Here is a 170215-nt window from a genome sequence, read left to right as displayed (position 1 = left end):
CGGAGCAGTCATCACCCGCAACACGCGACGAATCCGAATCCACCTCAGCGAGGCCCATCCACTCAAAGAGCTCTTTGGCCAAGCAGTCAACAGGCTCGTGCCAACCTAAATCAAAACGGAGCTGCCCCGGCTCGACGAAACGATGGGGGTGAGGGAAACTGTGTTCCCATTCATCAAAAAAGACCGATTTTGCTCAAAACAGCCCCCGGAAACTAATCGTAATATTAAATCCGAATAAATCCTGACCGATCAATCGCTCTCATGCAATATCCGGGCTAGAAGGGTACCTCTTCAGATTCTGGTTCTGTGGTCTCGATTTTGGCTTTCTCAAAGGCACCAACGCGAGCGATCAAATCAGACAGGCTGTTAAGGGGGGAGCGATCGGGTAGGTTTCAGGTTGAGCGCGGACCAAATGAGGAGCGATTAGCTGCGCGGCGGTCAGAGAAGCGCTGACTTTGCGAAATTGTCGGCTGGGGAGGGAGTGGCCAAGCACCATAATAAACCATGAAAGATTCTAGAAAATGGCAATTTTAAATTATACCTGGCAATTTGGGGTTAAGTCTATAGTTTTTCTATGAGTGGATAACTCTCCGTAAACGCGCCGTGATAGCATAGTATGACAAACGTACTGGCCTAGGCACCAAGCTCCACATTGATTTCCCGATCTGATTTAGTTTTCTAAGGAATGCTCGCAGCGGAGGCAGTGTGTATTCGTACAAATGAGCACGCGCTAACGCCCCGGGTGCTGTAGAGCGGAGAATAGCGAGCTTGCCCATCTCATGCTCATATGCTTTTTGGTCACGCCAGCCGGAACAAAAATGGACAATAGACGGAGTATAGGTTATGCCGTAGCACGTTAACCGAGCGTTGCCTGTGATCGAATCCAACTGCATTTTGCCATCAAGTCCGAAGGTTTCCCTCATGACTTGCTTGGGCAATTTTCGCTGTGTGTAGCCGACCAATGTCATCGCAATCGATAGAACAATCTCGTCATTTGGGCCGCTTCGAAATTTGCCAATTCCGTATTCTGGGTAAATCTGGAGGATGTCCCGGGCACAGATGAATGTTCGCTCGCTAAGAGTATCCTTCTCAATGTAGTATACTCCACCGTTAAAACCAGGTAGTTCTTTCAGGCCTGTTTTTTCTTCAAGTAAGGCGAAATCGATTCCTTTTTTCGGATTCTCTAAGTTATGGAAATAAAGTTCATCTGGTATGATGTTTTCACCTCCAGCCATTCCTTCGAAAACATAATCCAAATTGCCAAAAATTAAGCAGTCGCAATCGATGAACAGCGTCGATTCGAATGGAGTATACTGGTCCAGATATAGTTTTTGAATGACATCTTTCCCATACTCGGGATTGAGCGGAATCACGATATCAAACAACTCTGCTAGAGGACCGTTTGGCTGATCAGTAACCACCGCACGCGGCAACTCTGGACAGAACTTTTGCAGTCCAGAACCGAGTGCCACGCCCATACGGATATATTCTTCTTTGCCAAAAGCCAGAGTGATTACGCCTCGCTTCAGATCGATGCTACTACTTTTGTGGAGCATTGTTGGTGATGCAAAAATATTGAATTGTCCGAGGTTGGATTTAGCGACAGCAATCCTTAAACGAATCCATCCAATTATTAGTTAGTGTTAGAGAAGTTTCGGCTATTCACCAGCTTGCGATACTTGGAGAGCGCGTAGAGCGGCCAGCTCCATTCGTAGCTGTCGTACTTCAGGTAGTAAATGCGGGGGAAGCCGGTCCCGGTGAAGAGGCGGGTGCGCCAGGAACCGTCGTCCTTCTGGTTTTTGAGCAAATACTCAACGCCGCGCTGAATCGACGGGCGATTCGGGTTGCCAAAAGTCAAGAGGCCGAGGAGCGCCCAAGCGGTTTGCGATGGCGTGGATTCGCCTTCGCCCTTGGTCGTCTCGTCGTGGTAGGTCCAGATGGATTCGCCCCAGCCGCCATCTTCGTTTTGACAGTTTTCCAGCCAGTTGCGGGCGCGCTGGATATAGCCTTGGGACATATCTTCGCCGATGGCGTGCAGGCCGCGCAGGGCGTGACCGGTGCCGTAAATGTAGTTCACTCCCCAGCGGCCAAACCACGAGCCGTCTTCGAGTTGCGTATCGACGAGGAACTTGCGGGCGCGCTGGACCACGTCGTCATCCTGATCGTAGCCCATGAGCGCGAGGGTTTCGAGTGCGCGGCCAGTGATATCTGAGCAGGGTGGGTCGAGGATCGCATTGTGGTCGGCGAAGGGAACTTCCTCCAGCCAGGCGTCAGTGATGTCCTTGTCGAAGGCCGCAAAGCCGCCTTCCTTACACTGCATGGCGCGGCACCAGCGGATGGCGCGGTCCAGCGTGATTTGCTGGGATTTAACGTTGGTCGCGAGCAGCGGCTTGAGGCCGAGCACGACCTGGAAGGTGTCGTCGACATCCGGGTAAAAATCGTTGTTGAACTCAAATGCCCAGCCGGTGGCTTCGGGAAAATCGCAGTTTTCCTTCCAGTCGCCGCGGAAGGATATCTCGCGTTGGATGAGCCAGTCTGCTGCCGCCTGAAGGCGTGGGTCGGCGGGATCGTGGTCGCTCTCGGCGATGGCCATCGTGGCGATGGCGGTGTCCCAGACGGGGGAGAAGCACGGCGCGATGCGCCACTCATCCGGGCCGTCAGTGGTGTTGCCCTGTGTCTTGCCGTAGGTGGCCCAAGAGTCGCCGTCGGTGGTGAGGTCAACGAAGTGCTTGAGGTTCTTTTCGAAGATCCAATGGTCCTTGGAGTAGCCCAGGCATTCCAGCGCCAGCAGGACGTTCATCATGGCTGGGAAGATCGCGCCCATGCCGTCGGAGCCGTGGGTGACGCGATCGTTGATCCAGCCTTCCGCCGCCTTGAGCGAGCGGTTGCGGAACAGGCCGCCGGGCAGGTGGTTGACGAAGCGGAAAGTCTTGTCGCAGCCCAGGAAGAAGTTCTTCCAGGAGAAAATCTTTTTGCTCCACGGCAGGCCCCATTCGCCTTCCATCGTGCCGCCTGGGTAGAGCTCGTTGAGGTCCGGGCAGCTCTCGATGATGCGTGTGGGTTTGTAGTGGTTGATCACTGCCAAAGGAACGAGCATATTGCGGGTCCAACTGCTGACGCGATAAATGTTGATCGGGAACCACTTCGGAAGAATCATCACCTCGACAGGGATCAGCGGGCAATCCTTCCACGGGAAGCAGCCGATGAGTGCGAGGGTGAGCTTATACCAGGTGCAAAGGGCAGGAATGCCGCCGAGCTCCAGCGCTTGGTCGCGTGCCTTGGTCATGATCTCCGAGTTCGGGCTTTCGCCGAGCATCTTGAGGGCGTAGTAGCCCTTGACAGTTGCGCCGATCTCGCTCGGACCGTCCTGAAATTGCGACCAGCCGCCGTCTTCGTTTTGGCGCTTTTTGATGTGAGCGAGAATCTTTTCCTTGGGCAGTTGGTCCTGTAGGCCGGCCCAGTAGAAATACAGGACGTAGTCGCAGGCGACGGTTATGTCGATGGGGAGCTCGCAATTCCAGTAGCCACCTTTTTCCTGAATGGAAAAGAGGAACTCCTTGATGCGCTCAATGGACTCATCGACGCCCTCAATCGTGGGGCCGGTGGAAGAAGAAACGGAATCCGCCATAAGTAGTTGGGATAGTGAAATTTAAGCTAAGACCAAGGAAAAAGCGTTCTGCCTACTACTGGTCGAATTCTTTCGTGCGCTCTTGTCGGCGCTCTTCCATTTCTTGTTGCTGTTTCTGGATTTCCTCATCGATCATCTGTTGGTATTCTTCGACATACTCGAAGAGAGGACTTTCCTGAAAGCTAGGGGACTGAATCGTGGTAAAGAAGGCAGCCAAGCCGACGATGTAGAGGACGACCGGTTTGTATGCGTTCTTGAGATCCACGACGATGTATACCAGCGCGGCAAAGGGTATAAACAAGTAGGCGAGGCCCCAGCCCCAATGTTTCATGAACGCCCGGACGATCAGCGCGATGCCCGCCACGAACATCCACAGGCAACTGACGCCAATCACGATGGCGTGCCAATACTTGAGCATGATTGCACAGGCAATGCCCCCAAGAATCAAGGTGACAGCAAAAAAGGCGGATTCAAACGAGGCCAGGCCAAAGCTTTCGAAGAAACCGACTTTCGACTGGGCGACGATGCGTGGTTCCTGGTGTTTGGCGGGCATGCCTTCAGGGGTGGCGGCGAGCATGTCGGTGATCTGCACTCCTGCGTTGGGGTCGGAATCAGCCTCATTGACCGATTGGAATTCCCGTCCAGCACCGAGTTTGAGGCTGGCTGGCGCATTGTCTTCTGGGCTGGGAGGTGGAGTTGGCGCTTGTGAATCGAGTAATTCGGGGACGTGTTGGATGGGTTTCCAGGCGTCCATGCCATTTTTCCATACGTGGGTTTCGGCAGAAATGTTTCCGCTCTGCACAAAGACCATAATTTCATCAGTGGTGAAAGGGCCAACTTGTTGACCATTTTCGGCGTAATACCAGATTTTCTCTTTGGAGTCAGACATGCCTGTAGTGTTTTGCTGGATAAAAACAGGTCGTAATGATCTTGGCGAGCCGTAAGCGGCTATAAAATCGTTTGCGCTACGGTGGAATAGACGCCAGAACGTCGCGATGATCGGCGTTGTCTTTCCTAGTCATTTTGAAGCCTCAGAGTTTGTAGTTCGCCTGAAAAACAAGGCACCTGCTAAGCTGGAGAGGCATCTGCCCACTTGGCGCGGTAATATTAACGACCGGGAAATTGCGGTGGGCGTGGTCGGAATGGGGCCGCCGCACTGCGCGTTGCGGACGGAGAAATTTCTCGATTTTTACCCAGTTAAAACACTGATGTTGGCTGGTTTTGCTGGCGCGCTGGACCCAACACTGAAGCGGGGCGAGGTGATTATCAATCGCGGCGAAGGTAAAATCGCCACTGCCGACGACGTGATTGCAACCGCTTCTGATAAGGCACGTTTGCTCGCCGAAAGTGGCGCGCCACTGGTGGACATGGAAAGCGCCCACGTCGAAGCGGTTGCCCAAAAACACCAGACGCCACTCATCGTGGTACGCGCGGTGAGCGACACCGCAAGCGAAGACGTGCCGGTGGACATTTTAAGCCGTAGTTATGACCAGGAGCAGGGCGTCACCACGCCGGTCAAGCTTGGGCTCTATTTGGCGTGGCATTGGGGGGATCTCGGGCGCCTGATGCGGTTCCTGAAGCCGCTGTCTGGCGTCCGGCGCGGGTTGACGAGTGTGCTCGTGTCAGAGATCACCAAGTTGCCGAACGAAGAGAACTGATGAGGGTTTTTAACTCGTAGAATTGCGGTGAAGTGTGTTGGCTGATGGCATGCCGCCTACTGAGAAGACTGACTACAACCAGATCGCCGCTGACTACGTTGAGAGCAAGAAGAAGCCTTGGCGCAAATACGTGGAGGATTATTCCTTTCTACGTCTGATTGGAGATGTGTCGGGCAAGCGCGTGATCGACCTTGCGTGTGGGGCGGGGCACTTCACTCGCAAGGTGAAAGAGCGAGGTGCCGCCGAGGTGTTCGGCGTTGATTTGTCCGAGGCGATGATCCACATTGCGCAGCAGGAGGAGGCTTCCGCTCCGCTGGATATTCGCTATGCAGTAGAGGATGTTTGCACTACGGGTGAGGCCGAGCAGTTTGAATTAGCGGTGTCGGCTTGGCTGCTGGTCTATGCGCAGACGCTGGTGGAGCTGGACCAATTTTGCGCCGGCGTCGCGCGTCGTGTAGCGCCGGGTGGGCGCTTTGTGACTTTTACGACGGACCCGGACGTCTACTTCCACGAGAAGCAGGACTACCGGAAATACGACATCCACCTCGAGTTGGAAGACGAGGCACGCGAAGGAGCACTGATCCGCTTCCATCTGCTCAATGGCGGAGAAGAATGCGTGGTGGATAATTACTACCTGCCCAAAGAAGCCTACCGCGACGCGTTGCTCAAGGCGGGCTTCGATGAGGTCATTTTTCACGGCTTGGAAGTCTCGCCAGAAGCCGAGGAACCGGCGTTTTGGGATGACTTCGTCCAATATCCGCTGGCTTTCATGATTGAGGCTTTCAAAGCTTGATAGCGTAGAAAATTACTCTGGAGCTTGTCAAAGCGCGTAAGCTGTTTCTTATCTCATTTATGCACAAGCAGAAGGCAGTAGTCATTGGTAGTGGTTTTGGCGGACTGGCGGCGGCGATCCGCACGCAGGCAAAGGGCTATGACGTGACGCTGCTCGAAATGCGGGACAAGCCCGGCGGCCGTGCCTATGTTTACAAGGACCAGGGCTTCACTTATGACGCCGGCCCGACGATCATCACCGTGCCTTTCGTGCTCGACGAGCTAGCCACAGTCGCGGGCAAGAAGATTGCCGACTACGTGGACATCGTGCCCTGCGACCCATTTTATCGCATCTATTTCAACGACGGAAAAGTCTTTGACTATCGTGGCGAGCAGGCATCGCTTGAGTCTGAAATCGCTAAATTCAATCCTGACGACGTCGAGGGCTACCGTCAGTTTCTAGCCTACAGCGAACAGATTTTTGATCGCGCCTTTACGGACTTGGCCGACCATTCATTCCATTCATTTTGGGAGATGATCAAGGTCGCGCCCGATCTCGTGCGCCTGCGCGCGGAGCAATCGGTTTACAAGCGTGTCAGCCACTATATCAAGGACCCGCAACTGCGGCAGGTGTTCAGTTTTGAGCCACTCTTGATTGGCGGTAATCCGCTGCGTTCGTCTGCGATTTACGCGATGATTCACTACCTCGAAAAGCATTGGGGCGTGCACTTCGCGATGGGGGGGACCAACGCGCTTGTGCGTGGCTTGGTGAAGCTGTTTGAGGACATCGGAGGCAAACTGATTCTTGGCGCTAGGGCGGAAGAAATCGTCGTGGAGAACGGCCGCGTTAAAGGAGTTCGCGTGGCGCTGGGCTCGCAGGAAGAAGATCTGGCCGACTCGACTCGTAAGCCGGGCTATCGCTTCAACAAGACTGGTGAGGAATATTTCGAAGCCGACGTGGTGATCAGCAATGGCGACGTGGCCAACACCTACCGTAAGCTCGTAAAACCCGAGCATCGCCGCAAGTGGACGAATCCGCGTATCGAGCGCATGCGCTACGCGATGAGCTTGTTTGTCATCTACTTCGGTACGGATCGGACCTACGAGCACCTGCCTCATCACAGCATCGTGCTCGGGCCTCGGTATGAGGGACTACTGGGAGACATTTTTGACAAGCGAGTGGTCGCGGAAGACTTCTCGCTCTACCTACACGCGCCAACGCGGACGGACCCGAGCTTGGCGCCTCCCGGGTGCGAATGCTTCTACGTGTTGAGCCCAGTGCCCAATTTGAAGGGCGGCCAGAATTGGGCCGAGATCAAGGAGGAATACGCGGACCGCATCTTTGCCTCGCTAGAGAAGGACCATCTCGTGCCGGATTTACGTAAACACCTGAAGTCGAAGCTCATCTTTACGCCGCAGGATTTCCACGACCGCTTGGATGCCTTCCAGGGTAGTGCATTCCAGACAGAACCGCTCTTGACGCAGAGCGCTTGGTTCCGCCCACACAACAAGAGCGAGGACGTGGACGGGCTGTATTTTGTGGGTGCCGGGACGCATCCCGGAGCAGGCTTGCCGGGCGTAATCAGCTCAGCCAAGGTGCTCGATAAATTTATCGCATCGATACGCTAAAGACGACTCCATCGTCTTTGTCCTTGGATTTCTTACGCTTCTTACCCATGTCGCTGCTGCGAATCATGATCTTACCTTCGTAAACCCAACGAAAGATACTATTGCCATCTCCGGCATTGAATTTCACACGCTTAAAATCTATTTCGCTAGTTGAACTACCGGTTTTGATGGCCACTGAGCACTCGCTCGATTCGTAGCTTGCCGGATCTGGCAGCTCCTCAATCGCGCTTTTTACTTGTTCAAAACTAGGAAGAAATCGCCGGTTACCCATAGTCGTTACAAAGATTTTTCAGTATTGTATTTAGAGTCAAGAACGTCCTCGCAGTAGCAAAACTTTGATGAAAGTTTAGCATTTTTCATGCTTTGAGTTCGATAAGCGACACTTTTTTTGTATTCATTCCCCTCAAAAACTAGGGGTATGACTGTAAACGAATAGGTAGAAATCGCTCAGCCGCTGCTGATTGCTTTGATGCAGGTGCTCCTCATTGAGCAGCGCCGTAAGCGCTATGGTTGCTTCATCCATGAGCGACGGGAGTTTCTGATGGTTGAGGTTACCTTGATTAAAGGCGGCATTGGGGATTTTTGCGCGCATTTCTAGCCAGAGCTTGGTGACGTCTTCGCGAAAAGTGGTTACCTCATTCAGGTATTCAATCCCTATGCGGGACGGGGTGCGACGGGTGTCCGCCAAGACGGATAAGACTTTGCCGGTGGTGGTTTCGGCTCGGTTTAAGTCCACTCGCGTGGGGCGGTCTTTAAAGTGGACGTTTCCCTGGTCGTCAATGATCACGGATTCCTTGGGAAAGATACGGCGAAAGAAGTCCTCCAACTGTTGTTGGTAATCCCGCATTATTTTGGCGTATCGATTGGTGTCGCGGACTTTCCAGCGAATGACGTCGGGCTCCTGCTCGATGAGGTAGTTGATGTTTTGAGGAAGTGGATAGAAGCGTGGCTTGAGTAACTCACGGTTGAGCTCAATAATGGTTTCCTCAAAGCTGACGATATCGGCGTAAACACCAAGCTTGAGCAAGAAGGGCCGGTTAAATCGCTTGGCGTCCAGGTAGCCGAAGTAAATTTTGGGCTGATCTTCTTTCAGTAGCTCCAGGTCAAACTTATCCCATGCTGCGAGGATCGGCGTGCTGCGTCCGTAAAGTAGAATTACTGCGCCTTCGGGACGGGCCTCAAGCACGCCAGCAGCGACGATTTCTGCTCCATTTTCCCCGCGCAGTCGTATTCCGCTGGGGGCTAAACTGGATTCGGTTTGTGCCAGGGAGATCGTGACCAGGGAGAGTAAAGTCAGGATGCAGGCAAAGGTAGGCATGCGGGGTTGCATGCGCATGACTTTAGGCCAGCCTGATGTGGATTGAAATTAAAAAAATGTGCAACTCCCGCTCTTTTACCAAAGGCTTAATCGGTCTCGTCGGTGCGTGGCGTCACGCTGTAGAATTTCGCGCTTTGGCCTGAAGTGCTGGGGGTAACGATGCTTGTTCCTTGGGGGGAATCAACTTCGCTCCAAGTGGTCGGGGAGTCACCGAGCGTACTGCTTTCGACGACCTTCAAGTTGTCGCCGCCATTGAGGGTAATGACCGTCTCGCCATCGACTTCCACCAAGCGGACATCGACTTTCTCTTCGAAGGTGTCGGGAATGTTGGACGACACCTTAGTGAGCACGTGAATGTTCATCTCCTGGCTATCGAGAGAAATATTGTAGGCGAAATTCTTTGATGCATTGATGAATACTGGAGCCGAGCCTTCGCTGTCGGTAAAGGTAAGTGTATTGTCCGACTCTACAGTGAAGGCTCCCGCAATTAAGCCAGTAGCATTGCCGGAGGCATCAATTTCCATGCTGCCCTGTTCAGTTTCGAATTCAGAGGTATAATAAATGTCGACGAATTGTTCGCCGGTGGTCGCAAAGTCATTAATGTCGCCGGTGCGACTGACCCCCGAATCGCTATTGTAGTAGGACTCTTTCAGCTCGACTGGAATGAGTAACGAAGCGACCCGCCATGTGCCTTCCAGATCAGCCAGGTTGAGAGTCGAGGGCTTGCGGGCGAGGATAACCAGCTCGATGCTTTCACTATCTTCGTCTGTGTCTGTGTAGACCATTACATCCTTGTTCTGGTTGATGGAGAATGTCATTGGCGAAGCGTCTTCATCGTCGGGCGTCACAATCGCCATGAGGCTGGATGGCGTGATGGAGCCGGAGAATAATCCACTGAATGAGCCGCTGCTGATGGTTAATCCGCCCCAAAAGCTTTCAAATTCACTGGAGCGATGTAGGTCGACCAGTTGCTCGCCATTTTGGGCGAAGTCATCATTGGTGGCGCTGCGATTGCTGTCTGAATCGCTGTTATAGTAACTCTCATACAAAACAGCTGGAATCGTTGCAGTGCCAATTGTCCAAGCGCCGTCCAGATCTGCCTCACTCAGCGAATCTGGTTTACGGATCAGGATATTGAGTTCATGGCCGCCATCAAAGCCATCTGACGTGATGAGCACATCTTGGGCGTTATTGACGAATACAGGGACAGATTCACTCAAGGTTTCATCGCTGTCCTTGGCGAGCACACGACCGCGGCTAAAGTCGAGAATTTGTCCAGAAAAGTCGCTACCAGTGTAAACGCCCTCGGTTGATATCGTCATCAAGGTTTGGCCAGCGTCAAACTGATTAATGAAGTAGGTGTCTACAATTATTTCGCCAGTTTGCGCGTAGTCCTGGGAATTAGACGACGTGCGCGTTTCTTGGGTGTCAGTGTTGTAGTAGGTTTCGACGAGGTAGGATGGCGTTTCCACGCTATGATCAACCCAGTTGCCGGCTAGATCGGCAACGTCATCTGCGAAGACACAAGTTATAGGAAGGAAGCAGGTTAGGTAAGTGACAGTCCTATTGTATAACATCATGTTGATACTCTGACACTTAGGTGACATAATGTCAATCCGGCTGTCAGAGTATTAGGAGTCTCAATTCCAGACCGACCTAACTTAAGCACGGTCTGGAATTGAAGCTTTGAGCCTAGTCATGGTGGAAGGCTGTAATCGTGTAGTTAAACTGGTACTGGCCAGGATGGACGCAATAGGGTTCTGAGGTCTGCGGACCGCAACTACCGCTGCCCAAGCCTCGCTGTTTGTGGTCGATGTGGATGATCGTTTCAGCGCGTCGCTTGTCTTCCAGCTCATTGGGATGAAAGCTGGTGAAGAGGTCCTCATCGGTTAAGTGGCGCACCGAGAACTCGAAAGTCGGGGCTCCGGAGAACTTCAGGCCGATCTGGCCGTTGTTCAGCGTGAACCAACGCACGGCGGATTTGCTGCCGTTTTCCTGTGGCATGGAATACTTCACATACTGTTCGTCAACGGTCCCACTGTAGAGGCCTACGGGGGTTCCGGCGTCGCGGTCGATATGGTTTTCCCACGGACCCTTACCATACCAGGTGAGGTTTTCGAAGCCAGCAGGGGTTTCCAGAACGACCCCCACACGGGGTAGAGTGGGGAGCCCGTCGGCATAGTTGCAGATGTTTTCGACCACAATTTGGCCGGTCGGCAGCACTTCGATTTTTTGTTCGTGGATGATTTCCAGGGCCTCATCTGCACCCACCCAAACCGTTCGCTGAGTGACCTTTGCACCGTTGATGGACAAGCTGCGGTCCTTGATTTCCAGCGCATTGAGTCCGGCATTGAGCCACATGCCCATCGGTTTTTCATCCTGGCCGGTCCATTGTCGGATGCCGTCGTTGTCGATGGTGGCGCGCCAAGCGCAGAGGTCGGCAAAGCCGTTGAGTAACTTCTGCCCGGCGAAATTTACCGATGTGATACTCTGAGAGTCTGTATCGGCAATGAGCTCCAGCTCACCGCAGGCGATTTTTGTCAAAGAACCTTCGTTGGTGGTGCTCACGTCATAGGTTGGCTGGTGTTTGACGGGAGTGATTTCCGAAGCCGGCATGGCAAATTGCTCCCAGGCGACTTCGTGGCCAGCGTTAGCCCATTGTGTGGCTTCGCGCAGACAAAAGCTGACCTTGAGGAAGCTCTCCTCATCAGCGCGACGGCTAATGGCAGGCAAGGGAAGCGTGACTACGTCAGACGCTTCCGGCATGGTGTTGAGCGCGGGGATTTCACCTTCGGCCACAACTTTCCCCGCGGTTTCAATGGCCCACTTGCCAATGTATTGGCTGAGCGTGGTGAAGTAGTTTTTGTTGGCTATGCGGATCTTGCCTTGGGTGAGATCGAGCTGGTTAATGCCGATCGGCTGCGCAAGCTTTTTAAACTCATAGACAGCGGGGCGAATTGTGCGGTCGGGCGCAATCATGCCATCGACGCAGAAATTTGAGTCGTGAGTGGTTTCGCCGAAGTCTCCGCCGTAGCCCCAGAATTCGCGGCCCTGATCATCGGTAGTCAGGATGCCATGATCGACCCACTCCCAGATGAAGCCGCCTTGGAGGCCGTGGTAGTTATCAAACAGCTCCCAGTAGTCCTTGAGGCCGCCGCAGCTGTTGCCCATTGCATGGGAGTATTCGCAGAAGATGTAGGGACGGTGGTCGGTGGTGGTTTCTGCCCACTTCTTGAGCTCCTCTGCGCTTGGATACATCGGGCCGATGAGCTCATTGTGGTAAGGCTGCGTTTCGGCGTAGTCCTTGGGGCCTTGGCACCAGTAAAGATGTAGCTCGCCCTCGTGATGGAAAATACGGCTGGTGTCGAGCGCTTGCATGGCGGCTCCCATGGCGTCATGGTTCTCGCCGTTGCCCGACTCATTCCCCAGTGACCAACTGAAAATACACGCATGGTTACGGTCTCGCAGGATCATGCGCACGCCGCGCTCCACGAATTGACTGCGCCAGCGCGGATCGCGGCACATCGTTGGGTAGTTGGCATGGGTTTCGAGGTTCGCCTCATCCATGATGTAGAGGCCGTATTCGTCGCACAAGTCATACCACAGCTCATCGTTCGGATAGTGGGCGGTGCGGACGGCGTTGAAGTTATGCTGCTTGAGAATCAGGATATCCTCGATCATATCTTCGCGCGTCAATGTGCGTCCGGTGCGCATATTAAATTCGTGGCGATTGACGCCGCGAATCATCACCGCCTTACCATTGATCAGCAGCTCGCGGCCTTCGACGACTACCTTTTTAAAGCCAATCTTGGTCGACTTGGCTTCGAGCAAATCACCCTCATCGTTGTAGAGCGAAACGGTGAGAGTGTAGAGCTGCGGTTGCTCAGCGGACCACGCGGCGCAATCGGGAATGAGTGCGTAAATATTCGCAGCGTAGTTGCTCATGCGGAAGCGATAGTCGATCTCTTCGCTGTCTTCATAAATGAGCTCGCCGGCTGGATCGCGGAGTTCGGCCTCGACGGTGAAGTTTGATTGTGGACCTTCTGGAAGGTAGGCGCGGAGAGCGAACCCGAGCTTTATCTGAAGGTCCAGCTCACCTTCCTGGGTTAAGCTGTCGTAGTCCGTTTCGGCAAAGATATCCTGTAACCACGCAGGTCCGGTCGAGTAGAGAAATACACGACGGTAAATTCCAGCATGCCAAAACTGGTCCTGATCTTCGATGTAGTTTGCATCACACCACTTGAGGACCTTGACGGCGAGGGTGTTGACGCCTGTTTTGACAACGGATGTTACGTCGAATTCTGAGGGCAGACGGTTATCCTTAGACATTCCGACAAAGATGTCGTTTACATAGACTTCAAAGTAGCTTTCTACGCCACCAAAGTGCAGCACCGTCCGGCGTTCGGTCCAGCCTTCGTCGAGCTCAAAAGTGCGTCGATAAACACCGGTGGGATTCTCCTCTGGAACGATCGGCGGAGTGTTCTCGTAGGGCATCTGCACATTGGTGTAGATGGGCTGATCCCAAAGGCCTTGAAGTGTCCAGAGCGATGGAACAGTTTGCTGGCCCCAGGCGGAGTCATCATAGTCACTCGTAAGCATGTCCTCACTGACTTCGTCGGGCTTCGAGAGGAGTGAGAATTGCCATTCACCGTTGAGGCATCGCACACGGGGAGAGCATTCTGCGGCCAGCGCTTCCTCTACACTTGGGTAGGGCAGGAGGCCGGAGTGCATGTCCAGGCGATTGATGTGGGTTAGCTCGGGGATTTCCCAGAGGTTCTTAGAGTTACGGATCGGGAATTGCATGTCGTTCTAGATTGGCGGGGGGCGAAGCAGGAACTTCATGCAGTGTGTTTGCGCGGGCAAGATAAAAGGCGAGTTAACCCTTAGCGTTACGCGGATCTTTAACCTGGCAGATGAAAAAAAGCGAAAACAACATGCCTATGGATGCGATTAGTGCCTGCAATTGCATTGAGTCAAATTTCGTCCACAAGAAGGAACCCGCCAGTGCAAACAGAATCATGGATGGGCCGTTGAGCAGGCCCGCCAAAGCGCCATAAGTGGGGCGTTTATGATCGGGCGCGATTTCCATCATTAGGGTCATATTGCCGATGATGTTTACGAAATTGGTGGCGCTGATAATGAAGAAATAAGCCATGAATGCCGCATAGCTTTGCGCAAAGGCTGCAAACAAAAATGCTCCGAGGAAAAGTACGCGCGCCCAGACCAAAAGCGCTTTGCCTCCCAGACGGTCGCCCATGTAGCCCGCGCCGATATTACCCACAAATTGCCCTAGAGTGGCGGCGACGAGCGCATCCCCCGCAAAGCCTTCGCTGGCACCCAGCACACGAATGGCGTAGATGGTCATGAAGGGGATCAGGAAACTTGCAGCCGGACCAGTGACCCGCATCAATGCAAAATAGCGGAAATCGCGGTCCACGCGCAGGATGTCAATCAGCTCGATGAAATAAGCCTTCAAGCTGCGCTGACGCGTCGTTTTCACAGGTTCCACGATGTTTTCTTGGATAGACAAAAAGGCGATGTAAGACGCAGCCAAAAAGCCAAATGCAATGAGGTGCAGGATACCGAATCCGATGGCCCCATCATGCTCGTCGAGCACCCTCTTGATCACCAAACCGGCACCAAGCCCAATGCAGGCGGCGATCAAGTTACGCGTTGCAGTGAGTGATGAGCGCCGGTTCGCCGGGACAGTTCGCGCCACGAGCTGCACCCAGGCGCCCTGACCGATCCCACCAAAGACTCCGGACAGAACGGGCGCTAGTGCAAGCGCAGCCAAGGCATAGCCCGGATGATCATCCCCCCAAACGATAATGACGATTCCCGCCACGAGGAAAACAGCGCGTTGCGGAACGCCCGTAAACAGCGTGATGCGCTTCATGCTGCGACTACGCTCGATAAATGAGGCCGTCATGATTGGGGCCATGACCAGCCCAGCAAACATCGCTGTGGGCAAGAGTGCAATCAGCCAATTGGGAGCTCCGAGCTGTTGCGCCATCACGGTGAGCACCGTATCGGCGGCAAGAAAGGCCATGCCGCCCATGAACAGGCCACCTTCAAGTGCGTGGGCAAAGTAGTTTTTACGGTCGCGGTTCACTGTGCGGCATCACCGGTAGACCCGGCTGGGCGGCGTGGCATACTGTGCTTGAGAGTGGGCATCAAACAACGACATTGAGCGCCACTCGCCCTTAATTCAACTGCAATATCGCAAAACTCTATCGCGATATGCTGGGCCCGTTTGTAACGCCTAGTGTTGTCTTTTCTTGCCAGATGCTTTGGACGGTTTCCACGGTACGCTGCACGAGATTTTCATCCTGTCGCTCTTTCAAAAAGCCGATTGATAACGGGACACTGCCCTCCAAATGAGGTAGCACGGCGACTTGATCCGAGTAAGGTGATGCGGTGAGGACGTTCTTTGAAACGATACTCAAGCCCAGGCCGCGTGCGACGAAGCTCATGGTGGACCAGTCGTCGTTGACTGTGCGAATGCGCTCTTCGATTTTGAGCCCCCGCGTTTGCTGCCAGTCATGTGCGAAACGGTAATACGAACAGCCTTCGCTCGCGAATATCCAGGGATACTCCTGGAGCTGGCCAACGGTCGCCTTTTGAAGCTCCTCGCCCCAGGCAATGGGCGACACCAGCACGAGCTCACGTCTTTCGAGTTCGACCGCCACCAGATCTGCGCTGCCGCGAGGACCTTCAAAGAACCCGACGTCATACAGGTCCGATCGTAGCCCGTTGAGGATTATTTGACTGGCCCCAAAACCACAGTCGAAGCGCAGGGTGGGGAACTGTTGGCTAAGGCGGTCAATGATGTCTTCGACAAAGAGCGTTTCGGGCGGATTGTTGATGCCTATGCGGAGCATTCCGCTGACGTCTTCGCTGAGGTTTTGCGCCTTACGTCGCAGTTGGGCGGTTTGCTTGAGGATTTGCTCGGCGTCTTCCCAGAGCACCGAGCCAGCCTTGGTCAGCGCCATACCGCGCGCACTACGCGTAAATAGCCGTACTCCCAACTCGTCCTCCAACGTCTTGAGGTGGGCGCTAATGGATGGTGCGCTGAGAAAAAGCCGGTTAGCGGCGCGCGTCACGTTTTCCTCTTCGGCCACCACGCAGAATGTGCGCAGCAAATGTAAATCCAGACTCATAGTGTGATGATTCTTCCATTGATAAACACTTTGCGCCCGCGGGGCAACTGCCGGTTGTTAAACGTAGTGCTGGTCGGAAAACAGGCGCGGATCCAGGAAATGATGCGATGTCTCATGCACGTATGATAGCTCAAAGTGCGCTACTTGGCCATGAGTGATGCTTGAAGCGGCGTTCAGGAAAACTGAATACCCGTGCGATAGCGTCTATTCCGGCATTTTGATTTCGCCGCCGTGCTGCATTTTAAAGGAGAAACCAGCCTCTTGAAAGTCCCATAAATCGAGCTTGCCGTCTTCGAATTCCATGTAGAGGTAGCCAGAATTATCGTTCCATTGCGGGGACCAAGCGCCGCTATTGGGAGTGATGAAGTATTCCGTCGCGCTGTCGGTAAACGGCGTCTCTGCGGGGACGGGGCGGGCAGTGTATTCCCAGATGGTGATGTTCTCAATCTTTCTGTGCGCCTGCGGAGAGCCGAGCGCAATGTAGACGGCTTGCATGGAGTCTCCTTGGCTGATGCCGCCTGCGAGCGCTCGCTCTTGTTCGGCGGGACTCAACCGGCCATATGCCTCAGAATACTGCCGCGCGCGGTGCTCCTGCGTGGAGCCGCAACCCGCCAGCATGGTGACCACTCCGACGATGATGAAACTACGAATTGCGCGGATCAGCTGAAATAAATTCCTAAGGATATCTCGTCTGAGTGGCCCTGCGTTCATCTGCCTCATTTGTCGTATAAAAGACTTTCAGTCCTTGTCCGGAGTTTCTTCGTCGGCGCTGAAACCGTGCATGTGCTCGGATTCGCCGGGTGTGGTCATTACTTTCCACATACACCAACTGAAAAGGGCGCAGACGCCCCCGACGGAAACGGACATAAATAGCCAACCTCCTGCGGTCATACTCTCTCCTCCCAATTTTGTTGAACTTTCTGGTATCGCTTCACGCCGGAGACCAGAATTGCGAAAAATGCAAATAATATTCCGACGAGGCCAATGCTGAGCCAGGCAGCCATATTGGGGCTACTGCCATCTCCACCGATAAGGTCGGTCACGTGATAATCCAGATGCGCCTCACCACCCGAAAAACTAATGCCCAAAACATTCATCAAAATATAGAAAATGAAAATAACGATCAGGAACAATGGGCTCACGTACTTCATGATAAACTTATAGAAGCCTGGAATGCGAATGGCCGCGCCTTCATGCGCCTCATTCATACCGCGATCTACGCCAAATGCCCAGCCAAAGATGATGATCTGAATCGTCGCCAAAATAAAGATGAGGAAAGTCCCGACCCAGAAGTCAAGTGTGTCAAGCGCTTTGATGCCTGCGCTGAAGTAAACCACGAAGCCGCAGCCCAGTGCAGTGATGATCCCCAGAATCGCGCACGAGCGTTTGCGGTCGGCCTTCATGACTTCTTCAATGAACGATATGCCTGGCTGGAGCATCGAAATGGAGCTTGTCATTGCCGCCAGGAAAAGCAGGAAGAACCAGAGAGCGCCAAAAGCGTTGCCAAACGGCATCTCAGAGAACACCAGTGGCAGCACCTTGAAGCCTAAGTCAAACGTGCCCAGGCCTGCGCCCGCTAAGCCAGCTACGCCAATAAACGCCACAGCCGCCGGAATGGTGATCAAACCGCCGAGGGCCACTTCGCAAAACTCGTTTGCGCTGGTGGCTGCCAGCCCACTAAGCACGACATCATCGTCTTTCCGCATGTAGCTGGAATAGGTGATGATCACCCCGAATCCGACCGAGAGTGAGAAGAAAATTTGTCCTGCCGCCGCCAGCCAGAGCTTCGGGCTCTGGAGCTGCTTGATAACGCCCACCTTATCGACTTCGTATTTCACACCATCAACGGTCTGGCCATCGAGTGCGCCGTATTTCTGCTTAAATCCTTTATCGACGATCTCGCGGCGCGTGGAATTACCGGTGGCTACATCAGTTTCGACCACGAACGTTTTTACGGGATTCCAGAGGAAGCCCAAGCCATTATTCACGTTTTCCTCCGGCGCGGTGACGTCGGTGGAGAGCGTCATCACGCGGATAAGCACGATGAAGGCGATCACAACCAGTGTCGGAACTGCAATTTTGCAGAAGAACTCGATGCCACCGGAAATTCCGCGAAAGATGAGTACAAAATTCAGGATGAATACAAAGAACAAATAGATCCCTACGTGAGAGATGCCTAAGCCTTTGAAGGCCTGACCATTTTCTTCAATGCCTATAAATGAAGCCCACCATGCATTGGACTCCTGAATCGTAGAAAAGTCCATATGGCCGAGTGCAAAGTTTACCGCATAGCCTAGGCACCATGCCTCGATGTAGACGTAATACATGTAGATAACCACCGGGATGATGACTCCAATGATGCCTACGTATTTCGCCGCTGGGCTTCGCCACAGGACATTGAAAATGCCCGGGCTCGAATTAAAGCCGCGCTGCCCACCATGTCGCCCCATTGTCCACTCTGCCCAGCAAATCGGCAGGCCGATCAGTAGGAAGGAAATGAAGTAGGCGATCATGAATGCACCGCCTCCGTTTTGCGCGACTTGCCCCGGGAAACGGAGGAAGTTGCCAAGGCCCACTGCGCTACCGGCCACTGCCAGAATCACGCCTAGTCGGGAGTTCCATTGTTCTTTAGTAGATGATGCCACCTTGGGGCGGCATTTGAAGCATAGGTCGCGCCAAGAGCCAGAAAAAAATGGGACTGCGTTTTAAACGGCCACGTGTAAATGCGGATTCGTTGTCATTCCTGATGCAGATGCACTACATTTTTGCTACGGAACCTCTTTGAGGACAGGAGAAAGCCTAGCAGCCTGTCGGATTTGATGGCCTAGTTGAGCTGAAGTTGATTTGCTGTTATGATGGATTTCGTGACGCTAGATCTGGAAACGCCTCTTTTGTTACCGGTTGATATGCGTGAGTGGATTGCTGAGGACGACCCGGAGCATTTCATCTAGGATACGGTTGATCGTAAGCGTCTGGCGCTCGGCCCTCTTGACGCGTAGTATTGTCTGGCAGGTATGAGGATATTTAGCAATGACGATGGTGACGGCGGGCAATCGGGTGGTGGATTTCCTCAAGGGCAAGGCGTCACAAGACCTGCCCGCGACGAGCTATTTCCCCGGCATTCATGAGGCGCGCATCGACGAGCTGTTGCCGGAATGGATTGTCAGCCGCATGCGCCGCGGGCTCACGCTGTTTGGCAAACAGATGCGCGGCTACAACACCGAGAATTGCGACCTGATCGGCTTCGAGACGCGCACCAGCTCGCCCGTGCGTATTCCGCGCGATCCGCAGACGTTGCAACACCCGGACGTGCAGGGGCTCTATCCGTGCGCCGAGGGGGCAGGGTATGCGGGCGGCATTGTCAGCGCCGCGTTGGATGGCATACGCTGCGCGGATGCATTGGCGGCAGGTTAGCCCTTGCCGAGGACGAGGATCACAATCCCCAGCAGGATCGTCAGCAGCGCCGGGAGTTTGCGCCAGCCGTTAGTCTCTTTAAAAAGCCATAAGCCGCCGGCGAAGGAGACGAGGGCGCTGCCGCGACGCAGGCATGACATGACGCCGATCAGCACGCCGTCCATTTCCAGTGCGCGGAAGTAGGCGAAGTCGGCAATGAGCAGTGCGACGCCGACGAAGGGAATCGACCAGCGCCAGTGGAAATCACCTCGCGGCCACCAGCGGCGTTTCCAGCCCCAGAAGAACGGGAAGAAGAAAACGACCAGGTAAATCGCAAACCACGACTGCACCGTCGGCGTGCGGTAGCCGAGCACGTTGAGCAGGTATTTGTCGTAGAGCGAGCTCGTGGCGCCAAGCAGCGTTGCAGCAATGATGAAGAGCACCCAGCGGTCACGGTGGAAGCGGATGCCTTCCTTTTTACCCGCGACGGACAGCAGGTAAAAGCCGCCGAGCGTCACTGCAATGCCCGTCCACTGCAGGCCGTTGAAACGCTCGCCGAGGAGGAAGAAGGCGCCGAGCAAGGTCCACACCGGGCTTGTGGCCCGAATGGGTGCGACGAGTGAGATCGGCAAATGCTTGAGCGCAAAGTAGGCGAAGATCCACGAAGTGCCGACGAGGGTAGACTTCGCAAAAAGTCGCAGGTGGCCCATGGCGTCGAGCGACTCGACGCGCAGGAAGTCAGTTGGGATGACGTTGGGCTGGGTGTGGCTGAGGATGACCCACGGCAGCCAGATACTGGCCGCTACGACCTGCGCCCAGAAGAGCACCGGCAAAACCGCGTTGTCGCGGACCGCATGCTTTTTGGCCAGATCATAGAAGCCAAGTATGACTGCCGAAAACAGCCCGAGTGTTACCCAATCCATTCGGAGGAAGCCTGCGCAGTTCCGCGCTCACCGCAATGCCGACTTTGCGAATTTCGCAGTCAGGTAAGGCTAGGCGGACTCGGCCAGTTGGTGCTCGGCCGTCAGGTCCAAGATGCGTTGATTGGATGAGCCGCGGAACAGCAGTGACGGGTCGCGCTTGGCTTGGACGAAGGGGCCGTCGACCAGCACATCTACGTATTCGAGAACTGCTTTTTGCGCGGGGCTGAGGTTTTCCAAACGGTAGCCGGTCCACAGCCAAATGTCTTTGCCGGGGCACTCGGTTTTCACGCGACGCACGAGCTTGAGCACTTCCTCGCAGTTGCCCGGAAAAAGCGGGTCGCCGCCGCTGAGCGAGAGCCCGCGGCGGATGATGCGTGTATCCTGCAAGTCGTCAATGATGCGGTCGGCCTCCGCGTCGGTAAACGGATGCCCGGAGTCCGCCGGCCAAGTCGAGGCATTGTAGCAGCCGGGGCACTTGTGCTCGCAGCCGGAGACGAACAGCGTGCAGCGGTTGCCGGGGCCATTGATTACGTCCAGGTCGATGTAGCGATGGTAATTCATGGTCGCTGGCTCCGACTAGAGGTGCTTAATGCGGCGCTTCACTTCCTCCTGCTTGCCCGCGTTGAAGGGGCGGGAGTCAGGGTTGCCGAGGTAGCCGCAGACGCGCCGCGTAACGGAGACGCGAGCCGGGTCGTTGTTGCCGCAGCTCGGGCAGGTGAAGCCGCTGGAGGTGCATTCAAACTCGCCGGTGAAGTTGCATTCGTAGCACTCGTCGATGGGGGTGTTGGTGCCGTAGTAAGGCGCCTTGTCGTAGCTGTAATCCCAGATCGCCTCGAGGGCTTCGAGGTTGTGCTGCATGTTCGGATACTCGCCGTAGCAGATGAAGCCGCCGTTGGCAATTGGCGGGTAAACGCACTCGAAGTCTAGCTTGTCGTAGGGGTTCACCTTCTTCTCCACATCGAGGTGGAAGCTGTTGGTGTAGTAGCCCTTGTCCGTGACGCCGAGGATCTGCCCGAACTTCTTCAGGTCGAGGCGGCAGAAGCGGTCGCAGAGGTTTTCGCTCGGCGTGCTGTAGAGGCTGAAGCCGTAGCCGGTCTCTTCTTTCCACTGGGTGACGGCTTGCTTCAACACCTTGATGATGCCGATTGCTTTGTCTCGCAAAGTATCGCTGTCGAAGAGGTGCTTTTCGTCGCCGTAGAGCGCATTGATCGTCTCATGCAGGCCGATGTAGCCGAGGCTGATCGAGGCGCGGCCGTTCTTGAAAAGCTCGGCAATGGTGTCGTCCGGCTTCAGGCGAACGCCGCACGCGCCCTCCATGTAAAGGATCGGAGCAACGCGGGCGCGGACTTCCTGCAAGCGCGCGATGCGGGTATCGAGCGCCTTGCGGGCGAGCATGAGACGCTGGTCGAGGATGTCGAAGAAGCGCGCTTCGTTGCCCTTGGCCTCCAGCGCAATGCGGGGGAGGTTCAGGCTGACGACGCCCAAGTTGTTGCGGCCTTCGTGGACCTCTCCGTTGTCGTCGCAATACTGACCGAGGAAGCTGCGGCAGCCCATCGGGTATTTAAACGAGCCGGTCACGGCCACGGTTTGGTCGTAGTTCAGGATGTCCGGATACATGCGCTTGGAGGCGCATTCGAGGGCGATCTGCTTGATGTCGTAATTCGGGTCGCCGGCCTTGCGGTTGAGGCCTTCCTTGATCGCAAAGACGAGCTTCGGGAAGACGGGAGTCTTGTTCTGGCGACCCAGACCGCGGATGCGGTTTTTCAAAATAGACATCTGGATCAGGCGCGATTCCCAGCTTTCGCCTAGGCCAAAGCCAAGCGTGACAAACGGTGTTTGGCCGTTGGACGTGTGCAGCGTGTTGACCTCGTATTCGAGCGATTGGAAGGCGTCGTAGCATTCCTTTTCGGTCAATTTGCGGGCGTAGGCTTCGGCGTCGGGCACGCCCCATTCCTTGCCGGTGGCGAGGTGCTTTTCGTAGCTGGCCGTGACGTAGGGCGCGAGGGCTTCGTCGATGCGGTTGATCGTGGTGCCGCCGTAGATGTGGCTGGCGACCTGGGCAATGATCTGCGCGGTGACGGCGGTCGCGGTCGCGATGGACTTGGGCGGCTCGATCTCGGCGTTACCCATTTTAAACCCGCGCGTAAGCATGCCTTCGAGGTCGACGAGCATGCAGTTGAACATCGGGAAGAAGGGCGCGTAATCGAGGTCGTGGTAATGGAGGTCGCCCGACTCGTGCGCGACGACGACATCCTTCGGCAGCAGGTATTGCTTCGCGTAATGTTTGGCGATGATGCCAGCCAGCAAATCACGCTGCGTAGGGATGACGCGGGCGTCCTTGTTGGCGTTTTCATTGAGCAGCTCGGCGTTGCTTTGCTCGACCAATCCCTGGATTTCGCGGTTGAGTTTGCTCGAACGCTCGCGGGCCTTGTCGCGGTCGTGGCGGTACTCAATATACGCACGGGCAATGGCCTTGTTTTGGCCGGCCATGAGCTCGTTTTCAATCAGGTCTTGAACTTCGGTGACGCAGGTCTCTTCCTGGCCCAAAAATTTAGCGGTAACGAGGGCCGTGACTTGACCTGCGTAGGCAAAGTCGTCAATACCGGCAGCACGACCAGCTTTGTAGATTGCCTGAGAGATACGTTCGAGTGAAAAAGGGGTGTAACTGCCGTCGCGCTTGCGCACAACAGGGTAGGGAAGTGAATTAGGGGTATCGAAGAGAGTGGATTGTATGGCACTAGATATCGTAGTCATATTTCGAAATACATACTACATTTAGTGTTTTGTGTAGATTATTCTAAAAATCGCACTCAGGAATAAGCCTTCGTTTTTTGCGAATAGAGCATAGCTAATCCGTTTGGCAGAGGTGCCAATGACGGTGTCGGGCGGCAAGTGTTTGCCGCCTAGGAAGATGCCAAAAACGCGCTGCTTTAAGGCCTTATTTGGCGTGCTTGTAGTCCTCTTCGCGCGGCGCGTTAGGTGCGTCGTGCTGGGGCAGCCATTGGGACAAATCGGCGATGACCGAGGCGAATTGCGGGTCGTTCGCGAGGTTGGTCCATTCGTTGGCGTCGTTGCGGTGATCATAGAGCTCCTCGCCGCCATCCTGATAGCGAATGTAGCGCCAGTCTTCCGATCGAACCGCGTGGTTGCCCATGAAATTTGTCGTCAACGCCGGGTAGGGCCAATCTAGGTTCGGCGACTCTAACAACGGGACCAAGCTGCGGCCTTCAACGGGCGGCACGTTCTGCAGATTGCACAACTCGGCGAGCGTCGGATAGAGGTCCTGCAAGCTCACGGTGCGGGTACTGACCGTGCCGGACTTCGTGACGCCGGGCACGCGGAAGACGAGCAGCACGCGGGTGCTTTCTTCCCACAGTGTGTATTTGCTGAAGCGAAGTTTTTCGCCGAGGTGGAAACCGTGGTCGCTCCACAGAACGACAATGGTGTTGTCCGCGTAAGGGCTGTTTTGCAGCGCATCTAAAACGCGGCCGACTTGTTCATCGGTAAACGAGATACATGCGCGGTAGGCTTTCAGGATGCGGTCCATGCCGCCATCGAGCGCCTTGACTTTATTGTAACCAGGGCCGGAAAACTTCTGGGCGGTGGCAACACCAGCGTCCGGCAAGTCATCCCAGTCGTTTGGGTTGATCTCCGGGTGGATGATTTCGTCGTCCGGATACAGATCAAAAAAGCGAGGCGGGCAGAAGAAGGGCAGGTGCGGGCGGATGAATCCCACTGCGAGAAAGAAGGGCGTTTGCTGCGGCTGAGATAAAAACTCCACCGCCGCTGTCGCGCAATTGTAGTCGCCAAAGGCGTTGTCCGGCGCGTCCACGGGGCCCCAATCATACTGGCCTTTTACGGGGTATCCCGGATCGACTGGTTCCTTAGGCCAGATGCCGTGGCCGAAGCTTTTATAGCTGTCCCACGAGGCTTTGTCGCCGTTGTAGCGGTTGTGGTAGATCTTACCGAGGCCGGTGGAGCGGTAGCCGTTTTGCCGAAAGAGCTGTGGTAGCGTAACGACGTCGGGCATGTTTTTGCGCCACGGTTGGTCGTTCAGGTAAATGCCGGTCGTGGACGCGCTGAAGCCGGTCAAGATCGCGGCGCGCGATGGATTACACGCGGGGGAGGCGCAGTAGGCGCGGGTGAAGAGTTCGCCACTGGCGGCGAGTTTATCCATGTTGGGCGTGAGCGCGGCCTCGTCGTCTTCCAACGGGCCGACCCAGTCGTTCATGTCGTCAACGGCCATGAAGAGCACGTTGGGCGCGGTGGGGGACGCCGCACTCACGAGGCTGGCGCTGGCCAGCAGGAGGGATAATACAACAAAGGTTTTCATCGCGGGTCAGTTTGGGCTTCTTTGGGAATTGACCTCATACCGACTGGCATCGGGTAGGTCCGCACAAAGTTTTCACCGCCAAATTCATCACTTTGCCAAAGAGTATTGGAAGTATCGACGACTAGATCGTGATGGCCAGCAAAGATCATGGGGAGGGATTCCTTTGTCAGGGCTTGCTCGTATTCGAGGGCAATTGGGAAGCACTCAGGGTCATGGATGCGATTGTGCTGCTCCAACGGATCCTCTTCCAGATTAAAGAGCGTGAACTCGCCGGTGTCATACTTGGAGTATTTCCATGGGCCCTTCAGATACATGCTGGCGTTGGACAACCAGCCAAGCACTGAGTCGCGCTCTGGAACGTCGGGGCGACCTTCGCCCATGTATGGCAACATTGGAAGAGGGATGCTTTCGGTTACGCTTGGTAACTCCGCTCCGGCGTAGGCGAGCATGGTACAGGTAACATCCGTTAGCGTAACCAGCTGATCGCAGACTTGATGCTGGCGCATGGTTGGATCGCGCACAATCATGGGGATGTGGCAACTGCCCTCGTAGTAAGTTCCCTTGCCGGCCATGTCGTGGTCGCCCACGTAGTCGCCGTGGTCACTGGTGAAAATGATGACGGTGTTGTCGAGCTGACCGGTTGCTTCCAGTGCGGCAAGGATGTCGCCAACCTCGCGGTCGATCTGTTGGATGAGGCCTGCGTAGTGTTGGCGGACCTTGCGCTTGTGGTCGTCGTTCCAATCGCGGTGATCAACGCCGTTCCACGGGAAAAGGTTGCCCTCGTGGTTGGCCTTTTTGACGAGCGGACAATCTTCAGCGACGCTGGGCGCCGGGTCGGGAATCTTGGCCGGATCGATGTCGGAAATGAATTCTTCGTTCGGATCATATGGGCAATGAGGGCCCGTAAACCCGACCATCATCGCGAACGGTTTGTCTTCGTTGCGTTGGTATATGTAGTCAACGGCTTCGGAGCCGACAAAGTGATCCCAGGAGTCTCCCCAAGGATTGCGGCTGATGATGGCGCCTTTATTTTCCAGGTAGCCTTCGTGATCCATGCCGGTGAATTTGCGCGAACCTTTCCCGCAAAGATACTTGAAGTAGTCGTCCTGAATGTAGGGCCAGCGCTTGTCTTCGGTGACGGAGCGATACTGGTAGCCCATAGTTTCATTCCACGGGTAGAAATGCATTTTGCCGACGCCAGCGGTTTGGTAGCCGAGCTCGTTTAAACGCTCGGGCCAAGTGCGGATGCCTTGCTCTGCGTAATCCGGGCGAATCCATTGTCCGTTGGTCAGCACACCGGTGGTGAGCCCGTGCATGCTGGTGATTAACGCAGCGCGCGCGGGCACGCACAAGGGGTGCTGTGAGTAGGCGCGGGTGTAGCAAGTGCTCTCGTTGGCGAGTCGGTCGATGTTGGGTGTTTTGAGGAAGTCGGCTCCGGCGTAGCCTAAAAAATCCCAGCGGAGCTGGTCCGCCATCATGAAGACAATGTTTGGTTTCTGGTGGGTGTTCATCGGAAATTGGCGTTGAATGGATACAGCATGCCCCGCCGCTAACGTCATCGCGTTAACGAAAATTAAACGGCGCTAAAAATCAGGAGAAACGGGCTTGGCGTCACCGGAAGTTAAGTCACGGTGACGCCAATTTATTCAAACCCGGACCCCCCGTCCGGATTAAGAAGAGCGGCGGCGCAGGAAGACGCAGAAGATCAGGGCGACCACGGCTGCATAGGCAGCTGATTCAGCGGGCTCTGGCACGGCGGCGAACGTCTCAAGGTTGTCGATCATGAACTCGGCGCCGGTGGGCGTAGAGAACGACGTGAAGCCAAAGCGTCCCAAAGGCAGGTCGGTGTCGAAGCCTACCGATGTGCCCAGGAGATCTCCATCGATATATACATCGAAGCTTTTAGACGCCAGGGTTACCGTGCCGCTGCCATCGAGGGCGCTATAGCTGTAGGACGAATCGCCGCCGTTAGCCACGATCGACATCGAGTGACTACCATTCGGGTTGGTCAGATCAATACCGCCGCCAGCCCAGCTTACACGGCCATTGTAATGCAGGTTTACGGTGACAGCCCGGTTGGTGCTGCTGCCAGTTGCAGTGTTGTTCGGGTTATTGATGCTTACGTTACCGAAGCCTGCTGAGTTGCCAGCGTCAACATCCACGAAGCTGAAATCAAAATCAACACGGGCAACATCGTAAGTATCGTCCGTAGCGCTAAAGTTAATGCCATTGCGGGCGACGCCGCCATCGTTATCGAAGTAGTAGAGCGCATTGCCCGTGCCAGCTACGTTGGCGGGGAGCACCGCGCCACTGCTGTTGGTGCCGCCTGTTTCGTCGGTTACCAACTGATTGGAGGTTATTTTCGTTGCGCCATTCGAGTTCTGCCAAGTGATGCCTTGGGTATTGGTGGTTGCTTGATCGCCGAACGTGTATTCGTCGAAGTTATCGGATACTAGCGGTGCCCATTGGGCTTGGCAAATAGTCGCCAGAGAGAGTGAGGAGAGTGAGAGGTATAGGGCTTTGTTCTTCATATCGAATCTTATTGGATGATGGGTTGAGGGGTTGGGTTTGAAAACAGTATCAACTGATACTACCTTCAGGATGCCTTGATTCGATTAAGTGTCCATGCGCTTGGTGATGCATACATATGGATTTTGATTGATAGCCTTGCCTGAGTTGGTAAGAATGGTGAAGAAGCAGGAGGCAGCCTGAAATCTACCCGTTCCCCAAATTATATCAATGCAGCCCCACGTTACCCAAAAAGACATTGCCGAAGCAACTGGCCTAAACCAATCAACGATCAGCCTCGCCTTGCGTGGTGATCCACGTGTAAACGAGGAAACGCGAGAGAAGATCCTTAAGATTTCGCGCGACCTCGGTTACCGCAAAGATCCCATGCTCACGGCGTTAGCTTCCTATCGCGAGAACATGCGGGAAACGAATTACCGCGGCACCTTGGCGTGGCTCTGCGATCCGGAGGTTTATGATTTGGATTACTATCAAGACTCGGTGTGGCACCTCTATCGTGAAGGCGCAGAAGAGCAGGCGTCGCAGCATGGCTACAACCTTGAAGTCTTTGAGGTCGATACCGACACAATTACGCAGCAGAGGCTCTCGAACATTATTTACCATCGCGGCATTGAAGGCGTCATCCTGCCGCCGCTGCTGCACGCTGGGCCTGCGCTAAAGCTGGACTGGGAGCGCTTTGCCGTGGTGACGTTTGGTTGGTCGGTGACCGAGCCGCGCTTTCACTCGGTGAGTCCCAATCATTACCAGAACAGTATCGAGATCGTGAAGAATTTGCATGCGTTGGGCTACCGTCGCATTGCGGCGATATTGATGGTCAGCGAAAACGAAGCGACGAAGCTGAATTTTCGGCTCTCAGGGCATGGCGTGGAGATGAAAACCGTGAGCTCTGGCCTGCAAGAAAGCATCCCGACGCTCTACCTGGAGTCGCAGAATAAGAAATCTCTGCGCGCCTTGCATAGCTGGTATCGCAAGCATCAGCCCGATGCGGTGGTGATCATGAAGGAAGGCGCGGAATTCTTACTCAATGGATTGAAAGAGATTGGTGTCGAGGCTCCCTGTGATGTTGGGGTGGCGTCCTTTTTTTATCAACGACAGATGAAGGATTTGGCGGGTATCAATGAGAACTCGCGATCCATTGGCAAAGCGGCGGTGGATATCTTGGTTGGCACGATTCGAAGGCGTGAATTCGGAGTGCCGGAAATCCGGCGTATGCTTCAAATCGAAGGCGTTTGGCAGCCGGCAAAGTCTGTGAGGGAGCAGGGCATCGCTTAGCATTTCGAATTCAGTATGCATATTCCATAAGTATGGAATCGCAGCTTGGTTGAGCTTTCTTCCGTGAGCGTATTAGCTCAGTTCCAGATTCGTGTTACTTCCCCGGCCGCGCCGAATACAAACATACCCATGTTGCCCAGATTTTCCTCATTCCTTGCCCTGATCACATGCCTTGCGGCTCCCGCGCTGTTGGCGAAAAACGTGATCTTCGTTTTAGTTGACGACCTGAGTCCGCGTTTGGGTTGCTACGACGGTCAAGTGGTTTCGCCGAACTTGGATGAGCTCGCCGACGAGAGCTGCCTGTTTCAACACGCCTATGCGCAGGCGACCATCTGCACGCCATCACGGGCCAGCATCATGACGGGCATGCGTCCGGATGTTGTCGGTTCGCGCGATAACAATTACCGCAAGTCGCGCTTCCGTAATTTTCATCCCGACGTGCAGACCTTGCCGCAATATCTGCAGAGCTTTGGCTATACATCAATTGGACTCGGGAAAACTTACGGTCCGAGCGACCCGCCATCCTGGTCGCGTGATGATCTCGCAGAGGCCAAGATGGTGGAGCAATATGCCTTGCCGGAAAATCGAGCTGACTTTGAAGCTAATTCGAAGGACAAGACTAAGCGGGGCTGGATCAACCGTGGGGCGATTACCGAGGCTGCCGATGTGCCGGATAATGCCTACCCCGATGGACGTGTGACTGAGCGCGCGATTGAGATCATGCGCGAGCTCAAGGACCAGCCGTTCTTTCTATACATTGGCTTTCAGCGTCCGCATCGTCCGTTTACCGCGCCGAAAAAATACTTTGATCTGTATGCAAGCGACACGCTTGCTTTCCCCGAGCCGGCGGGCTATCCGAAAGGCGCTCCGGAGCTGGCCTTAAAAAGCCATCGAACCGAGGCGCTCAAGCCGGGCGATAAACGCTATGAGCGCGATTACAACCAGATGGTTGGCCACTACGCTGCGGCATCCTATACTGATGCGTTGGTCGGACAACTGATGGACGCACTGGAAGAACTGGAGCTCAAAGACGAGACGCTCGTAATCTTCTCGGCCGACCACGGTTTCCACATCGGTGAAAACGGTCAGTGGGATAAATCGACGCTTTTTGAAACGGGCTGCGCGGTGCCGTTGATTATCCATGTGCCGGGTGATGTGAAACAGCCGCTCGTGATCAACCAACCGGTCGAACTGCTCGACATTTATCCGACGGTGCTCGACTTCCTCGGCTTGGAATATCCGCCACAGCTGGCGGGCAAAAGTTTGCTTCCGTTGATGGAGGGCAAGCAGCCGGAGTCTGCCGGCGAAGCCTACACCGAAGTGTTGCGTAGCGCTGGTGGAAAGAATGCCGCGATGAACTGGGATGGCAGCATTGAAGGCCGTAGCTTGCGTTCAGGCAACTATCGCATGACACGCTGGTGGGATGCACATACCGGCGAAGTGCTTGGCCTGGAGCTTTATGATTTTTCCCTGCCTGAGCCCGAAAAACGCAACCTCGCGAATGATCCCGCATATGCTGAAGTTCAGCAAAGTCTGCTGGCGAAAATCAATGACCAGTGGCCACTGAATACGCCGTCGAAGCTTTAGAATATTTACAACGTTTCCCCATGAAAGTTATTTCCCGTATCCTCGCCTTCGCTCTGATTGCGCTGCTTTGCCAGAGCTGTGATGACGAAAGCGCTCCTAAGATTACCGCGCAGAAAGAAGCTGTTCCGGCGCCATCGGTTGCTGAAGAGCAAGTCGGTGTTGCGATGACCATCGAGCAGATTGATTCACCGGAGGTCTTACCTTCTTTGGGGGATGAGACGCCGAAGAAAGCGAGTCGCTCAACCAAGGTATTGCCCCCGCCACCCGCGCCCACCAAGCAAGAGATTGACCGCATTGCCACGATGGTTACGCCGTATGCAGTCGGCATTGGCGCGCCGGCAAGTGATCGCGCTGTGTGGGACGCATTCGCCGCTCAGCCTGATGCGCGGGCGCTGATTGCCCAAGCGAACATTGCGCTCAAAACCAAGACGCCTGAGCTGACGCAGGAGCTGTGGGAGCTCTTTGAAATGACGGGGGATCGTAAGAAATACCAGGACGCTTCGTCGGCTCGCTACAATCGCTTGGTGGACATGGCGTTGGGGGAAGCTTTGCAATACAAAGGTCGCTACTTGCCCGAGATTGAGAAAACAATCCGTGAGATTCTGGCGCAAGGCGCTTGGAGCGTTCCAGCGCATGGTAAAGAGCTGACTGTCTTTCGTGGCGAAGTGCGAAAAGTTGATCTTGCAGCGACGCAAGTAGCTGGGGCATTGGCGACCGTTGACTTCTGGCTAGCTGATGTATTGCCAGCCGATTTGCGCGCAGAGATTAAAGACAATGTGCGCGAGCGCGTGCTTACGCCTTACTTGACTTCCATTCGCGAAGGCAAGCCGATCTGGTGGATGAGCCGGCCGAATAACTGGACGGCCGTTTGCTGCGGTGCAGTGACGAGTGCTGCATTGACGCTGGAGCAGGACCCGCAGGTACGCGCCGAGTTCATTGCGGACGCCGAAGTCCTCATGGGGCGCTACATTGACAGTTTTGCCAGCGATGGCATCAGTGAGGAAGGAGTCGGCTACTGGGGCTACGGATTTTCTCACTTCTTATACGCCAGTGAAATGATCCGCCGGACGACTCAAGGCGGGATAGATCTCCTGGCTGATGACAAGGTGATGCAGGTTAGTCAGTCGCCACGTACTTTGGAATTGGTAGAAGGCGTGTATGGCGCCTTTGGCGACCAGTCCGTGAATGCCAAGCCGGAGCGGCGATTGGTTGATTTCGCGGCAATGCGTTATGGCATGCCTGGCATTGAAACGGAGCAATTTGGTCGCATCGATGCAGGGGCGCGTCACCCATTGGGCCCGTTGCCATATTCGCTGATCATGCGCAGCTTTGGTCAGGATGCACCTCGAGTGAATGGCGTTGGATTAAACTCCGATGCAGGCCATGATTTCGCGATGCGCAGCTGGTTCCCCGCTAGCGAATTATTTATTTGCCGCCCGGGCAGTGTCTCTGAGCCCGCTATGAGTGTTGCCATCCGTAGCGGTAACAATGGTGAGTCGCACAACCACAATGACATCGGCAGTTATGTGGTCGCCTACAAAGGCAAGCCGGTGTTGGTCGACCCCGGCATGGAGCGTTATACGGCGGCGTCTTTCAGTCCGCGCCGCTATGAGGCTAGCTTGAATAATTCTTTTGGCCACGCGGTGCCACTCGTTGCCAATCGCATGCAAAAGAACGGCGCGGAAGCAATGGGTGAAATCGTTCAAACTCAGAGCGCCGACCAAGCGGACGTGGTGGAGTTGGACATGACTGAGGCCTACCGCGCCCCTGATCTGGAGAAGCTTACGCGCACGTTGATTTATGAACGCGCAGCCCAGGGGAAGGAGGGCGCTATTTCTATTGCTGATTCGGTTTCATTTGCGAACCCGCAGGCATTCTCGACCGCGATTGTGACGCGTGGGAGCTATGAGCTTTTGGACTCAGGCGTTATCCGCGTGAGCGACAAAGGCGTGAGCTTATACGTGTCCATCGAGACCAAAGGAAAAGCATACACCCTTGCGGAAAGTCCAGTTACCGGCTTTTCCAACCCTGAGAAATCTTTGGCCCGCCGCCTGGGCATCTACCTCACTGATCCTGTTGATGAAGCTACCATCACGATCAACATCACCCCCGAAGAACCTCAAGCTTAGTTGCCGATATGTTTACCCCTCGCTCTTTAAGCACTCCTTCCCTAAAGAACCGATCCCCACGGCCGATGCGCGCTTTCACGCTGGTTGAGTTGCTGGCCGTGCTTGCTATCGTCAGCATACTGGCGGCGATTGTTTATTCGGTTGGCAACCGCGCCTACATGAGCGCACAGAAATCTGTGGCTATGTCGGGCCTGCGGGATGTTGGCATGGCGATGACGATGTATTCACAAGAGCATGATGGCTACTTGCCGGGGCCGCTCTATGGCGGCCAAGCCGCACGCTACGCTCAGGATGATCGTCTGCTGGGGTATCATTTATGGTCTTATCTGGAGCTGCCTGAGCCCTCGAAAAACCGTGAGCCATTTACTCCATTAACCTGCGAGCTCTTCGAAGATTTAACCGTCGATGGAGCGCCTGCATACTTCATGCAGCAGACGGTGAAAATGCCTGTTGGCAATCGCAACCCTTGGGGCTATCGCCGCAATGACCAAACCAAAGATGAGGGCTCCAAGCCACAATTAATCAACGTCATCCAGATGGAGAACAATGAAAGCACTTGGGCAATGTGTGCTGCAGATGCTGGCTCCAACCGATCTCCGCAGGCGGGTTGGGCTTCCAAGCTTTTGCCTGAGCCGCTCTTTGGCAACGAACGGCTCTACCTATACTTTGATTGGCACGTTGAGTTTGTGTCAGCGGATTAATGCTTCCTCAAAATCCTGATTCCAACGGGCGCGCATGGCGTGTTCGGCGGGCATCGCTGTCTCTTAAAACATGATTCTCGAATACTGTACGCTCGGCGTTTATCTCATCATTCTGATGGTGGTCGGTTCACTCTTCTCGAAGATGAACAAGAACCTCAGCGACTTCGCCCGCGGCGGGGCGCAAGGCACTTGGTGGATGGTCGGTACGAGCATGTTCATGGGCGGAATCAGCGCCTTCACATTTACGGGAAACGCCTCTGCGGCCTATTCATCCGGGCCGACTTTCCTGGTGATCTATTTGGCAAATTGCGTGGGGTTAGCGTTGTGCATTTTTCTCGGCCCGTGGTTTCGACAAACACGCGCCACGACATGGGCGGACGTTTTGCGCGAGCGTTTCCATGTAAGTGTTGAGCAGTTTAGCGTTTATTTCTCACTGATCATTCAGCCCATCAGTTCGGCGACGCAGCTTTATGCGTTGTCGATTTTTATCTCGGCGATTCTGGGTGTGCCGACGCCGTGGGTGATTGTGGTGCTGGGCTTTATTGTCGTCTTTTATTCTACGACGGGTGGACGCTGGGCTGTGATGGCAACTGACTTCGTTCAAGGGCTGGTTCTCTTTTCGCTGACGGTATTGATGTTCTTTCTCGCCCTCCACAAAATCGGGGGCATCGATGCATTCTTTTCGTATTTTCAGGATCCACGGTTTGCCGAGGACTTCAAATTCGTCAAAGACCCAGGCCAGTTCCCCGATGATAAGTTTACCTGGAAATGGATTTTCGTGGTCTTCATCTTGCAGCTTCAGGGCTACATAAACTTGGGGACGGCCGGGCGCTTTTTGTCGGTGAAGGATAGCCGCAATGCCCGCTGGGCGGCAGCCTGGGCTTGCGTGTTGATGGCGATTGGAACGGTGGTCTGGTTTGTGCCGCCGATGGTGGCGCGCTTCCTTTTCGAGCCGGAAGTCATGGCGATGGGCATGAAGGAGCCGGCCACGGCCAGCTATGCGGTTATCTCGGCGGAGCTGCTCCCCAATGGATTGCTGGGGCTCATGCTCGCGGCGATGCTTGCGGCTACGATGAGCAGTATGGACACCGGACTCAACGGCACCACAGGTGTCATCGTGAATAACATCATTCCGCGCATTCGCGGGCGTCAGAAAAAGGCCGAGCTTAGCGACAGTGTCAACCTGCTGCTCTGCCGTGTGTTTACGGTCATGCTGGGCATTTACATCATCATGGTCAGCCTATTGCTTGCCTTCCAAAAGGAGCTGGCGCTGTTTGATGCATACCTAATGATTGCCGCCGTAGTCGGACTGCCATTGAGCATGCCGATTTTCCTCGGCTTGTGGATCAAGCGACTGCATTGGAAGTCCTATTTCGTCATAGTCGGCGCATCGTTGTTACCTTCGATTTACTTTGTGGTGCGCAGCGCAATGTGGGATGAAAACTGGCCAATCCAGGACCGTCTCGTGTGGATTTACGGCTTTAGTCTGATCGGAGTGATCCTTTCGCTGCCGTTGTGGAGAGGCGCCAGCGAAATTTACAAGGAGCAGGTGGCGAAGTTCTACGAGAAGATGCATAAGCCGGTGGACTTTGCCGCTGAGATTGGTGAGTCGCGCGACAATGCCCAATACAAAATTCTGGGTTGGACGGCGCTCAGCATAGGGTGCATGATCCTGTTTTACCTGTTTGTCCCCAACACGCTTTCAGCGCGCTTGCAAATACTGGGCTTGGCCTTGGTGATCATTAGCATTGGCGCTGGGTTGATTCGTGTTGGACGGCGTTTCCGGTAGATTTCATCTCAAATCGCTGACCTGAATGTCTCGCAAAATCTTCTCAAACTTTAATGTATTCACGTTGCTCCTCGGCCTGTTGGCCGTTGTTCAAGTGCACGCTGCGGATGACTCCGTCCCGCTGCCGGACAAGGAGCATTTCCATCTGTATCTTCTCGCCGGTCAGTCGAATATGGCTGGCCGTGGTTTTGTGGATGAAGCCGACAATACGCCACATCCGCGCGTAGTCATGCTGGACAAGGAAGGGCATTGGGTTCCGGCAGTGGACCCGGTTCATTATGATAAAAAAGCTGCTGGTGTCGGGCCCGGTCGCACCTTTGCCGAGGTGCTGGCTGCGGAGGATGACACAGTCGTCATCGGGCTGATCCCGACTGCCTGCGGCGGCTCTTCGATTACGAAATGGGTTCCGGGAGGCTACCACGACCAAACCAAGAGCCACCCCTATGACGACGCCTTGGTGCGGACACACCAAGCGATGGAGCAGGGGACCTTGAAGGGCGTGCTTTGGCATCAGGGAGAGTCGGATTGCAAAGAGCCACTCTCCAGCCAGTATCAGGAAAACCTTACGCAGCTGATCGAGCGTTTTCGGGCTGAGTTCAATGACCCCAATTTGCCGATCGTGATTGGACAGCTTGGCCAATTTCCTGCTCGCCAATGGAACGCACAACGGCGCGAGGTTGATCAAGCGCAGCGCGCTGTTGCTGAGAGCACGCCCAACGTGGTGTTCGTGCCCAGCGATGGCCTGACGAGCAACCCGGACATGGTCCACATTAATGCCGAATCTCAGCGGGAGTTCGGGCATCGCTACGCGAAGGCTTACCTCGATCTGGTTCACCGCGACTCTGAATAGCCGACACCAGCGTTTTTTGCGATTTACGCTTTGAAGCCAAATTGCGCCTAACACTCATATGTGAATTTTTTTATTCCAATATAAATGTGTGCGAAAAGCGCTATTCCAGCGGTTGAGAAGTCGGTGAAGCTGCTCCACGTGCTCGCAGCGGGTGACGAAGGTCACATGACCTGCGCGCAACATCCGGCGAGCCAGTTGTCCATCTCTCAGATGATGCGCTACCGCGTTGTCCGGAGCTTGGTGGCGCACGACTGGCTACACCCGACGGTGGCAGGCGACTTCACATTTTCAGAGGGTGCCTTTCCGTCGCTAGACTTACTTTGCATTGCAGAGTAAAGTCCGTCAGATCAATTCGCTACGCCGCGGTGTGACTGCTGGTAGTCGCGAGGAGACTGCTGCATTTGTCGGCGGAAGGCGCGCGAAAACGCGGCCGGGCTTTCGTAGCCGCATTCGAGCGCTATCTCGGTTACATTGAGTGGCGAGTCGCCGAGTAGCTGACACGCGCGTGACAGGCGAAGCTGCGAAAGAAATTCTCCTGGGCTGATTTGTAGGTGCTTGCGAAAACGCCGAGTCAATGTAGCCAGCGACATGCCCGTATGGTTGGCCATTTGCTCGACATCGACACCCTCGGACAGCTTGGCGCGACAGTATTCAATGATGTGGCTGAACGCGCGGTATTCTGGCGGCAGCAGCTCGGTGGATTCGGTCAGTGGCTGGGAGATGCCAGTCGTGCCGACGATCTCGCCACTGTTATTAAAGACAGGCAGTTTGGTCGTAGAGCGCCATTCGACACCTCCCCAGCGATTGGTGAGCAATTCAACTTTGCGCCAGATCGGATGACCGGTCCGCATGACCTGCTTATCGTCGGCAATGAACACGCGCGCCATCTCCGGAAAATACAGGTCGGCGTCGGTTTTACCGATTATCTCATTGTTCTGTAGCTTGACGCGATCGGCAAATGCGCGATTCAATCGCTGGATACGCAGCTCACGATCCTTAAACCAGAAAAGCACGTCCGGGACTGCGTTGAAAAGGGACATCACGGTATCCAGGGCGTCAACTCCCAGTTTTTTGGGCATCGATGGCGTCTTTGGTGGCATGACTGAAAATGCAAAGTTTTTGCCCTCATATGCAATTCTAATTTTGCCGCAATCTGCTATACTGTGATCAGTAATTGTTACCAAACCCTTAAATCCCAACCCACCCGCACATGTCTCAATATTTCGATTGCGACCGAATTGCCTACGAAGGCCCGAAGTCCAAGAATCCACTCGCGTTCAAGCACTACAATGCCGAAGAGCTCGTCGACGGTAAACCGATGAAAGAGCACCTCCGCTTCGCCGCGCCGTACTGGCATGTGATGCGCAATGTGCTCGGTGATCCCTTTGGCGGCGGCACCGCACAAATGCCGTGGGACGACGGTTCGGACTCCGTCGACAACGCCCTGAAGCGAGTCGATGTGTTCTTCGAATTCCTCAACAAGATCGGCATTGAATTTTATTGCTGGCACGACCGCGATATCGCGCCGGAGCTTGGCAACCTGGCGGCCTCAAACCAGGCGCTCGACGCCGTAGTCGCCAAGCTCAAGGAGAAGCAAGCGGAGACTGGCGTGAAACTGCTTTGGGGCACCGCATGTCTGTTCAGCCACGCGCGTTATTCCCAGGGTGGGGCGACTTCGCCGGACTTGAATGTCTTCACTTATGCCGCCGCGCAGGTCAAAAAAGCGCTCGAATGCACCAAGGAACTCGACGGCCTCGGCTACACTTTCTGGGGTGGCCGCGAAGGCTACGCGAGCTTGCTCAATACGAACATGAAGCGCGAGCTCGACCACCTGGCCGCGCTCCTGCACATGGCAGTCGACCACGCAAAAAAAATTGGCTTCGACGGCCCATTCTACATCGAGCCCAAGCCGCGTGAGCCCTCCACCCACCAATACGACAGCGATGCCGCCGCGTGCCTGAACTTCCTCCGCGAGTACGGGCTGATGGAGAAGTTCCGACTCAATCTGGAAACCAACCACGCCACGCTCGCCGGCCATACGATGGAGCACGAAATGACCGTCGCGATCAACGCTGGTATGCTCGGCAGCATCGACGCCAACCGCGGCGACACGCTCATTGGCTGGGACACCGACCAGTTCCCGACCGATATTTACGGCACGACGCAGGTCATGCTCAAGGTGCTGGAAATGGGCGGCTTCACGACCGGGGGCCTCAACTTTGACGCTAAGCGTCGTCGCGAATCCCACGAGCCGATGGATCTCATGCATGCGCATATTGGCGGCATGGACGCCTTTGCCCGCGGCCTGAAAATTGCCTCCGCGATCCGTAACGATGGCCGCCTGGCGAACTTCGTTAAGGAGCGCTACAGTACCTTCGACAGCGAGCTCGGCGCGAAGATCGAGACGGGTCAATGTAGCTTCGAAGAGCTGGAGCAGGTTGCGCTCGCCAACGGCGAACCCGCGCTGGCCAGTGGTCGCCAGGAGATGCTCGAAAACCTCGTTAACGAATTTATCTAGAGTCGGGGGATTCTAGGAAATAAGATGGCTGCCGACGGAGGAAACTCTGTCGGCAGCTTTTTTAAACCGTCGACGAGTAGCGCTTCCCGGGAGATGGCTTGAAGTAGGCGTCGAAGATCATGGCTAAGTTGCGGATGAACAACCGGCCAATCGCGGTGACCTCGAAGCCGTAGCGCGTCCAGATGATGAGGCCGTCTTCGGCGGGGCCTTTCAGCTGCTCCAGGGAGTCGGCAAAGTGTTCGCGGAAGTCGATCTTCCATTCATCCGAGAGCTCGTCGAAATTGAGCGAGAGGTTGCACATGAGGCGCATGATTACGGCGCTACGCAGCTTGTCTTCTTTGGTTAATACGTAGCCGCGGTCGATGGGCAAACGGTCGGCATTGAGCGACGCGCGGTAGGTTTCGAGGTCCTTCACGTTTTGACGATACGCGCCAGCGGCTTGCGAGATCGACGAGATGCCGAAGCCGCAAATTTCTACGCCGGCGCGTGTGCTGTAGCCCTGAAAATTGCGCTGTAGCGTTTTGCATTTTTGCGCGATGACTAGCTCGTCGTCGGGCAGGGCAAAGTGATCCAGGCCGATGTATTCATAGCCGGCGCCAGTTAGCTTTGTAATGCAAAGTTGGAGCAGGCCGATCTTCTCGCGTGGAGTGGGCAGGGGGTGGCGCTCCAGAAGTTTTTGCGCGGGCTTCATCCACGGCACGTGGGCGTAGTTGAAGATGGCCAAGCGATCGGGCTTCAGGTCGAGCACGGCGTCGAGTGTGCGGTTGAAACTGTCGCGGTTTTGCAGCGGCAGGCCGTAAATGAGGTCGATGTTGGCCGAGGTAAAACCATGCGCGCGGAGCAGCTTCATCGCGGCGATGTTTTGCTCATGCGGTTGCTCGCGGTGGATGGCTTTTTGCACCTGGGGGTCGCAGTCCTGCACGCCAAAGGAGGCGCGGGTGGCACCCATGCGGGCAAAGGCGGCGATGTGCTCCTCGTAAAGGCGGCGGGGGTCGAGCTCCACGGAGACCTCCGCACCGTAGGCAAATTTAAAGTGGCGATGGATGAGCTCGCCGAGACGGTCGAGTTGCGCGCCAGTGAAGAAATTGGGCGTGCCGCCGCCGAAGTGCATTTGCACGACTTCGCGGTCCGGCTTGAGGTGTGTGGCAAAGAGCGCCAGCTCCTTTTCGATCAGGTCCAAGTAGTCGTCAGCGCGATCGCGCTTGAGAGTGGTGATCGTGTGGCAGCCGCAAAACCAGCACAGCGTCTCGCAAAAGGGCAGGTGGAAATACAGCGAGAGAGGCGCGGTGGACTCCTCAGTCGAGGCGAGCACGGGCGCGAGGTCACTCACCTCGGCAAAGTGATTTGCTGGCGGGTAGCTGGTGTAGCGCGGCCCGGGGCGCTGGTATTTCTCGATCAAGGCTAGGTCTGCATCGCTGAATTCCATTTCGTAAACACCCAAATATAAGGGGTATGCGGATGGATTGCACGTCCAAACCCGTAGTAATCATTCCGATAATGGCCGATCCGGCCGCTGTCACTGTGGGCGAAGAATACTCTCAGCTGAAACGATGACACGTTTTTGTGAAATCGGGCAGGGCGGCGTTCTTTGCATTTGCCATCTGGGTGGCGGTTTGGATGCTACAACCTAATATGCCTGCTAAGATCAAGAGTTTACCTTCTGCTGTCGTTTTCGATTTCGACGGGACTCTCGCCGATACCTTCAACGACGCGGTGAAGCTCTACAATCGTCTGGCTCCTGTCTATGGTTACAAGCCTGTGACCGAGAAGGAATTGCCGCATGCACGCAACCTAACGCTTAAGCAGTTCATCCGCGAATATGACATACCGCGCATGAAAATTCCGTCGATGGTGCGCGAGGGGCGGCGGATTTTTGGCAAACGCATGGGCGAGATTCAGCCGATTGCCGGTATGCCGGAGGTCTTGCGCGAGCTGCGCCCACAGGTAGAGGTGCTCGGCATCCTGACTTCGAATGCTAAAGCCAACGTGCGCGCATTTCTTGAAAAGGAAGACTTGGCGTTCTTCGATTTTATCAGCACCACGACCAAGCTCGGTGGCAAAGCCAAAAACCTGAAAGCCATCATGAAGACTTTCACGCTTAAGCCGGAGGAAATCATCTTCATCGGCGATGAATGCCGAGACCTCAAAGCGGCAGCCAAGGCAGAGGTCCTTGCAGTCGGAGTCAGCTGGGGCTTCAATGTACGAAACGTATTAGTCAAACAATCGCCAGCAACGGTAGTCGACAGACCAAACGAGCTGCTGTCTTGGTTGCGCGAAAAATAAGGGGAGAGATCACAATTTGCACTCCATTTAGAAATTAGACATAATATATATTGTGCGCATTTAGCTGTATATTTGGAAAAAGGAGGATTGCGGGCTTGTTTGCGCGGTATGATTTAATTGTAATGCCTATGTTATGAAGAAATGGCAGATTCTACTATTTTGTTTTTCTTTTCTGCTAGCGCAATGCTCGTTGCTGGCGACCTCTCCGAAGGCGCCGATTTCCGAGTTGCCGACTGCTGAGCAGATTCAACCACGAACGCTGGGCGCCAAATGGAAATCTGATGCTTTCTTTGTGCAAGGCCTTCTGACTGCACGCATGGGCGTGACGACCGAGGAAGTTATTGCGACCAAGGTCATCGACGGCGTTACATGCTACCAGATTGAGATCACCAACGACTATCGCACGGCAGAGCAACGCGCAGCCAATGAGCCCATGGAATCCGGCAGCGTTACGTATTTCTGGGAATACCATAATCGCAATGGCAGCTACGACTTCAGCGATTACGATACAATAGACAAATCCATCAGTCCAAAATCTCTGGATGAGTTCAACCTGACACTCCCGTATCCGGTCAAGTCGGGCTTTCGCTACCAATCGAGCTCAGGCAAAGACTGGAAGATCCTAAGCACCGGAGCCAAGGTCAAAACATCGATCGGCGTCTACGAATGCGTTGTATATCAACTGACCGAAATGGACGCCGAAAACCCCGAAGATTCGAGCCGTTTTCGCTTTTATATGACTCCTGGCGTTGGGCTCGTAGCCTTCGAATGGGATGAATACATCAATGGACGCTTCAGCACTTGGCTACGTGAGGTATTAGTAGGATTTGACCTAAATGAGGCCGAAACCACATCGAAAACCTCAGAAAAACCGGAGTAAACGCCCTTCCCGTCCGTCGTAAAGAACGATTCAATAGGCTTACTTCGCAGGCCCCCAGCGGTGTGAAAATGGGTAGAAAATAAAGGATGCGCGGCCAATCACGTCATCTTCCGGCACCATGTTGACCGGAACACCAGCTGCCTTTTCCGCCGGCGTCAGCACGGAGCTTTCCTCGCCGTAGCCCCAGAAACGGCCGTCCGAGCTGTGTGGCGAATTGTCGCCCATGGCAAAGAAGTAATCTTCGGGAATGGTGAGCGTATTGCCTTCGCCAAGCCAACGAATTGCCCGGTAGCCTGGATAGCCTTCTTCGCGCTTGGAGTTGAGATCAAAAGCGTCGGCACCCTCAACTGGCGCACCATTGCTGTAAAGCGTGTTACCCTTGATTTCCAGTGTATCTCCGGGCGCGCCCACGAGCCGTTTAATGTAGTAAAGCTCTTCGGGATGCAGGATTCCAGTTTGTGGATCACGACGGCGTGCCCCAGGGATGTTCTCCGTGCGGAATACAATTGGCGAACCGACTTTGGGTTCAACGAAATTGTAGCTAAAGCGGTCCACGAAGAGCATATCGCCGCTGTTGATATTGAAGTCCAGAATCGCGTTACCCTCGCCAATCTGAATGCCCGTGTGGATCAAATAAGCGCCGCGTTGTCCGGCATATTGCGACACCTTGCCCTTGGCCTGGTAGTCCATGAAGACCTTGGTTAGGCCGTAGTCCAACCACGACTCCTCGGGGAACCAGCTTTGCAGGATAACGTCTTCCAGCTCAAACTCTCCCGGTGTATCGAAGCTAACGATCTCGCCACCTACAACTATGCGGTATACGCGCTGACTGGTCTGAATCTTGTTCAACAGCGGAATTTTTCCTCCAGCAAATGGACGCTGCTCTGGCAAATAAAACGGCATTACACGGAGCCCATCCAGCCCAGCATCAGTTTGCTGAACATAAACTGGAAGCACCAACTCACCGCTGACCGGCGCAGTGATGTAATGGTTAAAATTACCAAAGGCCGAGCCTAGCAAGCCCTGTGTGGCGCCGAGAAAAAATCGCTTCGGGAACGACGGGCGTGGCTCATCCGGTGGGTAAACCGTGGCATTGAGCCCCGCATAAGTCGGCCACATTGAATTGGTTGGAATCTTAAACGGCTGGAAGAAATACGTCCGGACGCCGATTGCGAGAATGACCGCGATGATCACCATTTCGACGTTTTCGTTGCCAAAGGTCACCGGATAAATCGCGCCACCATGCCGCTTCAGGACCTTGTCCAGCGTGTCGCGCTCCCGGGTGAGCTCTTTCTCAGGAGCTTTTTCGACCAGCTTTTCCTCGAGCATGCCGCGGGCTTGGGCAATCTGCGCCAGGGCCTCTTCACTCAGCTCGTCGCGGCGATAGTTGACCACCTTGTGCGCATAGCTGAGCAGCATGCGGCATTCTTTGCGCAGTTTCTTTTGTTTGTTGCCGAATAGCCCCATGCGGATTGTTGCTGGTGTCTAGTTGGAGGTTTTGAGAATCTTGATGAATGCGTCCTGCGGAATCGACACCTTGCCGATTTGCTTCATGCGCTCCTTACCCTTTTTCTGCTTTTCGAGCAGCTTACGCTTACGGGTAATGTCGCCGCCGTAGCACTTCGCGGTCACGTCCTTGCGGAAGGCGCTCAGCGTTTCACGCGCGATCACCTTCGAGCCAATGGTCGCCTGGATTGGGACCTTGAACATTTGCGAAGGCAAGATCTCTTTGAGTCGCTCGCAAAGCGCCCTACCCCGCGTTTCCGCCTTTTCGCGGTGAACGATCGAGGAAAACGCGTCCACGATTTCGCCGTGCACCATGATATCCATCTTCACGAGGTCGCTGCGCTGATAGTCGCCGATTTCGTAGTCCATCGAGCCGTAGCCCTTAGTGACAGATTTTAGGCGGTCATTGAAGTCGATCAGGATCTCGTTAAGCGGCAGGATGCAAACGAGCATAACACGCGTTCCATCAATGGTTTCCGTATGCTCGCAGAAACCGCGTTTTTCCGAAACCAAGGCCAGAATATCGCCAATGTTATCGCTTGGCGTGTGGATGGTCGCCTTGATGGTTGGCTCTTCGATGTAATCGATTTCCGCGGGCTCCGGCATGAAGACCGGGTTGTGAACTTCCATTTCTTCGCCGTCGGTCAGGCCGACCTTGTAAACAACGCTCGGGTACGTCGAAATGATGTCCAGGTCGTATTCGCGGCGTAGACGCTCCTGCACGATTTCCATGTGCAGTAGGCCGAGGAAACCGCAGCGGAAACCGAAGCCCAGGGCCACCGAGCTTTCCGACTGGAAGTCGAGCGCGGCGTCGTTGAGCTGAAGCTTGGCCATGCTGGACTTGAGCTTGCCGTAGTCATTGGTGTCGAGCGGATAGATGCCGCTGAAGACCATCGGGCGCACTTCCTTGTAGCCCGGTAGCATGTCCTTGGAGGGATTAGCAGCGTGCGTAATGGTGTCGCCGATCTTAATTTCCGTCAGCTCCTTAATCGCGGTGACGATGTAGCCAGTACGGCCGGCAGAGAGTTCCTTTTCTGGCAGCATACGCGGCGAGAAACGGCCAACTTCCTTCACCAGTGTCTTTTCGCCGGTGCCCATCATGATGACCTCATCGCCCGCCTTAATCGTGCCCGAGAACACCCGCACGAAGCAAATCACGCCCTTGTAGGTATCGTAAACGCTGTCAAAAATCAGGCAGCGCGCTTGCGGATAATCCACCCAGCGCGGAGCGGGCAAGCGCGTTGCCACGGCTTCAAGAATGTCTTCAATGCCGATGCCGGACTTGCCACTGGCGTGGATGGCGTCTTCGCGCGGAATCGCCAGCACGTCCTCAATCTGCTGCTCGATGATTTCCGGCTGCGCGCCAGGCAGGTCGACCTTATTGATTACCGGGATGATCTCCAGCCCCTGATCGAGCGCCAGGTGGGCGTTGGCGACGGTTTGCGCCTCAATGCCCTGCGCGGCGTCCACGAGCAGCAGCGCGCCCTCACAGGCGGCGAGACTGCGCGAGACTTCGTAGGAGAAGTCCACGTGCCCGGGGGTGTCGATCAGGTTGAAGAGATAATCCTTCCCGTTGTGCTGATAAAGCATCGAAACGGGATGGCTCTTAATGGTGATGCCGCGCTCGCGCTCGAGGTCCATCGAGTCAAGCAACTGCGCCTTCATGTCACGTCGCTCAACGGTGCGGGTATGCTCCAGCAACCGGTCAGACAAAGTAGTTTTGCCGTGGTCGACGTGCGCAATGATACAGAAATTGCGGATGTGGTCCGTAGAACTCATATAGGCCTTATTGCGGCAAATCGGCGAACTCGCTCAGCGACTTAACCGTCGCGTCGCGATCAATGCGTTTGGCCAACCCGGCCAAGGTGCCGCCGGGGCCGCATTCGTAAAACTCAGTCATGCCGAGAGACATCAGGCCACGGAAGCAATCTTCCCAGCGCACGGCAGAAACCACCTGCTGGACGAGCGCATCCTTGATCGCCTGAGGTTCGCTGATCTGCTGGCCAGTCGTGTTGGTGAAGACCGGCATGATCGGCGCGGCAAAATCCTTACCCGCGAGGAACTCGGCGAACGCGTCAGCGGCGGGCTGCATGAGGCGGCTGTGATACGCGCCGGCCACGTTGAGCGGAATCGCGCGCTTAAAGCCAGCGTCTTGCGCAGCGGCAGTGGCGTTGGCCACCTTGTCCTTGTCGCCGGAAAGCACGGTTTGGCCCGGGCAATTCAAATTCGCCACGTCGACATCGTGCGCAGTGGCCAGGTCGTAGGCTGCCCGGAGGTCGCCACCGAGAAGGCTGGTCATGCCGCCATTGGTTGCTTCGCAGGCTTCCTGCATCAGCGCGCCACGCTTGGCTACGACCTCGAGCCCGGTTGCGAAATCAAACACGCCTGCGAGGTGCAGCGCGGTCAATTCACCGAGGCTGAGGCCTGCGGCACCGCCGATTTCCGGGACTTTGCCCAGCTCACGAAGAGCGGCGACTACGGCGATGCCGTGCACGTAAAGCGCCGGTTGGCACACGCGGGTTTCGGTCAACTTTTCGGTGGGGCCGTCAAAGCAAAGGGACTTCAAATCCCAGCCCAACACTTCGTTGGCCTGGTCGAATACTTGCTTGGCTGCGCCGCTGTTTTCGCACAGGGACTTGCCCATGCCGACCGCTTGCGCGCCTTGACCCGAAAAAATGAATGCTACTGCCATAAGGGGAAGAGCATTTCACGGAAATCCCGGCGCATGAAAAGATTAAAAACCAATTTGCCCTCGGAAATACGTCTTATGAATGCCAAATTGGCGCCAAATTTGTGTTCGCGGGCCAATTTCTAATAGATTGCGTGCGCGTGGGCCAAAATTAGCTGGCTACCTTTACCCAACCAGGCCGCCGGTGCTCAGGAAGATGCCCTTCAAGTTCATTTCCAGCGCCTTCGGGTTTGGCGAAGCTTCGAGACCGTCCGCCTTCGAGACGAGGCCCGCCTTGATGAGGCGGTAAAGGTCCTTGTTGAATGACTTCGAGCCAGACTCGTCGTTGCCGTCGATGACGCCGTTGATCTTCTGGAATTCGCCGTCCTCAATGACCGTGCGCCCCAAGCTGTCGATCACGAACACCTCCACACAAGGCACGCGCCCGCCCTCGATGCCAGGAATCAGCTTTTGCGTAACGGTGCCACGCAGCGTGCTTGCAATCTGGCGGCGCATGGAGTGCTGCTGCTCGACCGGGAAGAATTCAAACAAACGCTGAATCGCCTGCTGCGCGCTACCGGCGTGCAAGGTGCCGAAGACCAAGTGACCGGTTTCCGCAGCGTGAAGTGCGGTTTCAAAGGTCGACTTATCACGCATTTCCCCGATCAGAATCACGTCCGGATCCTGACGAAGCACCGCCTTGAGGCCGTGGTGAAAGGTCGGCGCGTCGATCCCGATTTCGCGCTGATTGAACACTGATTTCTTGTCGGTGTAGTTGAATTCAATCGGGTCTTCGAGGGTGACAATGTGCTTGTCGTAATTCTCGTTGATAAAGTCTAGCATCGCCGCGAGCGTGGAGCTCTTACCGGAACCGGTCGCGCCGCAAACGAGCACAATGCCATCGCGGTGGGTGCAGAACTTCTTAAACTGGTCCGGGTCGTGGTTCAGGTCCTCAAAGGTCGGCGGGGTGTCCTTAACGTGACGGAAAACAATGCTCGGCACGCCGCGCTGGTAGAAGCCATTGACACGAAAACGTCCAAGGCCGAGTTCTTCGAGGTCGTAACAGTAGTCGACCTGGTTGTCATTCTTCCAGCTTTCGTAAAATTGCTCAGGCACGCTTTGCTCGATAAACTCGAGGATCTGCTCGTGGCCCAGTGGGTCCATATCGACCGGCTCCAGGTGTCCGTGAAGGCGCAGAAACGCCGGCTTTTCCGTCTTGATGTGAATATCACTCGCGCCGTTCTCGACAGCAAGTTGTAGAAGACTGTTAAATAATTCGATGGACTCGGACATGGCGCAGGTTTGAGTGTTTGCAAAATACCGTTGTCATGGGCGGCGCCTTCGCAATAAGTAGCCGCTTTAGATAACTGAAATTTAGCTTAAAAGAACCTCGAATGAACACAACCCAATTCTATGGCGTTCACACTGCGCTCGTTACGCCGATGCATAACGATGGCTCTGTCGCATACGACGAGCTCTCCGCGCTGGTGGAAAAGCAGGTCGCCGAAGGAATCAATGGCCTCGTCGCCGTCGGCACGACTGGCGAGTCCCCCACTCTCGATCACGACGAGCACAGCCAGGTCATTCAAACCGTGGCCGACGCGGCAGCGGGCAAAGTCCCCGTCCTCGCTGGCACGGGCTCCAATTCCACGACCGAGGCCGTCTCGCTGACCAAGCGCGCCGCCGCCAACGACGGGGTTACCGGTATGCTCGTCGTCGCGCCGTATTACAATAAGCCGAGCGCCGAGGGCCTCTTCCGCCACTTCAGCGCGATTGCGGAATCGACCGAAAAGCCGATCATCCTTTACTCGATTCCCGGCCGCTGCGGCATCGACATCCCGGTCGACGTCTGTGCTCGCCTGTTCGAGAAGTATCCGCACGTTTGCGGCATCAAGGAAGCTGGCGGCGCATCCAGCCGCGTAGCCGCTCTGGCGCAAAAGCTTGGCGACGACTACCTGATCCTCTCCGGCGACGACGGCCTCACCCTGCCCTTCATGTCCTTTGGCGCGAAGGGCGTCATTAGCGTGGCCTCGAATTTCGTGGTCAAGGAGCTCGTCGAAATGGTCCAGCTCTGCCTGAAGAACGATTTCGCCGCCGCTGACAAGATCAACCGCCGCTTCCAGCCGCTCTTTGGCGACCTCTTCATCCAGCCCAATCCCGTCCCCTGCAAGGTGGCGATGCAAAAGCTGGGCATCATCTCGTCGTCGGCCGTCCGCCTGCCGCTCTGCGAAATGACCGCCGAAACCGAGGCCCAACTCCTGGCGACGCTCAAGGAAGTCGGCTATTAAAAGTTAATTATCAAAGGTCGATTATCGATTTTCAGTTTTTCGATTTGGGCAAGCCCGATCCAATTGATAATCGACCACTGACCACTGAAAATTGAAAATTATTCAGCATCATGGCGCTTAAAGTATTACTAGTCGGAGCCAATGGCCGCATGGGCCAGGCTATCTCCAAGGCTGCTCCCGAGAGCGACGCCGTCATCCTCGCGGCCTGCGATCAAGGCGACAACCCCACTGGCTGCATTGCCGACTGCGATGTCGTCATCGACTTCTCGTTCCACGAAGTGACGCCCGTCGTGGCCAAGCTCGCCGCCGAGCACGGCAAGCCGATGGTCATTGGTGCAACCGGCCACACCGCCGAAGAACGCGAAACCATTCTTGAGGCCGCAAAGTCGATCCCTATGGTTTGGGCTGGTAATTTCTCCATCGGCGTCAACGTGTTGTTTCACTTGGTTGGCAAGGCCGCGAAGTTACTCTCCGCCGAATACGAAGCCGAGATCATCGAGATGCACCACCACAGCAAGATCGATGCGCCCAGCGGCACCGCGGAGCGCCTGATCGAGCAAGTCATCGATGCCCGTGGCCTGACCCGCGACAACCTCCAGCATGGCCGTGAAGGCAATATCGGCGCGCGTCCGCAAAACGAAGTCGGCGTGCACGCCGTCCGTGGCGGCAGCATTGTGGGCGACCACGAGGTCCTCTTTGCTGGCCCGCATGAGCGCATTTCGCTGAGCCACCACGCCGAAGACCGCGGCATCTTCGCCCGCGGCGCCATCCGCGCCGGCCACTGGGTCCTCGGCAAGGAACCCGGCGTCTACAATATGGAAGACGTCCTCGGCCTCCGCTCCTAACCCCCCAGCGTCCCGCTGGACCGTCGGATGCGTTGCATCCGGATTTGCGCATTGCGCAAATGGCCAATCAAGCTGACCAAAGGTAGGGCGCAGTCTCCAGACAAGCCGCCACGATGCCTCTTAGAGGGCGTCTAAAAAGTCTGATCGAGTCGGCGAGATGTATTCGGGAGGCAAAATTTCGGCTTCTGAATCGAGGCGAAACCAGTTTCGTCGAGATGAAGAAATGATATTTTGACCCCGAAGATGCTCTCCGGGGAAGACCACTTGAGTTTTAGACGACCTCTTAGATTGAACAATCAATCTGAGGTAGCGTAGGCGCGTCCACGCGCCGCACCCCATTGGAGTTGGCTGCACCCCATTGGGGTGGCCGCCACCCTTCAAATGTTCTGCTTGATCATCCAAAGCATAAACATTCCGAAGAGCCCGAACGACAGCAGCGACCAGAATTTCATCTTGTTGCTTTGACCGTCGCAAAGCACAAGGTAGCCACATTCAAACAACGCCCAAGCCATGAACGCGGCGGGTATCGCCAGCCATGACTGGCCTTTGAATACCTCGTGCCGGTGCAATAAATACGTCCCCATGATAATAATCACCGCCACCGCGGCATGCAGCACGATGATAAATGGCGAGGCTTTCTCGGGCTCTTTGTAGAGGGATCTAGGCATGGCTACAGATCATTACGTCAAAAGCTCCAAGGAGAAACCAGAGCGCCAGGCACAGAATGTAAATCAGCCATGAACCCATGCAAATCACTATCAGCGCAGTGAAAACTGCCTGCTTCAGGTTACATCGCTGGTTCCACGTTTCGAGTTTGGCAAGTTGCTGGGCCATGTGATACAAACAAAGTAAAGCCACGTACGCCTGATCGCAAGAAAATCCGCGAGCGTTGATCTTCATTTGCTAACAACTTTTGCTTTGTGTCTTCTGCGCCTTTTTGCGGCAATGTCGCCAATGATTGCCTACCTCCAAGGGAAAGTTGCGGACGCTACGCCGCTGAGCGCTATTATCGACGTAAACGGCGTCGGCTACGCGGTGATGGTCCCCGTGACCACCGCTGAAAAGCTGCCCGCTGTCGGCCAGGAAGTCCGCATCTGGACGGTGGCTGTCTACCGGGAAGACTCGGCCTCGCTCTATGGCTTTGCCAGCACCGAGGAGCGTGATTTCTTCCGCCTGCTGATGGAAAAGGTTTCTGGCATCGGCCCGAAGACGGCGATTAGTATTTTAAGCAAACTTAGCGTGCCGATGCTCACCCAAACAATTGCCAACGGTGACGTCGCCCTGCTCTCCAAGTGCCCCGGCATTGGCAAAAAGACCGCTGAGCGGCTGATTGTAGAGCTCAAGGACAAGGTCGGTGCGATCGGGGTACCGTCCCAAACGGTAGTAGCCACCGGCACAACCTCGCAGGCACCAACGGCCTCCACCACCATCACCGACGCCGTCTCCGCGCTCATGGCCCTCGGCTACAAGGCCGAAACCGCCGACAAATCCGTTAGCAAAGCCGCGAGCAAGCTCGGCGACTCAGCCTCCACCGAAGAGCTCATCCGCGCCGCCCTCAACTAAGGCAGCGTCCCGCTGCACCGTCGGATGCCTTGCATCCGGATTTGCGCATTGCGCAAATGGCGAAGCGAACTGGCCAAAGGTAGGGCGCAGTCTCCAGACAAGCCGCCGTATTGCCACGCTGGCGTAGAAGCGGCTTCCAGCCGCTTTACCGATTCCATGAAACTAAAGCGGCAAGATGCCGCTTCTACGTTGGAGTCCGCATTTGCACAATGGGCAAATCTATCGGTCCAGCGGGACGCTGGTAACTCCTTGATTACCAACGCGAGTTAATAGTCAGAGCTACCTACTATTAATATTCGTGCGTTCACTATTTTTGCTGGCAAAAGCAGCATGGCCTGTTAGTATATGCACGTTCACTTACAATCGAACGTAAACCATCCACCGCCATGTTATCATTTCTCCAGACATTTGCCCGCCGGCCCGACGATTAGCATCGCGCCGGCTAGTTTAGTCGTTGCCGCTGAGGCATTCAGACAGCCCCTTCGCCGCCCCCGTTACGACGGAGCCCATTCGCCCACCGCTTGGTGTAGACATTCGGTGACGCGACGCTCCCAGGGAGCAACGTGCCGTTGCATCCATGGATTTCGCTACGCGAAATGCTGTGGGCAAGACTGGCACGTTGCCAAATAGCAGGCTGCGAAGGATGCGTCTTATGCCAGTGTGTCGTCCAGGGCAGCGACGTGAAGACGCCGAGCAATGCGCCGCACGGCGTCAGGCCTGCGAAGCGAGAGTTTCGCAGTTCACCCTACCCGTGCGGAAATTTCCGCCAGCGGGCGGGAACCTTGTTCTCTGACAGTCAGGATTTTTACGCGGGGATCCCCCCCCCTAGGAGTGCGGAGTGTGGATTTCGGAATGCAGAATGTGGTTGCGTTGAATTTGCGAGGCAGAATTGATTGCCTGCCAAAATCAAGCAATGCGCATCGAGGGTTTGAGTAGATTATCTCAATTCCGCACTTTGCATTCCGCAATCCGCACTCAAATCAGACCGGCGTCTTCCAGGGCGTGAGGGTGAGGCCGGATGCCAAGCCAAGGCCGCGCAGTCGCGTTTGCACCGCCCACTGGAAGACCTCTTCGTATTTGGCGGCGGATTGCTCCCAACCGAGGTCCTGGGTCATGGCGTTGTGGCGCAGCTTGTGAATCTCGTCGCGGTGGTCCCACCAAGTGGCATTGGCCCAGCCGATCGTATAATAGAGCGCGTGGGCGCTAGATTCGTGGAAACGGAAGCCGGTGCCTTCGCCGCGGCCAGGCACGTATTGCTTCACGCTGTCGACTAGCCCGCCGGTTTCGCGGACGATGGGCAGCGTGCCATAGGCCATGGAATACATTTGGTTCAGGCCGCAGGGCTCAAAACGGCTTGGCATGACAAAGAAGTCGCTACCAGCCTCGATGAGGTGTGAGCGCTCGTTGTTGTAGCCGATGTAGACGCCGACTCGGCCCGGATAACGTGCGGCAAGCTCGTTGAACCAACCTTCGACGCCGGGATCACCTGAGCCGAGTAACACGACTTGCAGCTTCATGTCGTTCATGAGGCCGGGAATGATCTCGGCAAAGAGATCGAGCCCCTTCTGGTCGAAGAGACGCGCAACGGCACCGAAAATCGGGATTTCCGGGTCTTGCTCCAAGCCAAAGGATTCCTGCAGCGCCTGTTTGCACTTGTCCTTGCCCGCCATGTTGTCGGCGGAAAAATTAGCCGGAATAAAGGGGTCCGTCGCGGGATTCCACGCATCGGTATCGATGCCATTGAGGATGCCAATCAAATCGCCCGAGCGATAGCGGAGCACGCCGTCGAGCCCGCAGCCGTAGTCCGGCCCTTGTATTTCACGCGAGTAATGCGGGCTCACGGTGGTGAGCTTGGTCGAGTGGTACAACGCGGCTTTCATCATGTTGACCGCGCCCTGATGCTCAAGGTTGTCCGGAGTGTAGAGCGATTGTGGTAAGCCGGCAAAGTCCAGTAGCTCGCGCCCTGCCCGGCCCTGGTGTTGCAAATTGTGGATTGTGAAGACGCTGGCCGCGTGGTGCAGCGGTGTCTGGGCCTCCGTGGTATTGAGGAAAACCGGCAGCAAGCCGACTCCCCAGTCATGGCAATGGATCACATCCGGCCACCATTGGAAGGCGTGGCAGAAGTCAATTGCTGCCCGGCAGAGGAAGGTAAAGCGCTCAGGATTACTTGCGCCGCCGTCGTAGATGCCGCCGCCAAAGTATTCGTTGAACTCAATGAAATAGACCTCGGCCTTGGAGCCGGGATAAGTCGTTTTCCAGAGTTGAGTGTATTCACTGCGACCCCAACCGAGGTGGACTCCGAAGGCCTCGGGTAGCTTTTCCCAGCCTTCTTTTTCGGCGTCGAGAATGCCGTATTTCGGGCAGAGCGTTTTCACATCGTGCCCGCAGCGGCTCATTTCCTTGGTGATGGCGCCAGCAACATCGGCCAATCCCCCAACTTTCGCATAAGGCGCCAATTCCGGCGCGACTTGCAGGATTTTCAGTCGGCGATTCTCCATCTTTATCTTATCAATGTGTAGCAGCTTCCGGGTCAGGGAGCGGATTGTCGTCCCCATGTTCTTCATCTTCGTCTTCAAAAGTAATGGTGAAGATGGGGAGCAGAGCGAGCAGGAAAACAACCGTCAAGCCCAAGACCGAGAAGCCCGCAATGTCGTGCACGCTCATGCCGATCATCGGCACCTCTTCGTCGATCGCGCCCGCGCCATAATGGTAGGCCCAGCCTGTCAGGAACAAGCTGCGGAAAATGTTCATGATAAACGCGAGGACGCAGGCCGCCACAAAGAGCAGCACCTTCTTCCAGAACTTATCGAGGAAGACCGACGCCAGGAACGTGCCGGCAAAGATGCAGCCAGTCAGCGAACGGATGCCCGAGCAGGCGTCAGCCACGCCCACCTTGCCTTTCGGCATCAGCAGCACATTGCCTTCGCGGACCAGGGAGAAGCCGAGGAAGTCGAACACGTGGTAAACAATGATCGTCACCCATTCGAGGAGGTAGAGCTTCACCGTGGAGTCTAAATACATGACCATCGGCGCAGAGATCAGCCAGACCCAAGCCGGAAAAAGGAACCACAGAGTAAACGTCAGGCGGTGCTTCAGGTCGTAATCGCGGCCCTTGGCGTCGTTTTGGCCGATTAAGTAGGCGAACCCAATCACGATACCGCCAAAGCCCATCGCAATGGCTAAGCTACCTTGGTTGGATGGCCCCTGCCCCGCGCGAATCAGCGCGCCCATTAGGAAAACCAGCAAGGAGGCCAGCAGGCCCAGCGCGAAACAGACGTTAAAGAACCAAGCCAGCGGGTTGTCCGTCTTGCCTTTGGCTTCATCATTGTCGCCGCGCAAGTAAGCGCTGATCTTGGGCCAGCGGTCATAGACCACGTAGGCCGCAAACATCGGCACCAAGTAACCAAAGCTGTAGTCTGGGATCGTTGACCAATAAAAGTATTGATCGAAAACCACCACGCCAGCCATTGCCACTACGAGGAAAATGCTGAAGCGCGTAATGGCATCAAAGCTTTGCAGGTCGGCCCAGAGGCCCGCCGGCTTGTCGGAGGTATTATTTTGAGGTTTCGCCATGAAAACAGAGATGGTGAGGAAAAGACTCCCCCAAGCTAAGGGCAATAGCAAACCGCCTAGCATTTTTTACGACCGCAGGACGAAGAATTGGTTCTCCAGAAATCACATTGAAAAATAGGATTTACAAAAGGTCGTCCGCACCGCTTTATCAATGCGGCTTATGAGTTCCGAATCGAACAACCCGCTTACGCCTGAACAGGAAGAGAACCTGCGTGACTCCCTAAAACGCTGCACGCCCGAAACAATCGAGGCGGCAATTGCTTTTCGCAACGAAGGGGATGTCAGCCAGGCTCCAGTAGTCATCATTGGCATCATTCAACGCTTCTGCGAACCGGAAGTGCGCCCCAAGCTCAAGGAAGCTGGCGCCGACGACTTGCAGATCATGGATGATCTTGGCTTAGACTCGCTTACGATGGTCGACGTCGTGATGCTGGTAGAGGAATCCCTCGATATCACCATCGATAATTCCGAACTCGCTGATCTCCAGACCATTGGCGACGTTAAGAAGTTTGTGAGCGCCAAGCTCTCCGCCTAAGCGCATCTAATGGCGATTAACATCGACGGAGGCGCGATTGCAGACGCCCTGCCCCACGCCGATCCATTCCTGTTTGTACAGGAAGCGGTGATCGACGGTAAACTCATCACTGGCAGCTACCACATTACTGGCGAGGAAGATTTCCTCCGCGGACACTTTAAGGGCAACCCGGTTTTTCCGGCTTCCATCATGCTGGAGGCGCTGGGGCAATTGGCAGTCGTTTACCTGCTGACAGCCGAGGGAGACGACTCCCTGACCGCCAAAGTAGACCCGGGCCGCATCCTCTTTACCGCCTGCGATGGCGTGCGCTGCTCCCGCGTTTGCAAGCCCGGCGATAAGCTGGAAATGCAAGTCAAGGCCCGCCGCATCCGCCACCCCGGGGCGACCTTTGAGGGCAAGATCCTCGTCAACGGCGAAAAAGCCGTCTTCGCCGAGGAGATCTCGCTCAAGTTTGATTACGCTGCGGAAACGGACGCTTAACGCATTGGAATAATCTTCCGACGGACGCCTCACACCTGAAAAGAGCCATTGTCAGGACGTAATTCAGCGTCCATATTTTTCGATCATGCCAAGAGTAGCCATCACTGGACTAGGATTTATCACCAGCATTGGGAATGACCGCGCCACCGTCACCGAGAGTCTTCGGGGCCTCAAGCACGGCATCGCCCTCACTGACGAATTTCTGGAGAAAGATCCGGTCAGCGTCCTCGGAACCATCAAGGGCTTCGACTGCTCCTCGATGGACGTCGAAGACTGGACCATTCCGGAGCCCTATAAGATTCGCCGCGAGCACTTGCGCAGCATGTCGCCGCACGTCCTGTATGCACACTGCGCTTTGCTTCAGGCCATCGAAGACGCCGGGCTTTCCGAAGAGGAAGTTTCCAACCGCGAAACGGGTATGTTTACCGCCTCCGCCGGCTCGGCCCGCGGTATGCACTACAACATAGCCCGCATGAACCAAGTGGGCGTTGGCCGCGTGTCGCCGATGGCCGTGGTTTCGTCTGTAGTGGGCGCTTTGTCGTTCAATATGGTGGCCAGTTTCAAGATTTTAGGGTCCTCCTGCGGCTTCGCCTCGGCCTGCGCCTCCTCTGGCCATGCTGCAGGTTTCGCCTATGACGAGATTGCCCTGGGCCGCCAAAAGCGGATGTTTGTCGTGGGCGCTGAAGACGGCAACCGCGAAGCCATTCTCCCATTTGCCGGTATGCGCGCGCTTTCGCTAACCAAGGATCCAGATATCGCTTCCCGCCCATTCGACAAAGCCCGCAACGGCTTCGTCGGCACCGGTGGCGGAGTGGTCATGGTGCTTGAAGAGCTGGAAACGGCCAAGGCTCGCGGAGCCAAGATTTACGCCGAAATGATCGGCTGGGGCCAAGCCTCAGACGGCTACAATGTCGCCATTTCCCACCCGGAAGGCTTCGGCTTGGCGGAGTCGATGAAGATCGCGATGAACAGCGCACAGATTAATCCGGAAGACGTCGACTACGTTAACGCGCACGCGACCTCTACTTCGATTGGCGACCTCTCCGAGGTCAAGGCGCTCAACAAGGCATTCCCCGATAGCCGTCCGCTAGTCAGCAGCACCAAGGCGCTCACCGGCCATGCGCTGTCTCAAGCCAGCGCAATGGAAGCGGCGTTCACCGCCCTTTCGATGCACGAAGATTTCACGATCGGCTCGGCGCATGTCACCGAGATTGATCCGAAGATCGAAGGCGTGGAAATCCTCACCGAAAACCGCGAAGGCGCTCCCAATATCGCGCTCAAGAATAGCAGTGGTTTCGGCGGAGCCAATGTCACGCTCGCGCTCAAGAGGCACAGTTAAACGCCATTCTCGCCTAGAAAATTAGGTTTAGCGGCGGCTGGCTTCAGTCCGTTCTTGCTCTTCGCGCGCCATGTCGAGGCTTTCGACGTGAACCTTAGGCTGTCCGTTGAAGTTATTGCGGATCAGCTGAGGATCGGCCAAGGCGTCGAGTGAGAATTGAAGCCCGTGGCAATTGATGCAGGCCGCGCGGATCATTTTATCGTTCGGCCGCAGGCTGTTATTCTGATTATGGTCCACGCGGACCAGCGTTTCACCAAACTTCGACACCTCAACGCGCGGCAAGTGACAAGTGGCGCAGGAAACGGCTTCATCAGGTGTGCGCAGGCCATCCTCGGCTTGCGTGAACAGCTGGAAGTGTGGTGAATTCTTGTAGGCGGTTGAGTGCTGGTCGTCGTGGCATTGCAGACAGGCGTCCACCGCTGCGAAGGTGGTGTTGAACTCATGGCTGCTGTGGCAAGACATGCATGAGAGTTCGAAATGCGCAGACTCAGGCTTCATCGGCAGACGCGCCATGCCGGGCGTCATCGGGCTCATTCCGTGCGCCAATCGCATGCCGTGCTTGCCCTCCAGAAAGCCCTTTACCTCGTAATCGTGGCACTTCTGGCAGGACTCATAATTGGGCTTGTCGACCCACACCATTACCCCGGTCTCAGCGTCGGGCATGTCATGGCAAGCGCGGCAATTCACCCCGGCGGCGGCATGCGAAGTTGCCGACCAGTCATGTAGAATATCCTGGCTAACTTTTAACTCATGAGGATATTCCGCGCGGGCTTGCTCCAGGGCTTCACCGCGTTCCCCAAAGTGCGTCAGGTAGTAGTCACGCACACGCAGATAGGCATCGGGCTTGAAGTCGGGCTCGTCTAGGTGCTCGACCAGAAAACGCTCATAAAGGCCAGTGTTATCATGAAAATTATGGCAGCCGGAAGTGGCGCATGAGTCAAAATCCAAACCAACGTGGGTCGGCCGTTCCTCAGCGATATTCTGGTGGCAGTGGTAGCAGTAGTCAGCTGGCAACGTGAGGCCCATTGGTGTCGTGAGCTCTGGCTGATGTTCACGGTGACAGGTAATGCAGTAGCGGGCGTCCAGGTGCGCTAAACGCTCGGCGTTGCGCGGGTCTTTGAATTTAATGACCGGATGCGAGTCATCCACGCGCTCCAGTTCCTCGGCATGACATTCGTTACAAGACTCCTGTTTTACGCCCATATTGGGCGTGTGGCAGGCTGCGCAATCGAGTTCAATTTGATAATGCCCATGCGTGGTTATGCCCGGCATCAGGACCTGCTCAGCGCCCCCTTGCAACGCAAAGCCCAGATAGCCCGCCAGCGCGGTGACTCCGAGCATCCAATACCAATTACCTTTGAGGAAGTTGAGCATCAATAGATGTAAACCTTAGCGATGTGAAACCCGAGCAGGATCGGGTATGGTGCAAAAAACAAAAGGTGTGATTTGAGAGCCCATCGTCGCATGCGCATGCCAAGGTAGCCGTCGATGCGCTTCTCGGCAGCCACCGCAATTGCTGCCAGTGCGCCTGCCAGATTCAACCCGAGGAAACAAATCATCAGCCACAAATTCAGGTTCTCTCCCAGGTGCATTCCGGTATGGAAAAAGAGGATGGCGATGGTGGTCACTCCCAGCCAGGAATGCGCAGCACGCCAGAAACCGTAGTTCCCAAAGGACAGAAACTTAATCCGCTTGCGCGCCGAGAGCAGCAGCGCAATGGCCGAGACGCCCGCCAAGCTGTAGCCGGTGATTTGCTTCGTCAGCGAGTCGGTCCAAATCTGTGTCAATTGATAGTAGCTGCCCTGCACGCTCTGTGCTGCGGGGAGCCCTGGTGCACAAAAAATCGTCAATGCCAACACCAAGCCAAGAACCGCCGAAATGATCAGCAGCCACTTGCCGCGTGGCGCGCCAGCCGCAGCCAATGCCTGCGCGTCTTCCCCTACAAACTCCGCGAGCTGTGGCAGACAAGAGCCGCAGACCCGCCCTGCCCCGGTTTCCGCCCCCAAGGCCTTGACCGTTGAGCAGCCACCCGCCACTGCCTTGCGTAGTGAGCCGCAGTTGGTGTTCGTGCAGTGGCAGATCAGCGCGCTATCCGGCCAATTGAGCACCGAGCTTTCCGCTGGATCGTTGAAAATTTCACCGTCGCGAACAAAGGCCTCAGCGACTCGCTGGGAAATAGAGCGCTTTTCGCGAACCGCACGTTCGACCAGCATCGCCTTGTCCCAAGGGCCAACAATCGTCGCGCCGACGATGTGCCCCAAGCGGGTGACGAGGGCGCGGTAACAGTTTTCACTACGATAAACATGCGTCGTACCTTCTCCCATGAAGTCGCCAAACACGCTGACTTCGATACCTAGCAGTTTGAGTCGGCAAGAATGGTCACTGCCGCGGTAAAATTCTTTTTTACCCGCAAGCCTGGCCGCCAAAACATCAGCTTGTTGATAGGCAGGTGCTACGATACCGTAAATAACGCCATGATGCGATACGCACTCGCCAATCGCAAAAATGTTGGGATCCGCCGTCGCCAGCGCATCGTCAATTATAACGCCCCCACCGCGCACGCCGACTGCCAAACCCGCCTGCACCGCGAGCTCATCGCGTGGGCGTATGCCTGCCGCCAGCACCACGAGGTCCACGTCCATAGGCTCACCTTGGTCAAAGCTGACGCGGAGCCTGCCTTCGGTTGGCTGAATCTCCTTAGTTCGAGTGATCAGTCGCACGCTGATGCCACGCTGAGCTACTTCGCGCAGCAAATAGCTCGAGCTGTCGGGCGTGAGCTGACGGCTCATCAAGCAGTTCGCGCTGTGGACAATGCACGTTTCCAAGCCCATGCGGCGCATCGTGTCGGCTGCTTCCAGCCCGAGCAGCCCACCGCCAATCACGAGGCAGCTCTGCCCCTTTTTTGCAACCGCCTTGATGCTTTGAATGTCCTGCAATGTCCGATAAACAAAGACTTTTGGCGACTTCACGCCTTCCGCATTGGGAATGAACGGCCGACTGCCGGTTGCCAGAATACAATCCCCGTAAGCCGTTAAATCGCCTTGATTGTCATGCAGGGTTTTAGCTTGGCGATCGATCGAGATGATGTGTCGCGTTGGACGGCGTTCGATGCCGTTACTCTCATACCATTCCGCCTTGGCCAAGAGTAATTCGTCTGGGTCGTCGAGGTAAAATGCTTTGGTCAGGTTGACGCGGTCATACGCCGGGCGGGGTTCTTCACCGAAAATAATAATGCGGCGCTTCTGATTAACCCCGCGCTCGACTAACTGCTGACACAGCCGCCAGCCCGCCATGCCATTGCCAATAATTACAATGGGGTCTTCCGCTGGCGGTTTTATATCCATTACAGCCCAAAAACCGCAAAACCGGCAAAGACGGTCGCGTTCAGTGAAATGCTAGAGTTGTGGGTGGAATGCATATGGCAACATGGCATCTATGACCCGGAGCGCATAAACGCCCCGGGCCAAATGCTGACTACAATTAACAACCGCCACCATTCATGGCGGTGAAGGGCGCGGCGGGAAAAATGTCGATTCGATTTAAGCAGTTGCCTTACCTAAAACGTCGGCGCGAACGCTCTCAGCGACCGCAGCGACTTCGCCGATGAGCTCATCCGGCACGCCTAGTTCAGTAAGGGTTGCAGCAAGGTTTTCCACCACTGCGTCGAAGTGGGTGTCGTTGAGGCCCATGTCCTGAACCAACTTAGCGTGGGCTGGGCCCATGCTGCGACCAGAATAGTTACTAGGCCCGCCAAATGCGAAGGTAAGGAATTTCTTTTGGTGGTCACGTTGCTTGTCCATGTCCACACCTACGAAGAAGTGCTTGATGCGGTCATCCGCGAGAACCTTCACGTAGAAGATATCCACTGCGGCATCGATGGCGGGCTCGCCGCCAAGTTTATCATAGATAGTGCTCATTGGTAATTTATCAGCTTAGGTTGTTTTGGTTACTGGCTGGCATGGACCACAAAATCCACGCACAGTTTGACTTGTTCATCAGTTAATTCGGTGAAGCCGCCCTTGGCTGGCATGATCAGCATTTGCGGGCCGGAAAATCCGTTAATCGCGTGCTCATAAAGCACCTCTTTGCCTTGTGCGATGCGCGAGGCCCAAGCGGCCTTGTCACCGATTTTAGGCGCGCCGCCGAGTCCGGATGTATGGCATTGCCCGCAGCGCGGAACCCATAGTTCGCGCCCTTCGATTAGCTTAGGATCACTAAGGGTAAGCGCCATCGGATCGAATGGCTTGGGCTTCTCTACTGTTGCCGGTGACTCCACCACTGGTGTCCTCTCCTGGCCGCATCCATTCAAAGAGAACAGAGCGACCAGGATCAAACATCCAGTGAGAAGCAGGCTATGCTTCGCAAAGTTCATTGCGGCAACTAGGAATCCATCGGAATGCGGATCACAACGCCACCCATTACGTCACCGAGCTTGAAGTCAGTCTTAGGACTGTCTTTATGCTCATTGTGGCAAGATACGCAAACGGGCGCTACAGCGACATCGGCATACACTGCGGTGAAGTAATTCTGACCGCCCAGGGTTTCCTGGCCATAGAATGGCTCAGCCCCACCGTTAGCAGCCACAAACTCAAGGCCCTTCTTTTCGACTTCCGTTTGCCCAGCGGCATTCGACTTGTTGATTGGCCAGAGAGATTGCAGCGAATAGCTAAACCAGGCGTCCTTGCTGGCTGTCAACTCTGCGCCCATACGGAACATTTGCGCCGGCAATGGCAGAGCTTGGTCTTCACTCCAGTGTTCACTTGCCTTAATAACCTTATCTTCTTTGACCAGTCGATTCACCACTTTCTGAGTGTAAACCGTGCGGTCGTTTTCGAGCACCATGTGAAGTGCGTCGGTTAGCTTTTCAAAGGAAACACCCGGAGGGGCAACTTCCACGATTTCTGTTTTGGAGCAGCCGGTAGCGAGCCAGCCGGTAATTGCGCTCAAGCCGAGCGCAATGGTGATGATGATCGTTTTCTTCATGATACGTCAGATGATGTTTAGCCGCAAGAAATGGCTAATCCTTAAAATAGCACTCGTGGTGCCATTTTAAGGAAACGATCAACGTTCATCACTATTTTTAATGCGTAAATCCTGCATACAGGGCATGAATCGACTTCATGCTCCTATATCTATGGTGGCTAACGCAGGGGACTTAGTGTGTTTGACTGCTCAATTCATCTTTGGGCCATCCACCCGCAACGGCATCTGCAAGCGTATATTTTTGCAAGTGCTTAAAAAATTGTGCACGCGCGCCATACAAAATACCCTTTAAGCGGCAGCAATTGTTCAACAGGCAGCTACTCTCTTCGCTTGAAAAACACTCGACGAGATTAAAATGCGGTTCAGTACAGCGCACAACCTCGGCTAGATTTATATCTTCTGGAGGCAAGGCCAAAGATACTCCCCCATTTTTGCCACGCGAGTTCTTTAAATATCCAGCCTTCGCCAAACGCCCGCTAATTTTTGCTATGTGATGTCGCGAAACGCCGTAGTACTCCGCAAGCTCATCAATAGAGGATTGCAGGCCCTCTTCGCGTGCTAAATACATTAGCACACGCAGCGAGTAGTCTGTAAACGCGGTCAATTCCATATATATAATCGCAAAGGGATGTTCAATTAGTGGGCTTTTGCGCCTAATTGCAAGTTATGAGCTTTTTAATAGCCAAATATTAAAACGACCGTTGGGCTCTAATCATTAGCTTAATCGAAGTGCCCTCAGTGAAGGAATGGGATACAAGCGCGCGACAAGATTTTGTATACAGATTCAACACCATCTTGAGGCAGCGTCTTTACGTGTCTTGCGTGCAAAAAGCGATAGCTAGCCTTGAGTTCGCTGCCAGACTGGCCTAATTTGCAGTATGCCTAAAAAAGCTGCCACTAAATCTCGTTCTGCGTGGATTGACGCATATCTCGATCACCTGCTCGACGAAGGCGAGCCTCCTGCCAGCATCCGTCGTTTCGCCAAGAACCAGGGTGTTTCCGAAAAGGATTTCTATGCCCACTTTGCCAATTTCGATTCGTTAGAGGGCGAAGTGTGGCAATCTCTGGTCAGCGACACGGTCGCTGCGCTCGAAGCCGATGCCGACTACCAGGAGTATCCAGCGCAACAGAAGCTCGCAGCATTCTACTATACTTTCCTGGAAGGAGCACTGGATTACCGTTCCTTCATGCTCCTCCGCTATCCTGGTATGCAGCTCGCGGTTTGTCCAAGCTGTCTCGCAAAATTTCGAGACGCATTTCTGGGATACGTTAAGCCGCTCTTAGACGAAGCAAAAAGCACGCAGGAAGTCCCTTCTCGCGGCAAGCTCAATCAAGCTTACCCAGGTTTGGTTTATGCGCAATTCCTCTTTATCGTTGATTTCTGGCTCAAGGATGAGAGCGAGCAATTCCAACGAACAGACGCTTTAATCGAGAAATCCGTGACTCTGGGTTTTGATCTGATTGGAGCTCAGGTAGTAGACAGTGCCTTTGATCTGGTCCGCTTCCTCCTTGGCAACTTGAAAGCAAGCTAGGCTACCCGCCCAAATGCCTACTGCCGGTCGTTGATCAGGGAATGGTGAAAGGTTTATTATTGTAGGACGAGTTGCATTCGTTCTGAGCAGCTTGCGAAATCGCCGCGATACGCTTTCGTTGATTCACGCATGAAGGAACAACGCTCCATCCCTAAGCACAAACTGACGCGTGCCGCATCTCTCGTAAAAACCGGCGCAAAAATCGGCGGCAATTACGCAAAGTACTATGGAAAGAAAATTGCCACCGGGCAGGATGACCGCGCGAAGTTGCACGAGGAGAATGCAGAGGAAACCTACTCGGCCTTCAGCAAGCTCAAAGGCGGACCGCTCAAAGTTGCGCAAATGCTGAGCATCGACCAGAATATCCTGCCTGCCGCGTATCAGGAGCAGTTTGCGCAGGCACAATATTCAGCGCCGCCGCTCTCCTACCCGCTCGTGGTCCGTACTTTCAAGCAAGAGTTTGGGCAAGGCCCCAACGAGATATTTGACACGTTTACCAAGTCAGCCGTTAACGCTGCATCCATTGGGCAAGTGCACAAAGCCACTCTCGATAACGAGACTTTTGCGGTGAAGATCCAATACCCCGGCGTTTCGCAGAGCCTGAAATCCGACCTTCGCCTGGTGAAACCTATAGCGATGAAAATGATCGGGCTAACGGCCAAGGAGATTGATTACTATTTCGAGGAGGTCGAAGAGAGGCTGTTGGAAGAGACGGACTACGAACTGGAACTGAAGCGCTCACAGGAGCTCACCGCGAAGTCCGCACATTTGCCCGAAGTTAGATTTCCCCAATACTACCCGGATTTTTCCAGCAAGCGTATACTCACTATGGAGTGGATAGATGGTTTGCCGCTGGATAAATTTATCGAACAAAACCCCAGCCAGGAAACGCGCAACCGCATTGGCCAGGCGATGTGGGATTTCTACCATTTTCAAGTGCATGAACTGCGCGAATTTCACGCCGACCCCCATCCTGGCAACTTCCTGATTTGCCCCGACGAACAACTTTACGTGCTGGATTTTGGCTGTGTGAAAGAACTCGAAGACGATTTCTACAGAGAGTATTTTCAATTGCTCGACATGAATCGCGTCCTCGACAACGCGCATTTCGAACAAATGCTCTATGATCTAGGGCTTGTTCAGGACAGCGATAACGCCGAGGAGCGTGTCCTCTTGCGCGGGCTCTATCGTGAGTCCATCGAGCTGCTCTCGCGTCCCTTTCAGCAGGGCGATTTCGATTTTGGAGACGAACGTTATGTTAAGGAAATTTACGACTTCAGCGAGCGCACCCAGAAAGACCCCGATATCAAGCGTCTCAACACCGCCCGAGGCAGCCGCCACGCAATCTACCTAAATCGCGCATACTACGGGCTCTACAATCTGCTGGCCCAGCTAAAGTCCCAGATCCACGCGGAGATCCCAGGTGAGTTGAAGGCAGTGAGCTAGGAACGCTTTTCCATGCTTGCGACTGAGCATCAAAACGACAGCTTTGCCCAACATATCGAAGGTTTTTAAAGATGTGCTGTCGCTACACGCTTACCCAAGTCCAGGCAAGATTACACAAGGCCCTGAATATGCAGCAGTTGGCAGGGCTAAAGGCGCGTTATAACATTGCGCCGACTCAGCCTATTGCCGCCGTACGGGCCAACGACAACAGTGGCGAGCGCGAATGGGCGATTTTCAGCTGGGGCCTGGTGCCTTTTTGGGCGAAGGATCCTTCGATTGCCACTAAGCTACTCAATGCCCGCTCCGAGACGGCCGCCATCAAGCCAGCCTTTCGTGGTCCAATGCGTCATCATCGTTGCCTCATCCCTGCTGACGGCTTTTTTGAATGGAAGGGTCGTGCTGGGCAAAAACAGCCTTACTATTTTAAGCGACCAGACCATGAGCCATTCTGTTTCGCAGGACTGTTTGACCACTGGGGCTCGCCAGATGGCTCGGAAATCGAGTCCGCGACGATACTCACGACAACCGCTAATGATTTCATGAAGCCCATACATGGCAGGATGCCCGTCATCATTTCACCCCAAGACTACGACCGCTGGCTGGATCCGAAAATTCAACGTGCTGCTCAGCTCGAGGATTTACTTAAACCGGCACCCGAGGATTTCTTTGTCCGCGAACCGGTCACACCGCTCGTGAGTAATGTCCGCAACGATTTGCCGGAGTGCATAATGAGCACCGAGCCTCCCCCCGAGCCGCCAGCCCAAATGGGATTTGGCTTTTAGGTTTCTGGGCTACTCGTGGTGGTATTTGGAGCCGCTATTGATCGATGCGCCGCGGTAGAGTTGCTCCAACAGGAGATAGCGAGCCATCTCGTGGGTAAAAGTCATTGGAGACAGCGAAAACAAATGGTCTGCTCGACGCTTGATTGCATCTGACAACCCATAGGGGCCACCAATGATAAAAACCAGTTCCGCGCCCAGTTGACGTTGGATGTGGCCTGCCAGGTCCGAGGAACTCATGGTCTTTCCTTCCTCCGATAAAACCCAGACCGTAGCCTCGCGCCGGGAATCTAACGCGGTAAGGAATCGTTCTCCCTCCGCGTCGGGATCAGCGTCTTTCAGCTCGATAATCTCCACCTTACCCTGTCGGCGCAAACGCGTGGCAAAATCATCACAAAGTGCACGCAAGTGGGTGTTTTTTAGTTTACCCACCGCCAACAGAGTCAGGCGGAACATTTCACTTAAGGCCGAGCTTCATTTTGCCAGCTTCAGAAATCATTTTGGGGTTCCAGGGCGGATCCCAAACGATATTTACCTCGGCAAATTCCACATCTGGCAAGCTTTCGATTTTCTCTTTGGCGTCCGCAGCAATTACTGGGCCCATACCGCATCCTTGCGCGGTGAGTGTCATCTGAACGGAGACAGTTTGCTTGCCTGCATCGGAGTCTTCGATCTTGAGGTCGTAGATGAGGCCCAAGTCCACGATATTGACGGGGATTTCCGGGTCAAAACAGTTGCGCAGCACTGCCCATACATGATCTTCGCTAAAGGGGCCATCGAGTTCCTCATCGGCGGTTTCTCCGCCAAGCTCGTTAGCAAGCCATTGCTCTGCCTCTTCGCCCAATGCGCTGAAGTTTTCGCGCGCAATTCTGAACATTCCGTTAGGTGCGGTAATGGTGACGGACCCGCCCAAGGCCTGGTTGACATTTACTGGGCTTCCCTTGGCTAGTGTCACGGCGTCTCCGGCCGGAATTAGCGTAGCTGGGCAGTCGCGAACCAAGTATAAAGTTTCGTTGATCATTGCCCAAGATTCGCTCGTTGAAGGCTAAATGTCAAACCTCGCGCACCCGCATTTCACGACTCACTTATTTACCAGTTGTTTAAAATAAATTACTGTAGTGATATGTGTCTAAAAGGACTTGTCGCCTTACTGACCAAAGCTATATGATAGTTTTTTCTCTATTGAAATATTCTCATCTCGTTATGCCCAAATCCATACCTGTATGGCACAAGCTGTCGACTGCGGCTGCATGTGCGGTTTTTTCTATTTCTTTGTGCATCTCCCCTGCCATTCAAGCAGCCCCCAAAAAAGAGACGACAAAAGTAATCACCGTTGATGTCCCGGACGAAACCCTGCTCCGTTTCATGAGCCCAGACCTGCTCCGGGAATGGCGACGTGTCGAACGCGGTCTTGCCCAGGCCAAAGCTGATGTTGAGTCGGGAGAATGGCTTGAGGCTAAAGAATATAGCCAGTTTGTGCCTAAATCGCAAACGGACTCTGACCGCAAGCGCGGCAAAGAAAAAGCTGCCGAAGGTCGCAAACAGCAAGAAGCTTTCATCAAAGAGCAAAACAAGCTCCGGCAGCAGGCCTATGAAGCCTATACCGCCTACCAAGCGAAATTTGATACGCAAACCATCGTTATGGACATCGAGGCGATGTCCTTGGACGACGCGATCAATAAGCCGACAGAAGCGTTACTCTACAAGCTGTGGAACGAAAACTACAGCAAGATTTATCTGAGCGGTATTTACGTTTTCCGTGACGGAAAATACACTAAAGCTGAGCAGCTCAGCGAGCAGCTATCCGGCATTATCGGCAATCTTGATGGCAACCGCTACAGCTATGTTGATGACATCAATGAATTCACACTGGGCATTCAAAACGGGCGGCCACAGGTTGATTTCGAATCGCGAGAGGATACGGTGAAGCGTTTTAAACCAGCCCTTCTCATCGCCGAAGTGCTGTTCGACGCAGAGATCAAACACGGCCTTTATGCACTCAACGCCTACGACCTGAAAACTGGCGACCTCATCGAGCAAACGGTTCTGCGTTTTCCCGTCGTCAATAATACGCCTGACACACTTGGCATCGACCACGCAGAATTGCTGACCACAGTTGAACATACGCCTGCTGAATTACCGGAAACCACTACGGAGGGCAGCACCCCTGCGCCAGAAGAAAATGCCGGTACTGCTAAGCCCTCTTCGTCTCGCGAGGCAATCGGTTTAAGCCTTGTATTAGAAGACCAAACGAACTTTTTAGGACGCCTCGGCAAGACAAAGTCCAACTATGCTTTCGATGTAAACTATGTCGGCCAGATTGATGGCTTTGATCAGCGAACGGCCATTCTTTTAAACAATGCGCTGATGCGCAATCAGGGCATTAAGGTCGATGATATTGAATTCCTGACTTTGGCGCTACCCATGACGAATGAAGGCTTGGTCGTTGGTGATATAGCCAACGCAGAGTGGCGTGTTTCTCCGATCTCTCCAGTAGAGGACGGTGAGGGTGTTTACAGCATCCGTGCACAGGCGAAAACCGGCGACCAGACAGCCGTCATTGATATTGGCACCCTAACCATTCAATCTGCCGGCGAAACCATTCCGCCCCAAGCGAAAAAGTAAGCTCAGAATTTTCACCACCAACCCCGCCACGCTGCGGGGTTTTTTATGATTCACTGAATTTCAAGGGAGAATGGTATACGCGCATAGACGTTGCGCGGATCATTCAATGCTCGAAGCGAAGCCAACTCTTTATTCAGCTTCCTGATCGTCGTGTGAAGCAAATCATTGGGAGCCTTTACCACTGGAGGCACCCCTGGTGTATCCGCTATGAGTTCAGCAAATGCTTCAGCTAGGTTCCGAGCCTCAGGCACTTGTGTAATTGCCCAATCGTCGCCAACACCTGCTGAAGCAGCAGCATAGTTAATGGCGTCATTTAGGCCACCGATTTGGTCGACTAGGCCAATACCTAGCGCATCCTGCCCACTCCATACTCGGCCTTGAGCAATCTCAGCAACCTTTTCAAGGGGCAAGCCCCGGCCTTCGGAAACCTTCCGAATAAACTCGTCGTAGAGCTGATCAGTGAACGTCTGAATCAACGCCATTTCCTCTGGAGTCTTAGGGCGGGAAAGTGTGAAAAGATCAGCATAAGTGCTAGTCTTAACGCCGTCAAAAGTGACGCCATGTTCATTCGCGAGTTCCTTAAAATTAGGGACTAAGCCAAAGACTCCAATGGAACCAGTGATGGTAGCTGGTTCGGCAAATATCTGGGAGGAATAGGCAGAAATCCAATATCCACCACTAGCAGCCATAGAGCCCATCGAAATCACAACCGGCTTTACCTTATTGGCTTCACGAACTTCACGCTGAATAAGTTCGGAAGCTACGGCACTTCCACCCGGGCTATTAACCCGCAGCACGATGGCCGCAACATTTTCATCATGGCGCAATTCGCGAATCCAGCGGGAGAGACGGTCGCCACCGACTTGATCTGTATACCCCTCCCCATCAACGATTTCGCCCTCTGCGTAAACCACTGCAATCTGTGGACTGTTCACCCAGAGTGGCGCTCCTTCAGCACGAAAACCATGTCGGCTAATGTAGTCATTCATCGCGACTTGCCGGAACGTCCCGAAATCTTCATCCACGGCATAAGATTCCTTGAGAGCAGTAATCACTTCGTCGAAATAGCCGACTCGATCAACCAAACCAATTTCCTTGGCGCGCTCAGCGATGAAGAAGCCCTGATCATCCGATTCTTGCAGAATCTGCGACTTGCTGACGCCACGAGCGGTTGAAATATCCGTCAGGATTGTCTGCCATAAATCATCTAAGAGCTCAGACAATTGCTCACGATCCGCCTGGCTCATTTTATTGCCAGTAAACATTTCTACGGCCGACTTATATTTGCCAACCTTGGTCGCTTGAACGCCGATTCCATATTTTTTAAGCGCATCCCCGAGATACACCCCTTCGGAAGATAATCCGTTGAGACTGATCAGACCAAAAGGATTCATATAAACCTCGTCTGCAACCGACATAAGGTAGTAGTCTTTCATTGTTGGGTCGACTACATAGGCATAGATTTTCTTACCGCTTTGCTTAAATTCTAACAACGCTTCTCGTACTTCCGTTAAAACGGCGAGTCCCGAACCATAACCAACTGGCAGCAAGTTGCCGTGTAGGAATATTGCTTCGATTTGCTCATCTTCGGCTGCCTGCTCTATGGCATCAATTAACTCCAACAGGTAATAGTTGGGCGTGTAGCTGCCCTCCATTGCCTGATTGATTGCGTTGTTGATAGTTTCAGTTTCCGGCGCGTCACTGATATTGGCCCAGAGGTCCACGACCAGCACGGTGTGATCCGCAATTTCAATGGGCTTCGACGAACCACTCATGAGCAGCATGAATAGGAACACCACGCATCCAACGAGCATAAGTGACACGACAATTGCCTGAGCAGCAAGATTACCAAGGATGATTTTGAAAAAATCTTTCATAAGAAATATGCTAATTTCTATGACATAAAAATCACCTTTGGCAACTAGCTAAGCGCCACTTTCCGCTTTGGTGCGGGCAAACTCTTCGTCCTCGTATTCCTGAATGACATCAACCTGGTGCAACCAGAGGTTGGCGTAGCGACCATCGTTGAGCAGTAGCTCGTCGTGCGTGCCTTGCTCAAGGATGCCGCCACTTTCCAGCACCACGATCTTGTCAGCCTTACGAATGGTCGACAGGCGGTGCGCAATGACCAATACTGTTCGCTCGCTCATCAGGTTTTCAAGGGCATGCTGGATCTGGCGCTCAGTGATGGTGTCCACGCTGGCGGTCGCCTCATCGAGAATGACCATCGGGGGATTCTTCAGTAGCACCCGGGCAATGGTCAAACGCTGCTTCTCTCCCTGAGACAGTCGAATGCCCTTTTCGCCGATATTCGTATCGACTTGATCTGGCATCTTCTGGACAAAATCCCACGCAGAGGAACCCCGCAGCGCACATTCAATTTCCTCATCCGTCGCGTTTTCCTTGGCCAACAACAAGTTCTCACGGACAGTCCCTTCGAATAGAAACGGATCCTGCGCTACGTGCCCAATTTGCTGGTGCAGGTTATCCAGGGAAAAGTCCTTAATATCTACCCCGTTAATCGTCACACTGCCATCGGTTGCGTCGTATGCGCGCATAGCCAGGTTGGCAATGGTGCTTTTGCCGGCTCCAGTATGACCAACCAAAGCGGTGACTTTGCCTAGTTCGATAGTCAGGTTGAAGTCCTTCAGCACGGCCGGGCGCTCCGGATATTGAAAAGTCACGTTGCGGAAATCTATTTCCAGCAAACCGCTGGGGAATTGCTGAGGCTGTTCAGGATTCTCCACTTCGATCGGCGCATCCAAGATTTCAAACACGCGCTCACCGCTGGCCTTGCCAGCAACCAACAAATGATTCAGTTGGTGGAGCTGGCCAATGGGCATGTAGATCATATTCGCCCACATCAGAAACGCGACCATTTGAGGAAAACCGAATTCACTATTTCCGGAAAGGATCAGGTACCCGCCAACGCCGATCACGCTCACCGAACCTAGGTTCGTAATAAAATTCGTGCTCGGATTGTAGGCCGCCCAGCGAAACATCGCCGCCAAAAGGCGTGTGCGTAACGTCTCAGATCGCTCATCAAACCGCTTGGTTTCGCGTGATTGCAGTCCGAAGGTCTGAATAAGCCGGTTGCCTTGAATATCCTCGACCAAGAGTGAATTCAGGTCGCCGGACGCCTCACGCACCGGCTTCCAGTATTTACGGCCCTTCTTCGCATAGAAATAACCCGCGACCAACAACACCGGAACCGGCATAAATACAAACCATGCCAGAAAACTATTCTCCCGAAAAATAAAAATGCTGACCCCCACAAGCATGACCAGTGCACGAGTCCCAATTTCCGTGCCGTCCAGCAGCGCACGTTCGACATTGTTCACGTCCTCAATCACTCGTGAAGATATCTCTCCACTCTTGCGCTGATCATAAAATGAAACTGGCAAGTTGAGTAACTTCGAGTGGATTTGCATGCGCATATCTTTCAACACACGCTGCTCCAGGATGTTGTTGACCGTGATGCGTAGTCCATTGGCAAGTTCACTGCCGAAGTACAAAAGCGCGATAACGCCAACGCCAAACCATAGCTGGTCCAGCGTGCCTTCAGTTTCCACCGACTTCAATATCTGCTGTATCTGCTTGGGAATCCAGATCTGCAGACCAGTCATTGCCACGGCCAATCCGAGGGTCAGCCCAAACAGTGCAGGATAGCGAAAAAGGTATTTTGAAACACGCCAGATGACATTCATTCTCGATAGATTGGATGCGCTCTGAGCAAAGTTCAAGCGAGGATGCGCTTTTCGCCTCGGCGCTCTAAGAGAGCGTCTAAAAATCACGGACGCATGAAATGACTGCACAATAATTTACAATTCCGAGATTGCCATTTTTGGGGGCACGATTTTCGAGTGATATTACCGGCAAAGTTAGGGTTGGCATTGCTATCAGCCTGTCGGCTTTGATCACACTGTCCGAATGAAGTTGATTTGTTGCTCGGATGGATTTTGTGATAGTAGATCGTGACACGCCTCTTTTGTTACCGGTTGATATGCGTGATTGGGTTGCTGAGGACGACCCGGTGCATTTCATCTTGGAGGCGGTTGATCGCGTTGACTTGAGCGCTTTCAAGGTAAAGCGCACGCGAGCTGGCAAGTCGCAGTATCCGCCGCGGATGCTGTTAGCGCTGCTGATTTACAGTTACAGCCACGGATTGTTCGGTTCCCGCCGAATCGAGCGTGCGACCTACCGAGACGTTTGCGTGCGTTACCTCACGGGCGACACGCACCCGAACCACGACACCATTTGCGCTTTTCGTCGTGAAAACCACGCAGCCTTCACGGCGTGTTTTCTTGAGGTGCTGCTGCTGGTGCGCGAGTTGAAGCTGGGCACGGTCGCCATCGATGGCACGCACCTGAGGACCAACCTGAGCAAGGACCGCAACGTTACCTACGAACGGGCCCAGCAGCTCGAAACGCGCCTGAGCGCGGACATCGAGGCGCTTTGCACTCGGGCAGAGCAGGCCGACAACACGGAAGTGGACGAGCGTCTGCCGTCGGAAATAGCTCGTCGCCAGGCCCTGCGCGAACAGATGGATGCGGCCCCGGCAAACAAACCAACCTGACCGATACGGATTCGCGCCTGATGCGCAAAGGCAAAAGCAGCCCGGTGACGCAAAGCGACAACGCCCAGGCCAGCGTTGACGCCGACGGCAGCCAACTGGTCGTCAGCGCCCACATCAGCCAATGCAGCGCCGACAACGGCGAGCTCGAAGCAGGCATCCAAAACATCCCCGCCCAACTGGGGAGCCCTAAGCAAGGTCTTGCCGACAGCGGCTTCGTCCAGATCGAAGCCATCGAACGCATCCAGCAAGGCGGCATCGACCTGTATGTGAGCGTTCAAAACGAAGCGCTCACAACCAGCGCCGCTACGATTTACGACCCGAAAAAGCCCTCGCCAAAGCACCCCAAAAACTCGCTAATCCCACCCTTATTGACATGCGCGAAAAAATCCGCACCGAAGCCGGACGCAAAATCTACGCCCTGCGACAACAAAGCGTCGAACCAGTCTTCGGCATCATCAAACAAGCCATGGGCTTCCGTCAGTTTTCACTTCGTGCCCTCGACAAAGTCAGCGCCGAGTGGACCCTCGTATGCCTGGCCTACAACTGCAAACGCCTCTTCAATCTCACCAAACAACCACAAAACGCCTAAAATCCACCAACAAGCCCCAGCGGCGCTCGAAACCACCGACACAAAACTCCAGTACCTCCGAAAAACGACCGGCTCATATCAGAAATCACCAATAGACCACGCAGCGACCAACTCCTCGACAGACATAACGTCTAAAGAAATACGTAAAAGCCGACAGGCTGCTAGGCGGGCTTTTCTGAAAAGCCTATACGGTTGTTTCGCAAAAGCCTACTGCTGTACTTCGGAAAAGCCTACTGCTGTACCTTCGAGAAGCCTACTCGGTTCTTTCGAAAAACCCTTATGCTGTGTTAGCAAAACAACCGCTGCTGTACTGCGGCAACACAGCAGCGGTTGTTGCAACAGTACAGCAGCGGTTGTCGGTCAAGTACAGCCACTGTTGTTTTTGAAAAGTGGCGGATGGCTCCGATAGGCTTCAGCATGGCGGTTTCCTACAACCAAGATACCTAATAAGACCCACCGTCGCCTCCGCGAAGAGGATCGTCACATAATCTATCGCATGCGTAAAGCCGGAATCAGCCAGCACGAGATCGCCTATTGCATAGGTTTTTCTCAGTCAACGATCAGTAAGGAGCTGCGTCGCAACCGAGGGCTTACTGCTTATCGCCCGAAGCAGGCTCATGAGAAGGCCGTTTATCGCCAGTGGCGCAAGCGTTCCCGCTCATGCGTGATTGAGGGCGATACGGAAGTGGTTGTGCGCGAACGCTTGGCCCTTAAGCACAGCCCGGAGCAGATTAGCGGAGCCTTGCGCCGAGAGGGGCAAGCTGCCCCTTCGCGCACGAGTATCTATTCGTTCATCCAGGCTGACCGAGCGCGTGGAGGACAGCTTTATCGGCAGTTGCGCATCAACGGCAAACGCCGCTATCGCCATAAGAATAAAGCAAGCCGCGGCAAGCTGCCAAACCGTGTGGGCATTGAAAAACGGCCCTCGGTGATTGAGCGACGTGAGCGTTAGCCTCGCCCACATCGAAGCCGAACTCAACCAACGCCCACGCAAACCCCTTCACTTCCTGTTACCACACAAACTAAAACATCGAATCGCCGCTTGACCTATCCAAACCCATATAACGATTATTCTTTAGAAGCTGGAATCTGCGGTGGGTTTACTCTGGGGAGTCTGTGTTTTTTAATCCTATTTGGGGGAGGTGCCTGGATAATAACGAAGACGGAAAACATTTGGATAGGAATATTTTATTTCGCAGCGACAGCCACTGCATTATCTAAGCTTTCAAAGCTCAAAAACGGGTAAGTGTTCGCGAAAAAGTCTACACAAACCTTCTGGCCCTAAAACTGGCACTACACCCACCAGTCTCCTAATTTCACTCCTCCAATCACATTCCTAAGCGATTACCAATCAGCAACTTCTGAGTGGCACGGGGCAAGGGAGTCGAACCCCTAACCTCCTGATCCGTAGTCAGGTGCTCTATCCAATTGAGCTAGCCCCGCTTGAGGTGAGAAAGCCGAGAATAAAGTCACTCGGGCACTATGTTGGCAAGTGCTTTTTTCGTTTTTTTATAAAAAGTTTTCCAAAGTGAAACAGCATCTCGCCCTACCCCGCATGAATGCAGGCAAAACACCAAACCACAGTGTGTGGGAATCAGCCGAGATCGAAGCGATTTCGCACAACATTGGCCATGATTTCCAACGCTTCGGGAAGCGCATCAATGTTCATAGCATAATTGATACGAATGCACTCTTCAGCATGTGGCCAGGGTTCTGACAAACCGTGGAAGAAGAAATGCCCAGGGACCACGAGCACACCGGCTTCCTTGAGATCGCTGTAAAGCGCGTCAGCACCACCAGGAAGCCCCGGAAACCAAAGCCAGAGGAACAGTGCCCCTTCTGATAAGTGAATGCGGCAGGGCAAGCCAGCCATCGCCTCGCGCACGATCGACACTGCACGCTGGCTTCGATTTCGATAGTAGGGGCGGATAACGTCTCGCGACAAGCTGACTACCTCGCCCGACTCAAAGAGTGGGAGCGTCAAAGCTTGACCAACATTACCGTTGGCCAAACCGGCTACGGCATTCATTGAGCTGATAGCTTTACAGATCTCCGGCGGCCCAATGACTATCCCCGTTCTCGTGCCCGGCAACCCCAGCTTGGAAAGGCTATAGGTTAAGATCGTATCCTCTCCCCAGAACGGTTGGATATCAGTGAAAATCATATCCGGAAAAGGCGCACCGTAAGCGTTGTCGATAATCAAGTAGGCATCGCGCTCCTGGCAAAGCGCATGAAGTCGGCGGATCTCACTGTCGGTCAGCACATTGCCCGTAGGATTCGTGGGACGCGATACGCAGACGGCGGCGATGGAGTCGTCCCAGGGCAGATTATTGAAATCGACATGGTATTTGAACATGCCGTCCGGCAGCTCCTCGATCACGGATTGAGCGGCAACAAACATTTCTGGATGCATGCCTTGCTCCGCGTAGCCGACATATTCAGGCATCAGCGGGAACAGTATGCGTCGGAGCCCCGCATCACCCTCTCCGGCCAATAAATTGAACAGGTAAAAATAGGCCGTCTGTCCTCCGTTTGTAACAACAACATTGTCCTCCGTCAGGCCCCAATCATAAGCGTCATTAAACAACTGAACGATGGCGCGAATAAAGCGCTGGTTTCCATTCTGCGGGTCGTAGACGCCAAGCATCCGATCAAAGCGCTCCGGGGCGTCTGTAAGCATTTCCTGCATGAGCCGGCGCCAACAATGGGTCGTTTCGGCAATGGGCGCAGGATTGCCGCCGCCCAACATATGCACATGCCCGGCGCCTTCGGCCAGAGAGCGACCAAGGTCATCCATCAGCCGCTCGATGCCGCTGCCTTGCGCCAGTTTTGCCTGAAGCCTAGTTTGAGGTCGCTTGAACTTTTCCATTACTGCAAAAACTCAACATGGAGCATTTGCCGAAGGCCTAGCAAGTCCGAAGACATGGGGTCGTGTAAGGATTTATTCGGCCACTCACAAGATATCAGAACACTTCCACAACAATGGCCGTCATGTTGTCCCGGGAGATGTCCCATGCCTCTTTGATCAAGCGCTCTGCGGGCAAGAATTTTTGGGCGACTATCGATGGCGTGCGCACAAGGTCCTCGATCTTGCGCGAACTGATTCCATCAGAAATGCCATCGGAACAGAAAACGAAGCAGTCTCCGGGTTCGTAAAGGACTTGGCCAAGATGTGGGTCCACCTTATCCACACGGCCTCCTAGCGCCATGTGGAGAAGAGACTTCTGCGGGTGCATTCGCGCCTCCAACTCGGTTAGTTTCCCGGCGCGCACCAAAGCGCCGACTGGAGTGTGGTCGTAAGTGATCTGCTGATAGCCACCGACCTTCGGTAAATGGTAAATTCGGCTGTCACCCACGTGCCCGAAGTAGGCCTTCTCTGGCGTAAACCAGCACATACTGAGCGTAGCGCCCATGCCACTGGTTTCCTCATAGGCTCGGCCCTGCCAGCGCATTTCAGCGTGAATTTGTTCTATAACTTCGGCTAGAAAGTCCGTACCGCCTCGACGAAACCCGGTTGCCTTCAGTCGAAAAGCAGAAGGAAGCAGCTGAGTAATTTTATCCACCGCAATACGACTGGCAAACTCACCTGCATTGGCACCTCCCATGCCATCGCTGACAGCGAAAATAAAATCACCGGCCTCAAAGCGAGCTTCTCCGATTTTGCCCAAACGAAAAACTTCTCGCCCATCAAGCTTCAAGCCCAGGAAGGCGTCTTCGTTGTTTTTTCGAAAGCGCCCCTTGTCAGTCATTCCCCACCAGCGCAGACCGGTTGGCTCATTGTAGGAAATTACGGTTTCCATTTAATCAACCTGTCGTCTTTGTTGTTCGAGTCGGAATTCCGTGACCTCTTCCACCGTGAGGCCCTCCCCAGTTTCGAGGATGGTCGCGAACTCGAAATCGATCAAACAGAAGCGCCCCAGCTGCGCACTGTAGGTTACGTTGCGGGCAAAGTTATCCTCGTGACGTACGCCATAGGATTCCAGCTCATCGAAAATAACCTTGAGCTTGTTGTCACTGATGCTTTCGACGACTTTACCACAATTGGTAGTCACCATGAATAAAGTGTCCGGATCGCAATCGATTACGCGCGGAACGAAGTCGCAGCCCTTTTCCTCCAGATATTTAAGCACGCGGAGTTCATTTTCAAAACGCTCCTTTGCCATTGGTCCAAGGAAGTTCTTGCGCACCAGACCATCATATCCAATCCGGACTTTGGCCTGCTTGGTATCTTTATTGCCCTGCATTATTTTAACTTAACTGGAAGTATCCCAAAAATTCCAGAATGAAAGCTGCGGAGATAGACTTGATTTCAATCCAACTTCTAGCCATAAGACATGAACGAAATTCATTCACAGGCAATGTGGTGGTTAAAATCGCTCAACTATAAGTAAAATTATGCAGTGTATCGACCAGATCACCTATTTGGCACATGAGGTGCTTTACGACGTGCCTTTTCATCTAGAAACCCGATAGTGAGGAGAGCCAATCCATTAGGAATGGCATCCAAGCATATCTATCTAACCATAAAAACTGATTATGCCTACTAAGTATAAGCTCGAGTACATCTGGCTCGACGGTTACACCCCCGTGCCAAATCTCCGTGGTAAAACCCGCCTTCAAGAGAAGGAGCCTAAGTCTCTGGATGATCTTCCGGAATGGGGCTTTGATGGTTCTTCCACCCAACAAGCTGAAGGTAGCAGCTCCGACTGTGTGCTCAAGCCGGTAGCATTCTATCCTGACGCAGCCCGCGGCGAAGACAGCTTCATCGTAATGTGTGAAGTTATGCTCCCAGACGGCACCCCACACCCTTCGAACTATCGCGCCACCATCGTGGACGACGAAGACACTTGGTTCGGCCTTGAGCAGGAGTATTTCCTTTACGAAGATGGTCGTCCCCTTGGCTGGCCAACTGATGGCTACCCAGCGCCACAAGGTGAATATTATACCGGTGTAGGCTACGAAAACGTTGGCGAAATTGCCCGCGAAATTGTTGAAAAGCACCTCGACCTCTGCCTCGCTGCCGGCATCAACCACGAAGGCATCAACGCCGAAGTGGCCAAGGGCCAGTGGGAATTCCAGGTTTTCGCCAAGGGCTCCAAGAAGTGCGCTGACGACATCTGGGTCGCTCGCTACCTCCTGAACCGCCTCTGCGAAAAGTATTGCGTCACCGTTCAATACCACTGCAAGCCCTTCCAGGGTGACTGGAATGGTTCGGGCATGCACTGCAACTTCTCCACGAAGTATCTGCGTGAAGTCGGTGGCAAGGATTACTTCCTCAAGCTCATGGACGCTTTCGAAAAGAACAAGGACGAGCACATCGCTGCTTACGGTCCAGACAACCACCTCCGCCTCACCGGCCTCCACGAAACTCAGTCCATCGACAAGTTCTCTTGGGGTGTTGCTGACCGTGGCGCTTCCATTCGTGTGCCGCACAGCTTCGTCAAGGAGGACAAGTATCAGGGTTATTTGGAAGACCGCCGCCCGAACTCCGCAGGCGACCCTTATCAGATCTGCTCGCGCGTTCTCAAGACGATCGCCGAAGTTCCCACCGAATAGTTTTAAGAATTACCACTACTACACTCACACGGCGCTCCCACCCAGGAGCGCCGTTTTTTAGTGCTAGTTGGAAATCCTGGCCCAATGGAAACCAAATCCTTACGGTGCAATTATCCCCCCCCCCTTCGAGCAAAACAAGGTGTGGTGTCGCATGATGCCGAAGCGATTGCCCGCGCATCAATATGCTCTTTTAAGCCGACAGCTTAAGCCGCTTAAATACCAGGCAGAATTTTGCCCATCTGTGATGCGGCAGACAGACCAATAATTACGAAATAGAGCACCACCAGGAATCCACCTTCCACCCGTGTGACTTTACGCTCAGTGTAGAAGGCAAACCAGAGCAACAGGGTCAACAGAACCATTGACGGAAACTCGATAACGAAGAGACGGCGCTCCACTTGAAGTGGAAAAAAGGTAGATACTGAGCCACCGATCAGCAGCATATTGAAAATATTCGAGCCCACTATGTTGCCCGCAATAATATCACTCTGCCGGCGCAAGGCGGCCGCCACCGATGCAGCCAGCTCCGGCAAACTCGTGCCGATTGCCACCAAAGTTAAGCCGATCAGCACATCACTCACACCGAGGCGCGTAGCAATCTGAACTGCGCTGCCCACCAAAAATTCTGCGCCAAGGGCAAGGAAAATAGAGCCCAACAAGATGAGTATGACACACTTTCCTACAGACTCAATGGGATCCTTGAGTTCATCCGCCAACTCCTCACCAATTTCACTGGTTTCCATCGGCCCCGAGCGCTTGGCCTGCATGACCATAAAAAACAAATATCCCGCAACCCCGGCAAGCAAGAGTAGTCCTTCCACACGGCCAATCTCACCTGCAGCCAGGAATCCGCCCATACTCATCAGCGTGAACATAACCGTTACAATTAACAGCAGCGGTACCTCAAGTTTCACCAATCGGTTTTGAATCGAGATAGGATAAATCAAAGCAGCCACGCCCAGAATCAAACCAGCGTTCCCCAGATTACTCCCCACTATGTTGCCAACTGCCAATCCGCTATTACCGCCAGCAGCCGCAATAAATGCGGTAATCATCTCCGGCATCGAGGTAGAAATCGATACTATTGTCAGGCCGACTATCACGGGGTTGATTTTTAAAATCAAAGCCAGACTCGCCGCCCCTTTGGCCAGCCAGTCCCCACCCAAGCACAAAAGCGCCAGCCCCACCAGAAGGATGAAGGAAAGCAGTAGCGTATGAAATGTTTCGTAGGGAATCACTGAGTGTGAGACGAGTCTTGAACCGCAAAGCAGGAAATCAATTGAGCGACTGAATGAATTGCAAGCGGAATGCGCCTGTTCGGTAGGTTCCAGAATTTATGGTTCGAAACAACTTAGAAAATTTGATCAGAAGAAACAACCCCCGATTCAGGCAAAAAAATCACCTTAAATACTGATAACCTGTGAGTTAGCTGTAGCACTGCCACCGTTTTCAGAGAGATCAATAAAAGCCTTGGCTAGCAAATCCCAATCCGCTGCAACCGTTCGCCGCAGTGATGAAACACGCACAGTTTGGAGCGCACATTCGGGGGAAATACCCATCGCAGCCAAAACATGTGAGGGTCCAGCCTTACCAGTAGCGCAAGCAGAGCCCGTGGACACCACGAAGCCGCGTTGCTCCAGCAAACGCACCCATCGCGAATTTTCATGGCCTGGAAGACAGAGACTTGAGGTGTTTGCCAGCCGCGGCGCTCCCTGCCCCCAAATTTGCAAGCCTTCGATATTTGCCAGTAATTTGGCTTCAAACGCATCTCTGCCACAGCATGCTTGAATAGCATCCCCTCTGAGTAAATCGTCACTAACTTTTAATGCCACCATCATCGCAGCGACTGCGGGATAATTCTCCGTGCCAGCACGATGATCATGCTCCTGCGCCCCGCCCCGCTGGCCAGCAAAGCCCGAAAAAGCCGGTGCCACGATCAGAAACCCCGCGCCCTTGGGCCCGCCAAATTTATGCCCGCTGACCGTAACAAAATCTGCAGACCCAAGCCCGGCCAACGGCTCTTTACCAACCCACTGTGTGGCATCTACATGAATGGCGACACGGCGACGATGGCAAAGATCGATCGCTTCACGCCAAGGCTGAACAACTCCGGTTTCGTTATTGGCCGCCATCAGTGACACCAAGGCAAATTTTCCTAAGGCCAACGTTTCATCCAGATACTCCAGCGAAATACGTCCCTGCTCATCAACCGGTAATTCGAGCGCATCATCACTCCAGATTTCCTGGGCATTTTCTCGGACGCTGGGATGCTCTATGGCAGACTGCGCAAGCTGCTGCCCCGGGGCGGCAATGCGGCGCATGTAGGCTAACACATCCCGGTTTCCTTCCGTGGCACCCGAATTAAAAACCACGCTCTCAGCAGAAACCCCAAATCTATCCGCAATCTTCGTGCGAGACTGCTCAAGTAGTACGTGGACCCGGGCGGACGCGCGCGACGGGCTGGAAGGGTTTTGCCAATGCTCATCCACTGCCGCCAACCATGCCTCCCGCGCCTCCGGCAAGAGCGGCGTTGTGGCGTTGGCATCGAAATAAAGGCTCACGCTATTGGGGAATTTTCAAGGTTTGCCCAACTCTGAGCGCATTTGGATTGGGCAAAAGGTCACGATTGGCTTCAAAAATATCCTGCCAACGACCAGCCTCGCCATAAACCTTGGCTGATATACGCGTCAAGGTGTCACCCGATACGACGGTGTAACTACGCGTGTTGCTGGGCGTCTCAGCGTGGGCCTGTTGCGGAGGAGTATAGCTGGTAGATGTCGCAGTCGAGGAACTGCGTTCCAAAGGTCGAGAAGATGACTGGTAGGAAACGCGGGAGCTCCCCTGAGATGAACTACCCGGTGAAGACAACCCATTTTGAACGACCTGCCCTTGGCGCACTGCGGCTAGCTCGCGTTTAAGTTGCTTATTTTCTTCACGCACTGCCTCCAGCATTTCCAGAAGGTCAAGACGCTCGATGGCCGAATCATAAGGCTGCCCGGGCAAAGACCGGGCAAAGTCTTTTTTTGCAGTCTCAATCAACTGCTGCGCCTTTTCTGCCTCATCGGAATCCGGACGCAGCTCGATGTAGCGGCGCAGATGATAGATCGAAGAAACGGGATCGCCAATATGCTGCTGATAGAGAATTCCTGCCTCCAAATGGGACTCCGGCGCATCCGGGCGTTTATCAATTACCTTGAGAAACGCATTCAAAGCTTCGCCCTCACGACCCTCCCTCAGCAATCGCTGCCCGCGCTGATAATGCTTTTCCTCGGTCTCATTGACCACGCTGCCACTCTGGGCGTCACAGCCTGCCCAGAAAATACACAACGTTAGAAATGTCAGGATTAACCCGATTCGACTCATAGGCCATTTCTGACAGAAACGCCCAAGCGCATGCAAGCGGAGAATTATCAGACTCACGCCAAGCCTGTCACTACGCCGTCTGGCGTTTGCTTCTCGAGTTGCTCCAGATCTTCTATCGCCGTGGGTTCGCCCACCACATACAGAACATCATGTGCGTGGATAATTTCTTCTGGTGCCGGATTCGTAATGCGCTTCTCGCCGCGCTGAATGCCGAGCACCGTCACGCCGTATTTTTGGCGTAGCTCCGCACTGGCCAAGGTTTCGTCGACCAGCTTGGACTCACGCGACACGTATAGTTTCTCGATGCAAAGCGCTGGCGCAGCCTGGTAGGCAACAGGCGATTGACCCGCCTGGGTAAAGAGCCGACGCGCAGACTGCGTTTGCGACTCACTGCCGAAGACATACCAGTGGTCGCCCGGGAAGATAATCTCATCGGGATCCATGTCGTAGAGCACTTGTCCGGCGCGCGCCAAAGCCACGGCCGTGGCGCCCGTTGTCGCCCGTAGATTTGTCTCCCGTAGCGTTAGGCCACACATTTTGCCGCCTACCGGCACGGTAATTTCTTCAACCTTCACCGGCCACGGGTAGCGTCTCTCAATCTCCTTCAAGGTATTCTCACGACGCACCACCTCTTCACTGACGACGCGCTGATTGAAGCTCTCCATGAACAGGTATTCCAGTTGGCTGTTGATCTTAATGATCCGCTTCCAAAAGAATAGCGCGCTCACGAGAATCAGCAGAAGAAAGGCCCCCAGAGCCGCTCCCGAGGGCAAATACTGCGCCGCCACCGACAAATAAATACCGCCCATGAGCAAGGTCACTGCGAGCACAATTACACCGTTAAATATGTTGCGCACCCGCCCTTGAATGAATGTCCGCGTGGCACCGGTCGACAGCATGGTATCGAGCAGAATCATCACGATTGCATTCAGGTTGCGAATCATCGCGGTGAGGAAAGGCAAGCTAACAACACCAGCCGCCAGCCACACCGCCAGCCCGAGCAGCACCGATGCCTCCTCTTCGCCCATGCTACTGGTCAGTTGGCGATTAGCCACCGAGGCGATCAGAATGAAGGCATTAAGCAGCAGGAAATTCAGCAGGATTTGCAGGACCGGACGCTTGATCAGCTTGAGCACAATCGCGCGCTCTGCCTGCATCCCCAAACGGTCTAGCAAGTTGCGGTAAAACTCCGCCAGTGTCGAAACACCACTGGGCAAACGCCGCGCCAGCCAGCCGTGAATCGGGTCTGACTGCTTGGCCAAAACAATGCTCCCGCCCGTGCTAAGCACTGAGACGCCGACCGCAATCGACATCAGCGAGTCATCCGTGACCTTTAGTTGCTGAGCCAGGGCTGCGATGATAAATGAAAATTCGCCGATCTGCGATTTTACCGTAGCCGCGCGGAAACTGGTGTCTGTTCGCTGCCCGCTGAGGAAAAAACCCAGCCAGACCGAAAGGACCTTCATTGGCTGCATGGCCAGCGTCAGCAGGATGATCACCAGGCCGTTCTCCCAAATCGTCTCCGGGTTGATCAACATGCCGGCCGACACGAAAAACACTGCACAAAAGACATTCCGTAGCGGTTCGGTAGCATGCTCAATTTCTTCCGCGAGTTTGCTTTGGGATAAAATAGAGCCCGCCAAAAATGCCCCCAAGGCTACTGACAGCCCCCAAAGCTCAGCCAGGAAACAAAAGCCCAGCATCAGTGCCACGATGCAAATCGTCACCAACTCCCCGCTGTCGTAGCGCTCCAAAGCATTTAGCAGACGCGGCGCCGCCAGCTTGCCAACAAAATAGAAAAAGACTACAAACAGGCAGATCAGGAAGGTCACCCCGCCAACCGCTGCCCAATTAAGAGCGCCTGTCACTGCCACACCAGAGAGAATCACCAAGAGTGCAATCGCGAGGATATCTTCCAAAATCAATACCCCTACCGCCAACTGCGCATGCGGCTTTTGCCAGCGCCCCAGCTCCTTGAGTATCGCCACAGTAACCATCGACGAGCTAATCGCCAAAATCGAACCCAGGAACAAGCCTTGCACCACGCCCCAGCCCATCAGCGGGGCCGCCTGCGACCCAATAAATAGCATCAGCAAGGTCTGCAAAATGATCGCCAACAACGCCGGTCCCAGCACCTGTCGCAAACGCCTGAGATCAAATTCCAGTCCCAGCGAGAACATCAAGAACACCACCCCCAGCTCACTTAGGGCCTGAATTGTCTCCAGATCGTGAACCGGCGAACGCTCCCATAAATTGGGCCCCACCAAAAAACCACTGAGCAGATAGCCCAAAAAGACCGGTAATTTCAGGCGTTTGAACAGCAGAGTAACCCCGGCCGCGCACATTAGCACAATCGCCAAGTCGTTGATTAACACCGGAGTGTGACTTTCCATGCTCACGCGACAAATACTTGCCAACACCCAGTTACCGCGCAACTGCGAAATCAAAAATCACGCCATCCCTATTCACCAGACACGAAAATGCCGCCCTCCCTACCCCTAGGGAGAGCGGCTTCTCGTATATTCCCCAATAATCCCTAGAATGATCTAGAGAAAATAAATTAAATCAAACGGTATCCTTAAGGCCTAATCCTCAACTAGCAAGAGAGAAACTATGCATGTAACAAATTATTTACACACCAGAACTCAACAAACCTAAAATTCTTAAAATACATTCATTGGACCAGCTTATATAGTGCAAATCGCTCATACATCTATTTAGATCAGAAAATCTGGCGACCTAAATCTACTCTCCCCTAATCTGGACTACTAAAAAAGCCCCACCATTAACGGCAGGGCTTCTCATTAAAATCCGCGAATACGCTCTTATAGATCTGCGGAATCGATCCATTCCAACATCGCAGCCTTTGGCTTGGCGCCGATGAGCATATCCAGCTTTTCGCCATTGCGCAGCGCGACAAAAGTCGGGGCGCCACGGATGCCAAACTTCGCGGCCAAATCCGGCTCTGCCGAGGCGTCCACTTTCACGATTTTTAGGTCGTCCACACGCTCCGAAGCAATTTCCTCCAGCACAGGTTCCATCTGCTTGCAGGGCATGCAGTAGGGTGAGAAAAAATCGACGACGACCAGTTTGGACTCCTGCTCGACTTCGGCTGCGTAGGTATCTTTGGTGACTAAGGTTAGTGCGCTCATTTTCTTAAAGATGCTAAAAAGTTCGGCCACCGGGCGACGACGCTAGACGGCACATTTCAAGCAATGAGCAAACCCTCCTTGGGCGCAAGTCGTTTTGACGGATTTCCAGAATTCTTCTGCTTCTCCGAGAAAAGTTCAACCAAAGCAAAATATCTTTGAATGTTCTGCGGGCAGCGCAGTCAAAGTTCGTAACAACGCGCCATGCCAACATTACGAATAGCCCTAATTTATCTTTTAACTCTATTAAATACCACACTCACCTTTGCAGCTCCCATAGCGCACGAGGCTTACATTTGGCGCCGACAGTGGAGCACTGAGCTCACTCAATCCATTTGTGAACACGCCAACTTACTTTCCGGCTACACGGTTCTAGCCGCCGAGATTACCCCCTCTTCCCGCGGCGACCAAGTCACGCAAATTAAATTCGATGCAGTTGCACTCAAGCAAGCTCAAGTCCCAGTCACGCTGGCGATTCGCGTTGGCAATTACCCCGGTCCATTCACCCCTGACGCATCAACCACACAAACCTTGTTGCACGCCGTCGGCGAAACGCTGAAACACGCGCGCCAACAAGGATTACAGCCTGCCGCCATCGAAATTGATTTCGACTGCGCGACCCGCAAGCTGCGTGGCTATCAAGCTTGGTTGGAGCAATTGCGCCCCGTATTGGATGGCGTCCCGCTCTCCATCACGACCCTGCCAACGTGGATGTCCAGCCCGGACGACTTTGCCGCTCTTGTGCAGGCAGCGGATCACTACGTTTTGCAGGCGCACAGTATTCAACGCCCAACTTTGCCTCATAAAGCTTTTAAACTTTGCGATGCAAAGCAAACGCTGCAATGGGCTCAGCAGGCTAGCGAAATCGGGCACCCCTTTCACCTCGCCTTGCCCACCTATGGCTATCAACTATCATTCGATTCCACTGGCAAACTAGTCCGCGTCGATGCCGAGAATGAGCCACTGCAGACAGACTTCAATTTGACCGTCGAGGAGCTAAGCGCAGACCCTGTCGAAATGGCGCAGCTGATCAACTCGCTTCAGGCAACCAGGCCCGAACATTGCCAAGGCGTCATCTGGTATCGCCTGCCTTCCCCTGACGAACGCCTGAATTGGGATGCCGCCACCTGGCGTGCCGTTATGCAGGGCGACGTCGCTCTTCCCGAATGGCAAATCCAGGCTGTTCCACAGCCCAACGGTCTCGTGGAAATCCAGCTTACACATACCTCCCCCATCGCCAACCAACCGCCCGCAGGCATCTGTGTGCAGTGGAAACAAGCGGATGCCCTTGCTTGGGACGGCCAGCGTAATTTCACCGTCACTCAACCAACCAACAAGGCGCTCACCTGGAGTCGCCCAGTTGATTGCCCAACGCTTGCTCAAGGCGAGCGCTGGACCCTCGGCTGGATTCGCTTCGACACTGAGACGCCACTCCAACTTTCCATCATCCAATGAAAGCATTTCTATTTACCGCCGCCCTTTCCACACTCGCGCCAATCGCCGCACTTGCCTGCGGACCATGGATTCCCACGCCCTACGTCGTCCGTAATGACAGAGTTTTCTTCGACTCGCCGCGCATCGGTTTCATTCAGGAGTTAGAGCATGTCCTGCCAGCTGATCCCGCCTTCGCCGCCGTGCTCGTGGAAGACCAGGCCCCCAATGCGACTGAGGCCCTGCTGACCACCCTTCAATCCAAAGGCGTTCCCGAACAAGAGCGCACGCAAATACTCGGTGCCTATCAACGCTACCGCCTGCTGCTCAACAACGCCAAGGCCGAACGCGACACCCCACCCTACCGCGCATACTATCCGCCAGCGGACGCAGTCGCTGCCAACCCGCTACAGCACCTCCGCAAAGAAGCCCCGCCAGCGGCTTTGCCCGATGAATTCCGCCTCTACCTGAATGGCGCGCGCTATTATTATTTGAATGACAACGTCGCTGCTCGCCGCGAATGGCAGGCCTTGTTGGAGCTGCCCATCAAAGAGCGCGAGCATCAGTCTGTCCGCGCAGCCTTCATGCTGGCCAAGACGGAACCCAGTGCATCGGCCTGGCGCTTGGTACGCGAAACCGCCAATCAAGGCCTCGACGACCCCGACGGCCTTGCGGCCGCCAGCTACGGCCGTGAGGCACAACTTGCGCTGCAAGAGGAAAATTACCCCCGCGCCATCGAGCTCTACCTCGCACAGTCGTCCTCCGGCTACTGGAATGCCGCAGTCAGTCTACAATACACGGCCGGTAGAATTTGGCAGACTTGCAGCGATGAGCAATTTGCCGAATGGGTGAAGCAAGCGCAGGTCCGCGCCGTCTTGACCGCTGACTTACTCACCGGCTACGAAGTCCCCAAAAAACAGGCGCGTCGCACACGACTGCTCAATGCCCTGCCTAGTCCGAAGGAAATCACCGTTTCCGAGGCCGGCCGCTTTGCGCTCTTGGAGTATCAACAGAACAACATCTCGGCCACGCGCCACTGGCTCGCCTACGCCGATGCCAACGACGCGCTGGCGCTCTGGGTCCGCAGTAAGCTTTTCCTCCGCGATGGGCAGATCGATGAAGGCCGCACCCTGCTGGTCGAGCTACTCCGCAACACCGGCAACGAGCAACCGGACTGGGACCGCATCGACACCCGCCATGCCTGGGGCGAGCTGGGCCTTCTCTATTTAAAACAGAAGAACTACGCGCAAGCCGCCGACAGCTTTGCCAACGCGCGGAGCTGGCTGGATCTCGTTTACGTGCTGGAACGCGTCATGACTTTGGAGGAAGTTCAGGAGTGGGCGCTGTTCATGCCCAAGAGCGCCGAGCCGGAAAACGAATACGATGCCGACCCTCGCCAGGTAATTGCCCGCCGTTTGATGCGCGAAGCAAAATTCCAAGCCGCGCTGCCCATTTTTCCAGCCGATACCCGCGCCCAAGCCGAAGCTTATATTGCCGCGATGCAACTCGCGAGCGAAGCTGAGAGCGACGCCCTCACCCGAGCGCAAAATTACTGGGCCGCCGCGCAGATCATGCGCGAATCTGGCATGATCTTGTTCGGCACGGAGCTCGATCCCGACTTTGCCTGGAGCGGCGGACACTACGGCTGGCCCCACGCGATCTCCGAGCGTGATGAGCAACGCAACGAAGTGGGCTACGAGATCAACGCGCCAAGCTTCGAAGAAGAAGAACGAGTCGGGCGTAGTGCCACCAAGCCCGACCAGCGCTTTCACTACCGCTACCGCGCGGCGCAGCTCGCTGAGCTCGCCGCCGGTCTCCTGCCCAACAACGACGAAAACGCCGCGCTCATTTATTGCATCGCCGGCTCATGGATAAAATACCGCGACCCCTACGCCGCCGATCGTTTTTACAAGCAGCTCGTCGTGCGTTGCCCGGAGACCGAGCTGGGCAAGCAGGCCGCCAAGCTCCATTGGTTTCCTAAAGAGATAGAAGTCTCCAGCGCCCCGTTTGAAAGTTAGTTTCAACGCCAGATTATTGATAAAATCGTCGAGCGACCATTCAGGCTGCCAGATCGATGTTCTTAGTTGTGTAGTGGAGTCCTCCCGGGATAGCCAGATGCTAGCAGCCTGTCGGCCTTGACAGTTTTCTTTTAGAAGCTATGCCAGCCGGGCAGTTGGTAGCTGCGTGGTCTATTGGTTATTTTTTAGTGTCGGTGGTTCGGTGTGCGGCTTGGCCTTGTTCGTGGATTTTGCGCACGCAAACGTAACGGTAGGTCGCACGCTAGATCCGATGGGAACCGAACAATCCGTGACTGTAACTGTTAATCAGTAGCCGCAGAATCATCCGCGGAGGATACTGCGACTTGCCCGCTCACATCGCTTTACTTTGAAAGTGATCAAGTCCACACGATCAACCATCACAACAACAAATCAATTTCAGACCAGCAGCGCGATCAAATCCGACAGAATGCTGAGGGCTACAGGAAGAACAGGGGGCATACCTGTCAGACCACACTCCGCGATAACATGGCGAGCACCGGACGTTTGCAATCCTCCTCCAACAACGTGGACGAAACGACTGAAAGTCGTTTCGTCCATTGCTGTTAATGCTGCTATTACGCAACACCACCGAATCTAATTTGCCAAAACTAATTCATTAGGAGGAAACCATCCAAGATAATTGAGGGACCCTTATGAATTCTTACAACGTCGGCGCAGAATAGCTAATGACAGAGCAGACACGCCCAAGAAGGCTGACAGGGTAGATACTTCGGGGATAGCAGCGGCTTCCTCAAATGTAGTCGCTACGACGAGATCGGAAATCCCACCAGCGTTGCCACCTATTTGACGAATGGAAAAGCTCCCTACATCATTTAAGCCAGTGCTTCCTGTTCTGGTATAGGATACATAGGTAATGTTATTACCTTCAATTTCACTTGTCGGATCTAGGTAGATATTGTAGCCAGCAGTTCCAGTTCCGTCCGCTGCGGTATAAGCCATAACGACTCTGTAAGGAGTTCCGTAATCCAACTCTCCCGTACCAAAAGTTTGGCCACCAAGAGCAGCAGTGCGCCCACCTAGAAAGTAGTCACCGGTCGTTGCTCCGCTGCTGGTTGCGTAAAGCCTAGCTGCTGTAACTGACCCTGAGCCTGTAGTGCTAGATCCAAGCGAGGCAAAAAAATCCCCACCTGCGTTAGCATTTGCAGCAGTCATTGTCAGTGTGAAACCAAAATATATTGTCGTGTCACTAAAAGAGCTTCCGAGGGACACGCTAGCATCTTGACCAGTGGCTCCAAAAGACACTTCTCCACTGCTGACATTTAGTATCGGTGTTGTAGCATCGGATTCGACCCAGGTTTGACCCTCAGGTGAAAGTTGCCCGACTAAAGCTCCATCAGCGTTGCTTTCGAAGCCACTGACCAGCGTAGTGCCGTGTGAGGTTGCCGTCAGCGTTGATGCAAGTGCGAAGGCAATGAATGAACGAGTATATACTTTCATTTTTTAGTTATATGGTTGGGGGATTGAGGTGAATTTTTCATAGATGCCATCAAAAACCGGAGTGACAGTCAACTATAAAATTCCTACTGATATATCAGCTTAGCTATCTTAGGCCGTTTCTTCAAAATCAACATAGCTGATATAGATCATCCCCTTTCTCGGTTAAATTGAGAAAAGACATTAAAGGGCCGGCCGCTACGTTTTAAATCGCAGCGCGGCGTTCAGGAGCCATCTCGGCCACGCGAAGAAGGCCTTCGGCAAGGGCATTTCCAAAAGAAAATTGATTGCTTCATCGGTTAGCGTGTCATGGTTGTGATATCTGGTCATCTTTGGCACTTTTACTTATAGTGCCCTCAGCTTCCAGCAGAGATCCGATACCGTTCAAGAACAAGCGTAACACTTCCTCCCCGCGGGGAGGAACCGCGCATTCAGAACACGATAGACGATACATACGTTTTGGAGCACCATCTGGACACAGTTCAGACCTTTATTCCTTGTCAAAACCCCAAACCAAGCCACTCCCTATCTCTGATTTAGGAACGCTTATTGGGGTTCTCTAGAACCAAGTGGCCTTTGCAACCAGTAAAGCTGATAACCATGCCATAAGCTCAAACTGCTACCTAGCCAACCACGCCGATCCTCCTTTAATCTTCTTTTCTACCTCAAAAATTGATCTGTCCGCTGCGGACAGCTTCAGTGATGACGAGGCCCCACATGACTGCGACATTCAGCAGTGCGAAGAACACTGCGCCGCTGCCCATATCCTTCGCGCGTTTAGCGAAGGGGTGTGTTTCCTGTGAGATATAGTCCACTGTCCATTCGAGCGCGGAGTTGATGAGCTCAACGATGAGCACGAGGAAAATAGAGCCTATCATCAGCGCTTTGCCGAGAAGTCCCACGGGCAGGATGATCGCCGTCGGAATTAATATCACCGCAAGCAGCATTTCCTGCCGGAAGGCGGATTCATGCTTCAGGCTGGAGGCAATACCCTCGAAAGAGTAGAACATTGCATTCCAGATGCGTTTAAGTCCTCCGCGTGACTTATCGTCGCGAACTTCAGTAACGTTATGATTTTCCTGCAACATGATAAAACGAAAAGCTAATAGTGATAGGATGTGCGTTATTTTTGCAAATCTATTAGGCGCCGGAATGAATTCGTAACATTAGCGAATGCAATTGAGCTTGTGACGTGATAGAAACCCCACACCTTAAACGCGTTAGCTATGGAACACCTTAGAGACCCTCACACCAAAGTTTACAACGCCGGCGGACATCTGTTCAGTATCAGTGACCTTTTGCACAGCATTACGGACCCCGAATACATGGTCGATGGTCTGCCTCGCATCTCCGACTACCACTTCAAGGTTGGTGAGCCGATTCGCTACCGATTGGACTCTGGCCTGGTGTCCATTCCGGGAGGTGAAGCCCTGACCAAGGAGGCATTCGAAGGGTTAATTTTTCCGCTGTTGGTGCCGGATCGCATTGCGGATGTTCAGGCTGGTGGCCCGGTCGACATCGACTGCGGCTATGAGTTTGTCGGCGACGAAGAAACCTATAATTTCCGCCTCAATGTATTCATGGACCGTCACGGCCCCGCCGCCACCATGCGTATGCTGCCGCCAAAGCCGCCTAGCATTGAGCGTGTCGGCTTCCCCTACGATGACATCTGGGAAGACCTCGTCAACCTGAAGCAGGGCCTCGTCTTGATTTCCGGCATTACCGGCAGCGGTAAGTCGACAACCATTTCTTCGATTCTGAACTACATCAACGAGACGCGCGCCGACCGCATCATTACACTCGAAGACCCGATCGAATACCTCTACGAGAGTAAGCAGGCCATGATTTCCCAACGTGAAGTCGGCGTGCACGTCGAGTCCTTCGCCCGCGGTTTGCGCAGCGCCCTGCGTGAAGACCCGGACCTAATCTTTGTGGGTGAGATACGCGATGTCGAAACAGCCGCGCTCGCCATCAGCGCCGCAGAAACGGGTCACCTCGTATTCTCCACGGTGCACACCCGTGACGCCATTGGCTCGGTGACGCGCTTGATCGATATGTTCCCGACCGGCCGCGAGCGTGAGCTCACCACACAGCTTTCCATGAACCTGCGCACGGTTGTCAGCCAAAAGCTGGTGCCTCTGGCTAGCGGTCAGGGGCGCGTGGTGGCGATGGAGGTGCTGCGCAATGTTTCTGGCGTCGGCAACTTGATCCGCAGCGGCAAGATACACCAGCTTTACTCAACCATGGAAACCAAAGGCTCCGAAGGGATGCTCACCATGGAGCAGGCGTTGCTGGATCTCGTCAACGAAGGCAAGATTACGCCCGAAAACGCCATTGCCTACGCCAACCGCGAGGAAATCGCTGATCGCCTCTAAGCGCGTTGCTTAGTGGCGCTTAGTCGGCGTTTTTCCTGCCAGAACAGCAGCGTGGTCGGGATCACCTGCAAGACTATGATCATAGCCGAAAGCCATAGCAGCGCGTTTACGTTGGCCTGGAAGAAGAGCCAGATTGAGCCGAGCCACCAACCGATGGCAGCCAATTTCAAATATGGCTTTGGATCGAGCATGCCTTGGATGAAAAATCCGACGCCGAGCAAGACCGCGTAAATCGCTGGCAGCAGATACGGATCCATTCCTCCGAGTCCCACCGCCACCACGCCGAACAACGTCATGGCAGCAATGCACGCAGCCCAGATGCCCCGGACTAAGCGGCTAGTCATGGGTGTACAATGGAATTCTTCCAGCGTCACCTTGCCATAAATGAAGCTGCAAACCGCACCAAAAAGAAACGTTGGCAGCCAGATGAACATGCCGCCATTGATCGGAAGATCGTGAGTAATGATGGCCCATTGCAGTAGCGTACACTTGGCGATGATCAGTCCCCAGAAAACCAGCAGCAACATCCGCGAAGCCGTCACCTGAGATGACCGCTCCAAAGCGATTTCAAACTCGACATTGCTTTGCTGACTAGGCGAAACGGAAACCATACGTATAGCATACCCTTATCAGGACTAAAATTCAATCCTGCACATGCGTTGCTTTCCGCGATTGCCTTATTGAAGCAAAGCTTCATCTTTTGGCCTCATGATTACTCACGTTGTTGTATTTTGGCTAGATAAGCCCTACGGCGAAAACCGCGACCAGCTTCTGGCGGCGGCGAAAGAACTCGGCGACATTCCGGGTTGCGAGAATTTCCGCACAGGGGCTCCGGTACCTAGCACTCGCGGTGTTGTTGACGACAGTTTTGCTGTCGCCATCTCGATGGATTTTGCTGACCAAGCCACTGCGGACGCATACCAGTCTCACCCGGACCACCTGAAATTCGTCAACGAGTCAGTAAAGCCATTTGTGAAGCGTTTCGTCGTATACGACTTCGGTATCGCCTAGGAAAGCCCGTTGACCCAGCATCTACACGTGATAGTATTCACTGAATGAGTGAGAATTCGAAGCCCGAGGATACGAATCGCAAGCCTTTAAGCGATCGGCGCACGGTGGCCTCGAAATTTGTGCAGAAGGACGAAAACAAAGCGCCCGCGCCCAATCCACCACGTCCAAGACCGACTGCGCCACCTGCTCCTAAACAGCCCTTCCCCCCTACACGGGGACAGCCCATAGAGGGCTTTTCGATAGGAAATACACGCCCCAAACAAGCGTCATCATCGCAATCCGCCAAGGAGTCGTCAGAGAAACTACTCAAGTCCACGACTGAGTTTCAGCATGCTGAAGATCCGAAGCATGGTCGTAACTTACTCCACGAAGCGGATGGTATCGAACCGACTCAAGAAGGTGCGGAGTCATTGAAAAGCGCATTGGAGGGAGACTCGATCTGGGATCGTTGGAAAACTTTTCTGGGCATCGGCTTATTATTGATAATCTGCATCAGTGGGGCCTTTTACCTCGTTACCCAGAAGTTGAACTCTCAGAATAAGCTACAAGCTGATGCAGAAAAAAGAGAGGGGCAGGATGCATCTTTAGTTTCGAGGCCAACTGCGAGTCGTGCTCAAGCAACGACTAATCCAGCCGTGGCTCAGATTGAAGATAATACTGCGGCGATGGGAGGCTATGAGCGCATTAAGCGTTTATCGTCCTTGGCGATTCGAGGGAGCGTAGAAACCGGAGGAAAAGTCATTCCGTTTCGCTTGTTTGGACGACGGCCTGACTACTATCGCATTGTGTATGAGCTTTCGGAGCAGGAACGGTATATTGTGGGATACGATGGACGCACCGCCTGGCAGGAATGGCGACGCGACGGCATAACTAGCGCAACGGAAACAATGAGTGAGCAGGCAACTAACCTGCTACGTTTACATACCGATTTCGACCTTCCGCCACAGAGATACCTGCTAGTTGGTGAATATTCCAAGGACCGCAAGTCGATGCTTCTTAGCGCCGATTCGCTGACACGCGACATGCTGAAAGACAAGACCTACGATGTCTACAAAATCCATGAAGCTGGACGTCCTAGCATTACATGCTATCAGGACATGAGCAGCAACTTACTCGCCCAAGTCGTTACACGCCTGGAGGGAGATGAGTACCGCGTTGCATATGAAGACTACCGTAATGTAGATGGCGTATATTTCCCGTATTTACGCTCACAATACATGAACGGCATGAAGACAGCCGAAATTCGGATCAGCTCCGTGGAATTCAATCCCGGAATAATGAACAGTATGTTCTCCCCGCCGAAGGCTGACCAGTAATTCTCTAAAGGACGCCCTGCCCTCCTTCGCTTGTACGGATGCGCACAGCGTTTTCCAGCGGTTGAACGAAGATTTTGCCATCACCGATTTTTCCGGTGCGCGCCGCCTCACTAACGGCTTTAATCGCGGTATCGACGCTCTCATCTTTAACGGCAATGTAGAGAATCAGTTTGGGTAGAAAATCAACGCGATATTCGTTACCACGGTAGATTTCGGTGTGGCCATTTTGGCGGCCAAAGCCCTTCACTTCGGCAAGAGTCATGCCCTCGATCCCAGAAAGCTGTAGGGCATTCTTAACATCATCTAATCGAAATGGCTTAATGATCGCAGTGAGCAGTTTCATGACTGTTGTTGGGGGAGTTGAAGCAGTGGAGGTATAGACCTCCACCGCTCCTGATTGTTTAGATATCAGTAAGCATAGTTCAACATGAGTAGGTAGTCAGTTGCCAGCAAAGCATAGGGCTCAATAATTCATAAAGCCATGCTTAGAGAGGCTCGTCAGCATACTGTTGGAAGTCAGCGTAGGCTTCGTTGCCGTGTTCGCCAAGGTCTAGGCCTTCGAGTTCTTCCTCCGCAGTCACGCGCAGGCCGACCATCTTGTCGATTGCGAAGAACATCCCGTAGGAGCAGATGAAGGTGAAGGCGAAAACTGCGGCGACACCAAGTAGTTGTATGCCGAGTTGGCTAACGCCGCCACCGTAGAAGAGACCATTTTGGATACAGGTATCCGCATCCCAGAAAACCTGGTCGATAGCCGAGCTGCCAAAGAAGCCAATGGAGAGCGTGCCCCACGCACCACAGACACCGTGGACCGAAACAGCGCCGACTGGATCGTCAATCTTGAGGGAGCGCTCAACAAAGAGCACCGAGAGCACGACGATCACACCACCAATAGCGCCGATGATGACCGAGGAGAGCGGAGATACGCTAGCACAAGGAGCGGTGATGGAAACCAGACCAGCCAAGCAGCCGTTGATCGCCATGGAGAGGTCTGGCTTACCAAACTTAGCCCATGTCGTAACCGTCGCCCCGCAGGTGCCGGCTGCGGCAGCCAGCAGCGTGGTCATAGCAACATAGGACAAGCCATCCACAGCGGCTAAAGTAGAACCAGCATTGAAGCCGAACCAGCCGAAGAACAGAATGAAACCACCGAGTGTAGCCATAGGGAGATTGTGCCCAGGAATCGGCAGCGGCTTACCATCCTCAGAGAATTTACCCTTGCGAGCGCCGAGAATCATTGCACCAGCCAAGCCAGCCCATGCTCCAACTGAGTGCACCACCGTTGAACCCGCGAAATCTCGCATTCCCATGCCACCGAGCCAGCCGTCACCACTCCAGATCCAGTGGCCAGTGATCGGATAAAGAATCGCGGTAATCATGATGGAATACATGACGTAACCAACGAATTTCGTGCGTTCCGCCATAGCGCCCGACGCGATGGTGGCAGCAGTGGCAGCAAACACCACCTGGAAGACCCAACCGGCAGCCTCGAGCGAAGCAGCTTCCGCATTATCAGGAGATACGATTGCGGCTTCCATGAAGAAATATTCCGGAGACCAACCGATGAATCCGTCACCAGCACCATACATCAGCGAATAACCAATCGCCAGAAAGGCGATCGCACCGAAGCTAAAGTCCAGCAAGTTCTTCATCATGATATTGCAGGCATTTTTGGCGCGTGTAAGGCCTGATTCTACCATAGCGAAACCAGCCTGCATAAAGAAGACCAGAACCGCGGCAAGAATGAGCCACAAGATGTCGCCAGTCGTTTGTGAAAGGTAAGACGGAGCCTCTGCAGCCGCCTCTTCCACAGCTTCAGTCATCGCAGCAGTGTCATCTGGCATGACTTCCTGCGCAAAAGCTGTTAGTGAGAAAAATGGAGCGGCGAAAATGCTGAGTAAACATATCAATCGCTTCCAATTCATTAGATTGAGTATTGGTGTCATGTTTTGTTAGGTTAGTAAGATTCAGTCGTTGGGGAGTAGGTTTTCGTCGGCCACCGACTCAAGCAGGTGCAGCGCAGCAATGTCGTTGTGCAGGAGTGATTGCACCTGGTGAAGCGATAATGCGCGGTATGGACAGCTCGAAATCGCACTACGCAGGACGGTGACCAGTTGTTCGTAATTGCCCTTCCAAACATACTGCGAAAGGTAATCGAGGGCAGCAGGTTCCACTTCTCGGGCGCGCACAAAGGAGTGTAGTGAAGTCAGGTCATACAAAATTTTGCGAATCATCAATGGGATGTCCATTTGACGTTCACGGAGCGGCGATAATTCAAGCTTGGCCTCGCAGTGTTGCTCCAGTTCATCACGGAACTTCTGTACAACTGGCGTGGAGAGGTCGGAATTTACGATACTGCCTGCAACTATGCGTATGTGACGGCCAGTCTTCGCTTTATTTTTGGTAATGAATGCCAACAGGTTATTGCGCTGCTCATCCATCAGCACCTCAATGTGAGGGATGTAAACAATGCGTGGCGGACCATCATTCAGCAACGCAGCAGCATTGAGCGATTCCAATGCATCCAGCGTTACTTCGTGATCCTGAAGAACCGCTGGGTAGACATCAGCAGTACCGGCTGCTTGGTTCAATTCTCGAACGACGAGTTCGAATTCCGAGCCTTCTTCTCCGGTCAGGAGAATGGCCGTCTTAAACTTACGGGCATTCCACAGGTTTCCCAGAAAACGTCGGGATACACTACTCTTGGAAACAATAAAGCTAGGACTGTAGTTCAGCGACTGATAGGAGTGATTCGGCGCACGAGATGCACCTTTAGCGCCTACTGAAGCAAAAGGGACGCGGGTCAGCCCGGGTTCGACTACCGGCTTAGCCTTCATGCCCGCATCATTGCAGAGGCCTTCGATCTTCGACATAAGGCTTCCAGGGACAAAGGGCCGATAAATGATGTCTGAAATGCCCAGTTGCGCGCGTGGTGGGGTGTGCTTCGCGTCTGCTTCGTCACTCAGAAGCACAACATGAGTATTCTTACAATTCTTAGCCATCTGACGCACGAACTCGATGCCGTTAACGCCTGGCAAGTCTCGATCAACAATGGCAACCGGAAAATCCTGCTCCATTGCTTGGCGTAGAGCGTCATCCGGATCCGCACATGAAACGACTCGCCTGCCGAGTTCGCGAAGGATCAGTGATAGTTGGCTACGTGAGCGGCCATCTGGAAGGACTAAGAATAATGAATCGTTCATGTTGGCAATCAAGTGCTTCAGGCCTCGCATTGACCTAAAGGTGGGATTGCGGAAGTAACTTTAGTAGGATGATCCCCGATAGGATCTTGAAGGACGTGGACGTGCGACACGTTTACGTCCAACTGGCTGTTCTTCGGGCGCAGCTGGTGGAACCGGCTCGGCGGCAGGCGTGGCAGGCTCGGCGGGCGCTTTGGGAGCTGGTGCAGGCGTGACTGCGCGAGGCGTAGCTCCTAGGCCCTTAGACGCAGATTTAATATTTTTAATCGCAAGGTTCGTCACCATTTTCAGGGACACGCGATTAACATTCGCTTCGGCGAAGATGAGCAGAAAAATACCGTTGCCACGCCGGAGGAAGATCCAACGTTCACTGTATTTCAGCAAGTAGTCGTCGCAAGGAATGAAGTTTTCATCGACTGTGTCATACAGCGATATGACTCGCCGGGCAAGGTCGTCAAACAAGTCTTCAATGAAGTAAGCGGGCAATTGATTATCAATCAAACCGCCGTCTTTATCGAAAACACAAACGCCTTCTACGCCTGGAACGTCGAGTATGTTTTTTACGAACTTATCACTCATGGCTCTGCCCTCGGGTTGACATGCAAATTAGATTAAGACTCGAGTAGTTGTGGGAGGATCGAGGAAATGTTCGCTTTATTGTCGAACATGACGCCAAGGTCACTGCTTCCGCGCGGCACGCAGACAGACGTCATGCTTTTACCGATGATATGGCCTTCTTCCAGCCCCTCGAGGCCGAAGGACTCGCCAATTAAGTCAGCAACTTGGTGCACAAACACCAGAACATGCCCTAAAGCTTCCGGGTCTTCCCCTTCGGCATGCAGCACTTGTCCAGTCTCATCGCATTCGATAAGTCCCATGACGCCAGGAAATTGCGGCGTCCCGTAAGCATCTTCAGTGATTCCCATAATGTGTCCCTTTCACATCAGATAAAGCACCTCTGGTGCCAGAAAGGGAGAATCGGGAATTTTTTTACAACTACATTCGACCCTAGAGTGAGAGTCGGGCGAAAACCATTTTTCCGCCTGCGGAGGGGAGAACACTGGTCACTTCAACTCTGGCCTCTTGCCCAATCATGTGAGCGGCTTCATTGACCACTACCATAGAGCCGTCGCCAAGGTAGCCCACTGCTTGCCCAGACTCCCGCCCAGTCTTCACTAAAGAAAGCCTTAGTTGCTCGCCTACATCGACATCTGGATTGAGTGCTCTCGCCAATGCGGTGATATTTAGCCAGTCGACGCCTTGAAACTCCGCCAAACGCGCCAAATTATAATCCGTCGTCAACAATTTAGCCTTCAGGGACTCAGCGACAAATATCAACTTGGCGTCCACTTGCTGGCCACGGCCGATTTCACTTTCATGAATCGTAAAATGTATATGGGGGATTTTACGCAGTTCATTCAGCACCTCTAGCCCCTTACGACCTTTTGCTTGACGGGCTGGATCAGCCGAATCTGCGATATTTTGGAGCTCGTCCAAGACAAAACGCGGCACCACGAGCTCGGCAATCAAGAAGCGACTTTGAATGATCCCAATGATGCGACCATCAATCAACGCACTGGTATCCACCACTACGATTGCGGAATCCACCTTTTGCGGCACAAAACGCACGTAGGGAATCACCAGATTAAAATCATCTCGCCCTCGCAAGGCGATCACTGAGCCCAAATACATGCAGATGACAAACAGGCTTAAACGCACCAGGTAGATGACTTGAGCGTCCCCCTTCTCCAATAAGGGTGATGAGGATATTAGGAATGCGACGACTGCTCCCATTCCGAGGCCGAAAGTAATTGCAGTCAACCCACGTAGGGAAAACCCCTTCAGCAGCAAATCAATCAAGATAGTGAGTGTGCCAATCAACCCGCCAACCACCAAATATATAGGCAGCTTCTCGGTATTTTCATAACCGACTGCATACCATAGCAAATAAGCCCCAGCCAAACAGAGGAAGAGGAAGAGGACGCGAACAACTAATAGCGTTTTATTCAATGGAAATTGCGTGGGGTAATCGATTCATGCCTGAATTTTCATCATAATAAATGAACTTCTGCCTCACTGGCAAGCAGTCTTGGTCAAATTACCTAATGATCCATGCTGTCACGAAAGGCGCGACGATGAACACCGCCATGACACCATAGAGTATCCATGTCGCTCGTTCGGCCTTGGCCAATTCTTCAGGTGTAAACTCCTGCTGGGGCTCTTCCTCGTTCGATTTCATAAATTCGGCAAGTATACCACAAATCGAAAACCTGCAAAGCGGTTTCGCATGCGCCGGTTACTGATTTCCACGGGCACATCGATCAGAATGTCAATGGGAGTTTCGACAGAGCCTCCACCAATGTATGCCTCTCCTTCTCCAGGCAGCGCGCCACTCTCCAGCCACTCCGCGACATTGCCCAGCAAATCACAGAACCCTTGCCCGTTCGGTTTGAGCTTACCAATTTCGTGCGTCACGCCATCCGCGTTTTCCAGATTCCAGGATACTTCTCGTAGGTTAACGTAGCGCAGGCTGCCAATTGCGGCGTAGAATTCATCTTCGTTTGGCAGGCGCACATCGTGGCCTAAAATCCAACTTACCCGCTGACAGAAGTCCTTGGCCTCATCCCAGTTACACGAATCAACGGGCAACAAGTCACCAACATGGCGACTGGGGTTCGCCTTCAGCATTACACTCATATAAAGCGCCTGGGAAACTTCAGTGCGAAGCATCCGCCAGTCCTCATTGCCTTCGATCGACAGCAGTTGTCCGTAGATGCGGTCTTGCAAAAAGCCAATATCATCCTCGATGGCCGATAGATACTGCATTTTTAGCAAGGCATCTTCTCCTAAAATCGTACTGCGCGGGAACTGCTCGGTGAACTGCTGCACCTTCGGATACAGCGCGCGGATAATCTCAATTGCACGCCAGGCAGTGCGCTCGCGCAAAGCTTCATCCAAACGTTGCATTTCCTCAAGGATGCCATCACCCAGATTGCGGCTCAGGGCGTTTTCGCGCAGCCCCTGCAACTCATCAGCCACTAGCGCGCCAGCAAAGCGGCTTTGCGGGAATTCACGGTTGAGCTCACGTTGAAGGCGAAAGGCATTCTGGTAGGCCTCTGCGGCGGCGGCGTAATCCTCCTTCGCCTCCGCTTCCTCCGCTGCTGCCCTGTAGTCGCCAATGCGCTCGTACAAATCACTGGATTCCAGGCTCGATAGCTCTTGCTCCAGAGCCGTGACACGCTGAACGTTGGCAAATTGCAGGCCGCGGAAGCGCATATTCAGGTCAGTTTGCAGCTCGATTGCCCGTTGGTAAAATAATTTTGCGCGGTCAAAATCCTCTGCCGCCAGTGCTTGTTTGGCGTCATCCTCAGCCTGAACAGAGTCTTCATAAAGCGGCTTCGCAGTGAGCTGATCCACCTTGCGCTGGAGGCGGGTCACGCGGCGCTTATCGTTGTTGGGCGAGCGGTCGTAAGTCTCGTTCAGCTTGCGCTGGAGGAAAGTTGCTCGACTGATGGCCTTCAATGCCTCGTCAAATTGTCCGCTTTCTTCGAAACCCTCACATTGATCTTCCAGCAACAGACTTTCTTCATAGAGGACCTTGCCACGGTAATTATCGCGTAAGGCGTATAATTCTTCACGTCGCTCCGAGGTGCTGGTGTGATGGCCACCGCGCATGTCCAGATAGTCGCTGAGCGCTTTAATGGCCTCATCGAGGGCGGCGTAATCTTCCTCGGTCGGCGCGCGTTGCTCGGCCCGATTGCGGAAATACTCTTCTTTCTGCTGACTCAGTTCCAGGAGCTTGTTGCCTTCGACTTCATCGAACTCCATGTAGACATTGCCTCGGTCCACCTTGCCCGGCCCGAGTTTGGTCAGGTAAAAAGCGCCGGTCAGACAAACTCCGGTCAAGATGATCACGCCGAAGAGTTTCAGGGGTAAGCGGAATCGATATAAAAAACTGCGGTTTCTGGACATGAAAAATCTATCTATTTGGGTCAGGATGCATCGCTTGGCCAGCAAAATCCCGGCAAATGACGGCAATTCGGGCTCGCCTTCGGCCAACTAGGACAAATGCTCGGTCGGCATGTTTCAACAAGCGACCATTTTAGCCCCCGGCCTGCTTGGAGCATCCTTGCTCATGGCGCTCAAGCAATCTGGCTTGGCCCAACGCACCGTAGCCTGGGCACGCCGCGCCGAGACCCGTCTGGAGTGCACCGACCAGGACTGGTGCGATGCCGTCTTCCCCACTGCCGCTGAGGCAGTCGCCGACTCCGACCTCGTGGTGCTCTGCCCGCCCGTCGAGCACATCGTCCCGCTGCTCAAAGACATTGCCCCTCATTTGGCGCCCGGCGCACTGGTTACCGATGTCGGCAGCACCAAGAGCCTGATCTGCCGGGACGCCCGAGCCATCGGCGGAGACTGGCATTTTGTCGGCTCCCACCCAATGACCGGCTCCGAGAAGTCGGGCCTCAAGCACGCCTGCCCCAAGCTTTTCCCCGGACGTGCCTGCTTCGTGACCCCCCTGACCGACACCCCCGCCGATATGGTCGAAAAAACAGTTCGCCTCTGGCGCGAGCTCGGCATGGAAGTCGCCACCACTTCCCCCGAAAAGCACGACGAGATCGTGGCCCACATCAGTCACCTGCCCCACCTCCTCGCCACCACGCTTTGCAACTACCTGGCCACGCAGGACCAGACTTGGGGCAACTTTGCGGGTGGCGGCCTGCGCGACACCACCCGCGTTGCTTCAGGCGACCCCGCGATGTGGAAGGCCATCGTTACTCACAACAAGGAAGAGATCATTCGCTCGCTCGATGGCTTCGAACGCGAACTCCAACGCCTGCGCAGCGCCCTTTATAATGAACAATTTTTCGAGGTCCTCAATCAGCTCGAACATGCCAAGGAATACCGCGACCGGCTGCGTATAAAATAGCTTTTTCGGCAGAAAACAAGGTGCCCTTGGGGCAAATTTCATCAAAAATCCCGCAAACTGCTCTAGTTTAGCTGCTTGCGGGATTTTTTATGCCTTCAACCGCCCAAAAACCAATACTTTTATGCACTTTTTGGGCGATTCGGGGACCATCTCATGGAATCTAAAGCAAACTTTGCCTCGGCGACTTAACGCGTTCATCCATAAAAAGCCACATTTCGAGCGGCGAAACTACGTCTATAATAGATAGGCAACCGGCACAGGCTTCTACCAACGGCTTGGTTCGGCGACGGCGATGGCGAGCTCGTCGAGGAAATCATCACGTCGCCAATCCGTGGCCCCGAAGCGAGCGAGGTGATCCGTGTGCTGCTGGCAATCGATGAAGCGGAAACCGCGGTCACGCAGGCGCAGGGCCAGATTGGCAAACGCCACCTTGCTGGCGTCCGCCTTGCGGTAAAACATCGACTCGCCGGCAAACATCGCTCCGATTGCGATGCCATAGCAGCCGCCCACCAGCTCACCGTTGACCCAGCATTCCGCGCTGTGGGCGAGCCCCGCCGCGTGCATGGCCTCGTAGCCAGTGACCATTTCGCAGGTGATCCAGGTGCCGTGCTGCCCCGGGCGCGGCGAGGCAGCGCAGGCACGGATCACCTGGGCAAAGGCTTGGTCGTAGGTCACTTCCCAATGCGGTTTGCGCATTTCCTTCGACAGGCTCCGCGGGATCTTCAGTTCGCTCGGCCGCAGCACGAAACGCGGGTCCGGGCTCCACCACAGAATTGGCTGCCCCGGCGAGTACCATGGAAAAATCCCATGCCGATAAGCATCCTGCAAAATCTCCACCGACAGCTCAGCCCCCATCCCCAGCGGTGCCTCCCGCGGCGCATGTCGCGGATTCGGAAAGATCGACCCTGGCGGCGATTCAGACATCAAGCACACCTTGCGCCACGTAGGCTAAATTTGCCAGCCCGGACTTTAACATCTCCTTAGCCTACGCAACCTAGCTGCGGATGTAATCCACCAGCTCAAGCAAGCAGCGGTCGGCGTTGACGAGGAACCCGCGCGTGTGCTTTCCGTTGGAGCTGATTTCCACATCCTGGCGGTAAGCTTTGGCAAACGCGATCAGCTGCTTGAGCTGGACAGAGCGGCTCGTGGATACCTCTTTGTCGTGTGCGATGAGGGCGTAGAAATCCGGGTAAGGCTGGCCGTCCCGATACGCATCCAGCTGGATCGTGGGATTCCCCTGCCTCGCGGTAAAGACAAGCTGTAGCAGACCCGTCCCATACTTGGGCTGGCAGACCAGTAGGCAGCGCCCTTCCCCGTTGAGCTTCACGAACTCCGACTTGCGAGGGCTGAAAAAGGCGTCCAGCGGGCCCTCTGGCGTGGCCTGCGTTCGCGTCGTAGTCGTCGTTCTTGTCGTCGTCGGCGTCGTACGTGTCGTTGTGGTTGTTGTCGGCGCACGGTAAGTTGATTGGGCAGTGCGCGTCGGCAGATGATAATCCAGCGCCCTGTATCGACTTTCAATGCCTTTAAACGCCGCTATGCTGCTCGCCTGCTCCTTAAATTCATCACGCAAAAAGCGATTCTCCGGCACGAGTTGGTAGTTTCGGTAAAAGCGAGCGCGCGCATCCACCACCGTGGCCAGCGATTGCCCTCGGGCGCGAATGGCGCTCCCTAAGTCACTCACCTGCCCTTGCCGCGCCCGATCAACGAGCGCATTGTGCGCGGCCACCCAACGCTTCAGCGCGGCGGTCTGGAAGTATTTCTCGTTGAGTTTGCGATTCCAATCGCCACTCATGGTATCGCTGAGTGCACGCCATTCCTCCAACTCGCGTTTACTCTGCGCCAGCTCTTGTTGGTAGCTGGCGAAGTTTTCCAGCGACGCAACCTCCCACGGAATCTCACCCATGACCGATGCCGCAAAGCGCCGGGCCTCCGCGTAGCGCGTGCCCTGGCTCATGCGATTCGTCGCCCCCACTTTACCATGCGAGACGACGCCGACGACTTCGCCTTTCGCATTCACGACCGGGCCGCCGCTGTTGCCTGGCACTACCTCGCAGGAAATCTCCACCTCCTGCGGACCGACCCCCAAAACGCGCCCGGATTCACTCGTTACCACATTGCCGCCTGAGCTATTGCCATACGCCGTCACCGCCCCATTCATCGTCGCTCGCTGCGCGAGCTTCAACACGGGCAGGTTGGTATTGCTCACGAGGAAGCGGGCCAGATCCCGGTCTTGCGCAATCTCCAGCGGGCCGAGCGTTACCCTGGCCCCACGGACCAATTGCGCGCTGATTTTGCCCCGACTCGGCAGCAAATGAATGTTCGTGTATAAATAGACGTGGTCACCGTCCATCGCGAGAAATCCGGAGCCTGCCCCATCGGCAGTCTGCACGATGCAGGTGGCCTCTTCAGCCTGGGTGGTAACGCGAAATTTCTTCGGGTTGGGCTTCACGAAGAGCAAATACTCGCGCAGCTCCTGTACAGCCTTCGCCTGGCGTCGCTCAGCCAGCGTACCGGTGAAGTTTGATTGCGCAGCGTGAGCGGTCTTTGCAGGCACCAAAGTGGATGGCGCTGCCGGCTTGGGCTTGGTTGCCGGCGTCCGCTTCGCTTGTTGAGCTTGAGCAATTTCAGTCGCCGTCATCACGTTAAAATACTTCGCGGGCAGCTTCACGCGTACAGTTTGCTCACCGATGGCATAATCCAAGGCCAGCACGTCGCCCGATTGCTCTGCCACGCGATAGCCTTTCCTGGCGAGGAAGACCATCCAGGCCTGATTGATCTCCACATGCTGAAGCTCCAGCGGTTGCCAGTGATCGTTCTTTTGGCGAAAAAGCGTGCGCCCATCCGGGCCTTTGCGGCTCAGCTTAAAAATCCGCGGATCGTCGCCCACGGTGGCAAATAGCGAATCATCGGTCAGTTGCGCCGCTTCAAGGACCGTGGCGGGATACAGCTTGAGCGTTAATGGCGTGGTGCCGTAGCCCACATTAAAATCTTTAACTGGACGCGCATACTCGGTCTCGGCCCATCCAAACGATGACCCCAGCAACCACACCACTAACACCACCAGGCAAGCAGACTTCATTCGCATGCCATAGGGTGTCTTACGTGCAATCACTAAGGTCAACGCATTACTTTAACGCGAAGCATTTAATCACACTCAAATTCGATGGGTTTATTAAATAGACCGCCTTCCCTATTGCCCAATGAACTAAATCTGCTTTGCTCAATCTTATGGCTGAACAACCTGACTCGCCGAAGACCGACGTGACCACCCTCGTGGAAGACGCCACCTTCGACTACACTATGGGCGACAACGACGCGGCGCTCGCCAAGCTCAAGCAAGCTGTCGAGCTCGACCGCGACTCCTTCGACGCCTGGCATGCCATGACCGAGGTCTATTTCTCGATGCGCGAATTCCGTGAAGCGCTACAGGCCGCCGAGCAGGCATTCCGCGTGAACGGCAGCGACATTCATATTAATACGTCACTGTCGCGCATCCACATGGAGCTCGGCGACAAGCCCACCGCCGAACACTTCGGCGCACAGGCCCGCATGCTCGGCTGGAAGCAGCAGCTTCAGGAGCCGGACGAGGATTGATTGCCTAATCAACTAGTTCCGCCATGTCCCTTTCGCACAAGAAGCTCGCATCCTGGTATCTCCAGTTGGCGCAAAGCCTGGAAAGCGGCGTTTCTTTGCCTGCGGCTCTCGATACCTGCCTTGGCGCGCCGGCGCATGGGCGACGCCTGATGTCGAGCAACTTGCAGGCGGGCATGGACGTGGACGACATGCTCAAGCAAGCGCCCAGCTGGCTGCCCAAGAAGGACCGGTATTTTTGGTCGGCTGCCGCACAAAGTGGCCGCCTGCCGCAGACCCTGCGCACCCTGGGCGACCAGCACACCCGCATGGGCGCCGCCAAAATGAAGCTCATCCTCGGCGGGCTTTATCCCGTGGGCATGTTGACCTTTGCGGGGCTGATCATCCCGGTCATGCTGGGCATCGATTTCGAAAAGGGCGTCAGCAGTCTGAGCGACGTGATCAACGCCGAGTATTTCATGCGTGTAGCGATCATCGAGGGCTCGCTGTGGGGTAGCCTTGCGATTCTGGCGATCTTGGCCAAGCTGGACAGCCCCATCCTGCCGCTGTTGGCGAAGTTTCTCCCGGGGTTCAGCGGCCATGCCAAGAATCAGGCCTTAGCGGACTTTTCCTACGCGCTGGCGGCGTTCCTGGAGGCTGGCACGCCGATTGGCAAAGCTTGGGCCGCCTCGGGCCTCGTCACCCACCAAAGCAAGTTCAAGCGCGCGGGCGTGGCCATGCGCAAGCTCATTGACGACGGCGCCACGCCGTCTGAGCACCTGCACAAGCACCGGTGTTTCCCGCAGGACTTCCGATCACTCTACACCACGGGCGAAAAAACCGGCCAGCTGGAGAAAAACCTCGTCGTCCTGGGGCAGCAATACCAGCAGGGTGCCAACAACGCCATGACCTTCGCCAGCATTTTCTACCCGGCGATCATGTTTATGGTCATTGCCGGAATTATCGTCTACGCGATCGTGACCTTCTACGCGGGTTACCTGAAGGGCATGACGGGCTTCATGGAACAGTAGCGGAGATACTGCATTCCGCGCTTGTCATGATTGCGGACAACGCATCATGATTCATGGCAATGAAGCCACTGCCTACGATTACGATGATATCTCTGGCCGCAGCCCTGTTTGTGGCCGGATTTTGGGTAGGCCGCTCTGGCGGAGCTCAAACTGAGCCAGCTGAAAAGCTGTCCCCAGAAGCCCTGCCCACCGCGGAGCTGATGCAGCCTGCGCCAACCAATGACGCCGCGACCACTGCTTTAGAAGCGCAAAACCGCCTGCTGCGCGACCAGCTTGCCGAGGAAACACGCCTGCGCCAACAGTTGGAAAAAGAGCTCAAGCAGGCCGACGCCGGCAAGCGCGCATATGAGTGGTTTCGCGAGGCAATGGACGACTGGCAGTTTCAAGGCGTAAATATTAAACCAATCAGCCGCGATGACCTCCAGCTAACCGATACGTTGCTCATCGTTTCGGGCATCGACGCCGAGGCCTACGAACAGCTCGAAAGCGACCGAAAGCAATTACTGCACGACGTGCGGAACTGGGAGCAGGCAAATGCGATTACGACTGAAATGGAAAATGGCGGCGTCAGCATTGAAATTCCGCCCATGTCCAGTGAACTGTCAGACGCATTTCTGGCCAAATCACGTCAATACATGGACGAAGAGCAGGCTGATTTCGTGGCAAAGCTCTATGGGCGTCCCTTTTGGGAGCTGACCCAAACCCGCTATGTTGAGGTGAAATATTCTGAGCAACGAGGCGAAGATTGGATCGATGTATCCATAAGAGGCGAACCCGACAGCGGTTTTCTTTCCAGCATGAGTCGTACACCCGCCGCTACTGGTTACAACCATACCTTCGTGAAACGCTGGGACCACCTAGTAGAGCTTGAAAAGCAATAATCCACTGCCCACATGCGCCATTTTGACGCTCCAAATGAGTGAGACTAATTCTCAAACCGAAAAAGTTTTTGCATTTTAACAGAATGCACCCAAATTTCTGACGCTCCCCATTATGGGACACTCTGCACACATGCTAATGCTTTCCTGAGGTTGACCTGCGGTCCGCCGCATGAATCAATTAGTTGCAGGACTCCGCGGGCACATGCCCTGCTTCATATAGCTGAACTCTAATCTTATAATATATACGCATCGCTTTATGTCTGACGCGCCAAAGACACCGCTAGGCTGGCCTGAACCACAAGGCCTCTGGAACCCGCAGCAGGAACACGATTCCTGCGGCGTTGGCTTTATTGCCCACTTGAAGGGCAAACGCTCGCATGACATCATCTTAAAAACGCTCACGATGAATACCCACATGGATCACCGTGGCGGCGCTGGCGCTGAGCCGGACACAGGTGATGGCGCGGGTATTTTCATCCAGATGCCGGACAAGTTCCTCCGCAAGGCGATGGCGGAAAAAGGCGTGGACCTCCCCCCCGAAGGCCAATACGGCGCGGGCATCGTTTTCATGTCCCCTAACGCCAGTGAGCGCGATTCGGCGATGGAAGTCTTTGAATCGGTCGTTGCCGAAGAAGGCCAAAAGTTCCTCGGCTGGCGCACGGTGCCGGTCAAAAGCGAGATCCTCGGCAAGATTTCCGGCAGCTACGAACCCTGCATGAAGCAGATCTTCATTGGCCGCGATGAGTCCATCACCGACGACCTCGATTGGGAGCGCAAGCTTTACGTGATCCGCCGCCGCGCGGTCAACGCCATCAAGAACAATGAAATGCTGGAAAGCTACGGCAACGTCCACGGCACCAAGTCCAGCACATTCCCCGGCAGCGAATACATTTACGTGACGAGCCTCTCCGGCCGCACCATGGTCTACAAGGGCATGCTCACCCCGTGCCAGCTCTCCGAATACTTCGAAGATTTCCACGATCCGGACTTCGAGTCGGCGCTGGCCCTGATGCACACCCGCTTCTCGACCAACACCTTCCCGAGCTGGCCGCGCGCCCACCCGAACCGTTTCATCGCCCACAACGGTGAAATCAACACGGTCATGGGCAATGTCAACTGGATGAAGGCCCGCCAAAAGCTGTGCAAGTCCAAGGTATTCAAGGACATCGAGAAGGTATTCCCCGTCATTAACGAAGACGGCTCCGACTCCGCTCGCCTCGACAACGTGTTGGAATTCATGCACTTGGGCGGTTACGACCTGACCCACGCCATGATGATGATGATTCCCGAGCCTTGGGAGCGTCATGAATCGATGAACGAAGCCAAAAAGGCATTCTACGAATTCCACGCCTGCCTGATGGAGCCGTGGGACGGCCCGGCCTCGATTACTTTCTCCGATGGCTACCAGATTGGCGCATCGCTCGACCGCAATGGTCTGCGTCCGAGCCGTTACTACGTCACCAAGGACGACCTTGTCATCATGGCGTCTGAAGTGGGCGTTATCCCGGATCTCGATCCGCTGACGGTGGTCAAGAAGGGCCGCTTGCAGCCGGGCCGCATGTTCCTCGTGGACATGAAGGAAGGCCGCATCATCCCGGACAACGAAGTCAAGGAGCGCGTTTACAATGCGAACCCCTATGGCGAGTGGCTCAAGGAAAACCGCATTCAGGTGACCGACTTACCCGAGCCGAAGGAAGCCAAGTGCCCCAAGGCAGACGGCATTCTCCAGCGTCAGCACGCTTTCGGCTACACTTACGAGGACCTGCGCTTCGTGCTTGGGCCGACAGCCGAAAAGGGCGTGCAGCCGATTGGTTCGATGGGCAACGACACCCCGTTGGCCGTGCTCTCGAACAAGTCGAAGCACCTCTACTCTTACTTCAAGCAGATCTTCGCCCAGGTGACCAACCCGGCGCTTGACTGTATCCGCGAAGAGCTCGTCACCGCGACAGACACCTTCATCGGCTCCGAGGGCAACCTCCTCGAACCCGGCCCGAAGTCCTGCCGCATGGTGCGCCTGGCCTCCCCGCTGATCGACAACAACGACCTCGCCAAACTGCGCGAGATCGAAGCAGACGGCTTTAAGTCGACCACGATTGACGCTCTGTTTCCGACCAACAAGGGCGGCGCCGGCCTCGAAAAGGCAATTGCCGCCGTCTGCAAGGAAGCCGATGCCGCGATCAAAAAGGGCATCAATGTGCTGATCATTTCGGACCGCAACGTCAGCAAGGACAAAGCCGCGATCCCGACCCTGCTCATCATGGGCGGCTTGCACCACCACTTGGTCCGTAAGGGCACCCGCACACGCGCTTCCATCATCCTGGAATCCGGCGAAGCGCGCGAAGTTCACCACTTTGCCACCCTCCTCGGCTACGGCGCTGACGCGATCAACCCGTATATGGCCTTCGAATCGCTCCACAAGATGATCGAAGACGACATGCTCGACATGGAGCTCGACAAGGCGATTTACAACTACCTGAAGGGCTCGATCAAGGGTGTCGTTAAGACGATGGCCAAGATGGGCATCTCGACCGTCGCATCCTACCGCGGTGCACAGATCTTCGAGGCCATCGGCCTGACCAGCGACGTCATCAGCAAGTACTTCACTGGCACTGCAACCCGCATTGAAGGCTCGGACATTGAGGCGATCACAGAGGAAACCCTCCGCCGCCACAACAAGGCATTCCCGGATCGCCACATCGACGACTCCGAAATCGCGCTGGACCCGGGCGGCATGTATCAGTGGCGCCGCGAAGGTGAATATCACCTCTTCAACCCGAAGACCATTCACACGCTGCAAAAGGCTGTCCGCACCGGCAATTACGAGACCTTCAAGGAATACTCACGCCTCGTGAACGACCAGAGTGAGAACCTCGCCACGCTGCGCGGCCTCATGAAGTTCAAGGACCGCAAGTCGATCCCGCTGGAAGAAGTTGAGCCGATCGAAGCCATCATGAAGCGCTTCAAGACCGGCGCGATGTCCTATGGCTCCATTTCGCAGGAAGCGCACGAGACGCTCGCCATCGCCATGAACCGTGTGGGCGGCAAGTCCAACACCGGTGAAGGCGGCGAAGACCCGGAACGCTTCAAGCCGATGCCCAATGGCGACAGCAAGCGCTCGGCGATCAAGCAGGTTGCCTCGGGCCGCTTTGGCGTGACCAGCGAATACCTGGTCAACTCCGACGAACTGCAGATCAAGGTTTCCCAAGGTGCAAAGCCGGGTGAAGGCGGCGAGCTGCCAGGCTCCAAGGTTTACCCGTGGGTGGCCAAGGTTCGCCACTCGACTCCGGGTGTCGGCCTCGTCTCCCCGCCTCCGCACCACGATATTTACTCGATTGAGGACCTCGCGGAACTCGTCCACGACCTGAAGAACGCCAACGTCAATGCCCGCGTCAACGTGAAGCTGGTGGCGGAAGTCGGCGTCGGCACGATTGCCTCGGGTGTGGCCAAGGGCCATGCGGACGTCATCCTGATCGCCGGTCACGACGGCGGCACGGGCGCGTCCCCGACCTCTTCGATCTACAATGCCGGCGCTCCGTGGGAACTTGGCTTGGCTGAAACCAACCAAATCCTTCTGCTCAACGACCTGCGCAGCCGCGTGATCGTCGAGACCGACGGCCAGCTCAAGACCGGTCGCGATGTTGCCATTGCAACGCTGCTCGGCGCGGAAGAATACGGTTTTGCCACCGCTCCGCTCGTCACCATGGGCTGCCTCATGATGCGTGTTTGTCAAAAAAACACCTGCCCGGTCGGCGTCGCCACACAAGACCCACGACTGCGCAAGAAGTTCACCGGCAAGCCTGAACACACAGTCAACTTCATGAAGTTCATCGCCATGGAAATGCGCGAGATCATGGCCGAGCTGGGCTTCCGCACCGTCAATGAGATGGTTGGCCACGTTGAGGCTCTGGACACCGCCAAGGCCGTCAACCACTGGAAAGCCAAGGGCGTCGACCTGACCAGCATCTTCCACAAGCCGGATGTCGATGACACCGTCGGCACCTACTGTAGCAAGGATCAGGACCACGGCCTCGACAAGGCCCTGGACAACACCCACCTGCTCACGCTCTGCAAGCCCGCGCTTGACAAGGGTGACAAGGTCAAACTGACCCTGCCAATCATCAACATCAACCGCGTAGTGGGCACCATCACCGGCTCAGAGTTGACCCGTCGCTACGGTTCCGCTGGCCTTCCCGATGACACGATCCACCTGCACTTCCAAGGCAGCGCGGGTCAGTCGCTGGGCGCGTTCTGCCCCAAGGGCATGACCTTTGAGCTCGAAGGCGACGCCAATGACTACATCGGCAAGGGCGTTTCCGGCGCAAAGATCATCGTTTACCCGCCGAAGGGTTCCGAGTTCAAGCCCGAGGAAAACATCATCGTCGGCAACGTCGCATTCTACGGCGCCACCGAAGGCAAGGCTTACATCAACGGCATCGCTGGCGAACGTTTCTGCGTCCGCAACTCCGGTGTCCACACCGTCGTTGAAGGCGTGGGTGACCACGGTTGCGAATACATGACCGGTGGTCAGGTAATCTGCCTCGGCAAGACAGGCCGTAACTTCGCAGCAGGCATGTCCGGCGGCGTGGCTTACGTCTACGACATCGATGGCGACTTCCGCACCAACCTCAATGCGAGCATGGTCAATGTCTACGAGCTGATCGAATGCGGCGACTCAGAAATCGAGTCCGTCCGCGCCGAGATCGCCAAGCACGTGGAATACACCAACTCGCCTCGCGGCCAGGAAATCCTCGATAACTGGAGCGAAGTCAGCTCGAAGTTCATCAAGGTGCTACCGGCCGACTACGAGCGCATGCTCAACGCCTTCAAAAAGGTGGAAGAGCAAGGCCTCTCGGGCGACGAAGCAGCCATGGCGGCATTCGAAGCAAACATGAACGACCTCTCCCGCGTCGGCGGAAACTAATCGGAAAGGCAAAATTATAAATTCAAAATGCTAAAACCCGACTGAATGATCGTTTGTTTTTGCATTTATCCTTTTGAATTTTGAATTGTATTAATTATGGGTAAACCAACCGGATTCCTGGAAGTCGAACGCAAGACCGTGAGCGAGATCGCGCCGACGGAGCGCATTAAGAACTGGAAAGAGTTCAAAGTGCATCCCGAGGAAGCAGACATCAAGTCGCAGGGCTCGCGTTGCATGGACTGCGGCACCCCCTTCTGCCACACCGGACACCTCGTGTCGGGCATGGCCAGCGGCTGCCCCGTAAACAACCTCATTCCCGAGTGGAATGACCTCGTTTACCGTGGCCGTTGGAAGGAGGCGCTGGAGCGTCTGTCGAAGACCAACAACTTCCCCGAGTTTACTGGCCGTGTGTGCCCCGCCCCGTGCGAAGGCTCCTGCGTGCTCGGCGTGATCGAGCCGCCCGTGACCATCAAGAACATCGAGTGCGCCATCATCGACACCGGCTGGGAAAAAGGTTGGATGACCCCGAACCCGCCCGAGACGCGCACCGGCAAGACTGTCGCCGTCGTCGGCTCCGGCCCTGCTGGCCTCGCCGCCGCTGACCAGCTCAATCAGGCTGGACACAACGTGACCGTCTTCGAGCGCGCTGACCGCATTGGCGGCCTGCTGATGTATGGCATTCCGAACATGAAGCTCGACAAGGAGGAAGTCGTTCTCCGCCGCGTTAAGCTGATGACGGAAGAAGGCGTGACCTTCAAGACCAACACCGAAATCGGCAAGGACATCACTGCGACCCAGCTCCAGAAGGACTTCGACGCCGTGCTATTCACCACCGGTGCCACCAAGCCGCGTGACCTGCCGATCCCGGGCCGCGACCTCAACGGCGTTTACTTCGCGATGGAGTTTCTGACCGGCAACACCAAGCACCAGCTAGACCACAACTTCGACGGCTCGCTGCCGGAGATCAATGCTGAGGGCAAGGACGTCGTCGTCATCGGCGGTGGCGACACCGGCACTGACTGCGTCGGCACCTCCATCCGCCACGGCGCCAAGAGCGTGATCCAGCTTGAGATCATGCCGCGTCCTCCGGAAGAGCGTCAGGACGACAACCCCTGGCCGGAATGGCCCAAGATTTACCGCATGGACTACGGCCAGGAAGAAGCCAAGGCGCTTCAGGGCGAAGATCCGCGCGAGTACCTCGTGATGACGGAAAACTTTGTCGACGACGGCAACGGCAACCTCGCCGGCCTGAACATCGTCAACATCGAGTGGGTCAAGGACGAACAAGGCCGCTTTGCGCCGAAGAAGCTTGAAGACACCCGTCGCACCATTCCGGCGCAGCTGGCGACCCTCGCTATGGGCTTCCTCGGGCCGGAGCAAACCGTTGTCGAGCAGCTCGGTCTCGATACCGATCCGCGCTCGAACATCAAGGCCGACCACGAAGTTTACACGACCAACGTCGAGGGCGTCTTTGCCGCCGGTGACTGCCGTCGTGGACAGAGCCTCGTTGTCTGGGCGATCAACGAAGGCCGCGGCGCCGCCCGCGAAGTCGATCGCTACCTGATGGGCGTCACCACCCTGCCCTAAGCTGGCGAATACAGTTTTACCAAGCGGCGTTGTCTTCGGGCAGCGCCGCTTTTGTTTAACACAAAAGGCATTGCGTTGAGGCGGTGGTCCGCTTGAGTAATTGCCAGCTATGAAACCCACTTTACTTGTTTTGGCTGCTGGCATGGGCAGCCGTTATGGCGGCCTCAAACAATTGGACCCGATGGGGCCCAACGGCGAAACGCTACTGGATTATTCGATCCACGACGCCGCCAAGGCAGGCTTTAAAAAGGTCGTGTTTGTCATTCGCCGTGACTTCGCCGATGCGTTTAAAGCCAACGTTGGCAACCGCAACATGGACAAGCTGGAGGTCGAATACGCCTTCCAAGAGCTGACTGATCTGCCCAGTGGTTTTTCGGTCCCCGAAGGCCGCGTGAAGCCCTGGGGCACCGCGCACGCCATTCGCGCCGCGCGTCAGGTGGTCAGCGATCCCTTTGTTGCGATCAATGCCGACGACTACTATGGCAGCGACGCCTACCAGCGCGTGATCGACTACCTCGCAGCCAATCCCGCCATCGACGCCAGCCAATGCGCCATGGTCGGCTACCCGATCGTCAACACGCTCTCGCCGCATGGCTCGGTGAATCGTGGCGTCTGCCGCCTCGATGGCGAGCTTTTGCAGACCGTGGAAGAGCACACCGGCATTGCCGAGCGCGCCGGCGTGATTCGCGGCGCGAACCTCACCGGCGCTGACGTAGTCATTCCGCACGATGCCTTGGTTTCGATGAATTTCTGGGTCTTTGCGCCGAGCTTCTTTGACGTGCTGGAAGCGCACTTTACGGCGTTCCTCAAAGAGCACGGCTCGGAGATGAAGTCTGAATGCTACATACCGACCGTCGTCGACGATCTCATCCAGCGCGGCGAAGCCCAATGCGTAGTCTTGCCAACCAGTGGTGAGTGGTTCGGTGTGACGTATCCCGAAGACAAACCAGCGGTCCAAAAGCGACTGGCCCAACTCTGACAACGCCATGATCCTTCGCCATCTCTCCCTTCTCCTCCTCTGCCTGCTCGCCACTCAAGTCCACGCCGCCAAACCCGCGGACGCCTACGATCTGTTGCTTGAGTCATCCGCCGCGCGCGTGAACGACACCTTTGGCTACGTTGCGCAAAGCACGGTAGCCCTTGCTGACGAATATCTACGTCTGTGTGAACACCCCGATACATCAGGCGACAGCATGTTGGACTTCTGGCAGAGTATCAGTGAGAGCAAGGGCAAAACGACAGCGTTCTGTTTCGATCCCGCCAAAACGAAACTCAAATCCCAGGATCCCGTGCCGTCGTTTTACTATTACGGAAGCAAGCCGTTGGACGACTCAATAGCGTATCAACTCAACAACCTTGGCATCATTTCCTCATCGTTTGGCACTGCTTACAAGAGCTTTAATTTCTCATGGGTCTATATTACGACCAGCGACGAGCTCATGCTGATTTACCCGTATTTGCCAATCGACGAAGCGGTGAACAACTACCCGCCGACCAAGCAAATCTTCTACACCTGCGCAGACTTCAAAAATCGTAAACCTGGCTGGAGTCCGCCGTATCTAGACCTCGTGGGCGCGGGGATGATGATCACCGTTTCGACGCCCGTCTTTGTTCAAGATGAGCCCGTGGCCGTTGTTTCACGCGACATCACGCTGAAGCAGCTCACTAACTCTGTATTGCAAAGTCTCGTAGACTTGCCGGACGCCGTGGCCTACATCGTGGACGACACCGGACTGGTTATCGACATCAGTGAACCAGATTTAGCCGCAGAGCTGCAATCCGTGAACACGAAGCACCAAGCCGCGGTCTTGTATTATTTGCCGAAAGATAGCCCGTTCTGGCCGAAGCAGTCAGCAGCCGTTTCATCGGAACACACTTGGATCAAAGATGCCACGAGCGCGGTCTTGTCCACCAAGCACGGGCAAAAGGTCGTTCGCTTTCAGCAAGACGGACGCACCATTCTGTCCACCAAAATTGACGCTACTAACTGGCGCCTGATTCTCGCACTGCCCATTACAGATTAGTTGCCCTCCCCACGCCTTTCGAATTGCCCTGGCATTAAACCGCACTAATTATTTGCCTCATCTATGGATACGGTTGGGGAGCTGCCAGAGGAACGGATTCGCCTGAAGTCGGGCGCGCATACGCCGTTGCTGTATCTCTTGATTCCGCTGATTGCCGGCTACGCAATCGCCGCGAATGTCCCGCATGTCCAGTTGGCCAATGGCTGGCTGCTCGCGACCATCGTTAGCTGTATCGTGGCGACACTCGTGGTTTTCCGCGCTGACTCCAAGGCGCTGCTCATCGTGTGGGGCCTGCTCTTTGCGGCAACCGTCACGCTCGGCAGTTGGCGGTACTATTCGCTGCGGATTCCCGCCCCGCCCGACCTCAGCGCTCAGGCCAACCGTGAGGCTGAGGTCGATATCGAGATCGACCGCGTCTTTGCCCTGCGTAGTAAGGAAATGCGGGTTGCCGGCATTGGGCGCATCGTGGCAGCTCCGGACTTCGCGCAGCAGTACGTGAATCAGCCAATTTACTTCCTTTGCTGGAAAGATGCCACGGAAGAACCGATCGGCCGCGAGAGCATCATTCGGGTGCGCGGCAAACTTGAGCCCACGCCCAATGATCCCGACGGCTTCGACGGCTACCTGCGTCAGCAAGGTTGCCACCTCAAACTCACGCAAGCCAGCCTGCTCGATGTCGTGCGTAAGCAGCCAAGGCTATACCAGCAGTTTGCAGCCATCAATGAGCAATGGCAGGCGGCGCTACAGATTGGTGCCGAGACCCCGCGCACGCGTCAGTTGGCGGGCATTGCGACGGCCATGTTGTTGGGCGAAAAAACCGCGCTAACAGCCCAGCAAAAGGAGCGCTACATTGCCAGCGGGACCATGCATTTGTTCGCCGTGAGCGGTTTGCATGTCGGTATCGTGGCCGGCTTGATCGGCATTGTGCTGAAACTGGCTCACGTGCCGCGTAAATGGACGCCGTGGATCGGGCTCGCGCTGCTGCTGGGCTATGTGCAGGTGACCGGGGCCGCGCCTTCGGCCATTCGCGCGTGGTGGATGGCGTTCTTCTTCTGGACCGCCTACGCGCTGCTGCGCAAACCACAACCGTTGTCGGCTTTAGCTGGCTCGGCGTTGGTGGTGCTGCTAATCGACCCGCGGCAAATGTGGAGCGCCGGCTTTCAGCTTTCTTACACCGTCGTCGCGGGGCTGATTGTTTACGGAGCGCCCTTTCAGGAATGGCTGCAACTGCGCTTCAAGCCATATCGCCTCATTATGCCCGCTTCGCAAAACCGTTGGCAGAAGTTCGCGACCTGGGGCACGCGCGGCTTGTTTGGCCTGCTCGCCATTTCTTTTGCGGCCACGCTTTATAGCGCGCCACTCGCGATTCGCTACTTTGGTGTTTTGGCCCCGGGCTCGTTCCTGCTCAACGTGCCGTTGGTCTCGCTGGCGCCGCTGGCGATGACATCCAGCCTGGTCTCGGCGCTCGCGGGCTGGGCTGGGCTTGACTGGGTGGCAAGCTTTGCGAACCACGCCAGCTGGGTCTTCGTCGCTGGCATGGATTCCCTGGTCGAAGGTTTTCTCAAAGCGCCCGACAGTTCGATGCAGCTGGGGTGGCGCTGGGCAGGCGGCGGCTACACACTGGCCATGCTGATGGTCGGCGCGGCGCTGCTCTTGGCTGACAAACGCACGCCAGTCTGGGCGCGCTTTGGGGCCCCGCCAGCATTGTTACTCGTCGGGCTTGTATTCGGCACGGAGATGAGGCAAATTGTCGAATTATGAAAAGCGCATACGAACTCGCCATGGAGCGTCTAGAGCAGGAATCCCCGTCGCAAGGCGTAACCGAGGAGCAAAAGCAGGAGCTCGCGGAAATTGACCGCGTTTACGACGCCAAGATCGCCGAGCGCGAGGTGTTCGTGAAGGACTCCATTGCCAAAGCCAAGGACTCCGTGGAACGCAAAAAGCTGGAGCAGCAGCTCGTGCAGGAGCGTCAAAAAATCAACGACGAGCGCGAGTCCAAGAAAAACAAAATCCGCGGGTAACTACTCACGTAGCCACGGGGCCTCCTCCCGCTGTGCTTGCAACCACTGAATGCGTTTCCTGATCCGCAACCTGCCACGCCTGTCCTACCAGACGTCATTTCTGGTGAAAACGGCGGTGCTACTCATTGCCCTCGGTTTCGGAGCCGGGATGCTCAGCTACAGCCTGGACGATGACGCTCAGTTTCGCAGCGCGCTATATTTTGACGGCTTAAACTTCGAGTCGCCGCTGCTGGATCTGGCGAATACCATCGACGACACCACGCATGAACCGGAGGACTTCGCGCATTACCTTCAGTTCCTCACCAACCGGGCGCAACTGTATGTGATCGACGATAACTTCATGCAGGGCATCGAGGAAACGAAGTACCCGCCTGATCAAAAGCAGATCGCCCGACTGCTCGCGCAAAGCCTCAAAGCCAACTCAGCATCGCCGGAGCTGCTAGCCCTCAGCAATCAAACACCCCCTGCGCCCTACAGTAATTTTGCACTCGCTCAGCTGTGGGAGATGCAGGGCTTTGGGCGTGACGCGGGGCGCGCCTACGAGGCCGAAGCCCTGATCACGGGCGACAACGATACGCGCCAACTGGCCATCGACGCCTACCTGAATAAAAGCGCGTTTCGGGAACTCGTTCGACTGCTCGACGACCCCAACTACAGCCATCTGCTGGTCAACGAACGCAGCTACCTCGAATATCAGCGCGCAGTCATTGAGCGCGATTGGCCGCAGATCGTGCTGAGCACGGTGGTGCTCCAGTACGACGACTTGGTCTGGCAGATTGTGTTAATCACCCTGCTCACTGGCGCGGCTTGGTATGTGTTTCTCATTCACGCCGGGAGCCTTTGGCCCCAGCCGAAAAATCTCGCGATTTGCGCCTTCGCCATCCTGCTCGGCATGATGAGCGCCATGTCGACGCTGCTCGCGATCACCGTACAGGAGGACTACCTTGGCTTCACCGAAAAGTATGATCTCATCGGCGGGCTGCTCTATTGCATTGCCGGGATTGGTCTGCGCGAAGAGTTGCTCAAGCTTCTCTTTTTCATGCCGATGCTGCCAATTTTGCTGCGCAAGAAAGACCCACTGCTGGCGCTCGTCGTTGCCGGCTGCGTGGGCCTCGGTTTCGCGGTTGAGGAAAACCTGAGCTACCTGCACCAAAGCGACGGCATGAGCGGCCCGGCGCGTTTTCTCACGGCGAACTTCCTCCATATTTCGGCCACCGCACTGACCGGCTACGCGCTTTACCGCGCGTTTCTTACCAAGTGGCGGGAGCTGGATTACTTCGCGAGCATGTTCGGACTGATAGTCTTTGCCCACGGGCTCTACGACGCCTTTCTCATGCTGCCCAACTTGATGGAATTCAGCATCTTCAGCATGACCATCTATGTGCTGATGTGCTACCAGATGTTTCAAATCATGGAGCAAATACGTCCGCATGGGCATCGCCGTGTCAGCCTGAGTTTCGTTTTCACCGCCTCGCTATCAGCCGTGCTGGCCGTATCGCTTGGCTGGTCCACCGCGCAAATTGGCATGGACGGCCTCCGGGCCCTCGGCGTCAGTGTAGTCGCCGTTGGCGTGATCGTGATCATGTTCTTCCGCGTGATCAACGAGCCGATTCGCTGACCCTACACGAGAGCATCCAACTTGGGTACAACGGTCACGGCGACTTCAATGATGTGGCGGCCGCCACCGGTCATCGCGCCGCGCACGAGACTGACGTCCTGATAATCACGGCCGTAGCCGATCACGATGTGCTGCTCGTCGCAAATGAGATTGTTGGTTGGGTCAATATCGATCCAGCCCAGGTCGGGATCGTAAATCGAAATCCAGGCATGCGAGGCGTCGGCCCCTTCGAGGCGCGGTTGGCCCTCCGGCGGGTCCGTTAAAATGTAACCGCTAGCGTAGCGGACCGGCAGCCCCAGCGAGCGGATGCAGGCAATCGCCAAATGCGCGAAATCCTGACAAACGCCGCGCTTGATCTTCAACACCTGCTGGACCGGCGTCATGACATCGGTTGCAGTCGGGTCGAACTCAAAGTTGCGGTAAATGTAATCTGCCAAGGCAAGCACGCCGCCGAGGTAATGCCCATCGTCGGTCAAGAATTTCTGAGCCAAGGCATGGAGCTCCGGCAAGACTGGAACTTGCGGCGAGGCATGCGTGAACTGCAGCGCTTCAAAGGCTTCGGGCGTTTTGGGCTCGCGGAGTGTTTCGCGGACCTCGGCGCAGGTCGCCGCAATATCCAGCAAGGGCGCACCCGGGGCGTCAACCGTGACTTCACTTTCCGTCAAGACCGCCAGCTCGTGGTGCGACTTCTGCAACGAAAACTGATGCAGCGTGTTGCCGAAAAAATCAATGCGCTCAATCAATGCTTCCGGCGTCGGGTCGACGCTGATGTCGAAGGACTGCAAGGTTTGGCGACCGTTGGAAATCGGCTTCAATCGCGCCACATGATGCGACACCGCGACCGGAGCTTCGTAGCGGTAAATGGTGTGGTGCCGTATCGTGTAGGTGTTCATCAGCGCTTGGTAATCGAGAAGTAGTAGGCACCCAGCTCGTTGGACAGCGTCGCTAAATTTTCCAGCGTGTTCTTGGTCAAAACATCCAAAGCCTGGCGTTCGTTTTTCGGATTCGCAGCGGCGAGCACGTCCGGCTTTTCAAGCACGATGTCACTAAAAACCCGCAGCGCCAGGCGGTCGATGGACTTCATGTCGCTGGCGTTGTAATGAGGCAGCATCTTGGTGTTGTCCAGTACTTCGCTGACCTGAAACGCGAGCGAGCGCGGGTTCGACGGATCCGAAATAATCAGGTGGCAAACGGCGTCCAGCTGCATGCGGCTCAAATAGCGTCGGCGATAGGTGACGGAGCTATCGAAGAATTCCAAGAGCCGAAGCATGAGGAACTCTTCATTGGACGAAGCCTGCTTTAAACAACCGCGGAAGAATTCGCACAGCATCATGCTGCGCTCAATGCGGCGTCCTAGATTGAGGAATGCCCAGTCCAGCCCGCGCACGGTATTTTCCGCAATGATGCCCGAGATCGCCGCCATGTAGTCGAGCAGGCGCTTGAGCAGACCGTAAAGCTCGGCGTTGCGCAGGATGCTGCCCTCGCCTTCGGTCGGAATCTGCGCCGCCGGCATATCGCGCATCATGCGGGTCAGATCGCCAGCCATCATTTCCTTAATGGAATACATCACGCGCTTCAGTTGGCCCAAGACGTTGATCAGGCGGTCGGGATATTGCGCGCCATAAATAATTTGCCGCAGCGCTTCGTCGATGAGGTCGTTGCTGTCGTTGCCGACGGACGCCTTCAAGTGGTCCAGCGACAGGTGTGGCGCAAAGCCGCGAATCATCTTCAACACCATTTTCAGGTCTTGCTCGTTGCGGCTTTCGTGGGTGGCGTTGATGATGACCAGCAGGCCGCGAATCATGTCTTCGGCGCGGTCGAGGTAACGCCCCGCCCAGAAGAGGCTGTCCGCCATGCGACTGCTCAGCGCCACCGTCACGTGGTTCAAGCTCACATGCTGCGACAGGTAATTGAGGTTGATCGCATCGTCCTGTTGCTTGTCCGGGTCGCCGACCACCCACACGTCTTTGCTGACGCCGCCAAGCTGCATTGACACATCGGGCGACACGCCGGAGTTCGCCACGCGGCAAAGCCCGCCCGGCATGAGCAAGGGCTCGTCGTTGCCGTCTGACACCTGGAAGGTGCGCAGCATGAAATGACGTGGCGTCAGGTGGTCCTCGTCGTAGAGCGGCGTGGTCGCCTGAAGCACGGTTTCCTGCGCAGTGTAGCGATCCGGAAAACGGCGAATGGTCGCCACGAGGTTTTCACGCTGCTTCTTGCTGAGCTGCGGCCCAAAATACGGACGCTCCTCCTTACTGAGCGTGGGGAAAGTCGGCTTGATGACCAGACGATCGATGTTTGCGAGCACATATTGCTTCTCCTGCTCCTGGCCACACCACCATGTGGCGACCGACGGCAAAAGCAGCTCCTCGCCCAGCAGCTCGCGGCAAATATTGGGCAAGAACGCGGCCAGCGCCGGAGTTTCCAACACGCCCACGCCGGGCGCATTGACGACCGCCACCTTGTCTTGGCGAATCGCGTTCACGAGGCCCGGCACGCCGAGCAGCGAATCATCGCGAAACTCCAAGGGGTCGCACCACTCGGAGTCCAGACGGCGGAAAATCACATCGACGCGGCGCATGCCGTGGATCGTCTTCAGGAAGACGGCGTCGTCGCGGACGGTGAGGTCCGCCCCCTCCACCAAGGGGTAGCCCAATACCCGCGCGAGGTAGGATTGCTCGAAGTAAGTTTCGTTATAGGGCCCGGGCGTCAACAGGACGATGAACGGGTTTTCCAGCGCACGCGGTGAGGCGTTCTTCAGCGCATCGGAAACCGTTTGCAAATAGCTGGCCACGCGCGCGACACGGTGCTTGCGCATCAAGTCGGGCATTACGCGGTTGGAGATCACGCGGTTTTCGACCGAGTAACCGAGACCGGAGGGCGCGTCGAGCCGGTCGGACAGCACCCACCAATTGCCGTCAGGCGAGCGCGCGAGGTCCGACGAATGCGTAAACAAAAACGGCCGCGACTTCGGCAGCAGGCCATGCACCGGCCGCAGAAACGCAGGGTTTCCGAACACCAAACCCGACGGATAAAGGTTTTGCTTGAGCAAGCGCTGCTCGCCGTAGATGTCCTGCAGCATCAGGTTGAGCAGGCGCATGCGCTGGCTCTCGGCGGCGGAAATGCGCTCGTATTCGTCGTGACCAAGCAGCAGCGGGATAGCGTCCATTTTCCACTGCCGGTTAGGATTTTCCGGGTCGGAATAGACGTTGTACGTCACGCCATTTTCCGCGATAATCCGCTCTAGCTGATCCTCACGCTGACGATAATCCGCCTCTCCATGCTCTGCTAGTTGCCGAAAAAGCGTGTTCCAATGCTCCGCCACGGGACCGCGCGATGAGGTCCATTCGTCAAAAAAGCCATGCTCGGGTCGATAAGCAGCCAACCACTTGGGTTGCGACTGCTGAGCGGACCCGAATGGCTGGTTTTGTTGCTGCATCAACGACGGAGGATTCATTTAAGCGAATAATAATAGGACTGACCAGCTCCCGAGCAATGGCGAAAAACATGCACGCTTTTCATGCAAATGGCTAAAATAAGCCACCTAAGTGCAAATTTTATTCATACTTGGACAGCGACTGCCGTCCGCTAGCTGGCGTAAACGCGCCAGTTGATGTTCGGGAAAATGTTGTCCATCAGCTCCAGCGCCTCTAGCTCCTTCTTGTCCACGGTATCGTTTTCCAGCGCATCAGCCAGGTAGTGCAAACGGCTGCAGTGATCACGCACGCGGCGCTCGGCGTACTGGGCCGAGGTGCCATTGCTGACGATGAATGGCCAGTCCGAGCTTTGGGCCAGCACGAGCTCGCGGGCGCATTGCTTGAGCGCGCGGTCGTCCAGCTTTTTCACCGACTTCTTTTGGGCAAATTTCTTCGCGAGGCCCACCATGCGGTCGCCGATGGACGTGATTTGATCGAACATCCAGTCGTTCGCGCCGTTGAGCCAGTACTCAAAGTGCCCCTTGTGCCCCCAGGACGAAGTCGCTGGGTATGCCGTCTGGTGGACGGGATTGCGGTCCAGGTATTTACCGAGGGAAATGGTCTCCAACGAGTTCTGGTCGTAGGCGGCCTTGCGGAGCACGTAGTCGAGCCAAGTCGGGCCTTCGAACCACCAGTGGCCAAAGAGCTCGGCGTCGAACGGCGCCACGATGACCGGCGAGGTGTTCATCACGGAATCCAAGTAGTCGATGTGCGACACGCGTTGGAAGAGGAATTGCGCGGCGTGTTGGTCGGCCTTTTTACGCGCGCTTTCCGGGTCGTAGCCAGCCTTGTGCGAGCCTGGGCCCGTGATGCGGTGGTATTTGATGCCGGTGTCCGAACGGACGTCGCCCGGGAGGAACTTGCGCAGGTATTCGAAGTCGAGCTCGTGCCCGATGTCGCGGTAGAATTCGCGGTAATTTCCGTCGCCCGGGAAACCAGCTTCCGCTGACCAAACTTGCTTCGTGCAACCGTGGTCGCGACCAAATGCCGCGACGCCCGACGGCGTGTAAAGCGGCGCATGCACGCCATAGACCGGCTGCGGCTTGGCGTATTCGATGCCCTCGGTTTCGGTGCAGAAAAAGCGGATGCCGTGGTTGCGAAGACGGTCGTCGAGCCCTGGATAATAGGCGCATTCCGGCACCCAGCAGCCATTCGGCTTGAAGCCCATGACATCTTCAAAATACGCAAAGCCATTTTCCAGCTGGCCTTCCATCGTCGCCGGATTGGCGGATAAATGGGGCATGAAACCATGCGTGCCAATGCAGCTGATGACCTCCAAGTTGCCATTCTCATGGAGCTTGCGGAAACGCTGGGAAATGCGGCCATCACAGTCCTCAAAATACTTCAGTGTGCGGCTGAAATACTCATGGTACCAGCCAGCCAGGTATCTGAAATGCGGGTCATCCTTGAGGCGCTCCTGCTCGCGTTCGCAGAGCTCAATCAACACGCGCATGCGACGCGCATAGCGAGCGCGGAGCAGATCGTCCTCGAGCATAGCCAGCAGCGACGGTGAAATGGAAATCGTCAGTCCCCACGGCACGCCATCGCGGTCGAGCGCGTCAAAGCGTTCCAGCAGCGGAATATAGGTTTCAGTGATCGCCTCAAAGAGCCACAACTCCTCAAGGAACTGCTCAAATTCCGGGTGCCGCACAAACGGCAAGTGAGCGTGCAAGACGAAGGAAAGATAGCCTTTAGCCATTACTTAGCGCCTCCTTTGCTGGAGGTCAGGATGTTGTTGTATAAAATGCAAAGTTCAACCGCGAGGCTATCCAGCGACTGCGGCTGGCTGGAATGGCTCTGCGCAAATCCGCCGCGGCTCATCGGGTTGTGGAACATCTCCTGAAGCCCCCAAATAACCGAGCCGGGATTGTCGTAGACCACCAAGCCGTTCTGCCCGTGGTTGACACAGCCGATGCGAGCCTGGTGTGTGGTCAGCACGGATTTGCCATTCTCCAAGGCCAGGTGGGCCATGCCCTCATCCTGCCAGGTGCGCGCAGGAATCGCCACAAAGTCACACGCGGCGAGCAGGTCCATAAACTGGTCGCGTCCCACGTGGCCGACGAATTTAATGCGGTCGCCGTGGCCGGAATGATGCGCCCGGTGCTGTAGCTCTTCGCGAAGAGGTCCATTGCCCGCGATGACCACCTGCGCCTCGGAATTACTTCCGCAAACGTGCTCCATGGCATTGAGCAGCAGGTCGGCGCCGGCGGCGTGAGAAATCTCACCCGAGAAGAATGCCAGCGGATGGCAGGGATTCAGGTGGTAGCGCTTCTTGACGTCCCCCGGGTCAAAGGCGCGCGGTGTGATGCCCTGGAAAAGGTCCGGCAGAATGACGATGCGGTCTTCGGCAGCCAAGCCGTCGGCAAGAATTTGGTTTCGCAGATCGGCGTGCGCGGTGATGATCCAGTCGGCCTTTTTGAGCGCGGCAGCCTCCTTTTTAACGGCGGCTTCGTCGATCTGACGGCCACGCAGAGCGGCGCGCTCGCGCTCGCTTTCGTGCAGGGTGACGACTAGCGGCACTTTGAGCTTCTTCGCCAGTTTACTGGCTTCAACGACCGAACCGACATCGTGCGCATGGACCAGGCTGGCTTTTTTCTTCGTTTCCTCAGAGCCCTCGTGGAAATGCACACCCAGCGGATCGGCGGCGCTGTGAAGCTGCCCAAGGTAGCTCTTCAGGCGCTCGGCGGCGTCGGGTTGGGGCTCGTCGGCGAAGTAAGCGATTTCCAGGTCTTCGGACAGTGAACCGCTCCAGCTGTGGTGGACACGCTCGAAGGTGCGCGCATCGAAAATGTTTTCCACCGGCATCACGCGCTCAAAGCGCCCGCCGACATACATCCCGCGACTGGAAGACTGCCCCGAGCGGCCGCCCCGGTCCATGAACACGGTCTGCGAGCGGGCCAGCGCGCGGTAGCGTCCATCGCGCAAAAGGAAGCCGGCTTCAGCGATGAAGAAGCGCTCGATACGGTCCGTTTTCCAGTAGTAGTGGCCCGTCAACCCGTTGACATCGATGTCGAACTGGCTGTGTGCGTTCATCCCGTTGAAATCGATCCACGACACGTCGTAGAGACGCAGCGTTTGGCGGGCTCCATTCCACTTGTCGCCTTCCTCGGCCTGCAAGGCGTCAATTTTCGCCTTATCGAGCGACCAATGCAGGTAGGCGAGCCCAGCTTTGATTGGCACGAAGGCTAAATAGTGACCGGTGGGAGTCGGGTTAAATTGTTGGCCGATTTTCCAGCCAACGGAGCGCATGAGCTCCATAGTTTCGGATCCGTAACTCGCTTCTTTCATGTGTGGGTCGTAGTGGGGACGCCAACATCAGCAAGTCCCGTGACAAGGTTCAAGTTTAAAGGCTTTTTTGATAAATTTCCATGTCGGGCAACAGGCTGGCACGGGGCATGCGACATCTTTTAATACACTTGACTCAGTAAAACCTCGAATCATCCTGATCAACTCAATGTCCAGTTCGCAATCACGAGTTGATCAAGACCCCCATATGGCTTTCGACGCCCTATCCAGTCTTTCCGATGTGATTGACAGCCAGGAGATTAAATTTTCGGCGCCACATCAACCCAATTTGATGATCCTGCCAGTGTCACCAGGGCGTATCCATGCGCACTGGGCCTTGAACCCAGAGCTGCTGGAAGAAGGTCGGCAGGTGCTCGGCGTAGGCGATGAAGAAGTAAATCTTATTTTGCGCACCTATAATTTTGGCTCGGAATCAACGAACTTCGCAGAGGCCAATTCCACGAAGGATTTTCCCGTCGAAGGGCTTAACAATAGCGGTTATTTTGACTTACAATCCACGCCGCAAAATGTAGGAGCCGTCGTTGGCTTGAAGAATGCCCAGGGACACTTTCGCCCGCTCGTGCGCGCGGGCTCGGTCGCCCTCCCCCAGCCTTCGGTGAAGCCTGCACCAGCGCCCAGCCCGGAGCCTCAACCGACGCCGCCCGTCAGCCGTCAGGCTAATCCGGAGGTCGCACTGAACGCTCTCAATGAAAGCGCCATTATTGCGCGTCTGCCGCGGCTGAGTAATTTACCGGAAGAGCTGCTCAAGTCTCCCAATGAGCTGGCGTTCTTTAAGCGTGTCGATGGCGAGTCCTTGCCCGAAGCTGACATCGTGCAGCTTCAGCGCAAAGTGGTGCTGGATGAATCCGAGATCCACGATGCGATTATCAGCGGCAACTGCAAGGAGCTCAAGCTGCCTGCGGACGCTGCTACGGACAAGCCTGCTGCCAGCGACCAGCCCCCGGCCAATGCCGAGCTGCCTGACTCTGCGGGCGCTTCGGAGCTCTTCGCCAGCCAATGGGCCGACAGCTGGGATACGCATTCGCCGATCAATCTGCGCGCCGAATTGACCATCAATGGCAAACTCGGCGTCGGCATGAAGCTGGCCCTTGGCGGCAAGCTGATCACCCCGCTGCCCGGCGGACAATTTAAAGTCGTGCGCAAGTTGAGCGGCTTTGCCGAAGTGCTTCCCCTTTTCATCACTGCGGGCATGAGCCCCGTGAACGGCTCGAACGCGCTCGAACTGGCCAAGGATGCGGCGACCGGCCAGCCGCTGCTCGAAATCCACGCATCTGTATCGATTGAAGGCCGCATCAATGATGAGTCTTACCTGAAGCTGCTTCCGCCCGATGTCCCGGTCGACGACCAGGGCTGTTTCTCGCTCCACCGCGCAATGCCCAATGGCGCGCTACTCCTGCCCGGCTTGAGCCTAATTGCCGAAGCGTGACCGCCGCCAAAACTGTAAGCGTTTTATTACACGCGCATTTGCCCTACGGCATGCGCCCGGAGTTGCCCATTTCATTGGAAGAATGCTGGCTTTATGAAGCCGTAACCAACTGCTACCTGCCGCTGTTGGAGCTCATCAGCAGTCTGCCCAAGACAATCGCGCCCATGCTGGCGGTGTCGCTCTCGCCAACGCTGCTGGAGCTCTGGTCGCACCCGCAGTTTGCCGAACGCTACGCCGCGCACATCGACCGCTACACTGCGATTTTGGAGAGGGAAGAAAATGATGCCTCCCTGCCCTTTCAGCGACGCGAACTTGCGCACCACTACCGTCAGCGAGCACATAGCCTGCACTCCGAATTTTTAAGCAATGGCCAAACACTGCCCGACATCTGGGCCAGCTTGGCGCGCGCAGGCAAAGTTGAGCTGCTGACCACCGCCGCGACCCACGCCTTCTTACCCGCCTACCAGCAAACGCCGCTCAGCCGACGCCTGCAAATCCAAGTCGGCGTGGAAACGTTCGAAGCGCACACGGGGCTCAAGCCAACGGGCTTTTGGCTGCCGGAATGCGCCTACTACCCCGGGCTTGAAAACGACCTAGCCGAAGTCGACGTCGAGTGGTTTGCCGTTGAAAACATGGGCGGGCCAACCATTCGCGAGTGTCCCAACGGCATACGCGCCATCGCGCGTAATGGAACTTTGTCCCGCAAAGTTTGGGATGCGCGAGTCGGCTACCCAGGCAATGCACATTATCGAGAATTCCACCACGACGCCGTGACCGAGCTGTCCGCCGAGCAAGCCGGGCTCTACCGCCTACCCAATGGCGACAGCCTCCCGCTCGGCCTGAAATACTGGCGCGTCACCGGCAGCAACGAGAAGGATTGGTACGACGCCTCGCAAGCGCGCATTCAGGCCGAAGCCGATGCCGCGGATTTCGTGTCCGCGCTCGATTCCGTGGGCGATGAATTTATTTTCCTGCCATTCGATGCCGAGCTGTTTGGCCATTGGTGGCACGAAGGTCCGCATTGGTTGCAGGAAGTGTTAATCAAAGGCCAGACCGCGAACGCTATGGATTTTGCCTCACCTACGGCCGCGCTGGCGGCAGTGGAGGAAGTTCCAGTTGAGCAACCTGCCGCGTCCACCTGGGGCCGCCGCAGCGATTATTCATTTTGGATCAACAACGAGACGGACTGGATTTACCCGCTGCTCCAAGCCGCCGACCGCGAGCTGGGCTATTGGCTGGAAGCCATGCCCGTCACGCCATTGCAGCACCGCGCCATCCAGCAATTAACCCGCGAGCTGTTGCTCGCTCAGGCCTCAGACTGGCCTTTCATGCTACGTGCCGGCGCCACCGCCCAGTATGCAGAAGAACGCCTGCGTCGGCATTTGGGCCGTTTTCAATTTTTGCTAAGGCAATTGCGCCAAGATACGATTGATCTCGAGACGCTAACCGCCCTCGAACAACTCGACCCGATTTTTCCTGATCTGAACCTTGAGCCTGACCTTTACTTTCAGGCGTAAATCTACAACCTCAATTAAGAGCCATCACTCTACGGAACCATTTCTAAAGCTGCTGTGAAACAAAAAGCGAATCCTACCGAATCGACCAGCGCCGCCCCCAAGACGTCTGCTCAACCCAAACCGGCCAAAAAAGCCGCCAAGACAACGAAGAAAGTCGCGGCCAAGAAGTCCGCCCCGCCCCCCGCTGCTCCCAAAGCGAAAAAGCGCGGCAAGGACGTCGTTGATTTCGAGGAAATGGCCCAGACCGCCAAGGCCGCTCAAGCGCAGGAAGAGCTCAGCGCATTGGAAGAAGCCGCGCCGATCAATGCTGACCCAACCGTGGCCGAGGGCACGGACCTGCATAACGTTTTCCTGCACGACGAGATTCCCTCGCTTTACACCGTGCACATCACGCCCGAGCTCTCCCCCGTCGCCAAAGTGGGTGGCCTCGCCGACGTCGTTTTCGGCCTGACTTGGGAGCTGCAAATTCGTGGCCACGCCGTGGAGATCATTTTGCCCAAATACAACAACATGCGCTACGACCACATCTACGGTCTGGAGCGCTGCTTTGACGATCTTTGGGTGCCGTGGGGCGAAGGCGCGATCCACTGCTCTGTCTATTTTGGCTACGTTTACGGCCGCAAGTGCTACTTCATCGAGCCGCATTCCAACGATTGCTTCTTCGACCGCAATAAGTTCTACGGCGACCACGACGACACCTTCCGCTTCGCGTTCTTCTCACGCGCAGCCATGGAGTTCCTGCTCAAGTCCGGCAAGCGCCCGAACATCATCCATTGCCACGACTGGCAGACCGGCCTCGTGCCCGTTTACCAGTGGGAAATCTATCACCGCCTCGGCATGCATGATTGCCGCGTGTGCTACACGATTCACAACTTCAAGCATCAGGGCCTCTGTGGCGTGAACCTGCTCGATGCAGCCGGTCTCTACCGCCACGATTACTACCTGGGCCACGAACGCCTCGGCGACTACAATCACCCGGGCACAGTCAACCTGATGAAGGGCGGCATCGTTTATTCGAACTTCATCACCACGGTTTCCCCAACGCACGCGGGTGAAGCCAGAGACAAGGGCCAGGGCTTTGGCTTGGAGCCCGCGTTACACGTCCACGGCGGCAAGTACGGCGGCGTGCTCAATGGCATCGACTACGAGGTCTGGAATCCCGAGAGCGACACCCACATTCCGAGCCACTACAGCATCGAAAACATCGAGGCGAAGTACGAGAACAAGCGCGCGCTCCGCGAACGCCTGCTCATGGCGGACAACGAAAAACCGATCATCGCATTTGTTGGCCGACTCGATCCGCAAAAGGGCCTTGAGCTCGTCCGCCATGCCCTCTTCTACTGCGTGAACCACGGCGCACAATTCGTTATGCTGGGCAGCAGCCCGGACCCGTCGATCGACAGCTATTTCTGGCGTCTTAAGGGTGAGATCAACGAAAACCCGGACAGCCATATCGAAGTCGGCTTCAACGAAGAGCTCGCACATTTGATTTACGCTGGCGCGGACATGATGGTCGTGCCGAGCCGTTACGAGCCTTGCGGCCTCACCCAGCTGATCGCCATGCGCTACGGCACGGTACCGCTGGTCCGCGCCGTGGGCGGCCTGGCCGACACCGTTTTCGACAAGGACTACGCCGACAAGCCCTTGGACCAGCGCAATGGCTACGTTTTCCACAACGACGACTACGGCGGCATCGAAAGTGCTTTATCGCGCGCCATCAGCTGCTATTACATGTTCCCGGACCACTTCCGCAACCTCATGCTCAACGCCATGAAGACGGACTACTCGTGGAACGTTCCGGGTCAGCACTACTTAAACATCTACAACTACATTCGGGCCAAGTAAACTGGCCCGGCCATTATGAGCACTCCATCGCGCCGCATTCATGCTGCCTACTGGACCGCGCCCGGCAAAGGTGTCGTCCTCATGCAGCGCAATTGGGACATCGCTGCTTTTCCTGAATTTTACCTGGATGCCGACGGCTTGGAAATCGGCAAAGTGCAGCGCATGGACCCGGTGGAGCTAGCCAAGTTTACCGGCTTTTATCAGGACGGCGACGACACCGTATTCTGCCTGGACCCAAAGCGCTTTCCACACGTGGATTTCGCCAACAATCCAGTCCGCGTGGCGGGGCCATTTAACAACTGGGGCCGCGACGAAAAAGAAAAGCTTTGGACCCTTGTTGCCGAGGAGGATGCTCAGGGAGAAACCTATTACGCAGTCAAAGTTCCCGGTGGCGTCATGGGCACGGCAACGCATAAGATCATTTTTAAATTCGTCACGCTGGACTGGCATTGGCTCACACCCCTGCGTTGCGCGCCCAACGTCGAATACGACAAGGCCAAAAACGCCAACTACGTCCTCGATCTCAATCGCAGCGGCAACCACGCCTTTGAATTTGAAGTGGCCAATGGCGAGCGCGGCATGGACCGCGTGTGCCGCATCGGTTGGCATGACAAAGGCACCATCCGCAACTTACAGCTCATCAAGCCAGGTCTTGGGTTTTACGACCTGAAAACCGACGCCTTGCTCGGCTCAACGGTCCGTGGCCGCACGACGGTTTTCCGCCTGTTTGCGCCACGCGCGAAGGGCGTCATTTTGGAGCTCTACGACAGCATGGATTGCGAGTTCGTCAACCATTACGACATGGTGCTGACGGAAGATAAACTCTGCTGGGAAGTCACGCTCAAGGGCAACCTCCACGGCTGGTTTTACTCCTACTACGTCGACGGCGAAAACGACGGCATCACGACCGAGTTCATGCCCGATGAGCCGATTCTTGATCCCTACGCCTGCGCGACCGTCAGCCACGATGGCCCGGGCATCGTGATCAACACCTGTCAAATCCGTAAGCCCAAAACCATTAACGAGCCGCCACCCTGGCAAGACCTCGTCATGCTGGAGGTGCACGTGCGCGACATTGCCGCAAAGGCGCCGATGAAAATGCCTGCCGAAGACCGCCTAGGCTTCAAGGGCGTGACGACCTATTTGGATGACGACATGTGCTACCTGCGCACGCTCGGCGCCAACACTTTGGAATTTCAGCCAATCCAGCAATTCGATTCCACGACCAAGGAAGAGTATCACTGGGGCTACATGACCACAAACTACTTTTCGCCCTCGGCGTGGTATGGCACCGACCCAACCAAGGCGACGCAGAACGACGAATTTCTGGACATGGTGGAAACCTGCCACGACCACGAATTGGCGGTCGTGATCGATGTCGTTTACAACCACGTTGGCGTGCCCAATTTCCTCGGGCGCATCGACAAGGCCTACTATTTTTATCTGGAAGCAGACGGCGAATACATCAACTGGTCCGGCTGCGGCAATACGCTCAATGCCGAAGCCGCTATGGCCAAGCGCCTGATGATCGACAGCCTAACCTACCTCGTCGAAGCTTACGATGTGGACGGCTTCCGCTTCGACCTCGCGGAGCTCATTACCATCGAGACGCTCAAGGAAATCGGCGACGCGCTCAAGAAGGTCAAAGAGTCCGTCATCCTCATCGCCGAGCCGTGGAGCTTCCGTGGCGGCATTCAGTGGGATACCCGGCTCGCCGGCTACGCGTTTTGGAACGACGGCTACCGTAGCACGATTGCCGACTACGTGAAGGGCCTCAGCAACGCCGACGCCCTCGCCTATTACATGAAGGGCTGCCTCGACCACATGGCGGCCTGGCCGGCGCAAAGCGTTAACTACACTGCGTCGCACGATGACCGTTGCTGGATCGATAAGATCACGACCAACAACGACCACAATGGAGATCACCCGAGCGAGCTCGACATCCAGCGCACGCACCTTATGGCGGCGATTGGTCTATGCTCCGTTGGCATCCCGATGTTCTCCGAAGGTCAGGACTTCCTGCGCAGCAAGTTGGGCATCAACAACACCTACCAGCGCGGCGACATCAATGCGCTCGATTACGGACGCCTCCAGCGCTACAGCAAAACGCACAATTTCTTCAAAGAGCTCATTGGCATCCGCCGCTCGGAATGGGGCGAACTGCTCCGCCTCTGGGATAGCCCGTCTAACGGCTACCTGCGCGTCTTCAAATCCGACAACGACAAAAACAGCGCCGCGGCCATGCTCTTCAATGCCGATTGCGCACTGGGCCCCCGACAATTCCTGTTTGCGATCAACCCGCACCGCGAATCGCAGTCGATCAATCTCTACGACATCGACGGCATGTATTGGACCTGCCTCGCAAACAATCAGGAGGCGCATTACGAGGGCATCAACGACCACCGCATGGACGGCCACCACCACCGCCTGAATTTGAACGGCATGGACGTCGGCATCTGGGTGCGCGAGTTCCCGCAGGAAAAAGAAGGCTGGCTCTAAAGCTGGCCTAGCCCAGGTAAGTCAGCACCTTTTCAATGGGTGACGTGTAGATGGCCACGGTGTCCAGCTCGTGCTCGTCGGTCGCGTTGCGGAGGGAATTGATGATGCCCTCGACCTGATGCTTGGGCAGCACCATTTGCAGGCTGCCGAGCTCGCGATTGATGCGCACCCCGGCACCCGTCACCTTGCATTCGCTTTCCATGAAGCGGCCGAAAACCGATGTCACGGCCGGCGCGCCAGCCTCCAATGCCGCCGCGACCAACACGTCGAGATTCTTGCGCTTCGTGGTACACGTGATGCGGACGAGATCAAACAGGTATTTACGCGAACGCGTCCCAATGCCGAGAAAACTAAGCGCCCCTCCCGAGGACTTTGACTCGTCCACCAGGTTACTCGTGGCGCGCCAGTCCGCGCAGCCTTTCAGGTCGTCAATGGCATGAATAATCTGGTGAATGCTCGCCGCATGCCGCGCCGACTCCGTAATGCCGGGCAGCTTGATCAAGCCGCGTGAAACCGCCATCTGGTAAATAATCCCCCGCCCCGGCTCAGTCAGGCGGCCCGCCGTAGCCATAGCTTCAAAGACGGCATCGGCGTCCATTTCGTCGACGATGACGCGAATGATTTCCTTGTCCGGATTTTGCGTAAACCGCAGGATGCCCAAGCGGTCGCGCACGCCGCGGCCTTCGCAGTAGTGAATCGTGGGGCCATGCGCTCCAGCCTTGATCGCCGCGCGTGCGACGTTTTCCGAAATCGACGTCTGCACCGTGGCCGCAATGCCCACGAGGTTGCGCTTAAACTTGAGCATGCTCAGGCCTGCCTCCGTATGCTCACCATTTTGCCAAACCGGGAAGTCCGGCGTCGCCACAAACGAACCACAAGGGTGTGTGAACACCGCGCCCGCGCCCGCGAGCCGCAGTTGGCCCAGTGCGACGATTTGCTCCATGATCACGTCCACCTCGTCGTGCGGCAGCAGGAACTGAATAATCTCCTGCTCGGGGCTGATCACGGGCAGCAAAAACTGATACCAGCGGTCCTTCACCAAGGTGCCGCGGGCCCCCAGCTCGAACAAAAAGCGCGCTGGTTTATCGAGCAAAAACTCGGTCACTTCGTTGCTGGTGCGCCGTGGCAGAATTGCCGTGACGATGCACATTTTCTTCTGTTCGACCCAATCACTCATCGGCCAAACCTCCCTCTACATGCTCGGCGGCTTCGGCTTGTTGGCGGACAATCAAGCCCACGATCAGCACGGTTAAAATTGGCCCAACGGACGCCAGCGCCAGCACGCCAAAGCCATCAATCACACCCGGCACATTTGCCCCAATGCCTAGCCCCATCGCGAGCACCAGCGGCACGGTGATCGGCCCCGTGGTCACGCCCGCGCTGTCCCAACCGAAGTTCACGAATTCCTCGGTCGAAATGTAAGTCAGGAACAACAGCAGCAGGTAAGGCGGAATCAACAACCACGCCAACGGCAAATTGTAAGCAATCTTGCAAACGCCAGTTGCAATGCCGAGGCCCACTCCGATCGCGACAGATTGCATGAGTAAATTTTTGCGAAACGCGCCCGCCGTGATCTTCTGCACGGTCACACCTAAGGCATTGAGAGCAGGCTCGGCCAAGGTCGCGCCATAGCCCAGCATGAAGCCAAACAGCACCGCGATCAGCTTGCCGAAATGCTCAGCGTTGACCAAAGGCCCGAAGCTCGCCTCCAAGCCCCAGGGACTGATGGACGCAAAAGCGGCGGGAATATTGCTGCCCAACTGCTCGCCCAACGGCGTAAGTCCCATCGTGATCCCCAGTCCAAACAAGGCCATGCCACCGAGCGCAAAAACAATGCCGACCAACAACTGATCGAGGTCGCGGATGGGCTCTTTGACGAGTAATTTGAGGATCACAAACAGGAAGATCACCAGCGGCACAATGGCCTGCAACGCGCCGAGCAACGCGGTCTTGAATTCTTCCGGAAAGTTCGCCTGTGGATCCCACTCCTCGATGTCCTGAGCCCAGAGCGACGGGTCTTCATGACGCTCGTAAACGATCTGCGCGCCGGACTGAACCAGGCGCCCATTGACCAATTGCGTGGCCCCGCCTTCGAAACTTACAGAGACGTCTTCGGGCAGGTCACCGGTGAGCAGGAACTGCTGGTATTCTTCTTCCGAAATCGGCTCTTCGGCCATGAGCGGCGCCGCCTCCACTTCGTGTAAAAGCGCCGCCGGAGGTTGCGCTGCCTCGACATTGTATTCGGGCAACAGGCTGCTCTCGGCACCGGCGTAATTCTCCGCGCCAATGTAATCCTTGGCCGCGTAATGGTAGAGCCCCAACAACAGCACGGCGATGATCGGAAACAGCGACGCCAGCGTCACGATGCCGAAGCCGGCGTTGCTGGAATCTTCGTCGCCCACGATACGGCATACACCGATGCCCAACGCTAACACCAGTGGCACGGTGACTGGCCCCGTGGTAACGGCACCGCAGTCCCAAGCCAACCCGATAATCGGCCCCAGCACCTCATTGTTGTGCGCAAAGAAAGTTAAGACACAAAGCAGCCCGATCAGCGGCAGGATGAAATTCTTGAGCGACCAACCGCGGAAAAAACGTAGCACACCGAGCAACACGGCACAGCCTACTCCAATAGCGACGCTCATCACGAGCTGTGTCGCGAAGTCGTTCAGCAAGCTGTAAAGCAGCGGTGCGTCGTCTGGTTTCACCCCTGCCCCAGCAGCACGCAGGACGGCAATCGCCGGCTCGGCAAATGTCGCCAGCCCCCCCAGCACAAAGGCAAAGGCCAGGATCGCCGGCAGCTTGGCGTTGCGCGGCAAGACCGCGCCAATGATTTCGCCCAGCGGCATGAGCCCCAGCCGCAAGCCTTCCATGAAGAACATTAGCCCCAGCGCGACGACAAAAACGCCGACGCCGATCATCGCCGCGTAAACCAACGGGACGCCAAGGATCAGAATCTGAAAGGCCGCCAAATAGACGATGATGAACCAGATGCTTTTTACCTGCTCCAGAAACTTGTCTCGGAAGTATGGCGTCAGTAAACGCAGCGTCCCCCGAAGCCCAAGCTTCGGAGAACTCCAGGCCATCGACTGCCCATCCCCCGACATCACGCCCTAAGATCGATAAATTCGCGCCAACGCCAAGCGTAAAAGCTTTTCTATTAGGCAATTGGCGAAAAATTAATCGACTCTGCCGATGACTAAATCGCCCGGTCAAACGGCAATGCGTTTTTCACGCGGGCATCTTCCAGCTTGGCGATGCCTTCCATGATGCGCGCTGCAGCGGTGTCGTAGCGCTGCGAATCGGTTTTGCCGGGATCATATTCACTGACAGGTATGGGCTTCCCAAAGCTCACGCCGAGCGGCGTGGTCAAGCGCGGCAGCTTCTGGTGACGGTTCCACATGTCATAGCTGCCAAAAATTCGCGCCGGCACCACGGGCACCTGCGCGCGACAGGCGATCATGCCGATGCCTTTCTTGCCCTCGTGCAGCTCGCCGTCGGGCGTGCGCGTGCCTTCGGGAAAAACCAACAGCGTGCCGCCATCCTTCAGCGCCGCAAACACGCGACGAAACGCCTGCAAATCGCGCTCGCCATCACGGTCAATGGGAATGGCGTTGAGATTCGTTATTAGCGTGCCGAAAACGCCCTTCCATAGCGTGTTACGCGCAAAGAAATGTAACTCGCGCGGGCAAGCAACGGCGAACACGGGCGGGTCCAGGAAACTGGCGTGGTTGCACGCAAGCAGGAACGGTCCCTCGACCGGCACATTGCTTGCGCCATAGACCTGCAAACCATTAAACGTGTAAAACCACGCGGCCAGCGAGGCCCGCATGTTGCGGTAAAATGGTTTCATCGGGTAGCTAATCATCCTAGACGCAATTGGAAACGGCGTTCGCAATTTCTTCAACGACTTCTTCCAAAGTCAGGTTCGAATTGTCGATCTTGTAGGCACCGTCCGGGCAGGTCAATGGCGCGGTCTTGCGCGAAGAGTCGATCTTGTCGCGCTTTTCAATGGAGTCGCTTTGGCCTTCGGCGGCGCGGCGCTCGGCGCGGGTCGCGGCATCGGCTTCGAGGAATACGCGCAGCGTGGCGTCGGGGAAAATGACCGAGCCGATGTCGCGGCCTTCCATGATCAAGCCGGTAAAGTTATTTTCGCGGGCGATATCCGCCTGAGCACGTTGGTAGTCGAAGAGGAACTGGCGCACAGCTGGCACCGCAGCATACGGCGACACGGCGTTGTTAACCGCTTCGCTGCGCAGCTCGTCCTTGGTCGGGACTCGACCATCCAAAGCAATGCGCGCGCTGCGGCCATCGAGTTCCGTTGACAGCGGGATGCTCTTCAAACGCTCGGCGACAGCGGCTTCGTCATCCGGGCCCACGCCCTTTTGCAGCAGCGCGAAAGTAACGGCGCGGTAGTGCGAGCCGGTGTCGACATGCATCAGGTTCAGCCGCTCGGCGACCAGACGCGAGGTGGAGGACTTGCCACTGGCGGCGCCGCCATCGACGGCAATAATCACAAAATCAGGTTTCATTTTTCGGGAGGGTTTCGCCGCGTAGGCAAAGAAAAATTCGGGTTAATCGATGCGCGAAAGCGTGGCAACGTTTTCAATGTGGCGGGTCTGCGGGAACAAGTCAAAGGGCTGAATACGCTCAATGCGATAACCGCCCTCGCGGAGGATTTTCAAATCGCGGGCTTGCGTCGATGGATCACAGGAAACATACACGAGGCGCTTCGGGCGAAACTCCAGCAACTGGCGCAGGAAGAGCTCGTCGCAACCGGCGCGTGGCGGGTCGATGATCATCGCGGACTCGTCGCCCGGGAACGTCAGGTCTTCGAAAATCGCCTCGGACTTGCCGATGGTGAACTCCGTGTTCGTAATGCCGTTGGCGGCGGCGTTGGTTCGCGCCAACTCGATGGCCTGGTGGTTAATTTCCACGCCAGCGACTTGCTCGAATTCGCGGGCGGCGCTCAGCGCGAAGACCCCTACCCCGCAATACGCGTCAACGAGGTAGCGCAGCTTGACCTTGCCGATCTCGGCCAGCACGTAGTCGATCATTTCCGGCAAGATGTAGGGGTTGTTCTGGAAGAATTCCCCGGCCTTGAACTGGAAAACGATGTTGCCGACCTTTTCGGAAACGGTCTCGCGCTGGTCGGTGATGACACCTTCCAACGTGTCGCGCAAAAGCAGCGTGGAGCCTTTCTTAAACTTGTCCTTCTTGTCAAAAATCTTTTTGCGCTCGATCGGCATGGCCTCGTTGATGGCCTCCGTGGCAATCGGGCATTGCGGCACATCGATCAACGAATTGCGGCGCCCATAGCGCTGGAAGCCGATCTCAAACGTGCGCGCCTTGCGGCCCGGGTGGTGTGGCGTCAGCTTCGAACGGTAGTGGTATTCCTTGGGCGAGCCGTGAGTCTGCTCCACGGGCACATCGGTAATGCCGCCGAGGCGCTCCATCAGCTCCGCAACTTGGCCACGCTTCCATTCTTTCTGCCCTTCGTAGGCGAAGTGCTGGTACTGACAGCCGCCACAATCACCAAAGAGCGGGCATGGTGGCTCGACGCGCTGGGACGATGGCTCCAGAACTTCAACCAAATCCGCATCCGAGTAATTCTTGTGATTGCGGAAAATGCGCACGCGGACGCGCTCACCGGGTAGCGCAAAAGGCGTCATCACGACCCAGCCATTGTCCCGCGCCAAGCCATGCCCAAGGTTCGTCAGGGTCTCAATGGTCAGCTCCAACTCATGGTGGTAGGCGTATGGCTCGGGAATAAAATTGCGCGGCGCTTCTGTCATCAGGCGGTTTCTAGACATGAAGCGGCGCGAATCAACTGGAAACGGACGCAACGGGAACAACTACGAATGGCGCGAATGAGCGCGAATCCACAAGGATGAATTGGGAAACTACGAATAACGCAGATGAACGTAGATAAACATTTAATAAAAAGTCTCCTTAGATCTGCGCTCATCTGCGCTATTCGTAGTTTAAAATATTCGCGCACATTCGCGCCATTCGTAGTTAAATCCGTTTCGCGTTGATTCGCAGTCGTTCTCAGTTAGACAAGCACCATGTCCCGCTTTCCGCGCATTGAATCCCGCCAAAACCATCGCATCAAGGGGCTCGTCAAGCTGCGCAGCGCCAAGGAACGACGTGCGCAGGACGTATTTCTGGTGGAAGGCGAACTGGAGCTGACCCGCGCCACAAAGGCTGACCTCCACCTGGGCGAACTCTACCTGTGCCCCGAGCTCTGGCGCGACGCCGATGCTGCCAACGTCATTATCACCAGCGCCGAACAGCAGCGGGCCAAGGTGTTTGAGCTCACGCGCGAAGTTTTCGAAAAAATCTCCCTGCGAGAAGGCCCCGACGGCCTCCTCGGCGTGGCGCGCCAGCGTGAAACAGCCCTCTCCCGCCTAACACTGCCCGAAGCGCCGCTCCTAGTAATCGTGGAAAAAATCGAGAAGCCTGGCAACCTCGGCGCGTTGATTCGCTCGGCTGAAGCCGTAGGCGCCGATGCGCTGATTGCCTGCGACCCGGTGACAGACTTCTACAATCCGCAGGTCATCCGTAATTCCCGCGGACTGGTGTTTTCGCTGCCGTGCATTTCCACGACTCAGGCCGAGCTCGATGACTGGCTCAGTGCAAAAGGCATCCAAGTCGCCGCCACGACGCCCGATACCGAGATCGCTCATTGGGACGCCGATCTCTCCGGCCCAGTTGCGATTTTGGCCGGCGCCGAGCACGAGGGGCTCAGTGATTTCTGGCTCCAGCGCGCAGAGCTGAAGTTGAAGATTCCCATGCGTGGCCTCGCCGACAGCCTCAATGTCAACACCGCGACCGCTATCGTGCTTTTTGAGGCCTTACGCCAACGCGCTGCGGGAAGTTACGTTAATGCCGCAGATTAGTTTACCGGTTGCACGGCGGGCGTGAAACCTGCTAGGGTGCTCTTCCATGAAAGACCCGGAGCTGCCTACTAACGAGTTAACCACCAACCGCAAAGCCCTGCTGGTAAACCTGGACCAGGACGTCTACGGCACCTTTGCCGAGATCGGCGCCGGCCAGGAAGTTGCCCGCCATTTCTTTAAAGTCGGGGGCGCCGCGGGCACCATCGCCAAGTCCATGTCGGCCTACGACATGAAATTCAGTGACTCCATTTACGGCAAGGCTGCACGCTATGTTTCCCGCGAGCGCCTGCTCCAGATGCTCAAGCACGAGTATGGCCTGCTCGAAGAGCGCTTAGGCGAACAACGCGGCGCCGAGACCACATTTTTCGTGTTCTCAAACACCGTTGCCACGGCGAGCTTCAGTAATCGCAAGCCAGGCCACGGCTGGCTCGGCATGCGTTTCCAGATCGAGCCCGGCGGCGAACCGCACGACATCCTCGTCCATGTCCGCTTACTCGATAAAACCGCCCAGACTCAACAGGAAGCACTGGGCATCTTTGGCGTGAATTTCATCTGGGCAGCACTGGTCTACCACACTGATCTCGATCGCTTCATTCCGTCGCTCATTGACCACCTCGAAAACGAGCGGATCGAAGTTGACATGCTGGAATACATCGGGCCGAAGTTCCGCCATATCGAAAACCGCATTGTCGGACTTAAGCTAGTGGAAAATGGCCTGACCAACGCCGTGTTGTTCGGCTCGGACGGCGATTACCTGTTACCGATGGAGGCGTTTTATAAGAAGGCGGTGCTCGTCGAGCGCGGTTCCTTCCGCCCGGTCACCCACGTGAATGTGGACATGATTACCTGCGCCGGCGGGCAGTTTGTGCAGGAAGAAGCTATGGAGGATCAGACGGTCATGCCACTGTTTGAGATCACCATGAAAAACCTCCTCGCGGGTGGTCAGGAGATTGATTACGACGACTTCCTCGCACGGGTCGATACCATCAATGCCTTGGGCTATCCGGTGCTGGTTTCAAATTACCAGGAGTATTACCGGCTCTCACAATATTTCCGTAACTACACGGACCGCATGGTCGGCCTGGTGCTCGGCATCAATCACCTTCAGGCGATCTTCAACGAAGAATATTACCAACACCTGGAAGGTGGCATTTTGGAATCCTTCGGTCGCTTGTTTAAGGAAAACGTGAAGCTGTATGTCTACCCGATGAAGGGCACCGGCTATCAGGCTTATCTTGCTGGTCAAGGTGACAAGCTCCGCGAAACCAACACCGGTTTTGCCAGCAGCATGCTGATTACAGCCGACAACTTGCGCGTGAAGAACCACCTTCGTCACCTATACGCTTACCTGCTGGAAAACCACTTCCTCGTACCGGTCGTGGGTGCCAATCCAAACATCCTGAACATCTTCTCGCGCGACATTATTCGACGCATTCAGGAAGGCGCGGACGACTGGGAAGAAGCCGTCCCGGAAGTCGTTGCCGCCAAGATCAAGGAAGACGGCCTGTGGTCGACTCCTAAGCCAGTTAATAGCTAAAGATAACCCGTCGACACTATGCTGCGCAGGCTGCCATAAGTCCGCCGAGCGAAATGCGGATCGCGCAAACAATGGGTGTCGGTTGGCTGCTTGCTGTCACCAAGGCTGCCACCGAATGGGCTCGTTTACATGGCGCTACAACGCTCGCGGAGCGAATACCCCATCACGTCGATTCGGCTACCATGACGGCGATCACTAAGGCGCATGGTGTTGGGGAAAGTCCATCAGTGTGTTGGTTTGGAAAATTGGAAGGGATGAGTTGGAGTGGAAGGAGCGCGAAGCTTTAGCGAGTGCTGCGGTGGAGTGGCGCATTTGAGTAGCACAAGCGTCCCGGCTGTACGCGCTTAGATGGATTAGGTACAGGCGGGACGCCTATGCTACTTCAGAGAGGCAAATTAAGTGATCAATAAAACACTCTGAATACCCCGTCTTGCTCCAAACAAAAAGTGAACACACGAACATCCTATTGACAAGCGGCTCACGCTATTATTTCGCGGAAAAATCAACGGGTTAGAAGCTGTATAACCGCGATTCCGGCGGGGAGGGGTTAGCGGTCCAGCGTGTGCACGAAGTCCAAAATCGTGCCGTAGAGCGGAATGCCATGCACATCCAGCACCAATTGCGCTTTCTCCGTAATGTCCTTGCCGGTGCGGAGCGCGATAGACTGCACGCCTGCGTTCACCCCGCAAAGCCAATCGCTTTCGCGGTCGCCAACCATGTAGCACGCCGCGGGATCGAGGTCGTCGCGCTTGATCATTTCGAGCAAGTACTTGGGCGAGGGCTTGCGGTACTCGCTGGGCTCATCCGGGCGCTCAGGAGCAATGCTGATGCCCGCAAACAGATCGTCACCCAAGTCGAGTTCCTGCAAAAGCCGCTTATTGCAGGCATGCACATCGTCGAGGGTCAACATGCCGCGGTTAACACCGCTTTGATTCGTGACGAGGTAAAGGCGGTAGCCAAGATCGCGGGCGATGCGCATGGCCTCGCGGGCACCTTCGATGACCACGAGCTTATCCGGCTCGCGCAAGTAGTGCGAATCGTAGTTGAGCGTGCCATCGCGGTCGAGGAAGAGCGCCTTATTTTTCATCGCATCGAGTCAGCCAGCAGACTTTCGCGTTGGCAAGCATCGGCTGCGCAGATAACACAACCACTATGCAATTCATTCGCCCGTTGCTCATCGCGCTACTCATCCTCGGCCTCAATGGCTGCAATCAAGAGGACACGTCGGCCAATGCCCCCGCCAGCGGCGCAACTCGTGCCAAGCCCGATGCCTATTTCCCGCTGACCATTGGCGACCAGCAAATTCGCGTCCAGTTGGCCATCCTCCCGAGTGAGCAGGCACAGGGGCTGATGTTTCGCCAGGAGCTTGGCGAAAACGATGGTATGCTCTTCATTTTTCCCGGCTCCGAGCAACGTGGCTTTTGGATGAAAAACGTCGATATTCCGCTGGATGTTGGCTACATCCGCCCGGACGGCGTGCTGCGCGAAGTTTACCCGATGTATCCGCACGTCGAGGAATCCGTCCGCTCCGAAAGCAGCGACATTAAATACGTCCTCGAGATGAATCAGGACTGGTATAAAGACCACAAGGTTTACCCGGGCGCAAAAATCGACTTCGAGCAAGTCGCCGCCGCCATGCGCGCCCGCGGCTACGACCCCGCCAACTACGGCGTCCCAAGCGTCCCGCTGGACCGATAGCCAGCCTCCGGCTGGACCGTTAGATTTGCCCATTGGGCAAATGGCTTATCAAACTGATTGAGGTAGAGTGACGCTTACCAATAGACTAAGCTCATGGCAGGCGAAGCGATCTGTCGCGCTGGAGTGGCATTTGCCCAATGAGCAAATCTATCGGTCCAGCGGGACGCTGGGGACATCCTGTTTTCCTTGCCCAGACGATCAGCTGCGGTGATAATCCTTGGGCAATGAAGCGCATTTTATTCCTCTGCATGGGCAACATCTGCCGCTCGCCTGCCGCGCATTGTGTCTTTCAACACATGGTCGACCAGGAAGGCCTGTCCGAGCACTACGAGATCGATTCGGCGGGCACGCTTGGCTACCACGAAGGCGACCCGCCCGACCACCGCATGCAGCAGTCAATGCGCCGCCGCGGCATTCCCATTATCGGACGCTCGCGCCCCATCACGCGTCAGGATCTCAAGGACTACGACCTGATCCTCGCGATGGATAAAGACAACCTAGCTGGCGCTCGCAGCCTCGCCAAAACCGACGCCGAATCCGCCAAGGTAAAGCTCTTCGCCAACTATTGCAACGAGCACGACGAGCAGGAAGTACCCGACCCCTACTACGGCGGTGCCAACGGATTCGAGCACGTGCTCAACATGGTTGAAGACGGCTGCGCCGGCCTCCTCCAAGCGACCCGCCCCAATGCCTGACCACTGGCAGAGCGCCGTCGAAGCAGCCATTACTGAGGCGACGGGTGCTAACTTTGCATTGCAAAGCACCCAAGCCTGTGGCGGCGGCTGCATCAACGAGGCCTACCGCGTTGAGGACGCCAGCGGGCAGACCTATTTCGTCAAGCTCAACGAAGACACCGCCTCGGTCATGTTTAGCGCCGAAGCGCGCGCACTAAAGGCAATCGCCGCCGTCGGTGCCATCCGCGCGCCCCACGTGATCGCCCAAGGCCACACCAAACAGCGCGCCTTCCTCGTACTGGAAGACCTGGACTTTGGCGGCGCGCCGCTTGACTGGTCAGCGATGGGCGAACAGCTCGCTGCTTTGCATCGCAAAGTGAGTGATCGCTTTGGCTGGCCCGAAAGCAACTTCATCGGCTCCACCCCGCAGCAAAATGCCTGGGCCGACGACTGGCCGACCTTCTTCCGCGAGCAGCGCCTGCGCCCGCAGTTTTCCATCGCCCGCAGACGAGGGGCACCCATCCGCGGCGACACCGCATTCCTCAATATTGTCGATGATCTCTTGGCCGGACACACCCCTGAGCCCTCACTGCTCCACGGCGATTTGTGGGGCGGCAACGCCGGCCACGACTCGGCGGGCAACCCCGTGATATTTGACCCCGCCAGCTACTACGGCGACCGCGAAACCGACTTGGCCTTCACGCACATGTTTGGCGGCTTTCCGCCCAGTTTTTACGCCGCCTATGAAGGCGCCTGGCCCCTGCCCGACGGCTACGAGCGCCGCGCCGAGATCTACAATCTCTACCATGTGGTCAACCACGCCAATCTCTTTGGTGGCGGCTATCATGGCCAAGCCGAAGCCGTCATCCGCCGTTTGCTCGCGGGCAGATAAAAATCGGAGACAACTTGACGAATGATATCTTTCCCAAAATTCACGGCGTGATGGTTGTGCTACCTCGCGAGTTGTGTAATCTAAGCGAATTGAACACAGAGACCTCAAACCCTGACTTTATTTAATTCCATGAAAGATAAGAAAATCGGATTCGTCGGCCTCGGCCGCATGGGTGGCAACATGGCGCGCTGCCTCAATGACAAGGGCTACAACGTAGCTGAGGTCTATGACCTGAATGCAGACGTCGCGCGGGAGCTGGCTGCCGAAGTCGGCGCAAATGCCTCCCCTAGCCTCACAGCCGTGACCGCTGGCGCTGACATCATCCTGACTGTTGTCACCAACGATGCGGCAATGCACGCGATTTTCTTTGGCGAGGACAACCTTTTTACCGATGCCGGGGGCAAGCTGTTTATCAACTGCGCCACGCTGACTCCAGCCGTGCAGGAGAAGCTGGCGACTGCCGCCAAGGAACTTGGCGCGGATTGCCTGGAAGCCTGCATGGCGTCTTCCATCCCCCAAGCCCGCAACGGCGAACTGTTCCTGATGGTTGGCGGCGAAGAATCCGTCTTCAATAGCGTGAAGCCGCTGCTCGACGATTTGAGCAAGAACCTGCACCTCGTGGGACCCGTGGGCAAAGCCTCGGAAGTGAAAGCGCTCGTCAACATGGTCATGAACATCAACACTGCGGCGCTCGCTGAGGGTCTCGGCATTGGCCAGGCTCTCGGGCTCGATCTCGGGATGCTCTGTGATGTGTTTAGCCAGACCGGCGCAAATTCCCGCGTGCTGGAAACCGACTCGGAAGACATGATCAAGCGCGACCACGATTGCTTCTTTTCCGCCGAGCACGCCGCGAAGGACTCCGGCATCGCGCTGGCGCTCGCCGAGGCTCAGGGCATCAAGGCACCGCTGGCTCAGGCAACCCTCGCCCAATTCCAGAAAATGGTCGAAATGGGACTCGGTGAACTGGATAAATCCGGGGTGGCCGAGTTGACTTTCAAGGGACGCGCCCTTGATTAAAGTAATGGAGCGCACGCTGACCAATTCCTCCGGAGAGAAAATTGACTACACCTTCCAGCCCGCTCAGGGCGAAGCCAGGGTCGGCTGGTTGGTGATTCTCGGGCATGGCGTAACGGGCAACAAAGACCGCCCGGTCGTCACCTCAACGGCGAATGCGCTTAACGAAGCCGGTTTCGACACGCTGGCAATATCCTTTGCCGGAAATGGCGCATCAGAGGGAGATTTTCGCGAGGCGACGATTACCAAAGAAGTTGGCGACCTCGCCTCGGTCATTGACGCGGTCGCCGGAGATTATCCACACTTGGCCTACGTTGGCCACAGCATGGGCGGTGCCGTGGGCGTCATCCAAGCCTCGAGGGACAAACGTATCGAAGCGCTCGTTTCGCTCGCAGGCATGGTCGACACCAGGACCTTTGCGCAAACGGAATTTGGCGAGGACATCCCCGACAGCGGTTTCATGTGGGGCGAGGAGACTTGCCCGCTTTCGTCAGCTTTCATTAAAGACCTGTGCGAAACCGTGGTCAGCGTGCTGCCACAAGCGGAGCGCGTCAGTTGCCCGTGGTTATTATTACACGGAACCGCGGACGATGTCGTGCTCCCGCAGGATACCGAGTCCATCGTCCGCATCAAACACAGCGCCGTGAAAGCTGTGCTCGTGGATGGCGCGGACCACAGCTTTAGCAGTATTGCCAACAATCAGCTAGTCACGAAGTCGGTCGCGACTTGGTTGCTGGAAACTGCCGGGTAAGGACGTCAATTTTCCAACCTTGTGGATGCATTAGGCACCCAACTGCCAATTTCGCAGGATACACAAATCCGAGATTTTGGCCTACAATCCTGTTGATTAATCATTGAATCAATTCTCCTGCGTTTTTGGGGATCGTCAATGCAACTAAATCAAGCGTAAGATACGTTTAATCTGGACTAAATCACAGAAGTGATTTTAAGATAACCGTGATCCTCTTTACCCCCTATGTTAACGCAGAAAAGTAGAAACCTACCCCGTTCCGCTCCGGGCTTCGCACTGATCATCGCGCTCAGCCTGATGGCGATGATCGTATTGCTTACCGTTAGCCTATCCACGATGGTGCAAGTAGAGCTAGCCGCCAGTAGTCACCGAAACAGTGAGGATATTGCCCGCCAGAATGCGCTGTTCGGTATGCAGGTAGCGCTAGGGCAATTGCAGCAGTTTACCGGCCCGGATCAAAGCATCACAGCGCCTGCCACGTCCGTATTCCCCAATGAAAACACCAGCCCAACTCTACTGAGCCTACACAAGTCTCACGCCGAAGAACGCACGCCTGACCCATTGGCCACGGAGGGCTTTTTCACTGTCCTAAGCCAGCAAGGACGCGAAGACTTCGACGATGCCGTCAAAACATGGTGGGAGGATAAGAACCCGCATTGGATTGGAGTATGGGACTCTAGGCGAACCAACGGCAAATCCGATGAAACGCAATTGCCCAAATGGATCATCAGCGGCAACGAGCGATTCAACGGCAATTTGGCCACTGAGTATCCAGCAGAATACCTGACGCCCGATATGGACGCTGCGACGCTCAACAACCAGTTTGGCGAGGAAAATTTAGTCTATCTGGTGGACGAAGGCAGCGCCGTATCATTGAGCGAGACCATCGACGGCTATGACGGTCGGGTCCGCGCGCTGAAGCAGGCTGTCATGGATTCCGATGGCCTCTCAACAGGAAACTATGCCTACTGGGTTGGTGATGAAAGTCTCAAGGCCAACTTTGCCGTTCGCGACCCGTATTATGAGGAGACCAATCGCAGCTCTCGAGAATACCGTAATCGCCTGCGCAGTCCTCAGCGAGTCGGCTGGGAAAACATAACGGGCTTTGAGATCGTAGGCAGCTCATCCTCCGCCCCATCCCCCAACGACCCCCGTTTGGAAATGCTCGGCTCAAGCAGCCAAATTTCTCTGCTGGACGAAACCGGCTCACTAGTAGATTCAGTACGCCAGAATTTCCACAGCCTCACCGCCTACTCCAAAAGCCTACTGACCGACCCAGTAAGCGGCGGCCTGAAGAAAGATTTGACCGTCTATTTTGATAAAGGCGCAAGCGCGACCAACGGATTCATCAGTGATAACAACCCAATCCCCGACCCTGATGGAAACGATGTTTGGGACTATGGCAACGATGAGCGCATGGGCTCAAACAACCAAGGCTTTCCGAACTCAGATGTTAACATCCCTACTTGGGGCCAATTGAAAGATTGGTATGACAATCAAGGCACCGACACCTCAGCAATCGACGTTGGCGGCGAGTTTGCCCCATTAGTCACCTACATCCGCATGTTCGTGGGTTTCTCTGCTGAAGATACCTTGACCGGCGGCAAGCGAGTAAACATGCACCTGCTACCAACGATCGTTGTATGGAATCCGTATGATGCCCCCCTCAAGAACACCACCTACGAATTGACGATCAGCTACCCAATGGAGTTTCAGCACTTTATGGCAGCCACCCCGTACAATCAAGTGGGTGATACCTCCACCGGCGGTCAAATCATGTATGTAGACACGGTCACTGGCTTGCCTTGCGCTGAAGGCGCTGCCAACGCCGAGGCACGCTACTTCGTCCACGAGCTGGAGTTCCTGCTCAATGACGCATCCGATGACGATACCGCCCTACGGGAAGGAAATGGCGATGGCTACTACTACGACCAGCCAATGTATAGCTTCACCCCCTGGAATGATAACGCGCAAACGGAATTCGTACTACGGTTCAGCGCCTCATTCGAACCCGGTGAAAACTTGATCTTCAGTGTCATTGACAACACCGAAGTCTCGCTCGCTAACGATGGTAAAATTTACATTGATGTAGAAAATGGCTTCTATGACGAGCAACCGTCTTCTGCCTATTTGCCCATATTCAATGTCAAAAACACCCCCAACTCCGGCGCTGATATGTATTGGATTTCCGGCCTTGATGGCCTGAATCATTACTATGGGGTAGAGCTGCAAAAGAGTGGTGAAACCCTCTACGATGCAGAAGAATTTGGCTACATGCAGACCCCGTATGTGCAATGCAACATCATCAATGGCCGTGACGAAAATTTAATCAACACCCCCAGTGAATACGATAAAAATCAACGTTTGGCCAACAACATCAGCGACTGGCGTAAACTCTATGATTTTGATGACTCTACTGACGGTGAGGGCGGTGAGTTTACCAATTTGATCGGTAGCACAATTGATAACAAATCGGCCCAAACCAACGATATGGATTCGCCGATTTTCGCGCTCGGCCATTCTTATCTGACCCCCTTCGGAACCACTTACGCGTTTTCCTTCGATCACCATAGATACGTCGACCAGATGTTCCGCCACATGGCCACGCATAACCTCAATGCGCGTTACCCAAGTGTCCATCCACTCAACGATGCACCACGTGGAATATTCGGGCAGAATAATAACGACGGCTTCGGCCGCTTCAAATACGGCATGGGAACCCCCATCGAACAGTGGAAGACCCCTCAACATATTGGTCTGCCTTGGGATGACAACCTCAGCCAATACGACGAAAGCCGAGATATTTTCAACGGCTCAAGCCTGATGAGTTTCCGCTTCCCTCTGCCAGAGTCAACAGACGTTGCAGGCGCTTCCTACCTGCCCATGCGTAACATTCGTCGGCCGGATGCTGAACTCGTTTCACTGGGACAATTGCAGCAAGTAAATCTATCCCCCTTCCTCTGGCAGCCAGCATTCCCCATTGGCAACTCCGAGGCCAGCCCTTACGTCGACCGCGAGCTTATGGCCGGCATTGAAAACCACGCCATTTACGCCAAGAAGAGCGAAGGCCTACAGACCTTTCCCAACGACAACGAAAACATGATGGTCGATATGTCCTATCTGTTGAACGACTCACTGTGGGATCATTACTTCCTCTCCACTATTCCACAGACCGGCAGCATCGACATCTCTGGCGATCCGACATGGCCCAACAGCCGCCATCGGATCAACAGTTTAGCCGTCACCGAGAGTGATTTGCGGGATTTCGACACCGCAGCAGCGCATATTTACAACGTTGGTGCGTTCAACGTCAACAGCACCTCAGTCGAAGCCTGGAAGAGCCTACTCACGGCCTTCCGCGATCTCAAACTTGGAGAAAGCTCTTCCCAGACTAATCCCGATCAAACAGTTCCGGTCTCGCGCACGCTGAACCCACTTGATGAGCCCATAAACTTCGTCTTCAGCGAATCAAATACAACCCCTACAGACTTCGGTGCCGTGAGCACACTGCGCGATTATTATCAGCTGCTGGCTGGATACCGCTATCTCGACGACGCCATGATTCAGGAGCTGGCTGAACGTATCGTGGATGAAGTGCGCTTGCGTGGCCCCTTTCTATCGATGTCAGATTTCGTAAACCGTGAGCTGGTCTCCCCTGATCGCACGGGAGGCTCAGACGCGTGGTTACACGCTCGTCAAAACAATGCGAATCCACGCGAGAGTTACCTACTGGGGCACATTTCCAATGCCTACGACCCCATGGTTGGCATCAACGGCATTAACGGCGCCCTACAACGTGCGATCAATCTGAGCGGCATCAACGGTGGGGTAAACTATCCCCAAGACGCAACTTCCGGCGCAGAGTTGAGCACACGCAACATCGACCGCGCCTACGGTCTCTGGCCCACGCCACCAACTGCCCACAAGCACACGGCCAACTTCTACAACATCGACTCTTCCTTGAATTACTATGTGGACATGGAGCACGTAGCAGGCGCTCCTGCTGGTGAATACGGCCAGCTCATGTCTCATCTCCCCGGCTTTGTCACCCAGGCAGATCTGCTCTCCATGATTGGTCCGGCACTAACGGTACGTGGGGATACCTTTGTCATTCGTTCCTATGGCGATAGCATTAATAAACTTACTGGCGAAGTCACCTCCCGTGCATGGCTTGAGGCTGTAGTGCAACGTATGGTCGAACCCATCGTTGATACCGATGGCGACTACGAACCTGACGATGGCGCGACCAACGTCGGCCGTCGTTATCAAATCATCGCCCTACGCTGGCTGAATGAAGACGAAGTTTAACATGAGATTCCTCCCCTATACCCTCCTGTGTTTTCTTTTTAGCCTGCAATTTTCTGCTGCCCAAATCAGATCACTGGAATCGCCAACTATAGACCTGGAAGTGGTTTATGTATTCAATCCAACGAATCCGCCTCCTCAGTTTTTCTTCCGAAATATAGACGGAGATTTCGAGCCATTGCAGGTCTCTACAATGTCCCGTGGCACACCTAATGCAATTCCCCGCCAATCGCCACTCACACTTTATCGTAAGGTGCAACAGGACGGTGAACTTGTCCAGCAGGCAGCCCTTCAAATTAACATCCCGACTGACCAGGACCGAGCGACACTCTTCTTTTACCTCGATCAGAATTCAAAAGTCCAATATCGCTTGCTGGATGACCCAGCGGGTTATCACAGCGGAGGCAGTCTGCGTATCCTCAACTTAACCAACCAGGACATCGCCTGCCTTGTCGGCCAGGACCAAGTCCGCTTGGGTGCTTATAAAGACGAGGTCAAGGACGTGATGAACGGCAAAAAACGCTTCACCTTCGCATTCGCTCTCCTGGAGCCTGAGCCATATAAATCACCCGTGAAGATGTTCCCCATGCGCTCGAATCGACAGCGCATGCTCATTGTATTTTCCTATCAACAACGCAGCGTGAAGAGCGAAGGCGGCAAAATGGAAACAATCCTTGTCCCCGACGCCACGAGAATGATCGACAGCGTTTAGAGATAACATGAAGTTGTCAGGTCCAGCCCTTGCTCAACCCGGCAACTTCATGTTATCTCTAAAAAAAGAGCGCCCTCAAAGGACGCTCTCTATTTGGTTGAAATAAATGTGACTACTCATTCGGCCAATCGTCGGTGCGGAAGGGCGTTACCGGCAAACCGTTGCTACGATCCTGCAAGTTGACGACCGGATTGATTGCCCAGCCATAGCGCACGGCCACGGGCTCGGGCACATCAGCACTCCAGACGTGGACCTTGTCCTTGCCGATGATCTTGGCGTCAGCCCAGACAAACTGCTTATCTTCACCGGCGATGGCAAAGCCCTCGATCTTGTCTTTCGTGTCGAAGCTGTAGAGTCCGCGGTCGGTCACGTAATCGAAGGTCAATTCGACGGCCTTGCCAGCCGGGGCATCTCCCTCTGCCGGAATGTCGATGACTTCCATCGAGGCATATTGTGGGCTGCGGTATTGGATATCGTAGCCGTAGTCATTGGCCAACGCCCAGCGAGCCAAGCGATCGGCAACGGTCTTCTTGTTGCGCGGATGAATGTCGCGGCCTTCGCCTACGTCGATGATCACTGCTTGGCCGGAGTTCTCCAGGGAGTCCATAGTCTTGGTTTGAGCCTCGCGCAGGAAGGCCCAGTTATTGTTGGTGGGCTCCTCAGACTCAGCGTGAAAGTCCGCCAATTGCACAAAATAAAACGGGAAGTCACCCTGGCCCCACTGTTCGCGGAAATTCGTGACCATCAGATTGATCAAGTCTTCGTAAGAAGCATAACGCCCGGAATTGGACTCACCTTGATACCAGATCATGCCACGCACGCCATAGCCAACGATCGGCAACACCATGCCGTTGTAAATATTCGAGGCTCGGTGCTGGTTGTAGCGTGGATCAGTGGGCCAACGTGGGCCGCGGCCTTTCTTGCCATTGGCCTCCCACTCCGCGCGTTCCACCTGATACTGCTCCTTCTGTTCGACGAACTTCTCATCCGTCATCTCTGCAGACTTCTCCTCCCAATGATCCACGTGCGCCTGATACTGCTCGTCCTGATCTAGTAAATCACGCGGAACCCAAGCCTCGGCCGATGAACCACCCCATGCGTTGTTAATCAATCCCACCGGCACATCGAGCGTCTCCTGCAAACGTCGGCCAAAGTAGTAACCGACTGCGGAGAAGTCGCCCACAGTTTCCGGCGTACAAAGTGTCCACTTGCCCGCTTGATCATCCTGCGGGTCTTGAGTGCCCTTGCGCGGCACGTTCAGCAGACGAATTTGCGGATTGTTCGCCATGAGCTTCTCGATGTCGGCATCGTCAGCTTTATTCACGGTCCAACCCATATTCGACTGCCCAGAACATAGCCAGACTTCACCAATCAGCACGTTATTAATCCGTATCTCGTTGTCCTCGCCTTTCACGAAAAGATCAATGGGGCCGCCAGCTGGCATCGGCTCTAGCTCGACACGCCACTGCCCATTTTTGTCGGCCTTCGTGTTGAGTATTTGCCCTCCGAAAGTGACCTGCACTTTCTCGCCAGGATCAGCCTTCCCCCAGATCGGGTCAGTCTGGTCGCGTTGAAGGACCATGTAGTCACTGAAAATATTTGGCAGGGATACCTCGGCATTAAGGAAAGACAAGGCGCCCAGCGCCACGAGCGGGATATAGCGTTTCTTCATCGGGCTTTAGCGAAACGTCAGCCTAGCCAAGCGCAATGATAAAGCGCAGCGAAACGGGCGAAAGAAGACCCTCTTTTAACACCGTCTTTCCAAGTGCCAGAGGATTACCACACGCTAGAAATCACATGAAGTTGCCGGGTCCATCACTTGCTCAACACGGCAACTTCATGTGATCTGCAAGTGCGTGAGTGAAAAGCCAACGCTGCGACCTTTCATTTTGACCGTTCAGGCTACGCATCGGAAATTCAGCTTGGCCAGCTGTTTTTGGTTGAAGCAAATTTACAGGGTGGAAAGAGTCTTCGTGCTCTATACAGTCATGGCGCATGCGCACCAAGCCGACACCAAGACTGCCGCTCGACAACCTCTTCAACCAAACTCCCATCATGAGCTCCTCCAAGCCCGGCATTGGCACCCTCTCCCTCCACGCAGGCCACACGCCTGATTCCGACACCTCTTCGCGCGCGGTTCCAGTTTACCAAACCACGAGCTACGTCTTCCGCGACACCGAGCACGCCGCCAATCTCTTTGGCCTCAAAGAACTGGGCAACATCTACACCCGCCTTATGAACCCAACCACCGATGTGCTCGAAAAGCGCATTGCGGCGCTCGAAGGCGGCACAGCCGGCCTCGCCCACGCCAGCGGCTCGGCAGCCATTACGAACTGCATTCTCAATCTCGCCAGTGCGGGCGACCACATTGTGTCCGTTTCCCAACTCTACGGCGGCACTTACAACCTTTTCCACCACACCCTGCCCAAGCTCGGCATTGAGGTGACTTTCGTCGATGCCGAAGCCCCGGAATCTTTTCGCGCCGCCATTAAGGACAACACCAAGGCCTTCTTTGGCGAATCCATCGGCAACCCGAAGCTGAATATTTTCCCGTTTGAGGAAGTCGGCAAGATCGCCGCGGAAAACGGTATTCCGCTCATCATTGACAACACCGCGCTCTCGCCAGCGCTCTGCCGTCCGCTAGAGCATGGCGCGAACATCGTCGTCCACTCGACCACGAAATTCCTCGGTGGCCACGGCGTGGCGATCGGCGGCATGGTCGTGGATGGTGGTAACTTTGACTGGGGCCAAGGCCGCCACAACGGTTTCACCGAAACCGACCCGAGCTATCACGGCCTTGTTTACTGGGATGTCTTCAAGGCTTTCGAGCCGGCTGGCGGCGCGAACATCGCCTACGCCATGAAGATGCGCCTACAGCTCCTGCGCGACATGGGTGCCTGCGCCTCCCCGCACAATAGCTGGCTGACCCTGCTCGGCGTGGAGACCCTCCACCTGCGCATGAAGCAGCACTCGACCAACGCCATGAAGGTCGCCGAGTTCCTCCGCGACCACGACAAGGTCAGATGGGTCAACTACCCGGGCTTACCCGACCACCCCAGCCACGATTTGGCCAAACAATACCTCGACGGCGGCGCTGGCGCGCTGCTCGGCTTTGGCGTCAAAGGCGGCATGGAGGCTGGCCGCAAGTTTATCGAAGCGCTCGGCCTCTTCAGCCACCTCGCGAACATCGGCGACGCGAAGAGCCTGGCCATCCACCCGGCCAGCACCACGCACAGCCAGCTCACGGCGGAAGAGCAAGTCACCACCGGCGTTACCGAGGACTTCGTGCGTTTGTCGATTGGCATCGAAGATCCGGACGACATCATCGCGGACCTCGACCAAGCGCTCGCCAAGGCCTAGTGCTTTGGCATTGCGGTTTGCACAGCAGCGGTAATCCTACGCACATCGTATGTTGAAACGTGGGGGAATATTGGGCGTCGGCTTACTCAGCGCGGCGCTTTCGCTGCCAGCGCAAACCAAGCTTTCGCCGTTGCAGCGGAACATCGTCATTGAGGAAAGCAAAGTCACCCAGGCGAACCTCAATGACGGCCGCCCTATCTTCATTTCGCAGCCGGAGGTCGATTATTCGGGGCTGCGTGCAAACCCGGTTGATTCCAGTGAGGACCCGCTCGCGAAACAAATTCAAGCGTGGTTCGACGAAGGCTCTGCGGCAGGGAACGTTGGCGATGTGTATGAGAACCGAGACCACAACCACTCAGGTCTCAAACTTAAGCGCTTTGGCCAGTTCGCACGAATCCGCTACAGCCCGCAATTGCGCGATCTGGGCGCTGATTACGGCGCGAAGCTAAATATGGCCAATGATCGCCCGTCAATCATCAACGCATCCCTGGCTGTACAAGAAAAGCCCTACACACGCAGCATGGCGCGCGGCATGTTGCACAACCCCGAACTCGCACCGCAGCTGTATTCCTTTTACCGCCTGAGCGACCTGATTTTCTACCCCGAGCATCACGATTACGACAAGGTCGACTGCTTTGCTGTCAACACCCCCTACCTGACCATCAGCCAAGGCTCCTCCGGCAGTGACAAGCCCTTCATGATCGCCGCCGCCTACACCTTGGCCAGCTTTCATCCTGCCGTCAAAGAGCGCCTCCACCAATACGGCATGCTGGCGCCGACCGTGCAAATGCTGCTACGCTGGAACCTCAAAGGCATCGGCGACGCAGAGCATTACCTGACCGGTGCCGCCCATCCAACGGTGTTTGATCAAAGCCAAATCGATCCGCACGCCATGACAGAAATGGCCCATAGTCTGAAGGCCAACTGCCTGCCCCCGCTGGCGATGATCGAAATGATCGAGGAAAAAGCCAGCGTCAGCGGTGTGGATTATTTTGACAACGGCGCGAGCGAGATTCTGCTCGATACGCCCTGCGCGATTGGCCGCATTGCCCGCAGCCTCGACCAGCAGCGCACGTTTCGCGTATCGGCCAAGGAAAGCATGGACATCCATCAGCGCCCGCTGACTTACCACTGGGTCGTGCTGCGTGGTGATCCGTCTAGAATCACGATCACGCCCAGCGCGGACGGCTCCGAGGCAGAGATCACCGTCGGCTATCAACGCGATGTTATGGTGCCCGACAAGCCGGAAATGGCGAGCCACCGCGTCGATATCGGCGTCTTTGTGGACAACGGCACCTATTTCTCGGCACCGGCATTTATCTCGATCTGGTATCCGCCCAACGAAACGCGCGCCTACAACGCCGACGGCCAGATCGAGTCCGTCATCTACAACGATCCGTTTAAGGCAGGCGCCGGGGCCGACCACAAGCTGGCCTACTTCAAACCGTGGACCGACACCTATAAATACAAAAACGGTCAACTTACCGGCTGGTCTCGCGACATGGACAACGGCGAGGACTACAGCTTCAACGCCTTGGGCCAGCGGGTGGAAACCAGTTGGTTCGAAAGCGATAAGATTCATTCGGTCAGCTACGAAGTTTCCACCGACAACGAAGGTCGCATGCTCGTGGAATTTGAATGAACCATGACGCGGCTCTACCGACAGTTTCAGACTTGGGGCCGCAACGCGCTCGACTTGATCTACCCGCGTGAATGCCTCGTCACCGGCGAACCGGTGGAAAACAACTCCCCCTGCCGCTACCTGTCGATTCCAGCGCTGGAGCGCATCTATTTCATCCACGAGCCGCATTGTGGGACCTGTGGCGCACCATTCTTTGGCGAGCTCATTGCCCTGCGCGACTGCCCTCACTGCCGCGAGCTCAACCCCGCCTACGCCAATGGACGTTCGTTGTTTTTCCTCCGCGACACCGGTCGCGAGTTCATTCATGAGCTCAAATACCGCAATGGACAACGCCTCGTGCCTGACCTGTCCCCCATTTTGCGTCGGGCACCGCGCTACCTGGAATTTCTCGCGGGCAGCATCCTCGTCCCCATCCCGCTGCATCCGGTGAGAGAGCGCGAGCGTGGCTACAACCAGAGCCTGCTCATCGCACTGCAGTTGGGGGAGATTTCCGGCTGCCCGGTGCAAGATATTTTGGAGCGCGTAAAATTTACTGAGACCCAAACCCGCCTCGACCGTAGCCAGCGGCAGGCCAATATGCGCGACGCATTTGCAGTCAAAAAAGGCGTCAATCTCTCTCCAGATCAGCGATTGGTGCTGGTGGACGACGTCTTCACCACGGGTGCCACCCTCAACTCCGCGGCCAAGATTTTGCTTAAAGCCGGGGTCCAACAGATTGATGTGGCAACGCTAGGGCATGGTTGACGAATGCACTTTAACCTGCCTATTATGCCCGTTTATACACTTTCTGAGCAATCTGACTAAGCATGGCTATATTCCGCAGACCGCAGTACTCCACCGTTCGCGTAAAAAAGAAAGACATTCCCGCCGGCCTCTGGACCAAGTGTCCTGAGAGCGGTGAAATCGTCTACAACAAGGAACTCGAGGAAAACTGGATGGTAGTGCCCAAAAGCGGCTACCACTTCCAACTCAAGGCGCGCCGCCGCATGGAGCTGCTCATCGACGACGGCACATTCGTCGAGCACGATGAGAGCCTTGCCAGCGTTGACCCGCTGGAATTCGTCGACAACAAGCCTTACCCGAAGCGCATCGAGGCCGCTATGGCCAAGACTGGAGAAAATGACGCCCTGCTCAGCGGCACGGGTGAGCTCGAAGGCATGCCGGTCTCCGTGGCAGTGATGGACTTTTCTTTCAACGGCGGCAGCATGGGCTCCGTGGTCGGCGAAAAAATCGCTCGCGCCATCGAGCGCGCCACTGCAGGCAATATGCCCGTGATCATCGTGTGCGCCTCCGGCGGTGCCCGCATGCAGGAGGGCATCCTGAGCCTCATGCAGATGGCCAAGACTTCCGCCGCGCTTGCCCGCCACAGCGAAGCCGGCCTGCCCTACGTTGCCGTGCTGACCAACCCAACCATGGCCGGCGTCATGGCGAGCTTTGCCTCATTGGGAGATGTGATCATTGCTGAGCCCAAAGCGCTAATCGGCTTTGCTGGACCGCGCGTGATCAAGGAAACCACCCAACAGGATCTCCCCGCTGGCTTCCAGACATCAGAGTTCCTCCTCGAACATGGCCTGATCGACCAAATCGTCCCGCGTCTGGAGATGAAGACCCGCCTCGCCACCTTGCTCAAGGCTTTCATGGCCGGTAAAAAGGCAGGCTAAGCAGCTACCGACACTTTTATAGCAGCAGGCCCGATCCAATATGGATTGGGCCTGTTTGTTGAAGCCAAGCCTACGCTTCGGCTGTTTCCGGGGCAGCGCCTAGTACGCTACGTCGCACGCCAGACGCAATGTCAAGGCCCTTGGCAATGTTTTCCAGAATGTGTTCTTCGCCCTTGGTGACATGATGGTCGACCTGCGCCAGCTTGCCCAGCATCAGGTAAAGCTGCTGCCGCTCATCAAACGAAGACAACTCAGTGTAGCGCTGGCAAAACTGCGAGATCTGCTGAGGTGAACATTCGCGGCACAGCGCCATCGTAATGAATGTCTCCGCCTGCTCATCAGAAAGACCGCAGGTGTTCTTTAAATAATCAGTGATTAGCACTAACTCTTCCGGCAAGAGAATTTGGTCTGCGTAGATGACCAAGCTGATCAGCGACATCTCCAGCGAGAGTTTCTCCGCTTTGCGGTGGGAAACCTTGAGCGCAGTAAAGCTGTCTCCAAAGCGCACTTTCAGGCGGAAGAGCAGCGGATTGCGCGTGTATTCTTCCAAGTAAACTTCGCGGCCCAAATCACTGATTTTCGCCGGAAACGGCGTTCGGGTGAGCTTAAACTTCACCTTTTTAATCAAGTTGATCTGGTCTTCGACCAAGGCTTCCTTGATCTCCTGGATCGCCATGGTTTTGGTTAAGTTCTGTCCTTTCTTCGGGGCCAGTGAGTCAATCATCAGGCAGACTTCCTTGCGATCAGCTACTGTATTGTAGGTATGGGCAAAGCGACGCGCCAGGCGGCGCCGTTCCATGGGCTCAATCGCATATTCCTGGTAGAGATTGAAAGCTTGCAGGTCCTGATCATTCATCCGCAGGGTGCCGTCCAGGTATTTACGAATCTTCAGGACATCCTCGTGCACAAGTTGGCCATTTGCCCACGCCACAGCCAGCATCAGCTTTGCAATTGCAAGCGGACGTGGATAGACAATGGGTGAAGCGGAAACAGACACTACTATATCCCTAACGGAAGACAGGTGATTATGTCAAGAAAACCTTGGAATACACCCTAATAATGTCAGTATTTTAGTGTATCTAACCTTGGATTTAATGACTAAGAGGGTGTCTAAAAACTCAATTGGCCTTCGCCGGAGAGCGTCTTTGGGGTCAAGATATAATTGCTTCATCTCGACGATGATAGCCCGCTCAATCAATGCCGCCTTGCGCTGCTTCCAATCTCATCCCCACCTGATTCGGCCTAGAGATAACATGAAGTTGCCGGGTCCAGCACTTGCTCACTCCGGCAACTGATGATAGATCAAAAACAATACCTGGCCGTTAAGCTCGGCATCGATGTTCACGCTGACAGCTACGTGGTGGTTCGTCAAGTTGATGGCAGCACGCCTCAGACTTCGCAAAAGTTTCGCACTCGTGAGTCTTTTCTTCGCTTCGTGAGCAAGCAGCAGTCTGAGGCCGAGCAGGTGTATGCCTGTTACGAGGCCGGTCCGTTTGGCTGGAGTCGTTTCAACAACCGCCGCCAAGTCAGCAGCTACACCGGGCTGTGCCCCAGCGAACACTCCTCGGGCAAAAAGCGACGGCAAGGCCACATCACCAAACACGGCAATCCCCGCGTGCGCGCCAAGCTGGTCGAGTGCGCCTGGCGCCTGGTGCGCTATCAGCCCGACTACCCGCCGATCCAAAAGTTCCGCGCCGCCTTGCTGGAAAAGAAAACCTCCCCGGCAGCCAGGAAAAAAGCCATCGTCGCCGTCGCCCGAAGACTGGCCGTGGACCTGTGGCGACTCTTTACCGACCAAACCACCCCCGAGCAAATCGGCCTGCTCATCAAACCGTCAATAGGATAACTTCGCTCAAGATAAACAAAGTAGAAAAGCCAACCAAACAAACCTTTCGGTGAAGGAGCGCGTCTGGAAAAATGTATGGGCCAAGCCCGTTCTAGAGATGAGACCGCCTGCCACCCTCAAACGACATTGAATACGTCATTAAGCGCCGACCAGTCGCGCGCGCATAGCAGTATAAGCCGCTTGAAAACAAGCGAGCAAACGAGGGAGGACTTCAGAACCGAACAACAACAACAAGCATGCTTGACTCAAAAAACTTCATAGCAGCACTTTTCATCTAACTTGGCCGAATCAGGCCGCAGTGATTTTTCGTGTCCAGCAAGGCGGCTTGAGCAGCTGCGGGCTGTAAGCTCTCGTTTTTTCAAGCAGTCTTACTTGTAGATTTACGAGTGCTATCCGGCAAAGCCGCCTCACGCCATTCCCCCTCCAGCAAAACGACTTTGGCGGGCGTAGGCACGCCTCGCTCGTTACGATTTAGTTGAGCGAGCACCAAGTCGACCGCCGCACCAGCGATTAAGTCATAGCGCGTAGTGATTCCGGGGGCGACACTGTCCGGCGTCCAGTTCATGGTCAGGCAATGCTTGAGCGATGGCCACAGCTGCATCACCTTTTCGTGGAACTCCTGGGTGAGATCAGTCGTCGATAACAACGCATCGGGCCGTAGCTTTGCACACTCTCGCGCGCTAGGCCACCCCTGCTGAAAGTCCAGATATCGGCACAACTCAGCGGCTATGCTCGGATCTGGATGCAGCGCGCAAAAGCCCCCTGACAACATCTGGTGCAAACGCCGATCCATCCCGGAGTCCAAGAGATACAGCGGACGCTTAGCACCAAGCTCGCGCAAGGCCAGCATGCTACGCCAAAGACTACGGTAGTAGTCGTGCCCTGCTCGGTGCAGAACCGGCTCCCACTCGGTCATACCGACAATGGCAAAGGCGAACGCAGACCAATCCCAATCGAGCGTCATCGGCTCATCCTGTAGCACCGTGGAAAAGAGTACGCCAGAGATTCCACGAGTCCGCAGGATTTTGTGCAATCGCTGCGGCGTCATGCCTTTATCGCTCAGCCAAAATGGCTCCAATTTAAAACCAAACTGCTGCGCACGGTTCAGCGCACCTTGAAAGATTAAGCTATTGTAGCGAGTCGTTGACTCGTCACGCGTACAAAACCAAATCCATGCCAGCACTTCCTGCGAGCGCGGCTTCTGGCTACGCCGAATTTGCGCCATGAGCGTCGTCAATCGCGGGTCCGGTCGATAGCCCAACTCGTCAGCCAGCGCACGCACACGCTCGATTGTCGCTGCCGAAACTGACGGGTGCCCCCGCAGGGCATACGAAACAGCCCCCACACTAAGGCCCGCCGCCTTGGCCAATTCCCGTATGGTATGCGCTGTTTGCTTTGCCACGACTTAACGAGTTCAGCCTCCAGCACTGAACGTCGCAAGAATATAAACCAAGGCCAAACTTAATGCGCGGCAGAAAAATTTGCTTCACCGCCTCATGCGCCTGCTTGGGGCGACGATATTCATCGAAGGTGCCTTTGTTGTTAAACGTGCGTGGTCGACCAATCGCATAAGCCGCACTGTAGGTGCGCGCATCACTGAAGTGCCACATGATGATGCCGCACATGCGCGGATAGTTCAATACTACGTTGCACGCCTCCGCCAAGAGCCGCGCTATTGCTCGCTGAAGAAAACCTCGTACATATCCCGCCATCCGTAGAGCGCCTCAGCGCCGATTTCGGAGATCATCACCGGCTTGTCGCCAAAGCCACGACCGTCGATGGAATCAATTATCTTTTGAATGGCCGGCGCAACCAAAGTAACCGGATCTTCGATGCCCAGCGCTTGCATCGTAGAGCATTAAATCCACGCGCACTTCGCCTTCCCTGTAATTTGCAGTTGGCGTAATCTGCAACGCACGCACAAAAGACTGATTGACCGGCAAGACATGCAGCGACACCCGCCGAGTAATACCGCCATACTGGTAGAAATCGAAGTATTCCTGATGCATCGAACGCCATCGGCACTGGCAGACGGTCGTTAAAATTCTGCGCAGTCGGCTGAATGGCGTTCAAGGATTCCTTCGTGAACACAAAGTCCCAAAGGCCGGATAGATCAATGACCGGACGAAGCGAATGGGAGGTATTCATGGGGGGATAACGACCCCCTATCAATCAACGCCCAGCAACATTCGTCAACCCAATGCATTAGGAAACATATTAAATTAGTTGCCTGGCATGCATCGTAGATTACATCCAGCGCATCGAAGCACGGCGATCAACGCGGAGGAGGGCCGCCTTTGCCACGGCCTCCTCCAGGACCACCCATGCCGGGACCACCACCGCCGCCACCGCTGGGACCACGACCAGGGCCACCGCCAGAATCACCGCCCTGCCGCGGGCCATAACCCTCGAAATATTCTAAATCCAAAGCCTGCACACTGCCGTCGAAAAACCACGCCAGCCGAGAATCACCATGCACTGGCTCCGCAGGCATGCGATTGGCGATATTGCTCAGCACGAATGGCAGTTGCTGGTCGGCTTCCACGAAGCCCCAGGTATTTGTCAAATTCGAGTAAGGCTGCGGCGACGCGCCGTTTTCCGAGCTCCCCCAAGGCTGCACGATCAGCTCCTCACCGAGCGGCATCTGCATGTTCATCATGAAGGCGATGACGTCCGTTGGCGGCTGCCCGGAACCTTCCATCGCCTGCTCGCAACCAGGCGTTAAAAAGGCGGGCGACAGGGTTTTCCCCTCTCCCTCATAAACGTCTAAATAATCAGCCAGAATCGTCGCCAGTTGGTCGCCCCCCTTCGGTGATGGATCATAGGCCGTCATTTGATACGGGCGCAGCGGCCCGGGCAAAGTGTTGTTGTGCTCTTGCGTATGCATCAGCACTGCCGAGCCGATAGACCGCATTTGCGAAGTGGCCGCCGTGCGATTGGCCATGCGCTTTACGCGATCCATCGACGCAATCAGGATCGCCGCCATAATCCCGATAACGGCGATGACAGTTAGTAGTTCCAATAGCGTAAATGCGCGCTTCTTCATGCCATCAGTGTAGTGTCTTTCGAACTTGAGCATAAATACTGCCAATCCTGTATCTCACATTTTCAAAGCACCAGCGAAAAAGAACAAGCAATCCCCTCAGGACATTAGTTGCCCATTAATACAATATTAATCCTACTAAGCTTGCGAGAAATGTACTCCGCGCCACAATAACCGCTCAACTATGCAAATAGACAACATCCTGGGGGGGACATTAGCGGGGTTGGGATTTTACTTTTTGGGAGTCGGCGGCATCCGCTCCAGCCTGCAACAGATCCCCGGCATTAAGTTTCGTGAACAAATCGGCCGCGCCACCGCGCATCCGATCCGTGCGGCGTTTACCGGCTTCACACTCGGCACGATCACTCAGACGTCGATTGGGGTGGCGGTGATCTTGGCGGGGTTGATTTCGCGCGGGCTAACGACCGTCCGGCAAGCCCTGCCGCTCATTGCCTGGTCCAATCTCGGGCTCGTCACTCTGGTCTTTATCAACTACCTGGAGGTCCACGTGCTGGCGATGTTCCTCGTGGGCATTGGCGGCATCTGCATTAATTTCAAACTCGGCGGACGCTTCAAAGGGCTCTTCCCGCCGCTGTATTCGCTGGGGCTGATTCTTGTGGGACTCTGGTTGCTGAAAACATCCCTCACGGAGCTCGCCCACCACCCGCAATTCGACGACTTCATTCAAGCCTTCCCCGCGATGAACCTCATCGCGTTCCTCTTTGCGGTGTTGCTGCGCATTCCGGTGCAATCGACATCCGCCGTGGCGGTCATCGGCATCATCATGCACAAGGCAGGGATTTTCACCGAAGATCAAGCCCTACTGACCTTCTATGGGACAGCCATTGGGACCGCCGGCGCGGCGTATTTCCTCACTGCTCACTTCCGTGGCGAAATGCGCCAAGTAACGCTCTTTGAGGCGGCGATTAACGGTATTGCCGGGCTGATCCTGCTCGCGCTTTTCTATGGCGAACGCCTCACCGGCGCGCACCTCTTCCACAGTTACCTGGAGATGCTACCCGGCGGCGCGGAGCTCCACCTCGCACTCGCCTTCCTCTTCCAGCAGGTGCTGGTGGTCATCGTCGCCTACGTATTCTTCAAGCCGATCCTGTTCTACATCAACAAGTCCGCGCCGCGCACCGTGGCTGAAGACTTGTCCGCAACGCAATTCATCCACGACCAGGCGGTGTTCGACGTCGAAACCGGGCTCCAGCTTGCGCGTCAGGAGATTCGCGGCCTCGTCAACCGCATGCCACAATACCTCGCCTGTGTCCGCACCGAGGGCAAGGTCGGCCCCACGAGGTCCATCAACGTCTGGCATGATTCGTCACTGGCGATCATTGAGGAGCTGGAGTCGTTCCTCGGAGCCATTGCCAGCCGTCGTGTTAAAAGCACCGAATCCTCTCTGGAGCTGCTCGATGTGCAACGCAGCCTCGACCACCTGATTGCCGTTGAGGAGAGCATGACCCGCTTCGTGCAAAGCCACATCGAGCTCCGCAAGATTCCTGCGCTCCATGAGCTATCCGACACCCTCGCCGAGGCGCTCGACGCCGTGATCGTGACCATGCTCGAAACCGCGCCGACCGATCCGGACGACCTCCAGCTCATCGCCCGGATCACCGCGGCACCCGGTGCCCGCGCCGAAACACTTCGCCAGAAATACTTGCACAATCAGGACTCACTTTCGCATGATGAACGCGCATTGGCCATTCGCACGATCACCCGGCATGAGCGCATTGCCTGGTCGATCAACCAGTGGGCCAACTCGCTACTCGCCGATTTAGAACACCAAGCTACGAACAACGAACACCATGACCGACGAAACTCCGAAATCCGCGTTGCGGAAGATGCTGGAGGACAACAAGTCCTTCAGTGAAGAACTCCCGCCCGGACAGCTCGACAGCATCCAATACGAGCAGAATCCCTACATCACGGTTCTCACCTGCTGTGATTCTCGCGTCCGTATTCGCGCCTTTCTCGCCGACCCGCATCCGACCGACAACGTCTTTGTGATCCGCAACGTCGGCAACCAGCTCGCTGTGACCAGTGGCTCCGTCGACTATGGCGTGCGTCACCTTAAAACGCCGCTGTTGCTCATTCTTGGGCACACCCGCTGTGGCGCCATCAAGGCTGCCAGCACGGACTACCGCAAGCTCTCGCTGCACCTCGTGCAGGAGCTCAACGGCCTGCACATTCCTGTCCGTGGCATGGACCCCGGCACCGACGACGACGTGCAGTGGCTCCAAGCCGTCGAGCGCAATGTGCATTACCAGATGGACCTGGCCGTCCAGCGCTACGCCCCCGAGATTGCCGAAGGCACGCTGGCAGTCATCGGCTGTGTTTATGACTTCGCAAACCTTTATAAAAAAGGCATCGGCAAAACCGTCCTGCTCAACGTCAATGGCGAGTCGAACTCGGACGTCTTCACCAAGTCCGACCTGATGGACGACCTCCCCGCCGACTTGGTCGACAGCGTCCTGCCCGGTAGCCCGGTCCCCCAATAAGGCCAGCCGTTACAGTTTTGATCTTAGAGGGCGTCTAAAAACTCAAGTGGTCTTCGTCGGAGAGCGCCTCCGAGGCCAAAATATCATTTCTTCATCTCGACGAAACTTGTTTCGCCTCGATTCAGAAGCCGAAATTTTGCCTCCCGAATACATCTCGCCGACTCGATCAGACTTTTTAGACGCCCTCTTAGAGATAACATGAAGGGTCCGGGTTGAGCAAGTGCTGGACCCGGCCATTTCATGTTATACTCCAGAATGTTCGCTGATCCAGGCCCCAACCTACTGCAAACCCGTGCGCTCGAGGATGCGCTGGAGGTCTTCGTTGCCGTAGTATTCGATGATCAGTCGGCCCTTTTTCGGGGTGTGTTTGAGCTGCACCTTCGTGTTCAGGCGGCTGGAAATTTGCTTCTCCAAATCGCGGACGACCGTTTCCGACGCGGCATCGTGCGAGGCCGGGTCCTTGCGCAGATTCGATTCCGACTTGATGCGCTTCACCTGCTTTTCGACTTCGCGAACACTCATGCCGGCTTCAATTGCGCGGCGGGCCAGGATTAGGCGCTGGGCCGGATCTTCCACTCCGAGTAGCACCTTGGCGTGGCCGGTGCTCAGCATGCCCTTGGCCAAGTAACCCTGGATCTCCCGGTCGAGCGCGAGCAGGCGCAGCGTGTTCGCAATCGAGGCGCGCGGGCGGCCAATACGGTCCGACACCGCTTCCTGCGTCAGGTCAAAATCCTTCATCAGGCTCGCGTAGCCGAGGGCTTCTTCAATCGGGTTGAGGCCTTCGCGCTGCAAGTTTTCGATGAGCGAAATCACGGCGGAGGACGCGTCACTGGCGTCCATCACGCGGGCGGCAATGGTCTTGAGGCCCAGCTTCTGGTGCGCGCGCCAACGGCGCTCCCCGGCAATGAGCTCAAACTGGTCCTTCTCCTTGGTCGTGCGGACCACGATGGGCTGCAGCAGGCCTTCGGAGCGAATGCTGTTGGCCAGCTCCTCCACGTGCGCGGGGTCCATCTCACGGCGCGGCTGGTAGGGGTTGGGCACGATGGCGGCCACCGCGATCTCGCGGTATGGTCCGGCGGGCGGAGCGGGCGTGGCCTTCGGGGCGGCTTCGGCCTTGGGCGCATCGGTTTTGGCCACAGTTTTCTTCACTGCGGTTTTCTTTGCGCCGCCACCGGCGATGATGCCACCGAGGCCGCGGCCAAGTCTACTTTTCGGAGCTGCCATGAATTACTTCAGCACGATTGCTAACGGGGTTTCAAATTCTTTTACCGACAATCGGCGCTTATTCTTTAACGGGCACGAAAATCGTCTCGCCAGCCTTGAGTCCGGTCGCGTCCGCAATGCGGTTGGCGTTCATGATATCCTTGATCGAGGAGCCGTATTTTTTCGCAATGCCGGAAATCGTTTCGCCGGACTTCACTTCGTGCGTGTAGCCGGTGGTCGGATAATCTTCATCAAAGTTTACCTGCGGTGTGATGTTTGGCGTGGCGTTCATGGCCTGGGCCAGCTTCTTAAAGCCGTCCTGGGTTTGCTTGGCTAGCGCTTGGATTTCCTTGTTCACCTCAGCCAGAATCTCGCGCTTGGCGGCGGCTTCGCGCTCGGGCAACGCGGCGAGCTTGGTTTCGGTTTGCGCGACAAAGTTATTCAGACTGGCGGTAGAGGCGGCCTGCTGCTTGAGCAGCGCCTCGTAGTTTTTTATCATCTGCAGCTGCTGGCGCTGGAGCGACTCCACCTGGACGCTGAGCTGGCCCACCTGCTCTTGCAGCAGCTGGACATCTTGCGCCATACGGGCAAAGGCCGTGCTTTGCGCCGAGGCAAACAGCGGGCAACAGACGGCTAGGCAAAGGAAAAGAAATCGATTCATGACAAAGTCTTAGAAAAGGCTTAAAGGAGTGTTTTTAAATTAAGATTGTTGATGGCGGCATGGATTTTTTCAGTCAGCAAAGCGCCTTCAGCATGAAAGACCCGAAAGAGAACAAAGCTGATGGAAAAAGCCATCCGATGCCTGAACGGCGAAAATGAAAAGTCGCAGCGTTGGCGTATCGCCGCATCCATTTCCCCTCGTCCATCACAACGTTAATTTGAAAACACTCCCTAACTAAAGCAAAATCCGGCGCGCCGGTCAGACTTTACGTGGGAAGGGGGTTTTTGACACTAATTTGGTAAGTTCGCCGCTGTCCAAAAAGGTTCCCGTCTCCAGCGGATAGCCGCGCAAAAAGTCGCCCGCGGGCAGCATCTTGGCGCCAGGGCGCTGGAGGTTATCCAGGCGCACTGCCCCCTCCCCGCACGCGACGACCAGCCCGTCGACCGTGGCCGCAAGGATTTCGCCCGGTGCGCCGTGGCCGGACTCCGCGTGCCCGCCGCTCACCTTGATGCGCGCGCCTTCGTGGTCGAAGTAACACCCCGGCCAGGGGAAGAGCCCGTTGACCCGCGCCGCGAGCTGCTGGGCGTTCGCATTGAAATCCAACGCGCCGTCGGCCTTCTCCAGCTTGCGGCAATACGTCACCTGCTCGGGGTCCTGCTCGGTGAACTCGGCGTCGCCCGCCAGCAGCGCCTCAAGGTTGCGCTCGAGCAGCGCCGGGCAGGCGTCGGCCAGCTTGCCCCGCATGGAGGCGCCGGTGTCCCCGCCTTCGATCGCCACGCGCTCGACATCGCACACGGCACCGGCGTCCATCTTGGGCACAATGCGCATCAGCGACACGCCGGTTTCTTTTTCGCCACAGGCGACGGCGGTTTCGATCGGCGAAGCGCCGCGGTAGGCCGGCAGCAGCGAAGCGTGGAAATTAACAAACCCGCGCGGCGGCACAGCGAGCAGCGACTTCTTTAAAATGTGCCCATAGGCCATGACCAGCGCCAGGGCGATGTCGCGCTCGCGCAGCCAGTCCTCCAGCTCCGGGCCGGGCTTTTCCGGTCGCAGCAGCTCGATGCCGTGCTCCAGCGCCCAGGCGGAAATCTCATTGGGCGACAGCTGCTTGCCCCGCCCTTTTCGCCGGTCGGGCTGGCTGACCACGCCGACGAGTTGCACGCCCGCGGGCGGCGTTTTCAGCAGGTAATTCAGGAGCGGAATGGAGATCGGGTCAGACCCGAAAAAGACGACGTTGGGCATGGGAGGAAAAAGGAAAAAGATTAAAGGAAAAAGTGAGAGTGGCGAAGTTATGCACAGGAGGCAACAGAGGGAACGGAACCAGCGAGGCGTGTTCAAATTTTAACCGCGGAGGACGCAGAGAGCGCAGAGAACACGGAGGCATTCATTCCTATAAACTAATGCCACCAAAAGGCGCAAAAAACGCAAAGATTTAGTCGTGATGTGTTTGAACAGAAGGCAGCAAAGAGAGCAAAGCCAGCCAACGAAAATCTACACGCAGAGCTCGTTAATCTGTAGTAGCCACGATCTGATCTGACAGATCGTGCTGTCTGGTCGATTAAAGTGTCAGGCTATTTTCGTTTGG

Annotated in this window: 138 protein-coding genes, 1 tRNA gene and 2 pseudogenes; 64 read left to right on the top strand and 77 right to left on the bottom strand. The window is 55.5% G+C overall.

Features of this window, described 5'->3' with window-relative positions; translation table 11 throughout:
- Positions 1 to 572: 572 nt before the first annotated feature.
- The 3 genes from RBB62_RS07670 to RBB62_RS07660 form a co-directional block, all read right to left on the bottom strand.
- The gene (locus tag RBB62_RS07670; RefSeq protein WP_309398152.1) at positions 573 to 1556 is read right to left on the bottom strand and encodes a glycosyltransferase family protein; all 984 of its coding nucleotides are present in this window, start codon (positions 1554 to 1556) and stop codon (positions 573 to 575) included.
- 77 nt (positions 1557 to 1633) lie between these two features.
- A complete protein-coding gene (gene shc / locus RBB62_RS07665) occupies positions 1634 to 3628 on the bottom strand; it encodes a squalene--hopene cyclase (protein WP_309398151.1) in 1995 nt (664 codons plus the stop codon).
- Positions 3629 to 3683: 55 nt separating this feature from the next.
- Positions 3684 to 4517: a GYF domain-containing protein gene (locus RBB62_RS07660; RefSeq protein WP_309398150.1), complete on the bottom strand. Its 834-nt coding sequence runs from the start codon at positions 4515 to 4517 to the stop codon at positions 3684 to 3686.
- Between the two features lie 106 nt (positions 4518 to 4623).
- Between RBB62_RS07660 and RBB62_RS07655 the strand changes: the two genes are divergently transcribed.
- Genes RBB62_RS07655 through RBB62_RS07645 form a run of 3 tightly spaced genes read left to right on the top strand, consistent with a single transcriptional unit; the run spans position 4624 to position 7686 of the window.
- A complete protein-coding gene (locus RBB62_RS07655) occupies positions 4624 to 5286 on the top strand; it encodes a phosphorylase family protein (RefSeq protein ID WP_309398149.1) in 663 nt (220 codons plus the stop codon).
- Positions 5287 to 5335: 49 nt separating this feature from the next.
- On the top strand, positions 5336 to 6079 hold the full coding sequence (locus tag RBB62_RS07650; protein ID WP_309398148.1) for a class I SAM-dependent methyltransferase: 744 nt from the start codon (positions 5336 to 5338) through the stop codon (positions 6077 to 6079).
- 59 nt (positions 6080 to 6138) lie between these two features.
- On the top strand, positions 6139 to 7686 hold the full coding sequence (locus tag RBB62_RS07645; RefSeq protein WP_309398147.1) for a phytoene desaturase: 1548 nt from the start codon (positions 6139 to 6141) through the stop codon (positions 7684 to 7686).
- Here RBB62_RS07645 and RBB62_RS07640 read toward each other — a convergent pair.
- From RBB62_RS07640 to RBB62_RS07600, 9 genes are all read right to left on the bottom strand, one after another.
- The gene (locus tag RBB62_RS07640) at positions 7667 to 7813 is read right to left on the bottom strand and encodes a hypothetical protein (protein ID WP_309398146.1); all 147 of its coding nucleotides are present in this window, start codon (positions 7811 to 7813) and stop codon (positions 7667 to 7669) included. The genes RBB62_RS07645 and RBB62_RS07640 overlap by 20 nt on opposite strands.
- 276 nt (positions 7814 to 8089) lie before the next feature.
- Positions 8090 to 9004 (bottom strand): hypothetical protein, encoded by a 915-nt coding sequence (locus RBB62_RS07635; protein WP_309398145.1) that lies wholly within the window; start codon positions 9002 to 9004, stop codon positions 8090 to 8092.
- Positions 9005 to 9090: 86 nt separating this feature from the next.
- Positions 9091 to 10476, bottom strand: a complete 1386-nt coding sequence (locus RBB62_RS07630) for a hypothetical protein (RefSeq protein WP_309398144.1) — start codon at positions 10474 to 10476, stop codon at positions 9091 to 9093.
- A gap of 220 nt (positions 10477 to 10696) precedes the next feature.
- The gene (locus RBB62_RS07625; protein WP_309398143.1) at positions 10697 to 13807 is read right to left on the bottom strand and encodes a glycoside hydrolase family 2 TIM barrel-domain containing protein; all 3111 of its coding nucleotides are present in this window, start codon (positions 13805 to 13807) and stop codon (positions 10697 to 10699) included.
- A 73-nt stretch (positions 13808 to 13880) separates the two neighbouring features.
- Positions 13881 to 15116, bottom strand: coding sequence for an MFS transporter (locus tag RBB62_RS07620; protein WP_309398142.1), 1236 nt, complete (start codon positions 15114 to 15116; stop codon positions 13881 to 13883).
- Positions 15117 to 15234: 118 nt separating this feature from the next.
- Positions 15235 to 16164, bottom strand: coding sequence for a LysR family transcriptional regulator (locus tag RBB62_RS07615; RefSeq protein ID WP_309398141.1), 930 nt, complete (start codon positions 16162 to 16164; stop codon positions 15235 to 15237).
- Between the two features lie 204 nt (positions 16165 to 16368).
- On the bottom strand, positions 16369 to 16875 hold the full coding sequence (locus RBB62_RS07610) for a hypothetical protein (RefSeq protein ID WP_309398140.1): 507 nt from the start codon (positions 16873 to 16875) through the stop codon (positions 16369 to 16371).
- A gap of 27 nt (positions 16876 to 16902) precedes the next feature.
- Entirely contained in the window at positions 16903 to 17031 is a 129-nt protein-coding gene (locus RBB62_RS07605; protein ID WP_309398139.1) for a hypothetical protein, read from the bottom strand.
- A gap of 20 nt (positions 17032 to 17051) precedes the next feature.
- Positions 17052 to 18809: an SLC5/6 family protein gene (locus RBB62_RS07600; RefSeq protein WP_309398138.1), complete on the bottom strand. Its 1758-nt coding sequence runs from the start codon at positions 18807 to 18809 to the stop codon at positions 17052 to 17054.
- A gap of 385 nt (positions 18810 to 19194) precedes the next feature.
- Between RBB62_RS07600 and RBB62_RS07595 the strand changes: the two genes are divergently transcribed.
- Entirely contained in the window at positions 19195 to 19578 is a 384-nt protein-coding gene (locus RBB62_RS07595; RefSeq protein WP_309398137.1) for an FAD-dependent protein, read from the top strand.
- On the opposite strand, the gene RBB62_RS07590 is transcribed toward RBB62_RS07595, so the two are convergent.
- The 6 genes from RBB62_RS07590 to RBB62_RS07565 form a co-directional block, all read right to left on the bottom strand.
- On the bottom strand, positions 19575 to 20480 hold the full coding sequence (locus tag RBB62_RS07590) for an EamA family transporter (RefSeq protein ID WP_309398136.1): 906 nt from the start codon (positions 20478 to 20480) through the stop codon (positions 19575 to 19577). The genes RBB62_RS07595 and RBB62_RS07590 overlap by 4 nt on opposite strands.
- A 69-nt stretch (positions 20481 to 20549) precedes the next feature.
- On the bottom strand, positions 20550 to 21041 hold the full coding sequence (gene nrdG / locus RBB62_RS07585; RefSeq protein ID WP_309398135.1) for an anaerobic ribonucleoside-triphosphate reductase-activating protein: 492 nt from the start codon (positions 21039 to 21041) through the stop codon (positions 20550 to 20552).
- 15 nt (positions 21042 to 21056) lie between these two features.
- On the bottom strand, positions 21057 to 23234 hold the full coding sequence (nrdD, locus tag RBB62_RS07580) for an anaerobic ribonucleoside-triphosphate reductase (protein ID WP_309398134.1): 2178 nt from the start codon (positions 23232 to 23234) through the stop codon (positions 21057 to 21059).
- Between the two features lie 184 nt (positions 23235 to 23418).
- A complete protein-coding gene (locus tag RBB62_RS07575; protein ID WP_309398133.1) occupies positions 23419 to 24813 on the bottom strand; it encodes a sulfatase in 1395 nt (464 codons plus the stop codon).
- Positions 24810 to 26324, bottom strand: coding sequence for a sulfatase family protein (locus tag RBB62_RS07570; protein ID WP_309398132.1), 1515 nt, complete (start codon positions 26322 to 26324; stop codon positions 24810 to 24812). The genes RBB62_RS07575 and RBB62_RS07570 overlap by 4 nt, the downstream gene beginning before the upstream one ends.
- Positions 26325 to 26483: 159 nt before the next feature.
- Positions 26484 to 27344 (bottom strand): hypothetical protein, encoded by an 861-nt coding sequence (locus RBB62_RS07565; protein WP_309398131.1) that lies wholly within the window; start codon positions 27342 to 27344, stop codon positions 26484 to 26486.
- 208 nt (positions 27345 to 27552) lie between these two features.
- Here RBB62_RS07565 and RBB62_RS07560 point away from each other — a divergent pair, with 208 nt between their 5' ends.
- From RBB62_RS07560 to RBB62_RS07530, 7 genes are all read left to right on the top strand, one after another.
- A complete protein-coding gene (locus RBB62_RS07560; protein ID WP_309398130.1) occupies positions 27553 to 28614 on the top strand; it encodes a LacI family DNA-binding transcriptional regulator in 1062 nt (353 codons plus the stop codon).
- Between the two features lie 129 nt (positions 28615 to 28743).
- The gene (locus RBB62_RS07555) at positions 28744 to 30201 is read left to right on the top strand and encodes a sulfatase (RefSeq protein WP_309398129.1); all 1458 of its coding nucleotides are present in this window, start codon (positions 28744 to 28746) and stop codon (positions 30199 to 30201) included.
- 20 nt (positions 30202 to 30221) lie between these two features.
- Positions 30222 to 32330 (top strand): heparinase II/III domain-containing protein, encoded by a 2109-nt coding sequence (locus tag RBB62_RS07550; RefSeq protein ID WP_309398128.1) that lies wholly within the window; start codon positions 30222 to 30224, stop codon positions 32328 to 32330.
- A 65-nt stretch (positions 32331 to 32395) separates the two neighbouring features.
- Positions 32396 to 33031: a type II secretion system protein gene (locus RBB62_RS07545; protein ID WP_309398127.1), complete on the top strand. Its 636-nt coding sequence runs from the start codon at positions 32396 to 32398 to the stop codon at positions 33029 to 33031.
- A gap of 70 nt (positions 33032 to 33101) precedes the next feature.
- Entirely contained in the window at positions 33102 to 34820 is a 1719-nt protein-coding gene (locus RBB62_RS07540; RefSeq protein ID WP_309398126.1) for a sodium:solute symporter family protein, read from the top strand.
- A gap of 25 nt (positions 34821 to 34845) precedes the next feature.
- The gene (locus RBB62_RS07535; RefSeq protein ID WP_309398125.1) at positions 34846 to 35670 is read left to right on the top strand and encodes a sialate O-acetylesterase; all 825 of its coding nucleotides are present in this window, start codon (positions 34846 to 34848) and stop codon (positions 35668 to 35670) included.
- 84 nt (positions 35671 to 35754) lie between these two features.
- Entirely contained in the window at positions 35755 to 36006 is a 252-nt protein-coding gene (locus tag RBB62_RS07530; RefSeq protein WP_309398124.1) for a hypothetical protein, read from the top strand.
- Between the two features lie 11 nt (positions 36007 to 36017).
- On the opposite strand, the gene RBB62_RS07525 is transcribed toward RBB62_RS07530, so the two are convergent.
- On the bottom strand, positions 36018 to 36749 hold the full coding sequence (locus tag RBB62_RS07525) for an AraC family transcriptional regulator (protein ID WP_309398123.1): 732 nt from the start codon (positions 36747 to 36749) through the stop codon (positions 36018 to 36020).
- 131 nt (positions 36750 to 36880) lie between these two features.
- Between RBB62_RS07525 and xylA the strand changes: the two genes are divergently transcribed.
- Complete coding sequence (xylA, locus tag RBB62_RS07520) at positions 36881 to 38188, top strand: xylose isomerase (RefSeq protein WP_309398122.1); 1308 nt, start codon at positions 36881 to 36883, stop codon at positions 38186 to 38188.
- 61 nt (positions 38189 to 38249) lie between these two features.
- Here the strand turns inward: xylA and hemN are convergent, their stop codons facing one another.
- On the bottom strand, positions 38250 to 39614 hold the full coding sequence (hemN, locus tag RBB62_RS07515; protein ID WP_309398121.1) for an oxygen-independent coproporphyrinogen III oxidase: 1365 nt from the start codon (positions 39612 to 39614) through the stop codon (positions 38250 to 38252).
- Positions 39615 to 39820: 206 nt separating this feature from the next.
- Between hemN and RBB62_RS07510 the strand changes: the two genes are divergently transcribed.
- Together RBB62_RS07510 and RBB62_RS07505 are read left to right on the top strand one after the other, a co-directional pair.
- Positions 39821 to 40471 (top strand): HAD hydrolase-like protein, encoded by a 651-nt coding sequence (locus RBB62_RS07510; RefSeq protein WP_309398120.1) that lies wholly within the window; start codon positions 39821 to 39823, stop codon positions 40469 to 40471.
- A gap of 133 nt (positions 40472 to 40604) precedes the next feature.
- The gene (locus tag RBB62_RS07505; RefSeq protein WP_309398119.1) at positions 40605 to 41351 is read left to right on the top strand and encodes a hypothetical protein; all 747 of its coding nucleotides are present in this window, start codon (positions 40605 to 40607) and stop codon (positions 41349 to 41351) included.
- Between the two features lie 39 nt (positions 41352 to 41390).
- On the opposite strand, the gene lepB is transcribed toward RBB62_RS07505, so the two are convergent.
- The 4 genes from lepB to RBB62_RS07485 form a co-directional block, all read right to left on the bottom strand.
- Positions 41391 to 42818: a signal peptidase I gene (gene lepB / locus RBB62_RS07500; RefSeq protein ID WP_309398118.1), complete on the bottom strand. Its 1428-nt coding sequence runs from the start codon at positions 42816 to 42818 to the stop codon at positions 41391 to 41393.
- 18 nt (positions 42819 to 42836) lie between these two features.
- Positions 42837 to 44636 carry a translation elongation factor 4 gene (lepA, locus tag RBB62_RS07495; protein ID WP_309398117.1) on the bottom strand — a complete coding sequence of 600 codons (1800 nt, stop codon included), beginning with the start codon at positions 44634 to 44636 and terminating at the stop codon, positions 42837 to 42839.
- Between the two features lie 7 nt (positions 44637 to 44643).
- Positions 44644 to 45549, bottom strand: coding sequence for an ACP S-malonyltransferase (fabD, locus tag RBB62_RS07490; protein WP_309398116.1), 906 nt, complete (start codon positions 45547 to 45549; stop codon positions 44644 to 44646).
- A gap of 162 nt (positions 45550 to 45711) precedes the next feature.
- A complete protein-coding gene (locus RBB62_RS07485; RefSeq protein ID WP_309398115.1) occupies positions 45712 to 46818 on the bottom strand; it encodes a type IV pilus twitching motility protein PilT in 1107 nt (368 codons plus the stop codon).
- Positions 46819 to 46919: 101 nt separating this feature from the next.
- Here RBB62_RS07485 and dapA point away from each other — a divergent pair, with 101 nt between their 5' ends.
- Together dapA and dapB are read left to right on the top strand one after the other, a co-directional pair.
- Positions 46920 to 47813: a 4-hydroxy-tetrahydrodipicolinate synthase gene (dapA, locus tag RBB62_RS07480; protein WP_309398114.1), complete on the top strand. Its 894-nt coding sequence runs from the start codon at positions 46920 to 46922 to the stop codon at positions 47811 to 47813.
- A gap of 110 nt (positions 47814 to 47923) precedes the next feature.
- Positions 47924 to 48658: a 4-hydroxy-tetrahydrodipicolinate reductase gene (gene dapB / locus RBB62_RS07475; RefSeq protein ID WP_309398113.1), complete on the top strand. Its 735-nt coding sequence runs from the start codon at positions 47924 to 47926 to the stop codon at positions 48656 to 48658.
- Positions 48659 to 49035: 377 nt separating this feature from the next.
- Here dapB and RBB62_RS07470 read toward each other — a convergent pair whose 3' ends face one another.
- Positions 49036 to 49326 carry a hypothetical protein gene (locus RBB62_RS07470; protein ID WP_309398112.1) on the bottom strand — a complete coding sequence of 97 codons (291 nt, stop codon included), beginning with the start codon at positions 49324 to 49326 and terminating at the stop codon, positions 49036 to 49038.
- A 286-nt stretch (positions 49327 to 49612) separates the two neighbouring features.
- On the opposite strand from RBB62_RS07470, the gene ruvA reads away from it, so the two are divergent.
- Positions 49613 to 50221, top strand: a complete 609-nt coding sequence (gene ruvA, locus RBB62_RS07465) for a Holliday junction branch migration protein RuvA (protein WP_309398111.1) — start codon at positions 49613 to 49615, stop codon at positions 50219 to 50221.
- A 980-nt stretch (positions 50222 to 51201) separates the two neighbouring features.
- Here ruvA and RBB62_RS07460 read toward each other — a convergent pair.
- Both RBB62_RS07460 and RBB62_RS07455 read right to left on the bottom strand, forming a co-directional pair.
- On the bottom strand, positions 51202 to 52797 hold the full coding sequence (locus tag RBB62_RS07460; RefSeq protein ID WP_309398110.1) for a glycogen synthase: 1596 nt from the start codon (positions 52795 to 52797) through the stop codon (positions 51202 to 51204).
- A complete protein-coding gene (locus RBB62_RS07455) occupies positions 52730 to 53794 on the bottom strand; it encodes an exosortase/archaeosortase family protein (RefSeq protein WP_309398109.1) in 1065 nt (354 codons plus the stop codon). Before RBB62_RS07455 ends, RBB62_RS07460 begins: the two co-directional genes overlap by 68 nt.
- A gap of 160 nt (positions 53795 to 53954) precedes the next feature.
- On the opposite strand from RBB62_RS07455, the gene RBB62_RS07450 reads away from it, so the two are divergent.
- The 3 genes from RBB62_RS07450 (at position 53955) to RBB62_RS07440 (ending at position 56148) form a co-directional block, all read left to right on the top strand.
- The gene (locus RBB62_RS07450) at positions 53955 to 54329 is read left to right on the top strand and encodes an acyl carrier protein (RefSeq protein ID WP_309398108.1); all 375 of its coding nucleotides are present in this window, start codon (positions 53955 to 53957) and stop codon (positions 54327 to 54329) included.
- Between the two features lie 9 nt (positions 54330 to 54338).
- The gene (locus tag RBB62_RS07445) at positions 54339 to 54809 is read left to right on the top strand and encodes a 3-hydroxyacyl-ACP dehydratase FabZ family protein (RefSeq protein WP_309398107.1); all 471 of its coding nucleotides are present in this window, start codon (positions 54339 to 54341) and stop codon (positions 54807 to 54809) included.
- Between the two features lie 85 nt (positions 54810 to 54894).
- Positions 54895 to 56148: a beta-ketoacyl-[acyl-carrier-protein] synthase family protein gene (locus tag RBB62_RS07440; RefSeq protein WP_309398106.1), complete on the top strand. Its 1254-nt coding sequence runs from the start codon at positions 54895 to 54897 to the stop codon at positions 56146 to 56148.
- Positions 56149 to 56175: 27 nt separating this feature from the next.
- Here the strand turns inward: RBB62_RS07440 and RBB62_RS07435 are convergent, their stop codons facing one another.
- From RBB62_RS07435 to RBB62_RS07410, 6 genes are all read right to left on the bottom strand, one after another.
- Entirely contained in the window at positions 56176 to 57522 is a 1347-nt protein-coding gene (locus RBB62_RS07435; protein WP_309398105.1) for a cytochrome c3 family protein, read from the bottom strand.
- Complete coding sequence (locus tag RBB62_RS07430) at positions 57522 to 59492, bottom strand: FAD-dependent oxidoreductase (RefSeq protein ID WP_309398104.1); 1971 nt, start codon at positions 59490 to 59492, stop codon at positions 57522 to 57524. The genes RBB62_RS07435 and RBB62_RS07430 overlap by 1 nt, the downstream gene beginning before the upstream one ends.
- 195 nt (positions 59493 to 59687) lie before the next feature.
- On the bottom strand, positions 59688 to 60065 hold the full coding sequence (locus tag RBB62_RS07425; protein ID WP_309398103.1) for a group I truncated hemoglobin: 378 nt from the start codon (positions 60063 to 60065) through the stop codon (positions 59688 to 59690).
- A gap of 29 nt (positions 60066 to 60094) precedes the next feature.
- Positions 60095 to 60520, bottom strand: a complete 426-nt coding sequence (locus tag RBB62_RS07420; protein ID WP_309398102.1) for a c-type cytochrome — start codon at positions 60518 to 60520, stop codon at positions 60095 to 60097.
- An 8-nt stretch (positions 60521 to 60528) separates the two neighbouring features.
- The gene (locus RBB62_RS07415; protein ID WP_309398101.1) at positions 60529 to 61131 is read right to left on the bottom strand and encodes a Tll0287-like domain-containing protein; all 603 of its coding nucleotides are present in this window, start codon (positions 61129 to 61131) and stop codon (positions 60529 to 60531) included.
- A gap of 172 nt (positions 61132 to 61303) precedes the next feature.
- Complete coding sequence (locus RBB62_RS07410) at positions 61304 to 61741, bottom strand: Rrf2 family transcriptional regulator (RefSeq protein ID WP_309398100.1); 438 nt, start codon at positions 61739 to 61741, stop codon at positions 61304 to 61306.
- A gap of 268 nt (positions 61742 to 62009) precedes the next feature.
- Between RBB62_RS07410 and RBB62_RS07405 the strand changes: the two genes are divergently transcribed.
- From RBB62_RS07405 to RBB62_RS07395, 3 genes are all read left to right on the top strand, one after another.
- Entirely contained in the window at positions 62010 to 62663 is a 654-nt protein-coding gene (locus RBB62_RS07405; RefSeq protein ID WP_309398099.1) for a TetR/AcrR family transcriptional regulator, read from the top strand.
- A 129-nt stretch (positions 62664 to 62792) separates the two neighbouring features.
- Complete coding sequence (locus RBB62_RS07400) at positions 62793 to 64109, top strand: ABC1 kinase family protein (RefSeq protein ID WP_309398098.1); 1317 nt, start codon at positions 62793 to 62795, stop codon at positions 64107 to 64109.
- 71 nt (positions 64110 to 64180) lie between these two features.
- The gene (locus tag RBB62_RS07395) at positions 64181 to 64891 is read left to right on the top strand and encodes an SOS response-associated peptidase (RefSeq protein ID WP_309398097.1); all 711 of its coding nucleotides are present in this window, start codon (positions 64181 to 64183) and stop codon (positions 64889 to 64891) included.
- A 9-nt stretch (positions 64892 to 64900) separates the two neighbouring features.
- Here RBB62_RS07395 and RBB62_RS07390 read toward each other — a convergent pair whose 3' ends face one another.
- Together RBB62_RS07390 and sufT are read right to left on the bottom strand one after the other, a co-directional pair.
- Positions 64901 to 65344: a 23S rRNA (pseudouridine(1915)-N(3))-methyltransferase RlmH gene (locus tag RBB62_RS07390; protein WP_309398096.1), complete on the bottom strand. Its 444-nt coding sequence runs from the start codon at positions 65342 to 65344 to the stop codon at positions 64901 to 64903.
- Position 65345: 1 nt separating this feature from the next.
- On the bottom strand, positions 65346 to 65909 hold the full coding sequence (gene sufT / locus RBB62_RS07385) for a putative Fe-S cluster assembly protein SufT (protein WP_309398095.1): 564 nt from the start codon (positions 65907 to 65909) through the stop codon (positions 65346 to 65348).
- 182 nt (positions 65910 to 66091) lie between these two features.
- Between sufT and RBB62_RS07380 the strand changes: the two genes are divergently transcribed.
- On the top strand, positions 66092 to 67513 hold the full coding sequence (locus RBB62_RS07380; RefSeq protein WP_309398094.1) for a hypothetical protein: 1422 nt from the start codon (positions 66092 to 66094) through the stop codon (positions 67511 to 67513).
- Between the two features lie 50 nt (positions 67514 to 67563).
- Here the strand turns inward: RBB62_RS07380 and sppA are convergent, their stop codons facing one another.
- Both sppA and RBB62_RS07370 read right to left on the bottom strand, forming a co-directional pair.
- Positions 67564 to 69390: a signal peptide peptidase SppA gene (gene sppA / locus RBB62_RS07375; RefSeq protein ID WP_309398093.1), complete on the bottom strand. Its 1827-nt coding sequence runs from the start codon at positions 69388 to 69390 to the stop codon at positions 67564 to 67566.
- A gap of 48 nt (positions 69391 to 69438) precedes the next feature.
- The gene (locus RBB62_RS07370; RefSeq protein ID WP_309398092.1) at positions 69439 to 71220 is read right to left on the bottom strand and encodes an ABC transporter ATP-binding protein; all 1782 of its coding nucleotides are present in this window, start codon (positions 71218 to 71220) and stop codon (positions 69439 to 69441) included.
- A 296-nt stretch (positions 71221 to 71516) separates the two neighbouring features.
- Between RBB62_RS07370 and RBB62_RS07365 the strand changes: the two genes are divergently transcribed.
- The 3 genes and pseudogenes from RBB62_RS07365 to RBB62_RS07355 all read left to right on the top strand — a co-directional run bounded on the left by RBB62_RS07365 (position 71517) and on the right by RBB62_RS07355 (position 73630).
- Positions 71517 to 72089, top strand: coding sequence for a transposase (locus RBB62_RS07365; protein WP_309398091.1), 573 nt, complete (start codon positions 71517 to 71519; stop codon positions 72087 to 72089).
- Between the two features lie 355 nt (positions 72090 to 72444).
- Positions 72445 to 72678, top strand: a pseudogene (locus RBB62_RS07360) (transposase); the annotation flags it as partial.
- Positions 72679 to 73117: 439 nt separating this feature from the next.
- Entirely contained in the window at positions 73118 to 73630 is a 513-nt protein-coding gene (locus tag RBB62_RS07355) for an IS30 family transposase (protein ID WP_309398153.1), read from the top strand.
- 414 nt (positions 73631 to 74044) lie between these two features.
- On the opposite strand, the gene RBB62_RS07350 is transcribed toward RBB62_RS07355, so the two are convergent.
- The 4 genes from RBB62_RS07350 to RBB62_RS07335 form a co-directional block, all read right to left on the bottom strand.
- Positions 74045 to 74121 (bottom strand) — tRNA-Arg (locus tag RBB62_RS07350).
- Between the two features lie 151 nt (positions 74122 to 74272).
- Positions 74273 to 75547 carry a valine--pyruvate transaminase gene (locus tag RBB62_RS07345; protein ID WP_309398090.1) on the bottom strand — a complete coding sequence of 425 codons (1275 nt, stop codon included), beginning with the start codon at positions 75545 to 75547 and terminating at the stop codon, positions 74273 to 74275.
- Between the two features lie 94 nt (positions 75548 to 75641).
- On the bottom strand, positions 75642 to 76478 hold the full coding sequence (locus RBB62_RS07340; protein ID WP_309398089.1) for a PP2C family protein-serine/threonine phosphatase: 837 nt from the start codon (positions 76476 to 76478) through the stop codon (positions 75642 to 75644).
- Entirely contained in the window at positions 76479 to 76922 is a 444-nt protein-coding gene (locus RBB62_RS07335; RefSeq protein WP_309398088.1) for a BUD32 family EKC/KEOPS complex subunit, read from the bottom strand.
- A gap of 292 nt (positions 76923 to 77214) precedes the next feature.
- Here RBB62_RS07335 and RBB62_RS07330 point away from each other — a divergent pair, with 292 nt between their 5' ends.
- Positions 77215 to 78234 carry a glutamine synthetase beta-grasp domain-containing protein gene (locus RBB62_RS07330; RefSeq protein WP_309398087.1) on the top strand — a complete coding sequence of 340 codons (1020 nt, stop codon included), beginning with the start codon at positions 77215 to 77217 and terminating at the stop codon, positions 78232 to 78234.
- A gap of 212 nt (positions 78235 to 78446) precedes the next feature.
- Here the strand turns inward: RBB62_RS07330 and RBB62_RS07325 are convergent, their stop codons facing one another.
- From RBB62_RS07325 to trxA, 5 genes are all read right to left on the bottom strand, one after another.
- Positions 78447 to 79472, bottom strand: coding sequence for a calcium/sodium antiporter (locus tag RBB62_RS07325; RefSeq protein ID WP_309398086.1), 1026 nt, complete (start codon positions 79470 to 79472; stop codon positions 78447 to 78449).
- 165 nt (positions 79473 to 79637) lie between these two features.
- Entirely contained in the window at positions 79638 to 80795 is a 1158-nt protein-coding gene (locus RBB62_RS07320) for a cysteine desulfurase family protein (RefSeq protein ID WP_309398085.1), read from the bottom strand.
- Position 80796: 1 nt separating this feature from the next.
- Complete coding sequence (locus RBB62_RS07315; protein ID WP_309398084.1) at positions 80797 to 81597, bottom strand: LysM peptidoglycan-binding domain-containing protein; 801 nt, start codon at positions 81595 to 81597, stop codon at positions 80797 to 80799.
- A 53-nt stretch (positions 81598 to 81650) separates the two neighbouring features.
- Entirely contained in the window at positions 81651 to 83990 is a 2340-nt protein-coding gene (locus tag RBB62_RS07310; protein WP_309398083.1) for a monovalent cation:proton antiporter family protein, read from the bottom strand.
- Positions 83991 to 84422: 432 nt separating this feature from the next.
- Positions 84423 to 84749, bottom strand: coding sequence for a thioredoxin (gene trxA, locus RBB62_RS07305; RefSeq protein ID WP_309398082.1), 327 nt, complete (start codon positions 84747 to 84749; stop codon positions 84423 to 84425).
- Positions 84750 to 84950: 201 nt separating this feature from the next.
- On the opposite strand from trxA, the gene RBB62_RS07300 reads away from it, so the two are divergent.
- Positions 84951 to 86201 (top strand): DUF3142 domain-containing protein, encoded by a 1251-nt coding sequence (locus RBB62_RS07300; RefSeq protein ID WP_309398081.1) that lies wholly within the window; start codon positions 84951 to 84953, stop codon positions 86199 to 86201.
- Entirely contained in the window at positions 86198 to 88195 is a 1998-nt protein-coding gene (locus tag RBB62_RS07295) for a hypothetical protein (protein ID WP_309398080.1), read from the top strand. The genes RBB62_RS07300 and RBB62_RS07295 overlap by 4 nt, the downstream gene beginning before the upstream one ends.
- A gap of 672 nt (positions 88196 to 88867) precedes the next feature.
- Here RBB62_RS07295 and RBB62_RS07290 read toward each other — a convergent pair.
- Positions 88868 to 89674 carry a hypothetical protein gene (locus RBB62_RS07290; protein WP_309398079.1) on the bottom strand — a complete coding sequence of 269 codons (807 nt, stop codon included), beginning with the start codon at positions 89672 to 89674 and terminating at the stop codon, positions 88868 to 88870.
- 662 nt (positions 89675 to 90336) lie between these two features.
- Entirely contained in the window at positions 90337 to 90759 is a 423-nt protein-coding gene (locus RBB62_RS07285; protein ID WP_309398078.1) for a diacylglycerol kinase, read from the bottom strand.
- Positions 90760 to 90897: 138 nt separating this feature from the next.
- Between RBB62_RS07285 and RBB62_RS07280 the strand changes: the two genes are divergently transcribed.
- Entirely contained in the window at positions 90898 to 92046 is a 1149-nt protein-coding gene (locus RBB62_RS07280; protein ID WP_309398077.1) for a type IV pilus twitching motility protein PilT, read from the top strand.
- Here the strand turns inward: RBB62_RS07280 and RBB62_RS07275 are convergent.
- The gene (locus tag RBB62_RS07275; RefSeq protein ID WP_309398076.1) at positions 92043 to 92657 is read right to left on the bottom strand and encodes a hypothetical protein; all 615 of its coding nucleotides are present in this window, start codon (positions 92655 to 92657) and stop codon (positions 92043 to 92045) included. The two genes, RBB62_RS07280 and RBB62_RS07275, sit on opposite strands and share 4 nt — an antisense overlap.
- Before the next feature lie 97 nt (positions 92658 to 92754).
- Between RBB62_RS07275 and RBB62_RS07270 the strand changes: the two genes are divergently transcribed.
- Positions 92755 to 93057 carry a Dabb family protein gene (locus RBB62_RS07270; RefSeq protein WP_309398075.1) on the top strand — a complete coding sequence of 101 codons (303 nt, stop codon included), beginning with the start codon at positions 92755 to 92757 and terminating at the stop codon, positions 93055 to 93057.
- A gap of 44 nt (positions 93058 to 93101) precedes the next feature.
- A complete protein-coding gene (locus tag RBB62_RS07265; RefSeq protein WP_309398074.1) occupies positions 93102 to 94373 on the top strand; it encodes a hypothetical protein in 1272 nt (423 codons plus the stop codon).
- A 4-nt stretch (positions 94374 to 94377) separates the two neighbouring features.
- On the opposite strand, the gene RBB62_RS07260 is transcribed toward RBB62_RS07265, so the two are convergent.
- The 8 genes from RBB62_RS07260 to RBB62_RS07225 form a co-directional block, all read right to left on the bottom strand.
- Complete coding sequence (locus RBB62_RS07260; RefSeq protein WP_309398073.1) at positions 94378 to 94716, bottom strand: P-II family nitrogen regulator; 339 nt, start codon at positions 94714 to 94716, stop codon at positions 94378 to 94380.
- Positions 94717 to 94858: 142 nt separating this feature from the next.
- Positions 94859 to 96217, bottom strand: coding sequence for an ammonium transporter (locus RBB62_RS07255; protein ID WP_309398072.1), 1359 nt, complete (start codon positions 96215 to 96217; stop codon positions 94859 to 94861).
- Positions 96218 to 96340: 123 nt separating this feature from the next.
- Complete coding sequence (locus RBB62_RS07250) at positions 96341 to 97576, bottom strand: response regulator (protein WP_309398071.1); 1236 nt, start codon at positions 97574 to 97576, stop codon at positions 96341 to 96343.
- A 60-nt stretch (positions 97577 to 97636) separates the two neighbouring features.
- The gene (locus RBB62_RS07245) at positions 97637 to 98152 is read right to left on the bottom strand and encodes a hypothetical protein (protein WP_309398070.1); all 516 of its coding nucleotides are present in this window, start codon (positions 98150 to 98152) and stop codon (positions 97637 to 97639) included.
- Between the two features lie 32 nt (positions 98153 to 98184).
- The gene (locus tag RBB62_RS07240; protein ID WP_309398069.1) at positions 98185 to 98499 is read right to left on the bottom strand and encodes a hypothetical protein; all 315 of its coding nucleotides are present in this window, start codon (positions 98497 to 98499) and stop codon (positions 98185 to 98187) included.
- A gap of 82 nt (positions 98500 to 98581) precedes the next feature.
- Positions 98582 to 99583, bottom strand: coding sequence for a PIN/TRAM domain-containing protein (locus tag RBB62_RS07235; RefSeq protein WP_309398068.1), 1002 nt, complete (start codon positions 99581 to 99583; stop codon positions 98582 to 98584).
- A gap of 88 nt (positions 99584 to 99671) precedes the next feature.
- Entirely contained in the window at positions 99672 to 99812 is a 141-nt protein-coding gene (locus RBB62_RS07230; protein ID WP_309398067.1) for a hypothetical protein, read from the bottom strand.
- Positions 99809 to 101545: a formylglycine-generating enzyme family protein gene (locus tag RBB62_RS07225; RefSeq protein WP_309398066.1), complete on the bottom strand. Its 1737-nt coding sequence runs from the start codon at positions 101543 to 101545 to the stop codon at positions 99809 to 99811. The genes RBB62_RS07230 and RBB62_RS07225 overlap by 4 nt, the downstream gene beginning before the upstream one ends.
- Before the next feature lie 109 nt (positions 101546 to 101654).
- Between RBB62_RS07225 and RBB62_RS07220 the strand changes: the two genes are divergently transcribed.
- Entirely contained in the window at positions 101655 to 102503 is an 849-nt protein-coding gene (locus RBB62_RS07220; protein WP_309398065.1) for a prephenate dehydrogenase, read from the top strand.
- Between the two features lie 264 nt (positions 102504 to 102767).
- On the opposite strand, the gene aat is transcribed toward RBB62_RS07220, so the two are convergent.
- Both aat and RBB62_RS07210 read right to left on the bottom strand, forming a co-directional pair.
- Positions 102768 to 103427: a leucyl/phenylalanyl-tRNA--protein transferase gene (gene aat / locus RBB62_RS07215; RefSeq protein ID WP_309398064.1), complete on the bottom strand. Its 660-nt coding sequence runs from the start codon at positions 103425 to 103427 to the stop codon at positions 102768 to 102770.
- 70 nt (positions 103428 to 103497) lie between these two features.
- The gene (locus RBB62_RS07210) at positions 103498 to 105582 is read right to left on the bottom strand and encodes a S1 family peptidase (RefSeq protein WP_309398063.1); all 2085 of its coding nucleotides are present in this window, start codon (positions 105580 to 105582) and stop codon (positions 103498 to 103500) included.
- A 149-nt stretch (positions 105583 to 105731) separates the two neighbouring features.
- Between RBB62_RS07210 and RBB62_RS07205 the strand changes: the two genes are divergently transcribed.
- The 10 genes from RBB62_RS07205 (at position 105732) to RBB62_RS07160 (ending at position 120156) form a co-directional block, all read left to right on the top strand.
- On the top strand, positions 105732 to 106097 hold the full coding sequence (locus RBB62_RS07205; RefSeq protein ID WP_309398061.1) for a tetratricopeptide repeat protein: 366 nt from the start codon (positions 105732 to 105734) through the stop codon (positions 106095 to 106097).
- A gap of 23 nt (positions 106098 to 106120) precedes the next feature.
- On the top strand, positions 106121 to 107104 hold the full coding sequence (locus tag RBB62_RS07200) for a type II secretion system F family protein (RefSeq protein ID WP_309398060.1): 984 nt from the start codon (positions 106121 to 106123) through the stop codon (positions 107102 to 107104).
- Between the two features lie 59 nt (positions 107105 to 107163).
- The gene (locus RBB62_RS07195; protein ID WP_309398059.1) at positions 107164 to 107985 is read left to right on the top strand and encodes a hypothetical protein; all 822 of its coding nucleotides are present in this window, start codon (positions 107164 to 107166) and stop codon (positions 107983 to 107985) included.
- Between the two features lie 256 nt (positions 107986 to 108241).
- Complete coding sequence (gene gltB / locus RBB62_RS07190; protein ID WP_309398058.1) at positions 108242 to 112906, top strand: glutamate synthase large subunit; 4665 nt, start codon at positions 108242 to 108244, stop codon at positions 112904 to 112906.
- Positions 112907 to 113002: 96 nt separating this feature from the next.
- Complete coding sequence (locus tag RBB62_RS07185) at positions 113003 to 114493, top strand: glutamate synthase subunit beta (RefSeq protein WP_309398057.1); 1491 nt, start codon at positions 113003 to 113005, stop codon at positions 114491 to 114493.
- A 109-nt stretch (positions 114494 to 114602) separates the two neighbouring features.
- Positions 114603 to 115472, top strand: coding sequence for a nucleotidyltransferase family protein (locus RBB62_RS07180; RefSeq protein WP_309398056.1), 870 nt, complete (start codon positions 114603 to 114605; stop codon positions 115470 to 115472).
- Positions 115473 to 115479: 7 nt separating this feature from the next.
- Positions 115480 to 116517, top strand: a complete 1038-nt coding sequence (locus RBB62_RS07175; protein ID WP_309398055.1) for a PDC sensor domain-containing protein — start codon at positions 115480 to 115482, stop codon at positions 116515 to 116517.
- Positions 116518 to 116580: 63 nt separating this feature from the next.
- Entirely contained in the window at positions 116581 to 118278 is a 1698-nt protein-coding gene (locus RBB62_RS07170; protein WP_309398054.1) for a ComEC/Rec2 family competence protein, read from the top strand.
- Positions 118275 to 118538 carry a hypothetical protein gene (locus RBB62_RS07165; protein WP_309398053.1) on the top strand — a complete coding sequence of 88 codons (264 nt, stop codon included), beginning with the start codon at positions 118275 to 118277 and terminating at the stop codon, positions 118536 to 118538. The genes RBB62_RS07170 and RBB62_RS07165 overlap by 4 nt, the downstream gene beginning before the upstream one ends.
- Positions 118539 to 118587: 49 nt before the next feature.
- Positions 118588 to 120156, top strand: a complete 1569-nt coding sequence (locus RBB62_RS07160; protein ID WP_309398052.1) for a PrsW family glutamic-type intramembrane protease — start codon at positions 118588 to 118590, stop codon at positions 120154 to 120156.
- Positions 120157 to 120158: 2 nt separating this feature from the next.
- Here the strand turns inward: RBB62_RS07160 and RBB62_RS07155 are convergent, their stop codons facing one another.
- From RBB62_RS07155 to RBB62_RS07140, 4 genes are all read right to left on the bottom strand, one after another.
- Positions 120159 to 121049, bottom strand: a complete 891-nt coding sequence (locus tag RBB62_RS07155) for a transglutaminase family protein (RefSeq protein ID WP_309398051.1) — start codon at positions 121047 to 121049, stop codon at positions 120159 to 120161.
- Positions 121049 to 123613, bottom strand: a complete 2565-nt coding sequence (locus tag RBB62_RS07150; RefSeq protein WP_309398050.1) for a circularly permuted type 2 ATP-grasp protein — start codon at positions 123611 to 123613, stop codon at positions 121049 to 121051. Before RBB62_RS07150 ends, RBB62_RS07155 begins: the two co-directional genes overlap by 1 nt.
- A gap of 131 nt (positions 123614 to 123744) precedes the next feature.
- Entirely contained in the window at positions 123745 to 125331 is a 1587-nt protein-coding gene (locus RBB62_RS07145; protein ID WP_309398049.1) for a glycoside hydrolase family 57 protein, read from the bottom strand.
- Entirely contained in the window at positions 125331 to 126920 is a 1590-nt protein-coding gene (locus tag RBB62_RS07140; RefSeq protein WP_309398048.1) for a glycosyltransferase, read from the bottom strand. Before RBB62_RS07140 ends, RBB62_RS07145 begins: the two co-directional genes overlap by 1 nt.
- 205 nt (positions 126921 to 127125) lie before the next feature.
- Between RBB62_RS07140 and RBB62_RS07135 the strand changes: the two genes are divergently transcribed.
- From RBB62_RS07135 to RBB62_RS07120, 4 genes are read left to right on the top strand one after another with little or no spacing between them, the layout of a single operon-like run.
- Positions 127126 to 128364 carry a DUF4912 domain-containing protein gene (locus RBB62_RS07135; protein WP_309398047.1) on the top strand — a complete coding sequence of 413 codons (1239 nt, stop codon included), beginning with the start codon at positions 127126 to 127128 and terminating at the stop codon, positions 128362 to 128364.
- Positions 128361 to 129881, top strand: coding sequence for a 1,4-alpha-glucan branching protein domain-containing protein (locus RBB62_RS07130; RefSeq protein WP_309398046.1), 1521 nt, complete (start codon positions 128361 to 128363; stop codon positions 129879 to 129881). Before RBB62_RS07135 ends, RBB62_RS07130 begins: the two co-directional genes overlap by 4 nt.
- 54 nt (positions 129882 to 129935) lie before the next feature.
- Positions 129936 to 131726, top strand: coding sequence for a glycogen synthase (locus RBB62_RS07125; protein WP_309398045.1), 1791 nt, complete (start codon positions 129936 to 129938; stop codon positions 131724 to 131726).
- A 15-nt stretch (positions 131727 to 131741) separates the two neighbouring features.
- Positions 131742 to 134225 (top strand): alpha-amylase family glycosyl hydrolase, encoded by a 2484-nt coding sequence (locus tag RBB62_RS07120; protein ID WP_309398044.1) that lies wholly within the window; start codon positions 131742 to 131744, stop codon positions 134223 to 134225.
- A 7-nt stretch (positions 134226 to 134232) separates the two neighbouring features.
- Here RBB62_RS07120 and RBB62_RS07115 read toward each other — a convergent pair whose 3' ends face one another.
- The 5 genes from RBB62_RS07115 to RBB62_RS07095 form a co-directional block, all read right to left on the bottom strand.
- Positions 134233 to 135402: a P-II family nitrogen regulator gene (locus tag RBB62_RS07115; protein WP_309398043.1), complete on the bottom strand. Its 1170-nt coding sequence runs from the start codon at positions 135400 to 135402 to the stop codon at positions 134233 to 134235.
- Positions 135395 to 137332, bottom strand: coding sequence for a DUF1538 domain-containing protein (locus tag RBB62_RS07110; RefSeq protein ID WP_309398042.1), 1938 nt, complete (start codon positions 137330 to 137332; stop codon positions 135395 to 135397). Before RBB62_RS07110 ends, RBB62_RS07115 begins: the two co-directional genes overlap by 8 nt.
- 92 nt (positions 137333 to 137424) lie before the next feature.
- The gene (locus tag RBB62_RS07105; protein WP_309398041.1) at positions 137425 to 138078 is read right to left on the bottom strand and encodes a lysophospholipid acyltransferase family protein; all 654 of its coding nucleotides are present in this window, start codon (positions 138076 to 138078) and stop codon (positions 137425 to 137427) included.
- 16 nt (positions 138079 to 138094) lie between these two features.
- A complete protein-coding gene (cmk, locus tag RBB62_RS07100; protein WP_309398040.1) occupies positions 138095 to 138757 on the bottom strand; it encodes a (d)CMP kinase in 663 nt (220 codons plus the stop codon).
- A 42-nt stretch (positions 138758 to 138799) separates the two neighbouring features.
- A complete protein-coding gene (locus RBB62_RS07095; protein ID WP_309398039.1) occupies positions 138800 to 140038 on the bottom strand; it encodes a class I SAM-dependent RNA methyltransferase in 1239 nt (412 codons plus the stop codon).
- Positions 140039 to 140293: 255 nt separating this feature from the next.
- On the opposite strand from RBB62_RS07095, the gene RBB62_RS07090 reads away from it, so the two are divergent.
- Both RBB62_RS07090 and RBB62_RS07085 read left to right on the top strand, forming a co-directional pair.
- Entirely contained in the window at positions 140294 to 141127 is an 834-nt protein-coding gene (locus tag RBB62_RS07090) for an RNA methyltransferase (RefSeq protein WP_309398038.1), read from the top strand.
- Between the two features lie 46 nt (positions 141128 to 141173).
- The gene (locus tag RBB62_RS07085) at positions 141174 to 142664 is read left to right on the top strand and encodes a TonB-dependent receptor (protein WP_309398037.1); all 1491 of its coding nucleotides are present in this window, start codon (positions 141174 to 141176) and stop codon (positions 142662 to 142664) included.
- Positions 142665 to 143211: 547 nt separating this feature from the next.
- On the opposite strand, the gene RBB62_RS07080 is transcribed toward RBB62_RS07085, so the two are convergent.
- The gene (locus tag RBB62_RS07080) at positions 143212 to 143751 is read right to left on the bottom strand and encodes a D-glycero-alpha-D-manno-heptose-1,7-bisphosphate 7-phosphatase (protein WP_309398036.1); all 540 of its coding nucleotides are present in this window, start codon (positions 143749 to 143751) and stop codon (positions 143212 to 143214) included.
- Positions 143752 to 143816: 65 nt separating this feature from the next.
- Between RBB62_RS07080 and RBB62_RS07075 the strand changes: the two genes are divergently transcribed.
- The 7 genes from RBB62_RS07075 to RBB62_RS07045 all read left to right on the top strand — a co-directional run bounded on the left by RBB62_RS07075 (position 143817) and on the right by RBB62_RS07045 (position 152710).
- Positions 143817 to 144362, top strand: coding sequence for a DUF192 domain-containing protein (locus RBB62_RS07075; protein ID WP_309398035.1), 546 nt, complete (start codon positions 143817 to 143819; stop codon positions 144360 to 144362).
- Between the two features lie 137 nt (positions 144363 to 144499).
- Entirely contained in the window at positions 144500 to 145057 is a 558-nt protein-coding gene (locus tag RBB62_RS07070) for a low molecular weight protein-tyrosine-phosphatase (RefSeq protein ID WP_309398034.1), read from the top strand.
- Positions 145050 to 145928 carry a fructosamine kinase family protein gene (locus RBB62_RS07065; protein ID WP_309398033.1) on the top strand — a complete coding sequence of 293 codons (879 nt, stop codon included), beginning with the start codon at positions 145050 to 145052 and terminating at the stop codon, positions 145926 to 145928. Before RBB62_RS07070 ends, RBB62_RS07065 begins: the two co-directional genes overlap by 8 nt.
- 129 nt (positions 145929 to 146057) lie before the next feature.
- Positions 146058 to 146945 (top strand): NAD(P)-dependent oxidoreductase, encoded by an 888-nt coding sequence (locus tag RBB62_RS07060; protein ID WP_309398032.1) that lies wholly within the window; start codon positions 146058 to 146060, stop codon positions 146943 to 146945.
- The gene (locus RBB62_RS07055) at positions 146938 to 147693 is read left to right on the top strand and encodes an alpha/beta hydrolase (RefSeq protein WP_309398031.1); all 756 of its coding nucleotides are present in this window, start codon (positions 146938 to 146940) and stop codon (positions 147691 to 147693) included. The genes RBB62_RS07060 and RBB62_RS07055 overlap by 8 nt, the downstream gene beginning before the upstream one ends.
- Before the next feature lie 225 nt (positions 147694 to 147918).
- On the top strand, positions 147919 to 152001 hold the full coding sequence (locus RBB62_RS07050; protein ID WP_309398030.1) for a pilus assembly PilX family protein: 4083 nt from the start codon (positions 147919 to 147921) through the stop codon (positions 151999 to 152001).
- A gap of 190 nt (positions 152002 to 152191) precedes the next feature.
- Positions 152192 to 152710: a hypothetical protein gene (locus RBB62_RS07045; RefSeq protein ID WP_309398029.1), complete on the top strand. Its 519-nt coding sequence runs from the start codon at positions 152192 to 152194 to the stop codon at positions 152708 to 152710.
- Between the two features lie 112 nt (positions 152711 to 152822).
- Here RBB62_RS07045 and RBB62_RS07040 read toward each other — a convergent pair whose 3' ends face one another.
- Positions 152823 to 154382 (bottom strand): sialate O-acetylesterase, encoded by a 1560-nt coding sequence (locus RBB62_RS07040; protein WP_309398028.1) that lies wholly within the window; start codon positions 154380 to 154382, stop codon positions 152823 to 152825.
- 383 nt (positions 154383 to 154765) lie between these two features.
- Here RBB62_RS07040 and RBB62_RS07035 point away from each other — a divergent pair, with 383 nt between their 5' ends.
- The 4 genes from RBB62_RS07035 to accD all read left to right on the top strand — a co-directional run bounded on the left by RBB62_RS07035 (position 154766) and on the right by accD (position 159373).
- The gene (locus RBB62_RS07035) at positions 154766 to 156070 is read left to right on the top strand and encodes an O-acetylhomoserine aminocarboxypropyltransferase/cysteine synthase family protein (protein ID WP_343219078.1); all 1305 of its coding nucleotides are present in this window, start codon (positions 154766 to 154768) and stop codon (positions 156068 to 156070) included.
- Between the two features lie 49 nt (positions 156071 to 156119).
- Complete coding sequence (locus RBB62_RS07030; RefSeq protein ID WP_309398026.1) at positions 156120 to 157712, top strand: hypothetical protein; 1593 nt, start codon at positions 156120 to 156122, stop codon at positions 157710 to 157712.
- 3 nt (positions 157713 to 157715) lie between these two features.
- Positions 157716 to 158456, top strand: coding sequence for a ComF family protein (locus RBB62_RS07025; protein ID WP_309398025.1), 741 nt, complete (start codon positions 157716 to 157718; stop codon positions 158454 to 158456).
- Between the two features lie 62 nt (positions 158457 to 158518).
- A complete protein-coding gene (accD, locus tag RBB62_RS07020) occupies positions 158519 to 159373 on the top strand; it encodes an acetyl-CoA carboxylase, carboxyltransferase subunit beta (protein WP_309398024.1) in 855 nt (284 codons plus the stop codon).
- Positions 159374 to 159443: 70 nt separating this feature from the next.
- On the opposite strand, the gene RBB62_RS07015 is transcribed toward accD, so the two are convergent.
- The gene (locus RBB62_RS07015) at positions 159444 to 160370 is read right to left on the bottom strand and encodes a TerB family tellurite resistance protein (RefSeq protein WP_309398023.1); all 927 of its coding nucleotides are present in this window, start codon (positions 160368 to 160370) and stop codon (positions 159444 to 159446) included.
- A gap of 504 nt (positions 160371 to 160874) precedes the next feature.
- On the opposite strand from RBB62_RS07015, the pseudogene RBB62_RS07010 reads away from it, so the two are divergent.
- Positions 160875 to 161219, top strand: a pseudogene (locus RBB62_RS07010) (transposase); the annotation flags it as partial.
- 358 nt (positions 161220 to 161577) lie between these two features.
- Here the strand turns inward: RBB62_RS07010 and RBB62_RS07005 are convergent.
- The 3 genes from RBB62_RS07005 to RBB62_RS06995 all read right to left on the bottom strand — a co-directional run bounded on the left by RBB62_RS07005 (position 161578) and on the right by RBB62_RS06995 (position 164298).
- On the bottom strand, positions 161578 to 162621 hold the full coding sequence (locus tag RBB62_RS07005; protein WP_309398022.1) for a LacI family DNA-binding transcriptional regulator: 1044 nt from the start codon (positions 162619 to 162621) through the stop codon (positions 161578 to 161580).
- 270 nt (positions 162622 to 162891) lie between these two features.
- Positions 162892 to 163068, bottom strand: a complete 177-nt coding sequence (locus tag RBB62_RS07000; protein ID WP_309398021.1) for a hypothetical protein — start codon at positions 163066 to 163068, stop codon at positions 162892 to 162894.
- Positions 163069 to 163494: 426 nt separating this feature from the next.
- Positions 163495 to 164298 carry a type II secretion system protein gene (locus tag RBB62_RS06995; RefSeq protein WP_309398020.1) on the bottom strand — a complete coding sequence of 268 codons (804 nt, stop codon included), beginning with the start codon at positions 164296 to 164298 and terminating at the stop codon, positions 163495 to 163497.
- Between the two features lie 148 nt (positions 164299 to 164446).
- Here RBB62_RS06995 and RBB62_RS06990 point away from each other — a divergent pair, with 148 nt between their 5' ends.
- Together RBB62_RS06990 and RBB62_RS06985 are read left to right on the top strand one after the other, a co-directional pair.
- A complete protein-coding gene (locus tag RBB62_RS06990; RefSeq protein WP_309398019.1) occupies positions 164447 to 166138 on the top strand; it encodes a Na/Pi symporter in 1692 nt (563 codons plus the stop codon).
- The gene (locus RBB62_RS06985; protein WP_309398018.1) at positions 166074 to 166766 is read left to right on the top strand and encodes a carbonic anhydrase; all 693 of its coding nucleotides are present in this window, start codon (positions 166074 to 166076) and stop codon (positions 166764 to 166766) included. The genes RBB62_RS06990 and RBB62_RS06985 overlap by 65 nt, the downstream gene beginning before the upstream one ends.
- A gap of 279 nt (positions 166767 to 167045) precedes the next feature.
- On the opposite strand, the gene RBB62_RS06980 is transcribed toward RBB62_RS06985, so the two are convergent.
- From RBB62_RS06980 to fmt, 3 genes are all read right to left on the bottom strand, one after another.
- The gene (locus RBB62_RS06980) at positions 167046 to 167990 is read right to left on the bottom strand and encodes a ParB/RepB/Spo0J family partition protein (protein ID WP_309398017.1); all 945 of its coding nucleotides are present in this window, start codon (positions 167988 to 167990) and stop codon (positions 167046 to 167048) included.
- A gap of 58 nt (positions 167991 to 168048) precedes the next feature.
- Positions 168049 to 168630 carry a LysM peptidoglycan-binding domain-containing protein gene (locus tag RBB62_RS06975; protein WP_309398016.1) on the bottom strand — a complete coding sequence of 194 codons (582 nt, stop codon included), beginning with the start codon at positions 168628 to 168630 and terminating at the stop codon, positions 168049 to 168051.
- A gap of 258 nt (positions 168631 to 168888) precedes the next feature.
- Positions 168889 to 169872, bottom strand: coding sequence for a methionyl-tRNA formyltransferase (gene fmt / locus RBB62_RS06970; RefSeq protein ID WP_309398014.1), 984 nt, complete (start codon positions 169870 to 169872; stop codon positions 168889 to 168891).
- Between the last annotated feature and the right edge of the window lie 343 nt (positions 169873 to 170215).

This window comes from Cerasicoccus maritimus (assembly GCA_031296935.1).
GTDB lineage: Bacteria > Verrucomicrobiota > Verrucomicrobiia > Opitutales > Cerasicoccaceae > Cerasicoccus > Cerasicoccus maritimus.
Note: the sequence above shows the minus strand (reverse complement) of the source record. Positions and strands in the feature narration are given on the sequence as shown.

Coding starts and splice junctions, on each gene's coding strand:
- RBB62_RS07025 (WP_309398025.1), top strand. CDS start 157,716: ATGACGCGGCTCTACCGACAGTTTCAGACTTGGGGCCGCAACGCGCTC.
- RBB62_RS07315 (WP_309398084.1), bottom strand. CDS start 81,597: ATGAGTCGAATCGGGTTAATCCTGACATTTCTAACGTTGTGTATTTTC.
- RBB62_RS07525 (WP_309398123.1), bottom strand. CDS start 36,749: ATGCCCAAAAAACTGGGAGTTGACGCCCTGGATACCGTGATGTCCCTT.
- RBB62_RS07205 (WP_309398061.1), top strand. CDS start 105,732: ATGGCTGAACAACCTGACTCGCCGAAGACCGACGTGACCACCCTCGTG.
- xylA (WP_309398122.1), top strand. CDS start 36,881: ATGTCTCAATATTTCGATTGCGACCGAATTGCCTACGAAGGCCCGAAG.
- fabD (WP_309398116.1), bottom strand. CDS start 45,549: ATGGCAGTAGCATTCATTTTTTCGGGTCAAGGCGCGCAAGCGGTCGGC.
- RBB62_RS07400 (WP_309398098.1), top strand. CDS start 62,793: ATGAAGGAACAACGCTCCATCCCTAAGCACAAACTGACGCGTGCCGCA.
- trxA (WP_309398082.1), bottom strand. CDS start 84,749: ATGAGCGCACTAACCTTAGTCACCAAAGATACCTACGCAGCCGAAGTC.
- aat (WP_309398064.1), bottom strand. CDS start 103,427: ATGTCTGAATCGCCGCCAGGGTCGATCTTTCCGAATCCGCGACATGCG.
- RBB62_RS07145 (WP_309398049.1), bottom strand. CDS start 125,331: ATGGCTAAAGGCTATCTTTCCTTCGTCTTGCACGCTCACTTGCCGTTT.
- RBB62_RS07570 (WP_309398132.1), bottom strand. CDS start 26,324: ATGAACACCCACCAGAAACCAAACATTGTCTTCATGATGGCGGACCAG.
- RBB62_RS07435 (WP_309398105.1), bottom strand. CDS start 57,522: ATGCTCAACTTCCTCAAAGGTAATTGGTATTGGATGCTCGGAGTCACC.
- RBB62_RS07165 (WP_309398053.1), top strand. CDS start 118,275: ATGAAAAGCGCATACGAACTCGCCATGGAGCGTCTAGAGCAGGAATCC.
- RBB62_RS07185 (WP_309398057.1), top strand. CDS start 113,003: ATGGGTAAACCAACCGGATTCCTGGAAGTCGAACGCAAGACCGTGAGC.
- dapB (WP_309398113.1), top strand. CDS start 47,924: ATGGCGCTTAAAGTATTACTAGTCGGAGCCAATGGCCGCATGGGCCAG.
- RBB62_RS06980 (WP_309398017.1), bottom strand. CDS start 167,990: ATGGCAGCTCCGAAAAGTAGACTTGGCCGCGGCCTCGGTGGCATCATC.
- RBB62_RS07310 (WP_309398083.1), bottom strand. CDS start 83,990: ATGGAAAGTCACACTCCGGTGTTAATCAACGACTTGGCGATTGTGCTA.
- RBB62_RS07590 (WP_309398136.1), bottom strand. CDS start 20,480: ATGGATTGGGTAACACTCGGGCTGTTTTCGGCAGTCATACTTGGCTTC.
- RBB62_RS07200 (WP_309398060.1), top strand. CDS start 106,121: ATGTCCCTTTCGCACAAGAAGCTCGCATCCTGGTATCTCCAGTTGGCG.
- RBB62_RS07345 (WP_309398090.1), bottom strand. CDS start 75,547: ATGGAAAAGTTCAAGCGACCTCAAACTAGGCTTCAGGCAAAACTGGCG.
- RBB62_RS07030 (WP_309398026.1), top strand. CDS start 156,120: ATGTTGAAACGTGGGGGAATATTGGGCGTCGGCTTACTCAGCGCGGCG.
- RBB62_RS07545 (WP_309398127.1), top strand. CDS start 32,396: ATGCGCGCTTTCACGCTGGTTGAGTTGCTGGCCGTGCTTGCTATCGTC.
- RBB62_RS07040 (WP_309398028.1), bottom strand. CDS start 154,382: ATGAAGAAACGCTATATCCCGCTCGTGGCGCTGGGCGCCTTGTCTTTC.
- nrdD (WP_309398134.1), bottom strand. CDS start 23,234: ATGACTACGATATCTAGTGCCATACAATCCACTCTCTTCGATACCCCT.
- RBB62_RS07555 (WP_309398129.1), top strand. CDS start 28,744: ATGTTGCCCAGATTTTCCTCATTCCTTGCCCTGATCACATGCCTTGCG.
- RBB62_RS06995 (WP_309398020.1), bottom strand. CDS start 164,298: ATGCTCAAGTTCGAAAGACACTACACTGATGGCATGAAGAAGCGCGCA.
- RBB62_RS07330 (WP_309398087.1), top strand. CDS start 77,215: ATGCCTACTAAGTATAAGCTCGAGTACATCTGGCTCGACGGTTACACC.
- RBB62_RS07105 (WP_309398041.1), bottom strand. CDS start 138,078: ATGAAACCATTTTACCGCAACATGCGGGCCTCGCTGGCCGCGTGGTTT.
- RBB62_RS07260 (WP_309398073.1), bottom strand. CDS start 94,716: ATGAAACTGCTCACTGCGATCATTAAGCCATTTCGATTAGATGATGTT.
- RBB62_RS07470 (WP_309398112.1), bottom strand. CDS start 49,326: ATGCCTAGATCCCTCTACAAAGAGCCCGAGAAAGCCTCGCCATTTATC.
- hemN (WP_309398121.1), bottom strand. CDS start 39,614: ATGGAATTCAGCGATGCAGACCTAGCCTTGATCGAGAAATACCAGCGC.
- cmk (WP_309398040.1), bottom strand. CDS start 138,757: ATGAAACCTGATTTTGTGATTATTGCCGTCGATGGCGGCGCCGCCAGT.
- RBB62_RS07560 (WP_309398130.1), top strand. CDS start 27,553: ATGCAGCCCCACGTTACCCAAAAAGACATTGCCGAAGCAACTGGCCTA.
- RBB62_RS07660 (WP_309398150.1), bottom strand. CDS start 4,517: ATGTCTGACTCCAAAGAGAAAATCTGGTATTACGCCGAAAATGGTCAA.
- RBB62_RS07240 (WP_309398069.1), bottom strand. CDS start 98,499: ATGGGAATCACTGAAGATGCTTACGGGACGCCGCAATTTCCTGGCGTC.
- RBB62_RS07625 (WP_309398143.1), bottom strand. CDS start 13,807: ATGCAATTCCCGATCCGTAACTCTAAGAACCTCTGGGAAATCCCCGAG.
- RBB62_RS07430 (WP_309398104.1), bottom strand. CDS start 59,492: ATGGATATAAAACCGCCAGCGGAAGACCCCATTGTAATTATTGGCAAT.
- RBB62_RS07275 (WP_309398076.1), bottom strand. CDS start 92,657: ATGGTTTCCGTTTCGCCTAGTCAGCAAAGCAATGTCGAGTTTGAAATC.
- RBB62_RS07655 (WP_309398149.1), top strand. CDS start 4,624: ATGATCGGCGTTGTCTTTCCTAGTCATTTTGAAGCCTCAGAGTTTGTA.
- RBB62_RS07455 (WP_309398109.1), bottom strand. CDS start 53,794: ATGGCGAAACCTCAAAATAATACCTCCGACAAGCCGGCGGGCCTCTGG.
- RBB62_RS07095 (WP_309398039.1), bottom strand. CDS start 140,038: ATGTCTAGAAACCGCCTGATGACAGAAGCGCCGCGCAATTTTATTCCC.
- RBB62_RS07510 (WP_309398120.1), top strand. CDS start 39,821: ATGCCTGCTAAGATCAAGAGTTTACCTTCTGCTGTCGTTTTCGATTTC.
- RBB62_RS07550 (WP_309398128.1), top strand. CDS start 30,222: ATGAAAGTTATTTCCCGTATCCTCGCCTTCGCTCTGATTGCGCTGCTT.
- dapA (WP_309398114.1), top strand. CDS start 46,920: ATGAACACAACCCAATTCTATGGCGTTCACACTGCGCTCGTTACGCCG.
- RBB62_RS07390 (WP_309398096.1), bottom strand. CDS start 65,344: ATGTTCCGCCTGACTCTGTTGGCGGTGGGTAAACTAAAAAACACCCAC.
- RBB62_RS07140 (WP_309398048.1), bottom strand. CDS start 126,920: ATGAAAGAAGCGAGTTACGGATCCGAAACTATGGAGCTCATGCGCTCC.
- RBB62_RS07535 (WP_309398125.1), top strand. CDS start 34,846: ATGTCTCGCAAAATCTTCTCAAACTTTAATGTATTCACGTTGCTCCTC.
- RBB62_RS07110 (WP_309398042.1), bottom strand. CDS start 137,332: ATGTCGGGGGATGGGCAGTCGATGGCCTGGAGTTCTCCGAAGCTTGGG.
- gltB (WP_309398058.1), top strand. CDS start 108,242: ATGTCTGACGCGCCAAAGACACCGCTAGGCTGGCCTGAACCACAAGGC.
- RBB62_RS07420 (WP_309398102.1), bottom strand. CDS start 60,520: ATGAACTTTGCGAAGCATAGCCTGCTTCTCACTGGATGTTTGATCCTG.
- RBB62_RS07290 (WP_309398079.1), bottom strand. CDS start 89,674: ATGAAAGTATATACTCGTTCATTCATTGCCTTCGCACTTGCATCAACG.
- RBB62_RS07080 (WP_309398036.1), bottom strand. CDS start 143,751: ATGAAAAATAAGGCGCTCTTCCTCGACCGCGATGGCACGCTCAACTAC.
- RBB62_RS07425 (WP_309398103.1), bottom strand. CDS start 60,065: ATGAGCACTATCTATGATAAACTTGGCGGCGAGCCCGCCATCGATGCC.
- RBB62_RS07440 (WP_309398106.1), top strand. CDS start 54,895: ATGCCAAGAGTAGCCATCACTGGACTAGGATTTATCACCAGCATTGGG.
- RBB62_RS07135 (WP_309398047.1), top strand. CDS start 127,126: ATGGCTTTCGACGCCCTATCCAGTCTTTCCGATGTGATTGACAGCCAG.
- RBB62_RS07405 (WP_309398099.1), top strand. CDS start 62,010: ATGCCTAAAAAAGCTGCCACTAAATCTCGTTCTGCGTGGATTGACGCA.
- RBB62_RS07280 (WP_309398077.1), top strand. CDS start 90,898: ATGGAACACCTTAGAGACCCTCACACCAAAGTTTACAACGCCGGCGGA.
- RBB62_RS06985 (WP_309398018.1), top strand. CDS start 166,074: ATGACCGACGAAACTCCGAAATCCGCGTTGCGGAAGATGCTGGAGGAC.
- RBB62_RS07255 (WP_309398072.1), bottom strand. CDS start 96,217: ATGCCAGATGACACTGCTGCGATGACTGAAGCTGTGGAAGAGGCGGCT.
- RBB62_RS07160 (WP_309398052.1), top strand. CDS start 118,588: ATGCGTTTCCTGATCCGCAACCTGCCACGCCTGTCCTACCAGACGTCA.
- lepA (WP_309398117.1), bottom strand. CDS start 44,636: ATGAGTTCTACGGACCACATCCGCAATTTCTGTATCATTGCGCACGTC.
- sufT (WP_309398095.1), bottom strand. CDS start 65,909: ATGATCAACGAAACTTTATACTTGGTTCGCGACTGCCCAGCTACGCTA.
- RBB62_RS07540 (WP_309398126.1), top strand. CDS start 33,102: ATGATTCTCGAATACTGTACGCTCGGCGTTTATCTCATCATTCTGATG.
- RBB62_RS07220 (WP_309398065.1), top strand. CDS start 101,655: ATGTTTCAACAAGCGACCATTTTAGCCCCCGGCCTGCTTGGAGCATCC.
- RBB62_RS07565 (WP_309398131.1), bottom strand. CDS start 27,344: ATGAAGAACAAAGCCCTATACCTCTCACTCTCCTCACTCTCTCTGGCG.
- RBB62_RS06990 (WP_309398019.1), top strand. CDS start 164,447: ATGCAAATAGACAACATCCTGGGGGGGACATTAGCGGGGTTGGGATTT.
- RBB62_RS07595 (WP_309398137.1), top strand. CDS start 19,195: ATGACGATGGTGACGGCGGGCAATCGGGTGGTGGATTTCCTCAAGGGC.
- RBB62_RS07410 (WP_309398100.1), bottom strand. CDS start 61,741: ATGGAATTGACCGCGTTTACAGACTACTCGCTGCGTGTGCTAATGTAT.
- RBB62_RS07415 (WP_309398101.1), bottom strand. CDS start 61,131: ATGAAGAAAACGATCATCATCACCATTGCGCTCGGCTTGAGCGCAATT.
- RBB62_RS07210 (WP_309398063.1), bottom strand. CDS start 105,582: ATGAAGTCTGCTTGCCTGGTGGTGTTAGTGGTGTGGTTGCTGGGGTCA.
- RBB62_RS07615 (WP_309398141.1), bottom strand. CDS start 16,164: ATGAGTCTGGATTTACATTTGCTGCGCACATTCTGCGTGGTGGCCGAA.
- RBB62_RS07265 (WP_309398074.1), top strand. CDS start 93,102: ATGAGTGAGAATTCGAAGCCCGAGGATACGAATCGCAAGCCTTTAAGC.
- RBB62_RS07065 (WP_309398033.1), top strand. CDS start 145,050: ATGCCTGACCACTGGCAGAGCGCCGTCGAAGCAGCCATTACTGAGGCG.
- RBB62_RS07270 (WP_309398075.1), top strand. CDS start 92,755: ATGATTACTCACGTTGTTGTATTTTGGCTAGATAAGCCCTACGGCGAA.
- RBB62_RS07085 (WP_309398037.1), top strand. CDS start 141,174: ATGAAAGACCCGGAGCTGCCTACTAACGAGTTAACCACCAACCGCAAA.
- RBB62_RS07075 (WP_309398035.1), top strand. CDS start 143,817: ATGCAATTCATTCGCCCGTTGCTCATCGCGCTACTCATCCTCGGCCTC.
- ruvA (WP_309398111.1), top strand. CDS start 49,613: ATGATTGCCTACCTCCAAGGGAAAGTTGCGGACGCTACGCCGCTGAGC.
- shc (WP_309398151.1), bottom strand. CDS start 3,628: ATGGCGGATTCCGTTTCTTCTTCCACCGGCCCCACGATTGAGGGCGTC.
- RBB62_RS07445 (WP_309398107.1), top strand. CDS start 54,339: ATGGCGATTAACATCGACGGAGGCGCGATTGCAGACGCCCTGCCCCAC.
- RBB62_RS07170 (WP_309398054.1), top strand. CDS start 116,581: ATGGATACGGTTGGGGAGCTGCCAGAGGAACGGATTCGCCTGAAGTCG.
- RBB62_RS07505 (WP_309398119.1), top strand. CDS start 40,605: ATGAAGAAATGGCAGATTCTACTATTTTGTTTTTCTTTTCTGCTAGCG.
- sppA (WP_309398093.1), bottom strand. CDS start 69,390: ATGAAAGATTTTTTCAAAATCATCCTTGGTAATCTTGCTGCTCAGGCA.
- RBB62_RS07365 (WP_309398091.1), top strand. CDS start 71,517: ATGCGTGATTGGGTTGCTGAGGACGACCCGGTGCATTTCATCTTGGAG.
- RBB62_RS07195 (WP_309398059.1), top strand. CDS start 107,164: ATGAAGCCACTGCCTACGATTACGATGATATCTCTGGCCGCAGCCCTG.
- lepB (WP_309398118.1), bottom strand. CDS start 42,818: ATGGGGCTATTCGGCAACAAACAAAAGAAACTGCGCAAAGAATGCCGC.
- RBB62_RS07300 (WP_309398081.1), top strand. CDS start 84,951: ATGCCAACATTACGAATAGCCCTAATTTATCTTTTAACTCTATTAAAT.
- RBB62_RS07645 (WP_309398147.1), top strand. CDS start 6,139: ATGCACAAGCAGAAGGCAGTAGTCATTGGTAGTGGTTTTGGCGGACTG.
- RBB62_RS07035 (WP_343219078.1), top strand. CDS start 154,766: ATGAGCTCCTCCAAGCCCGGCATTGGCACCCTCTCCCTCCACGCAGGC.
- RBB62_RS07120 (WP_309398044.1), top strand. CDS start 131,742: ATGAGCACTCCATCGCGCCGCATTCATGCTGCCTACTGGACCGCGCCC.
- accD (WP_309398024.1), top strand. CDS start 158,519: ATGGCTATATTCCGCAGACCGCAGTACTCCACCGTTCGCGTAAAAAAG.
- RBB62_RS07250 (WP_309398071.1), bottom strand. CDS start 97,576: ATGAACGATTCATTATTCTTAGTCCTTCCAGATGGCCGCTCACGTAGC.
- RBB62_RS07045 (WP_309398029.1), top strand. CDS start 152,192: ATGTCCCGTGGCACACCTAATGCAATTCCCCGCCAATCGCCACTCACA.
- RBB62_RS07340 (WP_309398089.1), bottom strand. CDS start 76,478: ATGGAAACCGTAATTTCCTACAATGAGCCAACCGGTCTGCGCTGGTGG.
- RBB62_RS07450 (WP_309398108.1), top strand. CDS start 53,955: ATGAGTTCCGAATCGAACAACCCGCTTACGCCTGAACAGGAAGAGAAC.
- fmt (WP_309398014.1), bottom strand. CDS start 169,872: ATGCCCAACGTCGTCTTTTTCGGGTCTGACCCGATCTCCATTCCGCTC.
- RBB62_RS07050 (WP_309398030.1), top strand. CDS start 147,919: ATGTTAACGCAGAAAAGTAGAAACCTACCCCGTTCCGCTCCGGGCTTC.
- RBB62_RS06975 (WP_309398016.1), bottom strand. CDS start 168,630: ATGAATCGATTTCTTTTCCTTTGCCTAGCCGTCTGTTGCCCGCTGTTT.
- RBB62_RS07285 (WP_309398078.1), bottom strand. CDS start 90,759: ATGTTGCAGGAAAATCATAACGTTACTGAAGTTCGCGACGATAAGTCA.
- RBB62_RS07610 (WP_309398140.1), bottom strand. CDS start 16,875: ATGAACGCAGGGCCACTCAGACGAGATATCCTTAGGAATTTATTTCAG.
- RBB62_RS07115 (WP_309398043.1), bottom strand. CDS start 135,402: ATGAGTGATTGGGTCGAACAGAAGAAAATGTGCATCGTCACGGCAATT.
- RBB62_RS07150 (WP_309398050.1), bottom strand. CDS start 123,613: ATGAATCCTCCGTCGTTGATGCAGCAACAAAACCAGCCATTCGGGTCC.
- RBB62_RS07000 (WP_309398021.1), bottom strand. CDS start 163,068: ATGCAAGCGCTGGGCATCGAAGATCCGGTTACTTTGGTTGCGCCGGCC.
- RBB62_RS07530 (WP_309398124.1), top strand. CDS start 35,755: ATGTGTGCGAAAAGCGCTATTCCAGCGGTTGAGAAGTCGGTGAAGCTG.
- RBB62_RS07225 (WP_309398066.1), bottom strand. CDS start 101,545: ATGTCCAGAAACCGCAGTTTTTTATATCGATTCCGCTTACCCCTGAAA.
- RBB62_RS07090 (WP_309398038.1), top strand. CDS start 140,294: ATGTCCCGCTTTCCGCGCATTGAATCCCGCCAAAACCATCGCATCAAG.
- RBB62_RS07155 (WP_309398051.1), bottom strand. CDS start 121,049: ATGAACACCTACACGATACGGCACCACACCATTTACCGCTACGAAGCT.
- RBB62_RS07635 (WP_309398145.1), bottom strand. CDS start 9,004: ATGCCTACCTTTGCCTGCATCCTGACTTTACTCTCCCTGGTCACGATC.
- RBB62_RS07070 (WP_309398034.1), top strand. CDS start 144,500: ATGAGCAAATCTATCGGTCCAGCGGGACGCTGGGGACATCCTGTTTTC.
- RBB62_RS07575 (WP_309398133.1), bottom strand. CDS start 24,813: ATGAAAACCTTTGTTGTATTATCCCTCCTGCTGGCCAGCGCCAGCCTC.
- RBB62_RS07485 (WP_309398115.1), bottom strand. CDS start 46,818: ATGTCCGAGTCCATCGAATTATTTAACAGTCTTCTACAACTTGCTGTC.
- RBB62_RS07230 (WP_309398067.1), bottom strand. CDS start 99,812: ATGAAATCGAACGAGGAAGAGCCCCAGCAGGAGTTTACACCTGAAGAA.
- RBB62_RS07370 (WP_309398092.1), bottom strand. CDS start 71,220: ATGAATGTCATCTGGCGTGTTTCAAAATACCTTTTTCGCTATCCTGCA.
- RBB62_RS07295 (WP_309398080.1), top strand. CDS start 86,198: ATGAAAGCATTTCTATTTACCGCCGCCCTTTCCACACTCGCGCCAATC.
- RBB62_RS07335 (WP_309398088.1), bottom strand. CDS start 76,922: ATGCAGGGCAATAAAGATACCAAGCAGGCCAAAGTCCGGATTGGATAT.
- RBB62_RS07175 (WP_309398055.1), top strand. CDS start 115,480: ATGATCCTTCGCCATCTCTCCCTTCTCCTCCTCTGCCTGCTCGCCACT.
- RBB62_RS07605 (WP_309398139.1), bottom strand. CDS start 17,031: ATGTCCGTTTCCGTCGGGGGCGTCTGCGCCCTTTTCAGTTGGTGTATG.
- RBB62_RS07180 (WP_309398056.1), top strand. CDS start 114,603: ATGAAACCCACTTTACTTGTTTTGGCTGCTGGCATGGGCAGCCGTTAT.
- RBB62_RS07245 (WP_309398070.1), bottom strand. CDS start 98,152: ATGAGTGATAAGTTCGTAAAAAACATACTCGACGTTCCAGGCGTAGAA.
- RBB62_RS07670 (WP_309398152.1), bottom strand. CDS start 1,556: ATGCTCCACAAAAGTAGTAGCATCGATCTGAAGCGAGGCGTAATCACT.
- RBB62_RS07060 (WP_309398032.1), top strand. CDS start 146,058: ATGAAAGATAAGAAAATCGGATTCGTCGGCCTCGGCCGCATGGGTGGC.
- nrdG (WP_309398135.1), bottom strand. CDS start 21,041: ATGAATTACCATCGCTACATCGACCTGGACGTAATCAATGGCCCCGGC.
- RBB62_RS07395 (WP_309398097.1), top strand. CDS start 64,181: ATGTGCTGTCGCTACACGCTTACCCAAGTCCAGGCAAGATTACACAAG.
- RBB62_RS07380 (WP_309398094.1), top strand. CDS start 66,092: ATGCCCAAATCCATACCTGTATGGCACAAGCTGTCGACTGCGGCTGCA.
- RBB62_RS07650 (WP_309398148.1), top strand. CDS start 5,336: ATGCCGCCTACTGAGAAGACTGACTACAACCAGATCGCCGCTGACTAC.